The 230,686-nt window shown below is 72.7% G+C and carries 197 protein-coding genes and 1 pseudogene (2 of these 198 running past the window's edge); 96 read left to right on the plus strand and 102 right to left on the minus strand.

Features of this window, described 5'->3' with window-relative positions; genetic code table 11:
- On the plus strand, nucleotides 1–623 hold the 3' end of the coding sequence (locus tag K1T35_RS24655) for a serine/threonine-protein kinase (protein WP_220254061.1). It extends 1,183 nt beyond the left edge of the window; 623 of the gene's 1,806 nt are visible here — the last part of the coding sequence; the start codon falls outside the window, past its left edge; its stop codon occupies nucleotides 621–623.
- A gap of 261 nt (nucleotides 624–884) precedes the next feature.
- A complete protein-coding gene (gene recQ, locus K1T35_RS24660) occupies nucleotides 885–2,675 on the plus strand; it encodes a DNA helicase RecQ (protein WP_255622669.1) in 1,791 nt (596 codons plus the stop codon).
- On the opposite strand, the gene K1T35_RS24665 is transcribed toward recQ, so the two are convergent.
- The 4 genes from K1T35_RS24665 to K1T35_RS24680 all read right to left on the minus strand — a co-directional run bounded on the left by K1T35_RS24665 (nucleotide 2,665) and on the right by K1T35_RS24680 (nucleotide 8,224).
- Nucleotides 2,665–3,246, minus strand: a complete 582-nt coding sequence (locus tag K1T35_RS24665; protein WP_220262829.1) for an ATP/GTP-binding protein — start codon at nucleotides 3,244–3,246, stop codon at nucleotides 2,665–2,667. The two genes, recQ and K1T35_RS24665, sit on opposite strands and share 11 nt — an antisense overlap.
- A 43-nt stretch (nucleotides 3,247–3,289) precedes the next feature.
- Nucleotides 3,290–3,676 carry a DUF742 domain-containing protein gene (locus tag K1T35_RS24670; protein ID WP_220254063.1) on the minus strand — a complete coding sequence of 129 codons (387 nt, stop codon included), beginning with the start codon at nucleotides 3,674–3,676 and terminating at the stop codon, nucleotides 3,290–3,292.
- Nucleotides 3,673–5,529 (minus strand): sensor histidine kinase KdpD, encoded by a 1,857-nt coding sequence (locus K1T35_RS24675; protein ID WP_220254064.1) that lies wholly within the window; start codon nucleotides 5,527–5,529, stop codon nucleotides 3,673–3,675. The genes K1T35_RS24670 and K1T35_RS24675 overlap by 4 nt, the downstream gene beginning before the upstream one ends.
- 253 nt (nucleotides 5,530–5,782) lie before the next feature.
- Complete coding sequence (locus K1T35_RS24680) at nucleotides 5,783–8,224, minus strand: FAD-dependent oxidoreductase (RefSeq protein WP_220254065.1); 2,442 nt, start codon at nucleotides 8,222–8,224, stop codon at nucleotides 5,783–5,785.
- 52 nt (nucleotides 8,225–8,276) lie between these two features.
- Here K1T35_RS24680 and K1T35_RS24685 point away from each other — a divergent pair, with 52 nt between their 5' ends.
- From K1T35_RS24685 to K1T35_RS24705, 5 genes are all read left to right on the plus strand, one after another.
- The gene (locus tag K1T35_RS24685) at nucleotides 8,277–9,200 is read left to right on the plus strand and encodes a choline kinase family protein (RefSeq protein ID WP_220254066.1); all 924 of its coding nucleotides are present in this window, start codon (nucleotides 8,277–8,279) and stop codon (nucleotides 9,198–9,200) included.
- A 34-nt stretch (nucleotides 9,201–9,234) separates the two neighbouring features.
- On the plus strand, nucleotides 9,235–11,376 hold the full coding sequence (locus K1T35_RS24690) for an amino acid permease (protein WP_370645127.1): 2,142 nt from the start codon (nucleotides 9,235–9,237) through the stop codon (nucleotides 11,374–11,376).
- Between the two features lie 184 nt (nucleotides 11,377–11,560).
- The gene (locus K1T35_RS24695; protein ID WP_370645519.1) at nucleotides 11,561–12,904 is read left to right on the plus strand and encodes a glutamine synthetase family protein; all 1,344 of its coding nucleotides are present in this window, start codon (nucleotides 11,561–11,563) and stop codon (nucleotides 12,902–12,904) included.
- Complete coding sequence (locus K1T35_RS24700) at nucleotides 12,885–13,613, plus strand: gamma-glutamyl-gamma-aminobutyrate hydrolase family protein (protein WP_255620667.1); 729 nt, start codon at nucleotides 12,885–12,887, stop codon at nucleotides 13,611–13,613. The genes K1T35_RS24695 and K1T35_RS24700 overlap by 20 nt, the downstream gene beginning before the upstream one ends.
- Before the next feature lie 24 nt (nucleotides 13,614–13,637).
- A complete protein-coding gene (locus K1T35_RS24705) occupies nucleotides 13,638–14,405 on the plus strand; it encodes a 3-oxoacyl-ACP reductase (protein ID WP_220254069.1) in 768 nt (255 codons plus the stop codon).
- A 487-nt stretch (nucleotides 14,406–14,892) separates the two neighbouring features.
- Here the strand turns inward: K1T35_RS24705 and K1T35_RS24710 are convergent, their stop codons facing one another.
- Both K1T35_RS24710 and K1T35_RS24715 read right to left on the minus strand, forming a co-directional pair.
- Complete coding sequence (locus K1T35_RS24710) at nucleotides 14,893–15,270, minus strand: MmcQ/YjbR family DNA-binding protein (RefSeq protein ID WP_370645128.1); 378 nt, start codon at nucleotides 15,268–15,270, stop codon at nucleotides 14,893–14,895.
- Nucleotides 15,263–17,515, minus strand: coding sequence for an ATP-binding domain-containing protein (locus K1T35_RS24715; protein WP_220262832.1), 2,253 nt, complete (start codon nucleotides 17,513–17,515; stop codon nucleotides 15,263–15,265). The genes K1T35_RS24710 and K1T35_RS24715 overlap by 8 nt, the downstream gene beginning before the upstream one ends.
- A gap of 315 nt (nucleotides 17,516–17,830) precedes the next feature.
- Here K1T35_RS24715 and K1T35_RS24720 point away from each other — a divergent pair, with 315 nt between their 5' ends.
- Together K1T35_RS24720 and K1T35_RS24725 are read left to right on the plus strand one after the other, a co-directional pair.
- Nucleotides 17,831–18,601 (plus strand): RNA polymerase sigma factor SigF, encoded by a 771-nt coding sequence (locus K1T35_RS24720; RefSeq protein WP_220254070.1) that lies wholly within the window; start codon nucleotides 17,831–17,833, stop codon nucleotides 18,599–18,601.
- 28 nt (nucleotides 18,602–18,629) lie between these two features.
- A complete protein-coding gene (locus tag K1T35_RS24725; protein WP_220254071.1) occupies nucleotides 18,630–19,151 on the plus strand; it encodes an SRPBCC family protein in 522 nt (173 codons plus the stop codon).
- Nucleotides 19,152–19,155: 4 nt separating this feature from the next.
- Here K1T35_RS24725 and K1T35_RS24730 read toward each other — a convergent pair whose 3' ends face one another.
- Both K1T35_RS24730 and K1T35_RS24735 read right to left on the minus strand, forming a co-directional pair.
- Nucleotides 19,156–19,746 carry a DUF6328 family protein gene (locus K1T35_RS24730; protein ID WP_220254072.1) on the minus strand — a complete coding sequence of 197 codons (591 nt, stop codon included), beginning with the start codon at nucleotides 19,744–19,746 and terminating at the stop codon, nucleotides 19,156–19,158.
- A 51-nt stretch (nucleotides 19,747–19,797) separates the two neighbouring features.
- Entirely contained in the window at nucleotides 19,798–20,376 is a 579-nt protein-coding gene (locus K1T35_RS24735) for a type 1 glutamine amidotransferase domain-containing protein (protein WP_220254073.1), read from the minus strand.
- Between the two features lie 82 nt (nucleotides 20,377–20,458).
- Here K1T35_RS24735 and K1T35_RS24740 point away from each other — a divergent pair, with 82 nt between their 5' ends.
- Nucleotides 20,459–21,103: an SDR family NAD(P)-dependent oxidoreductase gene (locus K1T35_RS24740; RefSeq protein ID WP_220254074.1), complete on the plus strand. Its 645-nt coding sequence runs from the start codon at nucleotides 20,459–20,461 to the stop codon at nucleotides 21,101–21,103.
- A 5-nt stretch (nucleotides 21,104–21,108) separates the two neighbouring features.
- On the opposite strand, the gene K1T35_RS24745 is transcribed toward K1T35_RS24740, so the two are convergent.
- From K1T35_RS24745 to K1T35_RS24765, 5 genes are all read right to left on the minus strand, one after another.
- Nucleotides 21,109–22,182, minus strand: coding sequence for a DNA topoisomerase IB (locus K1T35_RS24745; protein ID WP_220254075.1), 1,074 nt, complete (start codon nucleotides 22,180–22,182; stop codon nucleotides 21,109–21,111).
- 137 nt (nucleotides 22,183–22,319) lie between these two features.
- Nucleotides 22,320–22,679, minus strand: a complete 360-nt coding sequence (locus K1T35_RS24750; protein ID WP_220254076.1) for a TraR/DksA C4-type zinc finger protein — start codon at nucleotides 22,677–22,679, stop codon at nucleotides 22,320–22,322.
- Between the two features lie 72 nt (nucleotides 22,680–22,751).
- The gene (locus tag K1T35_RS24755; protein WP_220254077.1) at nucleotides 22,752–25,112 is read right to left on the minus strand and encodes a glycoside hydrolase family 65 protein; all 2,361 of its coding nucleotides are present in this window, start codon (nucleotides 25,110–25,112) and stop codon (nucleotides 22,752–22,754) included.
- The gene (locus K1T35_RS24760) at nucleotides 25,109–25,855 is read right to left on the minus strand and encodes an HAD family phosphatase (RefSeq protein ID WP_220254078.1); all 747 of its coding nucleotides are present in this window, start codon (nucleotides 25,853–25,855) and stop codon (nucleotides 25,109–25,111) included. The genes K1T35_RS24755 and K1T35_RS24760 overlap by 4 nt, the downstream gene beginning before the upstream one ends.
- 99 nt (nucleotides 25,856–25,954) lie before the next feature.
- The gene (locus K1T35_RS24765; RefSeq protein WP_220254079.1) at nucleotides 25,955–27,484 is read right to left on the minus strand and encodes a histidine kinase; all 1,530 of its coding nucleotides are present in this window, start codon (nucleotides 27,482–27,484) and stop codon (nucleotides 25,955–25,957) included.
- Nucleotides 27,485–27,609: 125 nt separating this feature from the next.
- Between K1T35_RS24765 and K1T35_RS24770 the strand changes: the two genes are divergently transcribed.
- The 3 genes from K1T35_RS24770 (at nucleotide 27,610) to K1T35_RS24780 (ending at nucleotide 32,854) form a co-directional block, all read left to right on the plus strand.
- A complete protein-coding gene (locus K1T35_RS24770; RefSeq protein WP_220254080.1) occupies nucleotides 27,610–30,135 on the plus strand; it encodes an RNA helicase in 2,526 nt (841 codons plus the stop codon).
- A gap of 122 nt (nucleotides 30,136–30,257) precedes the next feature.
- Nucleotides 30,258–30,629, plus strand: a complete 372-nt coding sequence (locus K1T35_RS24775; protein WP_220254081.1) for a hypothetical protein — start codon at nucleotides 30,258–30,260, stop codon at nucleotides 30,627–30,629.
- A gap of 89 nt (nucleotides 30,630–30,718) precedes the next feature.
- Entirely contained in the window at nucleotides 30,719–32,854 is a 2,136-nt protein-coding gene (locus K1T35_RS24780) for a bifunctional diguanylate cyclase/phosphodiesterase (protein WP_220254082.1), read from the plus strand.
- Here K1T35_RS24780 and K1T35_RS24785 read toward each other — a convergent pair whose 3' ends face one another.
- The gene (locus K1T35_RS24785; protein WP_220254083.1) at nucleotides 32,855–33,421 is read right to left on the minus strand and encodes a hypothetical protein; all 567 of its coding nucleotides are present in this window, start codon (nucleotides 33,419–33,421) and stop codon (nucleotides 32,855–32,857) included.
- A 331-nt stretch (nucleotides 33,422–33,752) separates the two neighbouring features.
- Between K1T35_RS24785 and K1T35_RS24790 the strand changes: the two genes are divergently transcribed.
- A complete protein-coding gene (locus tag K1T35_RS24790) occupies nucleotides 33,753–34,097 on the plus strand; it encodes a hypothetical protein (protein ID WP_220254084.1) in 345 nt (114 codons plus the stop codon).
- Between the two features lie 329 nt (nucleotides 34,098–34,426).
- Here the strand turns inward: K1T35_RS24790 and K1T35_RS24795 are convergent, their stop codons facing one another.
- Complete coding sequence (locus tag K1T35_RS24795) at nucleotides 34,427–35,233, minus strand: DUF742 domain-containing protein (protein WP_220254085.1); 807 nt, start codon at nucleotides 35,231–35,233, stop codon at nucleotides 34,427–34,429.
- Nucleotides 35,234–35,394: 161 nt separating this feature from the next.
- On the opposite strand from K1T35_RS24795, the gene K1T35_RS24800 reads away from it, so the two are divergent.
- A complete protein-coding gene (locus tag K1T35_RS24800; protein WP_220254086.1) occupies nucleotides 35,395–36,168 on the plus strand; it encodes an LLM class F420-dependent oxidoreductase in 774 nt (257 codons plus the stop codon).
- Nucleotides 36,169–36,379: 211 nt separating this feature from the next.
- On the opposite strand, the gene K1T35_RS24805 is transcribed toward K1T35_RS24800, so the two are convergent.
- On the minus strand, nucleotides 36,380–37,492 hold the full coding sequence (locus tag K1T35_RS24805; RefSeq protein WP_220254087.1) for an LLM class flavin-dependent oxidoreductase: 1,113 nt from the start codon (nucleotides 37,490–37,492) through the stop codon (nucleotides 36,380–36,382).
- Between the two features lie 262 nt (nucleotides 37,493–37,754).
- Here K1T35_RS24805 and K1T35_RS24810 point away from each other — a divergent pair, with 262 nt between their 5' ends.
- The 9 genes from K1T35_RS24810 (at nucleotide 37,755) to K1T35_RS24850 (ending at nucleotide 45,451) form a co-directional block, all read left to right on the plus strand.
- Nucleotides 37,755–39,662 carry an FAD/NAD(P)-binding domain-containing protein gene (locus K1T35_RS24810; protein ID WP_255620669.1) on the plus strand — a complete coding sequence of 636 codons (1,908 nt, stop codon included), beginning with the start codon at nucleotides 37,755–37,757 and terminating at the stop codon, nucleotides 39,660–39,662.
- Nucleotides 39,663–39,712: 50 nt separating this feature from the next.
- The gene (locus K1T35_RS24815; protein WP_255620670.1) at nucleotides 39,713–40,786 is read left to right on the plus strand and encodes a glycoside hydrolase family 172 protein; all 1,074 of its coding nucleotides are present in this window, start codon (nucleotides 39,713–39,715) and stop codon (nucleotides 40,784–40,786) included.
- A 64-nt stretch (nucleotides 40,787–40,850) separates the two neighbouring features.
- Nucleotides 40,851–41,315 (plus strand): NUDIX domain-containing protein, encoded by a 465-nt coding sequence (locus tag K1T35_RS24820; RefSeq protein WP_220254089.1) that lies wholly within the window; start codon nucleotides 40,851–40,853, stop codon nucleotides 41,313–41,315.
- A gap of 11 nt (nucleotides 41,316–41,326) precedes the next feature.
- A complete protein-coding gene (locus K1T35_RS24825) occupies nucleotides 41,327–42,235 on the plus strand; it encodes a DUF4126 family protein (protein ID WP_220254090.1) in 909 nt (302 codons plus the stop codon).
- Between the two features lie 60 nt (nucleotides 42,236–42,295).
- Entirely contained in the window at nucleotides 42,296–42,904 is a 609-nt protein-coding gene (locus K1T35_RS24830) for a sulfite oxidase-like oxidoreductase (protein ID WP_220254091.1), read from the plus strand.
- A 13-nt stretch (nucleotides 42,905–42,917) separates the two neighbouring features.
- Complete coding sequence (locus K1T35_RS24835; protein ID WP_220254092.1) at nucleotides 42,918–43,643, plus strand: ferredoxin reductase; 726 nt, start codon at nucleotides 42,918–42,920, stop codon at nucleotides 43,641–43,643.
- Between the two features lie 10 nt (nucleotides 43,644–43,653).
- The gene (locus tag K1T35_RS24840) at nucleotides 43,654–44,358 is read left to right on the plus strand and encodes a class I SAM-dependent methyltransferase (RefSeq protein WP_220254093.1); all 705 of its coding nucleotides are present in this window, start codon (nucleotides 43,654–43,656) and stop codon (nucleotides 44,356–44,358) included.
- A 62-nt stretch (nucleotides 44,359–44,420) separates the two neighbouring features.
- A complete protein-coding gene (locus K1T35_RS24845; RefSeq protein WP_220254094.1) occupies nucleotides 44,421–45,161 on the plus strand; it encodes a GntR family transcriptional regulator in 741 nt (246 codons plus the stop codon).
- 122 nt (nucleotides 45,162–45,283) lie between these two features.
- Entirely contained in the window at nucleotides 45,284–45,451 is a 168-nt protein-coding gene (locus K1T35_RS24850; protein WP_220254095.1) for a hypothetical protein, read from the plus strand.
- Between the two features lie 153 nt (nucleotides 45,452–45,604).
- Here the strand turns inward: K1T35_RS24850 and K1T35_RS24855 are convergent, their stop codons facing one another.
- Nucleotides 45,605–46,417 carry a DUF1932 domain-containing protein gene (locus K1T35_RS24855; RefSeq protein ID WP_255620671.1) on the minus strand — a complete coding sequence of 271 codons (813 nt, stop codon included), beginning with the start codon at nucleotides 46,415–46,417 and terminating at the stop codon, nucleotides 45,605–45,607.
- 33 nt (nucleotides 46,418–46,450) lie between these two features.
- Entirely contained in the window at nucleotides 46,451–47,254 is an 804-nt protein-coding gene (locus tag K1T35_RS24860; RefSeq protein ID WP_220254096.1) for a metal-dependent hydrolase, read from the minus strand.
- A 291-nt stretch (nucleotides 47,255–47,545) separates the two neighbouring features.
- Between K1T35_RS24860 and K1T35_RS24865 the strand changes: the two genes are divergently transcribed.
- From K1T35_RS24865 to K1T35_RS24875, 3 genes are all read left to right on the plus strand, one after another.
- Nucleotides 47,546–49,642 (plus strand): M36 family metallopeptidase, encoded by a 2,097-nt coding sequence (locus tag K1T35_RS24865; protein ID WP_220254097.1) that lies wholly within the window; start codon nucleotides 47,546–47,548, stop codon nucleotides 49,640–49,642.
- A 15-nt stretch (nucleotides 49,643–49,657) separates the two neighbouring features.
- Nucleotides 49,658–51,415 (plus strand): M28 family peptidase, encoded by a 1,758-nt coding sequence (locus K1T35_RS24870; RefSeq protein ID WP_220254098.1) that lies wholly within the window; start codon nucleotides 49,658–49,660, stop codon nucleotides 51,413–51,415.
- Between the two features lie 760 nt (nucleotides 51,416–52,175).
- The gene (locus K1T35_RS24875; RefSeq protein ID WP_220254099.1) at nucleotides 52,176–53,429 is read left to right on the plus strand and encodes an MFS transporter; all 1,254 of its coding nucleotides are present in this window, start codon (nucleotides 52,176–52,178) and stop codon (nucleotides 53,427–53,429) included.
- Between the two features lie 26 nt (nucleotides 53,430–53,455).
- On the opposite strand, the gene meaB is transcribed toward K1T35_RS24875, so the two are convergent.
- The 6 genes from meaB to K1T35_RS24905 form a co-directional block, all read right to left on the minus strand.
- Nucleotides 53,456–54,454 carry a methylmalonyl Co-A mutase-associated GTPase MeaB gene (gene meaB, locus K1T35_RS24880; protein ID WP_220254100.1) on the minus strand — a complete coding sequence of 333 codons (999 nt, stop codon included), beginning with the start codon at nucleotides 54,452–54,454 and terminating at the stop codon, nucleotides 53,456–53,458.
- Entirely contained in the window at nucleotides 54,454–56,613 is a 2,160-nt protein-coding gene (scpA, locus tag K1T35_RS24885; RefSeq protein ID WP_220254101.1) for a methylmalonyl-CoA mutase, read from the minus strand. The genes meaB and scpA overlap by 1 nt, the downstream gene beginning before the upstream one ends.
- Complete coding sequence (locus K1T35_RS24890; protein WP_255620672.1) at nucleotides 56,610–58,577, minus strand: methylmalonyl-CoA mutase family protein; 1,968 nt, start codon at nucleotides 58,575–58,577, stop codon at nucleotides 56,610–56,612. Before K1T35_RS24890 ends, scpA begins: the two co-directional genes overlap by 4 nt.
- A gap of 707 nt (nucleotides 58,578–59,284) precedes the next feature.
- The gene (locus K1T35_RS24895; RefSeq protein ID WP_255620673.1) at nucleotides 59,285–59,749 is read right to left on the minus strand and encodes a Rieske (2Fe-2S) protein; all 465 of its coding nucleotides are present in this window, start codon (nucleotides 59,747–59,749) and stop codon (nucleotides 59,285–59,287) included.
- Nucleotides 59,750–59,759: 10 nt separating this feature from the next.
- Nucleotides 59,760–60,449 carry a DUF6529 family protein gene (locus K1T35_RS24900; RefSeq protein ID WP_255620674.1) on the minus strand — a complete coding sequence of 230 codons (690 nt, stop codon included), beginning with the start codon at nucleotides 60,447–60,449 and terminating at the stop codon, nucleotides 59,760–59,762.
- A 7-nt stretch (nucleotides 60,450–60,456) separates the two neighbouring features.
- Nucleotides 60,457–61,170 carry a hypothetical protein gene (locus K1T35_RS24905; RefSeq protein ID WP_220254102.1) on the minus strand — a complete coding sequence of 238 codons (714 nt, stop codon included), beginning with the start codon at nucleotides 61,168–61,170 and terminating at the stop codon, nucleotides 60,457–60,459.
- 353 nt (nucleotides 61,171–61,523) lie between these two features.
- On the opposite strand from K1T35_RS24905, the gene K1T35_RS24910 reads away from it, so the two are divergent.
- The 7 genes from K1T35_RS24910 to K1T35_RS24940 all read left to right on the plus strand — a co-directional run bounded on the left by K1T35_RS24910 (nucleotide 61,524) and on the right by K1T35_RS24940 (nucleotide 70,147).
- The gene (locus tag K1T35_RS24910) at nucleotides 61,524–62,066 is read left to right on the plus strand and encodes a sigma-70 family RNA polymerase sigma factor (RefSeq protein ID WP_220254103.1); all 543 of its coding nucleotides are present in this window, start codon (nucleotides 61,524–61,526) and stop codon (nucleotides 62,064–62,066) included.
- Nucleotides 62,063–62,779, plus strand: a complete 717-nt coding sequence (locus K1T35_RS24915; RefSeq protein WP_220254104.1) for an anti-sigma factor — start codon at nucleotides 62,063–62,065, stop codon at nucleotides 62,777–62,779. Before K1T35_RS24910 ends, K1T35_RS24915 begins: the two co-directional genes overlap by 4 nt.
- Nucleotides 62,780–62,866: 87 nt before the next feature.
- Nucleotides 62,867–64,300 carry a cytochrome ubiquinol oxidase subunit I gene (locus K1T35_RS24920; protein ID WP_220254105.1) on the plus strand — a complete coding sequence of 478 codons (1,434 nt, stop codon included), beginning with the start codon at nucleotides 62,867–62,869 and terminating at the stop codon, nucleotides 64,298–64,300.
- 10 nt (nucleotides 64,301–64,310) lie between these two features.
- Nucleotides 64,311–65,306: a cytochrome d ubiquinol oxidase subunit II gene (gene cydB / locus K1T35_RS24925; RefSeq protein ID WP_220254106.1), complete on the plus strand. Its 996-nt coding sequence runs from the start codon at nucleotides 64,311–64,313 to the stop codon at nucleotides 65,304–65,306.
- Entirely contained in the window at nucleotides 65,303–66,982 is a 1,680-nt protein-coding gene (gene cydD / locus K1T35_RS24930; RefSeq protein ID WP_220254107.1) for a thiol reductant ABC exporter subunit CydD, read from the plus strand. Before cydB ends, cydD begins: the two co-directional genes overlap by 4 nt.
- Complete coding sequence (cydC, locus tag K1T35_RS24935) at nucleotides 66,975–68,732, plus strand: thiol reductant ABC exporter subunit CydC (RefSeq protein ID WP_220254108.1); 1,758 nt, start codon at nucleotides 66,975–66,977, stop codon at nucleotides 68,730–68,732. Before cydD ends, cydC begins: the two co-directional genes overlap by 8 nt.
- 59 nt (nucleotides 68,733–68,791) lie before the next feature.
- The gene (locus K1T35_RS24940; RefSeq protein WP_220254109.1) at nucleotides 68,792–70,147 is read left to right on the plus strand and encodes a hypothetical protein; all 1,356 of its coding nucleotides are present in this window, start codon (nucleotides 68,792–68,794) and stop codon (nucleotides 70,145–70,147) included.
- A 34-nt stretch (nucleotides 70,148–70,181) separates the two neighbouring features.
- On the opposite strand, the gene K1T35_RS24945 is transcribed toward K1T35_RS24940, so the two are convergent.
- The 4 genes from K1T35_RS24945 to K1T35_RS24960 all read right to left on the minus strand — a co-directional run bounded on the left by K1T35_RS24945 (nucleotide 70,182) and on the right by K1T35_RS24960 (nucleotide 73,985).
- On the minus strand, nucleotides 70,182–71,063 hold the full coding sequence (locus K1T35_RS24945) for an SAM-dependent methyltransferase (protein ID WP_255620676.1): 882 nt from the start codon (nucleotides 71,061–71,063) through the stop codon (nucleotides 70,182–70,184).
- An 83-nt stretch (nucleotides 71,064–71,146) separates the two neighbouring features.
- Entirely contained in the window at nucleotides 71,147–72,397 is a 1,251-nt protein-coding gene (locus tag K1T35_RS24950) for a DUF4032 domain-containing protein (RefSeq protein WP_220254110.1), read from the minus strand.
- A gap of 23 nt (nucleotides 72,398–72,420) precedes the next feature.
- Nucleotides 72,421–73,182 carry a 3-oxoacyl-ACP reductase FabG gene (gene fabG / locus K1T35_RS24955; RefSeq protein ID WP_220254111.1) on the minus strand — a complete coding sequence of 254 codons (762 nt, stop codon included), beginning with the start codon at nucleotides 73,180–73,182 and terminating at the stop codon, nucleotides 72,421–72,423.
- 107 nt (nucleotides 73,183–73,289) lie between these two features.
- On the minus strand, nucleotides 73,290–73,985 hold the full coding sequence (locus K1T35_RS24960) for a BON domain-containing protein (protein ID WP_220254112.1): 696 nt from the start codon (nucleotides 73,983–73,985) through the stop codon (nucleotides 73,290–73,292).
- Nucleotides 73,986–74,107: 122 nt separating this feature from the next.
- On the opposite strand from K1T35_RS24960, the gene K1T35_RS24965 reads away from it, so the two are divergent.
- Nucleotides 74,108–76,606: an ATP-dependent Clp protease ATP-binding subunit gene (locus K1T35_RS24965; protein ID WP_220254113.1), complete on the plus strand. Its 2,499-nt coding sequence runs from the start codon at nucleotides 74,108–74,110 to the stop codon at nucleotides 76,604–76,606.
- Between the two features lie 12 nt (nucleotides 76,607–76,618).
- Here the strand turns inward: K1T35_RS24965 and K1T35_RS24970 are convergent, their stop codons facing one another.
- Nucleotides 76,619–77,218: a UdgX family uracil-DNA binding protein gene (locus tag K1T35_RS24970; protein ID WP_220254114.1), complete on the minus strand. Its 600-nt coding sequence runs from the start codon at nucleotides 77,216–77,218 to the stop codon at nucleotides 76,619–76,621.
- Nucleotides 77,219–77,375: 157 nt separating this feature from the next.
- Here K1T35_RS24970 and K1T35_RS24975 point away from each other — a divergent pair, with 157 nt between their 5' ends.
- The 3 genes and pseudogenes from K1T35_RS24975 (at nucleotide 77,376) to tnpB (ending at nucleotide 79,977) form a co-directional block, all read left to right on the plus strand.
- Nucleotides 77,376–78,005: a hypothetical protein gene (locus K1T35_RS24975; RefSeq protein WP_220254115.1), complete on the plus strand. Its 630-nt coding sequence runs from the start codon at nucleotides 77,376–77,378 to the stop codon at nucleotides 78,003–78,005.
- Nucleotides 78,002–78,427, plus strand: a complete 426-nt coding sequence (locus K1T35_RS24980; protein ID WP_220254116.1) for a hypothetical protein — start codon at nucleotides 78,002–78,004, stop codon at nucleotides 78,425–78,427. The genes K1T35_RS24975 and K1T35_RS24980 overlap by 4 nt, the downstream gene beginning before the upstream one ends.
- A gap of 261 nt (nucleotides 78,428–78,688) precedes the next feature.
- Nucleotides 78,689–79,977 (plus strand): annotated as a pseudogene (tnpB, locus tag K1T35_RS24985) (IS607 family element RNA-guided endonuclease TnpB).
- A 35-nt stretch (nucleotides 79,978–80,012) separates the two neighbouring features.
- Here tnpB and K1T35_RS24990 read toward each other — a convergent pair.
- Nucleotides 80,013–81,077: a glycosyltransferase family 9 protein gene (locus tag K1T35_RS24990; RefSeq protein WP_255622672.1), complete on the minus strand. Its 1,065-nt coding sequence runs from the start codon at nucleotides 81,075–81,077 to the stop codon at nucleotides 80,013–80,015.
- Between the two features lie 44 nt (nucleotides 81,078–81,121).
- Here K1T35_RS24990 and K1T35_RS24995 point away from each other — a divergent pair, with 44 nt between their 5' ends.
- Nucleotides 81,122–82,093, plus strand: coding sequence for a glycosyltransferase family 9 protein (locus K1T35_RS24995; protein ID WP_255620677.1), 972 nt, complete (start codon nucleotides 81,122–81,124; stop codon nucleotides 82,091–82,093).
- Between the two features lie 234 nt (nucleotides 82,094–82,327).
- Here K1T35_RS24995 and K1T35_RS25000 read toward each other — a convergent pair whose 3' ends face one another.
- From K1T35_RS25000 to K1T35_RS25030, 7 genes are read right to left on the minus strand one after another with little or no spacing between them, the layout of a single operon-like run.
- Nucleotides 82,328–83,302 carry a bifunctional heptose 7-phosphate kinase/heptose 1-phosphate adenyltransferase gene (locus K1T35_RS25000; RefSeq protein ID WP_220254119.1) on the minus strand — a complete coding sequence of 325 codons (975 nt, stop codon included), beginning with the start codon at nucleotides 83,300–83,302 and terminating at the stop codon, nucleotides 82,328–82,330.
- Nucleotides 83,299–84,114, minus strand: a complete 816-nt coding sequence (locus tag K1T35_RS25005; RefSeq protein WP_220254120.1) for a glycosyltransferase family 2 protein — start codon at nucleotides 84,112–84,114, stop codon at nucleotides 83,299–83,301. The genes K1T35_RS25000 and K1T35_RS25005 overlap by 4 nt, the downstream gene beginning before the upstream one ends.
- On the minus strand, nucleotides 84,111–85,616 hold the full coding sequence (rfaE2, locus tag K1T35_RS25010; protein ID WP_220254121.1) for a D-glycero-beta-D-manno-heptose 1-phosphate adenylyltransferase: 1,506 nt from the start codon (nucleotides 85,614–85,616) through the stop codon (nucleotides 84,111–84,113). Before rfaE2 ends, K1T35_RS25005 begins: the two co-directional genes overlap by 4 nt.
- Nucleotides 85,592–86,755, minus strand: a complete 1,164-nt coding sequence (locus tag K1T35_RS25015) for a glycosyltransferase family 9 protein (RefSeq protein WP_220254122.1) — start codon at nucleotides 86,753–86,755, stop codon at nucleotides 85,592–85,594. The genes rfaE2 and K1T35_RS25015 overlap by 25 nt, the downstream gene beginning before the upstream one ends.
- On the minus strand, nucleotides 86,746–87,489 hold the full coding sequence (locus tag K1T35_RS25020; protein ID WP_220254123.1) for an SDR family oxidoreductase: 744 nt from the start codon (nucleotides 87,487–87,489) through the stop codon (nucleotides 86,746–86,748). The genes K1T35_RS25015 and K1T35_RS25020 overlap by 10 nt, the downstream gene beginning before the upstream one ends.
- Complete coding sequence (locus K1T35_RS25025; protein ID WP_220254124.1) at nucleotides 87,486–88,553, minus strand: glycosyltransferase family 9 protein; 1,068 nt, start codon at nucleotides 88,551–88,553, stop codon at nucleotides 87,486–87,488. Before K1T35_RS25025 ends, K1T35_RS25020 begins: the two co-directional genes overlap by 4 nt.
- On the minus strand, nucleotides 88,550–89,101 hold the full coding sequence (locus tag K1T35_RS25030) for a D-glycero-alpha-D-manno-heptose-1,7-bisphosphate 7-phosphatase (RefSeq protein ID WP_370645129.1): 552 nt from the start codon (nucleotides 89,099–89,101) through the stop codon (nucleotides 88,550–88,552). Before K1T35_RS25030 ends, K1T35_RS25025 begins: the two co-directional genes overlap by 4 nt.
- A gap of 194 nt (nucleotides 89,102–89,295) precedes the next feature.
- On the opposite strand from K1T35_RS25030, the gene K1T35_RS25035 reads away from it, so the two are divergent.
- The 4 genes from K1T35_RS25035 to surE all read left to right on the plus strand — a co-directional run bounded on the left by K1T35_RS25035 (nucleotide 89,296) and on the right by surE (nucleotide 93,047).
- Nucleotides 89,296–90,996, plus strand: a complete 1,701-nt coding sequence (locus tag K1T35_RS25035; protein ID WP_220254126.1) for a formate--tetrahydrofolate ligase — start codon at nucleotides 89,296–89,298, stop codon at nucleotides 90,994–90,996.
- A gap of 98 nt (nucleotides 90,997–91,094) precedes the next feature.
- The gene (locus K1T35_RS25040; RefSeq protein ID WP_220254127.1) at nucleotides 91,095–91,280 is read left to right on the plus strand and encodes a hypothetical protein; all 186 of its coding nucleotides are present in this window, start codon (nucleotides 91,095–91,097) and stop codon (nucleotides 91,278–91,280) included.
- 38 nt (nucleotides 91,281–91,318) lie between these two features.
- Nucleotides 91,319–92,248 carry a 1-phosphofructokinase family hexose kinase gene (locus K1T35_RS25045; protein ID WP_220254128.1) on the plus strand — a complete coding sequence of 310 codons (930 nt, stop codon included), beginning with the start codon at nucleotides 91,319–91,321 and terminating at the stop codon, nucleotides 92,246–92,248.
- A 16-nt stretch (nucleotides 92,249–92,264) separates the two neighbouring features.
- On the plus strand, nucleotides 92,265–93,047 hold the full coding sequence (gene surE, locus K1T35_RS25050; RefSeq protein ID WP_255620678.1) for a 5'/3'-nucleotidase SurE: 783 nt from the start codon (nucleotides 92,265–92,267) through the stop codon (nucleotides 93,045–93,047).
- Between the two features lie 19 nt (nucleotides 93,048–93,066).
- Here surE and K1T35_RS25055 read toward each other — a convergent pair whose 3' ends face one another.
- From K1T35_RS25055 to K1T35_RS25065, 3 genes are all read right to left on the minus strand, one after another.
- Nucleotides 93,067–93,687: an SIS domain-containing protein gene (locus tag K1T35_RS25055; RefSeq protein ID WP_220262840.1), complete on the minus strand. Its 621-nt coding sequence runs from the start codon at nucleotides 93,685–93,687 to the stop codon at nucleotides 93,067–93,069.
- A 65-nt stretch (nucleotides 93,688–93,752) separates the two neighbouring features.
- On the minus strand, nucleotides 93,753–94,991 hold the full coding sequence (locus K1T35_RS25060; RefSeq protein ID WP_220254130.1) for a glycosyltransferase: 1,239 nt from the start codon (nucleotides 94,989–94,991) through the stop codon (nucleotides 93,753–93,755).
- Between the two features lie 5 nt (nucleotides 94,992–94,996).
- Nucleotides 94,997–96,004, minus strand: coding sequence for a glycosyltransferase (locus K1T35_RS25065; protein WP_220254131.1), 1,008 nt, complete (start codon nucleotides 96,002–96,004; stop codon nucleotides 94,997–94,999).
- A 224-nt stretch (nucleotides 96,005–96,228) separates the two neighbouring features.
- Here K1T35_RS25065 and K1T35_RS25070 point away from each other — a divergent pair, with 224 nt between their 5' ends.
- Entirely contained in the window at nucleotides 96,229–100,617 is a 4,389-nt protein-coding gene (locus K1T35_RS25070) for a SpoIIE family protein phosphatase (protein WP_220254132.1), read from the plus strand.
- A 111-nt stretch (nucleotides 100,618–100,728) separates the two neighbouring features.
- Here the strand turns inward: K1T35_RS25070 and K1T35_RS25075 are convergent, their stop codons facing one another.
- The 3 genes from K1T35_RS25075 to K1T35_RS25085 form a co-directional block, all read right to left on the minus strand.
- Nucleotides 100,729–101,367, minus strand: coding sequence for a DUF1772 domain-containing protein (locus tag K1T35_RS25075; protein WP_220254133.1), 639 nt, complete (start codon nucleotides 101,365–101,367; stop codon nucleotides 100,729–100,731).
- A gap of 43 nt (nucleotides 101,368–101,410) precedes the next feature.
- A complete protein-coding gene (locus K1T35_RS25080) occupies nucleotides 101,411–101,887 on the minus strand; it encodes a pyridoxamine 5'-phosphate oxidase family protein (protein WP_220254134.1) in 477 nt (158 codons plus the stop codon).
- A 200-nt stretch (nucleotides 101,888–102,087) separates the two neighbouring features.
- A complete protein-coding gene (locus K1T35_RS25085; protein WP_220254135.1) occupies nucleotides 102,088–103,353 on the minus strand; it encodes a cytochrome P450 in 1,266 nt (421 codons plus the stop codon).
- 106 nt (nucleotides 103,354–103,459) lie between these two features.
- Here K1T35_RS25085 and K1T35_RS25090 point away from each other — a divergent pair, with 106 nt between their 5' ends.
- The 5 genes from K1T35_RS25090 (at nucleotide 103,460) to K1T35_RS49050 (ending at nucleotide 108,988) form a co-directional block, all read left to right on the plus strand.
- On the plus strand, nucleotides 103,460–103,972 hold the full coding sequence (locus K1T35_RS25090; RefSeq protein ID WP_255620680.1) for a MarR family winged helix-turn-helix transcriptional regulator: 513 nt from the start codon (nucleotides 103,460–103,462) through the stop codon (nucleotides 103,970–103,972).
- A 270-nt stretch (nucleotides 103,973–104,242) separates the two neighbouring features.
- Nucleotides 104,243–105,250, plus strand: coding sequence for a YihY/virulence factor BrkB family protein (locus K1T35_RS25095; protein WP_220254136.1), 1,008 nt, complete (start codon nucleotides 104,243–104,245; stop codon nucleotides 105,248–105,250).
- Between the two features lie 42 nt (nucleotides 105,251–105,292).
- On the plus strand, nucleotides 105,293–106,306 hold the full coding sequence (locus K1T35_RS25100) for a chemotaxis protein CheB (RefSeq protein ID WP_220254137.1): 1,014 nt from the start codon (nucleotides 105,293–105,295) through the stop codon (nucleotides 106,304–106,306).
- Nucleotides 106,307–106,379: 73 nt separating this feature from the next.
- Entirely contained in the window at nucleotides 106,380–108,251 is a 1,872-nt protein-coding gene (locus tag K1T35_RS25105; protein WP_220254138.1) for a CheR family methyltransferase, read from the plus strand.
- The gene (locus K1T35_RS49050; RefSeq protein ID WP_255620681.1) at nucleotides 108,248–108,988 is read left to right on the plus strand and encodes an ATP-binding protein; all 741 of its coding nucleotides are present in this window, start codon (nucleotides 108,248–108,250) and stop codon (nucleotides 108,986–108,988) included. Before K1T35_RS25105 ends, K1T35_RS49050 begins: the two co-directional genes overlap by 4 nt.
- Nucleotides 108,989–109,005: 17 nt before the next feature.
- On the opposite strand, the gene K1T35_RS25115 is transcribed toward K1T35_RS49050, so the two are convergent.
- Both K1T35_RS25115 and K1T35_RS25120 read right to left on the minus strand, forming a co-directional pair.
- A complete protein-coding gene (locus K1T35_RS25115; protein ID WP_220254139.1) occupies nucleotides 109,006–109,419 on the minus strand; it encodes an STAS domain-containing protein in 414 nt (137 codons plus the stop codon).
- 207 nt (nucleotides 109,420–109,626) lie between these two features.
- Nucleotides 109,627–110,766, minus strand: coding sequence for a Vms1/Ankzf1 family peptidyl-tRNA hydrolase (locus K1T35_RS25120; protein WP_220254140.1), 1,140 nt, complete (start codon nucleotides 110,764–110,766; stop codon nucleotides 109,627–109,629).
- Nucleotides 110,767–110,831: 65 nt separating this feature from the next.
- Between K1T35_RS25120 and K1T35_RS25125 the strand changes: the two genes are divergently transcribed.
- The 4 genes from K1T35_RS25125 (at nucleotide 110,832) to K1T35_RS25140 (ending at nucleotide 114,318) form a co-directional block, all read left to right on the plus strand.
- Nucleotides 110,832–111,881 carry an AbrB family transcriptional regulator gene (locus K1T35_RS25125; protein WP_220254141.1) on the plus strand — a complete coding sequence of 350 codons (1,050 nt, stop codon included), beginning with the start codon at nucleotides 110,832–110,834 and terminating at the stop codon, nucleotides 111,879–111,881.
- Nucleotides 111,882–111,965: 84 nt separating this feature from the next.
- Nucleotides 111,966–112,142 (plus strand): CsbD family protein, encoded by a 177-nt coding sequence (locus tag K1T35_RS25130; protein WP_220254142.1) that lies wholly within the window; start codon nucleotides 111,966–111,968, stop codon nucleotides 112,140–112,142.
- Between the two features lie 119 nt (nucleotides 112,143–112,261).
- Nucleotides 112,262–113,221: a Gfo/Idh/MocA family protein gene (locus tag K1T35_RS25135; protein ID WP_220254143.1), complete on the plus strand. Its 960-nt coding sequence runs from the start codon at nucleotides 112,262–112,264 to the stop codon at nucleotides 113,219–113,221.
- The gene (locus K1T35_RS25140) at nucleotides 113,218–114,318 is read left to right on the plus strand and encodes a zinc-binding dehydrogenase (protein WP_220254144.1); all 1,101 of its coding nucleotides are present in this window, start codon (nucleotides 113,218–113,220) and stop codon (nucleotides 114,316–114,318) included. Before K1T35_RS25135 ends, K1T35_RS25140 begins: the two co-directional genes overlap by 4 nt.
- 301 nt (nucleotides 114,319–114,619) lie before the next feature.
- On the opposite strand, the gene K1T35_RS25145 is transcribed toward K1T35_RS25140, so the two are convergent.
- The gene (locus K1T35_RS25145; RefSeq protein ID WP_220254145.1) at nucleotides 114,620–115,162 is read right to left on the minus strand and encodes a two-component system response regulator; all 543 of its coding nucleotides are present in this window, start codon (nucleotides 115,160–115,162) and stop codon (nucleotides 114,620–114,622) included.
- Nucleotides 115,159–119,676: a HAMP domain-containing protein gene (locus tag K1T35_RS25150; protein ID WP_220254146.1), complete on the minus strand. Its 4,518-nt coding sequence runs from the start codon at nucleotides 119,674–119,676 to the stop codon at nucleotides 115,159–115,161. Before K1T35_RS25150 ends, K1T35_RS25145 begins: the two co-directional genes overlap by 4 nt.
- Before the next feature lie 187 nt (nucleotides 119,677–119,863).
- Between K1T35_RS25150 and K1T35_RS25155 the strand changes: the two genes are divergently transcribed.
- The gene (locus K1T35_RS25155; RefSeq protein WP_220254147.1) at nucleotides 119,864–122,038 is read left to right on the plus strand and encodes a SpoIIE family protein phosphatase; all 2,175 of its coding nucleotides are present in this window, start codon (nucleotides 119,864–119,866) and stop codon (nucleotides 122,036–122,038) included.
- Nucleotides 122,039–122,236: 198 nt separating this feature from the next.
- The gene (locus K1T35_RS25160; protein ID WP_220254148.1) at nucleotides 122,237–123,667 is read left to right on the plus strand and encodes a GDSL-type esterase/lipase family protein; all 1,431 of its coding nucleotides are present in this window, start codon (nucleotides 122,237–122,239) and stop codon (nucleotides 123,665–123,667) included.
- A gap of 557 nt (nucleotides 123,668–124,224) precedes the next feature.
- Here the strand turns inward: K1T35_RS25160 and K1T35_RS25165 are convergent.
- Nucleotides 124,225–125,901, minus strand: a complete 1,677-nt coding sequence (locus K1T35_RS25165; protein ID WP_255620682.1) for a S8 family serine peptidase — start codon at nucleotides 125,899–125,901, stop codon at nucleotides 124,225–124,227.
- A 93-nt stretch (nucleotides 125,902–125,994) separates the two neighbouring features.
- On the opposite strand from K1T35_RS25165, the gene K1T35_RS25170 reads away from it, so the two are divergent.
- Genes K1T35_RS25170 through pip form a run of 3 tightly spaced genes read left to right on the plus strand, consistent with a single transcriptional unit; the run spans nucleotide 125,995 to nucleotide 128,812 of the window.
- Nucleotides 125,995–127,032 carry a DNA polymerase IV gene (locus K1T35_RS25170; protein ID WP_220254149.1) on the plus strand — a complete coding sequence of 346 codons (1,038 nt, stop codon included), beginning with the start codon at nucleotides 125,995–125,997 and terminating at the stop codon, nucleotides 127,030–127,032.
- A gap of 41 nt (nucleotides 127,033–127,073) precedes the next feature.
- Entirely contained in the window at nucleotides 127,074–127,844 is a 771-nt protein-coding gene (locus K1T35_RS25175) for a bifunctional 2-polyprenyl-6-hydroxyphenol methylase/3-demethylubiquinol 3-O-methyltransferase UbiG (protein ID WP_220254150.1), read from the plus strand.
- A gap of 8 nt (nucleotides 127,845–127,852) precedes the next feature.
- Nucleotides 127,853–128,812, plus strand: a complete 960-nt coding sequence (gene pip / locus K1T35_RS25180) for a prolyl aminopeptidase (RefSeq protein ID WP_220254151.1) — start codon at nucleotides 127,853–127,855, stop codon at nucleotides 128,810–128,812.
- Between the two features lie 18 nt (nucleotides 128,813–128,830).
- Here pip and K1T35_RS25185 read toward each other — a convergent pair whose 3' ends face one another.
- The 4 genes from K1T35_RS25185 to ald form a co-directional block, all read right to left on the minus strand.
- Nucleotides 128,831–129,583 (minus strand): cobalt-precorrin-6A reductase, encoded by a 753-nt coding sequence (locus K1T35_RS25185; protein ID WP_255620683.1) that lies wholly within the window; start codon nucleotides 129,581–129,583, stop codon nucleotides 128,831–128,833.
- The gene (gene cobF, locus K1T35_RS25190) at nucleotides 129,580–130,347 is read right to left on the minus strand and encodes a precorrin-6A synthase (deacetylating) (protein ID WP_220254152.1); all 768 of its coding nucleotides are present in this window, start codon (nucleotides 130,345–130,347) and stop codon (nucleotides 129,580–129,582) included. The genes K1T35_RS25185 and cobF overlap by 4 nt, the downstream gene beginning before the upstream one ends.
- A gap of 7 nt (nucleotides 130,348–130,354) precedes the next feature.
- Nucleotides 130,355–131,401, minus strand: a complete 1,047-nt coding sequence (locus K1T35_RS25195) for a diacylglycerol kinase family protein (RefSeq protein ID WP_220254153.1) — start codon at nucleotides 131,399–131,401, stop codon at nucleotides 130,355–130,357.
- A gap of 216 nt (nucleotides 131,402–131,617) precedes the next feature.
- Nucleotides 131,618–132,736 (minus strand): alanine dehydrogenase, encoded by a 1,119-nt coding sequence (gene ald / locus K1T35_RS25200; RefSeq protein WP_220254154.1) that lies wholly within the window; start codon nucleotides 132,734–132,736, stop codon nucleotides 131,618–131,620.
- 68 nt (nucleotides 132,737–132,804) lie between these two features.
- Here ald and K1T35_RS25205 point away from each other — a divergent pair, with 68 nt between their 5' ends.
- The gene (locus K1T35_RS25205; RefSeq protein WP_220254155.1) at nucleotides 132,805–133,317 is read left to right on the plus strand and encodes an Lrp/AsnC family transcriptional regulator; all 513 of its coding nucleotides are present in this window, start codon (nucleotides 132,805–132,807) and stop codon (nucleotides 133,315–133,317) included.
- 38 nt (nucleotides 133,318–133,355) lie between these two features.
- The gene (locus tag K1T35_RS25210) at nucleotides 133,356–134,027 is read left to right on the plus strand and encodes an RNA polymerase sigma factor (protein ID WP_220254156.1); all 672 of its coding nucleotides are present in this window, start codon (nucleotides 133,356–133,358) and stop codon (nucleotides 134,025–134,027) included.
- A 57-nt stretch (nucleotides 134,028–134,084) separates the two neighbouring features.
- Here K1T35_RS25210 and K1T35_RS25215 read toward each other — a convergent pair whose 3' ends face one another.
- Nucleotides 134,085–135,281: a cysteine desulfurase-like protein gene (locus K1T35_RS25215; protein ID WP_370645520.1), complete on the minus strand. Its 1,197-nt coding sequence runs from the start codon at nucleotides 135,279–135,281 to the stop codon at nucleotides 134,085–134,087.
- A 267-nt stretch (nucleotides 135,282–135,548) separates the two neighbouring features.
- The gene (locus K1T35_RS25220) at nucleotides 135,549–137,114 is read right to left on the minus strand and encodes a hypothetical protein (protein WP_220254158.1); all 1,566 of its coding nucleotides are present in this window, start codon (nucleotides 137,112–137,114) and stop codon (nucleotides 135,549–135,551) included.
- 389 nt (nucleotides 137,115–137,503) lie between these two features.
- Between K1T35_RS25220 and K1T35_RS25225 the strand changes: the two genes are divergently transcribed.
- A complete protein-coding gene (locus K1T35_RS25225; RefSeq protein ID WP_220254159.1) occupies nucleotides 137,504–138,619 on the plus strand; it encodes a sialidase family protein in 1,116 nt (371 codons plus the stop codon).
- A 5-nt stretch (nucleotides 138,620–138,624) separates the two neighbouring features.
- The gene (locus K1T35_RS25230) at nucleotides 138,625–138,933 is read left to right on the plus strand and encodes a MoaD/ThiS family protein (protein WP_255620684.1); all 309 of its coding nucleotides are present in this window, start codon (nucleotides 138,625–138,627) and stop codon (nucleotides 138,931–138,933) included.
- A gap of 115 nt (nucleotides 138,934–139,048) precedes the next feature.
- Here the strand turns inward: K1T35_RS25230 and K1T35_RS25235 are convergent, their stop codons facing one another.
- The 5 genes from K1T35_RS25235 to K1T35_RS25255 form a co-directional block, all read right to left on the minus strand.
- Nucleotides 139,049–139,669 (minus strand): L-threonylcarbamoyladenylate synthase, encoded by a 621-nt coding sequence (locus K1T35_RS25235; protein WP_220254161.1) that lies wholly within the window; start codon nucleotides 139,667–139,669, stop codon nucleotides 139,049–139,051.
- A 155-nt stretch (nucleotides 139,670–139,824) separates the two neighbouring features.
- Nucleotides 139,825–140,958, minus strand: a complete 1,134-nt coding sequence (locus tag K1T35_RS25240; protein WP_220254162.1) for a mandelate racemase/muconate lactonizing enzyme family protein — start codon at nucleotides 140,956–140,958, stop codon at nucleotides 139,825–139,827.
- Between the two features lie 17 nt (nucleotides 140,959–140,975).
- Complete coding sequence (locus K1T35_RS25245) at nucleotides 140,976–142,304, minus strand: enolase C-terminal domain-like protein (RefSeq protein WP_220254163.1); 1,329 nt, start codon at nucleotides 142,302–142,304, stop codon at nucleotides 140,976–140,978.
- The gene (gene kdgD, locus K1T35_RS25250; RefSeq protein WP_220254164.1) at nucleotides 142,304–143,218 is read right to left on the minus strand and encodes a 5-dehydro-4-deoxyglucarate dehydratase; all 915 of its coding nucleotides are present in this window, start codon (nucleotides 143,216–143,218) and stop codon (nucleotides 142,304–142,306) included. Before kdgD ends, K1T35_RS25245 begins: the two co-directional genes overlap by 1 nt.
- Before the next feature lie 70 nt (nucleotides 143,219–143,288).
- The gene (locus tag K1T35_RS25255; protein WP_220254165.1) at nucleotides 143,289–144,173 is read right to left on the minus strand and encodes a LysR family transcriptional regulator; all 885 of its coding nucleotides are present in this window, start codon (nucleotides 144,171–144,173) and stop codon (nucleotides 143,289–143,291) included.
- 103 nt (nucleotides 144,174–144,276) lie between these two features.
- Between K1T35_RS25255 and K1T35_RS25260 the strand changes: the two genes are divergently transcribed.
- The 7 genes from K1T35_RS25260 to K1T35_RS25290 all read left to right on the plus strand — a co-directional run bounded on the left by K1T35_RS25260 (nucleotide 144,277) and on the right by K1T35_RS25290 (nucleotide 151,021).
- Nucleotides 144,277–145,290, plus strand: a complete 1,014-nt coding sequence (locus K1T35_RS25260; protein ID WP_220254166.1) for a tripartite tricarboxylate transporter substrate binding protein — start codon at nucleotides 144,277–144,279, stop codon at nucleotides 145,288–145,290.
- Nucleotides 145,287–145,817 carry a tripartite tricarboxylate transporter TctB family protein gene (locus K1T35_RS25265; protein WP_220254167.1) on the plus strand — a complete coding sequence of 177 codons (531 nt, stop codon included), beginning with the start codon at nucleotides 145,287–145,289 and terminating at the stop codon, nucleotides 145,815–145,817. The genes K1T35_RS25260 and K1T35_RS25265 overlap by 4 nt, the downstream gene beginning before the upstream one ends.
- Before the next feature lie 12 nt (nucleotides 145,818–145,829).
- Nucleotides 145,830–147,332 (plus strand): tripartite tricarboxylate transporter permease, encoded by a 1,503-nt coding sequence (locus K1T35_RS25270; RefSeq protein WP_220254168.1) that lies wholly within the window; start codon nucleotides 145,830–145,832, stop codon nucleotides 147,330–147,332.
- Nucleotides 147,329–147,718 (plus strand): universal stress protein, encoded by a 390-nt coding sequence (locus K1T35_RS25275; RefSeq protein WP_220254169.1) that lies wholly within the window; start codon nucleotides 147,329–147,331, stop codon nucleotides 147,716–147,718. The genes K1T35_RS25270 and K1T35_RS25275 overlap by 4 nt, the downstream gene beginning before the upstream one ends.
- Before the next feature lie 31 nt (nucleotides 147,719–147,749).
- A complete protein-coding gene (locus tag K1T35_RS25280) occupies nucleotides 147,750–148,382 on the plus strand; it encodes a TetR/AcrR family transcriptional regulator (RefSeq protein ID WP_220254170.1) in 633 nt (210 codons plus the stop codon).
- Between the two features lie 70 nt (nucleotides 148,383–148,452).
- On the plus strand, nucleotides 148,453–149,775 hold the full coding sequence (locus K1T35_RS25285; RefSeq protein ID WP_220254171.1) for an MFS transporter: 1,323 nt from the start codon (nucleotides 148,453–148,455) through the stop codon (nucleotides 149,773–149,775).
- Nucleotides 149,768–151,021 carry a hypothetical protein gene (locus K1T35_RS25290; protein ID WP_220254172.1) on the plus strand — a complete coding sequence of 418 codons (1,254 nt, stop codon included), beginning with the start codon at nucleotides 149,768–149,770 and terminating at the stop codon, nucleotides 151,019–151,021. The genes K1T35_RS25285 and K1T35_RS25290 overlap by 8 nt, the downstream gene beginning before the upstream one ends.
- A gap of 85 nt (nucleotides 151,022–151,106) precedes the next feature.
- Here the strand turns inward: K1T35_RS25290 and K1T35_RS25295 are convergent, their stop codons facing one another.
- From K1T35_RS25295 to K1T35_RS25335, 9 genes are all read right to left on the minus strand, one after another.
- Nucleotides 151,107–151,829: an ABC transporter ATP-binding protein gene (locus tag K1T35_RS25295; RefSeq protein ID WP_220254173.1), complete on the minus strand. Its 723-nt coding sequence runs from the start codon at nucleotides 151,827–151,829 to the stop codon at nucleotides 151,107–151,109.
- The gene (locus tag K1T35_RS25300) at nucleotides 151,826–152,659 is read right to left on the minus strand and encodes an ABC transporter ATP-binding protein (RefSeq protein WP_220254174.1); all 834 of its coding nucleotides are present in this window, start codon (nucleotides 152,657–152,659) and stop codon (nucleotides 151,826–151,828) included. The genes K1T35_RS25295 and K1T35_RS25300 overlap by 4 nt, the downstream gene beginning before the upstream one ends.
- Nucleotides 152,659–154,353: a branched-chain amino acid ABC transporter permease gene (locus tag K1T35_RS25305; RefSeq protein WP_220254175.1), complete on the minus strand. Its 1,695-nt coding sequence runs from the start codon at nucleotides 154,351–154,353 to the stop codon at nucleotides 152,659–152,661. The genes K1T35_RS25300 and K1T35_RS25305 overlap by 1 nt, the downstream gene beginning before the upstream one ends.
- The gene (locus K1T35_RS25310; RefSeq protein ID WP_255620685.1) at nucleotides 154,350–155,276 is read right to left on the minus strand and encodes a branched-chain amino acid ABC transporter permease; all 927 of its coding nucleotides are present in this window, start codon (nucleotides 155,274–155,276) and stop codon (nucleotides 154,350–154,352) included. The genes K1T35_RS25305 and K1T35_RS25310 overlap by 4 nt, the downstream gene beginning before the upstream one ends.
- Nucleotides 155,277–155,281: 5 nt before the next feature.
- A complete protein-coding gene (locus K1T35_RS25315) occupies nucleotides 155,282–156,517 on the minus strand; it encodes a branched-chain amino acid ABC transporter substrate-binding protein (RefSeq protein WP_255620686.1) in 1,236 nt (411 codons plus the stop codon).
- 172 nt (nucleotides 156,518–156,689) lie between these two features.
- A complete protein-coding gene (locus K1T35_RS25320) occupies nucleotides 156,690–157,370 on the minus strand; it encodes a response regulator transcription factor (RefSeq protein ID WP_220254176.1) in 681 nt (226 codons plus the stop codon).
- Nucleotides 157,367–157,540, minus strand: a complete 174-nt coding sequence (locus K1T35_RS25325) for a hypothetical protein (protein ID WP_220254177.1) — start codon at nucleotides 157,538–157,540, stop codon at nucleotides 157,367–157,369. The genes K1T35_RS25320 and K1T35_RS25325 overlap by 4 nt, the downstream gene beginning before the upstream one ends.
- A 19-nt stretch (nucleotides 157,541–157,559) precedes the next feature.
- A complete protein-coding gene (locus tag K1T35_RS25330; RefSeq protein ID WP_220262847.1) occupies nucleotides 157,560–157,769 on the minus strand; it encodes a histidine kinase dimerization/phosphoacceptor domain-containing protein in 210 nt (69 codons plus the stop codon).
- Nucleotides 157,769–158,449, minus strand: coding sequence for a DUF998 domain-containing protein (locus tag K1T35_RS25335; protein WP_255620687.1), 681 nt, complete (start codon nucleotides 158,447–158,449; stop codon nucleotides 157,769–157,771). The genes K1T35_RS25330 and K1T35_RS25335 overlap by 1 nt, the downstream gene beginning before the upstream one ends.
- A gap of 108 nt (nucleotides 158,450–158,557) precedes the next feature.
- Here K1T35_RS25335 and K1T35_RS25340 point away from each other — a divergent pair, with 108 nt between their 5' ends.
- On the plus strand, nucleotides 158,558–159,169 hold the full coding sequence (locus K1T35_RS25340) for a TetR/AcrR family transcriptional regulator (RefSeq protein WP_220254178.1): 612 nt from the start codon (nucleotides 158,558–158,560) through the stop codon (nucleotides 159,167–159,169).
- Nucleotides 159,170–159,334: 165 nt separating this feature from the next.
- Here K1T35_RS25340 and K1T35_RS25345 read toward each other — a convergent pair whose 3' ends face one another.
- On the minus strand, nucleotides 159,335–160,366 hold the full coding sequence (locus K1T35_RS25345; protein WP_220254179.1) for a Clp protease N-terminal domain-containing protein: 1,032 nt from the start codon (nucleotides 160,364–160,366) through the stop codon (nucleotides 159,335–159,337).
- 180 nt (nucleotides 160,367–160,546) lie between these two features.
- On the opposite strand from K1T35_RS25345, the gene K1T35_RS25350 reads away from it, so the two are divergent.
- Together K1T35_RS25350 and K1T35_RS25355 are read left to right on the plus strand one after the other, a co-directional pair.
- On the plus strand, nucleotides 160,547–161,872 hold the full coding sequence (locus tag K1T35_RS25350) for a sensor histidine kinase (protein WP_220254180.1): 1,326 nt from the start codon (nucleotides 160,547–160,549) through the stop codon (nucleotides 161,870–161,872).
- A gap of 5 nt (nucleotides 161,873–161,877) precedes the next feature.
- On the plus strand, nucleotides 161,878–162,537 hold the full coding sequence (locus tag K1T35_RS25355; RefSeq protein ID WP_220254181.1) for a response regulator transcription factor: 660 nt from the start codon (nucleotides 161,878–161,880) through the stop codon (nucleotides 162,535–162,537).
- 14 nt (nucleotides 162,538–162,551) lie between these two features.
- On the opposite strand, the gene K1T35_RS25360 is transcribed toward K1T35_RS25355, so the two are convergent.
- Nucleotides 162,552–162,974: a hypothetical protein gene (locus K1T35_RS25360; RefSeq protein WP_220254182.1), complete on the minus strand. Its 423-nt coding sequence runs from the start codon at nucleotides 162,972–162,974 to the stop codon at nucleotides 162,552–162,554.
- A 138-nt stretch (nucleotides 162,975–163,112) separates the two neighbouring features.
- Complete coding sequence (locus K1T35_RS25365; protein WP_220254183.1) at nucleotides 163,113–163,754, minus strand: LysE family translocator; 642 nt, start codon at nucleotides 163,752–163,754, stop codon at nucleotides 163,113–163,115.
- A 250-nt stretch (nucleotides 163,755–164,004) separates the two neighbouring features.
- Between K1T35_RS25365 and K1T35_RS25370 the strand changes: the two genes are divergently transcribed.
- From K1T35_RS25370 to K1T35_RS25380, 3 genes are all read left to right on the plus strand, one after another.
- Nucleotides 164,005–165,090, plus strand: coding sequence for an IS256 family transposase (locus K1T35_RS25370; RefSeq protein ID WP_220254184.1), 1,086 nt, complete (start codon nucleotides 164,005–164,007; stop codon nucleotides 165,088–165,090).
- Nucleotides 165,091–165,149: 59 nt separating this feature from the next.
- Entirely contained in the window at nucleotides 165,150–165,521 is a 372-nt protein-coding gene (locus tag K1T35_RS25375; RefSeq protein WP_220254185.1) for a nuclear transport factor 2 family protein, read from the plus strand.
- Between the two features lie 277 nt (nucleotides 165,522–165,798).
- The gene (locus K1T35_RS25380; RefSeq protein WP_220254186.1) at nucleotides 165,799–166,944 is read left to right on the plus strand and encodes an oxygenase MpaB family protein; all 1,146 of its coding nucleotides are present in this window, start codon (nucleotides 165,799–165,801) and stop codon (nucleotides 166,942–166,944) included.
- Here K1T35_RS25380 and K1T35_RS25385 read toward each other — a convergent pair.
- From K1T35_RS25385 to K1T35_RS25430, 10 genes are all read right to left on the minus strand, one after another.
- Nucleotides 166,941–167,654: a class I SAM-dependent methyltransferase gene (locus tag K1T35_RS25385; protein ID WP_220254187.1), complete on the minus strand. Its 714-nt coding sequence runs from the start codon at nucleotides 167,652–167,654 to the stop codon at nucleotides 166,941–166,943. The two genes, K1T35_RS25380 and K1T35_RS25385, sit on opposite strands and share 4 nt — an antisense overlap.
- A 100-nt stretch (nucleotides 167,655–167,754) precedes the next feature.
- Nucleotides 167,755–168,087, minus strand: coding sequence for a DUF397 domain-containing protein (locus K1T35_RS25390; RefSeq protein ID WP_220254188.1), 333 nt, complete (start codon nucleotides 168,085–168,087; stop codon nucleotides 167,755–167,757).
- Nucleotides 168,084–169,088, minus strand: coding sequence for a helix-turn-helix transcriptional regulator (locus K1T35_RS25395; RefSeq protein ID WP_220254189.1), 1,005 nt, complete (start codon nucleotides 169,086–169,088; stop codon nucleotides 168,084–168,086). The genes K1T35_RS25390 and K1T35_RS25395 overlap by 4 nt, the downstream gene beginning before the upstream one ends.
- A gap of 493 nt (nucleotides 169,089–169,581) precedes the next feature.
- Nucleotides 169,582–171,288: a dihydroxy-acid dehydratase gene (locus tag K1T35_RS25400; RefSeq protein WP_220254190.1), complete on the minus strand. Its 1,707-nt coding sequence runs from the start codon at nucleotides 171,286–171,288 to the stop codon at nucleotides 169,582–169,584.
- Nucleotides 171,285–172,193, minus strand: coding sequence for a dihydrodipicolinate synthase family protein (locus K1T35_RS25405; RefSeq protein WP_220254191.1), 909 nt, complete (start codon nucleotides 172,191–172,193; stop codon nucleotides 171,285–171,287). The genes K1T35_RS25400 and K1T35_RS25405 overlap by 4 nt, the downstream gene beginning before the upstream one ends.
- Nucleotides 172,190–173,626: an NAD-dependent succinate-semialdehyde dehydrogenase gene (locus tag K1T35_RS25410; RefSeq protein ID WP_220254192.1), complete on the minus strand. Its 1,437-nt coding sequence runs from the start codon at nucleotides 173,624–173,626 to the stop codon at nucleotides 172,190–172,192. The genes K1T35_RS25405 and K1T35_RS25410 overlap by 4 nt, the downstream gene beginning before the upstream one ends.
- Nucleotide 173,627: 1 nt before the next feature.
- Nucleotides 173,628–175,355 (minus strand): hypothetical protein, encoded by a 1,728-nt coding sequence (locus tag K1T35_RS25415; protein ID WP_220254193.1) that lies wholly within the window; start codon nucleotides 175,353–175,355, stop codon nucleotides 173,628–173,630.
- Between the two features lie 14 nt (nucleotides 175,356–175,369).
- The gene (locus K1T35_RS49055) at nucleotides 175,370–176,794 is read right to left on the minus strand and encodes an ABC transporter substrate-binding protein (RefSeq protein WP_255620690.1); all 1,425 of its coding nucleotides are present in this window, start codon (nucleotides 176,792–176,794) and stop codon (nucleotides 175,370–175,372) included.
- 32 nt (nucleotides 176,795–176,826) lie between these two features.
- Nucleotides 176,827–177,714 carry a carbohydrate ABC transporter permease gene (locus tag K1T35_RS25425; protein WP_220254194.1) on the minus strand — a complete coding sequence of 296 codons (888 nt, stop codon included), beginning with the start codon at nucleotides 177,712–177,714 and terminating at the stop codon, nucleotides 176,827–176,829.
- A complete protein-coding gene (locus K1T35_RS25430; protein ID WP_220254195.1) occupies nucleotides 177,711–178,649 on the minus strand; it encodes a carbohydrate ABC transporter permease in 939 nt (312 codons plus the stop codon). Before K1T35_RS25430 ends, K1T35_RS25425 begins: the two co-directional genes overlap by 4 nt.
- Nucleotides 178,650–178,833: 184 nt before the next feature.
- Between K1T35_RS25430 and K1T35_RS25435 the strand changes: the two genes are divergently transcribed.
- On the plus strand, nucleotides 178,834–179,520 hold the full coding sequence (locus tag K1T35_RS25435; protein ID WP_220254196.1) for a GntR family transcriptional regulator: 687 nt from the start codon (nucleotides 178,834–178,836) through the stop codon (nucleotides 179,518–179,520).
- A 5-nt stretch (nucleotides 179,521–179,525) separates the two neighbouring features.
- On the opposite strand, the gene K1T35_RS25440 is transcribed toward K1T35_RS25435, so the two are convergent.
- The 9 genes from K1T35_RS25440 to K1T35_RS25480 form a co-directional block, all read right to left on the minus strand.
- Entirely contained in the window at nucleotides 179,526–179,912 is a 387-nt protein-coding gene (locus K1T35_RS25440) for a VOC family protein (RefSeq protein WP_220254197.1), read from the minus strand.
- Nucleotides 179,909–180,640, minus strand: coding sequence for an ArsR family transcriptional regulator (locus tag K1T35_RS25445; RefSeq protein WP_220262849.1), 732 nt, complete (start codon nucleotides 180,638–180,640; stop codon nucleotides 179,909–179,911). The genes K1T35_RS25440 and K1T35_RS25445 overlap by 4 nt, the downstream gene beginning before the upstream one ends.
- A 78-nt stretch (nucleotides 180,641–180,718) precedes the next feature.
- Complete coding sequence (locus K1T35_RS25450) at nucleotides 180,719–181,285, minus strand: hypothetical protein (protein ID WP_220254198.1); 567 nt, start codon at nucleotides 181,283–181,285, stop codon at nucleotides 180,719–180,721.
- An 86-nt stretch (nucleotides 181,286–181,371) separates the two neighbouring features.
- Nucleotides 181,372–183,267, minus strand: coding sequence for a heparinase II/III family protein (locus K1T35_RS25455; RefSeq protein WP_220254199.1), 1,896 nt, complete (start codon nucleotides 183,265–183,267; stop codon nucleotides 181,372–181,374).
- A complete protein-coding gene (locus K1T35_RS25460) occupies nucleotides 183,267–184,775 on the minus strand; it encodes a heparinase II/III family protein (protein WP_220254200.1) in 1,509 nt (502 codons plus the stop codon). Before K1T35_RS25460 ends, K1T35_RS25455 begins: the two co-directional genes overlap by 1 nt.
- Nucleotides 184,772–185,539 (minus strand): SDR family NAD(P)-dependent oxidoreductase, encoded by a 768-nt coding sequence (locus tag K1T35_RS25465; protein ID WP_220254201.1) that lies wholly within the window; start codon nucleotides 185,537–185,539, stop codon nucleotides 184,772–184,774. The genes K1T35_RS25460 and K1T35_RS25465 overlap by 4 nt, the downstream gene beginning before the upstream one ends.
- 13 nt (nucleotides 185,540–185,552) lie before the next feature.
- Nucleotides 185,553–186,410 (minus strand): carbohydrate ABC transporter permease, encoded by an 858-nt coding sequence (locus tag K1T35_RS25470; protein ID WP_220254202.1) that lies wholly within the window; start codon nucleotides 186,408–186,410, stop codon nucleotides 185,553–185,555.
- A gap of 49 nt (nucleotides 186,411–186,459) precedes the next feature.
- Nucleotides 186,460–187,401 (minus strand): carbohydrate ABC transporter permease, encoded by a 942-nt coding sequence (locus K1T35_RS25475; RefSeq protein WP_220254203.1) that lies wholly within the window; start codon nucleotides 187,399–187,401, stop codon nucleotides 186,460–186,462.
- A 5-nt stretch (nucleotides 187,402–187,406) separates the two neighbouring features.
- Nucleotides 187,407–188,690, minus strand: coding sequence for an ABC transporter substrate-binding protein (locus K1T35_RS25480; protein WP_220254204.1), 1,284 nt, complete (start codon nucleotides 188,688–188,690; stop codon nucleotides 187,407–187,409).
- Between the two features lie 161 nt (nucleotides 188,691–188,851).
- Between K1T35_RS25480 and K1T35_RS25485 the strand changes: the two genes are divergently transcribed.
- The 5 genes from K1T35_RS25485 to K1T35_RS25505 all read left to right on the plus strand — a co-directional run bounded on the left by K1T35_RS25485 (nucleotide 188,852) and on the right by K1T35_RS25505 (nucleotide 197,709).
- Nucleotides 188,852–189,910 carry a LacI family DNA-binding transcriptional regulator gene (locus K1T35_RS25485; protein WP_255622675.1) on the plus strand — a complete coding sequence of 353 codons (1,059 nt, stop codon included), beginning with the start codon at nucleotides 188,852–188,854 and terminating at the stop codon, nucleotides 189,908–189,910.
- A gap of 72 nt (nucleotides 189,911–189,982) precedes the next feature.
- On the plus strand, nucleotides 189,983–190,654 hold the full coding sequence (locus tag K1T35_RS25490; RefSeq protein ID WP_220254206.1) for a maleylpyruvate isomerase N-terminal domain-containing protein: 672 nt from the start codon (nucleotides 189,983–189,985) through the stop codon (nucleotides 190,652–190,654).
- Between the two features lie 80 nt (nucleotides 190,655–190,734).
- Complete coding sequence (locus K1T35_RS25495; protein WP_255620691.1) at nucleotides 190,735–193,050, plus strand: transglycosylase domain-containing protein; 2,316 nt, start codon at nucleotides 190,735–190,737, stop codon at nucleotides 193,048–193,050.
- 86 nt (nucleotides 193,051–193,136) lie between these two features.
- Nucleotides 193,137–193,592, plus strand: a complete 456-nt coding sequence (locus K1T35_RS25500) for a DUF1707 domain-containing protein (protein ID WP_220254208.1) — start codon at nucleotides 193,137–193,139, stop codon at nucleotides 193,590–193,592.
- A 76-nt stretch (nucleotides 193,593–193,668) separates the two neighbouring features.
- The gene (locus tag K1T35_RS25505; RefSeq protein ID WP_220254209.1) at nucleotides 193,669–197,709 is read left to right on the plus strand and encodes a serine protease; all 4,041 of its coding nucleotides are present in this window, start codon (nucleotides 193,669–193,671) and stop codon (nucleotides 197,707–197,709) included.
- Nucleotides 197,710–197,724: 15 nt separating this feature from the next.
- On the opposite strand, the gene K1T35_RS25510 is transcribed toward K1T35_RS25505, so the two are convergent.
- The 5 genes from K1T35_RS25510 to K1T35_RS25530 all read right to left on the minus strand — a co-directional run bounded on the left by K1T35_RS25510 (nucleotide 197,725) and on the right by K1T35_RS25530 (nucleotide 202,207).
- On the minus strand, nucleotides 197,725–198,468 hold the full coding sequence (locus K1T35_RS25510) for a pirin family protein (RefSeq protein WP_220254210.1): 744 nt from the start codon (nucleotides 198,466–198,468) through the stop codon (nucleotides 197,725–197,727).
- 4 nt (nucleotides 198,469–198,472) lie between these two features.
- On the minus strand, nucleotides 198,473–199,912 hold the full coding sequence (locus K1T35_RS25515; RefSeq protein WP_255620692.1) for an Nramp family divalent metal transporter: 1,440 nt from the start codon (nucleotides 199,910–199,912) through the stop codon (nucleotides 198,473–198,475).
- Between the two features lie 52 nt (nucleotides 199,913–199,964).
- Nucleotides 199,965–200,915: a sugar kinase gene (locus K1T35_RS25520; RefSeq protein ID WP_220254211.1), complete on the minus strand. Its 951-nt coding sequence runs from the start codon at nucleotides 200,913–200,915 to the stop codon at nucleotides 199,965–199,967.
- A complete protein-coding gene (locus K1T35_RS25525; protein WP_220254212.1) occupies nucleotides 200,912–201,532 on the minus strand; it encodes a bifunctional 4-hydroxy-2-oxoglutarate aldolase/2-dehydro-3-deoxy-phosphogluconate aldolase in 621 nt (206 codons plus the stop codon). The genes K1T35_RS25520 and K1T35_RS25525 overlap by 4 nt, the downstream gene beginning before the upstream one ends.
- Before the next feature lie 237 nt (nucleotides 201,533–201,769).
- Nucleotides 201,770–202,207 carry an Lrp/AsnC family transcriptional regulator gene (locus K1T35_RS25530; protein WP_255620693.1) on the minus strand — a complete coding sequence of 146 codons (438 nt, stop codon included), beginning with the start codon at nucleotides 202,205–202,207 and terminating at the stop codon, nucleotides 201,770–201,772.
- A gap of 145 nt (nucleotides 202,208–202,352) precedes the next feature.
- Here K1T35_RS25530 and K1T35_RS25535 point away from each other — a divergent pair, with 145 nt between their 5' ends.
- The 4 genes from K1T35_RS25535 to K1T35_RS25550 all read left to right on the plus strand — a co-directional run bounded on the left by K1T35_RS25535 (nucleotide 202,353) and on the right by K1T35_RS25550 (nucleotide 210,228).
- Nucleotides 202,353–205,769 carry an indolepyruvate ferredoxin oxidoreductase family protein gene (locus tag K1T35_RS25535; protein WP_220254213.1) on the plus strand — a complete coding sequence of 1,139 codons (3,417 nt, stop codon included), beginning with the start codon at nucleotides 202,353–202,355 and terminating at the stop codon, nucleotides 205,767–205,769.
- A gap of 21 nt (nucleotides 205,770–205,790) precedes the next feature.
- Complete coding sequence (locus K1T35_RS25540) at nucleotides 205,791–207,455, plus strand: ABC transporter ATP-binding protein (protein ID WP_255620694.1); 1,665 nt, start codon at nucleotides 205,791–205,793, stop codon at nucleotides 207,453–207,455.
- Complete coding sequence (locus tag K1T35_RS25545) at nucleotides 207,452–209,197, plus strand: ABC transporter ATP-binding protein (protein ID WP_220254214.1); 1,746 nt, start codon at nucleotides 207,452–207,454, stop codon at nucleotides 209,195–209,197. The genes K1T35_RS25540 and K1T35_RS25545 overlap by 4 nt, the downstream gene beginning before the upstream one ends.
- A gap of 236 nt (nucleotides 209,198–209,433) precedes the next feature.
- Nucleotides 209,434–210,228 (plus strand): L,D-transpeptidase family protein, encoded by a 795-nt coding sequence (locus K1T35_RS25550; RefSeq protein WP_220254215.1) that lies wholly within the window; start codon nucleotides 209,434–209,436, stop codon nucleotides 210,226–210,228.
- 14 nt (nucleotides 210,229–210,242) lie between these two features.
- Here K1T35_RS25550 and K1T35_RS25555 read toward each other — a convergent pair whose 3' ends face one another.
- Entirely contained in the window at nucleotides 210,243–210,650 is a 408-nt protein-coding gene (locus K1T35_RS25555; RefSeq protein ID WP_220254216.1) for a RidA family protein, read from the minus strand.
- A 185-nt stretch (nucleotides 210,651–210,835) separates the two neighbouring features.
- Here K1T35_RS25555 and K1T35_RS25560 point away from each other — a divergent pair, with 185 nt between their 5' ends.
- A complete protein-coding gene (locus tag K1T35_RS25560; RefSeq protein ID WP_220254217.1) occupies nucleotides 210,836–211,204 on the plus strand; it encodes a DUF3040 domain-containing protein in 369 nt (122 codons plus the stop codon).
- 147 nt (nucleotides 211,205–211,351) lie between these two features.
- On the plus strand, nucleotides 211,352–213,673 hold the full coding sequence (locus tag K1T35_RS25565) for a phosphotransferase (protein ID WP_220254218.1): 2,322 nt from the start codon (nucleotides 211,352–211,354) through the stop codon (nucleotides 213,671–213,673).
- On the opposite strand, the gene K1T35_RS25570 is transcribed toward K1T35_RS25565, so the two are convergent.
- Nucleotides 213,654–214,256 (minus strand): TetR/AcrR family transcriptional regulator, encoded by a 603-nt coding sequence (locus tag K1T35_RS25570; RefSeq protein WP_220254219.1) that lies wholly within the window; start codon nucleotides 214,254–214,256, stop codon nucleotides 213,654–213,656. The two genes, K1T35_RS25565 and K1T35_RS25570, sit on opposite strands and share 20 nt — an antisense overlap.
- Nucleotides 214,257–214,328: 72 nt before the next feature.
- Between K1T35_RS25570 and K1T35_RS25575 the strand changes: the two genes are divergently transcribed.
- Together K1T35_RS25575 and mtnA are read left to right on the plus strand one after the other, a co-directional pair.
- Nucleotides 214,329–214,760 (plus strand): hypothetical protein, encoded by a 432-nt coding sequence (locus tag K1T35_RS25575; protein WP_220254220.1) that lies wholly within the window; start codon nucleotides 214,329–214,331, stop codon nucleotides 214,758–214,760.
- Nucleotides 214,761–215,375: 615 nt separating this feature from the next.
- Complete coding sequence (mtnA, locus tag K1T35_RS25580; RefSeq protein WP_220254221.1) at nucleotides 215,376–216,431, plus strand: S-methyl-5-thioribose-1-phosphate isomerase; 1,056 nt, start codon at nucleotides 215,376–215,378, stop codon at nucleotides 216,429–216,431.
- Here mtnA and K1T35_RS25585 read toward each other — a convergent pair.
- Both K1T35_RS25585 and K1T35_RS25590 read right to left on the minus strand, forming a co-directional pair.
- Entirely contained in the window at nucleotides 216,346–216,891 is a 546-nt protein-coding gene (locus tag K1T35_RS25585; RefSeq protein WP_220254222.1) for a DoxX family protein, read from the minus strand. The genes mtnA and K1T35_RS25585 overlap by 86 nt on opposite strands.
- Nucleotides 216,892–216,969: 78 nt before the next feature.
- Entirely contained in the window at nucleotides 216,970–217,386 is a 417-nt protein-coding gene (locus K1T35_RS25590; protein ID WP_220254223.1) for a MarR family winged helix-turn-helix transcriptional regulator, read from the minus strand.
- A gap of 45 nt (nucleotides 217,387–217,431) precedes the next feature.
- Here K1T35_RS25590 and K1T35_RS25595 point away from each other — a divergent pair, with 45 nt between their 5' ends.
- Together K1T35_RS25595 and K1T35_RS25600 are read left to right on the plus strand one after the other, a co-directional pair.
- Nucleotides 217,432–218,868, plus strand: a complete 1,437-nt coding sequence (locus K1T35_RS25595) for an MFS transporter (protein ID WP_255620695.1) — start codon at nucleotides 217,432–217,434, stop codon at nucleotides 218,866–218,868.
- 46 nt (nucleotides 218,869–218,914) lie between these two features.
- Nucleotides 218,915–219,427 (plus strand): DinB family protein, encoded by a 513-nt coding sequence (locus tag K1T35_RS25600; RefSeq protein ID WP_220254224.1) that lies wholly within the window; start codon nucleotides 218,915–218,917, stop codon nucleotides 219,425–219,427.
- Here K1T35_RS25600 and K1T35_RS25605 read toward each other — a convergent pair whose 3' ends face one another.
- Nucleotides 219,428–221,119, minus strand: coding sequence for a sulfatase-like hydrolase/transferase (locus K1T35_RS25605; protein ID WP_255620696.1), 1,692 nt, complete (start codon nucleotides 221,117–221,119; stop codon nucleotides 219,428–219,430).
- Between the two features lie 150 nt (nucleotides 221,120–221,269).
- Between K1T35_RS25605 and K1T35_RS25610 the strand changes: the two genes are divergently transcribed.
- Nucleotides 221,270–222,280 (plus strand): permease, encoded by a 1,011-nt coding sequence (locus K1T35_RS25610; RefSeq protein WP_370645131.1) that lies wholly within the window; start codon nucleotides 221,270–221,272, stop codon nucleotides 222,278–222,280.
- Nucleotides 222,277–222,990 (plus strand): TIGR03943 family protein, encoded by a 714-nt coding sequence (locus K1T35_RS25615; RefSeq protein ID WP_220254225.1) that lies wholly within the window; start codon nucleotides 222,277–222,279, stop codon nucleotides 222,988–222,990. Before K1T35_RS25610 ends, K1T35_RS25615 begins: the two co-directional genes overlap by 4 nt.
- A gap of 21 nt (nucleotides 222,991–223,011) precedes the next feature.
- On the opposite strand, the gene K1T35_RS25620 is transcribed toward K1T35_RS25615, so the two are convergent.
- Together K1T35_RS25620 and K1T35_RS25625 are read right to left on the minus strand one after the other, a co-directional pair.
- Nucleotides 223,012–224,619, minus strand: a complete 1,608-nt coding sequence (locus K1T35_RS25620) for an amino acid permease (protein WP_220254226.1) — start codon at nucleotides 224,617–224,619, stop codon at nucleotides 223,012–223,014.
- Nucleotides 224,620–224,673: 54 nt separating this feature from the next.
- A complete protein-coding gene (locus K1T35_RS25625; RefSeq protein ID WP_370645132.1) occupies nucleotides 224,674–225,333 on the minus strand; it encodes a tetratricopeptide repeat protein in 660 nt (219 codons plus the stop codon).
- A 175-nt stretch (nucleotides 225,334–225,508) separates the two neighbouring features.
- Here K1T35_RS25625 and K1T35_RS25630 point away from each other — a divergent pair, with 175 nt between their 5' ends.
- The 3 genes from K1T35_RS25630 to K1T35_RS25640 form a co-directional block, all read left to right on the plus strand.
- Nucleotides 225,509–226,174 carry a LysM peptidoglycan-binding domain-containing protein gene (locus K1T35_RS25630; protein ID WP_220254228.1) on the plus strand — a complete coding sequence of 222 codons (666 nt, stop codon included), beginning with the start codon at nucleotides 225,509–225,511 and terminating at the stop codon, nucleotides 226,172–226,174.
- Nucleotides 226,175–226,264: 90 nt separating this feature from the next.
- Entirely contained in the window at nucleotides 226,265–229,729 is a 3,465-nt protein-coding gene (locus K1T35_RS25635) for an ABC transporter ATP-binding protein (RefSeq protein WP_220254229.1), read from the plus strand.
- A 150-nt stretch (nucleotides 229,730–229,879) separates the two neighbouring features.
- A protein-coding gene (locus K1T35_RS25640) for a helix-turn-helix transcriptional regulator (protein ID WP_220254230.1) crosses the window boundary here: on the plus strand, nucleotides 229,880–230,686 show its 5' portion. The gene runs 111 nt beyond the window's last position; only the first 807 of its 918 coding nucleotides appear in the window; the start codon lies at nucleotides 229,880–229,882; its stop codon lies beyond the right edge, outside the window.

Here is a 230,686-nt window from a genome sequence, read left to right on the forward strand (position 1 = left end):
ACGGTGAATGCGCCCGCACGCTGCGGCTGTCCGACGGGAACGACGTCCGCGTCGTCGCCCGGCCCGTGCGTGGCGCGCTCCCGGACCCGTGTGCCGTCGCCGACGTCGCCACCGACACCGCGGTCGCGGTGCTCGTCAGCGGCCCGATACCCCGCCGCGCCGCGCCGTTCGACCCCGGATCGCTGGCCGCGGTCGACGCGTGTGGGCTGCTGGACCGCGCGACCGTCGCGACCGTGCCCGGCCTGGAGACCGTCGACCCCGACCCTGGCTTCGCGGGGTGGGACTGCGACTGGGAGAACCTGACCACTGGGGCGTCGGTCGAGGTCGCCTACGACCGCAACCGAGGCGGCATCGGCAGGAACGCCGGCAACAGGGTGCAGATCGCGGGACGCGAGGCCGCTGCCCGAAGGGACGAGGACGGCGGCGGGTGCGACGTGCAGATCCTGCACCGCCCCTACACCGACAAGCGCGGATACCCGTCGGGCGAGCTGCTGATCGTGAAGGTCGACATGGCGGCTCCGGCCCCGCCACCTGCACCGCCACCTGCCCGGGTGCCGGACCCGTGCATCCGGGGCGTCGCCATCGCCACGGCCGCGGTCGAGCGGCTTCCCCCCGCGCCGTAACGGCACCCGATACCGGCAGGTCAGCGCGGCGATCACGAGCTGTTGGTCGCCATGAAGATCATCTAGCGACGTCTCGCCTTGGTCGCTGCCGTCCCCACGGTGGAGGCCTGGCCGATCCATCCGGCGCCGGCTTTCGCGGTTCGGCCCCGCCTCGTCGGACCGTGCCCCTACGATCGCCAGGTGCCCGATACCCGGACCGCAGATCCCGTCGCCGAGTCGGCCACCGCAACCCCCGCCCCCGCAGCTCCCCCGCTCGACGTCCTGCGCCGGGTCTTCGGCTACGAGTCGTTCCGCGGCCAGCAGGCCGAGATCATCGATCACGTCTGCGGCGGCGGCGACGCGCTGGTGCTGATGCCCACGGGCGGCGGCAAGTCGCTGTGCTACCAGATCCCCGCGTTGGTGCGCGCCGGTGTCGGGGTGGTGGTGTCCCCGCTCATCGCGCTGATGCAGGATCAGGTCGACGCGCTGCGGGCATTGGGCGTGCGTGCGGGGTTCCTCAACTCCACCCAGACCTTCGAGGAGCGCCGCGACACCGAGCGGGCGTTCCTGTCCGGCGAGCTGGACCTGCTCTACCTCGCCCCCGAACGGCTGCGGGTGCCGTCCACGCTGAGCCTGCTCGACCGCGGCCGGATCGCGCTGTTCGCGATCGACGAGGCCCACTGCGTCGCGCAGTGGGGCCACGACTTCCGGCCCGACTACCTGGCCCTGTCCGAGCTGCACGAGCGCTGGCCCGACGTGCCGCGGATCGCGCTCACGGCCACGGCCACGGAGGCCACCCACACCGAGATCGCACAGCGGCTGGACCTGCGTCCGAGTGAGCGGGCGCGGCATTTCGTCGCGAGCTTCGACCGGCCCAACATCCAGTACCGGATCGCGCCGAAGGACGACCCGCGCCGCCAGCTGCTCGACCTCATCCGCACCGAGCACGCCGGCGACGCGGGCATCGTCTACTGCCTCTCGCGCAACTCGGTGGAGCGCATCGCCGAGTTCCTGACCGCCCAGGGCCTCACCGCTGTGCCCTACCACGCCGGGCTCGACTCGGGCACGCGCGCGCGGAACCAGTCCCGGTTCCTGCGCGAGGACGGCGTGATCGTCGTCGCCACGATCGCGTTCGGCATGGGCATCGACAAGCCCGACGTGCGGTTCGTCGCCCACCTCGACCTGCCCAAGTCCGTCGAGGGCTATTACCAGGAGACAGGGCGCGCCGGCCGCGACGGGCTGCCGTCCACGGCGTGGCTCGCCTACGGGCTCGCCGACGTCGTGCAGCAGCGGAAGATGATCGAGGAGTCCGACGGCGACCGCGACCACCGGCGCCGCCTCGCGCAGCACCTCGACGCCATGCTCGCGCTCTGCGAGACCGTCGAGTGCCGCCGCTCGCAGCTGCTGGCCTACTTCGGGCAGCGCGGCACGCCCCCGTGCGGCAACTGCGACACCTGCCTGGTGCCGCCCGAGTCATGGGACGGCACGGTGGCGGCGCAGAAGGTGCTCTCCACCGTGTTCCGGCTGGACAGGGAGCGGCGCCAGAAGTTCGGCGCAGGACAGATCGTCGACATCCTGCTCGGGCGGCGCACGGCCAAGGTCGAGCAGTTCGACCACCACTCGCTCACCGTGTTCGGCGTGGGCACCGACCTCGGCGAGGGCGAGTGGCGCACGGTGCTGCGTCAGCTCGTGGCCCGTGGGCTGCTGGCCGTCGAACCGCGGCACCAGACGTTCGTGCTCACCGAGGAGAGCCGCCCGGTGCTGCGCGGCGAGCACCAGGTGATGCTGCGGCGCGACCCGCCACGCCAGGCCCGCCGGGCCCGCCCGGCCAAGGCCGCGGCGCCGGACCTCGCGCCCGAGGCCGCCCCGTTGTTCGAGCGCCTGCGGACGTGGCGCGGCGCCACCGCCAAGGAACAGGGCGTCCCGGCCTACGTGATCTTCCACGACGCCACGTTGCGCGAGATCGCCTCCCGGCGCCCCACCTCGCTCGCCGAGCTCGGCTCGGTCAGCGGCGTCGGCGAGACCAAGCTCGCCCGCTACGGCGAGCAGGTGCTCGAAGCTCTCACCGGCTGAACGGGACCGAGCGCGGGAACTGCACCACGTTGGAACGGTCCAGCGCGTGCTCGACGAGCCGGACGATCGTGGTGAGGCACGAGCCGCGGACCCGCGCGTCCATCGGCACGACCGGCACGTCGGTCCGCAGCCGCAGCGCGTCGTGCACGGCCTCCGGGCGGTACCGGTCGGCGCCGGGGAACGCGTTCATCGCCACGACGAACGGGACGTCGCGGCTCTCGAAGTAGTCCACGGCGGCGAAGGAGTCCGCGATCCGCCGCACGTCGACCAGCACCACAGCGCCGACCGCGCCCCGCGCCAGCTCGTCCCACATGAACCAGAAGCGATCCTGGCCCGGCGTGCCGAACAGGTAGAGGACGAGCGAGTCGCCGACGCTGATCCGGCCGAAGTCCAACGCCACGGTCGTCGTGGTCTTGTCCGGCACCGCGCGGAGGTCGTCGACGCCGACCGACGCGACCGTGAGGGGCTCCTCGGTGGACAGCGGCCCGATCTCCGACACCGTCTGCACGAGCGTCGTCTTGCCCACCCCGAACCCGCCGGCCACGACGATCTTCAGCGGGATCGGTGCCAGACTCCCTGATCGATCGTCAGCTCGATCGTCAGCTCGTCGATCGTCAGCGCGCACGCAGTCCCTCCAGGAGCCGGGTCAGCACGGCGGAGCTCGGGCGTCCAGCCGCGAACGCGGGTGGCGGGGCGTGCACGTCGAGGAAGCCGCCGTCGACGAGGTCGCCCACGAGCACCCGGGCGACCGTCACCGGCACGGCGAGGGCCGCGCCGATCTCGACGAGTGACACCGGCCGCCGGGCCAGCTCGACGATCGTGCGGTACTCGTTCTCGAGGTGGTGCCCCCAGCCGGCGCGTTCCGTCGCGGTCACGAGCGACTCCATCGGCAGCTCCCGGCCGCCCGATCGGGTACGTCCTCCGGTCAGGGCGTAGACGGGGACGAGCCGGCGCGGGGGACCCGAGTCGGCCTGGTGCCGTGGAGGCTCGGCGTCGCTCACCTCCCCGCTCCGCGGTCGGGTTCGGCATCGGAGGGCGGCGGCTCGAACCACGCGGCGCCCGCCCCCGCGCCTTCGGAGCGTGCGTCCGCGGCGCCGTCGCCGCGGTCGGTGGCGGCGCGCCTGCCGGCGTGGAAGCGCGAGAGCGCCTGCGCCGCGCCCGTCACATGTGCGGGTGGCAGCGCGGGGCGCGCGGCGGCGATCGAGCCCTGCGCCCGCAGCTCCGGCACGAGATGCGACTGCGGGGTGCGGCGGCGGAGGCCGACGTACTGCCCTGCGTCGTCGCCGAACCACACGGCTCCCGACCGCTGGTTCGGCACCACTGGCATCGCGGCCGCTGGATCGCGCGGAACCCGCTGGTCAGCGGGCCGCGAGTCGGCGCCCCACGGATCGGTGCCCCACGTGTCGGCGTCCCACATGTCGGCGTCCCCAGTACCGGCGCCCACGGAATCAGGTGAGGTGTCGTCGCCGTCGAGCCGGAGCCGGTGCGCACCCACTCTGCGATCCCGCGGCAATGCGACGTACGGCCGTGCCAGCACAGCCGTGTCGGCGAGCGACGGGGCGTGGTCGTACGCGGACACCGCTGCTCCCACCGGTGTGGCGCGGTTCAGGCGTCGTTCGAACAGCTCGGCGGGGAGTGCCACGACCGCTGTCGTGCCCGATCCGGGCGTCGGGGAGAGCGAGACCCGGATGCCGTGACGGGCGCTCAGCCGGGCGACGACGTGGAACCCGAGGCGCTGCGCCACCGAGAGGTCGATGTCGATGACCTCCGAGAGGATCGCGTTGGCGGCCGCGAGGTCGTCCGCCGGGATACCGACACCCCAGTCCTCGATCACGACCAGATGGCCGCCGGGGTGCTGGGGATCGGGCCGCGTGCGGATCCGGACGAGGGTGTCGGGCGGGGAGAACCGCACGGCGTTCTCGGCGAGCTCGGCCACCAGGTGCGTCACGTCGGTGACGCTGTGACCGGCGATGGCCATGCGGTCGTCGATGAGCACCGACACGCGCCCGAAGTCCTCGGTCTCCGCGATGGCGGCGCGAACCACGTCGCGCAGCGCGACGGGCTCCCGCCACACTCGGGCAGGCTGCTCTCCGGACAGCACGAGCAGGCTCTCGGCGTTGCGCTGCACCCGCGTGGCGAGGTGGTCGAGCTTGAACAGCTCGGCGAGCGCGTCAGGGTCCTGTTCGGACTCCTCGAGCTGGTTGATGATCTCGAGCTGCCGGTAGAGCATGCTCTGGTTGCGCCGGGCCAGGTTCACCAGCAGGTCGGAGGCGAACTGACGCCGGTTGATCTCGGCGTCGGCGAGCTGTTGCGCCAGAGCGTCCTTCTCCCGCTGCGTGTCCTCCGTGACCCGCCAGAACAGGGCCATCCCCACGCAGGCGAGAAGCACCGCGACCCCGTGGATCAGCGACCACAGCCACGGGTTCGACTGCGCCGGCGTGTGGTTGAAGATCAGCGTCTGCTGCCAGACCGACCCCACACCGTGGCTCACCACCGTGAAGAGGACGTTGAACAGGAACGGCACCCAGTCCTGGTACAGAGCGATGAAGCCGATGATGATGAAGAAGTGGAAGTGGGCCTCGATCGTGCCGCCGGTCAGCCCGACCAGCGCCGCCGAACTCCAGACGAGCCCGCCGGTGACCGCCACCGAGGCCACCCGCCGGTGCCGCTCCAGCAGCCAGCCGAACAGCAGGCACGCGCCGGGGACCACCACGGCGAGCAACACCGCATCCGGCGGCTGGCGCAGGAACACCCCGAAGGCGGCGAGCCCGGGTATGTGCACAGCCAGCACGACCAACAGGAGCTGGTGTCGTCGGTGCCAGTCGGCACTGGACAGGCCATAGCCGTGCGGCACCAGTTCGAGTACAGATCTCCAGACCGAGCGACGCATCCGTATCCCCCACGGAGAAGCTGGACGGGGAGCGGAACGCGCCGGTCGAGATCGGACACCCGGAGCGGGAGCACGGCGACGCCGATGTCACCGTGGGCGACGACCTACGAACGACGCGCTCACTGAACAGCGCAATACGACTCGTCACTATGCCCGCAACCGTTACGCCTGGTACCGCAAACGTCTACAATTAGTACACTCGGGTGAAGATCCCAATTCAGGCGCGGAAGCGTTCGCCCTTCGGGTCGTACAGCGGGCTCGGGGCCACCGCGGCGCGCTCCCACGTGCCGTCGACCTGTACGAAGACCTCCGTTCCCTCCGTGGTGCCCGCCGGGAGGTAGGCGTTGGCGATGGAGCGGGCCACCGTGTACCCGTAGCCGCCGGAGGTCACCTGGCCCACCACCTCACCGGCGAGCCGGACCGGTTCCCCGCCGAGCGCCACGGCGCGCGGCTCGTCGAGCACGAGGCAGCGCAGGGTGCGGGCCGGCCCCCGCTCGCGGGCCGCGAGCAGCGCAGCGCGCCCGACGAACTCCCCCTCCCTGCGAACGGCGAAGGCAACGCCGGCCTCGTCAGGCGTGGTCTCGGGGGTGATGTCGGTGCCCCACACCCGGTAGCCCTTCTCCAGCCGCAGGCTCTCGATCGCCCGGTAGCCGCACGGCCGGACCCCGGTCCCGGCGAGCGTGCGCCACAGGGCGTCGCCGTACTCGGTCGAGCAGTACAGCTCCCAGCCCAGCTCCCCCACGAACGTCACACGCACCGCCCGTACCGGGATGTCCCCCACCGTCGTCTCGCGCATCGTGCCGAAGGGGAAGTCGCTGTTCGCGAGCGACACGGGGGTGAGCGGGGCGAGCAGGTCCCTGGCCTCCGGCCCCCACAGCCCGAAGCACGCCTCGGCGCCAGTGACGTCGGCCAGCCGTACCGACGCGTCGGTCAGCCGGGCATGGCGGCGCAGCCAGCCGAGGTCGTGCGTGCCGAACGCCGTGCCGGTGACCACGAGGAACTCGTCCTCGGCCAGGCGGGTGAGCGTGACGTCCATCTCGATACCGCCGCGGTCGTTGAGCGCCTGCGTGTAGACCACGGCACCCGGGGCCCGGTCCACGCGCCCGGCGAAGACGTGCGCGCAGAACGCGGCCGCGTCCGGGCCGCTGATCGAGATCTTCGCGAAGGAGCTCTCGTCGAACAGGCCCGCCGCCTCGCGCACGGCGCGGTGCTCGGGCTCCACGCAGGGCGACCAGTGCCGGCCCGCCCAGCCCCGCGGACGCAGCTGCTCGGATCCTGCGTCCGAGTAGTGGTTCACCCGCTCCCACCCGGCCTTCTCGCCGAACACGGCGCCGTGCTCGGCGTGCCACGAGTAGGCGGGGGACGTGCGCAGCGGGCGACCCGCCGAGCGCTCCGCCGCCGGGTAGCGGATGTCGTAGTAGCTCTCGTAGTTCTCGACCGTGCGCGCGAGGGTGTAGCCAGGCGCACGGTAATGGCGGCCGAAGCGGCGCACGTCCATGTGCCAGAGGTCCATGCCCGGGTCGCCGTCGAGGATCCAGTCGGCCATCACCCGCCCGATCCCCCCTGCACCCGCGATGCCGTGGGCGCAGAACCCAGCGGCGACGAAGAAGCCCGCGACCTCGGTCTCGCCGAGGCAGAACTCGTTGTCCGGGGTGAACGCCTCCGGCCCGTTGATCATCGTGACGATGCCGGTGTCGGCCAGCGCCGGCACGCGGACCTGCGCGTTGTCGATGATCTCGGAGAAGCGGTCCCAGTCCGGAGGGAGCAGCTTGCCGTTGAAGTCGGCCGGCACGGCGTCGTAGGAGCTCGTGGTCGCGGTCCACGGGGCGGACTGCCGCTCGTATCCGCCCATCACGAGGCCGTCGACCTCCTGGCGGTAGTAGACGAGCAGGTCGGGGTCGCGCAACGACGGCAGCGGCCGGTCGGTGGGCATCGAGCCCGCCGGCAGGGGCGCCGTGACGACGTACTGGTGCGACATCGGCACAACCGGGATCCGGACGCCCGCCAGCCGCCCGATCTCGGCCGCGAACATCCCCCCGCAGTCGACGACGATCTCACATTCGACGTCGCCCCGGTCCGTTCGGACGCGGCTGACCTGCCCTTTGGCGGTGTTGATCTCGATGACACGGGTTCGTTGTGCGATCGTGACCCCGTTCGCCCTGGCCAGGGCCGCGAGGGCGTAGCACAGCCGCGACGGGTCCACGTGACCGTCGGTCGGCGTGTACGCCGCGCCGAGCACGCCATCCGTGCTCATCAGCGGAAACAGATCCTTCGCCGCCTCGGCGGAGATCAACTCGAGGGGCAGGCCGGACCGGGCCGCCCACCCCGCCTGGCGGCGGATCTCCTCGAGGCGCTCGGGCGAGGACGCGAGCCGAAGCGACCCCGACTCGACCCACCCGGGCGTGTGCTCGCCACCGGCTGCCTCGAGCTTGCGGTACAGCTCGGCGGAGTAGACGTTCATCCTAGTCAGGGCGGGATCCGAGCGCAGCTGCCCGACCAGTCCGGCCGAGTGGAACGTCGACCCGCTGGTCAGCTCGGAGCGCTCGAGCAACAGGACATCCCGCTCGCCGCGCTCCGCGAGGTGGTAGGCCACACTGGCGCCGCCCACTCCTCCACCGATGATCACGATGCGGGCACGGCCGGGCAACACGTCTGGCATGACCGCACCTTACGGTCTAGACCGTATTTGACGCGACTTCTACCATCCCCCAGTGGAGTTGACCACGACCGTGCTCGATCCCGACCTGGACGCGCTGCTCGACACGATTCCGTGCACCGCGCGACACCCGCGCACCGTCGTGGATCTCCCTGGTGGGCTCACCAACCGCAACCTCAAGGTGACCAACGCCGACGGCACGTGTGTCGTGCGCATCCCGGCCGGAGGGAAGAGCCTGCTCGGGATCGAGCGTGACATCGAACACGCCAACTCGGTGGCCGCCGCCGAGGCCGGCGTCGGCGCGCCGGTCCTGCACTACCGCCCCGGTGAGGGCATCGTGGTCGGTTTCCTGCCCGGCCGCGCGCTCGGCGACGCCGACCTGCACCGCCCCGATGTCCTGCACCGGGTCGCCGCCGCGTGCCGTCGGCTGCACGCCGGTCCGCGCTTCGTCAACGACTTCGACATGTTCGAGGTGCAGGCCCGCTACCGGAAGATCGTCGCCGAACACGGCTTCCGGCTGCCGGAGCGCTACGACGAGTTCGCGCCCACCGTGGCCCGCATCCGCGAGGCGCTCGGCCCCCGGACCGACACGGTGCCCTGCAACAACGACCTGCTCGCCGAGAACCTCCTCGACGACGGGGAGCGCGTCCGGATCATCGACTACGAGTACTCGGGCAACAACGACCCGTGTTTCGAGCTGGGCAACATCTGGAGCGAGGCGACGCTGCCGCTCCCCCTGCTCGACGAGCTCGTCACGGCCTACTACGGGCGGCGCCGCCCACGTCAGGTCGCGCGGGCGCGCCTGTTCGCCCTGATGTCGCAGTACGGCTGGACACTCTGGGCGGCCATCCAGCACGGCTCCAGCCCTCTGGACTTCGATTTCTGGTCCTGGGGCATGGAGAAGTACGACCGCGCCGTCGCGGCGTTCGACGGACCCGACCTCGAGCAGCTGCTCGTGGCGGCTTCCCAACCGGAATGACCACGATCCACCCCCGAATCACCTAGGAGCCCCAGTGGCCGCCACCGAGGGTGCCCAGCGCACCGAGGACGAGGCGATCCTCCATCGCCTCGGCTACGCCCAAGTGCTGTACCGGGAGATGGGCGGGTTCTCGAACTTCGCCATCTCCTTCACGATCATCTCGATCCTGGCCGGCTGTCTGACCTCGTACTACCTCGCGTTCAACAACGGCGGCCCGATCGCCATCACCTGGGGCTGGCTCCTCGTCGGGGCCTTCTGCGTGCTCGTGTCCATGTCGATGGGCGAGATCGCCTCCTCGATGCCCACCGCGGGTGCGCTGTACTTCTGGGCTTCCAAGCTCGGTGGGCCGGCGTGGGGCTGGTTCACCGGCTGGTTCAACCTGATCGGCCAGATCGCCGTCACCGCCGCCATCCAGTACGGCTCCGCCCTCTTCGCAACGGCGCTGCTCAACCTCTGGTTCCCGGACGCGATCGGCACCGACACAGGTACCGTCTTCATCACCCTGACGGTGATCGTCGCGCTTCAGCTCGGGCTGAACCTGCTCAACGTCAACGTCCTCGCCCTGCTGAACACGGTCTCCGCGTGGTGGCACATGGTTGGCGTCGTCGTGATCGTCGGCATCCTGATCGTCATCCCGGAGAACCACCAGTCGGCGGGCTTCGTGTTCGGCGAGGTGATCAACAACTCCGGGTTCTCCGACACGGGGATCATCTTCGTCTTCGGCCTCGGGCTGCTGATGGCGCAATACACGATCACCGGCTACGACGCCTCCGCGCACATGAGCGAGGAGACGCGGCAGGCGTCGCGCGCCTCCGCGCTCGGCATGGTGATGTCCGTCGTCGTGTCCGTGGTGTTCGGCTTCATCCTGCTCGTCGCGGTGACCTTCGCGGTGCCCGACGTTCAGGGCACCCTCGACGCCGCGGGCAACGCCGTGATCTACATCTGGACGGAGTCCCTCGGCGAGACGTGGGCGGAGTTCCTGCTCCTCATCGCCGTGGTCGCGCAGCTGTTCTGCGGGACCGCGTCGGTGACGTCGGCCTCGCGGATGATGTTCGCGTTCTCCCGCGACCGGGCGGTGCCGTTCTCCACACTGTGGCGCAAGGTCGCGACCAACCGCGTGCCGGTCAACGCCGTCACCGCGATCTCCGTGCTCGCATGGGCCCTGATGATCCCCACGCTGGCCAACGGCGTGGTCGGCTACGCGGTCGGTACCTCGATCGCCGTGATCGGCCTCTACATCGCATTCGCCCTGCCGATCATCCTGCGGATCAAGGCGGGCGACTCGTTCGAGCACGGCGCCTGGAGCCTCGGCAACCACTACAAGTGGATCGCCCCCGTCTCCGTGGCGTGGATCGCGATCATCTGCATCCTGTTCCTGATGCCGCTCTCGCCCAAGGGCATTCCGGGCGCGGAGGACTTCACATGGGAGTCGGTGAACTACGCCCCGATCACCGTGTTGGGCGCGCTCGTCCTGTTCGGCGGGTGGTACCTGCTCTCGGCCCGGAACTGGTTCACCGGCCCGGTCCGCGAGGCCGGAAGCGAGGAGGAGCTGCAGAACATCGAGAAGCAGCTCGACGCCGAGGCACACCGCCACACCGGCCCCGGTGCCGCCACGGCGGCCGCCGGCGCGGCGGCCACGACCACCGCGGTCGCGGTTGCCGAGAAGGCCGACGAGTCGGACACGGACTCGGACGAGGCCCCCGAGAAGGAGACGGGGACGGACGCCGAGGCGAAGGCCGACGAGATCGACGCGGCGGGCGAGGCCACGAGCGACGACGAATCTGCCCCCGAGCAGCAGCCGGAACCGGCCGAAGCCCCGGTCGCTGACACGGCCGAATCCGAGACGGCCGACACCGAGACCGCCGAGGAGGCCTCGGAGGAGCCGGAGAGCGCGGACGCAGCGGCCGCCGAGGCCCCCACCGGAGAAACCGCCGCCGAAGAGACAGCGACCGAAGAGGCGGCAACCGAGGCCGACAGCGGCGAGGAGGCCGCCGAGGAGCCGAAGGCCGACGACGAGACCACCGCCGAGACCACGGCGGAGGCGGAGGCAGAGGTGAAGGCCGAGGCCAACGGCAAGGCCGGCACCGACGCTGCCGACACCGAGGCCGAGGGCGCAGCTGCGGATGGCAAGGCTGCCACCAACGGCAAGGCCGACACCGAGGCCGAGATCAAGTAAGCAGGGCGTAGGTCACGTCGCAACGCACCGACGAACGGGACCCTGATCCCACCGAGGTCTGCGCGCCGCGCGAAGCCTGCGCGCAGACCTCGGACGGGCATGGGGTCGGATAGGTTCCGACCAGGGTCCCGTTCGTCGTGATCGGCCCGTACCCGGAAGGACTCTCCCCATGGCCCGTCCCGGCATGCTCACCGTCGAGCAGCTGCGCACGTCCGTCGAGGACGGCGCGATCGACACGGTCCTCGTCGGGTTCACCGACATGCAGGGCCGCCTGCAGGGCAAGCGGTGCGCCGCGCGGTACTTCCTCGACGAGGTCGTGCCGCACGCCGCCGAGGCGTGCAACTACCTGCTCGCGGTCGACGTCGAGATGAACACCGTCGACGGCTACGCGATGTCGAGCTGGGAGCGCGGCTACGGCGACTTCGTGCTGGTGCCCGACATGAGCACCCTGCGTCTCGTGCCGTGGCACGAGGCCACCGCGCTCGTGCTGTGCGACGTGCAGTGGACCGACGGCACGCCGGTGGTCGCGTCCCCGCGGCAGATCCTGCGCGCTCAGCTGGACCGGCTCGCGGCGCACGGGCTCGCCGCCGACGTGGGTACCGAGCTGGAGTTCATGCTGTTCGCCGACTCGTTCGACACGGCGTGGCGCAAGGCCTATCACGGCCTGGAGCCGGCCAACCTCTACAACGTCGACTACTCGATGCTCGGCACCGCACGGGTGGAGCCGATCCTGCGGAGCATCCGCAACGGCATGGCGGGCGCTGGCATGGTGGTCGAGTCCGCGAAGGGCGAGTGCAACCTCGGCCAGCACGAGATCGCGTTCCGCTACGCCGACGCGCTCACCACCTGCGACAACCACTCGATCTACAAGACGGGCGCCAAGGAGATCGCCGACCAGGCCGGCATGGCGCTGACCTTCATGGCGAAGTACGACCAGCGCGAGGGCAACTCCTGCCACATCCACATCTCCCTGCGCGGCGAGGACGGCCCGGTGTCGGCGGGCGACGGCGAGCACGGGTTCTCCCCGCTGTTCGCGCGGTTCGTCGCCGGGCAGCAGGCCTGCCTGCGCGAACTCACGTACCTCTTCGCCCCGAACATCAACTCCTACAAGCGCTACGCCGAGGGCAGCTTCGCGCCCACGGCCATCGAATGGGGCCTCGACAACCGGACGTGCTCGCTGCGGGTGGTCGGGCACGGCCCGTCGCTGCGGGTGGAGAACCGGGTGCCAGGGGGCGACGTGAACCCCTACCTCGCGGTGGCCGCGCTGATCGCGGCCGGTCTGCACGGCATCGAGAACGAGCTGCCGCTCTCGCCGCCGTTCGCGGGCAACGCCTACCAGTCGAGCGGTTCCCGGGTGCCGACGACGCTGCGTGATGCGGCCGAGCTGTTCGCCGGGTCCAAGGTCGCAGAGGCGGCGTTCGGCACCGAGGTGGTGGAGCACTACACCAACGCGGCACGCATCGAGCTGGCCGCCTTCGATGCGGCGGTCACCGACTGGGAGCGCAGGCGTGGGTTCGAACGGCTCTGAGCCGATTGCTGGGCCGCGCCCCGTCATCGGGGTCACCGCGTACGGGGAGCACACCCGCTACGGGGTCTGGGACCACGCGGCCGTGCTGCTCCCCCGCACCTACCCGGACGTCGTGATCGCCGCCGGCGGGGTGCCGGTGCTGCTCCCGCCGGTCGCGGAGTCGGCCGCGGCCGTCGACCGCCTCGACGCCGTCGTGCTCGCGGGCGGCCCGGACGTCGGCCCCGACCGCTACGGCGCCACCCCACACCCCCGCACGGGGCAGCCGCATCCCGAGCGGGACGCGGCCGAGCTCGCCGTGCTCCACCGCGCCCTCGAACGCGGGATCCCGGTGCTCGGTGTGTGCCGGGGCGCGCAGGTCCTCAACGTCGGGCTCGGCGGCACCCTGGTCCAGCACGTGCCCGACGCGGTGGGGCACACCGGGCACAACCCCTCCCCCGGCGTCTTCGGCACCATCGACGTGGCGTTGGAGGCGGGCAGCCGGGTCGGTGCCGCCCTCGGCCGGCAGACCGCCGTGCGGTGTCACCACCACCAGGCCCTCGACCGCCTGGCGGACGGCCTCGTGGTAACCGGCCGAGCCACCGACGGCCTCGTGGAGGCCGTCGAGCTCGCCGACGCCCCGTTCGTTGTCGGCGTCCAGTGGCACCCGGAGGAGGACGCCACCGACGTCCGGTTGATGGCCGCACTGGTCACCGCGGCCGCAGCGGTCTAGACCGGGCGATCTAGGCTCGCGGGCATGACGGAACGGTTCTCCGGCCGCACCGCGGTCGTGACGGGTGGCGGCAGCGGCATCGGGCTGGCCACGGTGCGCCGGCTGGCCTCCGAGGGAGCGCGCGTGGTGGTCGCCGACATCGACCCAGGCCCCGGCAAGACCGCCGCCGACGAGGTGGGCGGGCTCTTCGTGCAGACGGACGTCACCTCGGAGACACAGGTCGAGGCGCTGTTCTCCGCCGCGGTCGACACCTACGGCAGCGTGGACGTCGCGTTCAACAACGCCGGGATCTCCCCGCCGGAGGACGACTCCATCCTCGAGACCGGCCTCGACGCGTGGCGCCGGGTGCAGGAGGTCAACCTCACCTCGGTGTTCCTGTGCTGCAAGGCCGTGATCCCGCACATGCAGCGCCAGGGCGGGGGCGCGATCGTCAACACCGCGTCGTTCGTGGCGGTGATGGGCGCCGCGACCTCCCAGATCTCCTACACCGCCTCCAAGGGCGGGGTGCTCGCGATGACCCGGGAGCTGGGCGTGCAGTTCGCCCGCGAGGGCATCCGGGTCAACGCGCTGTGCCCCGGGCCGGTCGACACCCCGCTCCTGCAGGACCTGTTCGCCACCGACCCCGAGCGCGCCCAGCGCCGCCTGGTGCACATCCCGATGGGCCGCTTCGCCAGGGCCGAGGAGATCGCCTCCACGGTCGCGTTCCTCGCGAGCGACGACGCCAGCTTCATCACCGCCTCCACCTTCCTCGTGGACGGTGGCATCTCGGGGGCGTACGTGACGCCCTTGTAGATCGCGGATCGAGACCAGGGCGGGGCTGGATCTTCGCCTCGAAGCACGGTTGCAGCAGGGAGTACGGCAATCCCCCGCGACGGCGGCCATGATCATTTCGAGATGCGCCCCACCGTCCCCGCGGAGGCCGTGGTGCGCATCTCGGAATGATCTGCGCCGCTCACACACCCGTACTCGGCCCACGCAGCCCATCGATGGGTCGCGTGACACGACACGGGGTGCGCCGGCCGACACCGGGTGGGCGAGGGCATCACCGGCCGCGTGAGACCGACCTCCTGGCGGCGGGCGCGTGGGCCGAACAGGGATGCCCCAAGCACTGAACCCGGTACGGACGGCACGGGGAGATCGTGAGACGCGTCGTGGCGGCGCCGCGCGCCCAGAAGGGCAGGCCCCGGTCTACCCCCCGATGCACGCCCCGCACCATGCGCGGCGTCGCCAGGAGGCCGGTTCAGGCCCAGGACACCAACCACCGAAAGACACCAGTCACCTAGACGTCCAGCCGGGCTACCAGCGACCGTGGCGCCACCTGCCGGTAGGCGTCGAGGATGATCTCGCCGACCTCCTCCCAGTCCGGCTCGCGATCGAGCCGCATCCCCACCCAGTCGCGCCCGCCGAAGCGCGGCGCGAAGAAGCGGTCCGGCGCCGCGGCCACCAGCTCCTGCCGCGCCCCTGGCGGTGCCGCCGCCCAGATCGCGACGTGCGGCAGGGCGAGCCGGGGGTGCTCGTCCGGGTCGACGAACTTCACGAACGACCGCCGGCCGCGCACGAACCAGGTGGGCCCTCCGTGCGTGAGTCCCTCGGTCACCTCCGGCAGGGCCAGGCACCGCATGCGCACCTCGGCCAGCAGGATCGACGCGTCAGGCACCGTCCCGCAGCTTGTGCAACATCGGCGGCAGGGGTTCGGCGTGCACCACCGCGAGCCGCTGGGTGGCGCGGGTGAGGGCGACGTAGAGATCGCCCTGCCCGCGCGGCGACTCGGCGAGCAGCTCCACGGGCTCGACGACGACCACGGCGTCGAACTCCAGCCCCTTCGCCGCCGAGACCGGCAGCACCACCACGGGAGCGGTGAGGTCCACATCCGTGCCGTCCGGGGCGTCGGCACCGAGCAGCCGAGCCCGCAGCCCGTCCAGCCGGCCAGTGGGCACGAGGACGGCGGTACGGCCGTCGCCGACCGCGCCTGCCTCCTCGGCGAGCACCTTCGCCACGGTGTCGTCCAGCTGGCTCCCGTTGGCATGTACCGCGCGCGGCGGCACGCCGGTGCTGCGGACCGACCGCGGCGGGGCGAGGCCCGGCTCGATCTCGGCGAGCACGTCGTCGGCGACGGTGGCGATCTCGGCCGGGGTGCGGTAGTTCACGGTGAGCTGTTCCAGCCGCCAGCGGCGTTCCACGAACGGCGCGAGCACCTCGTCCCACGAGCGCGCGCCCGCGCGGTCGCCGGTCTGCGCGATGTCGCCCACGATCGTCATCGACCGGCTCGGGCAACGGCGCATCACCAGCCGCCACGCCATCGGCGAGAGCTCCTGGGCCTCGTCGACGATCACGTGGCCGTAGGTCCACTCGCGGTCGGCGGCCGCCCGCTCGGCGGTGGAGTCGTAGCGGCGCAGCGCCTGCCGCTCGGCGAGCCGGTCGGCGTCGATGACGTCGGTGGCGCGCAGCAGCTCGGGGTCGAGGTCCTCCTCCAGGTCCAGCACGTCGAGCACGCCCTGCGCGTAGAGCACCTCCTCGCGCAGCGCGGCGGCCTCGCGGGCGGCCGCCTCCGAGCCGTCGTCACCGAGCAGTTCAGCGGCCTCGTCGAGCAGCGGGACGTCGGCGGGGGTCCAGCGCAGCTCGGGCGGCACGTCGTCGGCGGGCGCGGGGCGGTGGAGCAGCTCGCGGTCGGCCGCCGGGATCCTGCGCGCCACCGAGTTCAGCCGCTTGCGGTCGGCGAACAGGTCGGTGAGCAGCTGCTCGGCCGACAGCGTCGGCCACAGTGCGTCCAGCTCGCGGCCGAGCTCGCGGCTCTCGGCGAGCTCGTCACGGATGTCGGCCAGGTCGCCCGCGTCGAGCAGGTCGCGCCGGCCGGGGCTCGTCAAGGTGTGCGCCACCTGCTCGGCGAGCAGCCGCAGTGCCTCCTTGCGGAAGATCCGCCTGCCTTCGTTGTGCGGCTTGCGGGAGCGGCGCGCGCGGGTGCGGGCGGCGTGGGCGACCTCGCGGTCGAGCCGCACCGGCTGCCCTTCCACCACGAGCTCGACCGGCCGGCGCGGCACCTGCTGGCGGTCGCGGACCGCGGCCGCGATCACCGCCGCCATGTCTGCCCGCCCCTTCACGGCCGCCGTGACCGGCGGCTCGGCGCGCCGCGCGTCGAGGCCAGGGTGCAGCTGCCCCACCGTGCCGAGGACCACGCTCGTCTCACCGAGTGAGGGCAGCACCTGGCCGATGTAGGACAGGAACGTGGGGTTGGGCCCGACCACGAGCACGCCGCGACGGGCGAGACGGTCCCGGTGGGTGTAGAGCAGGTAGGCGGCCCGGTGCAGGGCCACCGCGGTCTTGCCGGTGCCCGGCCCGCCCTGCACCACCAGCACCCCGGAGGGTTTCGACCGGATGATCGCGTCCTGCTCGGACTGGATGGTGGCCACGATGTCGGCCATCCGGCCGGTGCGGCGGGCATCGACGGCGGCGAGGAGGGCGGCCTCGCTGGTGAGGCCGCTGGACTGGGATGCGGCGGTGGCGTCGTCGAGGTCCAGCACCTCGTCGTCGACGGCGATGACGTCGCGACGGCGGGTGCGCAGGTGCCGCCTGCGCCGGATGCTCTCCGGCGACGCGGCGGTGGCCGTGTAGAACGGCCGGGCCGCAGGTGCCCGCCAGTCCATCAGGAGCGGCTCGTACTCGTTGTCCTCGTCCAGCAGGCCCAGGCGCCCGATGTAGCGGCGCTCCCCGTCCTCGACGTCGAGGCGGCCGAAGGCGAGGCCGTGCTCGGCGGCGCGCAGCGCCGCGAGGCGATCGGTGTACATGGCGGCAGCGGCGTCGCGCTCGGAGAGCGCCTGCGGGGTGCCCACCGTCTCGTCGTGCAGCACGTCCGAGAGCCTGCGGGCGGTTTCGGCCCGTCGCGCGTCGAGGCGCTCGTACAGCATGTGGACGTAGGTCCGCTCGTACTCGATCCCGTCGTCGAACCGGCCTGGGAGCTGGTTCGGGATGCGGGCGTCCGACACCGCGGGGGACGTGCTGTTCGACACCGGCAGATCACCTTCGCGGGCGTGACGTTCGACAGGGCGACTTATGAACGTACCAGCGACCGGGTTTCCGGTCGGCAGGCCGCGGGTAGGTCTTCGCGTGCACCTCCCGCCTTCCCGCACGTATGAGGGCGTGCAGCTGAGCGAGCGTCAGCGAGCGAATCATCGATACCGCGGCCGCGCGAAGTTCCGGCCGAGCGCCAGCGAGGCCGAGCGATGAGCGACACGTCCCGTGACTCCGATTACGGCCACCTCTCGCCGCTGTTCGAGGAGTTCGCGGCCCTGCCGCCGGACCACCCCGAACGGCCGGCCATCCGGGCCAAGCTCGTCACCGGTTACCTGCCGGTGGTGCAGCACATCGCACGCCGGTTCGCCGGCCGCGGAGAACCCGTCGACGACCTCGAGCAGGCCGGCACGGTAGGGCTGCTCAACGCGGTGGACCGGTTCGAGCCTCACCGGGGCATCGACTTCCTGTCCTACGCGGTCCCGACCATCACCGGCGAGATCCGGCGCCATTTCCGCGACCGGACCTGGTCGATGCGCGTACCGCGACGCCTCAAGGACCTGCAGAGCGCGATCAACGGCGCGATCGGCCCGTTGTCGCAGGAGCTCGGGCGCGCCCCGCGCCCCAGCGAGATCGCCGCGAGGCTCGGCCTGCCCACCGAGGACGTCGTGGAGGGCCTCGACGCCCAGCAGGCGTACCGCAGCAGCTCCCTCGACGAGCTGGTGGCCGGCGCGGACACCCCCCTCACCGACACGCTGGGCGACGTGGACGCCGAGCTGGACAAGGTCGAGTACCGCGAGACGCTCGCACCGCTGCTCGACGAGCTGCCCGAGCGGGAGCGCACGATCCTGCTGCTGCGCTTCTTCGGCAACCTCACGCAGACCCAGATCGCCGACCGGGTCGGGATCTCGCAGATGCACGTCTCCCGCCTGCTGTCCCAGACGGTCGCGCAGCTGCGGCGCCGGATGACCGAAGACGGATAGCCGGGCGGCCATCGGGTAAGCCTCCAGCATGACCACCGATGTTGTGCAGACCGTTGACGTGGCCGTGCCCGTCAGCACGGCCTACAACCAGTGGACGCAGTTCGAGTCGTTCCCGAAGTTCATGGAGGGCATCGAACGCATCGAGCAGCTCACGCCGACGCGGACGCATTGGGTCACGAAGATCGCCGGGGTCCAGCGCGAGTTCGACGCCGAGATCACCGAGCAGCACCCCGACGAGCGGGTGGCCTGGCGAACCGACCGCGGCACCCACCAGGCCGGTGTGGTGACGTTCCACCGCCTCGACGACAAGCACACCCGGGTCACCCTGCAGATGGAGCACGACCCGGAGGGCTTCACCGAGAAGGCGGGCGAGGCACTGGGCATCGTCCAGCGCCGCGTGAAGGGCGACCTGGAGCACTTCAAGGAGTTCATCGAGTCGCGGGGCCGTGAGGAGGGCGGCTGGCGCGGGGACGTCGGTCGCAGCCCTCAGCAGCCGCAGACGCCGCCGCAGACCGGTCCCTCCGGCGTCCCCGGCAATCTGCCCGGGTAACCCCTCAGGTCGATGACGGCTCGCGAGCCGCCGCCCTACCGCCGGGCGGCGGCCCGTCGCCGTCCTCTCCGTCGCAGTCGTTGTGGACGAGCGCCGGGGCCGGCCGCGTGCGACGCAGCAGCGGGATCGGCAGCACGAACCACAGCAGGCACAGCACGACGATGGCCGCCACCGACGAGGAGATCGCGAACGTCAGCCCCACCGCGACGTCGAGCACCAGCAGCACCGAGCCGGTGAGCGTCAGTGCGAGCGCACCGAGGCCGAGGGTGAACAAGCGGTGCCCGAGCTGCACGGTCTCCTGCTTCACGCCCCGCCGGAACGTGACGCGGTGCACGGCCGCCGGGGCGACGAACAGCCCCGCCGTGAGCACCGAGAGCAGGAGGGTGACGACGTAGGTCCAGCGCTGCACCTCGTCGATCGAGGCGAACCGCTCGGTGAACGAGAGGGTCAGCAGGAACGCGAACAGGATCTGCACACCGGTCTGCGCCACGCGCAGCTCCTGCAGCAGCTCGATCATGTTGCGGTCGGCACGCTGCAGCGGACCCTCGCCACGCCCGTCGGCCCGGGTGCCGGGGCCGGTGCGCCACTCTGTCATGAGCCATGACTACCCGATGGAGTGACGCGTGAACTCCGGAGGGAGGCCTTGTCACACGGTGGCGCCCTGGTCGTGCACCCGGTGGGTGCCCTCCGCGAACTCCTCCACGATCTTCGCGCAGAACGCGGGAAGGTCCTTCGGGTTGCGGCTGGAGACCAGCCCGTTGTCGGTGACGACCTCCTCGTCGACGACGGTGCCGCCCGCGTTGCGGATGTCGGTGCGCAGGCTCGGGTAGGAGGTCAACGTTCGGCCGCGGACGAGGTCGGCCTCCACCAGCGTCCACGGGCCGTGGCAGATCACGCCGACCGGCGTGCCCGCCCGGAACGCGTCGCGCACGAAGTCGCGCACGTGCGCATTCATCCGCAGGCGGTCGGCGTTCACCGTGCCGCCGGGCATGATCAGGGCGTCGTAGTCGGCGGCGTTCGCCTGGGCGGCGGTCCGGTCGACGGCGAACTTCTCGGCCGGGGTGATGTCGCCGTTCATCGCCTGAATCTCGCCCTCGGCCACCGAGACGATCTCGGTGCGGGCGCCCTCCCGCGTCACGGCGTCGCGCGGCTCGGTGAGCTCCACCTGCTCCACTCCGTCGGTGGCGAGTATCGCGATGCGCTTTCCGTCCAGCTTGCCAGTCATGCCCGTCGCGTACCCGTGCGCGCTGCCGCTACGCACGCGCACTTGACCTTGACACCGGTGTCAGGCTCTAGCGTCCGAGGACATGGCAGGCGCAGTGGTGCTGGGAGCGGGACCGGGAACGGGCAGGGCGATCGCGAACCGGTTCGCGCGGGGCGGGATGCCGGTCACGGTCGTGGCCCGGTCGCGGGCGACCGTGGACGCCGTCGCCGGGAGCGTCGCGGCGTCCGGGGTCGACGTGCTGGCCCTCACCGCGGACGTCGCCGACGAGGCCGCGCTGCGAGGCGCATTGACCGCCGCGGAGGAGCGGTTCGGCCTGCCGGACGTGGTCGTGTACAACGCGGCTCTCATCCGGCCGGACGAGCCCGGTGAGCTCGCGGCGGCGGGTCAGCTCGCGGCATGGTCGGTCAACGTCGTCGGGGCCCTCACGGCCGCCGCGCAGGTGCTCCCCCGGATGGCCGCGCGGGGCAGCGGCACGTTCCTGGTCACCGGCGGCATGCCGGAGCCGAAACCCGGCTACGTGAGCCTGTCGCTGGGCAAGGCGGGCGTCCGGACCCTCGCCGCGCTGCTCGACACGCAGTACCGCGACGCGGGCGTCCACGTCGCCACCGTGACGGTCGCGGGGCCGGTCGCCCCGGGAACGGCATGGGATCCCGACGAGATCGCGGAGCACTACTGGCGGCTGCACCACCAGCCCCGCGAGGTGTGGACCCACGAGGCCGTTCACTGACGCGCTCATTCCCCGGCGGCGATGAGCCGCACAACGGCCCGCTCGACCGCGGCACGGGTGGCGTCCTCGGTCAGGTCGGGCACGGGCGAACCGTTCTGGAGCCCTCGAAGCGCCCGCAGCACCGTCCGGCCGCGTTCGAACCGCTCGATCACGCGGGGATCCACGTACGAGCCGCGCGCGATCGCGGGGGTGTTCCCGAGGTGGGCAGCCACCTCCTCGAGCGCGCGGTTGACGATCCTCGTGCGGGCGCGTTCCTTCTCGGGCACCCCGCCTTCGGCGGCCCGGGCGGCGAGGGTGACGGCGGCGAGCACGGTGGCGTTCCAGGTGCGCAGGTCCTTGCAGCTGTACTGATCGCCGATCAGCTCCTTGACCGCCACATTGAGGTCCTCGGCCCGCACGTCGTGCCACCCGCGGCCGACGCGGTAGGCGAGCAGGTCCTCACCTCCCCCACGGCGCCGGAGCAAGGAGTTCACGACCCGGTGCAGGAGCGGGTCGCGCAGTGCGAGCGTGCGCGGCACCCCGCCCTTCGCAGGGTAGGAGAACACCACCGCCCCTCGCCGCAGCCGCACGTGCTCCCGGCGCAGTGTCGCGAGCCCGAACGTGCCGTCCTCCTCGTCGTCCCCCGGGGCGTACTCCTCGCCGCCGGGCCGGAAGACGCCGACGTCGAGCATCCGCACGCCGGCGGCGAGCACGCGGTCGCGGCCGAGTCCCTTCCCCCGCAGCCGCTCGACCAGCTCCACCCGCACGTCGGGCAGGGCATCCCCGAGCGTGAGCACGCGCTCGTACTTCTCCCGGTCCCTGAGGCGGCGCCATTCCTCGTGGTAGCGGTACTGGCGTCGGCCGGCGGCGTCGACGCCGACCGCCTGGATGTGTCCGCCGGGGTCGGGGGAGATCCACACGTCCTGCCACGCGGGAGGGATGGCGAGGGACTTGATGCGGGCGATCTCGGCCGGGTCGGTGATCGGTGCGCCCGCGCAGTCGTAGAAGCTCCATCCGCGGCCACGGCGCCTGCGGGAGAAGCCGGGCGCCGCGGGATCGACCCGAACCAACTCCTCGGGGGCCTCGCTCACACGCCCCATCTACCCCCGCGGGGCTACGGCGAACCGGGGCTCTGGTCCTGACCACAGCCGACTTCACACACCCAGCCCCCACTTCACACATGGCCGGCCTTGTGTGAAGTGGGGACTGGGTTTGTGAAGTCCCGCTGCGCGCGGCGCTACGTCACGACGGGCGTGTCCGCGTGCTCCCGGCAGGTACGGGCCTCCGGCCGGCTCTCGAGCCGCTCGTCGTCGATCTCACGGTCGCAGACGGCGCACCGCCCGTAGCCGCCCTCGTCCAGCAGCTCGATCGCGTCCAGGACGCGCCTGCGCTGCTCGGTGATCGTCTCGACGCTCATCCGGGCTTCCATCGTCGCGTTCACGTCGGAGCCGTAGTCGCCCGGATGCTGGCCGAGAGCGCCCTCGGGGCCGATTGCGTCCACGGTGGTCTCGGCGCGGTTCTCCTCGGCGGCGCGCAGCCGGTCGTCGAGTGCGGTCAGCTCGCCGGTCAGTAGCTGTCGGGCGCGGTCGGGGTCCACGAGCGTTCTCCCTCCTGCTCGGCGTCCCGCATCACGTACCCGCTCCGCGACCGCGTACGCGCCGACCGCCGATCAGCTGCCCGGGTGACGGGCCTTCGGACCACGGCCGTACGGCTGCTCCACCGGCTCGACCGGTTCCAGCGGCGGGATCGGCCGAACCTGCGGATCCTCCGCGAGCGCCACCGCCTCGCCGTGGTGGCGCAGGCGCATCGGCGGCCCGGAGACCAGGCGGTACTCCACCTCGTCCGGCCGGATCTCCACCCGCAACTGCCGCCCCTGCCACCGGAGCCCGAACGAGATCCGCGACAGCGCGGGAGGCAGCCGCGGCGCGAAGGTGATCCCCGCCTCGTCCATCCGCATCCCACCGAACCCCGAGACCACCGCCGTCCACGTGCCGGCCATCGACGCGATGTGCACCCCGTGATCGGAGTTACCGGCCAGATCGTCCAGATCCACCAGCGCGGCCTCTGCCAGGTAGTCGTAAGCCAGATCCAGATGCCCGGTCCACGCCGCCACCACCGCCTGCGTGCACGCCGACAGCGACGAGTCCCGCACCGTCAGCGCCTCGTAGTAGGCGAAGTTGCGCCGCATCTGCTCCGGACTGAACGCGTCCGGCCGCAGCTGCATCGCCAGCACCAGATCCGCCTGCTTGATCACCTGCTTGCGGTACAGGTCGAAATACGGCACGTGCAACAGCAGCGGGTACTTCTCCCGCGGCGTGTTCTCGAAGTCCCAGACCTGGTGGTGCGTGAACCCCTCCGCCTGCGGGTGCACGCCCAGCACCTCGTCGAACGGGATCCGCATCGACTTCGCGGCATCCCGCCACGACGCCATCTCCTCGGCGTTCACCCCGAGCTTCGCCGCCGCCCGCGCGTGTCGCGCCGCCGTGTCCGCGGCCGCCCGCAGGTTCGCCTGCGCCATCAGGTTGGTGTAGACGTTGTTGTCCACGATCGCGGTGTACTCGTCCGGCCCGGTCACCCCGTCGATGCGGAACTCCCCCGCCGAGTCGTGGTGCCCGAGCGAGCGCCACAACCGCGCGGTGGCCACCAGCAGCTCCAGGCCCACCTCCCGCTCGAACACCACGTCCCCGGTGGCCGCGACGTGCCGGCGGACGGCGTCGGCGATATCGGCGTTGATGTGGAAGGCCGCCGTACCTGCCGGCCAGTACCCCGAACACTCCTGGCCGCGGATCGTGCGCCACGGGAACGCCGCACCCCGCAGCCCCAGCTGCTCGGCGCGCTCGTAGGCGAGCGGCAGGATCGTCTGCCGCCACCGCAGCGCGTCGGCGGCGGCATCGGGCGCGATGTGCGACAGGACGGGGATGCAGAACGTCTCGGTGTCCCAGAAGGTGTGCCCGTCGTAGCCCTCGCCGGTCAGCCCCTTCGCGCCGATCGCCCGCCGCTCCGCCCGCGCGCCCGCCTGCAGCACGTGGAAGGTCGCCAGCCGCACGGCCTGCTGCAGCTCGGCGTCACCGTCGATCTCGACGTCGGCGGTCTGCCAGAAGTCGGCGAGGTAGTCGCGCTGCTCCCCGCACAGCCCTTCCCAGCCCGTGTAGCGGGCCGCCGCGAGCGCCGCCCGCACCTGGTCGTGCAGCGCAGGCAGCGACCGGCGCGACGACCAGCCGTAGGCCAGGTACTTCACCAGCCGCAGCGTCTGGCCGGGTTCGAGGCGGGCGATCACCGTGGTGCGGCCGATGTCCTCCGTGGCCTCCGAGGTGACCTTGACGCCCTCCGGGCCGTGCACCTCGTGGTCCATCGCCGCGGCCACCCGCAGGCCGGAGCGGCGGGTGCGGTGCAGGAGCGTTGCACCGGCGTCGTCGCAGCGGTGCTGTTCGGCGACGAGCGGGTCGGTGAGCGCGGCTTCCACCCGCGGGTCGGCCTCGTCCCGGGCCGGCAGCTGCTCGTTGGCCACCAGCTCGGACTGGACGACGAGCAGTGCGGCAGCGTCGAGCACCTCGACCTCGTACTCGATCGCGGCGATCGCGCGCTGGGTGAGCGACACCAGCCGCGTCGAGCGCACCCGCACCATCCGGCCCGCGGGCGAGGCCCACTCGACCTCCCGCGTGAGCGTGCCGGCCTGCAGGTCCAGCACCCGTTCGTGGCGGCGCAGCTGCCCGTAGCGCAGGTCGAACGGTTCGTCCTCGACCAGCAGCCGGATCAGCTTGCCGTTGGTGACGTTGATGATCGTCTGCCCGGACTCGGGGTAGCCGTACCCGCCCTCCGCGTACGGCAGCGGCCGCCGCTCGTAGAACGAGTTCAGGTACGTCCCGGGCATCGCGTGCGGCTCCCCCTCGTCGAGGTTGCCCCGCAGGCCGATGTGCCCGTTGGACAGCGCGAACACCGACTCGACCTGGCCCATTCGGTCCAGATCCAGCCGCGGCTCGCGCACCACCCACGGCTCCACGGTGAACGCGCGGCCCGGGTCGGGGCTCATGGCATCCCGTCCAGCAGGTCGGCCAGGTCGGTGACGACGATGTCGGCGCCGTGCTCGCGCAGCGCGTCGGCCTGTCCGAGCCGGTCCACACCCACGACCAGACCGAACCCGCCCGCCTTGCCCGACGCGACACCCGCCAGTGCGTCCTCGAACACGACTGCCTCGTCCTTGCCGACCCCGAGGTCGGCGGCTGCGGCGAGGAACGTGTCGGGGGCGGGCTTGCCGGGCAGACCGCGCTCCTTCGCGGTGACCCCGTCGACCCGGTGGTCGATGAGGCCGGCGAGGCCCGCGACCTCGAGCACCTGCGCGGCGTTCGCCGACGACGACACGACGGCCGTGGCGAGCCCCGCGTCCTTCACGGCGTGCAGGTAGCGCACCGATCCCGGGTACACCTCGACGCCGACGGTGACGATCTTCTCCTGGACCAGCGCGTTCTTGCGCATGGCCAGCGCGTACACGGTGTCGGCCTCCGGGGCGTCGTCCGGCCCACCGGCCGGGAGCTCGATGCCGCGGGAGCGCAGGAACGAGTCGGTGCCCTCCATCCGTGGCTTGCCGTCGACGTACGCCGCGTAGTCGGTCGCGACGTCGAACGGCCGGAACGGCATGCCCTCCCGCTCGGCACGGGCCCGCAGGTACTCGTCGAACATCTGCTTCCAGGCCGCGGCGTGCACGCTCGCGGTGTCGGTCAACACGCCGTCGAGGTCGAAGAGGCACGCGCGGGTGCCGTCGGGGAGGCCGAGCATGAGCGCACGGTACCGAGCCGGCGATCACTCGGGGAGGCGGAGCCGTCAAATCGTCCGGCGGGCCCACCGTAGCGGAGCACCCCAACCCGTCGGGGCCGATCACGGCAGGTGCTCGGAGGGCAGGTGGATCGTCCGTGCCTCGGCCGATCCGCCCGTCACGCGCACCTCGCACCCGCCCTCCACGGCCCGGGCGGCGAGGCTGAGCAGGCCACCCTCCGGCCGCGGCTCGATGTCGCGCTGCACCGCGTCGCGCACGGCGGCGAGGATCTGCATCGGGGTCACGGGGATCGGGTGCAGGGTGTCCGCCACGTCCACCGCCACCTGCAGCCGCTGGCCGAACCGGGCCTGCTCGAGCTGCAGGTACCCGTGCACGGCGGCGAGCTCGTCGCCCAGTGTGCTCCCGCCGACCTGGTCGACGGCCCGCGACAGGTCGGCGAATCCCATGAGCAGGTCCCGGGCCCGGCCGGGGTCGGTGCGGATCAGCGCGGCGATCGTGTTCAACGAGTTGTAGACGAAGTGCTGCTCCAGGCGGCGTGCCTCGGTGGCAGCCTCCGCCGACTCGGGCGGCGGCTCCGGGCTGACCGGCTCTGGCGGCGGCTCGACGGGCGCTTCCGTGGCGGGCGCGGGCTCCGGCGGGCGAGCCCACCGGTCGTCGTGGACGTCCGCCGCGTCGAGCAAACCGCGCCAGTACGGGCGGCGCATGCGTCCGCCCCCGATCCAGCCGGAGAACTCCACGAGCCCCGCGAGCTCGGGCCGCGCCCAGCGCGCGTGGCGCGCCGCCGCGTCCGGTACCGCGTCGACGAACGGGGGTGCGTCCTGCTCGCAGTCGGCGAGCGCGCCGGCGAGCCTGCGGCGCTCCCCGAGCGACACCCCGACGCGGCCGACGTAGTGGAGGGCGCCCGGGGTGTCCGCCACGGGGGCCCCGAGCAGCAGGGTGCCCACCGTCTCGGGCCGGTGCGGGTCGGCGGGTGTCCAGCCGCCCACGAGCACCTGGCGGGTGCGGGTGACCGGCAGGCGTAGCCAGAACCGGGAGCGCCCTCCCGGGTGGTAGCGGCCACGCAGGTGCCGGGCGTGCAGCCCGTCGGCCCCCTTCTGCTCGGCGATCGCGAGCATCGTGCCGATCTCGGTGGCGGGCAGCGGGGATGTGGTCCACACCGGCGGGCTGGCGAAGCCGAGGCCGTCGAGCAGCGCGCGGCGGTCGGCGTAGGGCAGCTCGGTGGTGCTGTGCCCGTCGAGCCACAGCAGGTCGGCGACCTGGAAGTCGACGGGGATGCGCCGGATCGTCGCCTCCGACGGGCGGTGTCGGGCGCTGCGGCGCGCGATCAGCCGGGGGCGGACGGCGTGCTCCTCGCCGCGCGCGACGAGCGTGCCGTCGAGCACCATGCCGCCCGGTGGCGACCGGCGCAGCAGCGGCTCCGCGAGCTCGGGGTAGGCGGCGGTCATCGAGTTGTCGGCACCCGACAGCAGCCGCACCCGCCGGCCCGGCTCGACGTAGGCGATGCAGCGGTGCCCCGTCCACGCCACCTCCACCATCCAGTCGGGGCCGGTGGGCGGTTCGCCGGTCACGGTGGCCGGCTGCATGGGCGGGACGAGGCCGGGCACGCCACGCCGAGTCCCCCGCTCCGTCACGGAAGCCACGGTAGCCAGTGTCCCGGACCGCGAGTCCAGTGCGTGTACCGGCGGATCCGGGTTTCCGCTGGGTGTCGACCCTCGGCCCCACGTCGCCGGGCGCGTGGGGGACGATCGGGGGCATCATGACGCTCACCGACCGGCTTCCTTCCTCCTCCGATCCCGACGCGCTCGTCGAGGCGTTCACAGACTGGGCGTTCGAGGAGCGCGGCCTCTCGCTCTACGCGGCCCAGGAGGAGGCGCTGCTCGAGCTGGTCACCGGTGGCAACGTGATCCTCTCGACGCCCACCGGCTCGGGGAAGTCCCTCGTCGCGGTCGGCGCGCACGCCGCGGCACTCGCCCGTGGGGAGCGCACCTTCTACACGGCGCCGATCAAGGCGCTGGTCAGCGAGAAGTTCTTCCAGCTCATCGACACCTTCGGCGCCGAGAAGGTCGGCATGCTCACCGGGGATGCCGCGGTGAACGAGAAGGCGCCGATCATCTGCTGCACCGCGGAGATCCTCGCCAACATCGCGCTGCGCACCGGGCGGGGCGCCGACGTCGGCTCCGTGGTGATGGACGAGTTCCACTTCTACGCCGACCCCGACCGGGGCTGGGCGTGGCAGGTACCGCTGATCGAGCTCCCGCAGGCGCAGTTCCTGCTGATGAGCGCCACGCTCGGCGACGTGTCGTTCTTCCGCGACGACCTCACCCGCCGCACCGGCCGGGACACCGCGGTGATCACCTCGGTGGAGCGGCCGGTGCCGTTGCACTTCCGCTACGTCCTCACCCCGCTGCACGAGACGATCGCCGAGCTGCTGCAGACGCACGAGGCGCCGGTCTACGTCGTGCACTTCACGCAGGCCTCCGCCGTGGAGCGGGCGCAGGCGCTGATGAGCGTCAACGTCACCTCGAAAGAGGACAAGCACGCGATCGCCGAGCTGATCGGGCGGTTCCGCTTCACCGCGGGCTTCGGGAAGACGCTGTCGCGGCTGGTACGCCACGGCATCGGCGTGCACCACGCCGGCATGCTCCCCCGCTACCGCAGGCTGGTGGAGACCCTCGCGCAGGCCGGGCTGCTGAAGGTCATCTGCGGCACCGACACCCTCGGCGTCGGCATCAACGTGCCGATCCGCACCGTGCTCTTCACGGGACTGTCGAAGTACGACGGGCAGCGCACCCGCCCGCTCAAGGCACGGGAGTTCCACCAGATCGCCGGCCGCGCCGGGCGCGCGGGCTACGACACCGTCGGCACGGTCGTCGCCGAGGCGCCCGACCACGAGGTGGAGAACGCCCGGCGGCTCGCCAAGGCGGGCGACGACGCCAAGAAGCGCCGCCGCGTGGTGCGCACGCAGCCGCCCGAGGGCTTCGTCGGGTGGTCGCAGACGAGCTTCGAGAAGCTGCAGAACGCCCAGCCCGAACCGCTGACCAGCCACTTCTCCGTCACCCACGCGATGCTGCTGAACGTGATCTCGCGTCCGGGCGACGCCTTCACCGCCATGCGGCACCTGCTCGAGGACAACCACGAGCCGCGGGCGCGCCAGCGCCGCCACATCCGGCGCGCGATCGCGATCTACCGTGCGCTGCGCGCCGCCGGTGTCGTCGAGGAGCTGCCGGAGCCCGACGCAGAAGGCCGCCGCGTCCGCGTGGTCGGCGACCTGCAGCTCGACTTCGCGCTCAACCAGCCCCTCTCCCCGTTCGCGCTCGCCGCGATCGAGCTGCTCGACCGGGATTCGCCGCAGTACGCCATGGACGTCCTGTCGGTGCTCGAGGCCACCCTGGACAACCCGCGCCCGGTACTCATCGCGCAGGAGAAGAAGGCCCGCGGGGAGGCCGTCGCCGCGATGAAGGCCGAGGGCATCGAGTACGAGGAGCGCATGGCTCTGCTCGAGGACGTCACCTACCCGAAGCCCCTTGATGAGCTGCTGCACGCGGCGCTGGAGACCTACCGGCGCGGCCACCCGTGGGTCGAGGACGCGCACCTCTCGCCCAAGTCGGTGGCGCGGGACATGTTCGAGAAGTCGATGACGTTCGTCGAGTACATCGGGCACTACGGCCTCGCCCGGTCCGAGGGCCTCGTGCTGCGCTACCTCGCCGACGCCTACCGCGCACTGCGCCAGACCGTCCCGGATGAGGCGAAGACCGAGGAGCTCATCGACGTCGAGGCGTGGCTGGGCGAGCTGGTGCGCCAGGTCGACTCCAGCCTGCTGGACGAGTGGGAGGCACTGGCCGCGGGCGCCGGGGCGGGCGAGGGTCTTGAGCCACCTTCGCTCGACGCCGCCCCGACCGCGGTCACCGCCAACCCGCGGGCCTTCCGCGTGCTCGTGCGCAATGCGTTGTTCCGCCGTGTCGAGCTCGCCGCCCTGCACCGGTTCGACGAGCTGGGAGAGCTCGACGCCGAGGCCGGCTGGGATGCCGACGCCTGGCGCGAGGCGCTCACGCCCTACTTCGCCGAGCACGGCAACGACGGAATCGGGGCAGGCCCGGACGCGCGCGGTCCGCAGTTCTTCTCCGTCACAGAGGAAGCCGAGCGCTGGCTCGTCAGGCAGGTCCTCGAGGACCCCGAGGGCCACCGTGACTGGGCCATCACCGCGGAGATCGACCTCTCCGCCTCCGACGAGCAGGGATTCCCTGCCGTCTGGGTGACGGGAGTGGAACCGCTCGGCGGCTGACCCGCCACTCCCCCCGCCACCACCACCCCGAGGCCATCGCTGCCCCGTCCCGGGGAGGTTCGCCGGCGCGTCACGTCCATGATCGGTTGACGTTTCGAGGGCGTCAATGAATGATTGACGGCATGGAGTACGAGGACGCTGTGCGCTGGCTGGACCGCGTGGATCCGATGATCGCGCGGCCGGACCGGTCGATCACGGGACGGCTGGACCGGCTCAAGGAAGTGTCGAAGGACGGCGGGCTCACCCGCGACGCCGCGGCGGCCTGGTACGCGCACGTTGGCGAGATGCGCAGGCTCGCCGACTACTACGAGCGCGACCTCATCCGCAGGCTGCGCGCCGACGGGCTCACATGGGCCCAGGTCGCGGACGCCGTGCAGGCGCAGCTGTCGAGCCGGCAGGCCGCCCAGGCGAAGTGGAAGCGCCTGCTCGACCCCGGCCGCCGCACCACCACCGGCGACATGCGCCGCGGCGGCCGCCCCCGGCAGTCTCCCTGACCGAGCCCGGTGACTACCGCGGAGCGGTAGGCTCCCGCCAAGATCGCTCGTGCCCCGGGCGGTCAGGGGTCACGAGCGGGGGCGCGGCCATGGGCGACGACGCGCAGGCGCTCGGCACCGCGTGGGCCGGCGCGGTGCAGGCCGCCGGGTTCGTACCGGTGCCGCGCCCCGCGTTGCACGCGGTGCTCGTCGAACGGGCCGGCGCGCTGCTCGAGGCCGCGTCCGGGGTGCGCGAGCCGGATGCGGGTACCGCTGCCGGCCGGTGGCTGGTGGAGTCCCACTTCACGCACCCGGCCGCCCTCGAGAAGACGCTCAGCGTGCTCGGCCCGGCCCTCGCCCGGGTCGATGCCGACCGCGGTGCCGAGGTGGTCGCCGCTCTCGCCGCCGGCTACGCCGCCGCGCTGCAGGAGCGCACGCGCGCCGAGCAGGAACGGGTCACGACGGCCGCGTTCGTCGCCCGTGCCGCCGCCGAGCAGGCGCGCTGGGCGAGCGAGGCCCGCTTCGGCGCCCTGTTCGCCGACGCGGCGATCGGCATCGCGATCGTCACGGCCGATGGCGAGATCGTGGAGGTGAACCGGGCGGTATGCGAGATGTTCGGCCGCACGGCCGACGAGGTGCTCCACCGCTCCATGGAGACGTACGTTCCCGCCGACGACCACGAGCACTCCCAGAAGTTGCGCGCGATGCAGGCAGGCGAGCTGGAGCACGTCCGGCTCGAACGGTCCTATCCGCACGCCGACGGCACCACGATCTGGGCCGACGTCGTCCTCTCCCTGGTCCGGGCGCCGGACGGGTCGCCCCGCTTCATCGTCGCCATGATCGCCGACGTCACCGAGCGGCACCGACTCGAGACGTCGCTGCGCCACCAGGCCCAGCACGATCCCCTGACCGGCCTCCCCAACCGCACGCTGTTCTTCGAGCGGCTGGAGGCCGCGCTCGGTGCCGGTCGCGACGTCGGCATCTGTTACCTCGACCTCGACGACCTCAAGGCCGTCAACGACACGCTCGGCCACGATGTCGGCGACCACGTGCTGCAGACCGTCGCGCACCGGCTCGCCGCGGAGATCGGCCCGGGAACCGGTGCCGAGAGCGATGCCGGGCGCATGGTCGCGAGGATGGCGGGTGACGAGTTCGTCGTGCTCGTGGAGGGGGCCGCCGACGGCCGGCTCGACGTCGGCCCGCTCCGCGTGGCACAGCGCGCCCTCGACGTGGTGCGGCGCCCGGTGGTCTCCGGCCCGCACCGGGTCCTCGTGTCCGCCAGCGTCGGCGTCGTCGAGCGCGCATGCGGCTCGACGGACCTCGACAGCGCGGCGGATCTGATGAAGGCGGCAGACACCACCCTCCAGTGGGCGAAGAAGGACGGCCGCAACCGGGTCGCGGAGTTCGACGCCGAGCGTCACCGCGCCGCCGTCGCCCGGTTCGAGCTGTCCGCCCGGATGCCAGACGCACTCGGTGCGGGCGAGTTCGTCGTGGACTACCAGCCGCTGGTCCGCCTCACCGACCAGCGGCTCGTCGGGGTCGAGGCGCTCGTGCGCTGGGAACCGCCCGGTGGCGACCGCATCGGACCGGACGAGTTCATCCCGGTGGCCGAGGAGACCGGACTGATCGTCCCGCTCGGCAGGTGGGTGCTCTCCGAGGCGTGCCGGCAGGCCGTCCGCTGGCGGGCGGAGCACCCGGACACGCAGCTGTTCATGAGCGTCAACCTCGCCGCTCGCCAGGTACGCGAACCCGGGATCGTCGACGACGTCGCGCGCATCCTCGCCAACTCCGGCTGGCCGGCGCACGCACTGCAGCTGGAGCTCACCGAGAGCGACCTCATGGGCACCACCGGGGAACCGCTAGACGCGCTGCGCGCCCTCGCGGCGATGGGGGTGCGCATCGCGATCGACGACTTCGGCACCGGCTATTCCAACCTCGCCTACCTGCGCACCCTCCCGGTGCACGCGCTGAAGCTGGCAGGGCCGTTCGTCACGAGGCCGTTCACCGCGGTCGAGTCAGGAGGCGATCCCGAATCCGACCAGGTCGACCTCGAGGTGCTCGCACTGCTCATCGAGCTCGCCCACACGCTCGGCCTGTCCGTCACCGCCGAGGTCGTGGAGACGTCGGTGCAGCTCGAGCGGTTGCGCAAGCTCGGCTGCGACACCGGGCAGGGCTGGTACTTCGCCCCACCCGTGCCCGCGTCGGCCGTGCCGGCCATGCTGCACGGCCCGGTCGGGCCTGCCTGACTAGGAGGGTCCTGAACAACTCAGGCCGTAGCGAGCGGCGTCCAGGTGGTGTCCTCGCAAGTGCGTCGGCACGGTGCCATGGGTGCGGCCGAGCTGCCACAACACGGCCAGCGCGAGCCACGGCGCGGCGAGCACCAGCGGTAGCCACAGCACGGTGACCAGCCACACCACCCACGCGATCAGGTCCACCGCCGAATGGAGCGGGGCGAGCACCCAGGACAGATCCCGGTGGCCGACGGCGAGGGTGATACCCCACGCCAGCAACATCCCGGCGATCGTCATCGCCGCGACTGCGACCGCCTTGGCGAGGGCAAACGGGGCAGCGATCCAGTCCATCCGCCGCTTGTGCCGCATCGCACGAGCCCGTTCGGCCCGCTGCTCCCAGTCGATCAACCGCTGCATGTCGCCGGCCAACTCGGCCTGGCGCAACATCCGCTCGTACCGGGACTGGGTGTGCGCCTCCCACACCCGCCGCACCACTACCCACAGTCCGGTAGCGACGTAGACCACCGCATTGCGGATCGCCCATCGCACCGCGGTGCGGGTCCGCTCGTGCGTCGCTGTCACCCGCACCCCGGTGATCACATGCACGGTGGCTCGGCTGGCACCGCGGCGCACCACCGCTGCCGCTGTGCGCAACACCGGGGTACCGGCCGTGGCGTGCGGGGGACGGCAGGGCCGCTGCTGGCCACCACCAGCGGTGGCCGGATGCGGCCCAGCCAGCTGTGGGAGCTCGTCCGCCGCCTCGCCGCCGCAGCCGAGATCACCGAGTGGGATTGGCTCTCGGCGCACTCGCTGCGCCACACCGGCATCACCCGGGGTGTGGGCGGAGCCCGCGTCTTGGCCCTCGCGCTATCGCGCGCTAGCGTGATCACTATCGGCGAGATACCCTCAGATGATGATTGATCAACCATCCGCCAAACTCGCCGAGCTGTTGGAGAAGGCTTCACCGGACGACCGGAAGGTCATCATCGGGTGGCTCTTGGAGAGTCGGTTCGGGGTGTCAGCCTCTAACCCTGAGGACCAGTGGATGGTGAAGCGCCTCCGAACGGCACAGATGTTCGGCGACATTCCTACGGGAGAGACCCAGCTCGTGACAGTGCGGCTGCCGCAGGAGCTCCACGGGCAGTTGAGGAACTGGTGTGGCGAGCACGGGTTCACGATGGCGTCTGTCATCCGCGGCGTGGTCGAACGCTTCGTATCGGAGCGACGGGCAGCTGCCGAAGGCGACCCGTCAGCCTGATCGTTGGCAGGCGCGGTCGCCGGGCTCCTCCTGCTCGACGGCCGGTCCCCTCTTCCACGACGGCACGCCGGCGCACCGGGGCGGCGGGGTTCGCCGCCACGAGGTCCTCCTCGGCGAGATGGCGATAGAAGCTGGTCAACGCCGAGAGCCGGCGCGCGGTGCTGGAGTGCTCGGCGCCGCCGTCGAGCAGGTGGCGGGCGGTGATACCCAGGCGGACGATCGCGCCGATACCGCTGTTGTATCGGCGCGATCGTCCAACGCGGCGAGGGCGCCGCCTGGGCGCCGCGCAGTAGGCCTGAGTTGTTCAGAGCGCTCCTAGGCCGTGCCGGTCACAGCTTCCTGAGGCCGCTGAGCACGCGCTCCATCAGCGCCAGATCGGGTCCGTCGGAGCCTGCGACGCGGTGGACGGCCACGGCTCCCGCGGCCGCCAGGTCGCCGACGAGAACGCGCGCCACTCCGAGCGGCACACCCACGCGCGCCGCGAGCTCCGCGACCGACCGCGGTTCCCGGCACAGACCGAGCACGGCATGGTGTTCGCTGGTGAGGCTCGTCGTGCGCGACTGCGGGACCGCCGACACGAGCGTCTCGATCGAGAGCTGGAAGGCCGAGCGCGTGCGCCCGCGGGTGTACACGTACGGACGCACGGACGCCGACCCGCCTGCGACGGGTTCCTCCGCCTCCTGCTGGGGCGGCGCGACCGGCAGCGGAGCCTGCGGACCGACGCGAACAACAGCGACCGGCTCGACCGGCGCGGGCCGGGGTTTGCGCTCCTTGCGGGCGCCCCCGAAGCGGGCGCCCGTCAACCCGACCACCGGTCCGCCGGGCTCCTCCACGTCGGGCACCTCTACGTCGGGCACCTCCACCTCGGGCGGCGGCTCAGCGCGTCCGACGGGAGCCAACGCCTCAGCCGGTGCGCCGTGCATGCGGGCGCCCCCTCGCGGAGCCGGGCCGGGCGGCACGACCGGGATCGCCACGGTGTCCGCCTCCGGCGCGGTCTCGACGGCCGGCGCTCCGTCGGCCTCGGCCGCCTTCTTCCTGCGGGCGGTGCGCCGCCGACGCGGCGCACCCCCGAAACGTGCGCCCGTGGTACCGATCGCGGGGCCTTGATCTTCCGCTGAATCGTCCGCAGTGTCCACTTCGTGCCCTTCCCCCAACGCTCCGAAGTGCGTCCACCATGTCGACGGCGCGTTACGATTGTGTTACTCAATCGTTCCGCCGTCATGACGATTGGTGATCACATAACTACAAAGAGTAATTTCACCGGCGGCCGACCGGGTGACGGTGGAGGATCAAGGGCATGACCCACCCCATCCGGATCGGTGTCCAGCTGCAGCCCCAGCACGCCGACTACGTGCAGATCCGTGCCGCCCTCGCCGAGGCCGAGGATGCCGGCGTCGACATCGCGTTCAACTGGGACCACTTCTTCCCCCTGTACGGGGAGCCCGACGGCAAGCACTTCGAGTGCTGGACGATGCTCGGCGCGTGGGCCGAGGCCACCAGCCGGGTCGAGATCGGCGCCCTCGTCAGCTGCAACAGCTACCGCAACCCCGAACTGCTCGCCGACATGGCCCGCACCGTCGACCACATCTCCGGCGGACGCCTCATCCTGGGCATCGGCGCAGGCTGGTTCCAGCGCGACTACGACGAGTACGGCTACGACTTCGCGACCGCAGGCGCGCGGCTGGCCGACCTCGCCCAGGCCCTCCCCCGCATCCGCGACCGCTGGTCGAAGCTCAACCCCGCGCCCACGCGCGACATCCCCGTGCTCGTCGGGGGTGGCGGGGAGCGCAAGACCCTGCGCTACACGGCCGAGCACGCCACGATCTGGCACAGCTTCGGCGACCTCGACACCTTCACCCGCAAGTGCGAGATCCTGGACCGCCACTGCGCCGACGTCGGCCGCGACCCGGGCGAGATCGAACGCTCCATCGGGGTGTCCGCGCCGCCGCAGGAGGTCGCAGACGGGCTGCTCGCCGCCGGCGCGAGCCTGTTCACGATCGGTGTCGGTGGCCCCGACTACGACCTCGGCCTGGTCAAGGAGTGGATCGCCTGGCGCGACGCCCAGCGCTGACCGGCGCAAGATCGCCGATCTTGGGTAGCGCCGGCTGCCCCAGCCCTCCGGTGGTCGAGTAGGGACGGCGCCCCAGCGCCGGCCCGTATCGAGACCACCATCCTGCAGGGAAGTGTTCTCGATACGCGCCGGCCCTGGCGGGCCGGCGCTACTCGACCACCGGGAAGTTCTGGGCCGGCGCTACTCGACCTGCGGGTAGCCGCCTACGTTCTCAGGCCGGCACCGACGCCCGCTCCGCAGCGTCCCGCCGTGCCACCTCCGCGCGGACCAGCGGGATGACCTCGCGGCCGAACTCCGTGGCGTCTTCCAGGAGGTCGTAGCCGCGCGCCGACAGGATCCGCACGCCGAGGTCGTAGTAGTCCATCAGCGCGGCGGCCACCGTCTCGGGTGTGCCGACCAGCGCCGTCGAGTTGCCGGCACCGCCGGTCGCCTTGGCGGTGACCGTCCACAGTGCCCTGTCGTGGCGCTCGCCCTGCTCGGCGATCGCGAGCAGGCGCTGCGAGCCGGCGTTCTCCGGGTCGGTGAGCCGGTGGCGGCGGCTGAGCTGCGCAGTGCCGCCCTTCGTCCGGTCCTGGATGCGAGCCACGGTGGCGTAGGCCTTCTCCCATGCCTCTTCCTCCGTGCGGCCGAGGATCGGGCGGAACGCCACCTGGAACGTCGGCGCCGGGCGGCCCGCGGCCGCGGCGAGCTCGGTGATCGCGCGGATCTGCTCGGCCGTGCCGGCGAGCGGCTCGCCCCACAGCGCGTAGATGTCGGCCTCCTCCGCCCCGACCTTGTACGCGGCGGGCGACGAGCCGCCGAACGAGATCCGCGGGCGCGGGTTCTGCGCGGGTTCGACGTCGAGCACGAAGTCGCTGAAGGTGTAGTGCTCGCCGTGGAAGTCGAACGGCTCGCGCGAGGTCCAGGCCTTCTTGAAGATCTGGATCGCCTCGCGGGTGCGGTCGTAGCGGCGGTCCTTGGGCAGGGTGTCGCCCTCGCGCTGCTGCTCGTGGTCGTTGCCGCCGGTGATGACGTGCACGGTGGTGCGCCCGCCGCTGATGACGTCCAGCGTGGCGATGGTCTTCGCCGCGAACGTGGGATAGGAGACGTTCGGCCGGTGCGCGACGAGCACCTGCAGGCGCTCGGTGCGGCAGGCGATCAAGGCGGCGGCCTGGGCGGGGTCGGGGCTGCCGCTTCCGTACGCGGTGAGCACCCGGTCCCAGCCGGACTCCTCGTGGGCGCGGGCCAGCGCCACGGTGTACTCGGGGTCGAACGCGGGGCCCGAGCGCGCCGTCGTCTCGGTGCCGTCGTTGGTGGCTCCCATGCCGAGGAACTCCACGGGCATGTCGAATACTCCTCGTGAGTGGTGGAGGGGTGGCGGCCGTCAGGAGCCCGGACACGCCGCCGACCACACGCGACCGAGGTCGACGTGCCGTCGCGTCACCAGCGGAACGCGGATAGCCACGAACTCCACTCCAGCACCCGGCATCGCGAGCGTCAACGTCCTTCACCGGCTGTCGTTCACTGGCTGGCGCCCCGAACGCGACCTACAGTCGATGGAGTCGGCGCGACGCGGCGCATGCCCCATCCCCTCGGAGGAGCCGTCTGTGAGCTCTGCGATCGCGATCGTCGGCGCGGGCCCGCGCGGCGTCGGGATCCTCGAGCGCATGGGCGCCAGCGCTCCCGAGCTGGGGCCCGACGGCCTGGACGTGCACCTGATCGACCCGTACCCGCCGGGTGCAGGGCGGATATGGCGCCACGAGCAGTCACCGCTGCTCGCGATGAACTCCATGGCCGCCGACGTCACGATGTTCACCGACGAGACCGTGATCTGCGACGGCCCGATCGTGCCGGGCCCGTCGTTCTGGGAGTGGGCGCAGGAGCTGCGCACGCGTGGCGACCCCGACGCCATCGGCCCCGAGCTGGCCGCCGAACTGCGAAGCGTCACCGCATCCACGTTCCCGAGCCGCCGGCTGCAGAGCGCCTACCTCGCCTGGGTGCTGCGCGACGTGATCGCCGGGCTGCCGCCCGGGATGCGGGCGCACCTGCACCGCACGCGCGCCGTCGACCTTGCCGAGGACGGTGACCGCCAGCTGGTCCGGCTGGAGAACGGCGGCACGCTGCGCGTCGACGCCGTGGTGCTGGCGTCCGGCCACCTCGACGCCACGCCGACCGACGACGAACGGGCACTCGCCGCCCGTGCCGCCGATGCCGGGCTCACCTACCTGCCTCCCGAGCAGACCACCGACTCGGACCTGTCGGTAATCGCGCCGGGCGAGACCGTGCTCGTCCGCGGGCTCGGCCTTGCGTTCATCGATCTCGTCGTGCTCCTGTTCGAAGGGCGCGGCGGGCGCTTCGAACCCGACGGCGACGGGCTGCGCTACGTGCCGTCCGGGGCTGAGCCGCGGCTCGTCGCCGGCTCGCCACGCGGGATGCCCTACCACTCGAAGCCCCACTACGGCCTGCGCGCGGGCCGGCCGCCGCTGCCGCGGTTCTTCGGGCCTGCGGCCGTCGACCCGCTGATCGCCTCGGGCGGGCCGGTCGAGCTGCACACGCAGGCGTGGCCCCTGATGGCGAAGGAGATCGCCTGGGGCTGGTACCACGAGCTGTTCGTCGGCCACCCGGGGCGCGTCCTGATGCCGTGGGCCGAGTTCGCGGCGCGGTACGCCGGCCTCGGGTGGGACTCACCCGCGATGGCGCAGCTGATCGCCGCGGCCGTGCCGGACCCGGTGGACCACATCGATCTCACCGCCCTCGACCACCCCCTCGACGGCGTCCGCGCTCCGGACCTCGCCGCCCTGCAACCCCTCGTGCGCGAGCGCATCGCCGAAGATCTGCGCCAGCACGTGGATCCGGCGCACACGCCGCACCTCGGCGCGTTCGTCGCGATGCTGTCGGTGTTCGGGGAGGTCACCCGGCTGGCCGGTTCCGGGGTGCTCTCCGCGCGGTCACGGGCGCGGGATCTGAGCTGGTGGCAGAGCTTCTTCAACGCGGTCGCGAGCGGCCCGCCCGGCTTCCGGGTGCGCGAGCTGCTCGCGCTGTCCCGAGCCGGATACGTCGCGTTCCTCGGCGAGGGCATGTGGATTGACACCGGGGTCGACGGCGGCGACGTCGTCTTCCGGGCGGGGAGCGCCAGCCTGCCGGACGCCCCGCCGGTCACCACCCGGGCGCTCGTCGACGCGCGCCTGCCGGACCCGAGCGCGGCCCGCACCACCGACCCGCTGCTCGCCAACCTGCTCGCGGGCGGCGCCGTCAGCGAGGAGGTGCTGCGCGACACCGACGGCACGGTGCTGCGCAACACCGGCCTCATCCGCGTCCGGCCGGCCGACGGGGCGCTCATCGATGCCGCGGGCCACCCGCATCCGCGGCGGTTCGCCGTGGGTCCGCACACCACGGTGAAGGTGGCGGGTGCGTTCACCCGGCCCGGCATGAACGCGCAGAGCCTGCGCTACAACGACGCCGTCGCCCGTGCGGTGCTGCGCAGCCTCCCCGGGGCGCGGGCCGCTGCGGCGTAGTGCGAGCGGCATAGTGTGATCGGTCCGCGCTTTCGACGTCCGGAGGCCACATGCCGCACCCGATCCCGCCGCAGCCGGAGATGGCGCTGATCACCGAGGCGGTCACCCGCTCGATCAGCCCGGAGAACCCCACCGGCGCGCCCGGCGCCGGAGGTGGCGCCACCGAGGGCACCGGCGCGGCCGCGGCACGCGACCTCGGCCGCGGCTGGAAGGTCTCCCCCTCCATCGAGATCCCGGCCGGCACCACCGCTCGCCTCGCCGAGATCGACGGGCCCGGGGTCGTGCAGCACATCTGGCTCACCACGCACCCGTCGCACTGGCGCGACCTGCTGCTGCGGATGCACTGGGACGGCGACGCCGAGCCGGCCGTCGAGGTGCCGATCGGCGACTTCTTCGGACAGGGCTGGGGCGAGTTCGCCCAGCTGTCGTCGCAGGTCGTGGCCGTGAACCCGCACGGGGGGTTCAACTGCTACTGGCAGATGCCGTTCCGGGCGGCGGCCCGCATCACGCTGGAGAACGTCGGGCCCGACCCGGCGATCGTCTACTTCCAGATCACCTACGCGCTGGCTCCGGTGCCCGAGCAGGCCGGCTACCTGCACGCCCAGTGGCGCCGCGACAACCCGCTGCCCAAGGGCAGCACGCACCCGCTCCTCGACGGCGTCGCCGGGCGGGGGCACTACGTCGGCACGTACCTCGCATGGGCCTCGAACTCGAGCGGCTGGTGGGGTGAGGGCGAGATGAAGTTCTACCTCGATGACGACGACGAGCTCCCCACCATCTGCGGCACCGGTACCGAGGACTACTTCGGTGGCGCGTGGAACTTCGACGTCCCCGGCCACGGCTACACCGCTTTCACCACGCCGTACCTCGGGCTGCACCAGGTCCTGCGCCCGGACGGGTGCTACCGCAGCCAGCAGCGGTTCGGCATGTACCGCTGGCACCTGGCCGACCCCATCCGGTTCTCCCGCGCCCTCCGCGTGGACGTCCAGGCCCTCGGCTGGCGCTCGGGGCACCGCTACCTGCAGCTGCAGGACGACATCGCGTCGGTTGCCTGGTTCTACCTCGACCGGACCTCCACCCACCGTCCCCCGACGCCTGAGGTCGACGACCTCGAGGTCACCTGAGCGCGCGTCGCGAGTCGCGGTCCGGGTGTACGCGTGTCGGGCCCGGGCCTGCCAGACTGCGCCGGTGGCAACGCGGAGCGCAGGAGTGGTGCTGCACCGGCAGGGCCCGGACGGCACCGAGGTGCTGCTCGGGCACATGGGTGGGCCGTTCTGGGCCCGCAAGGACGACGGGGCGTGGTCGATCCCCAAGGGCGAGCACGGCCCCGACGAGGACCCACGGGCAGCGGCGGCAAGGGAGTTCGCCGAGGAGCTCGGTGCGCCCCTGCCCGGCGGGACGCTCGTCGAGCTCGGCGAGGTGCGGCTCTCGGGCGGGAAGCGGATCACGGCCTTCGCCCTCGCCGCCGACTTCGACACCGACGGCATCGTCCCCGGCACGTTCTCGATGGAGTGGCCGCCGCGGTCGGGCTCGCTGCGGGAGTTCCCGGAAATCGATCGCGCGGCATGGTTCGGGCTCGACGCGGCCCGGCGGAAGATCACGAAAGGGCAGCTCCCGCTGCTCGACCGGTTGCCCGCCGTGGTCGCGGGGTAACGGGGATGCTCATGAGGTCCCTCGTCTCCGGGCTGCTCCGCGGTGCCGCGGCGGGCGCTGCCGGCACGACCGCGCACGCCGCGGCGGGCACCCTCGACCGCACCCGTCGGGCGCGCCGGCTCTCGCCGACGGGCCTGCTGGCCGACACCGCCGCCGGGGTCGGCCTCGGCGCGCTCGCCGGTCTGCTGCGCGCGACCGGGGTGCGACCACCTGCCGCCGTGAGCGGCATCCTGCTCGGGCTGGCGGACGCCTGGGTGCGTGGTGGCCTGCCGGCCGTCCTGCGGATCGTCGATCCGCGCCGGAGCGCCGACTGGGCGGCCGACGCCGTCGCACCCCTTGTGTACGGCTTCACGACGCACACCACGCTCGTCTCGGTGTCCCGGGTGGCCGAGGGCCGGGAGACCGTCCCGCACGCGAGCCCCGCCGCGCTGCTGCGCGCGGCCGCGCTCGGGGCGGCGAGCGGGTCGCGCAGCGCCGCCGGGTTGGCCGCCGTGGCGCTGACCTCCCGGCCCGACGACACCGGACCGGTCGCCTCGCGGCTCGGCGGCCGCACCGGCGGCGCGCTCTCCGGTCTGGCCGCCGCGGGCGAACTGGTCGCCGACAAGCTGCCGGGCGTACCGAGCCGCCTCGCGCCGTTGGGGCTGATCCCCCGGGCCGCGTTCGGCGCCACATCGGCGGCCGCGGTCGCCCGGCGCGACGGGCACGACCCGACGCTGCCCGGCCTCGTCGGCGCCACCGCCGCGATCGGGGCGGCCGTGCTGGGCGTGCACCTGCGCGCCGCGGCCCAGCGACGCTTCGGGTCGGACCGGCCGGGCGCGGTGGCCGAGGACGTGATCGCCGCCGCGCTGGGCTGGCTGGGCGCCCGCCGCCCGGTCGCGGCGGCGGCGCCCGAGACGACCGAACGGCCCCTTGCCCGTTGATGCCGCGCTCATCAGTCGGCAGTGCTGGAATGATCCCGCGTCGCGGAGGTTGAGGAGAGCATGGCCGGTATCACCCGAGGTTTCGTCGGGCGGCGGCGCGAGCGCGACTCGCGGCTGCCTCCCGGGCAGTACGACGCGCGTGACGAGTGGCCGGTGCTGCACGCAGAGGCCACCCCGAACATCACGACCGACCGCTGGACGTTCACGATCGAGGGCCTGGTCGAGAACACCGTCACCTGGGACTGGGACGAGATCCACGCGCTCCCCCGCTCCCGCTACGAGGGCGACATCCACTGCGTCACCACCTGGTCCAAGCTCGGCATGACGTTCGACGGCGTCTCGGTCGACACGCTGCTCGCCGCCGCGAAGCCGCAACCGAGCGCCACCCACGTGATGGCCGTGTCGCACACCGGCTACACCACCAACCTGCCGCTCGACGACATCACCGGTGGCAAGGCATGGGTCGTCTGGGATGCCGACGGCGAGCCGCTCAGCACGATCCACGGCGGCCCGGCCCGGCTGCTGGTGCCGCACCTGTACTTCTGGAAGAGCGCGAAGTGGGTGTCGGGCCTGCGCCTGATGGACCACGACGAGCAGGGCTTCTGGGAACGCAACGGCTACCACGACCGCGGCGACCCCTGGACCGAGCAGCGCTACCAGGGCGACTGAGGGCGACCGGCCCATGACGCTCACCCCAGGCGGCACCGCACACCGCCGCACCCTGCGCTGGCAGACGGCCCGCGTCCTCGCCGTGCGGGACGAGACGCCGCGCGCCCGCACCTTCCGGCTCGCGCTGCCGGAGCCGCGCCCGCACTTGCCCGGGCAGTACTACGTCGTCCGGCTCACCGCGCCCGACGGCTACACGGCCTCCCGCGACTACTCGGTCGCCTCGCCACCGGACGACACGGGCGAGATCGAGCTGACCGTCGAACGGCTCGACGACGGCGAGGTCTCGGAGTTCCTGCACGACGTCGTCGTGCCAGGCGACGAGCTGGAGGTGCGCGGCCCGATCGGCTACTTCGGCTGGGACGCGAGCAGCCCCGCGCTGCTCGTCGGTGGCGGATCGGGGGTGGTGCCGCTGATGGCGATGCTCCGCCACGCCCGCAGGATCGGCCGCCCCGACCTCGTGCGGCTGGTCGTCTCCGCCCGCTCGCCGGAGGACCTGTACTACGCCGACGAGCTGCCCGGCCCCGAGACCACGGTGATCTACACCCGCCATGCGCCGCCCGATGCGGGTCGCGCGGTCGGCCGCCTCGCGATCGCCGACGTGGCACCGCTCGTCCGTGGTGGGGAGACGGCCTACGTGTGCGGTTCCTCCGGCTTCGCCGACGCCGCCACGCACGTGCTGATCGAGGCAGGCGTCCAGGTGCAGGACATTCGTGTGGAGCGCTTCGGCCCGTCCGGCTAGCGTCGTGATCATGACGCCCGCGTGGATCTTTCCCGAGTTCTCCCCCGTCGGGGTCGACCTCGCCGGCGCGGAGGCCGTCGCGCGCTACGACCACAACCAGGGCACCGACCCCGAGCGTGACAACGCCCTGCTCGACCGGCTCGGCGTCGGGCCGGGCACCCGGTTGGTCGACCTGGCGTGCGGCACCGGGTCGCTCGTGGTCGAGGCGGCCCGGCGCGGTGCCGACGTGCACGGCGTGGACGTCGGCGAGGAGATGCTGGCGTTCACGCGAAGGCGCGCGGCCGACGCGGGGGTCGATGTGTCGCTGCACCACGCCGGGTTCCTGTCCTACGAGCTCACCGGCCCACCCGCCGACGTCGTCACCACGCGGTCGGCGCTGCACCAGCTGCCCGAGTTCTGGAAGCAGGCTGCCCTGCTCCGGATCGCCGGGTACGTGCACGCGGGCGGCCTGCTCTACGTCTGGGACCTGATGTTCAGCTTCCCACCCGCCGAGTACGCCGAGCAGGTCCAGCGGATGATCGACGAGCTCGGGCGGCCGGACGGCGGTGCAGACGGCGCAGGCTTCACCAGGGCCGACTTCGAGGCACACGTCCGCGAGGAGTTCTCCACCTACAGCTGGATCCTGGAAGGTCTCATCGAACGCGCCGGGTTCACCGTCGAGGAGGCGGCGTTCCCCCGGCCCACGCACGGGGAGTTCGTCTGCAGGCGCCGGTAGCCTCGCCGTCCGGCCGATCGTTAGGTTGTCAGGACCAACGGCACCCCGGACAGGAGGCTGCGATGCCCGACCGCCCGCATGTCCTCGTGGACCGCGCCAGCCCGGTGCCGCTGTACTTCCAGGTGGCGCGCCAGCTGGAGCAGGCCATCGAGTCGGGGGTGCTCCCGCCCGGCTCGCGACTGGACAACGAGATCACGCTCGCCGAGGAGCTGGGGCTGTCCCGCCCCACCATGCGGCAGGCGATCCAGTACCTGGTGGACAAGGGCCTTCTGGTGCGCAAGCGCGGCGTCGGCACCCACGTCGCACGGGCCCGGGTCCGCCGCCCGGTCGGGCTCACCAGCTTGTTCGACGACCTCACGAGCTCGGGCCAGTGGCCGACCACCACCGTGCTCTCGCACACCGTGGAGGCCGCATCCGGCGTGGTGGCCGCCGCGCTCGAGGTGCCGGAGGGCACGTCCGTGATCGCGCTGGAGCGGCTCCGCCGCGCCGGCGGCGAACCCCTCGCCATCATGCGCAACCATCTGCGCGCCGACCTCGTTCCGCTACAGCCGGAGCAGCTGGAACAGCGCGGGCTCTACGAGGTGCTCCGCGAAGCCGGGGTGGCGCTCACCTCCGCCACCCAGAGCATCGGCGCCCGGCGGGCCACCGCCGCCGAGGCCAAGCTCCTCGACGAGACACGGGGCGCCCCGCTGCTGACGATGCGGCGCACCACGTTCGACGACCGCGGCCTCGTCGTCGAGTTCGGCGACCACCTCTACCGGGCGTCGCGCTACTCGTTCGAGGTGGCACTCACGGGCCGGTGACCCCGCGCCGGAGTACACGCTGCGTGTCGACATCACCCGATCTCGTCCCTGGAGGGACCTCTTCGGGTGGAATCGGCCCGCATGCCGCGACGGACCCCGACCCGGACAGTCAAGCTGTGCCCATGCGACGCAGGCATGTGGCGGCAACAGCCCTGGTCAGTCTCGTGATCGGCGCGGTGCTGGCGATGCTCGCACCATCGGCCACGGCCGCGTCCGACGCCGAGTCCGGCAGCTCACCGGGGAACCGGGGCTGGGTCGCCGGGAACGACTCCGACAGCAACGACGACTGACGGGCGACGGAAGACGACACCGACCCGGGGCCGGCCACCGGCCCCGTGCTGACCGCCGCCGCTCCCACCCCTCCGGTGCGGCGGCGGTCAGCGTTCGGCCCGGCAAGACCCGACCGCGCGCACGCAGCCGTGAACCGCGGGATTCCGGCTCCGTCAGGACGCGCCGTCGGCCATGCGGCGGTACACCTCCGCGGCCGCGCGGGAGAAGCCGTCCGGCACGCCGACGGCAGCGAGGGTGGCGGCCGCCTCGTCCATCTCCCCCGCCCAGCGCCATGCCTTCGCCCCCGCGCGGGCGTGCAGTGCGTCCAGGTGCGCCGTGAGGTCGACGCCGTCGCTGGCCAGCTGGTCGCCCAGCGCGTCCCGCACGCCGTAGGCGTCGGCTGCCGCGGCGAGCGCCGCCCACACCGTCGGCAGGGCCTTGGTCTGCAGGGCGTAGCACGCCTTGAGCGCGCTCGCCTGGCCGAGGCCGGGGCCGAGCACCCTGGCAGTGAAGGGGGAGCCCGCGAACAGGTCGGCCACCACGGGTGCCGCCTCGCCCGACAGCCACAGCACCGTGCGGCCGGGCTCCCATGCCGGTCGGCCGATCACGGCCCCGTCCACAACGCGCTCCTCGCCCAGCAGCGCACCGATGCGCTGCACGGTGGCGGGGGCGATCGCGTTCGCGTCGACGTACAAGGGCGGGTCCGGGCGGCCGTCCAGGGCGGCCGCCACCTCCTCGGCGACCGCGCCCGCCGCGTGCGGCGGGCAGATCGAGACGATCAGGTGGGCCCGGCGGGCCAGCTCGGCCACATCCGGCACGGCGACGAGGTCGGCGAGCTCCGCACGCTTGGCCGTGGCGTGGCTGCGCCCGGCCGCGGCCCAGATCACCGTGCCTGCCCGCGCCTTCAGCGCCGAACCGAGCGCGGCACCCATCGCGCCGGGGTGCAGGATCCCGACCACGGGCCGGTCCTGGAGAGGTGAATCCACACCGGCATCATCGCCCTCCCCCGCATCCGCCCGTCAGCCGCCCGCGATCAGCCGCTCCACGTGGCCGCGCATCTCCAGCAACCACGGCGCCACGCCGGGCACGACGAACGCGGCGAGCAGGAACACCGCCAGCGTGAGCGCGGGCGCCACCAGCCATGCCTCGACGGCGCCGCCGGTGCGGAACCTCATCGGCCGTGGGCTGCCCACCGGGTACCACCGGCGGCCCCGGATCGGCAGCGGCCACAGCAGCGGCGCACCGGACTCGGTGATCGCGTCTCCAGCGGAGTGCACGACCATCCCCAGGGTCACGGCCGTGCCGAGCCAGCCCGCCGTGCCCGCGGTGCCGCCTGGAACGGCCTGTTCGATCGCGTAGGTGAGCCCGGCGGCGATCACCAGCGACGGTGGCCCCGGCACCAGCGCGTCGAGGCCCTTGATCGCCAGGGCGAGGCACACGAACAGCGTGCCCACCAGCACCGGGGTGCCGAACCGGGCGGACGCCATGTTCACAGCCATCCCGAGCAGCACGGCCCCGACGACGGTGTGGGTGAGGCCGCGGTGGGAACCGCGGCCGGTGTCGCGTCGACCCCGCGTGAGGTCGTACACCAGCCGCGACAGTGGCCGCACCGCGTGGCTCGCGACGAAGGAGGCCGCCGAGAATCGGCGGGTGGCGATCGACGACGGGTGGTCGAGGTCGGGCAGCAACGCCGCCCCCGCGCAGACGGCGGTGAACGTCAGCACGGTGCCGGCGTCCGGCTGCTCCCCCAGCAGCTGGGGTACGAACCCCGCGACCGCGAGCCCGAGAGCCGCTCCCGACAGCGCATGACTGACCCCGAGCACGCCGCGACGTTAACCCGACCGGGCGACAAGATCGGCCGCGCCACGCCGGGGCGTCGAACGCCACCGACCGGCTTCCGCCGCGGCGCGCACGACTTTCCTCCCGTCTCTCCATCCGTACGCAGTTCTACGTAATGCCCGAAACAGCGGCCACGCGTACCGTCGGCGAAGTGGTCTTCAGGCACACATTCGTCCCAATCGAATCGATGCCACCTGATGGATTGACCACAGATCTGCCCGACTCCATAATCGGGCGATCCTGGCGGCCACGCCCCGGTCGATGAGGAGATTGTGATGACCACCGCGCGACAGGTGCCGGACGACTTCCACGCCCTGTACGACCCGGGTGTCCGCATTGCGCGGGGGACAGCGCCGCCCGCACCCGTTTCCGTCGCGACGGAAGGTCACCGCCGGCTGGATGCGGAACTCGGCGACCTCGAAGTCGACTACGACGAGGCGACGGGATTGCCCAACCGGGTCGCACGGCGAGAACCGGCCGCCGCCTTGTCGGCCGAGGCGAGCGGGTCTCCTGAGGAGGCCGTCCACGCGTTCGTCGCCGATCACGCGGACCTGTGGCGGCTGTCCGACGCGGATGCGCAGGGAGTCGAGGTCGTGTCCGTCGGCGGCCGGGGCCTCCGCACGGCGCAGCTGGTGCAGCGGGTCGAGGGCGCGGAGGTGTTCAACTCCGAGGCCACCGCGGCGATCGGCCCTTCTGGCGAGGTGATCTCGGTGGCGGGTCAGTTCTTCCCCGGCGCAGCCGCGGCCGGCGGCGCCGCACGCTCCGCCGCAACCTCCCCCGAAGAGGCGATCGCGATCGCGGCATTCGACCTGACCGGTTTCGAGTACGCCTCCTCCGCGTTCGGTGAAGTGACCGACGAGGCCGGCGACTCGGCCCGGGGAAACTATCGGACCTATCGATTCACCGATACCGTCGGAAACGGTCGGCCCGCGTTCGAGCGACCGGTGCGGTTGAAGGAAGTGCTGTTCCCGCTCGGCGAGCAGCAGTTCGCCCCGGGGTACTACCTCGAGCTCTGGGTCGAAGACTTCCCGGCGTTCGGCTACGTGATCGGTTCGGCCGAGGAGCCGGATGTGCTGTTCCGCAAGAACCTGCGTGCGGACGCGGCGTTCACCTACCGGGTCTTCAACACCGGCGACGACCTGTTCCGCCCCGAGGACGGCCCTGCGCCCGGCTCGCCGCACCCCACCGGCCGGCCGGACGGTTTCCAGGCCAAGGCGGTCCCCGAACGGCTGGTCACGCTCGAGAGCCTGCTCCCCGGCGACCCGTGGGTACCCGACGACGCCACGACAACCCGCGGCAACAACTGCACGGCCTATGCCGATCTGCGTGCACCAGACGGAGCCGGCCCGGGTGACGTGTTCGGCACCGTCACCGGCACGCGACGGTTCGACCACGCCTACGACCACACCCGGCCCGCGAACGATCCGGCGAACGTGCAGGCCAGCGTCGTCGGCATGTTCTTCCTCGTCAACTGGTTGCACGACCGCTGGTACCAGGCGGGCTTCGACGAATCGGCGGGGAACGCCCAGCTGGACAACCTCGGCCGCGGCGGCGTCGGGGGCGACCCGGTACTGGCGGAGGGCAACGACTTCAGCGGCACCGACAACGCCAACATGCAGACGCCGAGCGACGGTTCCAGTCCGCGGATGCAGATGTTCGAGTTCCGGGGTGTCGCGCCGCTCCCGTCCCGCACCAGCAACCTCGACGCGATGATCGTCTTCCACGAGATGGGGCACTACATCACCAACCGCCTCGTCGGGAACGCACGAGGGCTGTCCAACAAGCAGGGCAGGGCGATGGGCGAGGGTTGGGGCGATTTCTTCGCGATCTCCATGACGTCCCAGGACCCGGACGACTTCGCCGCGGGGGCGTTCCCCGTGGGTGGGTGGACCGATCTCACCTCCACGTTCAACGACAACTACTACTTCTCCATCCGCCGCTACCCGTACTCGGCCGACATGCGGAAGAACCCGCTGACCTTCAAGCACATCAGCGACGGAGTGGTGCTCCCGACGGGTGCGCCGCGCAATCGGAACACCGGCGGCACCAACAGCGAGGTGCACAACGCGGGCGAGGTGTGGTGTGGCGCGCTGTGGGAGGTGTTCGTCAACCTCGTCGCCGCGCACGGCCACGCCGAGGCCGAGCGCAGGATGCTCGAGTACGTCGTCGGAGGGCTCAAGCTCACTCCGAACATGCCGACGTTCACCCAGGCGCGCGACGGGATCATCACCGCGGTCTCCGCGCTGAACCCCGGAGACCTCGACGACGTGTGGCAGGGGTTCGCCAAGCGCGGCATGGGCGTCGGAGCCGTGTCACCCCCGCAGACCTCCACATCGCTCGCGGGTGTGGTCGAGAGCTTCACCACTCCCTAGCGTCGGAGGCCCGTCGTGAAGATCGTTCTGTTCGACCTGGGCAACACCCTCGAGGTCGCGGGCGTGCTCCGTCCCGCAGCCAGGGAGACCCTTGAAGCGGTCGCCGCCCTGCACGACGGTGCCGGGCGCGACGGTGACGGGCACGGTGCGCTGCTGGGGCTGGTGTCGGACTTCGACATGCCCGCCGATCCGGCCGACGTCCCCGCGATCCAGCAGCGCTACTACACGCTGCTCGACCAGCTCGGCATCCGTGACCTGTTCGAGCCCGTCGCACAGCGGGTGACCCTCTCCACCGAGGTCGGGCAGTTCAAACCCGCGGAAGCGGTGTTCCGCACGGCCGTGGCGAAGTCCGGCCCCACCATGGCCCTCGCCGACGCGCTGTTCGTCACGGAGAACCTCGCCCACGTGCTCGCGGCACGCCGGCTCGGGCTGAAGGCCGTGCACGTCGGGGTTCCGGGTGGGGCGGGCGGTGAGGTCGACACACTGCCCGAGCTCGTCCCGCTGGTGCGGGCGTTCCTCGATGCGGCGCCGCCCGACGAGGTCCACGTCAATCGGGCCACCGACCCGGCGGCCGTCGACGCCATCACCAGCGCTGCCGAGACCGCCGGTGCGACGTGGACGCGGCTCGGTGACGCGATCCTGGTCACCGGCGACAGCTCGGCGCTGCGCAGAGCCGCATCGACCCCGGGAGCCGAGCCCGAGGCGCGACCGGGCGTACGCAGGTCACACCTGCACCTGGTGACCCAGAACGGCCGGCAGTTCCAGCAGGAACACCCCGACGTCCCGGTCGTCGTCGACCGGGGCAGATACCTCGTCGTCGACCTCGCCCCCCGCGAGGCCCGGCAACCGGCGAGGGAGTACATGCCGTGCTACAGCGTCCGCGGCCTCCCGGAGAACACCGTCGTCTTCTCGCAGGTCACACCGGCCCTCACGCGACGGCCGGCCGCGGTGGCGGAGGCCGAGCGGGTCGAGGCCGTGTCCCGGATCGCGTTCGAGGCCGACCTGCGCAAGCTGGCGGGATTCCGGACCCGGCACTCGACGAGCGCCGAGTTCCTCAGCGCCGCCGAATGGGTGGAGAGCGAGCTGCACGGGCTCGGCTACCCGACGAGCGTCCAGCCGGTGCCGGTCCAGGGCGGTACGACGAGGAACGTGATCGCCGAGCGACCCGGCAGCGGTGCCGGCCGAGAGGTCGTCGTCGTCGCGGCCCACCTCGACTCCATCAACGTCCGGGACGGCGCGGCCGCTCCCGCGCCCGGCGCGGACGACAACGGTTCCGGCAGTGCCGGGCTGCTCGGGATCGCCAGGGCTCTGAGCGACCACACCGGCGCCCGCGACCTGCGGTTCATCCTCTTCGGCGGCGAGGAACAGGGCCTGTTCGGCAGCTTGCACTACGTCGCGGGGCTCGACGACGCCGAACGCGCCCGCATCCACTCGGTCCTCAACATGGACATGATCGCCGGCCGGAACACGCCGGCACCCACCGTGCTCCTCGAAGGATCGGCCGTATCGCGAAGCGTCATCGATTCGCTCGCGGCCGCGGCGCACAGCCACACCAGCCTGGCCGTTCAGACCAGCCTGATGCCGTTCAACAGCGATCACGTGCCCTTCATCGAGGTCGGTGTCCCCGCCGTGCTGACCATCGAGGGGGCGGACGGCGCCAACGACCGGATCCACACCGCGCGTGACACGCTCGACCACATCGACCACGACCTGGCGGTCGAGATCCTGCGGATGAACGTCGCCTACCTCGTGCAGGCGCTCGACCAGATCTAGTGCGGTGACCACTGACGTTCGCCGGTTCCTGACGCGCGCCTGGCCCCCGTACACACCTTCACGTCTTCACACACACGGTCGCGACAACGACCATCCGCACCCGATACCGGCAGGTCAGCGCGCTGATCAAGGGCTGATGGTCGCAATTAAAGATCATCTAGCGACCATTTCGCCTTGATCGCCGCATTGTCCCCAGGACGGCGGCTTGATCAGCAGTTCGGCGCGTTTCCGGGCAGTTTTTGCCCGTTCTCGCGCCGAAGCCTCGATCATGTCCGTCGGACCGCCTCCGGTGGCGCCGCGCGCCCCGAGGGGCAGGCCTTCGGCCTGCCCGCGCTGCATGCCCCAGGGGTCGCAGAGGCTCGCGGGTCAAGGGTCGCGCAGCGACGCCGTAGGCGCCCTTGACCTGGGAGGGGCGGCCCCGCACACTGCGCGGCGCCACCGGAGGCCCTGCAGCCTGGCGGCCTGATGAGGACCCGGCGCCACCGGAGGCCCTGACCGCACCCTTCATTGGGGATGCGCTGCCGGGCCGGGTACGACCGGGGTCACACGCGAATCGGGCGTGGCATACGCCTCAATCACGGCCTGACGGGATTCCGCCCCGTGGAGCAGTGGGTTGCACGTCGCGCACGGCCGCCCCGACGGCCCTGCCGACGGTCGGCGACGACGCTGACGTCGCCCACTGCCCAGGAGCAGCGCCGCTCCCCCGCGCCCCCGAAGCGCTCCCCGAAAGGCTCTCCCCTTGCGGCCTCCCCTGCCGCCGATGTTCCGCGCACTTCGTCACCGCAACTACCGCTTGTGGGCCGCGGCGGACCTCGTCTCCTCGACCGGCACCTGGATGCAGGTGCTCGGACTGAACTGGCTGGTCCTCGAGTCCACGGGCTCGCCGACCGCGGTCGGTCTCGCGATCCTCTTCCAGGCAGTGCCGATGCTGGTGCTCGGCCCGTGGTCGGGCGCACTGGCCGACCGGCTGCCGCTGCGCCCGCTGGTCCTCGCCACCCAGACCCTGCATCTGTTGCTGGCGGCGACGCTCGCCCTGATCGCCATGGCGGGCGCCTCGACGACCGCGATCTACGCCATCGCCGTGCTCACGGGTCTCGTCGCGGCGTTCGACGGGCCACCGATGGGCAGGCTCGCGGCCCAGGTCGTCGGCCGGGCCGACCTGGGCAACGCGCTCGCGCTCGGGAGCGTCGTCAACTCGGCAGGCCGGATCCTCGGCATGAGCCTCGGCGGCGCGCTCGCCGCGCTCGGCGGCGCGACGGTCCTCTTCGGTGTCAACGCGGTGAGCTTCCTCGCCGTGATCATCGCCGTGCTCGCCCTCCGGCCGGACACCCTGCACCCGATGGACGTCAGCCCGCCCGAGCGCAGCGGGATGCTGGCCGGGTTCCGCTACCTGCGGGGTGAGCGGCGGCTGCTGGTCCTGTTCGCGCTCGGCTTCGTCCTCTCGAGCGTCGGCCGCAACTACCAGGTGACGATGGCCGCGATGAGCAACGGCCCGTTGCATACCGGGGCGGCCGGGTTCGGACTGCTGTCCACCGTGTTCGCCGTGGGCACCGTCGGCGGCGGGCTGCTGGCCGCCCATTGGCGCGAGCTCGGCCTCCGCGTGCTGCTCGGCGCCGCCCTCGTCACGAGCGCGCTGCAGGTCGTCAGCGGGTTCGCCCCCGGTCTGCTGCTGTTCGCCCTCGTCATCCTGCCGATCGCGGCGGGTGCGGTGGTCATCGACACCGCGATGGGCACCCGGGTGCAGCTCGGCAGCGCCGACGACATGCGCGGCCGGGTGCTTGCGGTGCAGAGCAGCGTGTCCGCCGCCGCAGGCGCGCTCGGCGGCCCGCTGGTGGGCTGGCTGTCGGAGACCATGGGCCCCGCGTCGGCGCTCGAGGTGTCCGGGGTCGTCGCGCTGCTGGCCACGGTCGCGGCGACGGCGGTATTCGTCAGGATCCGTGGCGCGCGGCGACCGGCCTGGTCCGGTCCGATCACGCCGCGGAACACCGACGAGCCCGCGCCCGCGCTCACCTGAGGGGCGCGAGATGCCGGTCCCGGAAGTCAGTCTCCGAGGCGGTCCAGCAGCTGCTGGGCGGCGAGGGTGGGGGTGAGCTCGCCGCCGCGGACCGCCCGCTCGAGATCGGGGAGGGCCTCGCGGACGCCCGGGTCGGACTGGAGGCGGTCGAGCAGGCGGTCGCGGACCACCCGCCACATCCACTCGACCTGCTGGTCGGCGCGGCGGCCCTCCAGCTCGCCCGCGGCGTCGAGGGCGGCGCGGTGGTCCTGCACCGCGGTCCACACCTCGTCCATGCCGGCGCCGGTCTGCGCGCTGCAGGTGAGGACGGGCGTCGTCCATCCGGCCTCGGCCAGCGCAGGGCTGGCGGGGGTGAGCATCCGCAGCGCGCCGCGCAGCTCGCGGGCCGCGGCGCGGGCGTCGGCCTCGTGCGGGCCGTCGGCCTTGTTGACGGCGACGACGTCGGCGAGTTCGAGGATGCCCTTCTTGATCCCCTGCAGGGAGTCGCCGGTGCGGGCGATCGTGAGCAGCAGGAACGTGTCGACCATCGCGGCGACGGCCACCTCGGACTGGCCGACGCCTACGGTCTCGACCAGCACCACGTCGTAGCCCGCCGCCTCCATCAGGACGATCGTCTCGCGGGTGGCGCGGGCGACGCCGCCGAGCGTCCCGGCGCTCGGCGATGGCCGGACGAACGCGTTGTCGTCGCTCGCGAGCCGCGCCATGCGGGTCTTGTCTCCCAGGATCGAGCCCTTCGTCCGTGTCGAGGACGGGTCGACGGCGAGCACCGCCACGCGGTGGCCCGCCCCGGTGAGCCGGGTGCCGAGCGCCTCGATGAACGTGGACTTCCCGACGCCGGGCACGCCGCTGATCCCGACCCTGCGGGCACCGCCGGCATGCGGCAGCAGCTCCATCAGCATCTGCTGCGCCGCCTCGCGGTGGTCGGGCCGGTGCGACTCGACGAGCGTGATCGCCCGCGCGAGCACCGACCGCGACCCGTCGAGCACGCCCTTGACGAGCGCCGGGACGTCGACCTCTCTGGGCACTAGTGCAGCTTCGCCGTGAGCGTGCCGAGGAGGTCGACCGCCGCTTCGGCGATCACGGTGCCCGGGCCGAAGACCGCGGCGGCGCCTGCCTCGTGCAGGGCGGCGTGGTCGGCGGGCGGGATGACTCCGCCGACGACGATCGTGATGTCCTCGCGGCCCAGCGCGGCGAGCTCGGCGCGCAGCTCGGGCACCAGGGTGAGGTGCCCGGCCGCCAGCGAGCTGACCCCGACGATGTGCACGTCGGCCTCGACGGCCTGCCGGGCCACCTCGGCGGGCGTGGAGAACAGCGGGCCGACGTCGACGTCGAAGCCGAGGTCGGCGAACGCGGTGGCGATCACCTTCTGGCCGCGGTCGTGCCCGTCCTGGCCGACCTTGGCCACCAGGATCCGCGGCTGGCGCCCCTCCGCCGCCGCGAACTCCTCGACCAGCTCACGGGCCCGTTGGATCACCGGGTTCTTGCCTGCCTCGTGCGCGTACACACCGGAGATGATGCGGATCTGCCCGGCGTGACGGGAGAAGACCTTCTCCAGCGCGTCCGAGATCTCCCCGACCGTGGCCTTCGCTCGCGCCGCCGCCACCGACAGGGCGAGCAGGTTCTGCTCGTCGGTGCGGGGTGAGCCCTCGGCGATCAGCGCGGCCGCCGACGTCAACGCCGACAGGGCGTCGTCCACCACGCGGTCGTCGCGTTCCTCGCGCAGCCGGCGCAACTTGTCCAGCTGCTCGCGGCGCACCCCGGCGTTGTCGACCTTCAACACGTCGATCTCCTCGTCGGAGTCGACCACGTAGGTGTTGACACCGATCACGGGCTGCCGCCCGGAGTCGATCCGGGCCTGGGTGCGCGCGGCGGCCTCCTCCACGCGCAGCTTGGGGATGCCGGCGTCGATCGCGGCCGCCATGCCGCCGGCGCGCTCGACCTCCTCGATGTGTGCCCAGGCCCGGCGGGCCAGGTCGTAGGTCAGCCGCTCGACGTAGAACGAGCCGCCCCACGGGTCGATCACCCTGGTGGTGCCGGATTCGTGCTGCAGCAGCAGCTGGGTGTTGCGGGCGATGCGCGCCGAGAAGTCGGTGGGTAGGGCGAGGGCCTCGTCCAGGGCGTTGGTGTGCAGGGACTGGGTGTGGCCCTGGGTGGCGGCCATCGCCTCCACGCAGGTGCGGATCACGTTGTTGAACACGTCCTGCGCGGTCAGCGACCAGCCCGACGTCTGGCAGTGCGTGCGCAACGACAGCGACTTGTCGTTGGCCGGGCCGAACTGGCGCACGAGCTTGGCCCACAGCAGCCGCGCCGCGCGCAGCTTCGCCACCTCCATGAAGAAGTTCATGCCGATGCCGAAGAAGAACGACAACCGCGGCGCGAAACGGTCGACGTCCAGCCCGGCCTCGATGCCCGCGCGCAGGTACTCCACCCCGTCGGCGAGGGTGTAGGCCAGCTCCAGGTCGGCGGTGGCCCCGGCCTCCTGGATGTGGTAGCCGGAGATGGAGATCGAGTTGAACTTCGGCATCTCCCGCGAGGTGAACGAGAAGATGTCCGAGATGATCTGCATCGACGGCTGCGGCGGGTAGATGTAGGTGTTGCGGACCATGAACTCCTTGAGGATGTCGTTCTGGATGGTCCCCGTGAGCTTCTCGTGGGCGACGCCCTGCTCCTCGCCCGCGACGATGTAGAGGGCCAGCACCGGCAGCACGGCGCCGTTCATGGTCATCGACACCGACATCTGGTCCAGCGGGATCCCGTCGAACAGCTGCCGCATGTCGTAGATCGAGTCGATCGCCACCCCCGCCATGCCCACGTCACCTGCCACGCGGGGGTGGTCGGAGTCGTAGCCGCGGTGCGTCGCGAGGTCGAACGCGATCGACAGGCCCTTCTGCCCGGCCGCCAGGTTGCGCCGGTAGAAGGCGTTCGATTCGGACGCCGTGGAGAAGCCCGCGTATTGGCGCACCGTCCACGGCTGGGTCGTGTACATCGTCGGGTACGGGCCACGCAGGTACGGCGCGATCCCCGGGAAGGTGCGCAGGAAGTCGACGTCGGCGAGATCGGCCGCGTTGTAGAGCGGCTTCACACCGATGCCCTCCGGCGAGTCCCACACCGGGACGTCACCGGCCCATTCCGCGGCATCGGCCGAACCGTCCCGCAGCGGAACCCGGGTGAAATCGGGGATCATTCCTGCACCTCCAGCGCCCGGTAGACCGACCCGATCACGGCAGGCGCGTCGCAGCCCGCGGCGAGATTCCCGTCCACGCCGGGCACGTCCGCCTTCCCGGCGAGCAGCACCTGCCGGGCCCCGGCCGCCCGCAGCGCCGCCGCGGTGTCCGATGCCCGCTCCGCGTACAACGCATCGGTCGAGCACAGCACCGCCACCGGGGCACCGGCCTTCCGGAACGCCTCCACGACGTCCTCCGCGGTCTCCGTCGACCCGGCCTCCGGCGTCTCGATCCCACCCGCCTGCAGCAGGTTGCGCGCGAACCCCGCGCGAGCCGTGTAGGCGGCGAGCGGGCCGAGCGTTGCGAGGAACGCCCGCGGCCGGGCACCGGTCTCGGCGAGCAGGGCGTCGGAACGATCCCGGAACGCCTCGTACGGCTCGGCGGGCCGGAACAGGGGCAGCCCGCCGCCGGGCGGTGCCTGCCCCGGACGGCGCCCGGGCACCGGCTCGGCGAGGTCGGCGAACTCGCTCACGCCCACGATCGGCGCGGTCCGGCGGGCGGCCGCCTCCTCGCGCCGCTCGCGGACAGCCGCGACGCGCTCGGCCACCAGCCCCGTGTCCAGCGCCGCGAGCACCCCGCCCGCGGCCTCGATCTCCTGGAAGAACGCCCACGCCGCCGCGGCCAGCTCCCGGGTCAACGACTCGACGAACCACGACCCACCCGCCGGGTCGACCACCCGCGCCAGATGCGCCTCCTGCACCAGCAGCGACTGGGTGTTGCGGGCGATCCGGCGGGAGAAAGGCTCGGATCCGCCGATCGCGGCGTCGAACGGCGCGACGGTGACCGCGTCCGCGCCACCCACCCCGGCGGCTAAGCCCGCCACCGTGCCCCGCAGCAAGTTCCCGTGCACGTCCCGCCGTGTCAGCATCACCGGCGACCCGACCGCGTGCTGGAACTGCGGCAACGCCCGCCCGCATGCCTCGGTCACCCGCGACCAGAGCAGCCGCGCCGCCCGCAGCTTCGCGATCGTCGGGAACTGCTCCGCCGTCGCCGCGTAGCGGAACTCCAGCAGGCCCGCCGCCGTGGCCATGTCGAGGCCCGCACCGGTGAGCGCCCTCAGGTACGCCACCCCGGCCGCGAGGGAGAACCCCAGCTCCTGGGCGTCCGAGGCGCCGGCCCCGTGCACCGGAACTGCGTCCACCACCACCGCGCGAACCCACGGGAACTCGGCCGCCACCCGCCGGACCAGCGGCACCACCACATCGGGATCCGGCCCCGCACCGGTGCGCGCGCGGCGGCCCACCGGGTCGAGGCCGAGCGTGCCCAGCGCGTCGGACGGGGGCACGTTCCGCTCGGTCGCCAGCGCGAGCAGGGCGTGGGCCGCGGCGAGCTCCGTGTCCGCAGCGTCGGCGGACGCGTCCAGCACGACGGGGACCACGTCGAGGTCCACGGCCTCGAGCACAGCGGCCATGTCCGCGACAGCCGTGCCGCCCGCGCCGACGGCCAGCCAGATCGAGCGGGCCCCGTTCCGCAGGTCGGCGCGCACCGCATCCGACGCCGCGTTCGCGTCCGGTTCGGCGTGCCGCTGCCGCACGTCCCACCCGCCCGGAGCGGGGCCGTTCGCGCGTCCACCGCGCACGTACGGCGCGGCGCCCGGCACGCCTGCGGTCTCGGGGGCGGGGCCGTCGTCGGCCGTGTAGAGGGGCCGCACCGGGATGCCATCGAGGGTGCGCCAGGTCAGCTTCTCGAATCCCGCACCCGGCTCGGCGTCCTCGGGGATCCGTCCCGCCCTGCGCACGACCTGGTCGACGAGCGCGAGCCAGGCCGCCCCGTCCGCCTCCGGGAACTCGGCGGCGAGCGCCAGTTGCTCCGGCTCCGGAGGTGCCTGCGCGTCGAGCGCGGCACCGTCGACCTGCGCCGTACCGCCGGCCGTCGCACTGCGTTGTTGTGCACTGGGGGCTGACTCCACCATCTCGGCGTCCATGCAGCGCCACACCTTCCGCCACCCCGGGCGGCAACCCCGCCGCCGGGCCCGACCGTCCGGAGTCTAGGTCGGTGCGGGGTCCGTCACCGGGTCTCGGCGGAGTGATCCGACCCACGGCGCCGTGCACTCATCAGACCGCCAGGCCGCCGCAGGGCCACCGGTGGCGCCGCGCAGTGTGCGGGCAGGCCGGGGGCCTGCCCGGTGGGGCGCGCGGCGCCGCCAGGAGGCGGTCTCGCGGATCTGCCTTGCCTACCTACACCCGGTCTCCGCTCGCGCACCCCTTTGTCGGCCCGCGCGGCTCACCGTTGGCGTGATCATCGGATTGGTGCTTGGCCGGCCATATATGGCCGTGGGGGCGCCTAGCTGGTGATCTTTGTGGTTGTTGCGGGCCGGTTGGTGGCTGTGATCATCGGTTGGGTGCGTGGCCGGCCGTATGTGGCCGTTTTCGTACCGACGCGTTGATCATGTCCGTGGGGCCGCCTTCGGTGGCGCCGCGCGCCCTGAGGGCAGGCCCTCGGCCTGCCCGCTCCGCTTGCCCGGAGGGGTCGCAGAGGCTCACGGGTCAAGGGTCGCGAAGCGATCGCGCAGCGACGCCGTAGGCGCCCTTGAGGCGTGAGGGGCGGCCCCGCACGATGCGCGGCGCCACTGGAGGCCCTACCGAAGACCACCTCCGAAGGCCGGACCGCCACGCGAAAGACACCAGCCACCTAGGCGAGCACGATCTCCTCCCCTGCCACCGAGATGCCCCGTTCCGGGAGCCCGGTGTCGGCGGGCCCGTCGACCACCGAGCCGTCCGCGACGGCGAACTTGCTGCCGTGGCAGTTGCAGTTGATCGTGCCGTCGGCCACCTCCGTGACCGGGCAGCCCTGGTGGGTGCAGGTGGCGGAGAAGGCGCGGAACTCCCCGGCTTCCGGCTGTGTGACCACGATGTCCTGCTCGGCGAACACGGCGCCGCCACCCACCGGGATGTCGGAGGTCCTGGCGAGCCCGACGGCCTGCGGGGATCCGCCCGGGCCGGGCGCTGCCTGGGCATCCGGTGGGGCGGGCGCCTGCGCGGGCGCGGGGCCGACCCGGTACACGGCACAGGCGCTCAGCGCGGCGCCGCACACCGCGCCGCACGTACTGGTGACGAACGCGCGCCGCGTGAGGGGACTCGGGTGGACGGGTTGCACGAGGTTCCTTTCAGAAGGACAGTCCGGAGGTCGAGAAGAACCACACGGCCGAGCTGAGCCATACGGCGGTGAGGGTGGTGAACAGCAGGCCCCCGAGCAGCGGGAGGCTCCAGCGAGGGCTCCTCGGCTGCTGCAGCACGAGCATCTTCGCGACGAACGCGCCGTACAGGAAGCAACCGGCCAGCGAGTGCACGAGCACACGTGGGGTGCTGCCCTCGAATCCGAGCGCGTAGAGGCAGTGCACGGCCACGGGCACGGTGAGCAGCACCGCCGCACGCCCCGACCAGCGGTGCAGGCCCGCCACCCAGTCCGGTGCCCCGCCTGCCTCCCGCCACCGCCTCCCGACGCGTCCGAAGAGGGCGGCCGCGGACCACAGCTGCACCAGCGCCAGCAGGAACGCGCCGGTGGCCAGCCACGCCTTCGCGGCGATCCCCGAGGAGAAGCCCGCGATGTTGAGCGCGGCCCCCGCCGGCTCGTGGAACCGGCCGTACACGCCGAGGCCCACGGCGACCAGCGACCCCACCGCCACCGCCCCCACGAGCCCGGGGTTGCCGCTCCGGCGAGCGGCGCGGCGGTGGGGCCCCGGGGCGGGGTAGCCAGGGGCGCGCGGGAGGGTCCGCTCGCGGTTCGGGCCGGAGTGCGGTCCGGCCATCTGGGAGGGCGTCTGCTGGTACTGGACGCCGGGTGCGGAACGGGTCATCGCCCGATCACCGCCCGGATCCGTCGAGGGCGGTGACCGCGACGGGGACGCCGTCGATCTTCGTCGCACCGGGGTTCGCCGGGTTCAGCGCGGGCGCCGGTCGCCGGGTGCCACCCGTGTTGGCGACGCCGGTGACCTTGCCGTCGTCGTCGACGATCCAGCCGATCCGGGTGAGGACGCCGCGCACGGCGACGCGCCCCTCGTAGAGCCCGGCGGGCGACGCGACTCCCTCCGCGGCGAACGGGAGGTCCTTGCCCCCGACGGTGACCGTGCCGAGGGCGGCCGCCTCGGTCACCGTCGCGGTGATCCCCTGCTTCCCGTCGGCCGCGTCGAGCCGCAGGTCCGCGCCGTTGAGCGTGCCCTCGTACCACGCCTCGACCTTCTTTCCGTCGCACACGTAGGCCACTGCCCTTCCGTCCTTCACCGCGAGCGCGACGGTGACCTCGTTGCCTGCCGACCGGCCCGTGTACGCGGCCTCCACGACGGCCGGTGCCGGTGGCGACGCGGCGGGCGGGACCGGCTGCGCGGCGTCCGGCGGTGCACCCGGCGCTGCACCCGGCGCCGACTCCGGCGCACCCTCGGCGGCGGCGACCGGCGGGGCGGCCACGGCAGCGCCGGCCGTGACGGCGGGCGGGCCGATGACCGTCGTGTTGATCAGCAGCAACGCGCCGCCGAGTACGGCCACCGTGCCGAGTGTGATCAGCGGTGCGAACCTGGCCACGACACTCCCCCGGTCGTCCGGGCCCGGTCGGTCCGGGCGCGCTCCTCTCCCACACGGATGGCGGGGACGGGAGGTTCAGAAACTTGCCGTGAACCGGTCGCGCCGTTCGGCCGTGTCCGGGGTGGGAGCCGCTTCACAAGTGCTCTGGATCGGGGGTCCGGTGCGCGTATCGGCGGATCCAGGTTTCCGCTGGGTGTGCCGGCGGGCCGGCCTCGTACCGGGCGTACTCGGCCGGTTCGCCGGTTCGCCGGTGCGCCCAGCGGGAAACTGGGCCGTCGAGACGCGTGGTGGACCCCCGATCCAGAGCACTAAGGTTCCGCCCCCGACCAAAATCCCCCGGGAGCCCACCGACCATGCCGCCCGCCCGTGATCGTGACGAGGCACTGGTGCACGCCGTCTACTCCGAGCACGGGCGCGCCCTGCTCGCGTACGCCACCCGGCTCACCGGCGACCGTGCCGCTGCGGAGGACATCGTGCAGGAGACGCTCATCCGTGCCTGGCGACATCCAGATGTACTGACCAACGGAAAGGGCTCCGCGCGTGGCTGGCTGCTCACGGTGGTCCGCAACCTCGTGACCGACCGGTACCGAGCCAAAGCCGCCCGGCCACAGGAGGTGGCGGAGAACCCCGACGCGCCTCCGATGGTCCGGGACCACGCCGACAGGGTCGTGGCGTCGGTCACCGTGATGGCGGCGCTCGACGAGCTCTCCGAGGACCACAGGGGTGTGCTCGACCAGATCTATTTCCAGGGACGCAGCCTCGGCGAGGCCGCCACGGCGCTCGGCATCCCCGCCGGCACCGTGAAGTCGCGGTCGTACTACGCGCTGCGGGCGCTCCGGCAGGCACTGGCAGGGACGATGTCCGATAGCCCGGCGGGACGGGAGGTGCCGGCATGAATCGCCACCGGACCGGGAACGGCGACTGGACGGATCGGGAGTACGGCGGGGCGCACCACGCCGAGGAGCTCGGCGCCCACGTCCTCGGCCTGCTCGACGCGGCGCAGTCCCGCGCGGTCGAGGAGCACCTCGCCGGCTGCCCGGCGTGCCGACGCGAGTGGGAGGAACTGCGCGGGATGGTCGAGCTGCTCGACGACGTGCCCCCTGAGGCGTTCCTCGACGGGGCGCCGGACGCCGACCTCATGCTGCATCGCACCGTGCGGCAGGTTCGGGCGGAGGCAGCGGCCCAGCGCCGCAAGCGCCGCTTCCTGCTCACCGGCGTGGCCGCGGCGGCGCTCGCCGTGGTGCTGAGCGGCGGGGTGCTGGTCGGGCGGGAGACCGCCCCACCCCCCGCGGTCGTGGCGGCGCCCGGCGCCGTGCAGCTGGCCGGCGGCGGGACGCCCGGCGTCTCGATGACCGCGACCCTCACGCCGGCAACCGGCTGGGTCCGCCTCTCGACCTCGGTGAAGGGGATCCCGGCCGGCGAGCGGTGCTACGTCGTCGTGGTGGGCCGCGACGGCACCCGCGAGATCGCGGGGAGCTGGCTGGTCTCCGAGGGCGGCTGGCGCGACGGCGTGACGCTCGACGGTTCCGCCCTCGTGCCGCTCGACCAGGTCGCCGAGGTGGTCATCGAGAACGAGGCAGGCCAGGAGTTCGCCATCGCGCGAACCTGAGCGAGATCCGCGACACCCGCCCACCCCTCACTCTTCTACATGCGGTAGAACTACTACAGGCAGTAGAAGTTCACGGGGGAGGCACGGGTGGACGCACTGGACCTGGCACGGTGGCAGTTCGGGATCACGACGATCTACCACTTCCTGTTCGTCCCGCTGACGATCGGACTCTCGGTCGTCGTCGCAGCGCTGCAGACCGCGTGGCACCGCACCGGGCGGCCGGAGTACCTGCGTGCCACGAAGTTCTTCGGGAAGCTGTTCCTGATCAACTTCGCGATGGGCGTGGTGACCGGCATCGTCCAGGAGTTCCAGTTCGGGATGAACTGGAGCGCCTACTCCACCTTCGTCGGGGATGTCTTCGGCGCTCCGCTCGCGCTGGAGGCCCTGCTCGCGTTCTTCCTCGAGTCCACCTTCATCGGGCTGTGGATCTTCGGGTGGGACCGGCTCCCCCGCCGCGTGCACCTGGCGACCATCTGGGCCGCGGCGATCGGCTCGAACCTCTCGGCGTTCTTCATCCTCGCCGCCAACGCCTGGATGCGGCACCCCGTCGGGTTCGCCGTCGACCCGGCCACCGGGCGCGCGTACCTCACCGATATCTGGGCGGTGCTCACCAACCCGCAGGCGCTCTCGACGTACGCGCACGTGGTCAGCGCGTCGTTCGTCGTGGCCGGGCTCTTCGTGGTGGCGGTCTCGGCCTACAAGCTGCTGCACCGGGACCGGGCCGGGCACCCCAGCGAGCCGGGCCTGTTCCGCCGGACGCTGCGCGCCGGGCTGGTCACCACCGCGGTCGCCGGGGCGGTCGTGGCCCTCTCGGGCGACCACCAGGCCAAGCTCATGGCCGAGTACGAGCCGATGAAGCTCGCCTCGGCCGAGGCGATCTGGGAGACGGAGGGCGCGGCCGGATTCTCCCTGTTCGCGATCGGCGATCACGAGATCGGTGAGGTCGGCGTCGGCCGCAACGTCGTGGACCTCGAGGTGCCCTACGTGCTCAGCGTCCTTGCCACCGGATCGCCCGCCGGTGAGGTGGAGGGCATCAACGACCTGCAGCGCCGGTTCACCGAGCAGTTCGGCCCCGGCGACTACACCCCGAACATCCCGGTCCTGTACTGGTCGTTCCGGCTGATGATCGGGCTCGGGCTGGCCGGCGTCGGCGTCGGCGTCCTCGGCCTCTGGCTCACCCGGCGCGGGGCCATGCCGCGGCAGCGGTGGATGTACCGGGTGGCGATCGCGGCCCTGCCCGCCGCACTCGCTGCGAACATCTTCGGCTGGGTCCTCACCGAGATGGGCCGCCAACCGTGGACGGTGGTCGGGCAGCTGCTCACGGCCGCGAGCGTCTCCCCCGGCGTGAGCCTCGGCGAGGTGGCCTTCTCGCTGACGGTCTTCACCCTCCTCTACGGGGCGCTGGCCGTCGTGGAGACGCGGCTGCTGCTGCGCTACGTGAAGGCAGGGCCCGGCCACGTCATGCCCTACCCCCGCGCGGGCGAGCCGGAGCCCGAGCGCGTCCCCGCGTTCGTCTACTAGGGAGAGAGTCGTGGACCTGCCCACCGTCTGGTTCGTCGCCATCGCGGTGCTCTGGACCGGCTACTTCGTGCTGGAGGGCTTCGACTTCGGGGTCGGGATGCTGCTCCCGGTGCTCGGCCGCGGCTCCGACGCCGACCGGCGGGTCGTGATCAACGCGATCGGCCCGGTCTGGGACGGCAACGAGGTCTGGCTCATCACCGCGATCGGGGCCATGTTCGCCGCGTTCCCCGCCTGGTACGCGGGCATGCTGAGCGGCTTCTACGTCCCGGTGCTGCTGATCATCGTCGCCTTGATCGTCCGCGGTGTGGCGTTCGAGTACCGGGGAAAGGTGGACGATCCGCGCTGGCGCGCCCGCTGGGACACCGCGATCGTCTTCGGGAGCACCGTGCCGGCGTTCACATGGGGCATGCTGTTCGCCAACCTCGTGCGCGGTGTCGAGCTGGGCCCCGACGGCGTGGTGCGGTCGGGCCTCCTCGATCTGCTCAACCCGTACGCGCTGGTGGGCGGCCTCGCGACGCTCGCGCTGTTCGTCCTGCACGGCGCGGTCTTCCTGGCGCTCAAGACCGACGGCCCGGTCCGGCACCGGGCCAGGGCGACGGCGCGGGCGGCGGCACCCGCCGCGGGCGCCACCCTCTTCGCGTTCCTCATGTGGACCCAGGCCGACCACGGCTCGCCCGCCACGGCGCTCGTCGCGGCGTGCGCCGTCGGGGCGCTGGTCGTCGGGGGCCTGCTCGTCGCCCGCCGCAGGGAGGGCTGGGCGTTCCTCGCCACCGCGATCGCGATTGCGGCCACGACGGCGGTGCTCTTCGGGACGCTCTTCCCCGCCGTGCTGCCGTCGCTGCTCGATCCCGCGTTCGACCTCACGGTGGCCGGCGCCGCGTCGAAGCCCTACACGCTCGGGATACTGTCCTGGATCGGCGGGTTCTTCCTGCCGCTGGTGCTGCTGTACCAGTCCTGGAGCTACTGGGTGTTCCGGCGCAGGGTGACCAGGGCGCACGTGTCATGAGACCGCTCGACCCGCGGCTCGTCCGCTCCACCGCGGCCGTGCGGGTGCACCTGGCCGTCACGGTCGTGTGCGGGTTCGCCGCCACCGCGCTGATCCTGCTGCAGGCATGGCTGGTGGCACGGGTGATCGGGGGCGCCACGGCCGGGGCGCTCGACGCACTGGGCGGGGCCGTCGCCGCTGTCGGAGCCGTCGCGCTCGCCCGCGCCGCCCTCACCTACGGGGCCGAGACGGCCGCCCTGCGCAGCGCCACGCGCGTCAAGTCCGACCTGCGTCGACGGCTCGTCCGGCACGTGGCCGCGGGCGATCCGGCGACCACCGACGCGGGCGAGCTCGCCACCCTCGCGACCCGCGGCCTCGACGCCCTCGACGACTACGTCGCTCGCTACCTCCCCCAGCTCGTGCTCGCGGTACTCGTGCCAGTGGCCGTGCTCGTCGTCGTGTTCCGGGCCGACTGGATCTCCGGGCTGGTGATCGCGCTGACGCTGCCGCTGATCCCGGTGTTCATGGCGCTCGTCGGGATGCACACGCAGGAACGCACGCGCCGGCAGTGGCACCTGCTGGAGCGGCTCGGCGGCCACTTCCTCGACGTCGTGGAGGGCCTGCCGACGCTGGCGGTCTTCCGCCGCGCGAAGGCCGAGGCGGCGCTCATCCGGCGGGTGACCGAGGCCCACCGCGAGGCGACGATGCGCACGCTGCGGGTGGCGTTCCTGTCGGCGTTCGTGCTGGAGCTGCTCGCGACGCTCGCGGTTGCGCTGGTGGCGGTGGAGATCGGGCTGCGGCTGCTCTACGGCCGCCTCGACCTGGAGACGGCGCTCCTCGTGCTCATCCTCGCGCCGGAGGCGTACCTGCCGCTGCGCGAGGTGGGCGCGCGCTTCCATGCCAGCATGGAAGGGGTCACCGTGGCCGAGCGGGTGTTCGCCGCGCTGGAGCGGCCGTCCGCCGCGCCCACCCCGGCCGAACCCGTCGACCCGACCCCGAGGCCGGCCGTGCGCTTCGCCGGAACCGGTCTCACCTATCCCGGCCGGGACGCCCCCGCCCTCGACGGCGTCGACCTCACCCTGCGCCCGGGCACGACCACGCTCGTCACCGGGCGCAGTGGGGCGGGCAAGACCAGCCTCATGGCGCTGCTCCTGCGGTTCGCCGAGCCGACGGCGGGGCGGGTGCTCGTCACCGCGGCCGACGGCCGGGAGGTCGACCTGGCCGACATCCACCCGGACACGTGGCGCCAACGCATCGCATGGCTCCCCCAACACCCGTACCTCTTCGACGCCTCGGTGGCCGACAACATCCGGCTCGGCCTGCCCGGTGCGTCCGACGAGGCAGTGCGCCGCGCCGCCCGGCGGGCGGAGGCCGAGGCCGTGATCCGCGCGCTCCCCGAGCGCTACGCCACCCCGCTCGGCGAGCGCGGGCACCGGCTGTCGGCGGGCCAGCGCCAGCGCATCGCGCTGGCCAGGGCGTTCCTGCGCCAGGAGGCCCTGGACGCGCCGATCGTGCTGCTGGACGAACCCACAGCGCACCTCGACCCTGAGCACGCCGCCGCCGTGCGCGCCGGTGTCGCCCGCCTCCTGGAAGGGCGGACCGGCGTGATCGTCGCGCACGACGAGGGCTGGTCCGACCTCGCGGACGAGGTCGTGCGTCTCGAGGCCGGCGCGCCCGCGGAGGCCGCTCATGCCTGACGCGGAACCTCTCGTGCGGATGATCGCGCTCGCCCGGCCTCGCGGTGCGCGGTTCGCGCTCGGGGTGCTCGCCGGGGCGGCCGCGACCGCCTCCGGGGTGGCACTGCTCGTCGTCGCGGCATGGCTCATCGCCACCGCCGCGACGTCACCGCCGCTCACGGCACTGTCCGTGGCGATCGTCGCGACCCGGGCACTGGGCGTCACCCGTGGCGTGGCGCGCTACCTGGAGCGCCTCGTCACGCACGACGCCGCGCTACGAACCCTCTCCGACGTCCGGGCGCGGGTGTACGAGCGGCTGGCGCGGACCGAGCCGGTGCACCGCTTCCGCACGGGCGACCTCGTCACGCGCCTCGTCAGTGACACCGACGCCACGCAGGACCTGCTCGTGCGCGGCCTCACCCCGCCGCTCGCGGCGCTGGTCACCGGGGCGGGCGCGGTGGCGGTCAGCACCGCGCTGCTCGCGCCCGGCGGGATCGTGCTCGCCGCGGGGCTGGTACTCGGCGGGGTGGCGGTTCCACTCGTCGCGGCGGCGGCCGGGCGAGGCCCTGGCCGCCGGCGCGCCGCTGGCCGGGCGGCTCTCTCCACGGCGCTGGTCGACACCCTCCACGGCGCCCCCGACCTCGTCGCGTACGGCGCCATGCCCGCCGCGCTCGCCCGGGTCGACGCCGCTGACGGCGAGCTCACCCAGGTGGAGCGCCGCGACGCCGGCCTGCTGAGCACGGGTGCGGGCGCGTCCGCGCTGCTCGCGGGGCTCACGCTATGGGGCACGCTGCTGCTCGGCGTGGCCGCAGTGCGCGACGGGACGCTCGCCCCGGTGCCCATGGCCGTGCTGGTGCTCACCGCGCTCGCCGCGTTCGAGATCGTCGCGCCCCTGCCCGGCGCTGCGGCCCGGCTCGGGACGGTGCGCGCCGCGGGAGCCCGCCTGTTCGACGTCCTCGACACCCCGCCCGCGCTGGCGCAGCGCGCGGCCGCCGCACCCGCGCCAGCCGGGGACGGGCTGCGGGTACGGGGACTGCGCGTGCGCTACGGCCCCGGCGAACCGTGGGCGCTCGACGGCGTCGATCTCGACGTGCCGCCGGGCAGGCGGATCGCGGTGGTCGGCCCGAGCGGGTCGGGGAAGAGCACGCTCGCCGCCGTGCTCTTCCGGTTCCGGGACCCGGACGGCGGCACCGTGCACCTGGACGGCGACGACGTCACGGCGCTGCCCGCCGACACCGTGCGCGCCCGGGTGACCGGCATGCCGCAGGACCCGCACCTGTTCGCCAGCACGGTGCGGGAGAACCTGCGCATGGCCCGGCCGGACGCGACCGACGCCGACCTGCGCGCCGTGCTCGCGCGGGTCGGGCTCGACCCCGATTCGCTGGACACCGAGGTGGGCACGCACGGGGCCCGGCTGTCCGGCGGGATGCGCAGGCGGCTCGCGCTCGCACGCGCCCTGCTCGTGCCCCCGGCCGGTGAGGCGGGACCGCTGCTCGTGCTGGACGAGCCGACCACCCACCTCGACCCCGACACCCGCACCGCCGTGCTCGATGACCTCCTCGCCGCGACAGCGGGCAGGTCGCTGCTCCTCATCACACACGACCTGGACGCGCTCGACCGGATGGACGAGGTGGTCGTGCTGGTCGACGGCCGCGTGCGGCAGCGTGGGACGCCGGCCGAACTGCGGGAGCGCCGCGGCTGGTTCCGCAACGGTCTCAGCGGCGCTTCAGGGCGACCTGCCACCGTCTGGCCTGTCAGCGCAGAGCGGTAGGGTTTCGCCCGCTCCCGCCACGGATCGACAAGAGACTTCTCGACAGCGAGGTTCTTCTCGTGCGTTCTCCCCGTCCCCTCGCGGTGTCGCTCGCGGCGCTCGCGGCAGTGATCCTCACTGGGCTCGCCGCATGCTCCTCGGCCCCGAGCGGGCCCACGTCGGTTTCCGAGCAGACGCTGCGCGCGATCGAGGCGGACTCCGGGTTCACCTGGGAGAAGCAGCCGGTACCCCTCGAGCTCGGCGTCACCCACACCCAGAACAGCCTGGACTCCCACGACCCCGACGCGGCCACGGAGCGGGGCATGGACATCCTCCGTGACGACAGCGCGATCTGGCAGAACATCCACCTCATGGGCTTCGGCACCGGCAACCCGGAGCCGTCGCCCGGCGACTACGACTGGGACAGCCTCGACCAGCGCATGGAGCTCACCGAGGAGACCGGCGGGAAGGCGATGCTCACGTTGTGCTGCGCGCCGGACTGGATGAAGGGCGGGGAGGCGGGCGACACCGACTGGACGACGCTCGAGGACAACCCGCTGCCCGAGCACTTCGGGGACTACGCGAACCTCGCGGCCGAGGCCGTGAAGCGCTACCCGCAGGTCGACCGCGTGCTGGTGTGGAACGAGCTCAAGGGGTTCTACAACCAGGCGGCGAACCGGTGGGACTACGAGGGCTACACCGAGTTCTACAACCAGGTGTACAACGCCGTGAAGGCCGTGCGCCCCGACATCCAGGTCGGCGGACCCTACGTCGTGCTCACCAGTCTCGAACAGGGCACGACCGACGCGTCCGACCAGGTCACCGGCCCGTGGGGCGCGGCCGACCAGCGCGCACTCGACGTCGTCGACTACTGGCTGCGGAACAAGGTCGGCGCCGACTTCGTCGCCGTGGACGGTGCCACCAAGACCAGGGACGACGTGCTCCCGTCCGTGCTCGACGGCACCCAGAAGTACGCCGACCTCGACCGGTGGCTGCGCGAGCGGACCGACATGCCGATCTGGTGGGCGGAGTTCTACCCCGACGTGCCCGAGAACGCCCAGCCCGGCGCGGCGAGCCCGGCCAGCGCCACCGCGACGCTCGCGGCCGTGGCGGCGTACGCCCGGTCCGGCGCCTCGGGCGCGCTGCTGTGGGGCCCGCAGGGCGACCCCGACCTCGCCTACGCGGCGCTGTGGACCGACGCCACCGTGGAGGACGGCGGCAAGCCCACGCCGCTCACCGCCGCCTGGCAGTGGCTCGTGCCGCGACTGGCGCGGGGTGATGTCGAGATCGGGCGATCAGATGCCTCACCGATCGTGGTGTTCCGCGCCCCTGACGGCGCGGTGGTGGTGAACGCGAGCGACGAGCCGGTGCAGGTGTCCTCCGACACGGAGACGGTGGGCCCATGGTCGATCACGGTGGTGTCCCGCAACTCCTGATCGACGAGCTTCCGGTGGTCGAGTAGGGCCGGCGCTACGGCTTGCGGGCAACCCCGCCGAGGAACATCTCGTCCTCCTTGCTGGCCGTGGCCAGCAACGGGCCGTCGGGCCACCAGTCCCGTAGCCGGCCGATGCCCGGCTCCACCACATGGAGGCCGTCGAAGAACGCCTCGATCTCCTCGCGGGGACGGAAGACCAGCGGGCCAAGCCCGCTGCGGGTGAAGACGCCCTCGACGAAGCGGGCGAGCTGGGTGCCGGAGCCATCGTCCTGCGGGTCGCAGAAGTGCGTGAGCACCAGGTAGGAGCCGGACGGGAGCAGCTCGAGGTAGCGCCGCACGATCTCGTGCGGGCGCTGCTTGCCGGGCACGTGGTGCATGGTGCGGCTGTGGATCAGCGCGACCGGCTCGTCCGGTTCGAGGTACTTCTTGACGGTCTCGTGGCCGAGCACCTCCTCCGGCCGGGCGAAGTCGGCCTCGACCAGGTGGGTGAGGTCGTTCTCCTCGAGGATCGCCCGGCCGTGCGCCTGCACCACGGGGTCGTCGGCCACGTAGATGACGCGGGTGTCGGAGTTGAAGCGCTGGGCGGCCTCGTGCGTGTTCTCGATCGTCGGCATGCCCGCGCCGACGTGCAGGATCTGCTCGATGCGCACCGACTTCACCAGGAAGCGGGTGACCCGGCCCAGCCAGGCCCGCTCCTCCTGCACGACCCGGGTGAGCTCCGGTGCGACCGCGTGGATCTCGTGGACGACGGCGCGGTCGGCCGCGTAGTTGTCCTTGCCTGCGAGGAAGCTGTCGTAGACGCGCGCGATGTTGGGGTTGGACGCGTCGATCCTGCGGGACGGCGGCATAGGGGGGTCATCGGGATCGAACCCCGGGGAATCGAACCCCGGAGGATCGAACGCGGTGCCGGACGTCACGCCACGTACCGTAGCGGGCGCGTACGCGCGCGGTCATCCCCCACCGGGTGACGATGAGGGCCTTGATGACGTGCGCGGATCCCTCACTCGCGCGGGATCGGGTCACCACCGGGCAGTGTCAGGGTGCTCGGCGTGTTCGGCAGGATCGCGTCGATGTAGGACTTCGCCGCCGCGGTGGTGCCGACGTCCTTGCCTGCCCGTTCCGAGAGGAACCAGCGGTGCTCCAGTACCTCGTGGAAGATCTCCGCGGGTTCGAGCCGGTCGGAAAGGGACTCCGGGATGCGGGCCATCACCTTGTCGTAGACCTCGGCCCGCCAGCGGTGCCCTGCCACCGTCTCGGGCACCGAGCGGCCCTCCTTCTGCTCCAGGTACCCGCGGTAGCTGCGCAGGTCGTTGAGCAACCTGCGGGCCTGGTTCTCGGTGACCTCGAGACCGGTGAGGGCGTAGAGCTTGTTTCGGTGCCGGCCGGTCTCGGCCACCTGCGTCTTGACCCGCAGCCGGACCCCGTTCTCCGTGGTCTTGAGCTCGATCTCGTCGACGTCGAAGCCCAGCTCGTTGATCCGGTCCACCCGCGCGGCCACCCGGTAGCGCTGCTCGTCGGGCCGCAGCAGCTCCTCGCGGGTGAGCTCGTCCCACAGGGCGTGGTAGCGGCGCGGCAGCTCGGCCGCGATCTCGACGGGGTCGACGTCGTCGGGCAGCAGACCGCCGGCCTGCAGGTCGAACAGCTCGCCGCCGACGCGCTCGGCGGCGTAGTCGATGTCGAAGCTGCGCTGCCCCGTCGTGAGGGTTGGGTGCAGCTCCGCGGTCTCGGCGTCGACGAGGTAGGCGGCGATGCTTCCCGCGTCCGGGCGGAACAACGTGTTCGACAGCGAGCAGTCACCCCAGAACAGGCCCGCGAGGTGCAACCGGACCAGCAGCTCCACCATGGCGTCGACCAGCTGGTCAGTGGGCCGCGCGGCGTGACCGTGCGAGAACACGTAGCGGTAGGACATCGAGTAGTCGAGGAACCGCGTGACGAGGATGGCGTCCTGCGGCGTGTCGTCGCCCGCCGCGGGCGGGCGCTCGACGCATACGCCGAGCACCGACACCGCGGGCATGCCCATCGCCTCGAGGCTGCCCAGCAGCCGGTACTCGCGCCGGGCGAGGCGCTCGTCGATCTCCTTCAGCGCGTAGACGTGACCGTCGGCCTCGACGAAGCGCACGACGTGGCGCGAGATGCCCCGGTGGGCCACCTCGAGGAGCTGCTCGTCGTCCCACTCCTCGAGGGGCTCCTGCCACGGCAGCGACAGCAGCCCGGCCGCGTGCTCGGCCGGGGGCCGGAAGATGAAGCGCACGTACGCCAGTATGCGTAACGCGATCAGGCCTTAGGGCCCCCAGCGACGTAGAGCACCTGCCCATTGACGAACCCGGAGCTCTCGCTGACGAAGAACGACACGGCATTTGCGATGTCATCGGGCTGTCCGGCGCGGGCCACCGGGATCTCCGCCGCCCTGGCCGCGACGTAGGTGTCCCAGTCCTGTCCGATCCGCTCCGCGGTCGCCTTCGTCATGTCGCTCGCGATGAACCCGGGCGCGATGCAGTTGGCGGTGACGCCGAACTTGCCGAGCTCGATCGCGAGGGTCTTGGTGAAGCCCTGCAGCCCGGCCTTGGCCGTGGAGTAGTTGGCCTGCCCGCGGTTGCCGAGCGCCGAGGTGCTGGACAGGTTGACGATGCGGCCGAAGCGGTGCTCGACCATGTGCTTCTGCACGGCCCGCGCCATCAGGAACGAGCCACGCAGGTGCACGCCCATCACCGTGTCCCAGTCCAGCTCGGACATCTTGAACAGCAGGTTGTCCCGGGTGACGCCCGCGTTGTTCACCAGCACCACAGGTGGGCCGAGCTCGGCGGCCACCCGCTCGACGGCGGCCTCCACCTGCGCGGAGTCGGAGACGTCCGCCCCGACGGCCAGCGCCCGCCCGCCCGCGGCCTCGATCGCGTCGACCGTGCCCTTCGCGGCAGCCTCCTCGAGGTCGATCACGGCCACGGCGAGGCCGTCGGCGGCCAGCCGCTGCGCGGTGGCGGCGCCGATCCCGCGCGCCCCTCCGGTCACGATCGCCACGCGCTGCGGGGTCTCGGTCATGTCCTGCTCTCCCATCGTCGTCGACACGGGGAGTCTGGGACACCGCGCAGTGGCGCGCCAACCCGCGCGTGAGCGATCTCGCTCCGCCGGTGGTCGAGTGGGGTCGGTCAGTCGAAGAAGCGGGCCATGTGCCGCTCGTCGGGCCCTTCGTCCCGTGGTGCCGGGGTGAGGTCGGCGAACACTGTCGACTCGTCCCGGCCGACGTGCAGCGGGAACCAGGACGGGCGGTCCGGGCCGGAGCAGATGCCCTTGACCGTCTGCGTGTCGAGCAGGCGGACGTGGGTGGGGTCGGCGACCGCGTTCACGTGCTTCCACCACGGGGAGAGCACGTGGAGCACGCCGCCGGGGCGCAGGATGCGGTGGCACTCGGCCACGAGGGGCAGGAAGTCGATCAGGTGCTCCAGCACGTGCACCGCGAAGACCCGGTCGACGCTGCCGTCCCGGAACGGGAGCGGGCGCGACACGTCGGCCACCGCGGCGACCGAGGGCGTGCGTCTGCGGTCCACACCGATGTTGGTCGGGTACTGGCGCTGGTCGCCGCAGCCGAGGTCGAGCACGACGGGGTCCCTTCCCGCGACCCGCACCCGGTCCCACACGGCGTGCACGCCGGCCAGCCGCCCCACGAGCCTGCGGACGGTGTCCAGCTGGGCCTGCCGGTCCACCCGCCCCCGCAGGTGCACGACCCCGCCGTCGACCTCGGCGGTGATCTCGAGCCCGCGCACCCGCTCGTCGTGGGCGAGGATCTCCCGCACGGCGTCTGCCAGGTACTCGTCACACAGCTGCTGCCTCGCCTCACCACCCATGCCCGACCGCTACCCGGCCTCCGGGCTCCCAACCCCTCTGGGCGTCCCGCTGTTTCGGATCCGGTGCCCCGGGAACGCCCACCGGAGCCCTTGATCCGAACCGCTGGAGGAGATGCGCGCCCATGACCGGCTTCCTCGGGCCAGGCGAACCCGGCTCGTTCGACGAGTTCCTCGCCCGCTTCCTCGGGCCGGGCGCCCGCGGACCGGCGCGGCGGATCGACCTGACGCGGTTGATGAGCGCAGGCGCGCGTGAGCTCGTCGCGACGGCCGCGCAGCTCGCGATCGACCGCGGCGACCCCGACCTCGACGCCCAGCACCTGCTGCTCGCGTCCACCCGGCTCGACCCGACCCGCCTGTGGCTCGACCGCGCGGGTGTCGACCCGGACGAGCTGGCCCGGATGCTCGACGAGCGCCTGCACCGGTCCGAGCCGACCGGGCGGGCCCCAGCGCTCACGCCGGCCGCCAAGCGGGCGCTGCTGGACGGGCACCAGGTGTCACGCTCCCTCGGATCCACCTACATCGGGCCTGAGCACGTGCTGCTCGCCATCGCCGCCAACGAGGAGTCGGCGGCCGGCAGGCTGCTGGCCCAGGCCAGCTTCTCCCCCGGCGCGCCCCACCGCGGCGCGCCCCGCGCGGGCGGTCCCACCGGACCGTCCTCGACCCCCACCCTCGACCAGTTCGGGCAGGACCTCACCACCGCCGCCCGCGAGGGCAGGCTCGACCCGGTCGTCGGGCGCGCCCACGAGATCGAGCAGACGATCGAGGTGCTGTCGCGGCGCACCAAGAACAACCCGGTGCTGATCGGCGAGGCCGGGGTCGGCAAGACCGCGATCGTCGAGGGCATCGCGCAGCGGATCGTCGACGGCGACGTGCCCGACACCCTCGCCGGGCGCCGGGTCGTGGAGCTGCAGCTGTCCGGCGTCGTGGCGGGCACCCGATACCGCGGCGACTTCGAGGAGCGGCTGCGCACCCTCATCGACGAGATCCGCGCGAACGGCGACCAGCTCATCGTCTTCATCGACGAGCTGCACACGATGGTCGGCGCGGGCGGTGGCGGTGGCGGCGAGGCGGGCGGTGCCATGGACGCGGGCAACATGCTCAAGCCCGCCCTCGCGCGCGGCGAGCTGCACGTCATCGGCGCGACGACGCTCGACGAGTACCGCAGGCACATCGAGTCCGACGCCGCGCTCGCCCGCCGCTTCCAACCCGTGATGGTGTCCGAGCCCAGCTGCGAGGACGCGATCGAGATCCTGCACGGTCTGCGCGACCGTTACGAGGCCCACCACCAGGTGCGCTACACGGAGGACGCGCTGCGGGCCGCGGTGGAGCTCTCCGACCGCTACCTCACCGAGCGCTTCCTGCCCGACAAGGCGATCGACCTGATGGACCAGGCGGGCGCCCGGGTCCGGCTGCGCACGCGCACTCCCTCGACCGACCGCCGCGGGCTGGAGCAGCGCCTCGAGCAGCTCGAGCGGGACAAGGACCAGGCCGTCACCGACGAGCAGTACGAGCGGGCGTCGGAGCTGCGCGACGAGATCGCCGACCTGCGCGGCAGGCTCCGCACGAGCGGTCCGTCCGACGGCGGCGTGCCCGAGGTCGGGGTCGCCGACATCGCCGAGGTGGTCTCGCGCTCGACCGGGATCCCCGTCGCCCAGCTCACCGAGGCCGAGCGCGACCGCCTGCTGCGCCTCGAGGAGGAGCTGCACGCGCGGGTTGTCGGGCAGGACGAGGCCGTCTCCGCCGTGGCCGAGGCGATCCGCCGCTCCCGCGCAGGCCTCGGCGACGAGAACCGCCCCGTCGGCAGCTTCCTGTTCCTCGGCCCCACCGGCGTCGGCAAGACCGAGCTGGCCCGCGCGCTCGCCGCCGCGCTCTTCGGCGAAGAGGAACGGATGGTGCGGCTGGACATGAGCGAGTACGGCGAGCGGCACACCGTCTCCCGGATGGTCGGCGCGCCACCCGGCTACGTCGGCTACGGCGAGGCAGGCCAGCTCACCGAGGCCGTGCGCCGCCGCCCGTACTCGGTGCTGCTCCTCGACGAGATCGAGAAGGCCCACCCCGATGTGTTCAACGCGCTGCTGCAGGTGCTCGACGACGGCCGGCTCACCGACGGGCAGGGCCGCACGGTCGACTTCCGCAACACCGTGGTCATCATGACCAGCAACGTCGGATCCGAGCTGATCACCAACCAGGGCGCGACGCTCGGTTTCGGCAGCAGCCGCGACATCGGGGCCGACGCCGACTCGGCCGCCCTTCGCGACAAGATCATGCCGAGGCTGCGCGAGGTGTTCCGCCCCGAGTTCCTCAACCGCATCGACGAGATCATCGTCTTCCGCAGGCTCGACCCCGAGCAGCTGGCGACGATCACCGACCTGCTGCTGGGCGACACCCGCAGGCGGCTCGCCGCGCAGGACGTCACCGTCGAGTTCACGACCGCGGCCATCCGCCGGATCGCCGAGCTCGGCTACCAGCCCGAGTTCGGCGCACGTCCCCTGCGGCGCACGATCCAGCGGGAGATCGACAACCGGCTCTCCACCCTGATGCTCGCCGGGGAGCTCCCCGCCGGGACGCACGTCAAGGTGGACTCGCACGACGGCGAGCTGGAGCTCCTGCCGGCGGCGTAACCCGTCTCCCGTTCAGGGGCGCAGGCGTGCAGCCACCTCGAGGTCGGCCACCAGTGCGGACAGCGCCTCCTCGCGGGACTCCGGCGGGCCGCGCAGGATCGAGCTGGGGTGCACGGTCGGCACGAGCTGGTGGCCCTCCCAGTCCACCACGTGGCCGCGCTCCTTCGTGATCTTGAAGCCGGAGCCGAGCAGGGCCTTGGCGGCGACCGCGCCCAGTGTGGCCAGCGCGCTGGGCCGGACGGCGGCGAGCTCGCCGTCCAGCCAGTGGCGGCAGGCGCGGATGTGCGTGACGCCCGGCGTCTTGTGGATGCGCCGCTTGCCCTCGCGCTCGAACCGGAAGTGCTTCACGGCATTCGTCACGTAGACCTCGTCGCGGTCGATGCCCGCCCGGCGCAGCGCCGTGTCGAGCACCCGCCCGGCCGGGCCGACGAACGGAGCACCCTCCACGTCCTCCCGGTCGCCGGGCTGCTCCCCCACCAGCACCAGCCACGCCGAGGCAGGTCCCTCCCCGAACACGGTCTGCGTGGCGGGCGCGTACAGCTCGCAGCGGGTGCAGGCGGCCGCCTCGCGGCGCAGGTCCGCCAGATCGGGACGATCGGAGACGGTGGTCACCTCATGGTGCCTACCCGGCGGCGGGTGCGGTCAACCGTCCCATTGCGAGCCGTCACTCCGGGAATTCCTGATGTTTGTCGATCGCAAATCACTGGTAACCGACGCACAACGACGTCACTCCATCGAGTGAACGACAACCACAGAGAAGGAGAATGCGGTGGACAGCACCGTGATCGTCCTTGTCGTCGTCATTGTGGTGCTGGTACTGGCGCTCATCGCCGCCGGCGTGATGCTGTTCCAGCGGCGTCGCACGGAACGCCTGCAGGAGCACTACGGGCCCGAGTACGAACGGAGCCTCAGCGAGGCGGGCAACCGGCGCGCGGCGGAGGCGCAGCTCACCGAGCGCGAGAAGCGCCACCGGAACCTGGAGATCCGCGATCTCCGATCCGAGGAACGCGATCGGTTCGCGGCATCGTGGGCCGATATCCAGCGCGAGTTCGTCGACGACCCGAAACGCGCCGTGCGCGACGCGGACGCGCTCGTCCTCGACATCATGCGAACCCGCGGATACCCGGTCGGCGACGACGGCGGCGACTTCGAGCGCCGCGCGGAGGACATCTCCGTCGAGCACCCCGACGTGGTGCAGCGCTACCGGGAGGCGCACAGCGTGCGCGACGCGACGGAGCGCGGCGACGTCGACACGGAGAACCAGCGCTCGGCCGTGACCTCGTACCGGTCGCTCGTCACCGCGCTGCTCGACACCCGCGGTGACGGCAATCGCGCTGACGACAATCGCCGCGACGACCGCGAGAGCCACGAGCCGACGAGCAAGGAGTGGACCCGATGATGATGCCGGAGCAGAACGAGAAGGTTCGCGAGCGTCCCGAGCAGGTCACCACGGAGTCCAAGTACCCGCGGTCCGAGCAGAGGCAGTCCGAGCAGAAGGAGACCAGCCAGCCGACGGCGGCCAAGCAGCCGACAGCGGGCCCCGGAGACGAGGGGCGCGAGCGCCTCGTCCCCGAGGACCACGCGGCGTCGTACGGGTCGCGGTGGGACGCGGTGAAGGGCACCTTCGTCGACGAACCGCGTGAGGCGGTCGCCCAGGCCGACGCGCTGGTCGGCGAGCTGCTCGACGAGCTGGAGACGCTGTTCCGCGAGCAGCGGCGCAGCATCGAGCAGGGCCTCGACAACGACGAGACGTCCACGGAGGACCTGCGCACGGCGTTGCGCCGCTACCGCAGCTTCTTCGAGCGGCTGCTCGCCGTCTGACCTCCCCCTGCGGCCCCGCCTGCCTCTCGACGTCGAGCGGCCGGCGGGGTCGCGCCTCGTTCGAGCGTATGCGGACGTCTGTGCTGTTCTGTGTCGTTCTGCCGGACCTCTCGATCGGCGGGCCCCATCGGATCGGTTGTGCTGTGGCTGGCAGTCTCGTGCGGTGGGTGCCGGGGCGGGCAGGTTCTGTCGGTGCCCGGTTCTAGCCTGCGGGGTGTGATCCGGGCCTTCCTGTTCGCGCTGGATCCGACCCCTGCCCAAGTGCAGGCGTTTCGGTCGCACTGCGGCGCGCAGCGGTTCGCCTTCAACTTCGGGCTCGCGCTGGTCCGCGCCAACCTCGACCAGCGGGCCGCCGAGCGCAGCTACGGCATCGCCGAACCCGACCTGACACCGGCCGTGTCGTGGTCGGCCTACGGGCTGCGCCGCACCTGGAACGCCGCCAAACACCAGGTGGCGCCGTGGTGGGCGGAGAACTCGAAGGAGGCCTACTCGTCCGGGTTGGCCAACCTGGCTGCCGCCCTATCGAACTGGTCGTCGTCCCGGTCGGGGACCCGGGCCGGACCCAGGGTCGCGTTTCCGCGGTTCAAGCGCCGCCGCTCCCGCCCGAGTTGCCGGTTCACCACCGGCGCATTCGGCCTAGCCGCCGACCGGCGGCACGTCCGGCTGCCCCGCATCGGTGCAGTGCGCACCCACGAATCGACCCGCAAGCTCGCCCGTAAGATCGAGACGGGCCAAGCGCGGATCCGGTCGGCCACCCTGTCCTGGCAACGGGGCCGCTGGCACGTGTCGTTCTCCGTCGAGCTGCTGGACCGCGAGCCCGTGCGGCGCGGCGGTGGTCGGGTCGTGGGGGTTGATCTGGGCATCTCCACCCTGGCCACGCTGTCCACCGGTGAGCGGGTCCGCAACGGCCAGCGTCTGGAGCGGGAGCTGGCGCGGCTGCGCCGCGCACAACGCCGGGCGTCGCGGCGGCGTGGCCCGGATCGGCGCACCGGGCAGGAGCCGTCGAACCGGTGGCGCAAGGCCCGGGCCCGCGCCGACCGGATCCACACCCGGGTGGCCAACCTCCGCCGCAACGACATCCACCAGCTGACCACCCGGCTGGTCCTCGATCACGATGTGATCGTGATCGAGGACCTTTACGTGGTCGGGATGCTGCGCAACCGCCATTTGGCTCGGCACATCGCCGGCGCGGCGTGGGCGGAGATCCGCCGCCAGCTGTCCTACAAGGCCCAGCGGGCCGGGATTCGGCTGGTCGTGGCGGACCGCTGGTTCGCCAGCAGCAAGACCTGCTCGGGATGTGGCACGGCGAATCCAAGCTGGCCCTGTCCGAGCGGACGTTCGTGTGCACGGCGTGCGGACTGGTCCTGGATCGGGACCTCAACGCCGCGCGGAACCTGGCCGCGCTCGCGGCCGACACCGGCGAGTTGCGCCGGGAGCAGCCCGACAGAACCGGTGTCAGACCAGCGCGGCCCGCCGCGATGGCAGTCGGACCGCTGCGGGAAGGGCCCTGCGGGACTCAACGTCACTGCCGCGAGGCGGTGGCTCGATGAGCGGAACAGAATGTCACGCTTATCGAACGGTCGTTTCACGTGCGCGAGAGCAGGTCCATGACCTCCTCGTGCACCTCGGCGACCGGTATCTGCCCCAGGAACGACGGGCGATGGGTGCATCCGTCTCCTCGGCGATGCGGGTGGCCGGCGGTGCTGCAGTCGGCACCGCACTCCGGGCAGTGCACGGTCCAGCTCAGCAGTGGGCGGTGCAGGGTGCGGGTGGCGGGCGCCGCGTTGATCGCGTTGCCGCACCAGTACAGGCCGACGGTGGCGGTCCCCACTGCCCTGGCGAGGTGCAGCGGGCCGGAGTCGTTCGCGACGGCCACCGCGCACCGCTCCAGCACGCCGGCGAGCGTGCCGAGGCCGGTGCGGCCGGTCAGGTCGGTGATCGGGCGGGCCGCGACCTCCGCGACCGCGGCACTCACCGCGGCGTCCGCAGGCCCGCCCACGAGCACGGGACGCACGCCGGCCGCGGCGAGCATGCCGGCGAGCGCGGCGAACCTCTCGGCGGGCCAGCGCCTGCGCGGGTCGGTGGCGCCGGCGTGCAGCGCCACCCACGGCCCGTCGCCGGGCAGCAGCCCGGCGGCAGCCGCCCGCTCGCCGCGCGACACGGCGAGCGGCGGGTAGTCGGCAGGCCCGTCGGCCCCGGCGAGCCGGGCGACCTCGAGGTACCGCTCGACCTCGGGCTGGTAGTAGCGGTAGGGCACCACCGCGTCCAGTGGCGGCGCGTCGGCCGCGCGCAGCCCGATCGTCCGGCGGGCGCCCAGCGCCGCCACCAACGGGTTCGAAGCGCGGCCTCCGCCGTGCAGCTGCACGGCGAGGTCGTAGCGTTCCGCCCTCAGGAAGCCGGGCAGGGTGCGTGCGTCGGGTGCGTCCGGGGGCTGCCCGGCCAGGCCGTCGACGCGCGGGAGCACCCGCACGCGGTCCACCGGCCCTGGCCGGCCGGTGAGGAACCGCTCGTGCCAGCGCGCGCCGAGCAACGTCACCTCCGCATCGGGGAACCGCGCGCGCAGCGCGGCGAGCGCCGGAGTCGTCATCAGGTAGTCGCCGAGCGCGTTGCAGCGCAGCACGGCCACGCGCCGGACCGGGATCCCCTCCATCACAGGCGCGAGTTACCCGGGACGCGCGGGGGTACGCAGGCGACGTGGAGCGCTCGCGGGAACCGACGGCACTCGTGCTCCGCGCGCTGCACGTCGGCGACCTGCTCGTCGCGGTGCCGGCGCTGCGGGCCCTGCGCAGGGCGTTTCCCGGGCACCGGATGGTGCTGGCCGCTCCCGGCTCGCTCGCGCCGCTCGTCCCGCTCACCGGTGCAGTCGACCAGCTGCTGCCGACGTCCGACCCCGATGCGCTCGCCTGGACCGGTCCGCCGCCGGACGTCGCGGTCAACCTGCACGGCAAGGGGCCGCAGAGCCACCGCGCCCTCGACGCGACGGCACCGGGACGGCGTATCGGGTTCCGGGCTCCCGGCTGGCCCGGCCCGCGGTTCGAGGAGATCGCGCTGCGCCACCCCCACGAGCGCGAGCGCTGGTGCGCCATGCTCGCGGCCCACGGCATCCCCGCGGACCCTGCCGACCTCCGGCTGCCCCCACCGCAGGAGACACCCCGGTGCGGCAGCCATGCCCCGGTGCTCGTGCACCCCGGCGCCCGCTACGGCTCCAAGCGCTGGCCGGTCCGCCGCTTCGCCGAGGTCGCCGCCGTCCTGCACTGCGCCCTCAGCCCGGTGCTGATCACCGGTACCGCCGACGAGCGGGAGCTCGCGCTCGCGGTGGCCCGGGCGGCGGGGCTGGCCGAGTCCCGCGTGCTCGCCGGGCGCACCGACCTCGCCGAGCTGTGCGCGCTCGTGGCGGGCGCCGCGCTCGTGGTCAGCGGCGACACCGGCGTCGCCCACCTCGCCGCCGCGTTCGCCACCCCGTCCGTGACCCTCTACGGACCGGTCGGCCCGCAGCAGTGGGGCCCGCCCGCCGACGGCCCGCACGCCGTGCTGGACGAGCCCGGCGCGCGCCGCGGCGACCCGTTCGCCGACGACCCCGACCCCGCCCTACTGGAGATCGGCGTGGGAGACGTCCTGCGCGCCGCGGCCGCCCTGCGCGGCACCCGCGCGCGGGCCTTGCGGTGACGGCGCCCCCTTGATCACCGGATCGGTGCGTCGCCGGCCACATACGGCCGTGGGGACACCAATCTGGTGATCTTCGCGGTTGCTGCGGGCCAGTCGGTGTCCGTGATCATCGCTTGGGTGCCTGGGCGGCCGTATTCGACCGTTCCCGCGCCGAAACATTGATCATGCCCGCGAGACCGGTCTCCGGTGGCGCCGCGCGCCCTCCGGGCAGACCCCCGGCCTGCCCGCGCAGCGTCAGGCGACGCGGTGGCCGGACGGTGGCGTGCCGGCCACGAGGTCCGGCTCGGCCGCCTGCAACCAGCGGTTCCCGCGGCGCCGCACCGTCGCGCCGCCGCCCCGCTCGACGAAGCCCGCCGCTTCGCGGACGGCCTCCGCGACGGCGTCATCCACATCGGCACCGGCGGCGAGCGCGGCGGCCACGCCGCCCGCGAAGTGGTCGCCTGCACCGCACGGGTCGCCCCCGTCCACGGCCGGTGCGAGCGTTTCGGAGCCACTCCCGTCCCGGTGACGCACCACCGCACCACCGCTCCCGAGGGTGACCGCGACGGCGCGGGCGTCCCAGAGCTCGACCAGCCGCCCCGCGAGCTCCGGCCCCACCCGGTCGGCCGTCCCGTCCGGTCCGGCCACGGCACGCCGCGCCTCGGCCAGGTTCGGGGTGGCGAGGGTGACGCCGGGTACGGGCTCGGGGCCCCGCGGGTGCGGGTCCCAGACGACCGGCACCCCGCGGGCGACCGCTCGCGTGAGTGCCCCACGCACCTGCGGGTCGGCCGCGACGCCGCGCCCGTAGTCCGACACCAGCACCGCGCCAGCGCCGGCGAGCACGCGGCCGAGGCCGAGCCGAGCCGCGAACCGCGGTGCCGGCACGCCGCGACCGTGGTCGGTGCGCAGCAGCGTCCGGCCTCCGGTCCGCCACCGGCACTTCACGACGGTGCCGCCCATCGCGGGGCCCGCGAGCACGTCGAGCGTCCCGTCGAGCAGGTCGAACAGGCGCCGGCCGGGCTCGTCGCGCTCCAGTGCCGTGACCAGCCGCACCGGGGCACCCCGCCCGGCCACCAGGGCAGCGGCGAGCCCCGCCCCGCCCGGCCGGGCCGACTCGTCCCCGACGTCGAGCACCGGGGCGGGCGCGTCCGGGCACATCCGCTCGACGGTGCCCTCGACGTCCACGTCGAGCAGCGCGTCGCCGACCACCACGACGGGCCGGGCGCTCACGACGCGCTCCCGACGACGTCCATGGCCTCCACCGTGCGATCCGGCACCGTGGTCGGCGCCTCCAGGTGGCAGGCGCCGGAGGGCAGGATCCCCGCGCCTCCGGCTTCCGCGAGCACGCGAAGCTGTGCGAGCACGTCCTCACCGCAGTGTGAGGGGGGCAGGTCGGACCAGAAGCCGAACCCGCCGCACGCCTCGAGCACGGGCCGGTCGTAGAGCACGCAGCCGCCCACCCAGGCGATCTTGTACGGCACCCACCGCTCCCCGGGGCGCAGGTGCCTGCGGGCGAGGTGCGCCGGGTTGGCGGCGTTGTGCAGGGTCCATCGGTCCCATGCCGGCGTGCCCGGCTCGACCCGCTCCGGCTCCGGCCGCCCGGTCCACCTCTCGAACGGGGCGAGCTCCTCCGGCCGCACGTCGTCGAGGTACGACAGGCCCTGCACCGCGGCCCCGACGAGCCCGCAGCCAAGTGTCGCGATCGCCTCGTGCAGGCGGCCGACGGTGCCCGGTTCGAGCCACACGTCGTCGTCGAGGAAGAGGACGTACCGCGCGCGAGAGTGGGCCAGCAGGGCGGCGCGGTGCTCGGCCAGCCCGCGCCGGGGCAGGTGCTGACCGACGCGGACCCGGTGCCCGGCCGCTCGAAGGGCGCGCAGCATCGTCCGTGCGGCGGGGGTGTCGTAGGAGGGCCGCCCACGCGACTGGTCGCTCAGCACGACGCCGAACGGGTGGCGCTGCGCGGCCAGCCCGGCGAGCGTCGTGGCCAGCTCGACCGGCCGGTCGCAGGTGGGGACGAGGATGTCCAGCTCAGGCGCCCTCACGACCGGCCCGCCTTGATCCGGCCGACGATCGCGCTCGTCGAGTGGTCGGACAGGTAGTCGAGCACCCTGACCTCGCCGCCGAGCCGCTCGACGATCGGCGTCTCGGGCAGCATCTGCGGCGTGTAGTCACCGCCCTTGGTGTAGACGTCGGGGCGCACGGCCTCCAGCAGCGCGGCGGGGGTGTCGTCGGCGAACGAGGTCACCAGGTCCACGCACTCGATCGCGCCCACGACGCCGGCGCGGTCCTCGAGGGGGTTCACCGGCCGCTCCGGGCCCTTGAGCCGCGCCACGCTGTCGTCGTCGTTGAGCGCCACGACGAGCACGTCGCCGAGCGCGCGGGCCTGCCGCAGGTAGGCGACGTGTCCGCGGTGCAACACGTCGAAACAGCCGTTCGTGAACACGATCCGGCTACCGCGACGGCGGTGGTGGCCGACGACGGCCATGAGGTCGCGATGGGTCAGCAGGCCGCCGCGGTCGCGCTCGGCCAGCCGCGCGGTGAGGGCGCCGGTGGTGCACACCGCGGTGCCGTCCTGTTCCACCGCGACGTCGGCGGCGCACTGCGCCAGCACGAAGGCCTGCTGCGGGCAGATCCCGGCCGCGCGGGCCGCTGCCGTGGCCGCGGTGAAGGTGTCGCCCGCCCCGCACGCGCGGGACTCAGGGCCGGGGCGGGCCGCCGACCGCTGGGCAGGCGTGGCGGACTCGGCGGGCAGCCGCACGGCGCCGTCGACGTCGAGGGTCACGATGACCTCCCCGCCGCCCGCGGCGCCGATCAGCTCGGCCCGGTGGGCGAGCACCCACGCCGCGCGTCCCTTCCCTGCCGGCTCAGGGGCCCCGATCAGGGCGGACGCCTCCGCAAGGCTCGGGGTGAGCACGTCCGGACGCAAGGCACCCCACCCGTCGGGCGCGTGAGCGTCGACGACCAGCAGCGGGATCCGCTCCCGCAGCCGCGACAGCGCGGCCCGCACCCGCTCGTCGAGCGCGCCGAGCCCGTAGTCGGCGACGACCACGGCGTCGGCGGGCTCGGCGAGCGCCGCCTCGAGGCCCTTCACCAGCGCGGCGATCGTACCGGGCCGCGGCGGGTGATCCGGTCCCGCGTCGTAGCGGGCGAGCGGCTGGCCCGCGGTCATCAGGCGGCGCTTGACCGCGGTGGCGCGCCCCGGCTCGGTGACGCAGTGCGTCGTGCCCACACCCCCGGCGTGGAGCAGTTCGCGCAGCTCGACGCCGCCCGCGTCGTCGCCGAGCACGGCCACCAGGTCGGCGCGCGCGCCCAGCGCGGCGAGGTTGGCCGCGGCGTTGCCCGCGCCGCCCGGCGCCGTGCTGGTCTCGGCCAGCTCGACCACCGGCACGGGGCCGTCGCGCCCGAGCCTGCGGGCTGGCCCGGAGAGCCAGCCGTCGAGCAGGGCGTCGCCCACGACGACGACCCGTGGCGCCCGGGTGGCGATGCGACCGGCGAGAGCCGCGGGGGCGGCCGGGTCGGTCAGGGTTTCACCGGGACCAGGCATGGGATCTCCTCCGTGAAGTCGGAGCCTCGTTCAGGGCGAGGTCCCGCGAGGGCGAGCGCGGCCGCGGCGACCTCGCCGGGCGGGACGTCGAGGCACTCGTGCTGGAACGGGCAGGTCAGCTGCCGGCACGGCGAGCACGGGACGGGGCGGCCCAGCAGCGTCGCCCGCGTGCCGCGCGGGCGCAGCTCCTCCGGCCGCTCGGTTCCTGCGTACGTGACGGCGACCGGCGTGCGGACAGCGTCGGCGAGGTGCATGCCGCCGGAGTTGTTGGTGACGGCGACCGCCGCGCGGGCGATCAGCGCGGTGAACACGGGAAGCGGTACGGGCGGTACAGGTGTGACGTCCGGCTGCCCCGCGGCGGCGGCGACCCGCGCGACGAGGGGCGTCTCCGGCTCGGACCCGGCGACGAGGACCGGCAGCCCCGCGCGGGCGATCTCCGCCGCGGCCGCGCCGAACCGCTGCGCCGGGTAGCGCCGTGCGGCGCAGGACGCACCGGGTGCGAGCACCGCGAACGGACGGCCCGGGGCGAGCGCCGCGGCGTCGCGCCGCGCGGCGGCCGGCACGGAGAGCGCTGTCTCCCTGCCCCTGTGCGGCACGCCGACCGCGGCGAGCAGGTGCAGTGCCCTGTCCACCTGGTGCGTGGCGTCCGGCGGTGGCGTCACCCAGTGGGTGGCGACCGCGCCGCCGAACTCGCGGGAGTGCGCGACCCTCGTCCCGATCCCGGCGAGCAGCCCGAGATGCGCCACCGGCCACGGCGACTGGGAGAACGACGTGAACACGAGCAGCACGTCGTATCCGGCCACGGCGACCCGTTCCAGCAACGCGCGCTCGGCGTGCTCGTCCGCAGCGCTCGCACCCGGCAGCTGCTGCCATGACGCCGAGGTGACCAGCACGCCGTCGAGCTCGGGGATCATCGGGACGACCGCGGAGCCCGCGGGCGACGCGAGCAGGTCGATGGCCGCGTCCGGCGCGGCCGCGCGCAGCGCCCGCAGGGCCGGCGTCGTGGTGACGACGTCGCCGATGTTGTCGGCACGCACCACGAGCACGCGCCGGATGGTGCTCAGGTCGACCGGTCCGCCACGATCGGCGCCGGGGTGCTGTCCCGGGACGGCCGTCCCCGGGCCGGCGGTCACGGCCACGACGGCTCCGTGGAGGCGCACACGACCATCTCGCGCACCTCGGACCCGTCGGGCCGCGTGAGCGCGTAGACCACGGCGTCGGCCACCTCGGCCGGATCGTTGAGCTGCGCGTCGGGACCGGGCTGGTACTGCGCGGGGCGGCCGTCGAAGAAGGCGGTGTCCATGCCGCCGGGCACGAGGAGCGTCACCCCCACCGTGCCGGCGAGCTCAGCGGCCAGCGCGCGGGTCATGCCCACGACCCCGAACTTCGAGGCGCAGTAGGCCGACGCGTCCGGCAGCGCGCGCACGCCCAGCGTGGAGGCGACGGTGACGATGCGACCGCGGGAGGCCGTGAGCGCCGGGAGCGCGGCGCGGATCACCGCGGCGGTGCCGAGCAGGTTCACCCCGATCACCCGCTCCCACTCCGCGGCCGGGACCTCGGCCATTGGCCCGCACCGGTCGGTGCCCGCGGCGGTGACCACGCCGTCGAGCCCACCCGCATCGGAGAGCAGACGACCGATTGCCGCCTCGCTCCCCCTGCCATCGGCCAGGTCGGTGACGACGGACGGCGCGTCCGCCAGCAGCGGGTCCGGCTCGACCGGGACCCGGTCGAGCAGCAGCGGCGTGCCCCCAGCCGCCGCGATCGACGTGGCCACCGCGCGGCCGAGGCCCGACGCGGCGCCGGTGACGAGGACGGTCCCGACCGGCCGGGGGGCGCGGGGCGTGGTGGTCGGGGCGGGGAGGGTGCGTGTCATGGCGTTCCTTCCTTCACCGGTCCTTCATCCGCCGGCACCGCCCCCAGGCGGCGGACGGCGCCGAGGACCTGTTCGGGGGTGATCCGGGCGAGGCACGGGTGGCCCGGTACCGGGCAGATCCGGGCCCGGGAGTCGCGGCACGGAGCGTGCTGGTCGCCGAGCAGCACGTGGGGCACCCCGTAGGGCCGCCACCGCACGGCCGGCACCACGGGAGCGAAGAGCGAGACGACCGGCGTTCCCACGGCGGCAGCGAGGTGCGCGGCGCCGGTGTTGCCGACGACGAGCGCTGACGCCCCGGCGAGGACGCCGGTGAGCTGGGCGAGGTCGGTGCGCCCTCCCAGGTCCAGCCCGTCGTCGCCGGCGACGGCGGCCGTGAGCTCGCGCTCCCCCGCACCGCCGGTCACGACGGCGGGAAGGCCGGCCCGCGCGAGTAACCGCACGGTGCGGCGGTGGTGCTGGGCGGGCCAGCGCCGCGCCGGAACCGCCGCTCCGGGGTGCACGACGGCGTACGGCCGCCCGGACAGCGGGCCGAGCAGCGGCCCCACCGCGGGCGGGCGGCGCACGGCGAGCCGCCCGTCGTCGCCGGGTGGCAGGTCGAACCCCGCCGCGGCGGCGATCGCGAGCGCTCGATCGGGCTCGGGAAGGTCTTCGTGGAGGTCCTCACCGGGGCGCAGCCGCACGTCGAGCAGCGAGCCGGGGTAGTCGACCGACGCCCCGGTGATGCGGGGGATGCCGGCCAGCCGCAGCAGCAGCGCCGTCGGGAGCGGCGACTGGTGGAACGAGGTGAGCACGACGGCCTCGTCGAACGTCTGCGCCGCGAGCCTCGCGACGATGTCGTCCACGTCGGCGGCCGTCACCGGGGGCGCCGGGGCGATGACCCACGGGCTCGACCACACCAGCACCCGGCGCACGCCCGGAAGCAGCCGGCCCGCGGCCGCGCCGTCCGGGCCGCAGAGCAGGGTCACCTCGGCGCCCGGCGCCGCGGCGGCCGCCCGCACGGCGGGTCCGGCGAGCACGACGTCGCCCGCGCCGTCGAGGCGGACCACCAGAACGCGGCGGGTCACGGGGCCTCCAGCAGGTGGCGGACGGCGGACAGGAGGTCGGGCTGCACCGTCGGCGCGGCGGCCACCTCCTCGGGCCGGGTCACCGGCGTGGGCACGAGCACCGCGGTGGCACCCGCAGCCGTGGCCGCCTCGACGTCGGCACCGATGTCGCCGACCACGGCCAGCCGGTCCGGCGCGACGCCGAGCCGCCGGGCGGCGGCCAGCACCATGCCCGGCCGGGGCTTGCGGCACGCGCAGCCGTCCGCCGGCCCGTGCGGGCAGATCTCCCACACGGCGAACGGACCGAGCAGCTGCTCGACCCGCCGGTTGACCCGCTGCGCCTGCTCGGCGGTGACCAGCCCGCGGGCGATGCCGGACTGGTTGGTGACGACGCCCGCGCCGATCCGCGCCTCGCGCAGCAGGCGGAGGGCGTCACGCGCGCCGGGCATCGGGCGCACCCGTGCCGGGTCACCGTTGTAGGGCACGTCGACGACGAGGGTGCCGTCCCGGTCGAACAGGACGGCCTCCGGCACCGTCGTGCGGCGAACGTTCGTGCGGCCAACGATCACGGAGGAGGACTGTCCGAGCTCGTGGCCGGTAAACCGCCACACCTCGTCCTACTACTCTCCGCGTCCACTACTACTCGCAGTAGCGGGCAAGCGGGAAATCGCTCCTGTGATCGGGCCCACCGTGCCGGTTACGGTGAGCCGCACGGGGTATCGGCGGCGCCCGGCCACGGGGCCACGAGCGGTGAGGGGGCGCGATGGGGACATTCCCGTCCGATCTGGCGATCGCGAAGGGTGCGACGTTGCAGCCGTTGGCCGACGTCGCGGCGGGGATGGGGATCGGGCCACACCTGATCACCCCGTACGGCCGGGAGGTCGCGAAGATCGAGCTGGCCGCGATCGAGGAACTGGCCGACCGGCCGCGCGCCAAGTACGTGGTGGTCTCCGCGATCACCCCGACCCCGCTCGGCGAGGGCAAGACCACCACGACGGTGGGCCTTGGCCAGGCGATGCGGCACATCGGGCGCAGCGCCACGGTGGCGATCCGGCAGCCGTCGATGGGCCCGACGTTCGGCATCAAGGGCGGAGCGGCGGGCGGCGGCTACTCGCAGGTGGTGCCGATGGAGACGCTGAACCTCCACCTCACGGGCGACTTCCACGCCGTCACCGAGGCGCACAACATGCTGTCGGCGATCCTGGACAACCACCTGTTCCAGGGCAACGCGCTCGGCATCGACCAGCACAACATCACGTGGCGCCGGGTGCTCGACGTGAACGACCGCGTGCTGCGCAACATCGTCGTCGGCCTCGGGTCGAAGGGCGACGGGGTGCCGCGCCAGACCGGCTTCGACATCACGGCAGCCTCCGAGGTGATGGCGATCTTCGCCCTGGCCCGGTCGGTTCCGGAGCTGCGGGAGCGGCTCGGGCGGATCGTCGTGGCCTACACGGGCGCGGGCAAACCGGTCACGGCGGAGGACATCGGCGGGGCCGGCGCGATGGCCGTGATCATGCGCGACGCGCTGCGGCCCAACCTGCTGCAGACGCTCGAGAACACCCCCGTGCTCGTGCACGCCGGACCGTTCGGCAACATCGCGCACGGCAACTCGTCCGTGGTCGCCGACCTGATCGGCATCCACGCGGGTGACTTCCTCGTCACGGAGGCCGGTTTCGGCGCCGACATGGGCGCCGAGCGGTTCTTCAACATCAAGTGCCGGGCGTCGGGGCTGCGGCCGGACGCCGCCGTCGTCGTCACCACCGTGCGCGCGCTCAAGGCGCACTCCGGGCGGCACCGCGTCGTCGCGGGCAAGCCGCTGCCGGAGGCGATGCTCGCCGAGAACCCCGACGAGGTGCACGCGGGCGGCGCGAACCTGCGCAAGCAGATCGAGAACATCCGGCTGCACGGGGTCTCCCCCGTCGTCGCGATCAACGCGTTCCCCGGCGACCACCCGAGCGAGCACGCGGCGATCGCGGAGATCGCCGCGGCGGTGGGCGCCCGATCGGCCGTCTGCACGCACTTCGCCGACGGCGGGCGCGGTGCGGTCGAGCTGGCGCAGGCGGTGGCCGAGGCCGCCGAGGAGCCGTCGCACTTCCGGTTCCTCTACCCCGACGAGGCGCCCCTGCGCGAGAAGATCGAGACCGTCGCCCGGAAGGTCTACGGCGCCGACGGCGTCGACTACGACCTCGTCGCGGCGCGCCAGCTCGACTCCTACGAGCGCAACGGGTTCGGCAACCTGCCCGTCTGCATCGCGAAGACGCACCTGTCCATCTCATCGGACGCGTCGCTGAAGGGCGCGCCCACCGGCTGGCGGCTGCCGGTGCGGGAGGTGCGGGCGTCGGTCGGGGCCGGGTTCATCTACCCGATCTGCGGAGACATGCGGACCATGCCCGGCCTCGGCGCCAACCCCGCGGCCCACCGCATCGACCTGGACGCGAACGGGGACATCGTGAACCTCTCGTAGGGGCCCGTGATCGCCAGAAGGCCGGGTGGGCGCCGGCTGGTGCGGCCGAGGCGATCGGCCCGCCGGTGCGCCGGCCGCAACCGGGGGTACCCGTGGCCATGACCGAACACGAGCAGGACCCCACCGAGCACCAGCCCGCCGAGGCCGCGCGACCGAAGATCGGCCGCCGCGACGAGCCCGACGCGCTCAACACGGAGACCGAGGACGAGCCCCGCAGGGAACCGCCGCCCGACGACTCCCCGGACTCCCCCCGGCCCACCGAATCCCCCGCCCCGCGGGAGTAGCGGCGTATCGGAGCGCGCGGACGGGGTACGAACCGGACATGAAGCCCGCCGTCGTCCTGTTCGCCCCGTCGCCGCTGCTCACCGTCACGATCGAGGATCGGGCGGGGCAGCCGGACATCCACGTCCACCCTGGCGGGCAGGGCGTGTGGCAGGCCCGGATGATCTCGGCGCTGGGCGTGCCGGTGGTGCTGTGCGTCGCACTCGGCGGCGAGGCCGGAGACGTGCTCGCGCACCTGCTGCCGGGCGAGGGTGTCGAGCTGCGCGCCGTGCGCGTGGGCGCGCGCAACGGCGGCTACGTGCACGACCGCCGCACCGGCGACCGCGAACCGATCGCCGAGGCACCCGGCGGTCCGCTGGACCGCCACGAGCAGGACGCGCTCTACGAGCTGGTGCTGGCCGAGGGGCTCCGGCATGGCACGGCACTGCTGGCGGGCCCGAACTCGGACCAGGTGATCCCGGCGGGCCTCTACCGGCGACTCGCGACCGACCTCGGCGCGAACGGCTGCCGGGTGGCCGCCGACCTCGCCGGGGAGCGCCTCGACGCGGTGCTGGCCGGCGGGCCCGCGGTGCTGAAGGTGAGCCACGAGGAGCTCGTCGCCGACGGGCGCGCGGAGAGCGATGACCCGGCGGCGCTGGTGGCCGCGATGAAGCAGCTGCGCGCCGACGGTGCCGACACCGTGATCGTCTCCCGAGCCGCGGATCCCGCGCTCGCGCTCCCCGCCGGGACCGACACCGTCCTGGAGATCCACGTGCCGCCGCTCGAGGCCGCAGAGCCGCGCGGGGCGGGAGACTCCATGACGGCGGGGGTGGTCGCCTCGCTGGTGCGCGGGGATCCGGTGCGGGAGGCGCTGCGGACCGGGGCGGCCTGTGGCGCGCTGAACGTGGTCCGCAGGGGGCTCGGCACCGGCGGCGAGGCGGCCGTACGGGTCCTGGCCGAGCGGGTCGAACTGGTCGAGTGGAAGGGATGAAATGGTGCGCGCGCTGGTGACGAACGACGACGGCATCGACTCCCCCGGCCTCGCCGCGCTGACGCGGCTGGCGACGGAGGCCGGGCTCGACGTCGTGGTGGCCGCGCCCGCCACGCAGTCGAGCGGTGCGAGCGCCGCGATCACGGCCGTGCGCGAGGAGGGCCGCACCGTCGTGCAGCGCCGCGAGCTGCCCGACCGGCCGGACGTGCCGGCGTGGGCGGTGCGGGCGCAGCCGGGCCACATCGTCGTCGCCGCGCTGACGGGCTGGCTCGACCCGGCTCCCGACCTCGTGCTGTCGGGCATCAACCACGGCGCCAACGTCGGGCGTGCGGTGCTGCACTCGGGCACCGTGGGCGCGGTCCTCACCGCAGCGGTGCACGACGTGCGCGGGCTCGCCGTGAGCCTCGACGTCGCGCTGCACCCCACCGGGGAACGCCACTGGGACGCAGCCGACGACCTCTTCCCGCGCGTGCTGGACCTCCTGCTCGCCGCGCCGCCGGGAACGTCGCTGTCGCTGAACGTGCCCGACCGGCCCCCGGCCGAGCACGACGAGCTGCGGGAGGCCCGCCTCGCCGCGTTCGGCGCCGTGCAGGCCCGCGTCGATGAGGTGGGCGACCAGGGGCTGCGCCTCGGCGAGATCGAGGTCGGCGCCGAGCCGGAGCCGGGCACCGACGGCGCCCTGCTCCGGGCGGGACATCCGACACTCACCGCGCTGTGCTCCGTCTCGGAGAACGAGAGGGCCCTGGTAGGAGCGCTGGGGCCCGGCCGACGGCCGGCGGTGCACGAGTCGGCGCGGTGAGGCGGCGCGGTGAGGCGGATCAGGCCGCCGTGTCGACGGTGGCCGCGACGGCGGCGTCGACCGCACGGCACAGCATGTGCACGGCCGCAAGGTGGCATTCCTGCACGGTGGCCGTGTCGCCGGGCAGGCACACCGCGCGGTCGCAGGCGTCTGCAAGGGGGTTCGGTCCCGGCCCGGTGATCGCCCACCGAGACGCCCCGGCGCCCGCGGCAGCCTCGGCGGCGGCGAGCAGGTTCGAACTGCGGCCGCTCGTCGAGAGCAACAGGACCACGTCGCCGGGGCGGGCGTGCGCCCGTACCTGCCGCGCGTAGATCTCCTCGAAGCCGTAGTCGTTGCCGATGGCGGTGACGCTCGAGGTGTCGGCGTGCAGCGCGATCGCGGCAAGGGGACAGCGTTCCCCGTCGAACCGGCCGACCAGCTCTGCCGTGAGGTGCTGGGCCTCCGCGGCGCTGCCCCCGTTGCCCGCGGCGAGCAGGCGGCTGCCGGCGAGCAGGCGTGCCGCGAGGTCGGTGCCCCACGAACCGAGGGTGGGGGCGGCGGCACGCAGCACCGGCAGTGCGGCGGCCAGCCGGTCGACGTGCGCGCCGAGGACGCCCGACACCTCGTCGGGGTGGGTCAGGAGCGGGGAGGCCGTCGGCATCGTGCTCGGGAAGGCCTCGGGGAACGCCGGTGGAAACGTGGTCGCGATCGTTGTCTGGGAGGGGCTCATCGATTGACTCCCGCGGTCTCGGGGACGGCGGCCCTGCGGTCGCGCTTGCCGCGGGCGGCGACGACGTCGCCGTACACCTGCGCGGTGGCGGTGGCCACCCGTTCCCAGTCGTATCGGGCGAGGACGCGGTCGCGGCCGGCGATGCCGTACGCGGCGCCCATGGTCGGCGAGGCGAGCAGGTCCCGCAGTGCCGCGGCGAGCGCGTCGGGCCGCCGTGGTGGCACGAGCAGGCCGGTGACCTGGTCGACGACGGTGTCCTGGATCCCGCCGACGGCGCTCGCCACCACCGGTCGCCCACAGGCCATCGCCTCGAGCGGGACGATGCCGAACGGCTCGTACCACGGCACGCACGCCACGGCGTCGGCCGAGCGCAGCAGCGCGGGCACGTCGGAGCGGGCCACCGGGCCGGTGAGATGGACGCGGTCGGCCACCCCCGCCTGCCGGGCGCACTCGCGCAGCCGGGCGGCGTCGGGATCGGCCCTGCCGTCGCCGCCTGGCCCCTCGCCACCCGCGATGACGAGCTCGGCTGCCGGCACCCGGCGCATCGCCTCGATCACCTCGTCCACCCCCTTGCGGCGCACGAGACGGCCCAGCGACACCAGCCGCGGTCGCTCGCCGCGCGGGGCGATCGGACCGTCGGGCGTGAACGCCGCGGTGTCGACCCCGCACGGGACGACCGTCATCCGGCGGCGCGGCGCGCCCATCCGCGCGAGCTCGAACACCTCGTCGGTGCAGGTGGCGAGTACGCGGTCGGCCTGGCGCGCCACGGCGAGCTCCGCGCGGACGCGGCCGTCGGGGCTCGTGTCGTCGGCCCCCTGGTGACGGCGCTTCACGCTGCCCAGCGCGTGGAAGGTCTGGACCACCGGGAACCGGCCGGCAGCGGCCGCGAGCGAGACCATGCCGGACATCCAGAAGTGGGCGTGCACGATCTCGGGCGGGTCCGCGGTCCACGCGTCGTCCAGCGCCCGCGTGAACGCGGGCAGGTACGGCACCAGCTCGTCCTTGGGCACCGGCCGCGCCGGCCCTGCGTGGACGTGCCGCACGACGACGCCCGGTCGTGCCGGGACCGTGTCGGGGAGGGCCGCGTCGTCACGGCGGGTCCACACCGTGACCTGGTGCCCCATGTCGGCGAGCGCGGAGCTCAGCTCCAGCACGTGCACGTTCTGACCGCCTGCGTCGGCACCGCCGAGGGCGGCGAGCGGGCTCGCGTGCTCGGAGACCATGGAGATCCGCATGCGGATCAGCTCCTTCCGTTCGTGGCGGAAGCGACCGGGACACGCGCTGCCGGACGCTCGGTCACGTCCGCCAGCAGTGCGTCCCAGTCACCGAGGAATCGGTCGAGGCCGTACCGGGCCAGCGCGTGAGCGCGGGCCGCGGCACCCTGGGTGCGGGCGAGCTCCGGCTCGGCCACGAGCTCGCGAAGCGCCCGTTCGAGCCGGCCGGGGTCGGTGGAGCAGCAGCCGGTGCCGCGCGGCACGGCCTCGACGGCCTCGGTGGTGGCGAGCGCCACCACCGGCATGCCGAGCTGCATGGCCTCGACGAGCGAGAGCCCCAGCGACGTCCAGCGCGACAGGTGCAGGTAGGCGCGCCTGCGCGCCATCTCGGTGTGCATGCGGTCCTGCGGCAGGTCGCCTCGGGGCCGCACGCCGGCGGTACCCAGCGCACTGTCCAGCCCGGCCGTGCCCATCCCGAACACGTCGAGCGGCACGGCACGGGCGAACCGGGGCAGCAGGTCGGTGCCGGTGACGCGGCCGCGGCGCAGCGGCTCGTTCACGGCCACCGCGGCTGCCGGCAGCTCCCCCGTGTAGCGGTGGCCGGGGTCGACGACACCGTGCTCGACGACGGCGGTCCGGGTGCTGCCGGCGTCCCACATCAGCCGGTTGAAATGGGTGACGTGGACCAGCAGGAGGTCGTCGCGGTCGGCGGCGGGGTGCCTACTGGTGGCCGCGTGCTCGCGCGGGGTGTTGTGCTCCACGTAGACGGCGGGCACGTCCCGGCCGGGCGTGCGGTGCAGCCACCGCCGCGCGAGCTCGAGCTCCTCCGGTCGCTGCAGCACAACGACGTCGACGTCGGCGCCGGCAAGTTCGGTGGGCGGCACCTCGACGGCGGAGGCAGGCCAGTCCCACGCCGCGGGGCGCCCTCCGCCCCACGGCCCGCGCTCGGGGAGCGTCGGGATCAGGTAGCGGTGCACGCCCTGGACGAACGCGGTCGTCCAGGAGCCGTGCACGTGCCAGAGGACGATGTTCACCCTTCTCGGTTGTGCCGAACAGCGTCGATCAAAACCCGGATCGCCCAACTGCTACTCTTCGCGTCGGTCAACTACTCACAGTGATGGGCTGGCGTGCGCGACATGTCGCCGCCCGCCGCCCGACCGCGCAGACCGACCGCGCAGGCGTTGGCGCTCGGAGCCCCACCGCGGCGCGCCGAGCGCTCATCGGGCGACAGGGCCGGTGCCCTGCCTAGACTTTCCGGGTGACCGCCGCCCGCGCGCTGCCCTTCCTCGCCGCAGGCGGCGAGCTGGGCAGGCTGATCGGTGCGCACGACTGGGCGGCCGGTCCCCTCGGTCCTTTGTCGAGGTGGCCGGGCCCGCTCCGCGCGGCCACGGGGATCGTGCTGCAGTCGCCGCAGCCGATGCTGCTGTGGGTGGGGCCCGAGCTCGTCGCGCTCTACAACGACGCCTTCGCCGCGCGCGCGGGCACCGCCCACCCGGACGCGCTCGGCAGGCCAGGCGCACTCGGGTTCGCCGAGGTGTGGCCGGTCATCGGTCCGGCCGTGACGGGGGTGCTCGAGACGGGCACGGGCGTCCGGATCGACGAGCAGCCGCTGGTCCTGCACCGCGGGCACGGCCCCGAGGAGACGCACTGGACGCTGACGCACTCCCCCGTCCCCGGCGAGGACGGCGAGGTGCTCGCCGTGCTCACGACCACCACCGAGACCACCGATCGGGCGGTGGCCGAGCGCAGGCGCGAGACGCTGCGCGCACTGGGTGACCTATCCCCCGTTCGCCTCGCGCCCGCGGGCCACACGGCCGAGCACGTCGCGGTCGCGGCACTCGACGCGCTCGCGCTCAACCCGCGTGACGTCCCGTTCGCCGCCGTTTGCCGGCCCGTCGCGGACGGCGCGGGCGCGCCGGAGCTGCGGGTGGTCACCGCGCACGGCCTCCCGGAGGGGCTGCCCCCGCTGCCGGCGACCGACCGCTCCGGCTCGGCACCGGCGCAGGCCCTGCGCACCGGGGAGCCCGTCGTGGTTCGCGGGCTGCGGGATCGGTTTCCCGGCGCCTTCCCGGCCACGCACGAGCTCGGACCGCTGACCCCGGACGCCGCGGTGGTGCTGCCGCTCGGCGCGGGCGCCCCGGCGGGCGTGCTCGTGCTCGGCGTCAACCCCTACCGCCCCCTCGACGACGACCAGCTCGCGTTCCTCCATGCCGTCGAGAACCAGGTGTCCGCGGCGCTCGCCGACGCGAGCGCCCTCGACGCGGCCCGCGACGGGGACGCGCCCGCTGACGAGGCGCTCAGCAGCGCGCTTTTCCAGGAGCGCGAGCGCTACCGCACGCTGGTCACGCAGGCCCCGGTGGGCATCTGGGTCGCCGACCGCCGCGGCACCACCACGTTCGTCAACGACCAGATCGCCCAGCTGTGGGGCCGGCCCGCGGTCGAGCTCACCGGAGCGGGCTGGACCGACCAGGTGCACCCCGACGACCGGGAGGCCGCCGCCGCCGGTTGGGCCGCCGCGGTGCGGGGCGGCACGGTGTGGGAGTCCACCTACCGCATCGTCGCCGCCGACGGCACCGTGCGGGAGGTCCGGACGGCGGCGCGCCCCCTGCGCGACCCGGCGGGCGGGATCACCGGCTTCCTCGCGACCACCGCCGACATCACCGAGGAGCGCCGCGCCGAGCAGATCCGCCGCGACGTCGCCACCGAGCACGCCGCCCGCAAGGCCTCCGAGGCCGCCGCGGCCCGGCTGCGCGCGATGGTGCAGGGGCTCGCGGCGATCGTGTGGGAGGCCGAGTGGCACCCGGAAGGCGGCCCGGACGACAGTGGTGGCCTGCGGTTCACATTCGTGTCCGACCGCGCCGAGGAGCTGCTCGGACATCCAGCGGCCCGCTGGTGCGACGACCCGGACTTCTGGCCCGCGATCATCCATCCCGACGACCGGGACGAGGCGCTCGCCTACACCGACGACCGCACCGCCGCGGGCGTCGACCACGACCTCACCTACCGGGCCGTCGCGATCGACGGCCGGGTGCTGTGGCTGCACCAGGTGGTGCACGTGGTCACCGGACCCGACGGCGCCCCGGTCGCCGCGCAGGGCCTCACGGTGGACGTCACCGAGCAGAAGCGCGCCGAGCGCTCGGCCGCGCTCCTCGCCGAGACCGGCAGGCTCGTCACGCAGGAGGGGGGCGCCGAGGAGCGGCTCGGCGATCTGGCGCGGCTCGTCGTGCACGAGCTCGGCGACGCCGCCGTCGTGGCACTCGTCGGCCCGGACGGCCTGCTGCACCGCGCCGCCGTGGAACACGACCACCCGAGCGTCGCCGCGGTGCTGCGCGCGATCACGACCCTGAGGATGCCGCCGTCGCTCGCCGAGGCGCTCGCGCCCGGCGTGCCCGCGGTGATGCCGATCACCGAGGAGCTCGTCAAGTCCGCGGTGGACGACCCGGACGCGGCGGCCCGGATCGCGCGGCGGGCGAACAACGCCCTCGTCGTCCCGCTCGTCGTCGGTGACCAGTTGGCGGGCGTGCTCGCGTTCGTGAACATCGGCGCGGGCCGCTACTACCACCACGCCGAGCTCGACCTGGCAGCCGAGCTGGGCAGGCGGGCATCGATGATGCTCGCTTCCGACCGCAGGCGCACCCGCGAGCGGCGGCTGCAGCAGGTGAGCGCCGACCTCGCCTCCGCGGGCAGCGTCCTCGAGGCGGCCCGGCTGCTCGTCGCGCGGCTGCCCGACTTCCTCGGCGCGGCGGCCGTCAGCGTGTACCTCGCCGACCCCGATCGCGGCCTGCGGCTCGTGCACGCCGCCGGCTACGCGAAGCCGGTGCTCGGCGCCTACTCCGCACTGCGCCTCGACGAGCCGGTGCCGATCGCCGTTGCCGCACGCACCGGTGAACCGGTGTGGATCCGCAACCGGGAGGAGTGGGCGCGCGACTGGCCGAAGCTCCTCGACCAGGCGGTCGCCGCGGACCGGTACGCGGGCGCTGCGCTGCCGCTGGCCGCCGTCGGCCGGGTGGTCGGCGCGATCGGTCTCTCGTTCCCCACCGAGCGGGCCTTCCCGCCCGACGAGCGCGACTTCGTGCTCGCCCTCGTCGCCCAGGCCGCGCCCGCGTTCGAGCGGGCGGCCGCGGCCGACCAGCGCCGGGTGATCGCCGAGACGCTGCAGAAGAGCCTCCTGCCCCCCACCCTCCCCCGGCTGGAGCGCCTGCCGCTGGCCTCCCGCTACCTGCCCGGCGCGCGCGGCAGCCAGGCGGGCGGTGACTGGTACGACGTGCTGCCGCTCGACGAGGGCCGCGTCGCGATCGCCGTCGGCGACGTCGTGGGCCAGGGCGCGCGGGCCGCGGCGATCATGGGCCAGCTGCGCAGCGTGCTCTCGGGATACCTGCTCGAGGGACACGCCCCGGAGCAGGCCCTCGAACGGCTCGACCGCTTCGCGGGCCGCGTGCCGGACGCCATCGGCAGCACCGTCGCGTGCCTCGTCCTCGACCCGGAGACCGGTGAGCTGGTGTGGGCACGGGCCGGCCACCCGCCGCCGCTCGTGACGGGGCCGGACGGCTGCCGCCCCCTCGACGACGCCACCGGCACCGTGCTGGGAGTGCGCGCCCGCCCCCCGTACACGGCGGGGACGGCGACGATCGCGCCGGGCGAGAGCATCGTGCTCTACACCGACGGCCTCGTCGAGCGGCGCGGCGAGATCATCGACGAGGGGATCGACCGGCTCGCCGCCATCGCCGCGCGCCACCACGCCCTCGCTCCCGAAGCGCTGACCGACGCACTGTTGACCGGTGCACTCGCCGGACACTGCGGCGTCGGCGCCAGCCCCGATCCGGCCGACGACGTCGCACTCATCGTCGCCCGCCTGGTGCCGGCCCCGCTACGGCTGGTGCTGCCGGCCGAAGCCGCGGTGCTGCGGGAGCTGCGTGCCGCCGTGCTCGCGTGGGCCTCGGCGGTAGGCATCGACGAGGACGACGTCTACGACCTGCAGCTCGCCGTCGGCGAGGCCGCCGCCAACGCCGTCGAACACGCCTACCGAGGCCACACCCCTGGCCCGATGTCCGTCGAGCTGACCCGGGATCGCGACGGCGGGATCGACGCGCACGTCCGCGACGAGGGCAGCTGGCGGCCCATCCCGGAGGAGAAGGGCTACCGCGGCCGGGGCCTCGAGCTGATCCGCGACGTGAGCAGGCGGATGCGGTTGCACCACGGACCCGATGGCACCGAGGTGCGGTTCACGCTCCCGCCGTCCGGCCACTCGCCCGCGTCCGCGGGAACGGGCCCGGCGACCCACGTCGCGGCCAGCCTCGTCTCACCCGACCCACCGGGTCCCGCCACCTTGCACGTCGCCGACGGCGGAGCGAGCACCGTGGAGATCCGCGGAGAGCTGGACCTCGCCGGCGTACGAGGCGTCGGCGACGAGCTGCTGGCCTGCGCCGACGCAGGCGGGGACATCACCGTGGACCTGCGCGCCACCACCTACCTCGCCAGCGCGGGCATCGCCATGCTCGTGGAGGCCGACCGCAGGGTCCGCGCGGCGGGCGGGCGGCTGCGCGTGCTGGTGGCCCCCGGCGACCTCGTCCGAAGGGCGCTCGCCCTCAGCGGGGTGGACGGGCTGCTCGACGTGCTCGACGGCGACGGCCCCCCGGTGGTCGAGTAGGGACGGCGCCCCAGCGCCGGCCCGTATCGAGACCACCACCCGCGGCATGCCTCACAAACGAAGGGGGTCTCGACACGCTCCGGCGCACCAGGTCGCCGGTCATCCGTGCGACTACGCGTTGATGAGTGCGATCGTGAGGAGCGCGGCGGCGACCAACGCGGAGCCGGATCGGACGTGATTCCAGCGCGTCCATTCGCGCAGATAGCGCGACCAGAGCTCGGCGGCGCCCTGAGCGTTCACCGGCATGGCTTCGAGCGCATCGTTGCGTGGCACGTTGCACAGGGCGGTGACAGCCAGCGTCCCGATCAAGAAGAGCGCACCGCCTGCGACGACCCAGGGGGCCTCCGGAGCGGGCCAGCGAGCGAGCGCGGTGATCATCGCCAGCGCGCACGCCACCGGCGCGAGGGAGAACGCGCCGCCGAACCATGGATTGAAGACGACGACGTTGATCGATTGCATCGTCGCCATGCCGGACGGGTGCGGCTGACGCGCGAGCGCCCACATCACACCAGTGGAGAAGGCGTAGAAGAGACCGCCCTGGAGACCGCAGAGCACCGCTGCCACGACCGTCAGCGTGGAGCTGGTCGTGGCGCTCGGCATGAGCAGGCCGGCGTTCAGTAGATATGCGTAAACGAGGCACGCCACCGCGCCGATTAGTGCGCCGACGACCGCACCGGTTCGATTACCAACGACACGGCCGAGCGCTGCTCCGGCCGCGAGCCCGATCACGAGTGAGACACCGATGACCACAATTACCGTCCTCGCATCGGTACCACACGTCGAGCGCTGCGCATCACCATTCGACGCCTCCGAACGCGCTCAAGGGGTCGGCCGCGAGCTCTTCCTCGGAGACACCGACGCCGTATGTGACCACGCGCCGGCTGGGTGAGATCTTGATGAAGCAGGTGTCTGGGCGCTCCAACTCGCCGTGCGACGTGATCGCGGCGAGGCCGCCGTCGACGACAAGACCGACGATCTCGGGGTCGTCGTTCTGCAGGAGCGCGGCGGTGCTTTGCAGGCTGGCCGTGAACGGCGGTGCCTGCGGGTCGACCTGGCTTGGGATGCACACGGCGACCCGCGAGTTCTCGGCGATGTTGCGCGCCTTGCGGCTCGTCCTGTCGGTGTTGACGTACAGGTTGCGGCCGACGAGCGCGTAGAGCACGCCGGCCACGTGCGGACGATTCTCGGCGGAACTCGTCGCCAGTATGCAGAACGAGTTGCTGGCGATGAAGTCAGTCACGGCCTCTCGAAGTGCGGCCTCGTTGCGCATGTGCCCCCTAGTGTCGGCTAATGCTTGACGTTCCGGTTGACGTCTCGGAAACTCTGTTCGGGTGTTGCGGTCCAGGTGAATGGTTCAGCCTCCTTGTTCCAGTGGGCGATGTAGTCTCGATGTGTCGGGTGAGTTGCCGAACCGACTTAAAGGTGCCTCGACGGATGGAGTGTCGTACCGTGGGCTTCACCACGGCTGCCTCAGCCCGTGCGGTCAGCGTTCACTGGGCTGACGCTGACCGGGAGGCTGACCAGTCCACGGAAGACCGGGGTGGGACGCCAACGCAACTCGCTGTACGGACGGGCCAAGGTGAGATGCGGGAAGCGCCGCACCAGCGTGCCGATCGCGATCCGTGCGGTCATGCGGGCCAGCGGCGCGGCGACGCAGAAGTGGATTCCGTGCCCCAATGCGAGGTTCGGGCCGTGGTTCCGGGTGATGTCGAGCCGGTCGGGTTCGGCGAACCGGGCGGGGTCGCGATTGGCGGCGGACAGGCCGACGACCACGATGTCCCGCGCTCGGATCGTCACCTCGCCCATATCGAGGTCCTGGATCGTCGTGCGTGGCGAGGATCGCGCGGTCGGTCCGTCGTAGCGCAGTAGTTCCTCGATGGCCGGGTCCAGCAACTCGGGACGCTGCCGCATCAGCGCGAGCTGATCGGGATGGCGCAGCAGTGCCGCCACGCCGTTGCCGACGATGTTGGTGGTGGCGTCCTGGCCGGCCAGCAGCAGGTGGCTGACCGTCTCGACCACCTCGGCCTCGGTGAGCCCGCCGGCCGTGCCGATGCCCGGGACCAGCGCGCCGATCACGTCCTGCGGCTGCTGGGTGGCCGACGACTCCTGGGGCCGTACCGCTGCGTGGCGCTGCGCGACCAGTTCCGCGACGTAGCTTCGCAGCCGTCGGGCTCCCTCCTCCCGGGACATCGGCGCGTCGGTGACGTACGTCGGTGTGTGGGCCGCGGTCGTCCAGGTGCGGAAGTCGTCACGGTCGCCCAGGGGTGCGCCGAGCAGCTCGCACAGGATCGTCACCGACAGCGGAAAGGCGAAGGCGTCGATGAGGTCCGCGGTTCCCTCCTCTGCCACGGTGTCCAGCAGCCGCTCGGTGACCTGCTTGATCCGCGGCCGCAGCCGCTCTGTTGCCCTCGGCGCGAACGCCCGGATCACCGGCGCCCGTAGCCGACTGTGTTCCGGTGGGTCGGCAGTGAGCATGCTGGCGTTCGCGTCGTCGGCGGCGCCACGGACCATCCCGGCACGACGCAGCGCCGCCCAGGCGTGGCGCGGATCCTTCGACAAGCCGGGGGCGCCCAGCGCCATCTCCGCTTCGCGGTACCGCGTGACCAGCCAGTACTCCAGCCCGTTGGGATCACGGACCCGCACCGCCGGCGCCTGCTCCCGCAACCGCGCATACGCCGGATGGGGATCGGCGAAGAACTCCTCGCCATAGCTGATCGTTGCCGTCCCCCGGGCCATGCCCCCGCCTCCGATCGTTGGAGATCCAACGGCAACGTACCACATCGTTGGGAATCCAACGGCCTAGTATGCTGTGCGCATGGCACCCTCTGGTGGAGGCGGATATGTGCCGCAGCGGGTCGCGCGGATGCCGAGCTGGCTGCTCTCCACCGCCGCCAAGCAGGGGCACCGCTTGTTGGGCGAGTATCTTTCGGCCGAGCATCTGCGACGGCAGCACTACCTTGTGCTGGCCGGTCTCGCGGAACTCGATTCACCCGCCCAGGCGGAACTGGGCAGGATCCTCCGAGTGGACACCGGCGACCTGGTCGCCATCCTCAAGGACCTCGAATCCGCTGGATACGTCGGCCGGGAACGCCGCCCGACGGACCGCCGCCGCAACGCACTCACCGTGACCGAGGCCGGCCACGAAGCCCTCCGCAACCTCGACGAAATCGTCGAGACGGCCAACGACGCCCTGGTCGCCTGCCTGTCCCCCGCCGATCGCGAGCAGCTCGTGACCCTGCTGACGCGCGTCGTCCTCAACGTCAGCGCCGAGACGGCAGGCCCGGCTGCCGATCGCGCACACGACCCACCACCCAGCCCAAAGGCGAGAGACGACCATGAGCGGCGCCTGACGTGATCTCACACCGCTCTCCTGCCCCCACCTAGCCCGGGCTTTCACGTGGGATCGGCCGGTGAGGTGTGTCGAACGGCTGAAAGGTGCCGCTCCTAGTGGCCCCTGCTCGACCAGCCCACTCGTCCGAGCGCCGACCGGTCATCGGCCGGACGCCACACCCGAGACCGCCGTGGGAGGGCATCTCGGGCGCCGGGAGGCGCTGGAGGGTTGGCCGCGGGAACCGCGGGCTACCCGCGCAGGGTCGACGTCCTCCGGCGCCCCGAGGAGCACACCGTGTCCCAGCGATCCGGGGCCCAGCAGCCCGGGACCCAGCAACGCGGGACCCAGCAGCCCGGGGTCCGGACGCCCGGCCGCGAGGCGGCCACCCCGGTGCAGATCCCGCCGCGCGGTTGGTGGCAGGTCACCCGCAGGGCCTTCGCGGAGAGCAAGGCCGACCACGTCCCGATGCTCGCGGCGGGCGTGGCCTTCTTCGCCTTCCTCGCCGTGTTCCCCGCCCTGATCGCCGGGCTCACCCTGTATGGGCTCGTGGCCGACCCCGGCCAGGTCGCCGAGCAGGTGGAGGCGCTCGCCGGGGCGCTGCCCCGCGACGCGCAGCCACTGATCACCGACCAGCTCGCCGCCCTCGTCGCGAGCAGCGACGGCGCGCTGGGGATCGGACTGGCCGTGTCGCTGCTGGCGGCCCTCTGGTCGGCATCCAGCGGCACCGGCAACCTCATGCAGGCGATCAACCTCGCCTACGACGAGGACGAGACCCGCGGCTTCGTGAAGCTGCGGGGCACAGCGCTGCTGCTCACGCTCGGCGCGATCGTCTTCGTGCTGCTGGCGCTCGCGCTGGTGGCGGTCGTCCCCGCGCTGCTCGACGCGGTGCCGCTCGGTCCGGTGGCGACGGCGCTCGCCCAGGTCGTGCGGTGGGTCCTGCTGGTCGCTGTCGTGATCGTCGCGCTCGCCGTCGTCTACCGCCTCGCTCCCGACCGCGACGCACCCCGCGTCCGCTGGGCGAGCACCGGCGCGGTCGTCGCCACCGTCCTGTGGATCGCCGGCAGCGTCGCCTTCAGCCTCTACGTCGACAACTTCGGCAGCTACAACCGCACGTACGGGGCACTCGCCGGCGTCGTCGTGCTGCTGCTGTGGCTGTATCTCACCAGCTACGTGGTGCTGCTCGGCGCCGAGATCAACGCCGAGGCCGAGCGGCAGACCGAACGCGACACGACGCGCGGCCCGTCGGTGCCGATGGGCGAGCGGCATGCCGTCGCCGCCGACGAGGTGGCCGACCAGCGCTGACGCCGGAGTGTCGGGGTCTGCCGCGGTGGGTAGACACGAGCCATGGGCCGGCGGCTGATCGTGATCGGCGCTTCCGCGGGAGGAGTCGAGGCGCTCCGCGCGGTCGTCGCGGGTCTCCCGCCGGATCTCGCGGCAGCAGTGGTCGTGGTGCTGCACATCCCTCGCGGGGCGCCGAGCGCGCTCCCGGGGATCCTGGACCGCGCGGGCCCCCTGCCGGCCGTCGCCGCCGAGCAGGCCGCCGCCCTGCGGCCCGGTGTCGTCTACACGGCACCCGCCGACCACCACGTGCTCGTGGTCGACGGGCGCCTGCGGCTGTCCACCGGGCCGACCGAGAACGGCCACCGTCCGGCGATCGACCCGCTGTTCCGCTCGGCCGCGCTCTCCCACGGGCCGGACGCCGTTGGGGTGGTGCTCTCCGGCACCCGTGACGACGGCACCGCCGGTCTGGCGGCCATCGCCGCGCGGGGTGGCACTGCCGTCGTGCAGGAGCCCGATGACGCGCTCCACGCCGCCATGCCGGCGAGCGCGCTAGCCCAGGTGCCCGATGCGCTGGTGCACCCCGCCCCGAAGATCGGGCCGGTTCTCGGCGAGCTGGTGAGCAGGCCGGCCGACACTGCCGCCGGCGGGCACGACGAGCTGCTGCGTGCCGAGACGCGGATCGCCGCGACGGGTGTGCCGACCACCGACACCCTCGCGGGTGCCACGCCGTCGGCGTTCAGCTGCCCGAGCTGCAACGGCGTGCTCTTCGAGCTGCCCGGGTCGCCTGCGCCGCGGTTCCGCTGCCGCGTGGGACACGCCTGGTCGCCTGCCGCCCTCGAGGGGGAGCAGGCCCACGCGGTGGACGAGGCACTCTGGGCCGCGGTGCGAGCGCTCGAGGAGAAGGCGGACCTGGTGGAGCGGCTCGCCTCGGACGCGCACCAGCGCGGCCGCGTGCACACCGCCGACGTGTTCGCGCAACGCGCGGCCCACACCAGGAGGCAGGCGCAGCAGGTGCGCGACCTGGTCGAGGACCGATCGACGGACCCGGAGCACGGCGGTGCGGCGAGCGGCCCATGATCCCGTGCGCCGCGCGGCACCATCGGCGGCGCCCCGCGTTCCCCGCGAGTGCGGGGCGCGGGATCCTGTACGCGTGGCCGAGCCGGACCCCGCCTTCGAGACGCTGCTGGAGCACCTGCGTGACACCCGCGGCTTCGACTTCACCGGGTACAAGCGCTCGAGCCTGTCGCGGCGCGTCGACCGGCGGATGACGCAGGTCGGCGTCACCGACTACGCCGGGTACCTCGACTACCTCGAGATGCACGGCGAGGAGTTCACCGCGCTCTTCAACACGATCCTCATCAACGTCACCGGGTTCTTCCGCGACCCGGAGGCGTGGGAGTTCCTGCGCACGCAGGTGCTGCCGGAGCTCCTCACCGGGAAGGGCCCGCACGAGCCGATCCGGGTGTGGAGCGCGGGGTGCGCGTCCGGGCAGGAGGCGTACACGCTCGCCATGCTGCTGACCGAGCTGATGGGCGTCGACGAGTTCCGCGACCGGGTGAAGATCTACGCCACCGACGTCGACGAGCACGGCCTCGCCCATGCCCGGCACGCCGCCTACGAGGAGCGCGAGGTGCGCTCCGTCCCGTCGGCGCTGCTGGAGCGCTACTTCGAGCGCCATGGCCAGACCTACACGTTCCGCAAGGACCTTCGCCGATGCGTCATCTTCGGGCGCAACGACCTCGTGCAGGACGCCCCGATCTCCCGCGCCGATCTGCTCGTCTGCCGCAACACCCTCATGTACCTCACCGCGGACACGCAGGCCCGCATCCTCGCTCGCTTCCACTTCGCGCTCGCCCCGTCGGGCGCGCTGTTCCTCGGCAAGGCCGAGATGCTGCTCAGCCACGGCGGTCTCTTCGCGCCGATCGACCTCAAGCACCGGGTGTTCCGCAAGGTGCCGCGCGCGGTCGCGGGCGGCGCGACGATCATGGCGGACCCGATCCCGATCGGCGGTCCCGCCGCCACCGCGAGCGTGCACGACCGGATCCGGGAGGAGGCGCTGCTCGCGGGACCGGTGGCGCAGCTCGTCATCACGGCCGACGGGCACGTCGCGCTGGTCAACCACCAGGCCGAGACGCTGCTCGGGGTGTCGATCCGGGACAAGGGGCGCCCGTTCCGCGACCTGGACGTGTCCTACCGCCCTCTGGAGCTGCGCCGCAGCATCGAGCTGGCGCTGGAGGAGCGGCGCACGGTGCACGCGGGCGATGCGGTGTTCCACCGAGGCGGTGAGCAGCTCACGCTCGAGGTGCACGTGAGCCCGCTCGTCGACCGTGCCGCCGGGGTGCTCGGCGCCACCGTCGTGTTCCACGACGTCACCGAGGCCAGGCGCCTGCAGGGCGAGCTGGAGGCCACCCACCGGCAGCTGGAGACGGCGTACGAGGAGCTCCAGTCCACCAACGAGGAGCTCGAGACGACGAACGAGGAGCTCCAGTCCACGGTGGAGGAGCTGGAGACCACCAACGAGGAGCTCCAGTCGACCAACGAGGAGCTCGAGACGATGAACGAGGAGCTCCAGTCCACGAACGACGAGCTCCAGGCCATCAACGACGAGCTGCAGGACCGCACCGGGCAGGTCGATGAGGCGAACGCCTTCCTCGAGGCGATCCTGTCCGGGCTGCGCGCCGGCGTGGTCGTGCTGGCCCCCGACCTTTCGGTGCGGGTGTGGAACCACGAGGCCCACGACCTGTGGGGGCTGCGGCCCGAGGAGACCATCGGGCAGCATTTCCTCACCCTCGACATCGGGCTGCCGCTGGAGAAACTCGCACCGATGATCCGCCGCGCCCTCGGTGGCGAGCCCGGCCCGCAGGAGCTCGCGCTCCCCGCGGTGAACCGCCGCGGCCACCGGATCGAGGTCCGCGTGCTCGGCAGCCCGCTCGCGGGCTACGACGGTCGGCCGGGCGGCGTGATCCTGATGATGGAGCAGGGCGACGGCACCGACGGGAGCGAGGTGGTCGGGGCACGATGACGGTCGTCGCCGGACTGTGGACCGAGGTCGAGGTACGCCCCGACCACGACCTGCTGTGCCTTCGGGGCGGGCTGTCACTGGCCACCGTGCCGCGCGCCCGCAGGGTGCTTGCGAAGCTGCTGCACGACCGCGGCGCCGTGATCGTCGATCTGGCCGATGCCGAGCTCGCGTGGGGCCCCGCCGCGGAGATCTTCCCCTCGACGCTCGCCTCGGCGGGCGGCTGGCCCACCACACGCCTCGTCCTCACGGGCGCGGATGGCCGGTTCGCCACCCAGCTGCGCGCGCTGCGGATCCACCGCTCCGTCCCGCTCGTCGACGACCCCGGAGACGCGCCGGCACACCTGTACCGCAGGCCGGAGCGGGTTACCCGGCACCGGGACCTCCCGGTGGACATCGTCGCGCCCGCGATGGCACGGGCCCTGGTGCGCGAGGCCTGCGCGGACTGGTCGGCCACCGCGGCGGAGGACGCGGCGGCACTCGTCGCGAGCGAGCTCGTGAGCAATGCCGTGCAGCACGCGGGCGGCACGTGCCGGGTGTCCGTTGCGGTCGACGGCACCCGCCTGCGCGTCGCTGTGCGCGACTACGCGCCGGGACACGGGCCGCGGCCCCGGCCGGTGGACATCAACCGGCCCACCGGGCGCGGCCTGCACCTGGTCGCGCTGCTCTCCTCCGCGTGGGGGGTGCACCAGCACCCCGACGGCAAGACGGCGTGGGCGGTGATCCCCCTCCCCGTCTGACGCTGCCCGTCCGGGAGTCAGGCGCCAAGCTCCAGCAAGGTGGCGTCGAGCGTCTCGCGATGGTGCAGGACGGGCCCGAGCTGGGTGATCTCGAGGACCCGGCGCACGATCGGTGGCCCGTCGGCCGTGCCGAACCGCACGCCGGCCGCCTCGGCGTCCCGGCGCGCGTCCATCAGCACGACCAGCCCCGTGGACCCGCAGAACGTGAGCCTCGCCAGGTCGATCACGAGGCAGCGCGGCGTGGCCGCGACCGCGGCGCGGGCAGCGTGGCGCAGCAGATCCGCCGTGGACACGTCGACCTCGCCGATCGGCGCGAGCACCACCACACCGGGCCGGGACTCGGAGACCTCGACCCTGAGCAGGTCGGGACGCGGAGCAACCTGCAGCTGCTCGACGTCGCCGCGCTCGAAGTGCTCGTCCCTGTGGGTCATCCCGTTCCGCTCTCGTGATGGGGGCCCGTTGGGTTCTGAACGGGTGCAGAGGGCCTGGCCCGTGTCAATCACAGTGCACCCGCGGCAACGAACCCGCAAGTGGGTCCCATGCACCCGGAAGGGTTGATCTTGGAACGCCACGTGTGGGGTCGCACCGGCGGGGAACCTTCCCGGGCCCGGGAACGCCGGCGACGGGCGGGCGATGGCTCAGGCGCCTGCCGGGAGCGGATAGCGCAACAGGGCGCCGACGCCGTCGTCGAGTGGGTGTCCGACCAGTCCGGTGCGACCGCCCCCGAGCGGGACGAAGCCGGCGCCCGTGCCGGCCGCCGCGCGCAACAGGGCGGCGTCCACCGGAACCTCGTCGATCGGATCGGCGCCGGCGGCGCGCAGGTCCTCGGGCGCCGCCGCCACCTGCGCGGGCGCGCCGGAGATCCAGACCGTGGCCTCGCGCTGGACACCGGCGTCGAGCAGCAGTGTGTCTACCGCCTCGGCACGCAAGGCCGCGAGCACGGGCCCGATGCCCTCCACGGCGAGGCCGTCGGGGCGCCCGGCCGCCTTCTCGTAACGGTCGAGCACTGCGAGCCGCGCGTCGGTCACGACGTCACGGACGGCCTCGGCAACCGCGGCGGCAAGGTCGTCCCCACCCGTGCCGCCCCGTTCGAGCTCCACCGCGATCGACGCGCTCCGCTCCGCAAGGGCGTCGACGAGGCGCGACCGCGACCGCCCGTCGCCCGCGACGAGCAGCACCCTGGCCCCGGTGTCCGCAACGAGTCGGTCGACCCGCTCGGCGACCTGCGCCGTGTTGCGCCGCCAGCTCTCCTCCACCCGTTCCTGCATCGCGAGGTGCGACCAGCCGCCTCCGCGCACCTTGTGGACGGGATGGTCGCCGCCCTCGACGTGCTCCGCCACGACCGGCTGCTCGTCCGGGCCCGCGACGAAGATCTCCCCGCCGGCCTCGTCGACGCGCACGACCACCACTGGCACCGGCTCGGGCTGGTCGGCGAGGGCAGGCAGCAGGTCTGGCAGTGGGCCCCAGTGCGCAGCGGGACGCGCCGGGGGCTCCGGCAGCGCCCGGTCCAGCAGGACCTCGCCCCGGCCGTGGTCGGCGCGGTGGGCCACCAGCACCCGCCCCGCCCTTCCGACGGCGGGCGGGGCGTCCGTGACGGCGGCCGCGAGCGCGTCCAGCGTGGCGGAGTCGGCGCCCTGCGCGGTCAGCTCGTCGCGGGCCTGGGCCCACCTCAGCGCGATGGCGCGCGCCGCGTCGTCGGTGTCGTGCGACGCGTCCAGGTACACGGTGGCGAACGGGCCCGGCTTCCGGGTCAGCTCATGCAGGAATCGCAGGTCCACGTCAGTGGCCTACCCGGGTGCACCGGCGGGCATGCGGTGAGAATCGGGGTAATGAGATCACAGACATGAGATCGCGAACTCCGGCATGGGCGCGTTGGGCGCTGCTGATCGTGCTCACGGTCGGGAGTACCGCCGCGCTGACGCCGCTCGGCGTGCCGTCCCCCGCGCTCTTCGCGGGGCTGGTGGTCGCCACCGTCCTCGCGCTCGCCGGGCTGCCGGTGGCCGCGCCCGGGCCGGTGAACGGTGCGGCGCAGGCCGTCATCGGCGTGGTCATCGGCGTGCTCGCCCAGCCCGGCACGCTCGCCGGCCTGGCCGGCCAGTGGGTGCCGGTGCTGCTCGTGTCCGTCGCGACGCTCGCGGTCAGCATGGCGGCCGGCCTGCTCCTCGGCCTGCGGCGGGGCATCTCACCGCTCACCGGGATGCTGGCGCTCACCGCGGGCGGTGCGTCCGGGCTGGTGGCGGTGAGCCGTGAACTCGGTGGCGACGACCGCACAGTCGCGGTCGTCCAGTACCTGAGGGTCGGGATGGTCACCGCGACGATGCCGGTGGTTGCCACGCTCGGCTTCGGCGCTGCCGCTGGGGCAGGCCCCGGCGCGCCCGGCTCGGCGCCCCTCGTCGTCGACATCGGGTACCTCGCGGTCTGCGCGGTGGCCGGGACGGTGCTGGCGCGGGCCGCCCGGGTGCCGGCCGGTGCGCTGCTCGGGCCGATGGTCGTGGCCATCGCGATCAACATGACCGGATGGTCCTTCGGCGCCATCCCGCCCGCGCCGCTGGTGGAGATCGCGTACGCGGTGATCGGGTGGCAGGCAGGCGCCCGGTTCACCCGGGAGAGCCTGCGCACGGTGCTCGGCGCGCTCCTCCCCGCCGCGACGCTCGTCGTGGGCGTCATCGTCGCGTGCGCGGGACTGGGCCTCCTGCTCTCCACCCTCACCGGCACCACGCCGCTCGACGGCTACCTCGCCACGACCCCTGGCGGTGTCTACGCCGTGCTGGCGACCGCGGTCTCCGCGGGCACCGACGTCACCTTCGTCATGGCGGTGCAGGTGCTGCGTGTGATCGTGATGCTGCTGGTGACGCCGGCGATCGCCCGGCTCGCAGGCCGCGCCCTCCCCTGATCCATCACCCGTTCGGCGTAAGAAATGGGTGTGGTGTGGCAGGGCGGGTAACCCGCGGCCGAACGAGAGAGATCGGAGGATCCGATGGGCCGCGACGAGAAGATGGACCACAAGCTCGAGGAGCTCGGGGGCAAGGCCAAGGAGGCCGTCGGCCGAGCGACGGACGACGAGGCTCTCGAGGCTCAGGGCGAGCGCGACCAGACGAAGAGCAACCTCAAGCAGGCGGGTGAGAAGGTCAAGGACGCCTTCAAGCGGCGCTGACCGCCCGCCCCGAATCGGGCCCCGGCCGTCCCCCGACCGGCCGGGGCCCGGCCATGTCCGGCTGTTTCGGCACTGCCCGTCGCAGGTACATGGAACAGGTGGATGGGTGGGGAGAGGCGATGGCGCCGTGCCGCATCGGGTTCGTCGGGACGGGCGGGGTGGCCCATCGCCACGCTCGGGTGCTCGGGGCGATGCCCGATGTGCGGCTCGTCGCCGCTACGGACGTCGACCGCGCCTGCGCGGCGGTGTTCGCCGAGGCCCACGGCGCCCGCGTCGTTCCCGACCTCGACGCCCTGCTCGGCGAGGAGCTCGACGCCGTCTACCTGTGCGTGCCCCCGTTCGCGCACGGCGAGCTCGAGGTGGCGATCGCGTCCGCCGGGGTGGCACTGTTCGTGGAGAAGCCGCTCGCGTGCGACCGGCCGACCGCCGAATGGGTCGCGCGGCGGATCAGCACGTCCGGGGTCCTGACGCGGGTGGGCCACCACTGGCGCTGCGCCGACCCGGTGCAGCGGGCCCGGAAGCTGCTCGACGGCAGGCGTATCCGGCTCGTGTCCGGCTCGTGGCTGGACTGCACGCCACCGGCGGCGTGGTGGGCCGACCGGGCCCGGTCCGGCGGGCCGCTCGTCGAGCAGGCCGTGCACGTGCTGGACCTGGCGCGCGTCCTCGTCGGCGAGGTCACCGAGGTGCACGCCGCGTCCGGCGGGCGGCTGCCCGGCGGAGTCGAGTCCGCCACCGGCGCCCTGCTGTGCTTCGCGGGCGGCGCAGTCGGCACGTTCGCCACGGCGTGCGTGCTGGACGGGAAGCACCGCGCGGGGCTGGAGATCGTGGCCGACGGGATCGTCGTCGGGGTCGGCGAGGACTGGCTCGACGTACGCGACGGCGAGGGTGCCCACCGCGCCGAGTACGACGCCATGGCCGCTCGCACCGCCGTCGACGCCGCGTTCGTCGCCGCGCTGCGCGGCACGCCCGTCCCGCCCGAACGCGACGCGCCCGACCACGCCGAGGCGCTGCGCAGCCATCGCCTCGCCTGCGCCCTCGCCCGCTCGGCGGGGTCCGGACGCGCGGAGATGGTGAGGTGAGCGCGACCGATCGGGCGATCGTGGTGCGCGCGCCCGGCGAGGCCGCCGTGCAGGAGGTGCCGGCAGGGGACGGCCCGGTCCGGCTCGCGACTGTCTGCTCGGGGGTGTCGGCCGGCACCGAGCTCTCCTTCCTCACCGGCACGAACCCGGCGCTGCACGCCCACCACGACCCGGAGCTGGGGCTGTTCCGCACCGACCTGCCGGCCACCGGCTACCCCGTGACCCGCATCGGGTACATGGAGGTCGCGCGGGTGGTCGAGAGCGATGCGCCAGGGGTGACCCCTGGCGCCCTCGTCGCCGCGGCCTACGGCCATCGCACCGGTTGTCGCGTCGACCCACTGGCGGAGCGGGTCGTCGTGCTGCCGTCCGACCTCGACCCGCTGCTCGGCATCTACGTCGCCCACATGGGCCCGATCTGCGCCAACGGCCTCCTCCACGCCGCCGCCGACCTGTGCGGCACCGACGTACGCGCCCTCGGCGACGGCGTGCGCGGACGGCGGGTCGTCGTGGTGGGCGGCGGGGTCGTCGGGCTGCTCACCGGGCTGTTCGCGCACCGGCACGGGGCGGCCGATGTCGTGCTGCTCGACCCGACGCCGGAGCGCCGCGCGGCAGCCGTCGGGCTCGGGCTCGAGGCGCTCGACCCGGAACAGGCGGATCCAGCCGTCGTGCTCAAGACCCGCTGGCGGCACGGCCCCGGTGACCGCGGCGCCGACGTCGTCTTCCAGTGCCGCGGCCGCACCGCGGCACTCGCCACAGCGCTGCGGCTGCTGCGCCCCCAGGGCACCATCGTGGACCTCGCCTTCTACACCGACGACGGCTCACCGCTGCGCCTCGGAGCCGAGTTCCACCACAACGGGCTCGTCATCCACTGCGCGCAGATCGGCCGGGTGCCCCGCGGCACGGCCCACGCGTGGGACCGCGAACGCCTCTCGACCGAGACGATCGACCTGCTCCAGGCCGAGGGCACCGTCGTGCGCAAGCACATGATCACCGACGTGCTGCCGTTCGCAGACGGCCCGGCGCTGCTGCACGACCTCGCGGCCCGCCGCCGCCACGTCGTGCAGGCCGTGCTGACCTTCGACGACCCCTCGCCATGATCATCGGATCGGTGCGGGGCCGGCCACATACGGCCGTGAGGGCACCCACCCGGTGATCTCCGCGATCGCTGCAGTCCAGTCGACGCCCATGATCATCGCGTGGGTGCTCCGCCGGCCACATACGGCCGTGGAGGCACCCATCTGATGATCTCCATGATAGCTGCGCGCCGGTCGATGCCCATGATCACCGCATGGGCGCCCGGTCGGCCACATACGGCCGTGAGGGCACCGAGGCCTTGATCATGCCCGCCCAGACCGCCTTCGGTGGCGCCGCGCAGCCGCTCCCGGGACCGCGCGGACCCTAAGCCGAGCTGATCCTCGCCCCTCTCACCGCCGCCAGCCGGGCGCGGGCGCGGGCCACGTCGGCCGGGTCGCCGCCCTCCAGCAGCTCGATGGCCTCGTCGATCACGTTCCGCAGCACCACGACCTCGCCGGCCCGGTCGGCGAGTTGGGTGTGGGTGGTCCACAGGTCGACGAACACGGCCACCTTCGAGCGCAGCACCCAGGGGTCGAAGGGCTTGGTGATGTAGTCGACCGCTCCGGCCTGGTAGCCGCGGAAGGCGAGGTGCGGGTCGTAGTCGACGGCGGTGAGGAACAGGATCGGGATGTGGCGGGTGCGTTCGCGCTGCTTGACGTGCCCCGCCGTCTCGAAGCCGTCCATCCCGGGCATGTGTGCGTCGAGCAGGATCACCGCGTAGTCCTCGACGAGCAGCCGCTTCAGCGCGTCCTCACCGCTGGTGACCGCCACCAGCTCGATCGGCAGTCCCTCGAGGATGGCCTGCAGGGCGAGCAGGTTCTCCCGGCGGTCGTCCACGGCGAGCACCCGCGCGGTCTGGCGGATCACTGCCCACCGCCTACGGCACTGATCCCGGTGGTGCCCGCCCGCCCGCGCCGTGGTGTCACCCACGACCCCATGAGCGCGAGCAGCTCGTCGAGGTCGACCGGTTTCGTGACGTAGTCGGTGGCCCCGGCGGCGAGGCTCGACTCGCGGTCGCCGGGCATCGCCTTGGCGGTGAGGAACACGATCGGCAGGTCACGGCCCTGCGGCAACCGGCGCATCCGCCGTGTGGTCTCGTTGCCGTCCAGGTCGGGCATCATCGCGTCCATCAGCACCACGTCGACCTCGGGGTGCTCGGTGAGCAGGCGGATCCCCTCGCTGCCGTTGTCGGCGTAGAGCACGGTGAGGCCGTGCAGCTCGAGCGCACTGGTGAGCGCGAACACGTTCCGCACGTCGTCGTCGACGATGAGGACGGTGACGCCGGCCAGCTCCAGCGCGGGCCGCACGCCTGCGGGCCCGCCCGGCCCCGTGCGCAGGATCGGGTTCGGCGATGCCGCCGGGCGGGGTGGCTCCAGGGCCCGCTCCGGGAGCGCGAGCGCCGGGATCGGTGGGCGCGGTGTCATGCGGGCTGCCGCCGCCGTGACCGGGGGCAGCTCGTCGGGCAGCAGGAGGGTGAACACCGATCCCTCGCCGGGCTGCGACGTGACCTCGATCTTGCCCCCGAGCATCCGCGCGAGCTCCTTGGAGATCGACAGCCCGAGGCCGGTGCCGCCGTATTTGCGGCTGGTGGTGCCGTCGGCCTGCTGGAACGCCTCGAAGATCATCTCCAGCTTCTCCTGCGGGATCCCGATCCCCGTGTCACCGACCGTGAAGGCGATCACGGTGCGGGCCGAGTCCAGCGCGGGCACGCCGTGCAGCGTGCCGGACGGCACGGCGGAGACGCCGAGGCTCACGTGGCCGGAATCGGTGAACTTCACGGCGTTGGCGAGCAGGTTGCGCAGCACCTGCTGCAGCCGCTGCTCGTCGGTGGTGATGGTCGCCGGCAGTTCGGTGGTGGCCTCGACCCGCATCTCGAGGCCCTTCTCCTCGGCCTGCGGCCGGAAGGCCTGCTCGACCGACGAGCACACCTGGGCGAGGTCCACCGGTGCCGGATCGACGTCGACCCGGCCTGACTCGATCTTGGAGAGGTCCAGGATGTCGTCGATCAGCCGCAGCAGGTCGGAGCCCGCGCTGTGGATCGTGCTGGCGAACTCGATCTGCTTCTCGGTGAGGTTGTTGTTCGGGTTGTCGGCGAGCAGCCGGGCGAGCAGCAGCAGCGAGTTGAGCGGCGTGCGCAGCTCGTGGCTCATGTTGGCCAGGAACTCCGACTTGTACTGGCTGGCGAGCGCCAGCTGCTGCGCCTTCTCCTCGACGCCGCGGCGCGCCGCGTCGATCTCCATGTTCTTGATCTCGACGTTGCGGTTCTGCTGGGACAGCTGCTCGGCCTTCTCCTCCAGCTCGGCGTTGGCGCGCTGGAGCTCGGCGGACTGGTCCTGCAGCTCCATCGCGAGCACCTGGGACTGCGACAGCAGCTCCTCGGTGCGCCGGTTCGCCCGGATCGTGGTGATCGCGACGCCGATCGAGGCGACCAGCCGCTCCAGGAACGTGAGGTGCAGCGGCGAGAACGGCACCACCGACCCCAGCTCGATCACACCGAGGCACTCGCCCTCGAACTGCACCGGGAGCACGACCACCGCCCGTGGCGACGCCGCGCCGACGGCCGAGCGGATCGGCAGGTATCCGGGCGGCACGCCCTCGACGAGCACGACCTGGCGGGTGGCGGCGGCCTGGCCGACGAGCCCTTCCCCGGGCCCGAACGACAGCGGTGGGTCCCCCGCCGTCATGGCGTAGCCACCGGTCATGACCCAGCGGTCCGGGTCACCGCCCGAGATGATCGACGGCTCCGCCGACAGGAAGAACGCTCCGACCTGGGCGTTCACCAGCGGCGCGACCTCGTTCATGATCATCTGGCAGACCTCGTTGAGGTCGCGCTGCCCCTGCAGCAACCCGCCGATGCGCACGAGGTTCGAGTCGAGCCAGCCCTGCTCGGCGTTCTCCAGCGTGGTCTCACGGAGGTTGCCGATCATCTGGTTGATCGTGTCCTTGAGGTCCGCGATCTCGCCGCGGGCCGCCACCGTGATCTGCTGCGTCAGGTCACCGCTCGCCACCGCGGTGGAGACCGCCGAGATCGCCCGCAGCTGCGTGGTGAGGGTGGCCGCAAGCTGGTTGACGTTCTCCGTGAGGTCGCTCCACGTGCCCGAGACGCCCTTCACCGTGGCCTGACCACCCAGCTTGCCCTCGGTGCCCACCTCACGGGCCACCCGGGACACCTCGTCGGCGAACGACGAGAGCTGATCCACCATCGTGTTCACGGTCGACTTGACCTCGAGGATCTCGCCCCGCGCATCCACCGTGATCTTCTGCGACAGGTCACCCCGTGCGACCGCCGTGGTGACCTGCGCGATGTTGCGCACCTGCGCCGTGAGGTTCCCCGCCAGCTCGTTCACGTTCTCGGTGAGGTCCCGCCACGTGCCCGCGACGCCCTTCACCGTGGCCTGACCACCCAGCTTGCCCTCGGTGCCCACCTCACGCGCCACACGCGTGACCTCGTCCGCGAACGACGACAGCTGATCCACCATCGTGTTCACGGTCGACTTGACCTCGAGGATCTCGCCCCGCGCATCCACCGTGATCTTCTGCGACAGGTCACCCTGCGCGACCGCCGTGGTGACCTGCGCGATGTTGCGCACCTGCGCCGTGAGGTTCCCGGCCAGCTGGTTCACGTTCTCGGTGAGGTCCCGCCACGTGCCGGCGACGCCCTTGACCTCCGCCTGACCACCGAGCTTCCCCTCGGTGCCCACCTCACGCGCCACCCGCGTGACCTCGTCCGCGAACGACGACAGCTGATCGACCATCGTGTTCACGGTCGACTTGAGCTCGTGGATCTCTCCCCTGGCGTCGACGGTGATCTTCTGCGACAGGTCGCCCTGCGCCACGGCAGTGGTGACCTGCGCGATGTTGCGCATCTGGTGGGTCAGGTTGGACGCCATGTAGTTCACGTTGTCGGTGAGGTCGCGCCACGTGCCTGCGACGCCCTTCACCTCCGCCTGACCACCCAGCTTGCCCTCGGTGCCCACCTCACGCGCCACCCGCGTGACCTCGTCGGCGAAGCTCGACAGCTGATCCACCATCGTGTTCACGGTCGACTTCAGCTCCAGGATCTCCCCTTGAGCATCCACCGTGATCTTCTGCGACAGATCGCCACGTGCGACCGCCGTGGTGACCTGTGCGATGTTGCGTACCTGCGCCGTGAGGTTCCCGGCCAGCTGGTTCACGTTCTCGGTGAGGTCGCGCCACGTGCCCGACACCGTCGGAACCGCGGCCTGGCCACCGAGCTTGCCCTCGGTGCCCACCTCGCGCGCCACCCGCGTGACCTCGTCGGCGAAGCTCGACAGCTGATCCACCATCGTGTTCACGGTCGACTTGAGCTCGAGGATCTCACCCCTCGCGTCGACGGTGATCTTCTGCGACAGGTCGCCGCTCTTCACGGCGGTGGCCACATCGGCGATGCCACGCACCTGGTTGGTGAGGTTGGCCGCCATCAGGTTCACCGCATCGGTGAGGTTCTTCCAGGTGCCTGCGACGTTCGGCACGGCGGCCTGCCCACCGAGGCGGCCCTCGGTGCCCACCTCCACCGCGACCCGGGTGACCTCGTCGGCGAACAGCCGCAGCGTGTCGGTGAGCGAGTTGATCGTGTCGGCGAGCTCGGCGATCTCACCGCGAGCGCTCACCGTGATCTTGCGGGATAGGTCGCCCTTGGCCACCGCCGTGGCCGCGCTCGAGATCGAGCGGACCTGGTTGGTCAGGTTGCTCGCCATCGCGTTCACCGAGTCGGTGAGCGCGCGCCACGTACCCGCGACGCCGCGCACGTCGGCCTGCCCGCCGAGCATCCCCTCGGTGCCGACCTCGCGGGCCACGCGCGTGACCTCGTCGGCGAACGACGACAGCTGATCCACCATCGTGTTCACGGTGCGGCCGATCCGGCGGAACTCGCCGCGCAACGGCCTGCCCTCGATCTCGAGGGCCATGTGCTGGGACAGGTCGCCCTCGGCCACCGCCTCGATCACACGCGCGATCTCCGCCGTCGGCGCGGCGAGGTCGTCGATCAGCGCGTTGACCGCCTGCACACCGTGGGCCCACGCGCCGTCGTAGGCCTCCTCGTTCAGCCGCTCGGACATCCGGCCCTCCCGGCCGACCGTCCGGCTGATCCGCAGGATGTCGCGGTTGCGGCGCTCCAGGAGCGCCACGAGGTCGTTGACCTGGTCGACCAGCTCGCCGGGGGAACCCGCCCGCCTCGGCAGCCGGACGTCGAACCGCCCGCGCCGCACCTGGTGCAGGATGTCGGCGAGCTCGTGCAGAAGTGCCGACTCGTGGGGCGTCGACTGCGCCGCCTCCTGGGCCGTCTCCGGGGCCGCCACCTGCGCACCCGACGACGGGCCTGCGCCCGGCGGCTCGGTGCTCTGGCGCGGGGTCGTGGTCATTCGGCCGTCCCTCCACTGCTCGACCGGCGACCGGGCACGGGCGCGCGCCGCATCCATCTAGGGCCGGAGCACCGGCGCGGCCGCCGCAGCACTCGACCCTAGTGGATGCGCAGCGGATCCGACCCCGCACGTTGCGGCACACCGGTGGAGTGGGCACCCGACCGGTGAGGGGTGCAGACTGCACGCCGTGCCCGTTCTGCTCGAGCGGCGGACCAGGCTGCCGCCGGACCCGCGATCAGCCGGTCGAGCCCGACGGATGCTGCAGGAAGCATTACGCGAGCTCGAGGAGGCCGACGACCCGTCCGGCGACGGCTCTGCCGTCGACACCGCCGTCGACCCCGACATCGTCGACACGACCGTCCTGCTGGCCAGCGAGCTGTGCGAGAACGCGGTCCTGCACGCCGGCACCGAGTTCGAGGTCACTCTCACGGTGACCGAGGCCGACGTCACCGTCGCCGTCACCGATCGCGGGCCGGGCCCCCTCGAACTGCACCTGGCCCAGCCCCGCCAGCGCTACGGCCGCGCGGCGAGCCACGGACGCGGCCTCGCGCTCGTGCAGCGGCTGGCCACCACGTGGGGCACCCGGCACGAGGCCGACGGCCGCCACGTCATCTGGTTCTCCCTCGCCCGCGAGGAGCGGCCCACCGCGGCATCGGCCCCGCCGGCCCCGCCGGACGCCGAGCGGGTCTGGACCACCGCCGAGCAAGCCCGATGGCTGCTGCACGTACCGCCGGGGCTCGTCGACCGGCTCGAACCGGACGAGCTCGTCGCCGAGCTCGTCCGGAGGCTGCGCGAGCTCCTCGACGCCGAGTCGGTGAGCGTGGAGGTCGACGAGGGCGACGGCACCGGCGCGCGCGAGATCACCCGCGACGGCATCCCCGACCCGGGACTCTCCACCGGCGGCGAGATCATCACCGGCGTCGGGACCGACACCGGCCGCCGCGTCGAGGTACGGCTGCCCACCACCGCGCCGCTGCGCGGGATCCTGCGCGTCACGCACCGCCTCGGTGGAGCGGCCGCAGGCGACCCGGAACGCACCCGTGACCTCACCGAACTCATCGCATACCGCGTGGCGATGGCGGTGGAGTCGCAGTGGCTGCGCGCGGTGGACCAGCGCAGGCGCTCCTGGATGACCTACCTCGCCGAGACGAGCGAGCTGCTCGGGCAGTCGCTCGACGTGGACCTCGCGGTGGCGGTGGTGCCCCAGGTCGTCGTACCCCGGCTGGGTCGCTGGTGCGCCGTGCACCTGGTCGAGCCCTCCGGCGGTATGCGCCTGGCCGCGCTCACACACGCCGACGAGGACGCCCTGCCCGAGCTGCGCGCCGTTCTCGACCCGGACGGCCACCCCGGGCTGCCCGCCGAGCTGCGCACCCGACTCTCCGACGTGGTGCGCAACGGCTCGTCGGCCGTCCGGTTCGCCGTGCCCACCGACGGGATCGCGCTACCGCTGCGGGCCCGCGGCCGCACGCTGGGCACTCTGCTCGTCGGCAGGCCGCCGAACCGGCCCCACAGCCCGGAGGACGTCGTGCTCGCGGGCGACGTCGCCCGGCGGGCCGCACTGGCGATCCACAACGCGCAGAGCACCGGAGCGCACGTCGCGGTCTCCCAGGCGCTGCAGCAGGCACTGCTGCCGCGGGCGCTGCCGGTGGTGCCCGGCCTGGACTTCGCCGCGGAGTACCTGCCCGCGAGCTCCGGCAGCGACGTCGGCGGCGACTTCTACGACGTGCTCACCGTCGACCCGTCCCGGTGGCTGGTGTCGATCGGCGACGTGTGCGGAAAGGGCGCGCGCGCCGCGGCACGCACCGGGCTGGTGCGCGACGTGCTGCGGGTGCTGGTGCGCGACGACCGCTCCCTGCCGCGCGCCGTCGAGCGTCTCAACGAGGTCATGATCGAGGCCGACGACCCGCTGCAGTTCTGCACGCTCGCCGCGGCGATGGTGCGCAGGCGCCACCGGGGCGCCGGCGGCGGCCCTGCCCACTCGCACGGCGCGTCGCGCGGCGGGCTCGACGTCGACCTCGTGCTCGCCGGGCACGTCCAACCGGTGCTCGTGCGGGCGGACGGCACCGCGGAGCTGATCGGCACGTTCGGCACGGCGGTGGGGCTCGTGCCCACCGTCCGGCTGACCTGCACCCAGCACCGCGTCAACCCGGGTGACACCCTGCTCGTCTACACCGACGGCGTCACCGAGCGGCGAAGGGGCCGCGAGCAGTTCGGGGCGGAACGGCTGCTCCGGGTGGCCGCGCGGGCGGCTGGACGTCCCGCCGTGCAGGTGGTGGGTGCCGTGCGGGAGGCCGTGGAGCGGTTCTCCACCGAGCCCCTCGACGACGACGTGGCGCTGCTCGCGGTGCGGGCCGCGCCGTAACCGGCCGTCACGTAACGCAGGCACGCCGTGGTCCGAAGCCTCCGCCGGGATAGGCCGGTCGGTCGTACCCTCGGCCACCGGGCCGACGCATAGTGGAGGCGGCTCGAGATCCGCTCCCGAGATCACGGAGGTGGAGCACTGGACGCGAAGCGCAGCGGGCGGACAGTACTCAGGGAGCTGCGTTCGTGGCCGACCATCGTGCTGGTCCTGTTCTGTCTGGGCGTCGGTATCCCGGTCACGGTCGCGCTCACCCCGGCGCAGGACCTGGAGGTGTTCGGCCAGCACATCACCGTCGGCGCCCGGCCGCCGGACCTGTCCATCGCGGGGCCGGCCCGGCTCGTGCAGGTCGGCAACACCGCGCTCGACATCGACCAGATGCACGTCTACGGCCCGCTTCGCCCTGAGCTCACCATGGGCCCGGTGCAGCGCAACTCCGCCGCGGCCGCCGTCTTCGACCCCGTCGGGGGTCCCCAGGCGCAGGACGACGCGATCGGGGCCGTCACCCGCGGGTTCCTCACGTGGTACGTCCTCGGCGGGCTCGGGCTGCTCGCGTTCACGCTCGCGGCCGCGGGCGGCGCCGCCGGCATCCGCACCCTTGTCGTGCTGCGGCGCCAGAGCCGAACACAGGGCGGCGAGCACGAGCCGCTGCACGAGATCTTCTCCTACTGCGTGCGCGCGGCCCGCCGGATGACCGTCATCGCACTGGTCACGGCGGTACTCGCGTGGCTGGTCTCCGGGGCGCTCGCGGTCACCGGCTCCGTGCAGGGCCTGCGCGGCGTCACCTCGCTGGCCCAGCTCGTCGGCGCCTACCACCTCACCCCCGACGCGGTGGGGCCGCCGATCACCGGCTTCGACGGCGCCGTCATCGGCGATTCGCGCGCGGCCCGCCTCGGCGGGCCCCCCGTCCCGGACGGCACCGCCGACGACGTCGCCTGCCAGCGCAGCACCGACTCACTGGCCGCGGAGGTCGGTCACCTCCTGCCCGCGAGGGTGCTGAACCTGGCCTGTCCCAGCGCCACCATCACCAGCGGGCTGCGCGGTCCGCAGGACGCGGGAGGCCGCTCGGTGCCCGCCCAGGTCGGCGTGCTCAAGCAGGCGCAGGACCTGCGGTTCGTCGTGGTCGCGATCGGCCCGAACGACGTGGGCTGGATCGACTTCCTGCGCTACTGCTACGGCGTCCCCGACTGCTCCGACCGCCTCACGCAGGGCGAGTTCGACTACCGCCTCGCCGCGTTCGACCGCGTGTACGGCGACCTGCTGATCGACCTCAACCAGCTGCCCGGCAGGCCGCAGGTGATCATCATGACCTCCTACGGCGCCTTCCCACCCGACGCGGACTGCGCCGACACCCGTGCCGAGGGCTACCCCGGCCTCGACCCGGTCAAGATCGAGCTGCTGAACGACCGCAACAAGCAGCTCAACGACGTCCTCACCGCCGGCGCGCAGAAGTACGGCTTCGCCGTGGCCGATCCCCAGCTCTCCATGCTGTGCGAGAAGGGAACCGACGGGCTCGGACCCGACCTGCAGGGCATGGCCGACCCGTTCCCGTTCCACCCCACGGGGATCGGATCGCTGCGCATGGCGTCGTCGGTGGTGCGCAAGATCGTGCCCCTGCCGGCGGCGGGCTGAGCGGGCAGGCCGAGGGCCTGCCCCTCGGGCGCGCGGCGCCACCGAAGGCCGGTCCCACGGGCATGATCGAGGCTTCGGCGCGAAAACGGGCGAAAGCCGCCCGGGAACGCGCCGAATCTCCGATCCCGGAGCCAGAACAGGCCCATGATCGGTGCGAGGTGCGCATCACAGTCCCCGGCGGGGCCGTTACGTGCGGCTCGGAACGATCTTCACAGGTCACGCACCCGTTCTCCGCCGACGCGGCCCGTCGGCTGGCCGCGTGGCGCCAGAAGGGGTGCGCCAGCCCAAACCAGGTGTGCGAATGCAACAAGCTCCCCGCGACTCCGCCTCCTGGCGGCGCCGCGCGCCCACCGGGCAGGCCCTCGGCCTGCCCGCTCTGCTTGCCCGAGGGGCCGCAGAGGCTCGCAGGTCAAGGGGCGCGCAGCGCTCGCGAAGCGACGCGCAGCGCCCTTGACCTGGGAGGGGCGGCCCCGCACACTGCGCGGCGCCGTCAGGAGGCAGGGCCCGGATCGGCCTGCGCGGCGGCGCCAGGAGGCCTCGTAGGCGGCGACGCCGCACTAACCGGCCGGCAGGTCGAGCGCGGCGACCGCGTCCACGACGCCGTTGCCGTAGTAGCCGTTGAAGCTCGCCGAGCCCTCGCACGGCGCCGTCGGCAGCGCGGTGACCGGGCACGCGGTCTCGTGCGCCGAGCCCGTGAGCGCGCGCTCCACGGCGGCGGGATCCATGGTGAGCCCGCCCGGGTGCGCCGGGTCGGGCAGACCGAACTTGCTCACCACCAGCGCGGCCACGCCGGTGACGTGGGGCGCGGCCATGGAGGTGCCCTGCAGGTAGGCGTAGTAGCCGCACGGGGCGTTCGGGTCGGCGCCGCAGACCTTCTGCACCCCGCCGCCGCTGCCCTTCGGGGTGATCTCGCCCGCGGCGTCGACGTCGCCGTCCTGTTGCAGGATGCTCTTCGGGTACGTCGAGAGGATCAGGTCCTCGTTCCCTCCGAGGCCGCTGTTGCCGCCCGGCGCGGCCAGTGAGATCTGCTCGACGCCGTAGTTCGAGTAGTCCGCCTTCTCCCCCCTCGGCCCGACGGCGGACACCCCGATCACGTGCGGACCCTCCACCGGCAGGTTGCTGCACGTCGCGTTGTCGATCGGGCGCGCGTACTCCGAGCCGGGCGGGTAGTTGGGGCTGCTCGTGTCCTGGCGCGGGCGGCCGAGGTCCTCGTTCTCGTTGCCGAGCGACCCGATCAGCGTGACGCCCTTGGCGTGCGCGTATTCGAGGGCCCGGTTCATCGCCTCCACCGTGGTGCGCTGCTCGATCCGCGCCGCGGGAGGGTCGGACGGGTTGTCGATGCAGTTGTAGCGCCACGGGTCCACGTAGAACGACATGTTGATCACGTCGAGGCCGATGTCGGCGCCGTAGGTCAGGGCGTCGATCACCGGCTGGAGGAAGAAAAGACCCGCATCCTGGCCCGCGCGGATGTTCACCAGCGTGACGTTCGGCGCCACACCGGACAGCCCGGCCCCGTTCGCGGCCGCCGCCACCGTGCCCGCGACGTGGGTGCCGTGGCCGCCGCCGTCGTAGTCGGGCGGGTCGACGCAGCCCTCGAACTCGCACGGGCCGTCCTGCTGCGCCCCGGTCGGGTCGGTGGGGATGTCGGTGACGAAGTTGCGCGAGAGCGCCCTGTCGAGGTTCGGCGCGATGTCGGGGTTGCTCCCGTCGACACCGGTGTCGAGGACGCCGACGAGCACCCGCCGGTCGCCCGCCTGCACGGCACGCACGGCGTCCGCCCGGATCATCGACAGGCCCCACAGCCGCGCGTCGAGCGGGTCGAGCCCGGTGGGTCCGGCCGCGGCCGGGTCCGCGCGCACGACGCCCCTGCGGGATGCCACCGACTGCGCCGTGCCCAGCACCTGGGCGCGCGTCGCGCCGAACACGCCGTCGACGGCCGACACCCGCTCGACGAACCCCTCGGGTGGTGCGTCGGCCACGAGCGCGTTGACCGCAGCGTTCTCCCGCAGCAGGTGCCCGCCACCGGCCTCGATCGCCGCGACCGCCCCGTCGCGGGCCGCCGGGCCGTCGAGCAGCACGGTGAAGGTGGCGTGGCCCGCCGGTACCGAGCCTGTGCGAGTGGCTTGTGGCGCCACCGATGCGGCCGGAACCGGCCCCAGCGACGACGCGCCCGCGGTGGCGAGAACCGCGACGACGGCCGCGACAGCCCACCCGACTGCGCGAGGGCTCTTCACGCGACCTCCCGGTTCCCCGTGCCCCTGGATCCGGGCTCGGTCGATCACCTTAGGACATCTGGCGTATGCAGAAGGTCACGGCACACTGATGGGGTGGCCTACTGGGTGCTGCACGTCGACCTGGACCAGTTCCTGGCCGCGGTCGAGGTGCTGCGCCACCCGGAGCTGGCCGGACGACCGGTCGTCGTGGGCGGGAAGGGCGATCCGACGCAGCGAGCGGTCGTCGCCACCGCGTCCTACGAGGCGCGCGAGTTCGGGGTGCGCTCCGGGATGCCGCTGCGCACGGCGGCGAAGCGCTGCCCCGACGCGGTGTTCCTGCCGGCCGACAACGCGCACTACGAGGAGATCTCCGAGGAGGTCATGGCGACGCTGCGGGACCGGCCCGGCGTCGTCGTCGAGGTGATGGGCTGGGACGAGGCGTTCGTCGGCGCCGAGACCGGCGACCCGGAGTCACTCGCCGCCGCGATCCGGGCCGACGTCCTCGAACGCGCCCGGCTGCACTGTTCCGTCGGCATCGGCGACAACATGCTGCGTGCCAAGCTCGCCACCCAGTTCGCAAAGCCCGGCGCCGGCGACGGCGTGTACCGCCTCACCGTGGCCAACTGGGCCGAGGTGATGTTCGACCGTCCCACCCAGGCGCTGTGGGGCATCGGCACGAAGACCGCGCGCAAGCTCGCCGAGCGAGGCATCACCACCGTCCGGGAGCTGGCCGCAGCCGACCCGGCCGCGCTGGCCGCCGAGCTCGGTCCCGCGCTGGGGCCCTGGTACGTGCAGCTGGGCCGCGGCATCGGCCGCGTGGTCGTGGAGGGCACGCCGTGGGTGCCGAGGTCGCGCAGCCACGAGACGACGTTCCAGGAGAACATCACCGACTGGGCGGACGTCCGCACCGAGGTCGCCGCGCTCGCCCGCCGGGTGGCCGCCGAGATCGAGGGCGCGGGCCGTCCGGCGGCGCGCGTGGCGGTGAAGGTCCGGTTCGCGCCGTTCTCGACCTACACGCGCAGCGCCACGCTCGACGCACCCACCACCGACGCCGACCGGTTCGCCGAGGCCGCCCTCGACGTGCTCGAACTGTTCGGCTCCCGGCGCCCCGTTCGCCTGCTCGGCGTGAGAGCGGAATTTCCTCCGGTGTGAACTGAGAGTGAGCTCAGCCGAGTCCCTCCATCGTCGGACCCGTGGATCACAGTGCGGCGGTGGGGGCGGTGCGCAGGCATTTCGACCGGCTGGGTGAGCACGGGGGGAGCCGACCCGACACCGACCCGAGCGGCCAGGTGAGCCGCGAGGTCCACCGCCGGTTCCTGCGCCGGTTCGTCCCTCGGGGTGCGCGCGTGCTGGAGCTCGAGGCGGGGGCCAACCGGTTCACCACCGAGCTCGCGGCGCGGGCCTGCCATGTCGTGGTCACCGATCCGTCGTCCGCGCGGCTGGCCGCCCACGAACGCAGGGTGCGCGGCACTCCCGCCGAGCGCAGCGTGCTGCGACGCGAGGTGCTCGACCCCGCGGACGTGAGCCGGTACGCCGCCGGGGAGTTCGACGTGGTGCTCGCCTACGGGTGCCCGCTGTCGGCCGCGTACGGCTGTGCGGCCGGGCTGCTGCGCGGGCTGCTGCGCGTCGTCGCGCCGGACGGCGTCGTCGTCGCGTCGGTGCTCTCGCTGCTCGGGGCGTGGCGCCACCACCCACCGGGCCTCGACGGGCAGGCCGACGGGGAGAGTTCCGTCCGCAGGTACAGGTGGTCGGACGTGGTCGCGCTCGTCGACGAGGCGGGAGGGGAGCTCGTCGACGGGAGCGCGAGCAACTGGGCGTCGGCCGGGGACCCCGACGCGCTCGCGCACCTCGCCGCCGACCGCGACCGCTGGCGCCGCTTCCTCGATCACGAAATCGCCGCGTGCGCCGAACCCGGGGCAAGGGACGGCGGCACCCACATCCTGTTCGCGGCCCGCCCTGCTTGATCACTAACGTGACTGGCGTGTACCCGCCCATCGAGCCGTACGACCACGGGGTGCTCGACGTGGGCGACGGCAACCGCCTCTACTGGGAGGCCTGCGGCAACCCGGACGGCAAGCCGGCGCTCGTCGTGCACGGCGGCCCGGGCTCCGGGTGCACGCCCGGCCAGCGGCGGGCGTTCGACCCGAGCCGCTACCGGGTGGTGCTGTTCGACCAGCGCGGTTGCGGCCGCAGCTCGCCGCACGCGAGCGACCCCGCAACCGACATGAGCGTGAACACCACCGCGCACCTCATCGCCGACATGGAGCGGCTGCGCGAGCACCTCGGTATTGACCGGTGGCTTCTGCACGGCGGGTCGTGGGGTTCGACGCTGATCCTCGCGTACGCGCAGCGGTACCCCCACCGCGTCTCGGAGATCGTGATCGCGAGCGTCACCACCACGCGCCGGTCGGAGATCGACTGGCTCTACCGCGGTGTCGGGCGCTTCTACCCCGAAGCCTGGGAGCGCTTCCGCGTTGGCGTGCCGCCCGCCGACCGCGACGGCGACCTCGTGGCGGCGTACGCGCGCCTCGTGGCCCTCCCCGACGCCGCCGTACGGGAGCAGGCCACGCGGGAGTGGATCGCATGGGAGGACGCTGTCCTCTCCGCGGAGCCGAACGCCCGCCCCGGCGTCTACGGCAACCGCCCGCCGCTCGCGCAGCTGGCGTTCGTGCGCATCTGCACCCACTTCTTCTCCCACGGCGTCTGGCTGGAGGAAGGCGCGCTGCTGCGCGACGCAGGCCGGCTCGCCGGCATCCCCGGGTTCCTCGTACACGGTCGCCTCGACATCGGCGGTCCGCCCGGCACGGCATGGGAGCTCGCCCGCGCGTGGCCGGACGCGGAGCTGGTGATCGTCGAGGACTCGGGCCACACGGGCAGCGACACGATGCGCGCGCACGTCACGGCCGCCCTCGACCGCTTCGCCGAGCGCTGACCCGAGCGCGCGGTGGGATCACGGCCGCCCCGGGAGGGCCGCGGCCAGCCACGCCACCGCCTCCTCCACGCTCGCGACGACGGGTGCGTCCGGCGCGGGCGGGCGGGCGATCAGCACGACGGGGAGGCCGAGCTCCCGCGCGGCCACCAGCTTCGCCGCGGTCAGCTCGCCGCCGCTGTCCCGCGCGACGAGCACCTCGACGCGGTGCTCGCGCAGCAGCGCGCGCTCGGCGTCCGCGGTGAACGGGCCGCGCGCGACCACGAGGTGGTGCCGGGCCGGGAGCGGCGGGGGCGGCGGGTCGACGGCACGCAGCAGGCACCATGCGTCCAGCCGGGCGAACGCCGCCAGATCGCCGCTGCCGATCGCGAGGAACACCCGCGCGCCCAGCCGGGGCACCAGCGCGGCGGCGGCCGCAGCGGCCGGCACTCGGTGCCAGCGGTCCCCCGGCCCCTCGATCCAGCCGGGCCGTCGCAGCACGATCAGCGGCACGCCGACCGCCGCGGTGGCGGCCACCGCGTTGGCCGTCATGCGGGCGGCGAACGGGTGCGTGGCGTCGACGACCGCGTCCGTGCGGTGGCCCCGCAACCACGCCGCGAGGCCGGCGGCGCCCCCGAAACCGCCGATGCGGACGTCGCCGCAGGGCAGCCGGGGCACCGCGACCCGCCCCGCGAGCGACGACGTCACGGCGAACGCGGGGTCATGGTGCAGCGCGATCGCGAGGCGGCGCGCCTCGTGGGTGCCTCCGAGCACCAGCACGTGGTGCGGGGTCACCGGCTCCGCCGCCGCAGCAGGTAGGTGTCCATGATCCACCCCTTGCGGGCACGGAGCTCGCCGCGCAGCCGCACGATCTCCGCCTTCACGTCCCGGAGGCGGCCGTGCACGAGCGCCTCGTCGGGAGTGCCGAGGTAGGCCCCCCAGTAGATGTCCCACAGGTCGTCGGGCAGCGCGGCGAAGGCGTCCACCGCGTCCAGCATCACGACGACGTCGTCGACGCCCTGCGGCGGTCCCTCGTCGGCGAGCCTGCGCCCCGTCGTGACGATGACCGGCCGCCCGACCCGGTTCAGCGGGATCCGGTGCGCCGCGGCGAGCGCCTGCACGGCGCTGATCCCCGGGATCGAGATCACCTCGAACGCGACGACGGCACGGGCGCGGATCCGCTCCAGGATTCGCAGCGTCCCGTCGTAGAGCGCCGGGTCGCCCCACACCAGGAACGCGCCGCACTCGTCCTCGCCGAGCTCGTCGACGAGCATCCGCTCGTAGAGCTCCGCCCTGCGCTCCTGCCAGTCGGCCACCGCGCCCGCGTACCGCCCGCTGGGCGCGCCGCGATCCCGCTCCGGATCGCGGGCGGTCACCACCCGGTGCGGCCGCGTGACGTGGCGGGCGACGAGCGTGGCGCGCAGCCCGGCCAGCTCGGCCTTCGCCTCCCCCTTGTCGATCGTGAAGAACACGTCGGCGCGGTTCATCGCGGCCACGGCCTGCAGCGTGAGGTGGTCGGGGTCCCCGGCCCCGATACCGATCACGTAGATCGTGCGCATTCCCGTCCTACCCCGCGTCCGGCGCGTCCGGTGGCGCGACGTCCGGCACGCGCAGCACCAGCGTGCTCGGCTCGACGCGGATGGAGAGTTCCTGCGCGTTGCCCACCGGGTCGCCGTCCACCTGGCACGGCTGGGGGTTCTCCGTGCGGATCACGATGGAGCGGGCCTGCCAGTGCTCGACGCGTGCGTGTCCCCGTGGGCGTTTCGTGATCACGCGCAGGGCCACCGCGATCCAGCCCGCGAGCGTGCCCGGCGCGAGGCTCACCACGTCGAGGACACCGTCGTCGATGTTCGCGCGCGGCATGAGGACGAGCCCGCCCAGCAGGGTGCCGCTGTTCCCGACGAGGACGGTGCGGGTGCGGCGGCGCAGCGGCGGGCCGTCGTCGAGGCTGAGGGTCACGCGGATGCGCCGCCCGCGCATGGCGCGCAGCCCGGAGATCACGTAGGCGAGCGGGCCGACCTTGACCTTCAGCGCCTCCGGCGTGCTCTCCATGATCGCGGCGTCGAACCCGGTGCCGGCCATCACCAGGAACACCCGTTCCTCGTCCGCGCCGTCGATCCGGATGCGTCCAACATCGATGGCGCGGTCGTCGCCGGTGAGCGCCACGCGGGTGGCGACCGCCACGTTGTCCGGCGTGCCGACGGTGCGGGCGAGCAGGTTGCCGGTGCCCACGGGCACCAGGCCCATCGCAACCCCGGTGCCGGCCAGCGCCTCCGCCACCGAGCGGACGGTACCGTCCCCGCCGCAGGCGAGGACGACGTCGGCACCCTTCTCGATCGCGAGCTTCGCCTGCCCGGTGCCGGGGTCCTCCACCGTGGTCTCCAGCCACAGCGGATCCGCCCAGCCGAGCCCGGTGCAGACCGACTCGATCCGCTGCCGCGTGCCCGCTTCGATCTTCGTGGGGTTCACCACCACGGCGGCGAGCGGGCGATCCTCCGGCTCGGCGGTCAGCGAATCGGGGTCGACGGCGTGGCGGCGCCCGCGGACCACGACGACCGCGAGCAGCCCCAATACGGGCAGCACCGCGAGCGCGATGACCCACCACTCGTTCACGGCGGAACCCTATGCGCCGCCGGGCTCCCCGACGCGCGGCGTACACCACACGCCTGGAAGGCGTACCCGAGCGCGCGACATGCGTGCACCCAGCCAGCGACTCAGCCGCATCCAGACCGCGACTCGCGGAGATAGGGGTCCCCATCTCCGCGAGTCGCGGTCTGGACGTACGCGAGTCGCGGTGGGAGTGCACGCGAGCCGCGCAGGGGATGCGGCTCAGGCCGCGATGAGCGTGTGCGGGTCGGCGTAGGGCAGGCCGAGGTCGTGGGCGACCTGCAGGTTGGTGAGTGCGCCGTCGTGCGTCGAGAGGCCTGCCGCGAGGGCGGGGTCGGCCGCGAGCGCGTCGGACCAGCCCAGGTTCGCCAGCCGCAGCACGTACGGGAGCGTGGCGTTGGTCAGCGCGTACGTGGACGTGTGCGGCACGGCGCCGGGCATGTTGGCCACGCAGTAGAACACCGAGCCGTGCACGGTGTAGATCGGGTCGGCGTGCGTGGTGGGCCGCGAGTCCTCGAAGCACCCGCCCTGGTCGATCGCGATGTCCACGAGCACGGAGCCGCGCTTCATCCGCCGCACCAGGTCGTTGCTCACGAGCCGCGGGGCGCGGGCACCGGGCACGAGGACGGCGCCGATCACGAGGTCGGCGTCCAGGCAGGCCTTCTCCAGCTCGTGGTTGTTGGAGGCGACGGTGCGCACCCGCCCCGCGTAGCGCTCGTCGACCTGCCGCAGCTTGGCGATGTCGAGGTCGAGCACCGTGACGTCGGCGCCGAGCCCGACGGCCATGGCCACGGCGTTCTGGCCTGCCACCCCCGCGCCGATCACCACGACGTTCGCCGGCCGCACGCCGGGCACCCCGCCCAGCAGCACTCCGCGCCCGCCGGCCGCACGCATGAGGGCGTTGGCGCCTGCCTGCGGCGCGAGCCGGCCCGCGACCTCGCTCATCGGCGCGAGCAGCGGCAGGCTGCCATCGGGCAGGCGCACTGTCTCGTAGGCGATGGCGGTGGTGCCGGCGTCGAGCAGGGCCTGCGTGCACGCCTTGGACGCCGCGAGGTGCAGGTAGGTGAACAGCACCTGGTCGCGTCGCAGCCGGTGGTACTCCTGCTCGATCGGCTCCTTGACCTTGAGCAAGAGATCCGCGGCGGCCCACACCTCGTCGGCGGTCGCCACGATGCGGGCGCCTGCCGCCTCGAAGTCGGCGTCGCTGATCGAGCTGCCGACGCCGGCACCGTGCTCGACGAGCACGTGGTGCCCGGCGCGCGTGAGCTCCTGCGCGCCCGCCGGGGTGAGCGCCACCCGGTACTCGTGGTTCTTGACCTCGCGGGGAACACCGATCCTCATGGGCCGAGAATGAAGATACTGCCGACTGCCGGCAACTTCATCGGGAGAAGATTCGGTAGATTGCCCAGATGCCACTACCACCTGCAGGTTCGCGACCAGAACGGGCGCTCCGGCCGCAGGAGGTTCGCCTCGACGCGACGGACCGGGCGATCCTGCGGGTCCTCGCCGACGACGCGCGCATCTCCAACAAGGAGCTGGCCGACCGCGTCGGCATCGCCCAGTCCACCTGCCTCGCCCGCGTGCGCGCCCTGCGGGCGAACGGCGTGATCCGCGGCTTCCACGCCGACATCGACCCGCGCGCCCTCGGCCACGACCTCGAGGCCATGATCGCCATCCGGCTCCAGCCGAATGCCCGCGGGAGCCTGACCGAGCACGTCGCGGCCCTGTCCCGGCGGCCCGAGGTACTCGACGTCTACTTCGTCGCGGGCGCCAACGACTTCCTGCTGCACGTCGCCACCGCCAGCACCGACGCACTGCGCGCGTTCGTGGCCGACCACCTCAACCGCGACCCCGGCATCGCGGGCACCGAGACCAACCTCATCTTCGAGCACACAAGGGCGGCCGGCCGGCGCGGAATCTGAACGGGAGATCGTCGGCCGTCCCCGTAGGATGTGAGCCCATGACTCCGGGGGGCAGCGTGGACGTCGATCATGTCGAGGAATTCCCGCTTCTCGCGCGGCTGCTGCAGCTCGCGGCCGACCAGGGCGAGGGCACGATTCTCGGGCTGGTACCGCCCGGGCGGTCGCGGATCGGGCGGGTGTCGCGCGTCGACGCCGCGGCGTTCGCCGAGCGGCTCGCCACCGCCTACCGGGAGCGCTCGCCCGCCATGATCCGCTACGCCACGCGCAAGGTCGGCGATCCGGGCCGCGCCGAGGACGTCGTGCAGCGGGCATTCGAGAAGATCCTGCGCCGCCAGCAGGGCGACCCGCCGGAGATCACCAACATGCAGGCGTACGTGCTCACGGCCGTCTGCAACGAGATCAACCGCGAGCTGCGCGAGGTGATCCCGGCCCGGGCCAACGTCAGCATCGACGACCCGGACCGCGCCGACGACGCCCCGAGCGCCCCGGTCGACGTCTCCACCCAGGTCGCCGACGCCGCGGTGCTGCGCGACGCGCTCGCCGCGCTCTCCCCGCGCGAGCGCGAGGCCGTCGTCATCCGCATGCAGTGGCAGCTGTCCGTGGCCGAGGCGGCCGAGGTGATGCAGCTGTCCACCGGCGCGGTCAAGCGCTACACCTCCGACGGCCTGCGCCGCCTGCGCGAGCGCCTCGACCCGGCGTTCGTCGCCTAGAGCCGGAGCACCACCCGGTGGTCGAGTAGCGCCGGCCCTACTCGACCACCGGGGTGTTCAGGCCTCCAGGAACTCCGCGAGCCCCGTGAGTAGGCGGTCGACATCGGAGTCGTCGACGTAGGGCGCGAGGCCGATCCGCAGCGCCCCGCCGTCGCCGAGGCCGAGGCGGCGCGACGGCTCGAGGGCGTAGAAGGTCCCCGCTGGGGCGTGCACGCCGCGCTCGGCGAGGAACGCGTAGGCGGACGCGGGCTCCCGGTCGGCGAACGTGACGAGCAGCGTGGGTGTGCGGTGGGCCGCCCGCGACAGCACCGTTACGCCGGGGAGCTGGGCGAGGCCGTCCTCGATCCGCTCCCGGAGCCGGTCCTCGTGGGCTCCGATGGCGCCCAGTGCGGTGACTATCCGGTCCCGCCGGGTGTCGCCGGTCCCGAGCCCCGCGAGGAAGTCGATCGCCGCCGTGGTGCCGGAGAGGAGCTCGTAGGGCAGGGTGCCGAGCTCGAAGCGTTCCGGCACGACGTCGGGCGAGGGCAGCAGCTTCTGCGGGCGCAGCTCCTCCAGCAGGGCGGGCACCGCCGCGAGCACGCCGCAGTGCGGCCCGAGGAACTTGTACGGCGAGCAGGCGAAGAAGTCCGCGCCCAGTGCCTCGACGTGCACGGGCAGGTGCGCGGTGACGTGCACGCCGTCGACGTAGGCGAGCGCGCCCGCGTCGTGCGCCAGGTCGGTGATCGCACGGACCGGCGGGCAGGTGCCGAGCAGGTTCGACGCGGCCGTGACGGCGACGAGCCGCGTGCGTGGGGAGAGGACCTCCGCCACCGCCTCCGCGGGGAGCTCCGCGGTCGCGGGGTCGAACTCGGCCCAGCGCACGCGGGCGCCCACCGCCTCCGCGGCAAGCACCCACGGGCGGATATTGGCGTCGTGGTCGAGTGAGGTGACCACGACCTCGTCGCCCGGTTCCCACGTGGCCGCGAGCGTGCGGGCGATGTCGAAGGTGATCTGGGTCATGCTGCGGCCGAAGACGACACCTCCCGGCTCGGCGTCGAGCAGGTCGGCAACGGCACGGCGGGCCGCCAGGACGATGTCGTCGGCGGCGCGTTCGGAGGCGGTGACCCGGCCGCGGTTGGCCAGCGGCGCGACCAACGTGCGTGCCACCGCATTCGCTACCTCAGCGGGGACCTGGGAGCCGCCAGGGCCATCGAAGTGGGCATATCCCGCCGTCAGGGCCGGAAAGTGCGCGCGAACCGCCGCAACGTCGTACATCACCCCGTCACCCTGTCACGAGGGCCGGGCCGTGTCCGGCCCGGCCGCTAGGGGCGATCCGGGGCGCGAGTTCCGCGGTCGAGATCCGCGGGACACGGCCTAGTGTCCCCCGCCGGAAGTCCGTTGGGTAAGTCGGTGGATCCAGGTTCTCGCTGGGTGCGCCGGACGGCGGGCCTCGTACTGGACGTACTCGGCCCGTCGGCCGGTGCGGCCAGCGTGGGCCTGGGCCGCCGAATTATTCGGCGGACTTCCGGCGGGGGACACTAGTCACCAGTCCTCGGCCTCCGTGCCGCCGTCGGAACCGACGGCGCGGTGCCGACCCTCGCGCAGGCCGCGCTGGTAGGTGCTGAGCCGGTCGCGCACCCGGTCGGGCGCGCGCTCCGCGGGGGTGACGTGCTGCGCGCCGTTCTGACCGTTCTGACCGTTCTGACCCGTCTGGCCGTTCCGCTCGGTGCTGCGCGGCGGCGGCACGAGCTGGTTGCCAGGTCGGCGACGGGGAAGACCGCTGGACGTGGTGGGGAGCTCGGGCTCGGGGCGGGCGGCCCGGGCAGCGGCTTCGCGCCACTCGTCGTCCTGCGGCGTCTGCCAGTCCAGTGGAGAGGAAGAGCCCGGCCCTCCCCCTGACCCGTCCTCACGGAACCATGCCGACGCGATCGCCTCGAAGATCGGTGTGGCGTACCGGTCGTCGATCGGCTCGAGGGGCAGGTCGAGCAGCGGCCCGAACAGCTCGTCCACCTGCGAGGAGGACGAGGGCGAGTAGGCCGGCGCGTCGTCGAACGACAGCGACGGCCGGGTGCCGTTGATCGGCTCGTCCGAGCTCGAGCCGGCCTGCTTCGAACCGTTCGTGCCGTTCACGGCCCGCCCGACGCCTGCGCCGGCGTCGAAGCCGAGCTCGTACGAGGACAGCGACGACAGCCCGGTGCGGTCCAGCAGCGGCTCCGGCGAGGGCAGCGGCGGCGGCGCGGGAGATGGTGAGGGCGGTGGCGACAGGCGTGGCGACGGCGGTGGCAACAGAGGAGGCGACAGCGGTGGCGACGGCCGCGGCGGCTGCTCCACCGTGACCGCCGCCGGCGGACAGTGCACGCTCGCGACGAGCCCGGATCCGGCGGGGGGCGGGCCGCCCGAAGGCCGGCGCAGCACGATCCCGTGGCGCGAATGCCGGGCGAGCTGCTCGGCCGCCGCGGCGGCCCTGCGGCCACCGAGGCCGTCGGGGTCGTACCGGGCCGCGCCGTCGACGATGACGTCGACCGTGGCGCCCCCGTTGCCGGAGCTCCGGCTGGCCGCGGTGTCCAGGTGGCTCGCGAGCTCGATGCGCGCGCCGGGGTACACCGCGGTGACGTGGTCGACGAGCTCGGCGAGCACGTGCACCAACTCCACCGCGGCTGCCGGGGACACGAGTGCGGACGGGGCGGACCGCACCTCGATCCGGCGGGGCTCCTCGGCGAGGGCGGCGGCGTCGGAGACGACGTCGCCGAGCCTGCGCGGCCCCGCCGATCGCACCCCGGGCTCGTGGCCGGCCAGCAGCAGCAGGCCCTCGACGTCGCGATGCATCCGGCGCGCGGTGTCCTGCAGCTCGGGGAGGCCGGGCGGCTCGGGGTAGAGCTGCTCGGCCTGCAGCCGCTCCAGCAGCCAGATGTGCCGGTCGAGCCGGGCCTGCAGCCGCCGTGCGACCCCGGCCGCGGCGTCGTCGCCCCCACGATCGACAGCACGATCGACGGGGTGATCGACGCCACGTTCGAAGCTGCCGCCCGCGCGGGCATCCCAGCGGTCGGTGCCAGCAGCGGATCCGAGGTGCGCGAGGTAGCCCGAGTCTCCCTCGTAACCCCTGTCCACCAGTCGGTCCTCTCCCACGGGTCGATGCCTCGCGCCGACTCACGCCGAAGCGGCGTGACGTGCATCACGCTCGGGGCACGTGGCCGGCTGCCCTCGGCGACGCACGCTACCTCGCAACGGGCTTCCACCGACCGCCTGCGGGGAAAGTGCGCTCAGGGCGCGCGTTCCTGCGGCGGGCGGCCCGGACGTGTCCTGACCTGCGCCGGATGGCACGCACCGTAGCCCATTCGGGCGCCTTCCGCCTACGGATGGGTGGCGAGCGGCGGCCTCGCCGCGGTCAAGTGGTAGAAGCGCACGCCCACCGATGAGTTCGGCTGCCGTGGGAGGTCACAAGTCTGCGCCGGGCGTGAAGAACCCGGCCGGACGACCGAACTGCGAGGAGGACTGCCATGACCGGAGTGCGGGTTCTGGTGGGCACGCGCAAGGGAGCGTTCGTGCTCACCGCGGACGGCACGCGCGAGCGGTGGGAGGTGGACGGGCCGCACTTCGCGGGATGGGAGATCTACCACGTGGCCGGCTCGCCCGCCGATCCGAACCGGCTCTACGCGTCGCAGTCGGGCGGATGGTTCGGGCAGGTCGTGCAGCGTTCCGACGACGGCGGAGCCACGTGGGAGCCGATGGGCAACGAGTTCACCTACACCGGCGTGCCCGGCACCCACCAGTGGTACGACGGCACGCCGCACCCGTGGGAGTTCGCGCGGGTCTGGCACCTCGAACCGTCGGCCACCGACCCGGACACCGTGCTCGCCGGCGTCGAGGACGCGGCGCTGTTCCGCAGCACCGACGGCGGCGCCAACTGGCAGGAGCTGCCGGGCCTGCGCGAGCACGGCTCCGGCCCCAGCTGGCAGCCGGGGGCCGGCGGGATGTGCCTGCACACGATCCTCGTCGATCCCCGTGACCCGGCCCGGATGCACGTCGCGATCTCCGCAGCGGGGGTCTTCCGCACGGAGGACGGCGGCGCGTCGTGGGAGCCGGCGAACCGCGGCCTGCGGTCCGAGGGCATCCCCGACGAGGACGCCGAGGTCGGGCACTGCGTGCACCACCTCGCGATGCACCCGGACCGTCCCGACACGCTCTACATGCAGAAGCACTGGGACGTGATGCGCAGCGACGACGGCGGCGCCAACTGGTACGACATCGGCGAGGGCCTGCCCAGCGACTTCGGGTTCCCGATCGAGGTGCACGCGCACGAACCGGACACGATCTACGTCGTGCCGATCACCAGCGACTCCGTCCACTTCCCGCCCGACGGCCGGCTGCGGGTGTTCCGCAGCCGCACCGGCGGGAACGGGTGGGAGCCGCTCACGAAGGGCCTGCCGCAGGAGCACTGCTACGTCAACGTGCTGCGGGACGCGATGGCGGTCGATTCCCTCGACACCTGCGGTGTCTACGTCGGGACGACCGGTGGGCAGGTCTACGCCTCACCCGACGCGGGCGAGACATGGGCGCCGATCGTCTCGAACCTGCCTGCGGTGCTGTCGGTGCAGGTCCAGACGCTGTCATGAGCGGCGTGACGACCGCGACGGTCAGGGTGAAACTGCCCGCACACCTGCGGAAGCTGGCGCGGGTGGACGGCGAGGTGCGCCTCGACGTGCCGGCCCCGGTCACCCAGCGGTCGGTGCTCGACGCCCTGGAGGCCCGCCATCCGGTGCTGCGGGGCACCATCCGCGACCACGACACGCGGCGGCGCCGCGCCTTCGTGCGGTTCTTCGCCTGCGAGCAGGACCTGTCCCACGACGAACCGGACGCTCCCCTTCCCGGCGAGGTGGCGACCGGGAAGGAGCCGTTCCTGGTGGTCGGCGCGATGGCGGGCGGGTGAGCGCTCGTACAGGCCCCGGAGGTTCAGGAACGCCACGTTCATGAACGTGGAGTACATGAACGTGGAGTACATGAACGTGGCGTTCCTGAACCGCGCCTGCGGCGGCGTGGCGCCGCTACTCGAACCGTGACGGGTCGCCCGCCCCGCGGCGGACGATCTCGGGTTCGTCACCCGAGAAGTCGACGACCGTGGTGGGCTCGGTGCCGCAGTCGCCGGAGTCGAGCACCGCGTCCAGGACGCCGTCGAGCTGATCCTTGATCTCCCAGCCCCGGGTGAGGGGCTCCGGCTCGTCGGGCAGGAGCAGGGTTGACGACAGCAGCGGCTCCCCCAGCTCGGCGAGCAGCGCCTGCGCCACGGTGTGCTGCGGGATGCGTACCCCGACGGTCTTCTTCTTGGGGTGCAGCATCCGGCGCGGCACCTCCTTGGTGGCCGGGAGGATGAACGTGTAGCTGCCCGGCGTCGCGGCCTTGACGGCCCGGAACACCCGGTTGTCGATGTGCACGAACTGACCGAGCTGCGCGAAGTCGCTGCAGACCAGCGTGAAGTGGTGCTTGTCGTCGAGGCGGCGGATCTTGCGGATGCGATCGACCCCCGCTGCGTCGCCGAGCTGGCAGCCGAGCGCGAAGCACGAGTCGGTCGGGTACGCGATCAGTCCCCCGCTCCTGATGATGTCGACCACCTGGCTGATCGCACGCCGCTGGGGATCGACCGGATGGACGTCGAAGTACCGCGCCATGCTGCGCAGAGTAGGGCCGCTCGGGTCCGTTGTGCAGATCGAAACGCGGTCGCGGCCCCGTACATCGCCGAGACGGTGCCCTCACCGCGTCGGAACGCACGACTTGAACGTGTCAGGACGCTGGACTCGCGTCCTGCGCGAGTCAAGCGGGCGGGTCAGCGGGGCTTGTCCAGCGTGACCTTGTCGACCGTCCACTCCCTCGCCTGCTCGCTCAGGGTGACGCCGAGGCCGGGGCGGTCGGACAGGTGCATGCGCCCGTCGCGGATCTCCAGTCGCTCGGGGAAGAGCGGGTGGAGCCAGTCGAAGTGCTCCACCCACGGCTCGCTGGGGTAGGCGGCAGCGAGGTGGACGTGGATCTCCATCGCGAAATGGGGCGCGAGCTGCAGGTTGCGGTGCTCGGCGAGTGCTGCGAGCTTGAGGAACTGGGTGATACCGCCGATGCGCGGGGCGTCGGGCTGCAGGATGTCGACCGCGTCGTGGCGGATCAGCTCGGCGTGCTCGGCGACGCTGGTGAGCATCTCGCCGGACGCGATCGCGGTGTCGAGCGAGCGAGCGAGCGCGGCGTGCCCCTCGGCGTCGTATGCGTCGAGTGGCTCCTCGATCCACACGAGGTCGAACTCCTCCAGAGCGCGCCCGACGCGCATCGCGGTGGGCCGGTCCCACTGCTGGTTGGCGTCCACCATGAGCGGCGCGCCGCCGATGTGCTCGCGGACGGCGCGGACCCGGCGCAGGTCCTCGGCCGAGTCCGGCTGCCCGACCTTGATCTTGATGCCGCCGACGCCGGACGCGAGCGTGCGGGTGGCGTTGTCGAGCACCTGCTCGATCGGCTCGTGGAGGAAGCCTCCCGAGGTGTTGTAGCAGCGCACGGAGTCGCGGTGGGCACCGAGCAGCTTGGCCAGCGGCAGGCCTGCGCGCTTGGCCTTGAGGTCCCACAGCGCCACGTCGATCGCGGCGAGGGCCTGCGTGGCCGCGCCGCTGCGCCCGACGGAGGCCCCCGCCCATACGAGCTTGGTCCACAGCCTGCCGATGTCGCTGGGGTCCTCCCCGATCAGATCGGGCGCGACCTCGCGGGCGTGGGCGAACTGGGCCGGTCCGCCTGCTCGCTTCGAGTAGCTGAACCCGACGCCCTCCAGCCCTGCCTCGGTGGTGATCTCGGCGAAGAGGAACGCGATCTCGGTCATCGGCCGCTGCCGGCCGGTGAGCACCTTCGCGTCGCTGATGCCGGTCGGCAGCGGCAGCGTCACCGACGACAGCGTGACGGAGTCGATCCGGTCGAGAACGGGGGTCATGCTGCTCCTCTTGCAGGTCAGCGGACGAGGCACGGGCGCTTGGGGTCGAACTCCCAGCCCGGCACGAGGTACTGCATCGCGACGGAGTCGTCGCGCGCGCCCAGCCCGTGCTCGCGGTAGAGCTCGTGCGCGGCGGCGAGGGCATCGGGGTCCAGCTCGACGCCGAGGCCGGGCGCGGTCGGTACCGCGATCGCGCCGTCGCGGATCGGCAGCGGCTCACGCGTGAGCGCCTGCCCGTCCTGCCAGATCCAGTGCGTGTCGAGCGCGGTGATCGGTCCCGGAGCCGCCGCTCCGACGTGGGTGAACATCGCGAGCGACACGTCGAAGTGGTTGTTGGAGTGCGAGCCCCAGGTCAGCCCGAAGGAGGAGCACAGCTGCGCGACGCGCACGGAGCCGCGCATGGTCCAGAAGTGCGGGTCGGCGAGCGGGATGTCGACGGCATCCGTGCGCACGGCGTGCGCGAGCTGGCGCCAGTCGGTGGCGATCATGTTGGTGGCGGTGGGCAGGCCGGTGGCGCGGCGGAACTCCGCCATGGTCTCCCGGCCGGAGAAGGAGCCCTCCGCGCCGACGGGGTCCTCGGCGTAGGCGAGCACGTCGTGCAGGTCACGGCAGAGTTCGATCGCCTCGGCCAGTGGCCACGCGCCGTTCGGGTCGAGGGTGATGCGCGCATCCGGGAAGCGGGCGGCGAGAGCGCGCACGGCGGCGACCTCCTCCTCGCCGGAGAGCACACCGCCCTTCAGCTTGAAGTCGGCGAACCCGTAGCGGGCCCGCGCCGCCTCGGCGAGCGCCACCACGTCCTTCGGGGTCAGCGCGGGCTCGCGGCGCAGCCGCTCCCAGTCGTCGGCGGGGTTCTCCTCGGCCACGTAGGGCAGGTCGGTGGCGCGCCGATCACCCACATAGAACAGGTAGCCGAGCACCGGAACCGAGTCACGCTGCTGCCCCTCGCCGAGCAGCTCGGCAACGGGGACGCCGAGGTGCTGGCCCAGCAGGTCGAGCAGGGCCGACTCGAGGGCCGTCACGGCGTGGATGGTGGTGCGCTGGTCGAAGGTCTGCAGGCCGCGGCCGCCCGCGTCCCGGTCGGCGAATCCCTCGGCAACCGACCGCAGGAGCGACCCGGCGCGGGCCACCGGCTTCCCGACTAGCAGCTCGGCGGCATCCGCGATCGTGCGGCGGATCGCTTCGCCCCCTGGCACCTCGCCGACGCCCGTGCGTCCCGCGCTGTCGGTGACGATCGCGATCGTGCGGGTGAAGAACGGGCCGTGCGCGCCGCTCAGGTTGAGCAGCATGCTGTCGTGCCCGGCGACGGGCACGACCTCCACCCGAGCGACCGTCTGGGCGCCGGTCATCAGGAGACCTTCTGCACCAGTGTCGCCAGCTCGGCGCGCTCGTCCTCGGTGAGGTCGGTGAGCGGCGGACGCACGCGGCCGCCGTCCCGCCCCACCGCCGTGAGGCCCGCCTTGATGATCGATACCGCGTACCCCTTCTCGCGGTCGCGGATGTCGAGGTACGGGATCACGAACTCCGACAGCAGCCGGTAGACCGTCTCCCGGTCCTGCTGGCGAACCGCTGCGTAGAAGCGCAGCGCGAACTCGGGCAGGAAGTTGTACAGCGCGGAGGAGTAGGTGCTCACGCCCAGCTGCAGCAGCGGCAGCGCGAACGTCTCGGCGGTGGGGAGGCCGCCGATGTAGGTCAGCCGGTCGCCGAGCCGGGCGTAGATGCGGGTGAGCCGCTCGATGTCGCCGACGCCGTCCTTGAAGCCGACCAGGTTCGGGTTGCGCTCGGCGAGCTCCGCGACGGTCGTGTCGGTCAGCACGGCGTTCGCCCGGCTGTAGACGATCACGCCGAGGTCGGTGGCGCGACACACGGCGCTGACGTGCTCGGCGAGGCCACGCTGTCCCGCCTCGGTGAGGTACGGCGGGAACAGCAGCACGCCCGAGGCGCCCGCGTCCTGCGCGGCCTTCGCCTGCGCCACGGCGAGCGCGGTGCCCCCGGTGGCCGGCGCGACGACGGGAACCAGGTCACCGACCTCCGAGACGGCCGTGCGGACGACGTGGTCGACCTCGGGCGGGGTGAGCGAGAAGCCCTCCCCGGTGCCGCCGGCGGCGAACAGGCCGGCCACGTCGAACCCGGCCTGCCAGGCCAGGTGCTCCCGGTAGCGGGGCTCGTCGAACTGGAGGTCGGCGTCGAAGTGGGTCACCGGGAAGGACAGCAGGCCGGACCGGAGCCGGTCGGCGAGTTCGTCCGGGGGCAGCAGCGTCACGCGGTCACCGTAGAAACACCGACGATGCCTGTCCAAGAGCAGTTCCGCATGGTGCGATACCTGTCCAGCATTACGAGTAGCCTCCGAGGACGTCGAGGACCCGCCACAGCGCCGGGTTGGCCGACTCCCTTGCCCACAGCAGGTGCAGCTCCGCCGGTTCGGGCACGGGCGTCGCAAGCCGCACGAAACCGACGCCCTCGATCCGCAGCCGGGTCGCCGATGCCGGCACGAACGCGATGCCCCGGCCCGCGGCGACGAGCCAGAGCATCGTGAGCACCTGGCTCACGCTGTGGACGATGTCCTCATGGGGGATCGGAACGACACCCGCGATCAGGTCGTAGAAGTAGCGGGCCTTCGTGGGCGAGTGCATGATGACCGGCTCGCCGACGACGTCGTCCGCGGTCACGTCGCGGTCGAGCGTGAGCAGCCGGTGGCCGGCAGGCGCCGCGACGAGCATCGGCTCGCGGTGCAGCAGCCGCGAGTCGAACGTGTCGCGGTCGAACGGCGGGCGGGCGAGCCCGATGTCGATCTCGCGGTTGGCCAGCGCCGCCACCTGCTCGCGGGTGACCATCTCGGCCAGATCCACGTCGACATCGGGCAGCCGACGGCCGAGCTCGTTGAGCAGCTCACCGAGGACGCCGTAGGTGGACGCCGCGGTGAACCCGATGCGCACCACGCCACTGGTCCCTGACGAGACGCGCCGCGCCAGGTCGGGGGCCGCGTCGGCGAGTGCCAGCAGCCGCCGGGCCTCGGTGAGGAACACTCGGCCTGCGGCCGTGAGGTTGACCCGCCGGTTGTCGCGCACGAGCAGCTGCGCGCCGACGGCCCGCTCCAGCTTCTGGATCTGCCGCGAGAGCGGTGGCTGCGTCATCTTCAGGCGGACGGCGGCCCGGCCGAAGTGGAGCTCGTCGGCGACGGCCACGAACCCGCGCAGCTGCTCGAGCGTGTAGGCCATGCACGAACGGTATCAATCCATGCCACATCGGATTTGGACAGGCATGACCGCCGTTCCTAGGCTGCCCCGGCAAGGAACGCGGCTTCTCGAAGGGGAGAACGACATGACCAGGACCCTCGCTGGGCGCCGCTGGCCCTCGATCGGGCTCGGGCTCGCCCTCGCCGTCGCGCTCACGGCCTGCGGCGGCAACCTCGGCTCCGGCAGTTCCGAGGACGCAGCGGAGTTCCCTGGCGGCGACCCCGTCACGATCCTCGTCGGAGCGGACCCCGGTGGCAGCACCGACCTGATCGCCCGTGCGCTCGCCGAACCGGCGTCCGACGACCTCGGCGTGCCGGTCGTCGTCGAGAACCGGCCGGGCGCCAACGGCGCCCTCGCCGCCCGCGAGCTCGCGAGCGCCGCCCCGGACGGCCACCGGCTGATGATCTTCAACGGGAGCCTCGCCTACATCACGCCACTGGCGGTCTCCCCCGAGGAGGCCGTCGACGTCGCGGACTACGAGATCATCACCGGCGTGTCCCAGGACGACTACGTGCTCGTGACCGCGCCGTCCTCCGGCCTGCGCACGGTGCAGGACCTGGCGAACGCGGGCCGCCCGATCACCTACGGCACCACCGGCGTCGGCACCGGCAGCGAGCTGTCGCAGGCCCTGCTGTTCAGCCAGGCCGGCATCCCCGCCAGCGCCGTGCCGTTCGACGGGGGCTCCCCCACCCTCACCGCGGTGCTGGGCGGCCAGGTCGACGTCGGCTCGATCCAGCTCGGCGAGGCGGTGGAGCAGATCCAGGCGGGCACGCTCACGCCGATCGTGACGTTCGCCCGGCAGCGCCCCTCCTACCTGCCCGACACCCCCACCGCGGTGGAGGCGGGCTACGACGTCCCGGTGCAGCAGTCCCGCGCCGTCGCGGCGCCGAAGGGCACCCCGCCCGCGGTGCTGGACCGGCTGCGCGCGTCGTTCCAGAAGGCGTTCGCCACCGACGCGTACAAGCAGTTCAACACCGACAACCAGCTCACGCCCAACGAGGTCGGCGGCGAGGAGCTGCGCGCGCAATGGACCGGGAGCCTGGACAGCTACCGCCGGGTCACCGAGCAGTACGGCATCAAGTTGGGCGGGCAGGGGTGAGCTCCGAGGAGTCGACGCCGGCCGCGGCGGCGCGACTCTCGGACGCCATCCACGAGGTGGAGGAGGCCGAGCACGAATTCCGGCCACCGGTCGCCGGGCGGGTGACGGACGTCGTCGTCGGGATCGCGGTGCTGGGGCTCGGGGTGGCCGCGCTCGCCGGCTCACTCGCCCTCGGGGTCGGCAGCCCACGCGCCCCCGGCACCGGGACGTGGCCCTTCCTGGTGAGCGTCGTGCTCGTCGTGCTCGGGCTGGGACTGCTGGCGCTGACGGGGCGGATGCACGACGCGGAGCGGTTCACCCGCGCCGGCTGGCTCGTCCTCGCGGGCCTCGCCACCATGATCGCATTCGTCACGGTGATCTCGCTGATCGGATTCGAGATCCCGGCGGCGCTGCTGATGTTCGTGTGGCTGAAGTTCCTCGGCGGCGAGTCGTGGCGATCCTCGATCGTCACCAGCCTCGCCACCGTTCTCGCGTTCTACATCGTCTTCGTCGGGCTGCTCGCGGTCCCGATCCCGCACATGTTCTGAGGAGTTCAGCGCGTGGACCTGACTCCGGTGGTCGAGGGCTTCAGCGTGGTGCTGGAGCCGACCAACCTCCTGTTCTGTCTCATCGGCGTGGTCGTCGGCATGCTGATCGGGGTGCTGCCAGGGCTCGGCCCCGCGGCCACGATCGCGATCCTGCTGCCGATCACGTTCGGGCTGGAGCCGGTGACCGCGATCATCATGCTCGCCGGCATCTTCTACGGCGCCCAATACGGCGGCACGATCACGTCGGTGCTGCTGCGGCTGCCGGGCGAGGCGTCGTCGGTGGTCACCGTGTTCGACGGGCACGCGCTGGCGCGCCAAGGCAAGGCCGGCACCGCGCTGGGCATCGCCGCGATCGGATCGTTCATCGGCGGCACGGTGTCGATCATCGCGTTGTCGCTGCTCGCACCGATCGTCGCGGGCTTCGCGCTCGACTTCGGCCCGCCCGAGTACACCGCCCTTGCCCTGCTGGGCATCCTGCTGGTCGCGACGGTCAGCAGCGGCCACCGGCTCAAGGCGCTCGTCGCCGCCTGCATCGGCCTGCTGCTGGCCACCGTGGGGCGCGACGGCTTCACCGGAGCCGCGCGGTTCACCTTCGACAACCTCTCGCTCGCCGACGGCATCGACTTCGTACCGATCGCTATGGGCCTGTTCGGGCTCGGGGAGATCCTCTACAACCTCGAGGAGCGCCACCGCTCGGTGCAGGCGCCCGCGCGCGTCGCGAACGTCTGGCCGTCCCGCGCCGACCTGCGGGCGTCATCCGGGGCCATCGGCCGGGGATCGGTGATCGGCTTCGTGCTCGGGATCCTCCCGGGCGGCGGTGCGGTGATCTCCTCGCTCGCCGCCTACGGCCTCGAGAAGCGCCGGTCGAAGCACCCGGAACGCTTCGGGCGGGGTGCGGTGGAGGGCGTCGCGGCACCGGAGACCGCGAACAACGCCGCGGCCACCTCGTCGTTCATCCCGCTGCTGACGCTGGGCATCCCGGCGAACGCGACTATGGCGGTGATCTTCGGCGCGCTGCTCATCCAGGGCGTGAGCCCCGGCCCTCAGCTGGTCTCCGAGCACCCGGAGCTGTTCTGGGGCGTGATCAACTCGATGTACATCGGGAACATCCTGCTTCTGATCATGAGCATCCCGCTGGTCGGCCTCTTCGTGCGGATCCTGCGCGTACGCGCAACGATCCTGGCGCCGATCACGGTCCTGATCACCCTGATCGGCGTCTACACCGTGGGCAACGACGTCTTCGACATCATGCTCGTGATCTTCTTCGGCGCCGTGGGCTACTTGATGAAGAAGCTCGGGTTCGAGCCGGGCCCGCTCGTGCTCGCGTTCGTGCTCGGCTCCCTGCTCGAGGAGTCCCTGCGCCGGTCGCTGATCATCTTCGAGGGCGATGCCACCGGGTTCGTCACCCGCCCGATCTCCGGCACGCTGCTCGCCGCGTTCCTGGTGGTCGCCCTCCTCCCCCTGGTCCGGGCCGCGCTGGCGCGGCGCCGCTCCGAATCGAAGGAGACTGTATGACCGTCCTCGTCGGATTCGTCCCGAACGCGGAGGGCGAGGCCGCGTTCGCCGCGGGCCTCGACGAGGCCCGCAGGCGCGGGGAGGACCTGCTCGTCCTGAACTCGCCGCGCGACGGTGCCCCGGTGAGCGCCGACGTCGCGCCACCGGAGCTGGTCGCCGACCTCACTGCCAGGGCTGAGGCGGCCGGGGTCGCGATGCGGCTCGTGCAGGAGGCGCGCCGCGGGGAGCTGGCCGACGAGGTGCTCCGCGCGGCCTCCGACGCGGACGCCTCGGTGATCGTCGTCGGCCTGCGCCGCCGCTCCCCCGTCGGCAAGCTCATCCTGGGCAGCAGCGCGCAGCGGATCCTCCTCGAGGCCGACCGGCCGGTGCTCGCGGTGAAGCCCTAGACCGGCATACCGAAGGATCTACGCTGTATCAGTGACCGATCTGCGGCGGCGGATCCTCGAGGCCGCGCTGGCCATCGCGGATGAAGGAGGGCTCTCGGCTGTCACGATGCGGGCCGTGGCGCAGCGTGTCGGGGTCAGCCCGATGGCGCTGTACCCGCACGTCGCGGGCAAGGAGGCGCTGCTCGACGGGATGGTCGACGTGTTGCTGGCGAAGCTGCTGCCGTTGGTCGACTCGTTGCCCGTCGACGCTGACTGGTGGAGCCGGCTCTCCGCCCTCGCCCGCGGGTTCCGCGCGCTCGCGATCGACCACCCCAGCGCCTTTGCGCTGTTGCTCTCCCGCCCGTCGGTGACGCCGGAGGCCGTGCGGGCGACCGATGTCGTGTACGGGGCGGTGCTCGAAGCCGGTGTTCCCGAGGCCGACGTGCCTCGGATCGAGCGTCTGATCTCGACCTTTGTGATCGGCTTCGCCGCGTCAGAGGTCAACGGCCGCTTCAGCCGCGGCACCCTCGACCCGCGCAGCCGACGCGCGCAGCTCGCCCTGGCCGAGGCGCCCGGGCACTACCGCCTCGCCGAGTACCTCGACCAGCCCATCGACTGGGACGCGGAGTTCGAGGCCGATCTCGCCGATCTCCGCGCACTCATCGAGCTCGCCCGCCACCGTTAACCAGGCCTGTCGTCGGTCGTGTGACGGGGATCTCCAACCGTCGCTATACAACGTATATACGATGTAGATCGTGATCAGGGGATCAGTGGCGCTCAGCGCCGGCCCGACTGCCGCTGGGGCGACCCGGCGCGGGCGGCTCGGCTTCTACTGTTACGACTGGGCGAGCGCGGTCTTCACGACGGTGCTGACTTCGGTGTTCTTCGGTCCGTACGTCACGGCCGTCGCGGAGCGGGCCGCCGACGTGCAAGGACGCGTGACTCCGCTGGGTATCCCCGTCCCTGCCGGCTCCTACTACCCGTACCTGGTGAGCCTCGCGATCGTCGTGCAGGTCGTCGTGCTGCCCGTCGCGGCCGCGCTGACCCGGCGGTGCGAGAAGGGGGCGGTGCTGGCCGTTCCGGCGCTGACCGGGGCGGCGGCGACGCTCGGCATGTCCATGACGGGCGGCACCGACTACGTGCTGGTCGGAGCGTTGTACGTCCTCGCAACCGTCGCGCTGGGGGCGTCGATCGGCGTCGTCAACACCTACCTTCCCGTCATCGCGGGGCCCGCGCAGCGGGACAACACCTCGGCCCTTGCATCCGCGGCCGGCTTCGCGAGCGGCGGTCTCCTGCTGGTGGCTGCCCTGATCCTGCAGGTCAACCAGGAGGTGTGGGGTCTTCGTGAGGACGACACGGCGCGCGTGGCGATGGTCGGCGTCGGGCTGTGGTGGCTCGTGTTCACGGTCGTCGCGATTTGGCTGCTGCGGGCGTATGGCCGGCCCGACGCTGATGCCAATGGCTCGTTCCGCGGGCTGCTCACGGCGGTCCGGCAGCTGCGCGAGCGGCGGCGCGCGGCGTGGTTCCTGGTCGCGTTCTTCCTCTACAACAACGGCACCCAGACGGTCACCGCGCTCATCGCCACGTATGCGGTGCTGGGATTGGGGCTTACCCAGGGCGACGTCATCGCCGTCGTGCTGGTCGTCCAGTTCGCCGCCGTCGCCGGCACGGCCGCGCTGGGCCGCGTTGCAGGGCGCTACGGCGCGCGTGCCGTGCTGGGATCGCTGGTGGCGGTCTGGTCGGTGGTCATCGTGGTGGGCGGGCTGATGCCGGCCCGGTCGCCCGGCCTCTTCACCGCACTGTGCGCGGGTGCGGGCCTCATCGTCGGCGGCACGTACGCGCTGTCGCGCTCGATGTTCATCGGCCTGGTGCCACCGGAGCACGTCTCCGTGTACCTCGGGATCTTCGAGGTGGTCGCCCGCTGCTTGACCTTCCTCGGCCCGGCGGCCTACGCCCTCACGCTCCAGTGGACCGCCAGCCATCGCACCGCGTGGCTGTCCATCCTGGCCTTCCTCCTGGCCGGCGGGATCGTCCTGCTGACCGCGGTGCGGAACCGGGAGGCGCTGCCCGATGCCTGACCAAGCCCGCTACCGGGTCCTGCTCACCGAGTCGTCCAGTGCCTCGGCCCGGGAGGTGCTCACCGTGCTCGGCCGGCAGGGCCATCGCGTCGACGTCATGGACAGCGGCGGGCTCTCGTTCACCCGGTACTCCCGGTGGGTGCGCCGCCGCCACCGCGCCCCGGCGTTCGCCGCCGACCCGCTCGCCCACCTCGACGCCCTTCGCCACGTGCTGCGGGAGCACCCCTACGACGTGCTCCTGCCCACCCACGAGCAGCTCGTCGCGATCGCTCGCCACCGTGATGAGTTCGCTGGGCTCGTCCCTGGGCTCGCCGTGCCCCGCTTCGCCGCGGTCCGTCGGGTCCAGGACAAGGCCGACGCGGTCCGTCTACTCGCCGATCTCGGCCTTCCCCAGCCGGACACCCTGCTGGTCCGCGGGCCCGGCGAGCTGGTCGCCCGGGCCGAGCAGCTTCCCGCCTACGTGAAGGTGCCGGTCGCGACGGGCAGCCGCGGTGTGTGGCTCGCCGCGGACGAGGCCGCTCTCGGCCGGATCGCCGATGACCCGGCCGTCCGGGAGGTCTTCGCCGGCGGGGGCGAGGTGCTGGTGCAGCGGCGGGTGACGGGTCCGCTCGTCATGGTCCAGGCACTGTTCCGGCACGGCACGCTCGTCGGCCTGCACACCGCCCTGCGCCGCCGGGAGGGCGTGCAGGGCAGCGCGTCGGCCAAGGAGTCGGTGGTCCTCCCGGACGTCGCAAAGCATCTCGCTCGGCTCGGCGCCGCGCTCGACTGGCACGGCCCGCTCTCCCTCGACGCCGTGGTGGACGAGGGCTCGGGCGAGGTGCGCTACATCGATCTCAACCCACGCCTGGTCGAGCCGGTGAACGCCGAGCTCGCCGGAGCCGACCTCGTGCGCCGCTGGCTGGCCGTCTCGCTCGGCGAGCAGGTCGGCCCGATCGCCGAACCCCGGCCAGGCGTGCGCACCCACATGCTGCTCATGGCGCTGGTACGACACGCCGAGCTCGGAAGAGGGCGGCGGCACCTGCTCGGTGAGCTGACGCGGGCCGTGACGCAGCGCGGGTGGTACACGCACAGCCACGAGGAGCTGCTCCCGATCGGCGATGATCCCGGCGGCGCCTTGCTGGTCGGAGTAGTCGCGGCCTGCCTGCTCGTCTCGCCCGGGCTGTGGCGACGCCTCGCCGGCTCAGGAGCGCCGCCCCACGCCCTGACGGCGGACGGATGGCGGCAGCTCACCCGACCGGTCAGCTGACCGCCAGCGCCCGATCCTTTCGAACGTGCAGAACAACCCCGGCCTTCGCCACCGCCACGTCCGTGTCGTGTGAATCGTCCGCGCCTCAACTCGTGACACCGTCTCCGAGGTAGGCCGCGCGCACGCGCGGGTCGGCCAGCAGCTCCGGCCCGGTGCCGGACAAGGTGGTGCGGCCGAGATCGATCACGTAGGCGTGGTCGGACAGCGACAACGCCGCCGGGGCGTTCTGCTCCACCAGCAGCACCGTCGTGCCCGCTTCCCGCAGCTCGTGGACCGTCTCGAGGATCGTCCGGGTCATGATCGGCGACAACCCCATCGTCGGCTCGTCGAGCATGAGGAGCTGCGGGCGCGACATCAGGGCCCGGCCGATGGCGAGCATCTGCTGCTCACCGCCGGAGAACAGGCCGGCCTTGTCCCCCCGGCGGTCGCCGAGCACCGGGAACAGCGCGTAGATCCGCTCCATGTCGGCCACCACGCCGGGCTCGTCGCGACGGGTGTAGGCCCCCAGGCGCAGGTTCTCCTCCACCGTCATGCGCGCGAAGAGCCGCCGCCCCTCCGGGCTGTGCGCCACGCCGCGGGCGAGGATCTCGTGCGCGGGCAAGCGATGCATCGGCTCGCCGTCCAGCAGAATCTCGCCCGAGACGGGCCGCAGCAGACCGGAGATCGTGCGCAAGGTGGTGGTCTTGCCCGCGCCGTTGCTGCCGATCAGGCTGACGATCTCACCTCGGCCGACGGAGAACGACACGCCCCGCACTGCCTGGATCGCGCCGTAGGCGACCGTCAGATCGCGGACCTCGAGGAAACTCACCTGCGCCGCCCTCCACCGACCCGGTCGGCCGGCGTCCCCAGGTAGGCCTCGACGACCCGTGGGTCGCCGCGCACCCGCCCCGGCGGGCCCTCGACCAGCACCTCGCCGCGCACGAGCACCACCACGCGGTCGCACAGGCCGAAGATGAACTTGGTGTCGTGCTCGATGACGACCACCGAGACCCCCAGGTCACGGATCGCGAGGACCAGCTGACGCGCGGCCGCGGTCTCCTGGGCGTTCATGCCCGCGGTCGGCTCGTCGAGCAGCAGCACCGCCGGATCGGTCGCCAGCGCCCGGGCGATCTCCAGCCGGCGCTGGTCGCCGTAGGGCAGGTTGCGGGCCAGCTCGCCGGAGAACCGACTCAGCCCGACGAACGCCAGCAGCTGGCCCGCTCGCGCCGCGGCCTCGGCCTCGCTGCGCCGGAACGCCCGCCCGTGCAGCAGCGAGGACAGCGGGCCCTGTTTCATCCGGGAGTGCCGTCCGACCAGCACGTTCTCCTCCGCGGTCATGCTCGGGAAGAGCCGGATGTTCTGGAACGTCCTGGCCACCCCGCGCTCGGTGACCCGCGCGGGGTCCTGCGGCAGCGGCGCCCCGCGCAACACCACCGAGCCCGACGTGGGCGTGTACAGCCCAGTGAGGCAGTTGAACAGGGTGGTCTTGCCGGCGCCGTTCGGTCCGATCAGGCCGATGATCTCGCCCTCGGCGAGCGTGAACGACACATCCTTCAGGGCGGTGAGGCCGCCGAAGCGCATGGACACGGTGGTGGCCTGCAGGATCGGCCGGCCGCCCACCCGCGGACGACCGAACTCCACCGTCGGCTGCTCGGACATCAGGCGCCCGCCTTCGCCGGGACCACGGGGAGCACGACGGTGGGCTGCTCCGTTCCCGGTGCGAGCTCCGCCCGCCGATGGGCGTCGGCCACAAGGCCCTGCGGCCGGAACCGCATGATGAGGACGAGTGCGATCCCGAAGAGCAGCAGCCGGTAGTCGGAGAACTCCCGCAGCTTCTCCGGCAGCACGAACAGGATCGACGCACCGAGCACCGCACCCGGGATCGTCCCCATCCCGCCCAGTACCACCGCGGCGAGCAGGGTGACCGACTCGATGAACCGGAAGCTCTCGTACGAGACGGTGGCCGTCTTGTGCGCGAAGAACGCGCCGGCGAGCCCGGCGAGCACGGCGCCGACGAGGAACGCGAGGACCTTGATCGGCCCGGTGCGGACGCCCATCGCGCGTGCGGCGTCCTCGTCCTCGCGGATCGCGATCCACGCCCGCCCCAACCGCGAGTTCTTCAGGTTGGAGAAGACGAGCATGGCGCCGGCCACGACGAGCACGATCAGCGCGTAGTAGAGCACGCCGGGCGCCAACCGGATGCCGCCGATGACCAGTTGGTCGTCGAAGGCCTGGCCGAACACCGACAGCGATGGAACACCGGGAATCGCGTTCGAGCCCCCGGTCAGCCCGCCGATGTCGTTCTGGGCCACGCGGACGAAGATCTCGCCGAAGGCGAGCGTGACGATCGCGAGGTAGTCGCCGCGCACCCGCAGCGTCGGCGACCCCACGATCGCGCCGAAGATCCCCGCGACCACCGCGCTGATGACCATCACGAGCGGGAACGGCAGCGCGATCCCGATCTTCGACGCCGCGGCGCCGGACAGGTTCGCCGCGACGAACGCCCCGATCCCCAGGAACGCGACGTACCCCAGGTCGAGCAGTCCGGCCAGGCCCACCACGATGTTCAGCCCGATCGCGGTGGCGGCGTACACGCCGATGTTCGCCGCCACCGTCATCCAGTACTCGCTGCCAGCCTCGGTGAACGGCAGCGCGAGCGCGCACAGCAGCAGCACGCCGACGCCGAACCCCCGGTGACGCTCCGACAGTGCCGCCACCCACGACAACAGCCCCGACGCGTGCAGCGCACCCGTCCCGGCCCCGGCGGCGGCGAGGAACGACAGGAACACCGCGCCCGCGTACATGTTCGCCGCGCCGCCCTGCCCGCCGCTGGTGAGCAGCGCCGACACCAGGATCAGCAGCAGCACGAACACACCCAGCAGCACGAGCCGCTCCCACCACGGGGACAACCGCCACAGCCACACCGGTGCCGCCGCATCACGTGCGGCCGCCGCCACGATCAGAGCTCCGCCCGCCACCGCGACGGGAGCCCCGAACGCCACGTCCCCCTCGGAGAGGGTGACGGCTCCGAGCCCGCCGCCGTCCACCGCGATCCACAGCCCGTTGACGGCGCTCACGGCGACGACGCCGGCACCCAGCGCGCGCAGGATCCGCCCCTGCCCCGGAACCGGCACGAGCGTGAGCACCACCGCCGCGACCCCGAAGACCAGCAGGTGCAGCCGGTACCCCTCCACCCCGAGCGGCTCCGTGAAGAACTCGAGAGTGGCCTTCCCCGGATACGGACCGTCGTTCAACACGAAGGTCGCCCACGGCAGGCACGTCCCGGCGACGGTGAGCAGGCCGCCGATCAACCGCAGCGCAGTGCTGACAGGGGTCGCTGTACCGATCGTCATGCCCGCACCCGCTCCGTCTCCCCGAAGAAACCCTGGGGCCGGAACACCAGCACCGCGATCAGCACGACGAAGATCCAGACGTAGTCGTAGGCGGTGCCGCCCGGCAGGTACTGCCCCCCGAGCGCTTTCACGAGCCCGACCACCAGCCCGCCGACCACGGCGCCCCGGATGCTGCCGATCCCGCCGAGCACGGCGGCGGTGAACGCGAAGATCCCGGTCTGGAACCCGATGTCGATGTTGACGAAACCCAGGTCGGCGCCGTAGAGGATGCCGGCGACCCCCGCCAGCACCCCGCCGAGGGCGAACGTCGCCACGATGACCCGGTCCGGGTCGATCCCCATCAACCGCGCGGTGTCCCGGTCCTGCGCGATGGCGCGCATCGCCCTCCCCAGCCGCGAGTGGTCGACGAACCGCTGCAAGGCGATCGCCAGCACCACCGACACGACGATGATCAGCGCGCCGGTGTAGCGGATCGGCACGCCGTCGCCGATGGGGAGGACGTAGGCGCCCTCGACGAACACCCGGGGGTACGGCAGCGGCGAGATCGCCCCCGGGTAGAAGACCCGCACCACCTCCTGCAACGCGACCGACACCCCGAGCGCCGTGATCAACGGCGCGAGCCGCGGCGCGTCACGCAGCGGCCGGTAGGCGAACCGCTCCATCGCCACCGCCACCGCCACCGAGACCGCAGCGCCGCCCACGAGCAGCAGCGGCAACGCGAGGTACCACTGCTGTGCCAGGAACCCGGGCAGCAGGTAGGTGGATGTCGCCAGCCCGCCGTACGCGCCCACCATGAACACCTCGCCGTGGGCGAAGTTGATCAACTGGACGATGCCGTAGACCATCGTGTAGCCCAGGGCGATCAGCCCGATCAGCGAACCGAGCACCAGGCCGTTGACCGTCTGAGAGAGCAGCGTCGACAAGATGATCAGTTCGACGGCTCGAAGACACCGGTCTCGAGGGGCTCGAACTCGCCGTCCTTCACCGTGGAGACCGTCAGGACCTTGTTCGTGGTGTCGCCGAACTCGTCGAACGCCACCGTCCCGCTGGCCCCGGGAAGGTTGAGCCGCTGCACGGCCTCGACGAGCCGCCGCCTGCTGGACTCGTCGAACTCGCCGTTCCGCACGACGCCCGCCAGCGCCCCGATGATCACGTTGGTCGCGTCGAAGGTCATCGGGCCGTACGCGCTGGACGGCTCGGCGTAACCCGCCGCCGCGTACGCGTCGACGAACGCCCGCGCGCTGGCCAGCGACTCCACCGGCGCGCCGATGTTCGTCGCGAAATCACCGGGCCGCCCACCCAGCTCGATGTACTGCGGGTCGGCGATGCCGTCGCCGCCCATGAGCGGGATGTCCAGGCCTGCCTCCGCGAGCTGCCTCGACAGCGGGCCCGCCGCCGGGTACTCGCCGCCGTAGTACACCGCGTCCGGCCGGCTCGAACGGATGGCGGCGATCGTCGACGAGAAGTCGGTGTCCTTCTCCCCCACCTTCTCCCGGGCCACGATGCGGGCGCCGAGGCGCTCGGCCTCCTTCACGAAGTTCTCCACCAGCCCGACGCCGTAGGTCTTGCCGTCGTCGATGACCGCGATCTTCTTCTTTCCCGCCTTCTGCACCAGGTGGCGCGCACCGAACGGGCCCTGCACGAGGTCGTTGGCCGCCACGCGGAAGTAGGTCGGGAAGGGACGCTGCGGCTCGGTTGCCGCCTTCTCCCCCCTCGTCAACGCGGGCCCGGTGTTGGCCGGCGAGACCTGCACGATCGACCGCTGCGCGAGGATCGGGGCGGCCGACTGCGCCGTGGAGGAGTTGTACGTCCCCACGACCGCCACCACCTTCGGGTCCGAAGCCAACTTCGTCGCCGCCTGCGCGGCGATCTGCGGGAGGCTCTGGTCGTCCTCGGGCTGGAAGACCAGGCGGTATCCCGGGACGGTGCAGTTCTCGTTCGCCTGGTCGATCGCCAGGTCCGCGGAGTTGCGCATCCCCATGCCGAACGCTGAGACACCGCCCGACATCGGCGCGATCATCCCGATGACCAGCGTGCCCTTGCTGGTGTCGCACGACGAACCAGCGGCGGCGTCGCCCTCCGAACGGTTCGTTCCGCACGCCGCGAGCAGCGTCGCGCCGACCAGGACCGCCCCGGCCACGGCGACTGCGCGTCTCCGACTCATCGCTGTTGCATCCCCCATCACGTCGGTGATCGGGCCCGGAGCCCGACGGCGAGGACGCTAAACGGGTGAACGGGCTTCGGTCGTCCCACCCAGATGGGAACTCTGTCTACCCCCAAAGGGGTAGACGTCTGGCCTCGTTCAGTCGCCAGACTGCCTCGTTGATCGCCGAGCGCTAGCCCGAATGAGGGAGACGCGAGGAGGCGGGCTGGACCAGCCCGGTCTCGTACGCCACGACGACGGCCTGCGCCCGGCTGCTCAGCTGCAGCTTCGCCATCAGGTGCTTGACGTGGGTCTTCACGGTCGCCTCGCTGAGCACCAGCCGCTGGGCGATCTGGGCGTTGGTGAGGCCGGTGCCCACCAGGCGCAGGATCTCCGTCTCGCGCGGGGTCAGCCCGGACAGGTGGGCGGTCGCCGCGGCCGCAGTCCGGTGGTGTTGGGCGTAGGCCTCGACCAGCCGGTGAGTGATGCGCGGCGTGATCAGGATGTCGCCCGCCGCGACCGTGTGCACGGCGGAGATGATGCGGTCCGGCGGGGTGTCCTTGAGCAGGAAGCCGGACGCGCCCTCGCCGAGTGCCGTGTACACGTACTCGTCGACGTCGAACGTGGTCAGCACGATGATCCGCGGGCGGTCCTCGCCCGCGGCCAGGATCCGGCGGGTGGCCACGATCCCGTCCAGCACCGGCATCCTGATGTCCATCAGGATCACGTCGGGACGGGTCTCGGCCGCCAGCCGGACGGCCTCGGCTCCGTCGGCGGCCTCGCCGACGACGTCGAGACCCGGCGCGGCGCTCAACAGGGCGACGAGCCCACCGCGAATCAGCGCCTGGTCGTCGACGACGAGTATGCGAATCATGATCCGTCCTCGCTGATCGGCAGGCGCAGGACCACGGCGAACCCGCGCCCCTCCCGAGGTCCGGCCGTGAGCACACCGCCGTAGAGCTCGGCACGCTCCCGCATGCCGCGGATGCCGTGCGGATCCGGCGACGGGGGTCCCGGCACGGAAGCGGCCCCGTCGCCGCTCACCGAGAGGGTAAGGGTCTCCTCACCGTAGTCGATCTCGATCCGCGCCCGCGCCGGGCCGGCGTGCTTGGCGACCGGCATCGGCCGCGGTGCCGATCGCGACCTTGGCCGTCGCCGGGTCGGCGTCGAGCACGTACCGCGCGAGGCCCGCCTGCAGCGCGACGACCGACATGTGGTGGGCGACGATGTCGTGCAGCTCCCTCGCGATGCGCAGCACCAGGGCGGACTGCATCACGTCCGCCGGATCGACACCCCCGCGCAGCCGAGGCCGATCAGTAACGGATAGACGGCGCAGCGTTCTACGAGACCGATCAGGACGTTGGCCCCGGAGCCGGCGAGGGCGAGGAAGCCGACCAGTGACACCAGGCCGAGCCCGCCGAGCACGACCATTGCCCTCCCCGGATTCGGGGGGACACCGATGAGCCGGTGCACACGCCCGAGAACGATGACGAGCACGTTGCCGCCGACGATGGCCGCGATGGCACCCAGCCCGTGATAGGCGCCGGTGGCGTCGTTCATCGCCTCGGCGGATCCGGGGAAGAACGCCAGCACGATGCCACCGACGGCCAGAGCGGCCGCCGGCACGAGCACGGCCCCACGGCGCCGGCCGCGCAGGCCCCTGAGCATGGCGACGCCGGCGAGCGCCGTGATCCCGAAGAGGAAGAAGCCGGTGTTCATGACCCAGGCGAGCGGCGAGTACATGAACTGCCCGAGCGCTTCCGAGGGGCCGCGGACCCCGAGGTTGCTGATGTAGTGGTACGTGTAGCTGTAAGGGGGATCCGTCCATGCCGCCGCGGCGATGAACTCGGCGAGGAAGAAGATCACCGCCGAGGCGACGAGCATCGTGCCGGCGTGGCGTTGCATCGTCCGACGCCCTTCGAGGGCGAGCGTCTCCGGCTCTGCAGGCTTCAAGGGCTTCTTCTCTCGTGGCTCATGGTTCACTGGCCTGACAACGAAACTGTATCGATACCAGGTTTGGTGTCAAGCCAGTTACGCTCCCGGTACAGTAATGTCGGCGGCATGGCCAACGCAGACCCACCGGGACGTCGGGAGCGAAAGAAGGCAGCCACGCGCAGGACGATCGTCGACGCGGCGACCGAGCTGTTCCTTGCGCGCGGCTTCGACGACGTGAGTGTGCGCGAGATCGCCGACAAGGCAGACGTGTCCCCGACGACCGTGTTCGCGCACTTCCCGCAGAAGGAAGCGATCCTGTTCGACGACGAGACCGCGCAGCACGAACGGCTCGTCTCCGCGATCCGCGACAGGCCCGCAGGCGCGTCCATTTCGACGGCACTGCGGGACCTCTACTGCTCCGAGCTCGCCGAGATGACGTCGCGGCCGAACGGGCCCCGGGTTCTCGAGCTGATGGAGTCGACCCCGTCACTCGTGAACTACGCGTCCCAGATGTGGCTACGCCACGAGGACGCGCTCGCGGCGGCAATCGCCCAGGAGTTCGGGCAACCGGAACCGAGCGACGAGGTACGGGCCTACGTGCGGTTCGCGCTCCAGATCCAGCTGCTCGCCTCGGACAGCCCCGATCCGGACGCGATGGTCAGCACGGGATTTCGGGTCCTCGACCACGGGTGGAACCAGTACGCGGAGCAGGCCGCGCCCTCAGCTGTGCGCCACTAGTGTCCCCCGCCGGCGGGCGGTGTCTGGGTGGTCTCGATGGTCACGCGGTTCACGGTCAACGACGTGCACACGCTGCTCGATCTGGTCGACCGCTGCCTCAGTGTCGCGCTCGTGTCGCGCGGACTGCGCGACGCCGGTGACCCACGGGTTGTCGGCCTGTGGCCTTCACTCGGTCGAATGGTCGGCCAGCGATGCGTGCAGCGTGGCCGGGGCCACACCCAGGTGGCGCAGGGCTGGCCCGATGGGGTCGGCCGGGTCGTCGAGTTGCGCCATGATCAGGTGAGTTGTCCCCACCACCTTGTCTCCGCGGCGGGCCGCGACGAGTTTCGCCCCTGCCGTCGCCTTGTCGATCTCATTGGCCGACGGTGTGATGTCCGTTGCCAGCAGTGCCGCCGGGTCCACTCCCGCAGCACGCAGTGCTGCCGCACCCCCGGACTCGTACTCGGGGCGGAGCCGGTGCCCGGCGTTGGCGAGCTGGTCGTCCAAAGTCAGCACCGCCGCCACGAGATCGATGGCGGTGGCCCCGGGTCGGCCGGCCCGCGCCGCGTGCCGGATGGCCTCGTTCCGGACGGCCAGCAGCATCGGACCACCGAGGTCGCTTCCGCGGGCGATGAGCCACGTCAGCCAGCGCACATAGCCCCCGCCGGATTCGCCTTGCAGGGCACCGGCTTTGCGTAGCAGCCACACCGCTGGTGTGTCCTCCGGGCGCGCCACCACGCGCACAGCCGCCGTCGTCTCCTCGACGTTCACCCGGTGCACGGTGAACAGTTCGGCGGCCCGCCCGGATGGTGCGCGCAGCAGCGCCAGCGCGAGGTCGGTCGTGGTCAGTACGCCGTTGCTGGCGTTGGCGATCGCCTCGCGCAGGCACTCGCGCAGCGCCCCGGTCTCCGGCAGGGCGGGCTCCTGGCCGGCAGCGTGGTTGACATCTCGCATGAGGGCCGTGACGTCAGCGTCCGGAGGTCCGTCCGGACCGGCGTCGTTGTCTGCCCAGTGTTCCGTGCCGCGGGCAGCGGCCTTCGCGCGCAACGCGGCCCGGCCCAGCACGCTGGCGGCACCGGTGGTGTCTGCCAGTGCGATGAGCAGGTTCTCGGTGCCCACCGCGGGGGACTCCAGTTTCGCGGCGCGGCGCACGGCGGCGGTCAGCACCTTCACCACCTCTCGCGATGGTGTGACGGTAGTGGTACTGCCGTTGGTCACGGGCTCCTCCTCGGTACGGCCTCGACGCCGCCAACGCTAGGAAGCACAACCGGTCCGGCGCTGCTGTCGACCGGCCGGCAGATCGTGGCCGATCGGCCATCACGGCCGACCGACCGGCACTGGCCGGTGATCGACCGGGCCACGGACAATGGGTGCTCCCACCCGATCTTGGAGACACCCGTGCACCGATGGCTCGCCGCCGCCACGATCCGGCGGATTCCGCCACGCGACGTGGTGTTCGCGGCGCTGGTCGTCGCGGGGGGCGCGGTGTCGCCGTGGCTGATCAACTCGAATACCGCCGTGGCAGTGGTCGCCACGGCGGCGGGCGCGGTGCTCCTGCTGGCCCGACATCGCTGGCCGGAGTTCGCCTTCCTCGGGTCCGCCCTGGTCTATGTCTCCCCGTCACTGGGGGCGCTTCTCGGAGTGGTGATCACCTCGGCCACCGCCGGTCGCCGGGTCCGCCCAGCCGGGCGGCTACTGCTCATCACGGTCGTGGCGATCGTGGCGACGACGGGGATGCAGGTGCAGCTGGACCCCGGCGAGGAATCGACGAGCCTGCTGGTGATAGGGAACGGCGCGCTGTCGGTGGTGCTGCTGGGCCTGCCCGCACTGGCCGGCGCGCTGCTGAGCGGACGGCGGCCACTGACGCGGTTGTTGCGCGAGCGCAACGAATACCTGGAGCGTGCCACGTTGCTCACAGCCGCGAACGCCCGCGCCGAAGAACGGACCCGTATCGCCGGGGAGATGCACGACCTGCTCGGCCACCGCCTCAGCCTGATCTCCATACACGCCGGGGCTGTGGAATACGTGACCGCGACCAGCGCGCCGCAGGTCAGTGAGCAGGCAGAACTGCTGCGCACGGCCGCGCACACCGCGCTGGAGGAACTACGACAAATCCTCATCGTGCTCCGTGTGCCTGGCTACGGGGACGCCGAGGACGTCGAACTGACCGGTACGCGGGCCGACGTGACGGGACTGGTCGAGCACTCCCGCGAGGCGGGCATCGAGGTGCGGCTGCAGTGGCATGGAGACGATCTGTCAGACGTCGACGTGCGGACTCGCCGAGCGGTACACCGGGCCGTGCGGGAAGGGCTGACCAACGTGCATCGGCACGCCGCGACGGCCGGGACCGTTGTCGTGGTCGACGCCGGACACGACCGAATTCGGGTGGCGGTGACCAACGGGCCGACGCAGGCCCCGAGCACGCTCCTCGGCACCGGCCGTGGGCTGGCCGGGCTGAGCGAACGTGCAGCGCTGGTGGGTGGCACCGTCACCGCGGCACCGGAAGCGGGCGGGTTCGCGTTGCGGTTGGACGTGCCTCGGGAACCACCGGCCCTGTCCCAGCTTCCGGCGCCGGAGTACATCGGTGTGGAACCGCCGCCGCCGAGTAGAGCCAATGTGCTGACCCTCCCGCGGATGCTGGGCATCGGCTGCGTGGGGCTGTTGGTGGGCATGGTGCTGGTGATCGCGGTCGGCGGACTGATCGTGCTGCTCGCCTTAAAGTGAGCCGGGTGATCCGCGTGCTCATCGCCGACGACGAGGCCCTCATGCGCGCCGGGATAGGCCTGATCCTCGCCAACGCCCCCGATGTAGAGGTGGCTGCCGAGGCGGACAACGGCCCCGCGGCGGTACGTGCGTGCCAGGAACACAAGGTGGACGTGGCGTTACTGGACATTCGCATGCCCGGCGGCGATGGTCTCGCGGCCACGAGGGAGATCGCGCGCCTGAGCCCGCGGACCAACGTCGTGGTGCTCACGACGTTCGGCGAGGACCGCTATGTGGCGGAGGCGATGCGCTCGGGTGCGACCGGGTTCCTCCTCAAGGACACCGGTCCCGCCGACCTGGTGCACGCGGTGCGCACAGCCGCGCGAGGCGAGTCCGTGCTGGCACAGCAGATCACCCGCAGACTGGTCGAGCGGCACCTGGTGTCCGGCGGTGCCAGTGACGAAGCGCGACAGCGGGTGCGGAAGCTGACCCCGACCGAGCGGGACGTGCTCCGGCTGGTGGGCACGGGTGCCTCGAACGCGGAAATCGCCGCCGAACTGTTCCTCGGCACCGGCACGGTGAAGGCGCACCTGAGCCGGGTGCTGACCCAGCTAGGTTGCGCCAACCGAGTGCAGGCAGCCATCGTCGCGCACGAGGCTGGCCTGCTCACCGCCCAGCCCGGCTGACGCCCGAGTCTCACTCAGAGGTTGCGGACCAGCTGAACGGCATCGGGGAGGGAGAGTTCGGGCTGTTCGGCCCGCAGCATCCGCGCCGCCGCCACCTCACCGGCGCGCTCACGTTCTGCGCGTACGGCCGCCGCTCGGCCCGGCTCGATCTCGACCGGTGTCGTGCTCGCCGCCGGGCGTCGCCGCAATTCCCAAACCGCTGTAGCAACGGCGACCAATGCGAGCATGATGGCCAAAGGCCACCAGGTTCGGCTCGGATGTACTGGGAAATCTACGAGCTCGGCCGCCGCGGCGAGGGCAGCCGCGGTCAGCAGGACGGTGGGGGTGATCCAATCTCTCATGCGCGGACGTGGAGCCTGGTCGCTCATCCTTGTCCGTTCCGCCGATCGGCTGTGCGTCGTCGTCGAAAGTCGTCGAAAGTCATTGAGCTGCGCCACGAGGTCGCGGTATTCCGTCGAACCAGCCGGGCCCGCGCCTGGACCGGGCCGACCCTAGCAACCACTGGCGCTGTGCCTGGCCGGGCCGGCGGAGAAGATCGATCGCACATGGCTCTGATTGTGTGCCGCGCCGCGGTGTCAGCGCGCGGTGACGGCCACCCGCAGCCCGAGCCCGACCAGGACTGTGCCGCTCATCGCCTCCATCCGCGCCCGGATCCGCGGCCTGCGCAGCCACCCGCCCGCTCGCGCCACCCCGGCCGCCAGTGCCAGGTAGAACCCGGTCTCCAGCACGACCTGCAGCGCGGCCAGCACTGCGGTGGTGGCGAACAGCGGCATGTCGACCGGCACGAACTGCGGGTAGAACGCGATCATGAACACGGCCGCCTTCGGGTTGGCGAGCATGACGATGAAGCCCTCGCCGAACGCCGCCCACCCCCTCGCCGGCGTGACCGCCGCTGGTTCCGGCTCTGCCGGGGGCCGCCGGCGCTGCAGCCACGCCGCCCGCCACGCCCGCACCCCCAGGAAGATCAGGAACGCGGCGCCCGCGACCCGCAGCACCAGGTAGGCGACCTCCGACGCCGCTACCAGGGCGGCGAACCCGGCGGCGGCCAGCAGCGCCCACACGTACAGCCCCGCCTCCAACCCGAGCACGGTGGGCACGGCGCCGCCGAACCCGCGCAGCGCCGCCCGCCGCAGGATCAGCGCCATCGCCGGACCCGGCGAGGCCGAGATGAGGAAGACGGCGACGACGAAGGCGGGGAGGGCGGCGACGAGATCCACGCAGTGGACCCTTCCAGCGCCGTACCGGGGTGTCGACCGAAATCGATCCCGCCGTGACACACCGACTCGTCACCGCGCCCAGGCCGCTCGCACACCGATTGTGGCGGCGAGAGCCTTGCTGCGCTGATCGAATGCGACCGCGAGCAATGCTTGAGACCTGTGGATGAGCAGGAGGGGTCGCACCCTCCCGATCACCTGCAAGCCCTCGAGCAAGATCGGCGCGCCAACGCCGGTCGGGAAGGTACGACCCGTGCTCACCGTAGTTCCTGGAGGTGCCGATGCCGATGACCCCCGCGGAGCGGGTGGTTCGGCGAGTCTGATCGACGAGATCGTGCGTGAGGGTGCCCGCCGGATGCTCTCCGAAGCCCTGCAGGCCGAGGTCGACGCCTCCATCGCCCAGTTCGCGGGCGAGCGCGACGACCACGGCCGGCGGCTGGTCGTGCGCAACGGCTCCCACCAGCCGCGCGAGGTGCTCACCAGCGCCGGGGCGGTCGAGGTGACGGCGCCGCGGGTCAATGACCGCCGCACCGACCCCGACACCGGCCAGCGGCGCCGGTTCTCCTCAGCGATCCTGCCGCCGTGGTGCCGTAAGACGCCGAAGGTCACCGAGGTGCTGCCGCTGCTCTATCTGCACGGGCTGTGCCTGCTCGTGCTGATCGGGGTGCGGGCCGACGGCCGCAAGGAGCTCGTTGCGCTGGCCGACGGTTACTGCGAGTCGGTCGAGTCGTGGGCGGACCTGCTGCGCGACTGCGCGCGGCGCGGCATGTCCGCCCCGGTGCTCGCGGTCGGCGATGGCGCGCTCGGGTTCTGGGGCGCGCTGCGCGAGGTGTTTCCGGCCACCCGGGAGCAGCGCAACTGGTTCCACAAGATCGCCAACGTGCTCGGGGCGCTACCGAAGTCGGCGCATCCGGGGGCGAAGAAGGCGCTTGCGGAGATCTGGAACGCCGAGGACCGCCGGCACGCCCTCGACGCCGTCACCAGCTTCAAGGCCGCCTACGGCACGAAGTTCGGCAAGGCCGTCGCGAAGATCACCGACGATCTCGAGCAGCTGCTGGCCTTCTACGACTTCCCGGCCGAGCACTGGATCCGCCTGCGCACCACGAACCCGATCGAGTCGACCTTCGCCACCGTCCGCCACCGCACCAAGATCACCCGCGGGCCCGGCTCACGCGCGGCCGGGCTGGCAATGGCGTTCAAGCTCATCCAGGCCGCCCAGGACCGCTGGCGCGCAGTCAACGCCCCGCACCTCGTCGCCCTCGTCCGCGCCGGCGCCACCTTCGAGGCCGGCAAGCTCGTCGAACGACCTAACCAACAACCCCAACCCAAAGCCGCCTAAGGTCTTCATCCAAAGGTCTTGACAACGAGCTTGCTTAGTGCGTGCTACGTTTGCCCGCCATGTCGACTCGACCCGAGGAGCTGCACCCGGCGCTCACCACCGCCTACAACGCCGGCGACCTCGAGAGCATGCTCGCACTCTACGACCCGAAAGCCGTCTTCGTGATCAAGCCAGGTCGCGTCACCGACGGACCCGCGGAGCTGCGCACGGCGCTGCGGCGACTCATCGAGCTCCGCGGCCACCTGACCATCCACCCGCACGCCTTTGTCCGCTCGGACGATGTCGTCCTCGTCCTCGGCAAGTACACCCTCTCCGGCCGCCGGCGCGACGGCACCCCGCTCGAGCTCGAATCACGCTTTGCCGATGTCCTCCGCCGGCAGCCCGACGGCCGCTGGCTCCTCGCCGTCGACAACGGCTTCAACGGAGACTGACGCGCCCGCCCATCGAGGGCCGACTGACGGACCACCCAGCCGATACCGATCTCCTGTGGACATCCACCGGTCTGGAGAGACCGGCGTCCGCTATGGGCAGCTGATCGAACGACCCGACGAACACGCCCCACCTACAGTCGACTAGAGATCTTGATCCACAGGTCTTGACAATTCCTCGCGACCGCTGCCCGCTCGACGATCAAGCCTTCCACGGCGGCGGGGCAGTCGGCACGATCGCAGGAGGACGTGACGTCGACGCCTGATCGGGGGACGATTGATGACGGAAAGCACGTGGACGGACGAGCTCCTCGACTCGATGCGCCGCACTGGAGATCCGGACGCGGATGCAGCTATCGAGCAGACCTACGCGGAGGGCCGGGCAGAGCACGTTCGGAAAGCGCTGGTCGACTTCGACCGGAACACCGACAGGATTCCGGACGACCTACCCTCGCGACTCCGCGAATACTTCGAGAAGACCGCCGTCCTGCCGGACTGGGCTGATCCCGACCGGATGGAGCGCGGGAACGACCTGCTGGGCCGGTACCAGCCGTACCTGCTGTCGACGCTGCTGTGCAGTTCACTACCGATGTGCTACGGATGCGGCGACGGCGCACAGGTCCTGTACCGATCGCAACGTCTGACGGGGCGGGTGTACCACCGCCTGATCGATACGTCGCAATTCTTGGTGGACGTACTGTGTGAAGGTGGTCTGCAGCCCGGCGGCCACGGTGTGCGGACGGCGCAGAAAATCCGCCTGCTGCACGCCACCATGCGCTACCACGCGTCCCGGGACAGCGACTGGGACCCAGCATGGGGTCATCCCGTCAACCAGGAGGATCTCGCCGGCACCCTGACGAGCTTTTCCGTGGTGGTCCCGGTGGGGTTGCAGCGCCTCGGCGTCGACCTTCCAGATGGCGATCGCGACGACTTCGTCCACATCTGGCGCGTGATCGGCCACATCCTCGGGATCGATCAACGTCTGAATCCCGCCGACTTCGACGCCGCGCAGGCACTCATGGACAGGATCCTGGATCGGCAGCAGTCCCCTTCGGAGGCCGGCCGGGCGCTGACCAAGGCCCTTCTGGACTTCATCCGCGAGACGATGCCAGGATCGGAGTTCGCCTCCCTCGGGCCCACGTTGATCCGTCATCTGGCCGGCGACCATCAATCCGACCTCGTGGACGTTCCCCAGCCGGATTGGGCCGGCCTGGCCACCGCGGCCGGGCTCGAGGCCGGGGCCGGGTTCAGCGCGGTGACGAGCCGAACCACCAACGCCGTGCCGCTGACCAACCAACTCGCCGCCAAGCTCGGGGACGCGGTTCTCAAGAGCGGGATCCGGCTGGCCAACAAGGGGCAGCGGTCGGAATGGCAAGTGCCCACCGGCTTGACCGATACCTCCGAGGAAGCAGCGGCATCCCGCTAAAAAGGGCGGAAGTCGTCGAACGAGGGTTCGAACGACGGATCAGGCAGGCGAAGGGCTCGCAGGCGGCCGGCTCCGGTCGCGGGATCGGTCGTGCCGCCGTCGAAGACGTCGGGCATGACGAGCCACCCCATGTTGCTCTCGAAGTAGTGGATCGCCGTGCGCACCGACGGCCACCAATAGTCGTCGAGGACGACGATTCCGCCCGGTCGGACGATCTTGCGGAGGAAGTACAGGTCGGTGAAGACCTCGTGGAACCGATGGCTCCCGTCGACGAACGCCGCGTCAGCCGTGAACCCCTGCTCGACGAGTCCGGCCAGGGCTTGCGACGACGGCTGCAGAACGAGTCGCGAGGTCGCATCGAGCCCTGACGATCGGATCAGCTCCCATCCGACGTTCGACCAGGTCGTCTCCTGCAAGGGGTCGATGATCACATGGAGCGGCCGCTTCCGCGGCACGGAAACCAGCGCCTCTCCGATCGCGAGCGCCGAACTGCCGTACGCCAAGCCGATCTCGACGATCGTCTCGACCCCCTCCGCGACGACGAGGTCACGCAGGAGGTTGCAGTCCCGCTCGGGCAGCGTCACCCGCTGGAAATCGCCTTCGTAGTCGCGAGTCCAGCGCGGGCCGTCGAGAACCAGCCGGCGCCGCTCGATCCTGACCCGATCGTGGACGCGCTTTCGTCGCTCCTCGTCGATCGGCCAGATGTCCATCGCTCACCCACTCGCATTACATGATCAGGTCGACACCATACGTGTGGCCTAGCAGGTGTAGACCCATGAGGTCGACATGATCATGCGCACGCCCAGGTCGCTACGCTGCGCCCACCGCGAGCCGGCATTCCCCCGCTCGCGCCCCGGCGACGAAGGCAGCCCACTCGGCGCGCGTGAAGAACAGTTCGCCGCCCTCCCCCGTCATGCGAACGCCCTCGTCCGCGACGAACACCGACGAGTGGGAGGTACTGGTCGCGGCGCCGGCCGCGAGGTCGTCCCATTCGGCGTGGGTGAAGCGAAGTTCTGCCCCGTCGCGGTCCTTGCTGTCCCGGACGTACACGCCGGTGGAGGTGACGGCCCATTCGACGCAGTCGCCGCCGTTGCCACCGGAGAAGGTGCTCTTGACGAACCGGCGGGTGTCCTTGCTGGTCATGACGAGTACTCCTGGAGAGGGATCGCACTGTTCAGGATGTTCGTGAAGATCGCGCGGTACCGGTCGAGATCCGCGGGCTTCTGGAGATAGGCCGCGGAACTGGCGGTCTCGACATACGCGACCGGTGGGTCTTCGTCCGGGTTCTCGAAGTCCAGGATCGCGAAGGAGCCGTTCATAGCCGCGTGCGCGCCGGAGCGCAGCGGTAGAACGTCGATGGTGATCTCGGGACGGTCGACGGCGTCCCGAAGCTTGGCCAGTTGCGTCTGCATCACCTCCGGCCCTCCGACACTCCGCAGAAGGGCCGCCTCGTTGAGCACGGCATGCAGCCGGCGCGGCTCCGCGCGGTCGAAGATCGCCTGGCGTTCCATGCGGACGGCGACGCGGCGCTTGATCTCCCCGTCATCGCTCTCTCCCCGAAAGGCCTGGTAGATCGCCCGTGCATAGTCCTCGGTCTGCAGCAAGCCCGGGACGAGCTCGGACTCGTACTTGCGGATGCTCGATGCCGCCGGTTCCAACTCCATGTAGAGGCTGAACCACTCCGGCACCGCATCGTCGCCGTACACGTGCCACCAGCTCGCCTCCTGCGTCGCCAGTGCCAGCGCCTGCAGTGTCGACGTCTCGTCGGCCGCCACCCCGTACCGGGCGCAGAGGACCGCGATGTCCTGCGGCTTCGCCGGATGCTTCCCGGCCTCGAGCTTGTACAGCTTCGCGCGCGAGATGCCGAGATGTCGTTCCGCGACCACCTCCTCGACGGACATGCCCGACACGTCACGCAGCTGCCGGAGGCGGCGGCCGAGCTGGCGTCTGACAACGGTCGGTCCCACGGACGACATCGTGCTCCTCTGCTCTGCGGTCTCCGGAGCCGACATGGTCTCACATCGGAATCGAGTATCGCGACGAGACACAAGAATTGAGAGTTGTTCGGTGAGACTCTCATCGGTACGGTGAGCTGACCGCACATCGACCGGAGAGAAGCTGCGATGACATTCGATGAATGGCACGGCGACACCTCGGCAGTGGCGGCCGCGGCGCAGTTCCTGGCGGCGGTACCCGGTCGAATCGAGCGAATAGCGGCGAGGCACCATCCCTTGCCCGGGAGCGACATATGCGCGGGATGCAGCGCCGCTCTCACCCGGCACCCGTGCACAGCGTCGCGTATCGCCGAATTCGCAAGGCAGCGGGGCGGAGGGCGGTCGTGAGCCCGTGGCCATGGGCAGGACCCGACGTGGTCCACCTCGTCGTGACCACGGTCGGCGCCGACGGCGTACGACGGCGCTGGTACGCGGACCTGCACACCGGGCCGGAATCCGGCGAGACCATCAGGCTTCCCGCCGGGACTCAGATCGTCAAGATCGAGCGACACCGACGCGTGCGGGTCGAGCTGGGGAGACTTCGGACCCGGCGCCGATGACGCGACGCGAAAAGCACCGCGGTGCACCCGAAAGCGCCACCACGTACTGATCACACCGATCTTCGGCCGACCCGCGGGTCGCGTCAGCCGACGCGGGCTGCGTCGACCGGGGCGGGGACGCAGAAGTCGAGGTCACAGCCCTGGTCGGCGCCGAGCACGTGCTCGTGGAACAGACGCCCGTAACCGGTCGGCGGGCCGGGCGGCGCCGCCGGGAGGGCCGCACGGCGGCGCGCCAGCTCGGCCTCGTCGACGAGCAGGTCGAGCCGGGCCTCGCGCACCGAGAGCCGGATCCGGTCGCCGGTTCGTACGAGCGCGAGCGGGCCGCCCACCGCCGCCTCCGGCGTGACGTGCAGGACGATCGTGCCGTAGGCGGTGCCGCTCATCCGGGCGTCCGAGATGCGCACGATGTCCTTCACTCCCGCCCGCGCGAGCTTGCCCGGGATGGGCAGGTAGCCCGCCTCGGGCATGCCGGCGCCGCGGGGACCCGCGTTCTGCAGCACGAGAACGTCGTCGGGCGCGACGTCGAGGTCGGGGTCGTCGATCCGGGCGGCGAGGTCCTCGAGCGAGGTGAACACGACGGCGCGTCCGGTGGTCTCGAAGAGCGCGGGGTCGGCGGCCGACCGCTTGATCACCGCACCCTGCGGCGCGAGGGAGCCGCGCAGCCAGACGAGCCCGCCCACGGGCCGCGCCGGGTCGGACAGCGGTCGGACGACGGATCGGTCCACCCAGCGCGGGCCGTCCCCGAGCACGTCGCCGAGCGTCTTGCCCGTGACGGTCGGGGCGGACAGGTCGAGCAGGTCGCGCAGCTCGTGCAGGACCGCGGCGAGGCCGCCGGAGGCGTGCAGGTCCTCCATGTAGTGGTCGCCGGTGGGCTTGAGCTCCACGAGGACCGGCGTGGTGTCGCTCAGTGCGTTCAGCTCGTCCGGGTCGATCGGCAGGCCGAGGCGCCCGGCCACCGCGGTGAGGTGGATCAGCGCGTTCGTCGAGCCGCCGATCGCGAGCAGCACGCGCAGCGCGTTGCGCACGGATGCGGGCGTCACCACCTGGTCCGGGGTGCGCCCCGCGCGGGCGATCTCGACGGCCGCAGCGCCCGTGGCCTCGCCGATGCGCAGCCGGTCGGCGTGCACGGCGGGGGCGGTGGCGCTGCCGGGCAGCGCCATCCCCAGCGCCTCGGCAATGCAGGCCATCGTGCTGGCGGTGCCCATCACCGCGCACGTCCCGGCCGTGGTGGCGAGGTTGCGCTCGACCTCGGCGATCTCGACGTCGTCGACCTCGCCCGCCCGGTAGCGCGCCCAGAACCGGCGGCAGTCGGTGCAGGCGCCCAGCCGCTCGCCGTGGTAGCGCCCCGTGGACATCGGCCCGGTGACCAGCTGGATCGCCGGGCGTCCCGCCGAGAACGCGCCCATGAGCTGCGCGGGCACCGTCTTGTCGCAGCCGCCGACGAGCACCACCGCGTCCATCGGCTGCGCCCGCACCATCTCCTCGACGTCCATCGCCATGAGGTTGCGGAACACCATCGAGGTGGGGGTCAGGAAACTCTCCCCCAGCGAGATCGTCGGGAACGCCATCGGCAGCCCGCCCGCCGCGAGCACGCCGCGCTCGACGGACGTCACCAGCTCCGGCTGCGCGCGGTGGCACGGGTTGAAGTCGCTCGGCGAGGTCGCGATCCCGATCACGGGCCGTTCCAGGGACTCCGGCGAACGCCCGCTGGCGTGCAGGAAGCTGCGGCGCAGGAACCGCGAGAACGCGACGTCGCCGTAGTTCGCGAAGCCCCGGTCGAGACCGCTCACGAAGCGACCCGCAGCGCGTGGGGCGTGCGCCGCAGGTGCTCCAGCAGCACGGGGAGCAGCGGCTCCGGGGCGGGCGCGGCGGGCGGGCGGACGGCGGGCGACGCGATCAACCCGCGGTGCACGAGGCTGTGCTTGCGCAACGCGAGCGCGATCCCGGCCTGGAACTCGAAGTTGACGAGCGGCAGGTAGTCCAGCCACGCCTCGCGGGCCGCGGCGAACCCGCCGTCGCGGAACGCGTTCACGCACGCGATCAGGCCCTCGGGCACCGAGAAGCCGGTCATGGCCCCTGCCGAGCCGACGGCGAGCTCGTCGAGCAGGCCGGTTCCGCCCAGCCCGCCGAACACCGGCACGGAAAGCCCGGCGGCGAGGATCGCGACGGCGGGCGGGCTCGGCGCCGACTCCGACTTCACCGCCACCGCCGCCGGCACCCGCCGGACGACCTCGACGAGGTCGGCCGTCGCGATCGACACCCCGCTCATCACCGGGTAGTCCTGCACGACGATGCCCTGCCCGGTCCGCTCGGCGACGGTGGTGAGCTGGCGGACCACGGCGTCCGGGTCGGGCGAGCCGACCTGCACCATCAGCCCGGCAGGCGACCGGTCCAGCACGTCGAGCACGTTCGCCGCCTCGGCGCAGGCCGCGTCCGCGTCCAGCGCGGAGAGCCCGATCACCAGCGGCAGCTCCGGGGCCGCCGCCGCGACCGTCCGCACCACGGTCTGCCGCTCGTCCGGGGTTAGCCGGGCTGCCTCGCCGAACACGCCGAGCGCGGTGAGCCCGGTGGCCCCGATCCGCACGTAGTGCTGCACCTGGCGCGTCAGGGAGTCGGTGTCGACGCTCGCGCCGTCCGGGGTGAGGGGCGTGGCGAGGACGCCCCACACGCCGGGCGCGAGCTTCTGGACGGTCATACGGTTCCCCTCGTCGTCACGGCCGTGGCCACGGTGTAGGCCTCCAGGCTCTCCGTACCCCCCTCGCGGCCGTAGCCCGACAAGTGCACCCCACCGAACGGGGACGCCGCGGCCGCGAGAGCGGTCTCGTTCACCCCGATCATGCCCACGTCCAGCCCCGCGATCACCCTGTCCGCCCGGGCGAGGTCCGAGGTGAACACGTAGGCGGCGAGGCCATAGGGCACATCGCCTGCGCGGGCGAGCCCGTCGTCGAGGTCGGCGAACCGCAGGATCGGCAGGATCGGCCCGAACGGCTCCTCGGTGAGCAGCGCGGCGCCATCGGGGACGTCGGTGAGCACCGTGGGCGGGTAGAACCAGCCGGGCCCACCGGGGACCCCGCCGCCGCACCCGACGGTCGCGCCGTCGGCCACCGCCTTGTCGACCAGCTCGGCAACGGCCGCCCGGCGCCGCGCGTTCGCGAGCGGCCCGACGTCGGTGTCCGGGTCGGCGCCCGGCCCCACCCGCAGCGCCGTGACCCGCTCCAGCACGGCCGCGACGAACCGGTCGTGCACCGCGTCCTGCACGAAGATCCGGCTCGGCGAGATGCACACCTGCCCGGCGTTGCGGAACTTCGCCCGTACGACGGCGTCGGCGGCGCGGCCGAGCGCGGCGTCGTCGAGGTCGTCGAGCACCAGCAGCGGGGCGTGGCCGCCCAGCTCGAGGGTGAGCGGCTGCAGGTGGGTCGCCGACAGCCGCACGAGCTCGCGGCCCACGGGCACCGAGCCGGTCAGCGTGATCTTCGCGATGACCGGCGACTCGATCAGCCGCCTGCTCACCCGCGGCGGATCGCCGGTGATCAGGTTGACGACGCCGTCGGGCGCCCCGGCGTCCTGAAGGGCCGCCACCAGCGCCATTGCCGTGCGGGGCGCCTCGACCGCGGGGCACAGCACGATGCTGCAGCCGTACGCGACTGCGGGCGCGAGCTTGCGGGCCGGCAGCGCCGCCGGGAAGTTCCACGCCGTGAACGCGGCGACCGGGCCGACCGGGCGCCGCTCCACCCACGATCGGCGGCCCGGTTCGGTGGCCAGCACCCGCCCGTAGGAGCGCACGGCCTCGCCCGCGAACCAGCGGAACTGCTCCGCGGCCTGCCGCACCTCCGCCCGCGCCTCTGCGATCGGCTTGCCCTGCTCCTCGGTCAGAACGGCGGCGATGGCCTCGGCCCGGTCGAGCAGCAGCGCGGCCGCGCGGTCGAGGACGGCGCCGCGGTCGGCGGGCGCGGCGTGCCTCCAGGTCGCGAACCCGGCCGCCGCGGCGGCGAGCACGTCGTCGAGATCGGCGTCGGACGCGTCCGGGACCCGGCCCACCACCTGCCCGGTGGCGGGATCGTGGATGTCGATCGTGCGCCCGTCGGAGGCGGCGCGCCATGCCTCGCCGATGAGCAGCTCGTCGGGCACCTCAGGCGACCTCTCCGGCCGGGGTGAGCACGATCAGGCTGAGCGAGGGCAGAGGCAGCTCCAGCCGCAGCGCGAGCCCGCCGTCGACCGTCTCGGTGACGTCGTCGGCGAACGGTTCCAGGCCCTGCCGGTCGCGGATCGTGGCGAGCTGCTCGGGCGTCGGGTCCTGCGGCGCGCCGAGGTCCCGCCACACCGTGTGGCTGTTGCTGTGGCTGTGGTCGATGCGCCGGTGCGCCACCGTCCACCGTCCCGGCGCGAGGCCGTCCACCTGCAGCTCGACCGGGGTCGCGGCTTCGTCGGTGGCGTACTGGTCGTCGGCGTGCCGCCACACCAGCACCGCGACCCGCCCGTCGGCCGAGCCGCGCGAGGCGAGGACGTCCACCTCCTCCGGCAGGCCGGGGCCGAGCGCGCCCAGGTCGTCGACGACAACTGCGGCATCGGACGTGGCGCCGATCCGCCGGTCCCCCAGCTGCGCGAACGCCCGGTAGGCGTTCATCAGCGGCTTCTCGATCCCGGACGCCGTGACGAAGCTGCGGGTGCCCTCGAAGGAGCGCTCACCCTCCATCGAGAAGCTCCACGTGGTGGCCTCGGCCACCTGGGCGGCGCGCTGCTCGTTCAGGTCGAGCACCTTCTTCATCAGCTTGGCCTGGAACACCGGGTAGTACTCGGTGTTGCGGTAGGCGAAGTTCGGGTTGTCGTACACGCCCCAGTGCGCGGGCACCGACGCGTCGCACTCGTCGACGATCGCCGGGAGGCCGTTGTAGCGCGGGAACTCCTCCATCACGGCGAGCGCCCTGTCGATCTCGCGCAGCATCTTCGTGGTCGACGGCGACTGCCGCTCCGGTGCCGGCGCCCCGATCGGCCCGTACGTGCGCCATGGCGTGAAGTGGGCGCCCTTCGTGTGGAACGAGACGAAGTCGAGCGGCAGGTCCCGCTCGGAACAGGCGGCGAGGAAGCCGCGCAGGAACCGCGCGCCCGCGTCACCCCCGGTCACCGCGGGCCCGCCCACCTTCGCCTCGGGCAGCACGCTGCGCACGGCCCGCGCCGTGACGGCGTAGAGCTCGTGGAACTCCTCGGGCGTGCCGCGCCAGTAGGAGATGTCGGGCTCGTTCCACAGCTCCCACAGCCAGTGCGACACCTCGTCGGCGCCGTAGCGGTCGCGGCAGTGCGCGGCGAGCGCCGCCACCAGCCCGCCCCACTTCGCGTAGTCCTTCGGCGGGTAGGACCACCAGCCGGCCTCGTACTCGCTGTACAGCGTGGGGCTCGGGGTGAAGGCGAACTCCTCCTTCGCCCGGTCCGGAACCAGGGCGTGCGGCGTGAACGCCAGCTCGACGAGCGGGTGGTGGCCTGCGCCGACGATCGTGTCGTAGGTGAGGTCGGCGATGGTGAAGTCGTAGAACGGGTTGCCGTCGGCGTCCTCGTGGTAGACGTTCCCGGCACCCCAGTGCGGCAGCCCCAGTCCGGTGCCGCTGTTGAAGATGTAATGCGGCCGCACGTGGTAGGCCGTCTCGGCGAACGCGCCGATCGTCTGCAGCGTCCGCTTGCCCTGCGGGGTGTAGGTCCAGTTGATCTCGTCGTAGCCGAGGCTGGACCACGGCCGCGCCAGCACCCCGCGGTCGTCGCTCGCGTCCACCCGGACCCGGGCCTGCCGCACGTGCGGGGCGTCCGGATCCGAGGGGGCGTGGCGCAGCGGCTGCACCGCGCTCGGAGAGCTGTTCTGGTCGGTCATCTCTTCCTCTCGGATCAGGCGTAGACGTAGTCGGTGGCCTGCTGCCAGTCGGGGAACGCCCAGTCGTCGAGAGAGACCTGGGCGCCTTCATCGGTGGCCTGCTTCAAGGCGCGCTCCCGGTCGGCGGTGGACGCGTCGCTGAGCTGGCGGAGGGCGGCGCGCAGATCGGGGATGTTGCCGCCGAGGTAGCCCTGGACGATGTCCCCGAGGTCCGGGCTGATGGGCTTCTCGAGCGCCTCGACCGCGGCGACCTGCGGATTGCGCACCACGGCCTCCGGCATGCGTTTCACCTGATCGCGGAAGTAGCCGACCACCCGCCGGTACGGCTCGGTGACGTCGGCCGTCTCGACGATGTCGAGGTTCATCGGCGGCTGGTCCATGCCCGCGGCGAGGCCCGCTTGGTACTCGGGCGTGGTGAACGAGCTGACGAGAGCGATCGCGTGCCCGGGGTCGGCGGTGCTGCCCGCGACGAAGATCTGCGACGCCGGCGCCCCGCGGTAGACGACGGGCTGCGTACCGGGCTCGGGGGTCAGGATCGGGCCGACCTCCATGGTCGGCACGAACTCCGGGTTGACGGCCTTGACCCCGCCTGCGCACCACGGCCCGTCGGGAAAGAAGCCCGCAGTCCCGGCCGCCCACCGGGTGCACGCGTTGGCCACGGTGAAGTTGATGGCGCCGGGGATGATCGCGCCGGTGTCGTTCAGCTCCTTCCAGAAGTCGATGGCCGTGACGTAGGCGTCGTGGTGGTAGGCGAACTCCCCGGTGGTGAACAGCCGCCCCTCGAAGCCGGGGAAGCCCGCGGCGCACGCCATGTCGTTGATCTGCTCCCGCATCCGCGCCTTCCCGCCCAGCGCCAGCATCATCGGCACCTCTCCCTGCGCCGCGATCCGGCGGCACGCGTCGCGGAAGGCGTCGTAGCTGGTGGGCGGGTTGGCCGGATCGATCCCCGCCGCGGCGACGATGTCGCGGTTGAACCAGGTGGCGGCGGCGTACTGGCGGAAGGCGAACAGCGGTAGCCCGTACACCTTGCCGTCGATGTTCGTGATCCCCTCGGTGAGGGCGCCCTCCGGCAGCCGCGCCTTCACCTCGTCGGAGAGGGCCAGCTCGTGGACCCACCCCTCCCGCACCAGCGCGGCGAGCGGGATGTTCAGGATGTTCGTGTAGACGTCCGGCAACTGCTTGCCCTGGTTGGCCAGCTGCAGCGCCTCGATCGCCCGGGTGACGTCGTTGTAGGTGTACTCCACGCTCACGCCCATGGCCTGCGACTGGCGCTGCGCCCAGTCCTCGTGGAAGTTCTGCAGCGCGCTGTAGTGGTCCCACCACCGCAGCCCGCTTCCGCCCGAGGATCCGCCCGCGCCGCCCCCACAGGCGGCGAGCAGGGTCGTGGCGGCGAGGGCACCACTGGCGCCGAGAAAGGCCCGACGGCTGATTCCGGACATATCTACTCCTCGTTGAGTGCGTGTCGGGACTCTCAGGATTTGACGGCGCCTGCGATGCCTTCGACGAAGTAGCGCTGCAGGAACAGGAAGAGCGCCACGATGGGGACGATCGAGATGACGCCCGCCGCGGCCATTCCCGACCAGTCGGTGGCGTTCTCCCCCACGAACGCCTGCATCCCCACGCTCAGGGTGCGCAGTTCCGGGCGGCTGAACGAGAAGACAAGCGGCAGGAAGAAGGCGTTCCAGGTGGCCAGGAACGTGAGCAGGGCGACCGTGGCCGTGACCGGCATCGACAACGGCAGCATGATGGTCCAGAACACGCGGAAGAAGCCCGCGCCGTCCATGATCGCCGCTTCCTCGAGCTCCTTCGGGAGCTGCCGGAAGTAGCCCGCGTAGATCAGGATGAACGACACGTTCGCCGCGCCGCCGAGGGCAAGGATCATCCCGGTGAGCGAGTTGAGGACACCCAGCTCCAGCGACAGCTTGACGATCGGGATGATCGTGTAGCCGGTCGGCACGAACAGCGTGGCGACGAGGATCCCCACGATGATCCGCGACCCAGGGAACCGGTAGCGGCCCAGCACGTACCCGCACAGCGCGCAGCGGACGACCACGATTACGACGGTCGCCAGGGTGACGATCACCGTGTTCAGCATGTAGCGCCCGAAGCCGGCGTCGTCCCATGCCCGGGCGTAGTTCTCCCAGACGAACACCTCGGGCCACAGGCCCACGCCGCCGCTGAAGACCTCCGTCGAGCTCTTCAGCGAGGCCGACACCATCCACCCGAAGGGGTAGATCCACAGCAGTCCGAGCAGCGCGAGCAGCAGGACCGCGCCCCACCACGGGAGGCGCCGCAACGCCGCCCACGGGCTGCGTGCGCGGCGGGGCACCTTCGCCGTCGCGATCGTCGCGGTGCTCATCGGGTCGCCTCCCTCAGGCGCCGAGCGGCGTACACGGCCCACAACTGGAAGAAGCCGAACACCATCACGAACAGGCCGAACAGCACCGCGGCCGCCGACGCGAAGCCCAGCTGGGGAATCGAGGCGGCGAATGCCCACCGGTAGATGTAGATCTCGATGACCTCGGTGCCGAAGAACGGTCCGCCGCCGGTCATCGACTGCATCAGGTCGAAGGCGCGGAACGTGTCCTCGATCGTGAGCACGGTGATGATGAGCAGGAACGGCATCAGCAGGGGCAGTGTGATGTGCCGGAACGTCCGCACGGCGGAGGCGCCGTCGATCGTCGCCGCCTCGTAGAGGTCGCGTGGGATCGTCTGCAGGGCGGCCAGCCAATAGATCATCGTGATCCCGAAGAACTTCCACACGTAGACGGCCGAGACGGTCAGGAGGGCCAGTCCGGACTCACCGAGGAAGTTGATCCCCTTCGACTGCCCGAGCGTCTGCAGTGCGGCGTTGATGGGGCCGCTCGACGGATCGAAGATGAACTGCATGACGACGCCGACGATCGCCGTCGTCGTCACCACGGGGAGGAAGTAGACCGTCCGGAACAGCGCGGCGAACGGCAGCTTCGGCGAGTTGAGCACGATCGCCAGCAGGAGACTCAGGACGATCCGGGCCGGCGCCACGAGCAGCATGAAGACGACCGTGACCCACACCGAGTTCCAGAACCCGGGATCGGCCAGCACGGCCTCGTAGTTGCTGATCCCCACGAAGCGCTGCTCGGCCTCGAACCCGTTCCACTCCACGAGCGAGTACCAGTAGCTCGCGATGATCGGGTAGACGGTGTATAGGCCGTAGAGCACCACGGTGGGCATGAGGAACGCCCAGATCCACAGGTTCCTGCGGCGGAGCGCCGCGTTGCGGTCGCGGGGACCGCGGGGTGGGGCTGCGGTCACGGCAGGAGGGCCGCCACGGGCCGGTGCCGTCATGTGAGCGCTCACAGTTCGTGACGCCCGTCGATCTCGATGGTCATCGCGCCCTCCTCGTCGAGCGGCCGGCGATCTGCGGGTAGCCTGGGCCTGGCTTCGTCAAAAGTCAATTGTTAACAATCAACGCGCTTTCGAACGCAAGGGAGTCGCTGTGCCCGGGCCCCTCGACCAGCTCACCATCGAGACCGAACCCAGCCCGGCGCTGGCCGCCACCGTCGTGCCCGCGATTCGCCGGATGATCACGACCGGCGTCCTGCCCCAGGGGGTGCACCTGCGCGAGGCGGAGCTCGCCACCGCGCTGGGGATGAGCCGCGGCCCGGTGCGCGAGGCACTCGTCGAGCTGGCACGCGAGGGCCTCGTCGTGCTCCGGCGCCACCGCGGCGCGCAGGTCATCACACTGACCACGGCCGACGCCGAGGAGGTCTACACCCTGCGGCGCGCGCTCGAGCGGCTCGCCGTCGAGCGGGCGTGCGGTCGGCTCACCGCCAACCACCTCGCGGAGCTCGACGCCATCCTCGACCGCATGCGGGAGCTCGACGCCGACTACTCCCCCGCCGTCGCCGTCGAGCTCGACCTCGCCTTCCACGACGTGCTGGTGCGCGCCGCAGAGCACTCACGGCTGGAGCGGTCGTGGCAGCAGATCCGCAGCCAGGTCGCGATGTTCCTGCACGATCGCCACCTCGCACGCAGGGACTTCCACGAGATCGCCCACCCCGAGCACCGCGCCGTGCGCGACATCGTCGCCGCGGGCGACCCAGCCCTCGCCGTCGAGGCGATCGAGAACCACCTCGTCGGCGCCTACGACCGGCTGGTCGCGGCGCGCACCGACGCCGGCTGACCGGGTCAGGGCCGCGGCGCGGGCTGGAACAACTCGACCAGGTTGCCCGCCGGGTCGGCGAGCAGGATCTGGCGCCCGCCGGGCCCGCTGACCAGGTCGCTGCGGAACGGCAGGCCGGCGTCGCGGAGCCGGGCGACCTCGGCGTCCAGGTCGTCGACGATGAGATGGATCCGGTTGCGGCCGGCAGAAGCGGCGTCGTCGGGGGTGGCCCGGGCGCCGGAGCTGGTGGGCCCGGACAGCAGCAGCCGCAGCGGGCCGCGGAGCACGTCGGCGAACGCGGGTGCGGCGTTCATGTTCACCGTGAAGCCGAGGTGGGAGGTGTAGAAGTCGACGGCGGCCTGCACGTCGTCGACGACGTACCGGACGCTCGCGTACTGATCGGATGTGGTCATCGCCTTGCCTCCTCGCGGTTGGCGGTGCCCAACGCCGGCAACAGGTACCGGACGCGGGTGTCGATCTCGGCCGCGGTGCGCCGGAACGCCGCGGCATCGTCGGCCGGCTCGGGGATGCTCCAGTGCACCCGCCGGGTGCGGCCGAAGTCCGGGCAGACCTCGCGGGCCTTGTCGCACATGGTGACCACCCAGTCGAACGTTCGGCCGGCGAGGCTGTCCAGGTGCCGCGGGCGCTGGCCGGAGACGTCGACGCCGAACTCCTCGCGCAGCACCCGGACGGTGTGGGGGTGCAGCTCCGGTCGAGGCCTGCTACCTGCGCTGGTGACGGTGGCCCGTGCGCCGGTGTGGCGGCGCAGCAGTGCTTCCGCGATCGGCGAGCGCGCGCTGTTGCCCGTGCAGACGAACAGCACCGCCCCGCCGGGGATCGTGGGCGCCACGTCGCGGCGCAACGCCGGGTGCAGGGCGGCCGCGCTCTCGGCCAACGCTGCACCGCACCGGTCGAGATCGAGGTGGTAGTAGCTGTCGCGGCCGTCGAAGCTGCTGCGCGTGACCGTGGCCAGCCCACCGTCGCGCAGCAACTTCAGGTGGTAGGAGACGAGGTTCTGCGGCTCGCCGACCAGAGCGACGAGCTCGCGCACCCGGTAGTCGCTCCCCGCGAGCGCGGAGAGCAGCCGCCAGCGCACCGGGTGGGCCGCCAGCCGGACGAAGGCAGGCGGGTCGGCGACGATGCCCATAGTCCAGAACTATACATCAAACGTGGTTGATGTATCGACCTATTTTGATGGATCGTCGGTATGGAGATCGGATCACCGGTTGGCGGCGGCCCGATCCAGGAGTAGCAGGCCACACACGACGGGCAGAGTCGGGCCGAAGAGCAGCGGGCCCACCGCGAGCGGCAGCGCGACCACCGGGGCGAGCACCAGCGCCGCGAGCAGCACGAGGCAACGGCGCGGCGAGCCGAAGGCGAGCAGGAGGGCGCGGGCGCGCCAGCTCGCCCGGGCCGCCGGGTCGTGCCCGGCGACCACGGCGAAGGCGAGGTGGAACACGGCGAACGCGGCGAGCCCCCCGACCTGCACGGCGAGCAGCGGGATGGCCATGGGCTCTGGGCGCCCGGCGAGGAACGCGATCGCCGCGACCATCGCCGCCGGGGCCGCGGTGGCCGCCATGGCGTGGCGCCACAGCGCCCGCCAGTACCCCGGGAACGCCGCGAAGACGCCGGTGAAGACGCGGGTGTCCCCGTCGCGGCGCCACCGGTCCAGCGCCGCCGCAACGGCCGCGAGCGCCGGCAACCACGTCACGATCCCGAGGGCGAGCAGGCAGAACGCGGCGCCGGCGAGCGCCGGATGGGCGACCCACTCGAGGCCCTGCAGCACGGCTCCGGCCCACCCCCTCCCTTCCGTGTTCCGACGAACGCGCCGTTCGTCGGGAAGTGCGAGGCGTTCGGGGCGGGGAGCTCGGGTCACACCCGGGTCACCCGCGCTCCGGCTGTCAGGATCGCTCCCCCGCCGGCCGGGAGGCGTACCTGCTCATCGCCGAAGTCGACCCCGTCGGGCACGGCCGTGGCACGGGCGGGCGCCGGGTGCAGCGCGGCCGTCGGCTCCAAGGCCGTGAGGAGCACCGCCTCGGCCTGGCGGGGGGTGGTGATCCGCAGCGTGCGCAGGGTCTTCGTGATCCGGAGGCTGGGGGTGCTGCCGGTGGGGTTGGCCTCGATCGCGGTGTCGGCCTGCTCCACGCGCTGAGCATCAGATCCGAGGGCCGTCAGCCAGGCCATGCCCGAGCCCGAGCGGATCGCCCACCGGCCGTCCACCGGCTCCGCGGGCCAGTCGCTGTGCAGCAGGAACGTCCATTCCCGAGGCTCGTCCGCGGCGAGACGGTCTAGCAGCACGAGCCTGCCACGGGGGGTGACGACCAGGGTGCGGTCCACCCGCCGCACGCCGAGCGCGGGATCGAACATCGCCGCCGACTCGGCCACGGCGTGCACCCACCCGTCGACGATCGCGACATCCCGCACACGGGGCTGCGATTCGTGAGGAAGGCCCTGGTAGACGTGGTAGCGGCCCTCCCCCGCCCAGCCCTGCCCGTCGACGAGCACGAGGTTGTGCTCGGCCGCTCGCTTGGCGTTGCTGTAGCCGCAGTCGACGGCGAGGAACGCGCCGTGCGCGGCGAGCACGAACGCCCCGGCGTCGGGGTGGTGGTGGCCGGCGGACAGCGTCTCCCAGCCGCGCTCGCGGCGGAACCGCTCGGCCGTCTCCCACGCGGTGTGCCCGCCGCCCGGGGCGGCCTTGAAGCTGACGAACGCGGCGTCGTCGGCCCATGACGTGCGGGCGGTGACCTGGCCGAGGTCCGGGAAGTAGGCCGCGGTGGGCTCGCTCGCCGGGTCGACCGGGGCGACGGCCGGGTCGTACCAGAGCAGCTCGTAGAACGCCTCGGGCATCACGCCGGGCTTGACGCCCGATGCGTAGGCCTCGCGCCAGAAGTGCCGTCGCGCGACCCGGTCGGCGAGCCATTGGGCCCGGCCGTCGCCGTAGGCCGACGCGAGCCGGTGGTAGAGCGCCACGCTGTGGCCGCTGCGGCGGTCGTGGCAGTCGCCGTGGTCGACGTTCTCCTCGAACCCGGGCGCGCACTGGTGCAGCCGCCAGGTGAACGTGTTGGCCATGAACTCGCCGCGGCGCCACCAGTCGACGCCCTCGGTGCGCTGGATGAGGTCGAGGTAGATCGCGAGCCACGGCACGCCGTAGCGCCAGTAGACGACGCCCTCGGAGTCGGACCCGTCGGCCGGCATGAGGTCGAGGACCTGGGCGAAGTTCTCCTTGGCCCGTGCGGTCCACTCCGGCCGGTCGAGGGCGTATCCGGCGGTGGCGAGGCCCGCGTAGCAGATCCAGTTGTGGTTCTGCCAGAAGCTGGACGACCACCAGGTGCCCTCGGTCTCCACCGCGAACGTGTGGAGCCGCTCCCCCTGCAGCTCCAGCTTGGCGCGCAGCGCGGCGGCGCGGTCGGCCGGGAGGTCGTCGCGCAGCCAGGAGTACGCGAGCGACAGCCCGTGCAGCAGCCACCCCGCGTCCAGGTCGTGGTCGGGCAGCTTGGCCTTGCCCCAGTGCGGGTAGGAGATGGCCGTGCCGATCCAGCGCCACGCCTCGTCGAGGTACCCGCGCTGCCCGGTGAGCCGGTAGGCGAGGGCGAGGTTGGCCGCCGCGGGGCCGAAGTAGGTGATGCTCGCGGTCGGGTGCTCGGGCGGCGGGGTCTGGCCGCGGTACCAGTCGCACTGCTCGGCCAGCCGCCGCCACTGCGCGGCGTGGGTGGTGGTGAGGGCGGCGCGTAGCTCGTCGACGCGGCCGGCGATCAGGAGCGGCTCCATTACCTCTCCACGCGGTAGGTCGATCGGAAGGTCACGGTGGTGGCGTCCTCGGCCACCCAGTCGACGTGGGTGCGGGTGCGCTGCGGGTCGTCGGCCGGGCCAGGGCCGGGGCGGGCGACGAACCGCGCTGCCGCGCCCGACGCCGTGTGCGTTCCTTGCAGGCCCGCGTCCCAGCCGGTGTGGACCTCGCCGTCCTGGCCGGTGCGGACCGTGAGTGGCGCGTCCGGACGCAGGTGCGCGGCGATCCGCCGGGGCCGGTCGGTCGTGACGGACAGCTCGTCGCGCAGCGTGCCGTCGGGAGCCAGCGCCACCCGGCGCACGGCGCTCACGCCCTCGTATGCGGTGCCGCACGCCACGGTGATCTCGTCCGACCCGGCGCTCACCAGCTCCCCCGCGCACTCGGCCTGGTCGAGGCCGTCGACGGAGAACGTGGGGTGCGCCGCCGTGGAGGCGTAGTAGCGGCGCCACTGCGTGTGCCCGTACGGGACCTGCCCCGGGTCGGGCTGCCACGGGACGGCATCGCCGTAGAGGTAGAGCGAGAGCGTGTCGAGGTGACCGTGTGATCCGCCGTGAGGCCCGTAGGCGACGATCGCCTGCACGCCTGCCGCATGCAGGATGGCGTAACCGGCGTCCCGGTACACCGTGACCGGACGCCGTGGTGCGGGCTTCATGTTCAGCTCGGCGAGCTCCCGGTCCCACTCCGCACGTCGGTACGGGCCGTCCTGCAACGACGGCAGCAGCCCGCCGGGCGTCACGAGCACCCGCAGCACGTCGGCCATCGCCTCGATCCGCCCCCGCACGGTGGCCGGCACCTTCACACCGGGAACGGCCTTGATCGCGTGCCGGTAGGCCCGCAGTACGAACGAGTGGTAGTAGGTGCTCGCCTCCCACTCCCAGCCGTCGGGGTGGGTCGCGGCGACCACGTGCGCGAAGATCCCGTGCCGGCCGTCGAGCCACTCGGGCTTCCCGGTGCACGCCGCGCCCGCCGCGTCCAGCCACGCGGTGTAGTTGGAGCGGAAGCGGCCCTCGGCGACCAGTGAGTCGCGGGCCACGCGGGCGGCCTCCGCCAGCGCCGCCGTGAGCTCCGGCACCGGGTCGCCGAGCAGCCGCGCGGCCCGCCCGATCGTCACGGCCCAGATCGCCTCGGTGAGCGCCTGCTGGAACAGGCGCCCGCGCAGCATCCAGCCCGCGGCGCCGTTGTGCCCGGTGGTGCCCAGCGCCGCGTAGCGGTCGGCGTACTCGCGCAGAAGCGCGGTGGCGGCGGCCCGCTCGTCCGGCGAGCCCGACGCGGCCGCGAGGATCGCCCGCGCGCACGCCTGGTGGGCGAGCACGGTCCAGGCGCCGCGCACGTCGGCGGTGTCGATCCGGCAGCCGTGCGCGCACGGTGCCCCGCCGGAGGGGAACTCGCCGGTGAGCAGGCCGACGTGCTCGAGCTCCACCCCGTGGGCAGGGCAGACGTAGTGGTGCCACCAGCCGCCCCGCTCACCCGGCAGGACGATCGGGCTCACCGGAAGCCGACGCCCCCGTCGATGTCGATGGTGGTGCCGTTGATGAACGCGGCCTCGTCGGAGCAGAGCCAGACCACCGCGCCTGCGACGTCGGTGACCGTGCCACCGTGGCCCAGCGCGATCCCGCCGACCATCGCCTGCTGCGCCTGCGGCGGGGTGAACGTGTCGTGGAACGCGGTGCCGCCGATGAACCCGGGGGCGAGCGCGTTGACCGTGATCCCGGCCGGGCCGAGCTCCTTGGCCAGGCCCTTGGTCAACCCGATGACCCCGGCCTTCGAGGCGGCGTAGACGGCCGCGCCGGTGCCGCCGCCGTTGTGCGCGGCGAGCGAGGCCATCGTGACGACGCGCCCGGCCGTGCCGGCGGCCCTGAGGTGCGGGATCGCGGCGCGCACGGTGCGGAACGTGGACCCGAGGTTGACCTCGACCACCTTGCTGAAGTGCTCGTCGGTCATGTCGGCCACCGGGGAGCGCCCGACGAGGTGCCCCGCGTTGGTCACGAGGATCTCCAGGCCGCCGAGGAAGCCCACGGCCTCGTCGACGAGGCGGTCGACCTCGGCGGTGACCGTGACGTCCGCGCCGATCGCGGTGGCCTTGCGCCCCAGCGCGCCGATCCGCTCGACCACCTCGGCCGCCGGTCCCCCGGAGTGCCCGTAGTGCACGACGACGTCGGCGCCCGCGGCCGCCAGTGCCTCGGCGATACCGGCGCCGATGCCGTGACCTGCGCCGGTGACCAGGGCGCGACGGCCCGTCAGATCGAAACTCACACGATCTCCTTGCTCACTTGATTCCTGCCGTGGCGAAGCCTTGCACGAAGTATCGCTGGGTGAACAGGAACAACACGATCATCGGGAGGGTGGCGAGCACCGTCCCCGCCATCAGGTACTCCCACAGCACCCGGTCGGTCTCCCGGAACGCGGCCAGCCCGACCTGGATGACCCGCAGGTCGTTGCTGCGCGTGACGATCAGCGGCCACACGAAGTTGTTCCAGCTGTTCTCGAAGGTGATGAGAGCGACCGTTGCGATCGCCGGCTTCATCAAGGGGGTCATGACCCGGGCGAAGATGCCGAACTCGCTCAGCCCGTCCATCCGAGCCGCCTCCTCGAGCTCGCGGGGCAGCGACAGGTAGAACTGGCGGAACAGGAAGATCGCCAGCGGGGTGACGGCGCCCGGCACGATCAGGCCCCACCACGAGTCCAGCCAGCCGCTGCCGCCGCGGCCCAGGAAGTCGTTGCCGCCGAAGAACGGCATGGTCTTCGCGATCAAGTACTGCGGCACGATCTTCGAGAACGTCGGGATCATCATCGCCGCGAGCACGAGCAGCATCAACAGCGACCGTCCCCGGAACTCGACGCGCGCGAGCGCGTAGCCGGCCATCGCGGCGATGACCACGTTGATGACGGTGTGCGAGACGGCGATGACCAGGCTGTTGCGGAAGTAGGTACCGAACGGGGCCCATTCGAGGGCCTCGGGGTAGTTGGCCCAGTCCCACACGCTCGGCAGCAGCGTCGGCGGGTAGGCCAGTACCTCCTCGCTCGTCTTGAGCGACGTCAGCACCATCCACACGAACGGTGCGACCATCACCAGCGACAGCAGGATCAGCACCGCGTGCAGCACAACCTGCCCGGGCCGGGGCATACCCCCCGTCCGCCCCGGCCCGGGCGCCCCCGACTCAGGCAGCCCCACCTCAGGAAGCATCGTCTCTCCCGGTGATGCGCCTGCCGACGATCGTCAGCACGAGCAGGAAGGCGAAGAGCACCACGCTCTGCGCGCTCGCCGTGCTCATGTCGAACCGTTGGAACGCGGACTCGTAGATCTCGTAGGTCATCACCGTCGTCGCGTTCGCCGGCCCACCCCGCGGGGTCAGCACGTAGAACTGTTCGAACACCTGGAACGAGTCGATCAGCGAGATGATGAAGACGAAGAAGGTGGCGGGCCCCAGCAGGGGGAGCGTGATCGAGACGAACCGGCGCACCGCGCTCGCGCCGTCGATCTCCGCCGCCTCGTACAGCTCCTCGGGGATGTTCTGCAGCGCCGCGAGGTAGATGACCATCTTCAGGCCGATGCCCTTCCAGATGCTCATCAGGATCACCGAGGTCATCGCCCACGTCGGGTCGGCGGCCCATGCGGGGCCGCGAATGCCGAACCACGACAGGACCCCGTTGATCACCCCGACATTCGGCTCGTACATCCACGCCCAGACCAGCGCGATCGCGACGGTCGCCGTGATGTGCGGCATGAAGATCGCCGTGCGGTACCACGCCCGTGCGCGCAGCTTCGCGTTGAGCAATGCGGCGATGACGACGGCGATCGCCATCGCGACGGGCACCGTGAAGAACGTGTAGACGAGCGTGTGCCAGACCGCGGTCCACCACGTGGGGTTCGAGAGGACCGCGACGAAGTTGTCGAGGCCGGCCCAGGTCATCGTCCCGGCGAGGATGTCGTAGTGGGTGACCGCCAGCACGAACGTCGCCACGGTCGGGATGCCGATCCACCACACCAGGTGCACGAGCGCCGGGGCGAGCATCAGGTACGCGGTGCGGCGCCGCTCGTGGCCGAAGCGCCGGTACCGGGCGCGGGGTGCAGGAGGGCGCGCCCGGGCGGCGGTAGGAGCCGTTGCAGTGCTCATGCGGGTCACCCGGTGGCGGCCGTGGCCTCGGCCGCGAAGTCGTCGAGCGCCTGTTGCGGGGTCTTCTGACCCAGCATCGCGCTCTCGATCGCGGCCTTGAACCCGTTGCGGATCTCGAGCCAGGCCGGCACACCGCCCTCGGAGTAGGCGTTGTCGAGGTTCGCCATGGCGAACTGGATCGCCTTGTTGCCCTGCACGAACTCGGAGGACTCCAGCGACCGCAGCGCCGGAATGTTGCCCCGCTGCTCGTTCGCCGCGAGCATGGGCCCCTCGGATGCGAGGAACTCCGCGAAGGCCTTCGCCGCGGCCGGGTTGCGGCTCTGCGCCGCCACGGTGGCGAGCGTGCCGCCCTGGAACACGGCCGGGCGCTCGTTGGTGATCACGAAGAACCCGATCTTGTCCTGGGCGATCAGGTCGGGAGCCGTCCGCTCGATCTCGGACCAGAAGTTGTGGTGGCCGACCATCAGCGCCGCCCGCCCCTGGGCCATCACGTTGCCGGTCGGCGACTGCGGCTGGGTGAAACCGATGTCCTCGCTGCGGTCGGCCTGGAAGACGTCGACCATGAACTGCAACGCCCCGACACCCTGTGGCGAGTTGAACGCGGGCTTTCCGTCGGGGGCGAACAGCTCACCCCCGTTGGCCCACAACAACGTCTCGAACGCCTGCCGAGGATCGATGCTGAGCACGTCCAGCCCCGCGCGCACCAGCGTGCCGTCGGGTGCGCGCTGGGTGAGCCTGCGCCCGTACTCGCGCATCTCCGCGAAGTTCTTCGGCGGCTCGGTGATACCGGCCTCGGCGAAGAGGTCCTTGCGGTAGATGCCGATCCGCGTGTCGAGCATGACCGGCAACGCGTAGACCTTGCCCTCGTAGACGCCTGCGTCCACCACGGGCTTGTAGTACTGCGACGCGAGCTGGGCGGGGTCCTTGCCCAGGTCGGCGAGCACGCCCTTGGCCGCGAACGGCGGGATCCAGCCGATCCCCATGAGCATCACGTCGTAGGGCTGGCCACCCGCGATCGAGGCCGTCAGCTTCTCGTTGAGGTTGTTGTAGTCGCTGTAGTCCGGCTTCACCGTCACGTCGGGGTAGCGCTGCCGGAACGCGGCGATCTGTTGCTCGAGTACGGCGGCGCCGTCCGCGCCCTGGAAGATCGGCGTGAGCAGGCTGATCTCGCCGCTCACCGCCCCGTCTCCCCCACTGCCAGGTGCGGGGCCGCCGCACGCCGCGAGTACCACGAGGCCGGCCGCCGAGGCCGCCGCGGCCCGCAGGACGGACCGGCGTCGGATGGTCATCGTTGAGCTCCCCTCCACTGCGGTGTGGATCGGCCGGACGGGTGGCGCTCACCACTGCAACGTTGCACCATTGCAACGATGCACCAAACTAGGGGCGCCCTCATGCCCTGTCAACGATCGACATGGCCCGGGCTGTGAACGCCGGAGGAGGCGCGTTGAGTGTGACGATCCACCAGGTCGCCGCGGAAGCGGGCGTCTCCCCGAGCACGGTGTCGAACGTGCTCAACGGCCGCTCCGATCGGATGCTGCCGCAGACCCGCGAGCGCGTCGAGGAGGCTATCGCGCGGCTCGGGTACCGCCCCAACGGCCCGGCCCGGCAGCTGCGGACCGGCCGCTCCCAGGTGCTCGGGCTGGTGGTGCCGTCGGTGGCGAACCCGTTCTGGGGCACGTTCGCGCGCCACCTGGAGGCCGCCGCGCTGCAGGCCGGCTACCGCGTGCTGCTGTGCAACAGCGAGCGCGAGCCGGCCAGGGAGCGCGACTACCTCGAGGAGCTGTGGGCCGACGGCATCCGCGGCGTGGTGCTGTGCTCGTCGCTGCCGTCGCTGGAACACGTGCTTCCGCTCGTGGAGCGTGGGCTCACCCTCATCGCCTTCGACCGCACCGCCCAGGCGGGCGATCCCCCGTCGCTGGTGAACATCTCCGTGGACAACGCCGTCGGCGCCGAGCTCGCCACCCGGCACCTCCTGCAGCTGGGCCACCGCACGCTCGCCTTCGTCTCCGGCTCCCTGCGCAGCGTGAACCGGCGCGCCCGGTTCCGCGGCTTCGACGCCGCCCTCGAGGAGTACGGCCTCAGCACCGAGGACGCGGTCGTCTGGTCCGGGGGCACCCAGGACCACTACGGGGATCGCTTCGGCGACCTCGACTTCCCCGACCTCGGCCGCACCGCCGCCCGCGAGCTGCTCGCCAGCGGCCGGCCGCCCACCGCGATCGTCGCGATCAACGACATGTGCGCGCTCGGCATCATCGCGGGCGCCCGCGACGCCGGGCTGGCCGTGGGCACCGACCTGTCCGTGGTCGGCTTCGACGACATCGTCCTGGCCGACCTCGCCACCCCACCGCTGACCACGATCCGCCAGCCGCTCCCTGCGATGGCCGACGCCGCGTTCGCCCACCTGCGCGCAGGCGTGGAAGGGGGCGGCAGCCCACCCAACGGCGGGTCCCTGCTGCTGCGCCCGGAGCTGGTGGTGCGCAGCTCCACCGGCCCGGTGCCGCGCCCGTAGCACGCCGCCGCACCCCCATCTCGGCCCGCACACGCCGGGTGACGCCCCGCCCGGACCCACTAGCCTTTCCGGGTGCAGGTCGACCACGACGCCGGGCGCACCGGGTTCCTCGACGCGATGAAGGCGCTGCGGGCCGTGGCCGACGGGCTCGACGACGACCAGCTGCTCGTCGGCAGCCGCTGCCGGGGCTGGACGGTGGGCGACGTGCTCGTCCACGTCCACCTCGGCCTGCAGGAGATGCTGCTCGGCGTCGTCAGCCCCACCGACCGCGCCCCCGACATCGACGCCGCGAGCTACTGGAGCACCCCGGCCGGGCCCCATTCCGCGGCCAGCCCCGTGGGTCACGTGCGGTTCGTCAGGGCCATGGGCGCGGCCTACCGCAGCCCGACCGGGATCGTGGCGCACCTGCGCCCCACCGCCGACGCGCTCGCCGCCGCCGTCGACGCGTTGCCCGACGGCGTCGTCGCGATCCAGGGCCACACCATGCGCACCGGCGACTTCCTGGCCACATGGGCCTTGGAGCTCGCCGTCCACCACCTGGACCTCGGAGCCGACCTCATCCTCCCGGCGCCCGTGCCCACCGCGCTCGGGCTGGCCCGCGCCACCCTGGAGGAGCTCGCCGGAGGCCCGCTCCCGTGGGACGACCAGACGACCGTGCTGATCGCCACCGGCCGCCTCGTGCCGGACGAGGAGCAGGCCGCGCAGGCCGGCCCGATCGCCGCCCGTCTCCCCGTCCTGGGCTGAGCGCGCGGGCGCACGAGAAGATTCCAAACTGCAATATTTCTGACTGCGACATGACGTGGCCGCGGCTACGGTCTGGCGGTGTGCGGGGCCGTCTGATCATTCGGTGCGTCGGGCTGCTGCTCGGCCTCTGTCTGCTCGCCGGTGTGCTCGTGGCGGGCGTGTCCTATCCGCTGGCCGCGAGCGCGGGGCTCGCGGCCAACCAGGCGAGCGACAGCCTCAGCGGGTTGTCCGCCCAGCTCATCACGGGCGCGCTCCCCCAGACCACCACGATCACCGACAGCCGCGGCACCCCGATCGCCCACCTGTTCGCCCAGGACCGCGAGCTCGTCACCGTCGACAAGGTGGCCCCCGCGATGATCGCCGCGCTCATCGCGGTGGAGGACCGGCGGTTCTTCGAGCACGACGGCGTCGACTGGGCCGGCACCATGCGCGCCGTGCTCGCCAACACCGCATCCGGCGACATCGAGCAGGGCGCGTCCACCCTCACGCAGCAGTACGTCAAGAACTACACGCTCTACGTGCTGGCCAACAGCCCCACCGAGCAGCTCCAGGCGGTCGAGCAGACGCCCGCGCGCAAGCTGCGCGAGGTGCAGAGCGCGCTGCAGCTCGAGCGCCAGCTCACCAAGAACGAGATCCTCAGCCGCTACCTGAACACGGTGTTCTGGGGCAACGGCGCGTACGGCATCGCCGCTGCGGCCCGCACCTACTTCGGGGTCACCCCCGACCGGCTCACGATCCCGCAGGCCGCACTGCTCGCCGGCATGGTGCGCAGCACCAGCGGATTCGACCCGGTGCGCCGCCCGGAGGCCGCGCAGGAACGCCGCGACCTGGTCATCAAGCTCATGCTCGAGCAGGGTATGATCGACGACGAGCAGGCGCAGGCCGCGCTCGCGAGCCCCCTCGGCGTGGCCTCGCCGCTGAACACCCTGCCCAACGGCTGCATCGGCGCCGGTGACAACGGCTTCTTCTGCAGCTACGTCCTGCACTACCTGGCCGCGGCCGGTATCTCGCAGAACCAGCTCGCCCGTGGCGGCTACACCGTGCACACCACCCTCGACCCGGACGCGATGGCGGCGATGAACGCCGCGCTCAAGGCGCAGGTGCCACCGGACTCGCCCGACGCCGCCGACGTCATGGCGATCGTCGCGCCCGGCGGCGACAAGCACCCGGTGCTCGCGATGGGGTCCAGCCGCGTCTTCGGCCTCGACGCCGCAGCGCGCCAGACGAGCTACGGGCTGCCCTACGAGCCGGTGAACCTCGGCGCAGGCTCGGTCTACAAGGTCTTCACCGCGGCCACCGCGCTGGAGAAGGGACTCGGCATCGACACCCAGATCGAGGTGCCGCCCGGCGGGTACGCCTCGCCGATCTACCGCGACGGCGCCGGCCGCCCCATCCCCGTGCAGAACGCCGGCAGCTACCCCCCTCGGCTGTCGCTCACCGACGCACTCGCGCAGTCGCCCAACACCGCGTTCATCAGGCTGGAGGAGTTCACCGGCGTCCCGCCAGTCGTCGACATGGCCGTGCGGCTGGGCATGCGCTCGCTCGCCACCACCCCGTTCGTCAACCCGGCGACCGGGCGCCCGACCGACCGCTCGATCGCCGAAGTCACCAAGGCGCAGCGCCAGGCCTCGTTCACGCTCGGGGTGACCCCCACGAGCGTGCTCGAGCTCGCGAACGTCGGCGCCACGCTCGCCAGCGCGGGCAAGTGGTGCCCGCCGAGTCCCGTCGAGTCGATCACCGATTCGGCCGGCAACGCCGTGCCGGTGCCAGAGGCAGCCTGCGAGCAGGTCGTCGAACCGGGCCTGGCCAACACGCTGCTCACGGGGCTCTCCAAGGACGACAAGCCCGGCGGTACGGCGGCAGGCGCCGCGGGCCAGGTCGGCTGGAACCGGCCGATGGCAGGCAAGACCGGCACCACCCAGGTGCACCAGTCCGCCGCGTTCCTCGGGGTCGTGCCGCAGATGTCCGGCGCCGTCATCACGTTCGACAACTCGTCGAACCCCCGGCCGCTCTGCGACGGCCCCGGCGCGCCGTTCGCCTGCCGCGTCGGCAACATCTTCGGTGGCAAGACACCGGCCCAGACCTGGTACGGCACCATGACGCCCCTGCTCGCCGCGCGCCCCGTCGAACCGCTGCCACCCACCGACCCGCGCTACGTCGCAGGCGGTCAGGCCACGCGCATCCCCGACGTCATCGGGCGTCCCGAGGCCGAGGCCCGCGCCATGCTGGAGCGCGCCGGATTCCCGGTCACCACCGGCACCGTCGACAACGCCGCGCCCGCGGGCACCATCGTCGGTCAGTCCCCCCGGGGCACGGCGCTGCCCGAGGAGACCGTGGTGCTGCAGATCAGCAGTGGCTCGGTCCCACCACCACCCCCGCCACCCGGCGCCGGCTGACTCCGGGGGAGTACGCCGGCGGGCGTAGGCGGAATGCCTCCGCGGAGCCGACGCCGCGGGCCCGTGCGCGGGCCAGCATCGAGGGCATGACGGAGAACACCACCACGCCTTCGAAGCCCACCGGTATCCGCGCCTCCGACGCCGAGCGCGAGGCCGTGGCCGCCCGCCTGCGCGACGCCGCCACCACCGGGTTCCTCACGCTCGCCGAGGCCGACGAGCGCCAGGCCGCCGCCTACGCCGCCGTCACCCGCGACGAGCTCGTCCCGCTCACCGTCGACCTGCCCACCGCGCAGGAGCCCGCCCAGCCACGCGAGCGGTGGCGCGGTCCGCTGACCGACGGGGCACGCAGGCGGCTCGCGGTGCACGCCGTGCTCGTCGGCTTCATCGCGGTGTTCCTGGTGACCCGGTGGGCGATGGACCCCGCACCCTGGTTCTGGCCGGTGGGGCCGATCTTCTGGCTCGCGCTCAGCCTGCTCGTACACCACCGCGTCGCCACGCGCGCCGCAGCCCGAACCTCCGCAGCCCGAACCGCCGCCATCTGACGGCGGTACCGGCTGCCGCTGCCCGAGCGTGAACGTGCTCCTACCCTGTGCGCAGATCATCGGGGGGATCACGAGCGTGACATCGAGCAGCCAGGACCACACTCTCGCCGCGAGGGTGGCGGCCAGGATCATCACGCGCGGCGGCGACGTGGCTGGCGCCGGTTTCCTCGTCGGGCCGGACCTGGTCGCCACCTGCGCGCACGTGGTCGCGAGCGTCGCGGGCGCCGACCCGTACGGGACGGAGCCACCGCCGGAACCCGTCCAGCTCGACTTCCCGATGCTCGGTGCCGCGGCAAGGGCCGTGGTGCACCGCTGGCTGCCGATCGCCGAGGACGGCACGGGCGACGTCGCCGTGCTGAAGCTGATCGACCCGTTGCCGACCGGGCCGCGGATGCCACCCCTGCGACGCATCGACCAGCTGTGGGACCAGCGATTCCGCGTGCTCGGCTTCCCCGAGGGCATGGCGGACGGGGTCTGGACCACCGGGCGGATCCGCGGTGCGCAGGGCACCAGCTGGTTCCAGCTGCAGACCACGGTCGGTGAGCAACCGATCGTCCAGGGCTTCAGCGGCGCGCCGGTCTGGCACGAGGAGTCCGGCGCGGTCGTCGGGATGACGGTCGCGGCCGACAGCAGTGGCCGGACGACCACCGCCTACCTCATCCCCGTCGAGCAGGTGCTCGGTGCCGACCCGGAGCTGTTGCCCTGCCCCTACCGGGGCCTGCAACCGTTCGGCGAGGAACACGCCGAGTTCTTCTTCGGCCGCGAAGCGGACGTCGCCGTGCTCGCCGACGCGCTCGCCGCGCACCCGTTGGTCGCGGTGGTCGGACCGTCCGGCGTCGGGAAGTCCTCGCTGGTCGGCGCGGGTCTTGTGCCCAGGCTGCGGGCTGAGGGGGCACGGATCGCGCAGCTGACCCCGATCCCGGGGCAGCCGGTCGAGCCTGCGCTGACCGCGGCGCTCGCGCGCCTGCCACCCGGTGAGGGCAACGGCAGGGTCATCCTCGTCGTCGACCAGTTCGAGGAGCTGGCCGCCGCGCAGCCGGACGACGCACGCGGGCTGCTCGAACGGGTCGGCGAGCTGGTGGCGGGAACCGAGCCGATCAGCGCCGTGCTGACCCTGCGCTCGGCGACCCTCGACGAGGTGCTCGTGCCGGAGCTCGCGGGCCTGCTCGGCGCCGGCACCGTCCTCGTTCCGCCGATGCAGCGCGGCCAGCTGCGCGACGCGATCGTCGCCCCCGCCGAGCGAGCTCCCGGCCTGTCGTTCGAGGCCGGGCTCGTCGATCGGATCCTCGACGATGCCGCCGCCGAACCCGGCCACCTCCCGCTGGTGGAGTCGCTGCTCACCGAGCTGTGGTCGCGCCGCGACGGCGGCCACCTCACGGTCCGCGCCTACGAGGAGGCCGGGGGCGTCGCGGGCGTGATCGCCACCCACGCCGAAGCCGTGCTGGCCGGCTTCACCGAGCCCGACGACGCGACCCGGCTGCGCCGCCTGCTCACCTCGCTCGCGAGCCCCGACCGCGACGGGCGATTCACCCGCACCCCGTTGCCGTGGGCCGACGTCGCCCCCGACCTGCGACCGGTCGTGCACCGGCTCGCCGCGGGCCGCCTCGTGGTGGTCGCCCGCTCGTCCACCGGCACCGAGCACGTCCAGCTCGCCCACCAGGCGCTCATCGCGCACTGGCCGCGGCTGCGCGACTGGCTCACCGAGGACCGCGACTTCCTCGCCTGGCGCGCACAGCTCGACCAGCAGCGGGAACGCTGGGAGGACACCGCCCGGGACGACGGTGCGTTGCTGCGCGGCACCGCGCTCTCCACGGCGTTCGACTGGCTGCCGGAGCGGTCCGTCGACGTCTCCGAGGCAGCCCGCGAGTACGTCCGGCGCAGCCAGGTCCGGCAGCGGCGCGAGGTCCGCCGCTGGCGGGTCGTCACCGCGGTGCTCGCCGTGCTCGTGCTGGCCGCGGGGACGCTCTCCGTCGTCGCCGTCACCCGCGGCGATCGGATCAACGACCAGCTCCGCCTCGCCAACGCCGAGCTGGTCGCCCAGACGGCGCTCAGGCAGGCCGGTGTGGACCCGCTTGCCGCCACCCGGCTCGCCCTGACCGCGTGGCACCTCGACCCGTCCAACGGCGCGGCCCGCACCGCGCTGGTGAACCAGTACCTCGCCATGCGGTCGGTCGAAGGCGCCTTCCCCGATGTCAGCGGTGACGGCCTGGACAGGATCGTCATGGCCCCGGACGGGGCCGACCGCGTGCTGGTGCGAAACGGTCGGGGTCTCGCGCTGATCGACGCACTGGCCACAGGCAGGCCCGAACGCTGGGACGTGCCGATCCCCGCCGAGTTCCGCACCGCGGGCCTCATCGACAACGGCAAGACGCTCATCGCGCTCGCTTCGAACGGTGACGTGCTGCGATGGGACATCGCGACGCGCAGCGGTCCGGACCGGACCCCCACTGGCATCACGCCACCCGGGTTCGCCTCCGTCGAGGTGGATCCCGCCGCAACGAAGGTGGGTTGGATCCAGCAGATGAGCCCTGGCGTGCACGCGCTGGAGCTGCGCGATGCCCGGACCGGCGCCGTCATTCCGCACCGGATCGACCCGATCGCAGATCCTGGCGGCGTCGGGGTCGAACTGCCGGCCGACCCGAACCTGGTGGTCCTCCAGCCCGGTTTTGACTCGTCCAACCAGGGCCCGCTGACCGTCCGATCGCTGGCCGACGGCGCCGAGCGGGCTTCCTTCCTACCGGGAAGCGTGACGACCTCGGCAGTCGACGGAACCGTGCTGAGCTGCGAGCAGGACGGGTCGGTCGCGGTGCTGCGGGCGTTGGCCGACGGCGCAGAGATCCGCCGGTTCGCCCTGCTCAGCGGGTGCTCGGGTGAGTGGCCCTTGCTGCTCACCGCCGACGGGGACCATCTCCTCGAGGTCACCGCGTCCACCGGCGACTCCGGCAGCCGGACCACACGCATCACCCGGCTCAGCGACGGACAGACATATGGGCTGGCCCTCCCGCCGGACACCCGCAACGCGCTGAACCCGCGTGTCGGCATCTCCATGGTCGTCGTCGGGAGCGACGCCTCGCCCGCTGTCCTGCTCGCGCACGGAGGATCCGTCCTGCGACTGCGCGCCCGGCCGGTGCCCACAAATCCGAAGGTGACCTTGTGGCCCGTCGACGACGAACGCTACCTCGTCGCGGTCGAAAAGGGCCGGACGATCGTGACGGACCGCGAGCTGCGCCGACTGGCGGAGCTGACCGATGAGCAGGCCGGCATGAACACCGACTCACGCAGTTACGCCCTCAGCGGGCTGGCCGTGCTGACACCACCCCCACAGGGGTGGGCGATCTCAGATTTCGCTCTGCCCTCCCTCGACCGGATCTCCACCCACAGGCTCGAGGCCCCGACGACGGGCCGCGCACCGCAGGTCGTGGTGACGAAGGACCGGATCATCTCGATGTCCCGGCGCGTTGTGACCGCATGGGACCGCGCCACGGGCGCGCAGCTGTACGAACCGACCCGACTGCCCGAGGTCGATTTCCGGGACACCGCGAACTTCGCGATCCGGCCGGGCCATCCGGACGAGATCATCGTGGTCAAGGGACTCGGCGCCGAGATCTGGGATCTCCGGCAACGCCGACGGGTTGCCGACGTCCCGCTCGTCGGCTCGCTGCAACCGGCTGTACTGGCGTTCTTCCCTTCCGGAAACCGGGTGGTCTCCCTCGCGCTGGGCTCGAATCTGGAGATCAGGAACGTCGCCGACCTGCAGCCGGTCCGGCCGGCATTCCCCGCACCCGGCACGACCTTGCTCCTCGGCGTCACCCAGGACAACCACATCCTGACCTTGCGGAACGAAACTGACGTCCAATTCGTCTTCTGGGACGCCGAGCGGGGCAGCGCGAGCGGCACCTTCACCCTGCCGAAGATGTACCGCCCGAGCGACGTGACCGAGGACGGCCGCCAGATACGCATCAATGCGGTCAACGGCGGGGTGCCGTTCAACATGCCGGTCACCGCACAGCAGTGGGCGGACAGACTGTGCACGATCGCCGACCAGCCGTTCACCGACGAGGACCGCGCACTCCTACCTGCCGGGGTCGAGGCCGATCACCCCTGCCCCACGGGCTGACACGCACCGCTCCCATCACACCGTGTCGTCGCCAGGTCGGGCACTCGCCACCAGGAGACGGGCGCCCGTCGCGCCGCCCCGCAGCGCCAGGTGTGCTCCATCCGTCGGTTCGGACCACGCCGTCCGGCGGGGCCGCACACGCTCGCCTGCCACCTCGGCGTCCCCCTCGATCACGAGGGCGAACGCCCGGTCGGCCGCCGGCACGGCCAGGTCGAACGCCGCACCCGCGTCGAGCGTGACGAGCACGACCTGCGCGGGCGAGGCGGGCCGGGCGAGGCCCACCACGCCATCCACCGTGCCGGCGAGGACGTCGACCTCCGCGCCCGGGTGGGCGATGCGCGGCCGGTCGGCGGCACGGAGCTGCTGGTGCCCCGGCGCCGCCGACCGGACCCGCGCGGGCAGGTCCAGCCACAGCTGCAGGACGTGGGCGTGCGACCCGCGGGCGGCGACCTCCCGGTGGGTGATGCCGCGGCCCGCGGTCATCCACTGGGCGTCGCCCGCCGCCAGCACGCCCGCGCCACCCGCGTCGTCCGCGTGCTCGAGCACCCCGTCCAGCACGACGGTGACGGTCTCGATCCCGCGGTGCGGATGCCAGTCGAAGCCCGGCACCGAGAACCGGTCCTCCGAGAGCACGAGGAACGGCGCCGTCCGCGCCGGATCGCCGGGGCGCACGTGCAGCCACTTGTCGTCGACCTCGGCGTCCGGGCCTGCGTGCAGGGCCTCCTCGACCCGGACGACGGTGCGCACCCCCGGCGACATCAGCTCAGCCGCCGAACAGCTTCCCGGCCTGCTGGCCGATCGTGAGCACGGCCAGGACGCCGAACAGCAGCACCGACCACACGAGCGCGCCCACCCGGAACCCGCGGATGCGGATCGGCGCGGGCAGCAGCTTCTTGTTGATCACGATCAGCAGGCCGGAGTAGATGAACATCATCGTCCCGCCCACGCATGCCGCGATCACGGCCAGCACGATGGGCTGGGAGAACCCGGCCGAGATCACGATGATCCCGATCAGCGCCAGCCCCCACACCAGCCCGGCGTACAGCTTGCTCTCGTTGACATCGGGGAAGTACATGGTCTTCAGCACGTCGGCGGCCAGCCTGCTGGTGTAGTCCACGATGCCCAGCGCGGCGGCGAACAGCGACACCGCCCCGACCACCCAGAAGAAGTAGCCGAACCAGGTGCCGACCCGCTCCATCAGCACGTTCCCCTCGATCCTCAGGAACGAGATGTCGTTCTTGACGTCGGGGTGCCCGAACACCGTCGCGTACGCCAGCAGCGACATGAACACGATCGAGATGAACGAGATCAGCACGAACGTCCACAGCTGCTCGCGGTTGGCGAACCGCCACCAGCCCCGCCAGTTGTCCATGTTCTGGTCGCTGGGCGCGAACACGTAGCCGACCCGGCCGCGCGCCTCCGGCTCCCCCGTCAGCGGCGACACGATCTTGGGCACGTAGTGGCCCATGCCGAAGCCCTTGTCGCGGATCCAGTTGCTCTGCACCAGGTTCTGGCCGCCACCCGCGCCCGCGAACGCCAGCGCGCCCATCAACGTCGCGAACCCCAGCTCGGCGGCGGGGAACTGCGCCTCTGTGACGATCGTCGGCACGTTCGCCCACGCCCCACCGATCGCGAACAGCGCCCCGATGACCACCAGCAGCCCCACCGCGGCCACCTTCAGCATCTGGGCGCGCTCCAGCGCGGTGTAGACCACCGGGGCCAGGGTGAGGATCGCCCCGACCAGCACCAGCAGCCCGATCGCGATGACCGATGCGCTGCCGCCGAAGATGTAGCTGAACAGCGTGCCCGAGCTGGTGACCCAGGCAGGCCACAGGTTCGCGAAGTAGGCCAGTATCGCGAAGACCAGGCCCCAGTGCCGCCACAGCCTGCTGAACCCGGTGAGCGCGGTTTCGCCCGTGGCGAGCGTGTAGCGCTCGATCTCCATGTTCAGGAAGTACTGGGTGATCAGCCCGACCAGCGCGGCCCAGACGAAGCCGAGCCCGATCTGGGAAGTGATGTAGGGGAACAGGATGAACTCGCCGCTCGCCAGCCCGACCCCGGCAGCGATGATGCCGGGGCCGACGTAGCGCCACTGGTTCAGCGGCGGGGCGGGCAGCTCACGCACCTGCGGTGGGGGCAGGTACTTCGTGGGGAACAGCTTCGACGGGTCTGTGGAGACCGCGTCGTCGCGATCGGCGGACATCAGCACGAGCCTTTCTGTCTAGTGGGGGTTTCCTCGGTGCGTCCGGACGTGGTCAGCGCTGCACGTCCTCCTCCGCACCGAGCAGTGTCAGTTCGTGCGGCCGGGGGGATGCCTCCCAGTCGCCGGGCACCGTCACGGCGAGCGCGCCGGTGACGGCAGCGGTGCGCAGGCCCTCGTCCGGGTCGCGGCCGGTGAGCCGGCACGCGAGGTAGCCGGCCACGAAGGCGTCACCCGCGCCGACGCTGTCGACGGCCTGTACCGGCACCGCCGGTACATCGATCAGGTCGCCGTGGATCAGCGCGGTGGCACCTCGTCTGCCGCGCTTGATCACCACCTCGCGCGGGCCCAGCTCGGCGAGGGCGGCGGCGAGCTTCTCGGGGCCCGTCCTGTCGTCGAGCTCGAGCGCGATGCGCGCCTCGTCGTCGCCCGCGAAGAGCATGTCCGCGCCCGCCGCGAGCTCCCGGAACACCGGTGCCGCGGTGGCGGCGTCCCACAGCCGGGACCGGTAGTTGAGGTCGACCGACACCGGTACGCCCGCGGCGCGCGCCCTGCGAAGCGCCTCACGGACGGCCGCGGCGGGGCCCTCCCCCAGCGCGGGAGTGATCCCCGTCAGGTGCAGCACGCCCGCGTCCTCGACGATCCCGGCCGGCACGTCGCCGGGCCGCAGGTGCGATCCGGCGCTGCCGTGGCGGTAGTAGGTCACGTTCTGCACGGAGCCGGTGCGCCGCTCCCGCAGCATGATCGCGGTGGGGGCGTCGTCGCGGTGCACGACGGCGCGCACCCGCTCGGCGAGGAGGTTCCGCTCGATCAGGTCGCCGATCGGGTCGCGGCCCAGCCGCCCGATCCAGGTGGCCGCCACGCCGAGCCGGGACACGCCGATGGCGACGTTCGACTCCGCGCCGCCCATCGACAACCGCATCCCCTTGGAGAGGGAGAGCGGGCCGACGTCCTCTGCGACGAGCAGACCGAGCGTCTCACCGAGGGTGACCAGCCCGGCGGTCACGAGCGGGCCGCCGCGAGTGCCGCGGTCGCGCGCTCGGCGAGCGCGGAGAGGTCCCCGTCCGGCGCGAGCGCGTCGCCGATCAGCGGGCCGCCCATCCCGACGGCCACCGCGCCCGCGGCCAGCCACCCGCGGACCGAGGCGATGTCGACGCCGCCGGTGGGAACCACGGGGATCTCGGGCAGCGGGGCCCGCACGTCCTTGAGGTAGCCGGGGCCCAGCTGCCCGGCGGGGAACAGCTTCACCGCGCTCGCGCCCGCCTTCCACGCCGCGGCGATCTCGGTGGGCGTGAACGCGCCGGGATAGCTCGCGACACGGTGGCGCAGCGCCGCGGCGATCACCTCTGGCTCAACGGAAGGGGAGACGACGAAGCGCGCGCCCGCGTCCACGGAGCGGTCGACGTCGGCGGCGGTCAGCACGGTGCCCACGCCGACCTCCACCTCGGCCGGGACCCGCGCCGCGAGCCGCTCGACGACGTCGAGTGCACCCTTGGTCGTCAGCGTCAGCTCGAGGCTCCGCACCCCTGCCTCGACGAGCACGTCGACCACGGCCTCGGCGCGGTCGGCGTTCTCGGCCCGCAGGATCGCCACGACCCGGGTTGCGGCGAGCCCGGCGCCCACCGGAACCCGATACTGATCAACACTGTTCAGCTCGGATGCGCTGGATTCGGTCACAGGCGGTGATCCCCCTTCCTCGGGCACCGGAAACGGGGATCCCGCAACGGCACCAGCGGCGTTCTATGTAGTGGAATCAAGTTTCACTACAGCTCGCTGCATGATGGACGTCCGGCAGCGGGACGACAAGCGTCCCGCACGACTCGGCACGTGATCTGAGACTCGCGACGGAGGTGCCCTGACTCAGCTGCGCTCCCACGACCCCAGCACCATCAGCGTCCGGGTGCCCGTCACCGTCCCGGAACGACGCAGCGTGTCGATCACGAGTTGCAAGTGGCCGAGGTCGCGCACCCGGACCTGGACCAGCGCGTCCGGGTCACCCGCGAGCGTGAAGACGGCCTGCACCTCCGGGATGGTCCAGACCGAGCGCACGATCTCGCTCACCCTCGTGTTCCCGAGGAAACGCAGCTCGATGAACGCCTCCACCCCCGCACCGAGCTTCGCGTGGTCCACCTGGACGGTGAACCCGGTGATCACGCCGATCTCGCGCAGCCGGTCGACCCGCCGCTTCACGGCCGCGACCGACAGGCCCACCTGCACGGCCATCTCGGAGTAGGTACGGCGGGCGTCGACGCGCAGCAGGTCGATCAGGCGCCGGTCGGTGTCGTCCACATCGACCACGGCCGCCTCCGCGCAAAGAACTCGAGCTGCCTGCGATTCAAGCACAACGCCTTTGCGTGTTCATGGGCCGACACCGGCCAGCACTTGCCGGAACGGGTGCCGAAGCGGTGTTCTTCATCGCACCCGCCCTGACGGAGGTCGCAGAGTGCCGCCCACCACAGTCACGCTGGACGACAAGTACACGGCCCGCCACGGCCGGGTCCTGATCTCGGGGATCCAGGCGATCGTGCGGATGGTCCTCGAGCAACGCAGGCTCGACACCGCCCGCGGCCTGGACACGCGCGCGTTCGTCAGCGGATACCAGGGTTCGCCGCTCGCCGGGCTGGACCAGGAAATGGTGCGGGCCCGGCCGTTCCTCGACGAGGCGGGCGTGGTGTTCCGACCCGGCCTCAACGAGGAGCTCGCGGCCACCGCCGTGGCGGGCACCCAGCTGCTGCGCCAGGCCCCCGGACGGCGCCACGACGGGGTCACCGGCTTCTGGTACGGCAAGAACCCGGGCCTCGACCGGGCCGCCGACGCCATCCGCCACGGCACCCTCGCCGGCACAACCGCGCTCGGCGGAGCCGTCGCGCTGATCGGCGACGACCCCGCATGCAAGTCCTCGACCGTGCCGAGCACGTGCGAGCCGATGGCGCAGAGCCTGCTGCTTCCGCTACTCACCCCCGGATCGGTGGCCGAGATCGTCGAGCTCGGGCTGCACGCCGTGGCCATGTCGCGCGTCAGCGGGCTCTGGACCGGCCTGAAGATCGTGGCCGACGTCGCCGACGCCGCCGCCACCGTGGACGTCGGTGCGCTCGACCTGGGCGTGCCAGTGCCCGGCCGCGCCGAGGAGGCGCCCCGCGTCCTCGTCGGCGCAACCGCCCTCGACGCCGAGCACGACGCGCTCACCCGCCGCCTCGACCTCGCCCGCGCCTACGCCCGCGCGGCCGGGCTCAACCGGATCGCCTTCACCTCGCGCTCCGCGCGGCTCGGCGTGCTCGCGTCCGGGACGTCGGCCGCGACCGTGCAACGCGCCCTCGACGACCTCGGCCTCGACGAGGCCGCCATGGAGGCGCTCGGCCTGCGGATCATCACGCTCGCCATGCCGTTCCCGGTGGACGCCGACACGCTCGCCGACCTCACCGCCGGGCTCGACGAGGTGCTCGTCGTCGAGGACAAGGTCCCGTTCCTGGAGGACCACCTCAAGTCCGCGCTGTACGGCCGCGCGGGCACACCGCGGGTCGTCGGCCGCCACGATCCCGACGGCCGGGTGCTGCTCCCCGCCCGATCCACGCTCGGCGCCGAGGACGTGGCCGCCGCGCTGGCCGCCCGCATCGGCTCCGACCGGCTCCCCCGCACCGCGGCCGTCCACCTGCGGGCCGCAGCGCCGAAGCAGCCCTCGCGGATCGCGCTCCCGCTGGCCGCGCGCACCCCGTTCTTCTGCTCGGGCTGCCCGCACAACACCTCCACCCGCACCAGCGACGACACGCTCGTCGGCGTCGGCATCGGCTGCCACGCCATGATCGCGCTCGACGGCGCGGGACGCGGCCACCAGCTCGGGCTCACGCAGATGGGCGGCGAGGGCGCGCAGTGGCTCGGGCTCGCCCCGTTCACCCGTGACCGGCACTTCGTGCAGAACCTCGGCGACGGCACCTTCCACCACTCCGGGTCCCTCGCCATCCGCGCGGCCGTCGCCGCCGGCGTCACCATGACCTACAAGCTGCTCTACAACGACGCCGTCGCGATGACGGGCGGCCAGCGCGCCGAGGGCAGGCTCGACGTCCCCGCGCTCACCCGCTGGCTCGCCGTCGAGGGCGTACGCCGCATCGTCGTCACCACGGCCGATCCCGGCAGCTACCGCGGCGTCACGCTCGACCCGATCGCCACCGTCCGCCACCGCGACGACTTCGCGGACGCGGAGAAGGAGCTGGCCAGCGTGGACGGTGTCACCGTCCTGATCCACGACGACCGGTGCGCCGCGGAGGAGCGCCGCCTGCGCAAGCGCGGGAAGCTCCCCACGCCCACCGCGAAGGTCGTGATCAACGAGCGCGTGTGCGAGGGCTGCGGCGACTGCGGCCAGGTCTCCACCTGCCTGTCCGTGCAACCGGTTGACACCGAGTTCGGCCGCAAGACCCGCATCCACCAGGCCTCCTGCAACACCGACCTGTCCTGCCTCAAGGGCGACTGCCCATCGTTCCTGCTGGTCGAGCCGGGCAGCCGGGGCCCGCGGGCAATCCCGGAGCCACCGGCCGGCCTTCCCGAGCCAGAGAGCAAGCTCACCGGGGACACCGCCCTGCTCCGCATGCCCGGGATCGGGGGCACCGGCGTCGTCACCGTGTCGCAGATCCTGCAGATGGCCGCGCACCTCGACGGGCGCTACGCCGCCGGCCTGGAGCAGATCGGGCTGGCCCAGAAGGGCGGCCCGGTGGTGAGCGACGTCCGCATCGCCAAGCAGCCGGTGCGCGGGGCACTGCGCGCCTCCCGCGGCACCGCCGACGTGCTCATCGGCTTCGACCTGCTCGGCGCCGCATCGGAGGCCAACCTCGCCGTCGCCCGCCATGGCCACACGATCGCCGTGGTGAGCTCCGCGGTGGTGCCGACGGCGGCGATGGTCACCGGACGCGTCGCCCTGCCCGGGTCCCCCGACGAAGCCCTCGACCGCATCGCCGCGGCCACCCGCCCGGACGCCGCCCTGCACGTCGACGCGCAGGGCCTGTCCGATGCGCTGTTCGGCGACCACATGCCGGCCAACATGCTGCTGATCGGCGCCGCCTTCCAGCACGGGTGCATCCCGATCGCGGCGGACGCCATCGAGCAGGCGATCCGGCTCAACGGGGCAGGCGTCGAGAAGACCCTCGCTGCCTTCCGCTGGGGCCGCGCCGCGGTGGCCGACCCGGCGGCGGTCGCGACGGCCATCGGTGCACCCGCCGCCGTCGCCGAGCCCGCGGGGTTCGCCGACGTCCTCGCCACCCGGGTCGCCGACCTCACCGGCTACCAGGACGAGCGCTACGCCGACCGGTACGCCGAGGAGGTCCAGCGCGTCGCGGCCATCGCCACCGAGCGCGCGGGGGCGGACGCGGGCGAGCGGGTGGCCGTCGCATACGCCAACGGGCTGCACAAGCTCATGGCCTACAAGGACGAGTACGAGGTGGCGCGGCTGCACCTCGATCCGGCCGAACAGGCCCGGCGCGACGCCGAGTTCGGCCCGGACGCCGCCGTCTCGGTGCTCCTGCACCCACCGGTCCTGCGCGCGCTCGGCATGACCCGCAAGATCAGGCTGCGGCGCACGGCAGGCCCCGTGTTCCGCGCGCTGCGCGCCGCCCGCCGCCTGCGGGGCACCCCGCTCGACCCGTTCGGCCGCGCCGAGGTCCGCCGCGTCGAGCGTGCACTCGTCGTGGAATACCAGACGCTGGTCCGCGAGGCCCTCGGCCACCTGCGGCCGGACACCGCAGAGGCCGTCGCAGAGCTCGTCGCCCTGCCGGACGTGATCCGCGGCTACGAGGAGATCAAGCTGCGCAACGTCTCCGCGTTCCGGGAAAAGGCCGCCGCCGCGCTCGCGGATCTGGCAACCTCGTCCCCGTAGTCCGGGAGTCGAGGGGGGCCGGTGATCGACCTGCCGGGCCGCCCCAGCGCGTGGCACGTGCTCTGGTGGCTGGTCGTGCGCCAGCGCGGGCGGGTGGCCGCCGGCTCGGTGTTCGCCTCGGTCGGGATGTCGAGCATGGCGCTGGCGCCGTACCTGCTCGGCCGAGCCGTCGACGACGGGCTGGCCAGGGGCGACTGGCCGGCACTCGCCGCCTGGACGGGGGCGCTCCTCGCCGCCGGGGTCGCCACCGCCGCCCTGTCCATCCTCCGCCACCGCACCATGTCCCGGGTGCGGATGGACGGGACCTTCCGCATCTCCCGCACCGTGCTGGAGCACGCCACCCGGCTCGGCGCCGCGCTGGCGAGCCGCACCACCACGGGCGAGGTCGTCAGCATCGGCCTCGGCGACGTCATCACCGTGAGTACCGCGCTGACCGTCGCAGGCCCCAGCGTCGGGGCGGTGGTCACCTACCTCGTGGTGGCCGGGCTGATGATGGCGATCTCGCCGCTGCTGGCCGCCGTCGTGCTGCTCGGGGTCCCGTTGCTGACGGTGCTCGTCGGACCGCTCGTCGGCCGGCTGCGAGCGCTCGAGACCGCGTACCGGATCCAGCAGAGCACGCTCACCGCCCAGCTGCTCGACATCGTCGGCGGGCTGCGCGTGCTGGCCGGCCTCGGCGGCGAGGACCTCATGGCCCGGCGCTACCGGCACGGCTCCCGCGCCCTGCGCGGCGAGGGCTACCGGGTCGGCACGATCAGCAGCTGGATCGAGGCGGTCGGCGCCGGGCTGCCGGTGCTGTTCGTCGGCGGCGTGACGTGGATCGCCGCCCGCACGGCCGCGGCCGGCGGGATGAGCGTCGGCGACCTGCTCGCCGTCTACGGGTACGCCGCGCTCCTCGCGATCCCGGTCGGCGCCCTCATCGAGGGAGCCCACCAGCTCAGCCGCGGATGGGTGGCCGCGAACCGGGTTGCCCGCTTCCTCGCCATCGAACCCCGCCCGGTCGCCGGCACGCCCGGCCCGCCCGCCCCGGCCGTGCTGCACGATCCCGAGTCCGGTGTGGACGTGGCGCCGGGCGCGTTCACCGCGCTGGTGAGCGACCGGCCCGCCGAAGCCGCCGCGGTGGTCGACCGGCTCGGCGGGTTCGCCGAGCCACAGGCGACCTGGGGCGGGCACCGGTTCGGCACGATCGCCGCCGAGGAGGTCCGGGAGCGCGTCATGGTCGCCGACCCGGACGCCGCGCTCTTCGCAGGCCCGCTGCGCGAGGTCCTCGCCGGCCGCGCCGACCCGGACGACCGCACGATCGAGCAGGCGGTCGAGGCGGCGGCCGCCGAGGACGTGGTGCACGGGCTGCCGGCCGGGCTCGACGGCCACGTCGACGGCGAGGGACGGAACCTGTCGGGCGGCCAGCGCCAGCGCGTGCGCCTGGCAAGGGCGCTGGTCGCGGATCCTGAGGTGCTGCTGGCCGTCGAGCCCACCTCGGCGCTCGACGCGCACACCGAGGCCGCGGTGGCGGCCGGGCTGCGCGCCGCGCGGCTCGGGCGCACGACGCTCGTCACCACCACCTCACCGCTGCTCCTCGCCCATGCCGACACGGTGTTCCTGCTGATCGGGGGGCGCGTGGTCACTACCGGAACCCACGACGACCTGCTCGCCACCGAGCCCCGCTATCAGGCGGTGGTGGCCAGATGACCCTTCCCGTGGCCACACCCGGTGCCGCGCGCAGGGCCGCCCTGCGGCTGGTGCGGGCCGACGCCCGCGCCGTCACCGCGATGGTCGCGCTCAACGCACTGGCCGCCGCCGCGGGTCTCGCCGGCCCGTGGCTCGTGGGCCGCATCGTCGACGCGGTCAGCGCAGGGAGCGGGCCGGAGGACGTCGACCAGCTCGCGCTGGGCATCGTCGCCTGCGCGCTTGCCCAGCTCCTGCTGGCCCGCCAGGCACGGTGGGTCGCACACCGGTTCGGCGAGCGCTCCCTCTCCCGGGTTCGGGAGCGGTACGTCGAGCGCGTGCTCGCCCTGCCCACCGGGGTGGTGGAAGGCGCGGGCGCAGGCGAGATCGCAGCCCGCGGCACCGGGGACGTCGCCGTCGTGGCCGCCACCCTGCGCGACGCCGGACCGGATCTCTTCGTTGCCGCCGTCCAGGCGCTCTTCCTGCTCGCCGCCGTGCTGGTCGTGGCGCCCCCGCTGGGCGTGTGCGGCCTGGTCGGCCTGGTCGGGATGTGGTTCGCGGTCCGCTGGTACCTGCGCCGCGCCCACGCCGCATACCTCGCGGAGGGCGCCGCGGCGTCCGCGCTCGCCGAGGTGCTCACCGCCACCGTGGCCGGGGCACGCACGGTGGAGGCGCTGCGGCTGCAGGACCCCCGGATCGGCGCCTGCCGGGACGCGATCGAGGCCAGCAGGCGCACGCGGGAGCGCACGCTCGCGCTGCGCAGCGTGCTGTTCCCGGCCGTGGACGTCTGCCACGTCGTCCCGGTGGCCGTGGTCCTGCTGGTAGGCGGCCCCCTCCTCGCCCACGGCGCGACGACACTTGGCGAGGTGGCCGCCGCCGCGCTCTACCTGCAGCAACTGGCCACCCCGCTGAACACGATCATGTGGCGCGTCGAGCAGCTGCAGAGCAGCACCGCCGCCTTCGCCCGCGTCGAGGGCATCGCCGCCGGCGCACCCGCGCCGCCGACCAGGGAAGCGCCGCGCGGCGAACGCGTGGCCGTCCGGGACGTGCACTTCGGCTACCCGGGCCGCGATCGCGAGGCCCTGCGCAGTGTGGACCTCGACCCGCGCCCCGGCGAGCGGATCGCGCTGGTCGGGCCGTCCGGTGCGGGCAAGTCGACCCTCGGACGCCTCCTGGCCGGGCTGGACGCGCCCCGCACCGGTGCGGTCACCGTCGGCGGCGTGCCCATCGCCGGCCTCGACCGCGCGGAGCGCCGCCGCCACGTCGTGCTCGTCACCCAGGAGCACCACGTGTTCCTCGGCACCGTTCGCGACAACCTCCTCCTCGCGGCCCCCACCGCCGACGACCGCGCGCTGCGGACCGCGCTCGCCACCGCCGGATGCCGGGTCGACGAGCTCTCCGACGGCCTCGACACCCCGCTCGGGCCGGGAGGGCACCAGCAGGGCGGCGCCCTCGCCCAGCAGCTCGCACTCGCCCGCGTGGTGCTCGCGGACCCGCACACCGTGGTGCTGGACGAGGCGACAGCACTCCTCGACCCGGCTACCGCCCGCAGCACCGAACGGGCCCTCGCGGCCGCCATCGCCGGGCGGACCGTCGTGGCCATCGCCCACCGGCTCCACACCGCCCACGACGCCGACCGGGTGGCGGTGATGCAGGACGGGCGCATCACGGAGCTGGGCACCCACGACGAGCTCGTCGCGGGCGGCGGCGCGTACGCCGCGCTCTGGCGGTCATGGCACGGGCATCACGAGCGCACGGCCAGGTGACAAGGGCCTTGGCACGGGCCCATATGCACGTCCCACACCCCTGCGTGCAGGATGATCTCGACCATGCAGACCGGTCGGGAGCCGCGGTCGCAAACGCCGCGGCGTTCGGCGTTTGGGCGGTCACTCCTCCGGGCATGATCGTTTCAGGACCCGAGGAGTACACGATGACCGCCGGCCCCGCCGCCGCCGAACAAAGACACGAGACCCGTTCACCTGTCCGGCTCGCGGTCACGCTGGTGATCGCGAGCGGTCTGACGCTCACCGGCGCCTGCGGAAGCCCGGTGACGCCCTCCCCCGGTTCCCTCCCGTCCGCGGCCGCGCCGGCAACCACGCCACCTCCGTTCTCGCCCACGGCACCTCCGACGTCGGCACCGTCCACGGCGGCACCACCCGCACCGTCCACCTCCACGCCGCCCGCGCCGGAGGCCGCCGACGCGGTGCTGCGCCTCGAGTCGTCCGGCCCCGCCGTGCAGGAGCTCCAGCAGCGCCTGTCGGGCCTCGGCTTCTGGGTGGGCGAGCTCGACGGCCACTACGGGCAGCTCACCCGCCAGGCCGTCATGGCGTTCCAGAAGGCCGAAGGGCTCGACCGCGACGGGGTCGCCGGCCCCGACACCCGCGGGAAGCTCCCCACCGCGGCGCGGCCGGCGCCCCGCACCGCCGAGGGCGACCACATCGAGGTCGACCTCGAGCGGCAGCTGCTGCTCGTGGTGCGGGGCGGCGAGGTGCAGTGGGCGTTCAACACCTCGACCGGAAACGGGGAGGCCTACGACCGCCCCTCCGGCGGCACCGGTGTGGCGCGCACCCCGCGCGGCGACTTCGAGATCGAGCGCCAGATCAACGGCGTGCGTGAGGCCGACCTGGGTGTGCTCTACCGGCCCAAGTACTTCCACGGCGGCATCGCCGTGCACGGGTCGGGCAGCGTTCCCGCACAGCCGGCCTCGCACGGCTGCGTGCGCCTGACCAACGCTGCCATGGACCTGCTGTGGGCCAGCGACGTGGCCCCGGTGGGCACCGAGGTGCACGTCTACTGACGCCGGCCGTACCGCTACCCGAGCACGGCCACCGCCTCCACCTCGACCAGCAGGTCGGGCTCGCCGAGCGCGGTGACCCCGAGCAGGGTGATGGGGCGGACCGGGTCGAACCCGAGGCGCTCCGCGGCGCGCATCGCCCCCGCCACCAGCTCGGGCATGCGCTCGCTCGACCAGTCGACGACGTAGACCGTGAGCTTGGCGACGTCGGCGAACGTGGCCCCCGCGGCGGCGAGAGCGGTGGCGAGGTTGAGATAGGCCTGCTCGGTCTGGGCCGCCAGATCGCCCGCGCCGACCCGGCCACCGTCGGCGGTGCGAGCGACCTGGCCGGACACGTACACCAGGCGGCTGCCCGACGCGACCCCCACCTGCGCATATCCCTGTGGCTGCGGCAACCCCTCCGGGTTGATCAGTTCGACCGGCACCGGCCCACCTCTCGTTCGTCGGATGTGACGCCACCATCCGAGCACAGGGCCCCGACACTTCGGCTCGGGCAACTCAAACCGCCCATTAATGCATGAAACGGGCTCTACCGACGATCCGGACAAACATCGTAAACTGGTCACGTCGATCGACCGCCAGCACGTCACGTGAGGAGGGCAGGGCGCGCATGCCCCCGCCGCCGCCGGCTTCAGGCCCGGACGAGCCGCGTGCGCTCTCGCCCCGCGAACGGGAGATCCTGGCCGGCATCGAGCACGACCTCGACACGAGCGCCCCCGGGCTCGCCCGCGAGATGGCCCACCCCACGACCGTCGCGCCACCGGTGCCGGCAGGCGCCGTGGAGGCGGGGTTCCTCGCCCTCTCGCTCTTCGTCGTGCTGGCCGCGGCCGGACTGGTACCCGGTGTCGTGTGGGCGCTGCTCGCGGTGATCGGCTCCATGATCGTGGTGCCCTGGGCGATGCTGCGGGCCTTCGAGAAGTTCGAGCGTGGCCCGGACACGGAGAGCGACGACACGGGACGCGGCGACCCGGATCGGTGACGCTCGACCCGGCATCGGCGGGGCCAAGAGCGGACAGATCCGGCACTCAGGCAGGATGTGCCGTCGACAGGCATCGTTCGGATGCCGTCCATGCTCCGTTCACGATGGTGTAGTAGGGCGACGTTTCTTGGGGGCGCGCAGGTGGCGGTGGCGGTCGCGCGGATGAAAGGCCTGCTCACGGGGTGGCGAGCGCCGCAGCACCGCGACGGGCTCGCACTGGTGGTGAGCTCAGGGATGTCCTCGGCGGTCGGGCTGCTCTACTGGGTGCTGGCCGCGCAGATGTTCCCGGCCGACGTCGTCGGCGTGAACGCCGTGGCCGTGTCGTCCATGATGCTGGTCGGCGGCGTCGCGCACCTGAACATGTCGCACGCGTTGCTGCGCTTCGTCCCCGTGGCCGGCACAGCAGCCCGCAGGCTCGTGGCGCTCGGCTACCTCGTCGCAGTCACCCTGTCCGCCCTCGCGGGCGCCGGGTTCGGCGCCGGCGCGATCTGGTGGGCGCCCGAGCTGGTCGACGTGGCCGGCTACGGCACCCTCATCGCGTTCTTCGCCGTGAGCTGCCCGGTCTGGACGCTGTTCAGCCTGCAGGACTACGTGCTCACGGCCGTCGGCCGGGCCACGGCCGTGCCGATCGAGAACGTCGTCTTCTCGGTGCTCAAGATCGGCCTGCTCGTCGCGGTCACCCTCGCCGCCCTGCCCGGCGGCATCGCGCTGTCCTGGGTGATCGCCACCGCCCTGATCGTGCTGCCGATCAACCTGTGGCTCCTGATCCGGCTGCTGCCCGCACACGGCGCGAGGACGGCCGAGCGGGCGGTGCCGATCACCGTCGGCGCCGTCGGCCGGTTCATCGGCGCCGACTACGTGGGCGCCCTGTTCTGGCAGGCCGCGATGATGGGCCTGCCGGTGCTGGTGCTCGGCCGCCTCGGCGCCGAGGCGGCGGCCGCCTACAACATGGTGTGGCAGTTCGGCCTCGCCCTGTACATGGTGCCGTCCGGCATGGGGCAGTCGATGATCGCCCACAACGCTGCCGACCCGGGCAGCGTCGACAAGGCACGCCGGGAGACCGTGCGCCGCGGGCTGACGCTCGTCGTCCCCGTCGCATTGGTCCTCGCCCTCGGCGCGCCGCTGGTGCTGGCGCTCTTCGGCCCGCACTACGCCGACACCGGCGCCGGGGCGCTCGCGCTCGTCGCGCTCTCCGCGATCCCCAACGTGATCACCGCGGCGGCCACCAGCACGGCTCGCGTGCGGCAGCGCCGCGGCATCCAGTTCGGGGTGCCGACCTCCCTCTCGGTGCTCACGATCGGGCTCGCCTGGCTGCTCATGCCGCACCTGGGCGTCCTTGCCGTCGGATTGGCCTGGCTGCTCGCGCAGTGCACCGTCGCGTCCGTCGTGCTGATCATGAACGCGCCGTGGATCCCCGGCCCGCCGGGCGCGTGGATCGACGGCATCCGCAGCTCCGCCCTGCTGCGCCGGGTCGGCGAGGACGGCCTGCGCCGGGTCGGCGCCCCTACCGGTTGGGCGATCGGATCCAATATGGGCGGGGGCTCGGAGACGGTCGTGGTCACGATCGGGCCGGTCGGCGAGCGCAAGGCCCTGCTCAAGGCCGCCGACACGGCGAACGGGCAGCGCGAGCTGCGCCAGCAGACGTCGGCGCTCGCCGCGCTGCACTCCGACCCGCGCCTGCAGCACTGGACGCCGCTGATCCCCCGCGTGCTCGGCACCGCCGAGGTCGGGGACACCTACCTCCTGACCGAGACCCTGCTGCCCGGCGGGTCGGGGCCTGACGCACTGGCCGACCCGGCCCGTCGCGGCGCGTTCCGGTCGAGCGCCGTCGGCGCGATCAGCGAGCTGCACCGGAACACGGCCGCGCTGCACCGGCTCGGCGACGCCGAGCTCGGCGAATTGGTGCACGGCCCGATCGCCGAGGTCTCCCGCACACTGCCCGCGGGACTGCGGACCGAAGCGAGCAGGCTCGCCGCGCTGCTGGACGCCCGGCTGCGCGGCCAGGTCGTCGGGATCGGCTGGGTGCACGGCGACTACCTGCCGGTGAACCTGCTCGCCGCGCCGAACGGGCGGGTGAGCGCCATCATCGACTGGTGCACCGCCCGGCCGGACGGCCTGTCCGTGCTCGACATCGCGACGTTCGTGCCGATGGCGGAGGCGATGGCCGCTGGCGTGGAGTTCGGCCCCGTCGTGCTGCGGTGGCTCGAGGGTGTGCCGCCTGCCGAGGCCGATGTGCTCGTCGGATGCCAGTCCGCGCTCGGCGGCACCATCCTCGCGCCCGAGGTGCTGGTCCTGCTCGGCTGGCTGGACCACATCCACTCGTGCGTGTCGCGTTCGGAGCGGATGGCGGCCAACCCCGTGTGGAACCGGCGCAACGTGCGGGTCGTGGTGCAGGGCGCCGTCGACCTGCTCGACCGCGGCCCGACGGCCGCCGCCCAGGCGGAGTGGGCTACGCGCGCAGCCCGTTGAGCATCCGGCGGATCGTCGAGGCGCACCCGTCGCGTACGGCCCTGCGGTCGGCCTGCGCCGCCTCGGCGATGGTGCGCCCCGCACCCCCGAGCAGGTGGAACACCAGCTGGCTGCTCGCCTGCGCCGGTACGGGCGCGAGCAGCCCCTCTGCCCGCGCGGCCTGCAGGAACCCGTCGATCATCGCGTAGGCGTACTTCTTCTCGTAGTCCATCCAGCGGGCCCAGCCCAGTGCGAGCGGGCCCTCCAGCCAGCACAGCCGGCCGTAGCGGTCCTCGCAGCACAGGTCGAGGAACGCGTCGAGCGCGGCCATGCCCGCATCCCACGCGTTCGACTGCCCCGCGGCGGCGGCCGCGACCCGTGCCGTCATGTCCTGCTCGAGCGTGTCGAAGACCGCCTCGAACACCGCCTGCTTGCTCTCGAAGTGGTGGTACACCGCGCCGCGGGTGACCTGGGTGGCGACCGCGATGTCGTCGAGGGAGGTCCGTGCGTAGCCGCGCTCGGCGAACATCGCCGTGGCCGTCTCCAGCAGCGCGGCACGGGTGGCCTCCGAGTAGAGCTCGCGCCGGCTCTTCGGCCTTGACATGCCGAGAGTCTACGACATACTCAGAGTACGTACACAGAGTATGTAACCATCGCAGCGCTGGAGACCGACGTCATGTCCCCGAAGTTCCTGCTGATCCGTGAGGTCCTCGCCGAGGCGGCCCGCAACGGCCGACCGGAGATCACCCGCCGCGGCGACGTCGAGGCCACGTTCGGCAGCGTCGAGGCGTTCCTGCTCGCGCTCCACCAGCGCTGGCGCACCGCGCTCCTCGCGCGCCTCGACGCCCTCCTCGAGAACATCGGCGACGACTCGCCCGCCGACTTCGACGCCGCCGTCGTGGCGACGTGGAACGACCCGACGACGGGCGGCCGTGGCCTCCGCGCCCTCCTCGACGCCCACGCGGACCACCCCGCGCTCGCCGCGGCGCAGGAGCGGGATCGCCTGCTGTTGCGCCGGACCCTCGGCGTCGAGGTCCCCTCACCGGGCTCGCGTCCCCGCGTGGTCGCGCACGCCCCAGCCAAGCGCTGGTGGCGCGGGGCGGCATAGCGCGGCAATGCCTTTGGGGTCTTGGTCTTCGGGTCTTGCGGTGGCCTCCTGGCGGCGGAGTCGCGGGGATCTTGTTGCCATCACACACCCGGTGAGGGCTGGCGCACCCTTTCCGGCTTCACACACACCGTCGACGGGCCGCGTGAGCCGACAACGGGTGCGTGAGCTCCGGAGATCGTTCCGAACTGCACGTGACGGCCCCGCCGGGGACCGTGAGGTGCACCTCGCTGCGATCATGGGCCGGTATGGCCTCATGATCGGAGATTCGGCGCGTTCCCGGGCAGTTTTCGCCCGTTTTCGCGCCGAGGCCCCGATCATGCCCGTCGGGCCGGCGTTCGGTGGCGCCGCGCGCCCGAGGGGCAGGCCCTTGGCCTGCCCGCGCTGCACGCCCCAGGGGTCGCAGAGGCTCAGAGGTCAAGGGTCGCGAAGCGATCGCGAAGCGACGCCGAAGGCGCCCTTGACCTCTGAGGGGCGGCCCCGCACACTGCGCGGCGCCACCGAAGGCCCACACCAGAGCGCGTCCAGTCCGCTCCCTCGGTGGCCGATCGGTGGGTGCGCGGACCACCCGCCCGAGATCGTTCCCACGTCCGCACCCGGGCCGCATACCGTGGTGCAGTGGCCTTCAAGACCGTTCAGTGGCTCGACGAGAGCGGGCCCGCCGTTCGCCTGCTCGACCAGACCCGCCTGCCAGGCGAAGAGGCGTACATCGACGCCGCCGATGTCGACACGCTCGTCTCCGCGATCCGCCGCCTCGCGGTCCGCGGGGCGCCCGCGCTGGGCGCCGTCGGGGCACTGGGCGTGGTCGTCGCGCTGGCGCAGGGTGCCCGCGAAGGCTGGGACGACGCCCGCCTGCACCACGAGATCGGGCGGCTGCGGGAGGCCCGCCCCACCGCGGTGAACCTCGCGTGGGCGGTGGACCGCGTGCTGCCGCTCATCGCGGAGGGACCGGCGGCCGTGCTCGCCGAGGCACGCCGGGTGCTCGCCGAGGACGAGGCCGCCAACCGGCAGCTGGCGAAGCTGGGTGCCGACTGGCTCGTCGCGCGCTGCCCGCCCCGCCCCCTGAGGCTGCTCACCCACTGCAACACCGGCACGCTCGCCACCACGGCATGGGGCACCGCGCTCGGGGTCGTGCGCGAGCTGCACGGCCGGGGCCTGGTCGAGCTCGTGCACGTCGACGAGACCCGCCCGCTCCTGCAGGGCGCCCGGCTCACTGCGTGGGAGCTCGCGGCCGACGGCATCGACCACGTGGTTCAGGTCGACAGCGCCGCACCCGGCGCGATCCTGCGCGGCCTCGTCGACGCGGTGCTCATCGGGGCGGACCGCATCGCCGCCAACGGCGACACCGCCAACAAGGTCGGCTCCGTCGGGCTCGCGCTCGCCTGCGCCGACGCGGGCGTCCCGTTCGTCGTGGCCGCCCCGTGGTCCACCGTCGACCTGGCCACGCCCGACGGCACGGCGATCACCATCGAGGAGCGCGACGCCGCCGAGGTCACCGCGCTCGCCGGCGTACCGACCGCCCCGGCCGGCACGCGCGCGTTCAACCCCGCGTTCGACGTCACGCCGGCCCGCCTCGTCGACGCGATCGTCACCGAGCGGGGTGTGGCCGAGCCGAAGCGGCGGCCGGACATGCGACTGACGGAGCCGGCAGCTCCGGGCCGCACAGCGCCTTGACCCGGTGCCAGTCCCAGCAGATCAGGAAGATCACGCCCAGCAGCATCAGCCATGCGATCAGCCAGGTACCCCGGAAGCCGACGGTCGTCGTGATCACCACGATGCCGGACGTGATCGGCAGGTGCACGAGCGCACCGACAAGGGTCGTGCGTGGGACGAGCAGCAGCACCGCGGCCGCGAGCTGGCAGGCCCCGATGAACTGGTACAGCCCGCCGAAGTCGTACTGGAGGGCGGCGAACAAGCGACCCACCTCGGACGCCTGCGGGTCGAGCCGGGTGAACGGCACGCCGAGCACCTTGGTCAGACCCGAGGGCAGGAACGCGACGGCGAGCAGCACGCGCGTGCACCAGGCGAACCAACCCAGTGCGCGGATCCCGCGGACCCGTGCGTGCAGGTGGTCGGCGGACACGATCAGCCCGTGCACGGTCTCCCCCGTCCGGATGGCAGTTCCGGCGTGCATCTTCACCCGGCACCGGCAAGGGGGACATCGGCCGATCGTCCGACACAACTCTCGATCTTTCGGCGGACGGCGTGCCGCTCAGCTCATCGTGGAGGCGAGCACCGCGCGCTGGGTGGGCTTCGCCTCGAGGTAGCGCCGCCGGCCCGCATCGGTGAGCGCGATGAAGATCGCGCGCCTGTCGTCGGGGCACGCGGTGCGCTCGACGAGGCCGTCGCGCTCCATGCGGGCGACGAGCCGGGAGGCCGCGCTCTGGCTCAGGTGCACGGCCTCGGTGAGCTCCACACCGCGGCACTTCCCCTGCTGGACGGTGGCGAGACGCTCGAGGGCCTCGAACTCGCTCACGCCGATGTCGTGGCGGCGGCGCAACTCGGCTTCCAGGGCACCGCACACGGTGGCGTGGCGGGCGAGCAGCTCGTGCCACTCACCCAGTAGCTGCTCCTCGGCGAGGCTCACGAGCCGCAGACTAGCATGCACGGGACTGTGATGCACGCTCATTTAATGAGCTTGCATCTGATGCGCATGCATGTAGTCTCGTGGCTCGTGACCGCTTCCCTCACGACCACCTCCACACGGTGGACGCCCCGGCTCTGGGGCGTACTCCTCACCGTGTCCCTCGTCGTCGGCCTCGACGCGCTCGACGTGTCGATGGTCGGCGTCGCGCTGCCCGTCATCCAGGCCGACCTCGGCCTCTCCACCAGCGCCTTGCAATGGGTCGTCAGCGGCTACGTCCTGACCTACGGCGGTCTGCTGCTGCTCGGCGGGCGCACCGCCGACCTGCTCGGCAGGCGGCGCGTGTTCCTCATCGCGGTCGCGGTGTTCACGGTCGCCTCGATGCTCGGCGGGCTCGTCGACGACGGCGCCCTGCTGATCGTCACCCGGCTCGTGAAGGGCGCCTCCGCGGCGTTCACCGCGCCCGCGGCCCTGTCGATCATCACAACGACCTTCGCCGAGGGCCCGGCCCGCAACAGGGCGCTGGGCATCTTCGCGGTGTTCGGGGCAAGCGGGTACTCCGCAGGCCTCGTCTTCTCCGGGCTGCTGACCGAGGTCGGCTGGCGCTGGACGTTCTTCCTGCCCGTACCGATCGCGATCGTCGCGCTGGTCGCGGCGTACCGGGTGCTGCCCGACGACAGGCCGGCACAGCGGTCCGGCGGGTTCGACCTGCCGGGCGCGATCACCGGTGTGGCCGCCATGCTCCTGCTGGTCTACTCCGTGGTCGAGGCGCCGGAGATCGGGTGGGCCAGCCCGCGCACGCTGCTCCAGTTCGCCCTCACCGCTGTGTTGATCGCCGCCTTCCTGATCGTCGAGCGGCGCAGCGCCCACCCGCTCGTTCCGCTGGGCATCTTCCGGTCCGGCCGGTTGGTCAGGACGAACCTCGGCGTCATGGTCTTCTTCGGCGGCTACCTCGGGTTCCAGTTCGTGGTGATGCTGTACCTGCAGTCGGTGCTGGGCTGGTCGGCGCTGCAGACGGCGCTCGGCTTCCTGCCTGCCGCACTCATCGTGGCGTTCGGCTCCCCGCGCATGGACCCGCTGATCGACCGGGTCGGCACCGCCCGCACGATCGCGGCCGGCGTGGTCGCCCACGTCGCCGCGTACGTGCTCTTCATCGTGGTCGACCGCGATGCCCCGTACGTCGTCGGGGTGCTGCCCAGCATGATCCTGCTCGGCATCGGCTTCACCCTCGCGTTCGCGTCGTTCAACATCCAGGCCACGGCCGGGGTCCCGGACGACGAGCAGGGCCTCGCGGGCGGCCTGCTGAACACCTCCCTGCAGGTGGGCGGCGCGCTCGGCCTGGCGATCGTCACGGCGGTGCTCGTGGCGGGCGGCGAGGGGCACACCGGCCCGGACGCGCTGCTGGCCGGGTTCACGCCGGCCCTCGGCGTCGTCACCGGGTTCGCCGTGGCCGGACTCGTCATCGCGCTGAGCGGGCTCGTCCGGCGGCGGGACCGGGTCCCGGCCGAGCTCGCGCTGGCCGACTGACCGAATTCGGATGCACGACACCGCAGCAGGCCGCGATGATCACCAGATGAGTCGCGACCTGCTGCGGTGGCAGTTCGAGTTCACCTGGTCCCTCGCCGAGCTGCACCTGGACCGGCTGGCCACCGAGGACTTCCTGTGGGAACCGGCCCCACTCTGCTGGACCGTGCGGCAGGACGCCGATGGGACCTGGACGCCGGACTGGGCCGACACCGAGCCCGATCCCATCCCGGTTCCGACGATCGGCTGGGTGACCTGGCACATCGGCTGGTGGTGGAGCGTCGCGACCGATCACGCGCAGGGCCGCGAGCCCCGCGACCGCGCGGCTGTGGCGTGGCCCGGCCCCGACGGCACCGTCGACTGGTTGCGCGGGCTGCACGACGCGTGGCTCGCGGTGCTGGATCGGCTCACCGACGCCGACCTCGCCGGACCAGCCTCATTCCCGTGGCCCGCCGACGCCGGGATGACCGTGGCGCAGATGCTGGGATGGGCCAACGCCGAGCTCATGAAGAACATCGCGGAGCTGGGCCAGCTGCGGCTGCTCCGCGCCGCGGGACGCTAGTCACATCGGCGGCCGACTACTGTTCCCGAGCGAGCTGAACGTCGTGAGGAACCGGTCGCGGAAGGACTCCATCGGCAGGACCGGTGCCCGCGGGTCGGGCCGCAGGCCGTCCTGCCAGCCCCACTTGTCGATCCGGTCCAGCACGTCGCGGTCCCGCGTGACGATCGTGATCGGGACGTCGTGGCCTGCGCCGTCCCCGCTGACGAAGGCGGCGGGCTGGTGGTCGCCGAGGAAGACGAGGACCAGGTCGTCGTCGCCGTAGGTTTCGACGTACGAGATCAGCGTGGACAGGGAGTACTCGATCGATCGCCGGTACCCGTCGCGCATGCGGTCGGGATCCGCCTCGACGGCCTCCACCGGGTCGCTCTGCCCCGCTCCCGGCCGGTCGAACACCGATCCGTCGCCGACGTCGTCCCAGTCGAGCAGCCGCGGGATCTCCGCCCACGGCCAGTGGCTGGAGACGAGGGGGATCTCCGCCATCAGCGGGCCGCGATCCGCCCGGCCGCGCTCCGCCCGCTCGAATGCGGCGAGGGTGTACTGGTCGGGCGTCTGGAAGAGATCGAAGATCCCCGACCGGTTGCCGAGGTTCGCGGAGTCGTAGGTCCGCTCGTAGCCGTAGAACCGCCCCGCCGGCCACGGGCCGAGGCTGGATGGCTGGACCGCCGTGGTTTCCCAGCCCGCACGCCGGAACGCGGATGTGAGCGTCAGCCGGTCGCTCGCGACGAGCTTCTCGAAGCTGTGCTGGTTGGCGACGCGCACGCCCGACTGCAATGTCGCGTGGGCCATCCAGCTTCCCCCGCCGATCACCGACGAGGTGAGGAACGCGCTGCGGGCGCCGAAGCCGGCCGCGCCGAGGCGCATGGTCCCCTCGTCGAGCACCGGCGTGATGGCCGGCCCGAACTGCGGGTTCTCCAGCGCCGAGCGCCCGTAGCTCTCGACGTAGGTGAGGACGACGTCCTTGCCGCGGAGCGCGGTGAGCAGGTTCGCGTCCGGAACGTCGCGCAACACGTCCGCGGCCACCTGCTGGTCGAAGATCTGCTGCTCGCGCACGCTCGTGACGGCCTGCCGCGCGGTCTCGTAGACGCCGGAGGCCGCGCTCCTCGCCGCGACGGGCATCGGGGCCACGAGCTGTGTGCCGAGCACGAAGCAGGCGAGCCACACCGTTGTGAGCACGGCGACCAGCCGGGTCGCGGCGGTCCGGTGGCGGGCCGCGCAGGTCGCCAGCCGCCGGGCCGCCAGTGCCGTGAGGACGACCAGCACGGCAGCAGCGGCGACGACGGCGACGGCGGTGCCCGCCCCGCCGAACGGACCCCGCAGCACGCTCGCGCCGCTGGCCAGCTGCGACCAGTCGAAGATCGGGTCGAAGGGCCGCGCGACGATCGCGAGGAACCCCATCTGCAGCACGCGGAGCAGGGTCAGCATGGCGAGCAGTGCCCCGGCGACGAACGCGACCCGCGGTCGATACCGCGCAGGCAGGACGAGCAGGACGGCCACGCCGACCAGCGCCTCCACCGGGATCCGCACGAACGCGAGCGGGCTGAGCTGGCCCGCCTCCCGGGGCAGGGTGAGGGCGAGGAGCACCAGCAGGCCGGCGAGCACGGTGAGACTCGCCCGCGCGAGGCGGTGACCGGACGACGCTGCTGCGGGCGTCTCGCGCCGGGATCGGGCCGATCGACGCCTGCTGAGCAACAAGGCCGGGCTCCTTCCGCACGGGTGCTCCTCCCATCAGCACGCGTCCCGCGGGTGGTCGGTTCAGCCTCGTGACCGAACGTTTCCCTCCGGACATCCGTGTCGAGGTTGGGCCCGCTCCACGACGTCCACCGCGCCGGAGGCACATCACCCGTGAGCACGACCGATCCCGACCCGACGCGAGCCGACCGGCACGAGGCGGAGGAACCACAGGGCTGGCGGTTCGACTCCACCCTCGTCCTGAGCATGGTTCTGCTCCTCGCGGTCGCCGGGCAGGGGCCGATCCGCCGCGTGCTGTCCGAGCCGGTGATGCAGACCTGGACGACCGTGTTCGTCGCGGTCGTCGTGCAGGCCCTCCCCTTCCTCGTCCTCGGCGTGCTGCTCTCGGCGATCATCGCGGTGTTCGTGCCGCCGTCGTTCCTCGCCCGTGCGCTGCCGAAGCACCCCGCCAGGGCCGTGCCGGTGGCCGGCGTGGCCGGGATGGTGCTACCCGGCTGCGAGTGCGCCTCCGTTCCGGTGGCCGGGGCGTTGGTCCGCGGGGGCGTCGCCCCGGCGGCCGCGTTGGCGTTCCTGCTGTCCGCCCCGGCGATCAACCCGATCGTGCTCACCGCCACCGCCGTCGCGTTCCCCGACAACCCGGGGATGGTCCTCGCCCGGTTCGTGGCGAGCCTGCTCGTGGCGTGCGCGATGGGCTGGCTGTGGCAGCGGCTGGGCCGCACGGACTGGCTCCGCCTGCCGGCCCGCCCTTCGCCCGCGGGGCTCGGCAAGGCGGCGGCGTTCTGGGCATCCGTACGCCACGACGTGATGCACGCGGGCGGCTTCCTCGTCCTCGGCGCCATGGCCGCCGCCACCCTCAAGACCGTGATCCCGGCGAGCTGGCTCTACGCCGCGGCCGCCGTCCCGGTGGTATCCGTGCTCACACTGGCGCTCCTCGCGGTGCTGCTGTCGATCTGCTCCGAGGCCGACGCGTTCGTCGCCGCCTCCCTGACCCAGTTCTCACCCACCGCCCAGCTGGCCTTCATGGTGGTCGGACCGATGATCGACCTGAAGCTGTTCGCCATGCAGGCAGCCACGTTCGGCCGCGGGTTCGCGCTGCGGTTCGCCCCGGTCACCTTCGCGGCGGCCGTAGTGGCGGCGGCCGTCGTCGGGGCGGTGCTGCTGTGAACCGGGGGGCGCAGGCGGCCGTCCTGTTCCTCCTCGGCGCGGCCGTCGGGTACGCCGGCCTCACCGACCTCTACCTGCGCTACGTCAAGGCGGGTCTGCGCCCGCTGCTGCTCGTGGCCGCCGCCGTCCTCGTGGTAGCCGCCGTCGCCACGGTCTGGTTCGAGTACCGACGCTCGCGGGGCGCGGCCGCTCCAGCCGCGCACGAGCACCGCGAGCCGCGGATCTCGTGGCTCCTCGTCCTCCCCCTGCTCGCGCTGATCTTCGTCGCCCCACCCCCACCGGGCTCCTACGCGGCCATGCGCGCCGGCACAGCCCTGCAGCAACCCTGGGATCTCTCCGATCTCCCCGCGGGCGACCCGGCGCAACTCAGCCTGGTCGACTACGCCGGCCGCGCCGCCTATGACAACGGGCGCACCCTCCGCGACCGGCGGATCACCACGTCCGGGTTCATCAGCCTCGACGAGGGCGGCACGCCCTACCTCGTGCGCATGGTCCTGAACTGCTGTGCCGCCGACGCCCAACCCGTCAAGGTCGGCCTGGCCGGCCGGCTACCGCCCGTCCTGCAGCCCGACACCTGGTACGAGATCACCGGCGCCTACACCGACCAGCGGGCGGCCGACCCCATCAACAACGGCGTGATCCCGTACATCACCGTCGCCACGGCACGACCGGTCCCCGCTCCGGACGACCAGTACGACAGCCTGCCCTGATGTCCAGCGGCGCCGCGGCGATCAGTACGGCCGGACGGGCTGACGCATCTGCTGCGGGTGCGGCTGGCCGTTCCCGCGCTGCATCACGTTGAAGTCGTCCTGGGGACGATTCTCGCGCACGGGGCCGGTGAACCACTTGCGGGCCGAGACGAGGTACCAGCCGCCGAAGAGCGCGAGCGCGCCACCCACCGTCAGCGGGGCGTAGTTCACCGACTCCCAGGCGAAGCCCTCCGTGCCGGGGATGCCCTTCGGCGAGATCGGCATCAAGAACAGCACGCACACCACGCCGATCCAGACCACCGCGATCCGCGAGACCCACTTGTAGTGCTTGCCGAGGCTCCACGCGCCCGGCTCGAACCTGTCGCCCGCCTTGATGCGCAGGATGATCGGCAGCGCGAACGCGATGTAGAGGCCGATCACGGCGATCGAGGTGCCCACCGCGTATCCGACCACGCCGTTGGCGAGCGTCGGGATCATCAGCGCCCACGAGGTGACCGCGATCGCGATCACCGAGTTCACCGGCACCCGGTTGGCGCCGACCCGGCGCCACAGGCGGGAGAAGGGCACCGCCCGGTCGCGGGAGAACGCGAACATCATCCGCGACGCCGACGTCACCGACGCGGTGCCGCAGAACAGCTGCGCGATCACCACGATGACCAGCATGAACTCGGCCCACGCGTCATTGGTGGCCTCGGACCAGATGTAGACGACGGCCATCCCGGCGGCGTCGATGGTGCCCTGCACGTTGGGCACCGCGAACGTCACCGCGACCAGCAGGATGAAGCCGAACACGACCGACCCGACGACGGCCCAGATCATGCCGAGCGCCGCGGCGCGCGATGCCCCGCGGGTCTCCTCGCTCATGTGCGCCGACGCGTCGTAGCCGGTGACGGTGTACTGCGCCATCAACAGGCCGAGACCGAAGACGAACCAGATGCCCGAGTCGGAGAAGCCGGAGTTGTTGATCACCTCACCGAACACGAACGAGACCGACTGGTGCTCGGTGGGCACGATCAGCAGGATCACGACGATCAGCGCGACGCCGGCCATGTGCCACCACGCGGACAGGGTGTTGAGCCGCGACAGCAGGTTGACGTTGAGGAGGTTGAGGCCCAGCTGGCCGGCGGCGATCACCGAGAAGACGATGAAGATCGTGGTCGTGTCCGTGCCGACCAGGCTCGGGAACCACAGGTTCAGCAGCGCCGTCGCGAACGTCGCCGAGCCGTACTGGATGGCCGCGGTGACCGCGATCTGGCCGATGAGGTTGAACCAGCCGGTGAACCATCCCCACGCGGGCCCGCCGAGCTTGGACGCCCAGAAGTACAGGGCGCCCGCCGTGGGCATCGAGGAGGCGATCTCCCCCATCGCCATGGCCACGAGCACGCAGAACCCACCGACCAACAGCCAGCCCCACGTGATCGCGACCGGGCCGCCGTTGTTGAACGCGAGGTAGTACGACGTCAGGCAGCCCGCGAGCACCGAGATGATCGTGAACGAGATGGCGAAGTTGGAGAACCCCCCCATCTCGCGGTACAGCACCTGCGAATAGCCAAGGCGCAGCAGCAGCGCCTCGTCACTGCGCGCGGTCTCGCGCTCTCGCGTCAGGTAGCCGGTCGGGGGGGTCGACATGGTGATGCCTCGGTTCGTGGGTCTGGGGAGCTCGGGGAGTCTTCGGTGGCGGCGCTACCCATCGCGACGGGTCATGCCGATGGCTTCGGCGCACTCGACGAGGGCGGTGAGGTGCGGGTGGCGCGGCGGGAGCACCTGCTCGGCGTCCTGCACGGCGGCGCTCAGCAGGGCCGTGGCCGCCTCCAGGTCGCCTGCGGCGGCCTGAGCCCGCGCCAGCCCCATCCGCGAGGTGAGCGTGTCGGGGTGGGCCGGGCCGAGGACCCTGCGGCGCTGCGCGGTGACCTGACCGGAGATCTCGACGGCATCGTCGACGTCGCCGGCGAGGCGGTACGCCACGGCGAGCGCGTCGCGGGCGGTGAGGGTGCGCGGATCCTCGTCGCCGAGCACGCGCGAGCGGTCGGCGACGTTCTCGGCGATCATGTGGATGCCCTCCCGCCGCTTGCCCGCCGAGATCCGCGCGGCGCCGAGGTTGCCCGCGACGGTCAGCGTGGCGTGGTGGTCGCGACCGAGCAGCGCGCGGCACCCCCGCAGCGTGTCCTCGAACAGGTCGGCGGCTTCCCTCGCGTTGCCCGCCGAGAAGAGTGCCACCGCGCGGGCGTTCCGGACGGCCAGCTCATGCACTGTGCCCCGGTCCGGAGCGCCGGGGCGCGCCGGCGGTCGCGATCCATCCATGGCGACGGACTCACCGTCCCCCTCCCTGGACCACCAGGGCATTCAGACCCCCAAACGAGGACCAGGTCACCACGTTACGTGACAACCGCTCGGCCGAACGTGGAGAGTCAACCTGATGGCCCGAAGAGGGCGCAAGCCGCCCCGGCCAGGTGTGACCACCGTCCGCGTAACCCGACCCGGTGATGCTCACCCGAACGAGGGATGCACAATACGCGCGATGAACGAGCCCGATCATGAGCGGCTGCGGCGGGAGCTCGAGTCCGCCGCCACCGAGTCGCGCGCGGAGGCCGGTGACCGGCGCGTGGTCACCGGGAAGCAGGCGATGATCGGGCTGCTCGCCGCCGTCCCGATCGCCGCCGCGGTGATCGCCGCGATCACGGCGTCCCAGTCCGGATCCCCGTCCGAGCCCGCCCCCGCCACACCGGTCGGGGAACCCCCGAGCGAGCCGGCGGTGCCGCCACCCCCGTCACCCGGGCCGACGACCCCGCGCCCGCCGACCACGCCCACGGGCCCCGACGTGCCCCCGCAGCCCGAGCGGCCGAACGCCCAGCCGCCCCAGCCCGGGCCCCCGCCGGACGCGAACCGGCCCGTCACCCATACCGTGCGGCAAGGGGAGACGCTCGCCCGCATCGCGCTGCGCTACCAGGTGTCGCTCGAGCAGATCGCCGAGCAGAACGCCATCGCCGACCCCGACCGGATCCAGGCCGGCGACGACCTCGAGATCCGCCCGGCGCCGCCGAACGAGATCGTGATCCCGGCAGGCGCCACCCTCACCGGCCTCGCCTCGCGCCACGGCGTCACCGTCTCCCACCTGATCCGGCTCAACCCGCACGTCATCGACCCCGACCGGATCGTCGCCGGAGGACGGCTCCGCATCTCCTAGCGGCCCGAAAATCGGGCGCGCCCCACCTCGGCAGGCGGTTAGCGTTCCCCCACCGGCGCGAAGGCCGGGAGGGGGCACGGGCCGGGGGGCATGGACGAGAGCGCGCGGCCGTACCACGTGCATGGGTACCGGGCCCAGCCGCTCACGTGGCGCCGCCTCGCCGGTCCCACCACGGCCGTGGTCGGCGCGCTCGTCGTCATCGCCGCGGTGGCCGAGACGCTCGGGGCCGTGGTGGCCGGCCGGGTGGCCGAGCAGCCCACCGTCGGGCTCGTCGGGCTGCTGGGAGCGCTGCTGGTCGGCGCCACCGTTCTCGACACCGCGGGGCGCACCGCGTTCTCCGGGGTTCTCGGCCGCGCCGAGGGACACCTGCGGGCCGACCTGCTGCACGCCGCGCTCCGCCAGCCGCTGCCGGTGCTCGAGGAGCAGGCCGTCGGTGAGATGCTCGACCGCGTCGACGACGACGCCCGCCAGCTCGGCGCCCTGCTGCGGCGCGTCGGCTGGCAGCTGAGCCACGCCGTGCTGCGGTCGGTGCTGGCCTGGGTGGTGGCCGGGCTGACGTGGTGGCCCGCCTGGTTCGCCTTCCCGGTCGTCGCGCTGCTGGCGACGGCGCTGGTGCGCCCGCTCACCGCGGTCATCGCCGACCGCAAGCTCGTGGAAGAGGCGGCGTGGTCGGCCCACTCGGCGCAGCTGGAGGAGGCCGTCGCGGGGCGCGACGACGTGCGTTCGTCGCTCGGCCAGCCGCACGTCGTGCGCCAGTACGCGATACGGGCGCGCGACGTGCTGCGCCGCGTCGCGGCCACCTGCGCCGCCTCCACGCGCGTGGGCCTACGCACCGGGCTGGTCCTGCACGGGATGCTCGCCGCGCTCGCGGTGGCAGGCGCCGCCATCGTCAGCGAGGGCGGGCTCGGGGTGGCAGAGCTCGTGACGCTGTGGCTGCTCTTCACGACGTTCGCGGGCCAGCTGAACAGCATCAGCATGCAGATGCCGGAGGTGCAGGCAGGCCTTGGCGCGCTGCAGCGCATCCGCGGCCTGCTGGCCGCGCCGCAGGAGCCGGTAGGCGGGCTTCCCGTGCCGGACGGCCCCGCCGCCGTGGAGCTCCGCGGCCTCACCTTCGGCTACCCCGGCGGCTTCGCGCTGCGCTCGGTCCACCTCACGGTGCCGGCGGGCACCACGTGCGCGCTCGTCGGACGCACCGGTGCCGGCAAGTCCACGCTCGCCAAGCTGCTGTCCCGGGCCGTGGAGCCGCCACCGGGCACGGTGTTCCTGGCCGAGCAGGACGTCACCACCACCGACCTGCAGGACCTGCGACGGGCCGTCGGCGTGGTCACGCAGCGCACCGAGATCCTCGCCGCAACGGTCGAGGAGAACATCACGCTGTTCGGGGACGTCCCGCGCACCGCCGTCGAGGCAGCCGTCGATGCGCTCGGCATTGCCGAGTGGGTGGCCGCGCTGCCGGACGGGCTGCAGACCCGGCTCGGTGGCGGCGGCACCACCCTGTCCGCGGGCGAGGAACAGCTGGTGGCGTTCGCCCGGCTGCTCGTGCGGGACGTCGCGGTCGTCGTGCTCGACGAGGCCACGGCCCGCATGGACCCGCAGACCGAGCGCCGCGTCACCCAGGCCGCCGACCGGCTCCTCGCGGGGCGCACCGGCATCGTCATCGCACACCGGCTCTCCACCACCCGCCGTTGTCACGCGGTGGCGGTGCTCGACCGAGGACGCGTGGTGCAGCACGGCGACCGCGCCCGGCTCGCCGCCGAGGCGGGGCCGTTCCGGGACCTCCTCACCGCGGCGGGCGACGCCGAGCCCGCCGTCGAACCGGCCGCCCGGTTCGCCCCCGCGGTCCGCCGCCCGCCGAAGCCCGCTCCCCCGCCGGTACGCGCGCGGCTCGCCGGCACGGTGCTGCGCACGATGTTCGCCCACCCGCGCTGGGGTGTGCTCGGTGGCCTCGCGTTCCTCGTCGCGTCGCTGGTCGGGGCCTACGGAGCGATCACGGGCTGGTGGTGGGGACGACTCGTGGGCGCCCTCGAACAGGGGATGCCGCCATGGGACGAGACCGCGGCGCTCGCCGCCACCCTGCTGCTCGCGCCGCCCGCCCTCGCACTGGCGTTCCGCACCTACCCGCAGTGGTGGTCGGCGGTCACGCTGCGGATGCGCCTCGCCGTGTTGCGCGGGCAGACGATGCAGCGGCGCCTCGCGCGCACGCCCGCGGGCGAGGTGGTGGCCAGAGCGCTCGACTCCGACCGCCTCGTGCTCTACGTCGACCGCTGGGTCGACGTCGTCAACGGCACGCTCGTCGTGCTGGTCACGGCCGTCGCCGCGCAGAGCGTGCTCGCAGGCGGCGTGTTCGGTGCGGTGCTGCTCGTGTCCGCGGCGATCTCGGCCCTCGGCGCCCCGCTCGCCGGGTCCTCGGCCCGCGTGGCGGGCGACGCGCGGGCCCGGTTCGGCGCCGCGCTGGTCTCGGTGCTCGACGCCGCGCGCACCGTCAAGCTCGCGGCCGCGACGACAGCGGTGAAGGAGCACCTGCGGCGCGTGGACGAGCGGCGGATCGCGGCGACGGTGCGGGAGCAGCGGGTGCGGATGCTGCTCGAAGGCACACCCGCGCTGCTCACGCAGCTGGGCGTCGTGACGGCGTGGGCGGTGCACCTCGCGGGCGGATGGGACCTCGCCACGGCCCTCCTCGTGAGCACCGCGGTGGCCGGATCCGGGTGGTTCGGCACGGTGTTCGGCGCCGCCGTCACCGAGGCGCCGGTGGCGCGTCGCTGGCTGCAGGCGATGTCCGACCTCTCGGGCGGCACCGACATCATCCGCGTCCCGCCCGGCGTCGACCTGCCGGCGGGCACCGCCCCCGCTCCGCCGCCCGCCGGCCGGGTGCCGCTCGAGAAGCTCAGCCTCGAACGCGTCACCGCCGTGCACGACGACGGCACCGTCGGCGTGCAGGAGGTCGACCTCGTCATCGACGCCGGTTCGCTCGTCCTGCTCACCGGGCGCGTCGGGTCGGGCAAGTCCAGCCTGCTCGCAGGCCTCGCCGGGCTGGTCGACCACGAGGGCAGCATCCGCTGGAACGACCTCGAGGTCGACGACCCCGAGCTCTTCCTGCGCCCCGGCCAAGTTGCCTACGTCGGGCAGGTGCCACGGGTGCTGTCGGGCTCCTTCTCCGACAACATCGCGCTCGACCACGACCGTCCGCTGCAGGGCGCGCTCGACGACGCCCGTCTGGAGGCCGACGTCGCGGACGCGGGCGGGCACGGCACCCTGATCGGCCACCGCGGCGTGCGGCTGTCCGGCGGGCAGGTGCAGCGCCTCGCGCTCGCAAGGGCGCTCGCCACCGAGGCCGAGCTGCTGGTGGCCGACGACGTCTCCTCCGCGCTCGACGCCCGCACCGAGGTGGAGCTGTGGGAGGCGCTGCGCCGCCGCGGCGTCACCGTGGTGGGCTGCAGCTCCAAGCGCTCGGCGCTCGCCCGCGCCGACCGCGTGGTCGTGCTGGAGGACGGCCGGGTTGCGGACACCGGCCCGTGGTCGCAGCTCGCGGACCGCTGGGGCCACCTGGCCGGCTAGCGATCCTGCCTTTTCCGTGGCAGCCCCGACCCGCGCGTTTGCCGTACGTGTCAGTACGCGGCAGGGTGATGGTGTTCACCCCGGTGCGCATGGATCAGTTGGCCGTCGTGACACCATCGTGAGACTGTCGACCCACTCATCGGAGACCTGATGATCGTCGTGCCCGACGAGGCGGATGCGGGGTCGTTAGGCCATTCCGCTGTCAATCCCACCCCTACGGGAGCGGCGACGGGCCCCACCGTGCTGCGTATCGGGTTGGGTGGGGCGCTGCGGCGCAGGCGTGAGGCGGCGGGTGTCACTCGGGAGCAGGCGGGTGAGGCGATCCGCGCCTCGCCCGCGAAGATCAGCCGGCTGGAGCTGGGTCGGGTCGGGTTCAAGGAGCGCGACGTCGCGGATCTGCTCACCTGCTACGGGGTGCGCGACCCGGCGGAGCGCGCGCAGTTCCTCGAGCTTGCCCGCCAAGCCAACACGCCCGGCTGGTGGCACCGCTACTCCGACCTTCTGCCGAGCTGGTTCGAGACCTACCTCGGGCTCGAGCAAGCCGCGTCGGTAATCCGCAGCTACGAGCTCCAGTTCGTGCCCGGCCTGCTGCAGACCCGCGACTACGCCCGCGCGGTGACCATGCTCGGCCACAGCGACCCGGTGGAGATCGAACGACGCGTCGAGCTACGGGTGCAGCGCCAAGCGCTGCTCACCGGGCCCCACCCGCCAACGCTGTGGGCGGTGGTCGACGAGGCGGCGCTGCGCCGCCCGCTGCTCGGCCCCGAGCACAGCCGCGCCCAGATCGCTCACCTGATCGAGATGAACGAGCTGCCGCACATCTCGCTGCAAGTGGCGCCGTTTTCCTACGGTGGGCACGCTGCGGCCGGCGGGCCGTTCGCGATCTTGCGTTTCGCCGACCCCGATCTGCCCGACATCGTCTATCTCGAGCAGCTCATCAGCGCGCACTACCTGGAC

The organism is Pseudonocardia sp. DSM 110487 (assembly GCF_019468565.1).
GTDB lineage: Bacteria > Actinomycetota > Actinomycetes > Mycobacteriales > Pseudonocardiaceae > Pseudonocardia.

What these genes read in the sequence shown, in the direction of transcription:
- K1T35_RS25390 (WP_220254188.1), bottom strand. Translation starts at nt 168,087, where the DNA reads ATGACCAGCAAGGACACCCGCCGGTTCGTCAAGAGCACCTTCTCCGGT.
- K1T35_RS25475 (WP_220254203.1), bottom strand. Translation starts at nt 187,401, where the DNA reads ATGAGCACTGCAACGGCTCCTACCGCCGCCCGGGCGCGCCCTCCTGCA.
- K1T35_RS25590 (WP_220254223.1), bottom strand. Translation starts at nt 217,386, where the DNA reads ATGAGCGTGCATCACAGTCCCGTGCATGCTAGTCTGCGGCTCGTGAGC.
- K1T35_RS25480 (WP_220254204.1), bottom strand. Translation starts at nt 188,690, where the DNA reads ATGACCATCCGACGCCGGTCCGTCCTGCGGGCCGCGGCGGCCTCGGCG.
- K1T35_RS25135 (WP_220254143.1), top strand. Translation starts at nt 112,262, where the DNA reads ATGGCGCCGTGCCGCATCGGGTTCGTCGGGACGGGCGGGGTGGCCCAT.
- K1T35_RS24845 (WP_220254094.1), top strand. Translation starts at nt 44,421, where the DNA reads ATGCCCGACCGCCCGCATGTCCTCGTGGACCGCGCCAGCCCGGTGCCG.
- K1T35_RS24770 (WP_220254080.1), top strand. Translation starts at nt 27,610, where the DNA reads ATGACGCTCACCGACCGGCTTCCTTCCTCCTCCGATCCCGACGCGCTC.
- K1T35_RS25130 (WP_220254142.1), top strand. Translation starts at nt 111,966, where the DNA reads ATGGGCCGCGACGAGAAGATGGACCACAAGCTCGAGGAGCTCGGGGGC.
- cydC (WP_220254108.1), top strand. Translation starts at nt 66,975, where the DNA reads ATGCCTGACGCGGAACCTCTCGTGCGGATGATCGCGCTCGCCCGGCCT.
- K1T35_RS25315 (WP_255620686.1), bottom strand. Translation starts at nt 156,517, where the DNA reads ATGAGTCGGAGACGCGCAGTCGCCGTGGCCGGGGCGGTCCTGGTCGGC.
- K1T35_RS25300 (WP_220254174.1), bottom strand. Translation starts at nt 152,659, where the DNA reads ATGTCCGAGCAGCCGACGGTGGAGTTCGGTCGTCCGCGGGTGGGCGGC.
- K1T35_RS25085 (WP_220254135.1), bottom strand. Translation starts at nt 103,353, where the DNA reads ATGGCCCGGGGGACGGCAACGATCAGCTATGGCGAGGAGTTCTTCGCC.
- K1T35_RS25330 (WP_220262847.1), bottom strand. Translation starts at nt 157,769, where the DNA reads ATGCAGTCCGCCCTGGTGCTGCGCATCGCGAGGGAGCTGCACGACATC.
- K1T35_RS24775 (WP_220254081.1), top strand. Translation starts at nt 30,258, where the DNA reads ATGGAGTACGAGGACGCTGTGCGCTGGCTGGACCGCGTGGATCCGATG.
- K1T35_RS24730 (WP_220254072.1), bottom strand. Translation starts at nt 19,746, where the DNA reads ATGACAGAGTGGCGCACCGGCCCCGGCACCCGGGCCGACGGGCGTGGC.
- K1T35_RS25245 (WP_220254163.1), bottom strand. Translation starts at nt 142,304, where the DNA reads ATGACCGGCGCCCAGACGGTCGCTCGGGTGGAGGTCGTGCCCGTCGCC.
- K1T35_RS25290 (WP_220254172.1), top strand. Translation starts at nt 149,768, where the DNA reads ATGCCTGACCAAGCCCGCTACCGGGTCCTGCTCACCGAGTCGTCCAGT.
- K1T35_RS25115 (WP_220254139.1), bottom strand. Translation starts at nt 109,419, where the DNA reads ATGACCCACAGGGACGAGCACTTCGAGCGCGGCGACGTCGAGCAGCTG.
- K1T35_RS25455 (WP_220254199.1), bottom strand. Translation starts at nt 183,267, where the DNA reads ATGGAGCCGCTCCTGATCGCCGGCCGCGTCGACGAGCTACGCGCCGCC.
- K1T35_RS25405 (WP_220254191.1), bottom strand. Translation starts at nt 172,193, where the DNA reads ATGACCGTCCAGAAGCTCGCGCCCGGCGTGTGGGGCGTCCTCGCCACG.
- K1T35_RS25415 (WP_220254193.1), bottom strand. Translation starts at nt 175,355, where the DNA reads ATGACCGACCAGAACAGCTCTCCGAGCGCGGTGCAGCCGCTGCGCCAC.
- K1T35_RS25625 (WP_370645132.1), bottom strand. Translation starts at nt 225,333, where the DNA reads ATGCCCTGGTGGTCCAGGGAGGGGGACGGTGAGTCCGTCGCCATGGAT.
- K1T35_RS25515 (WP_255620692.1), bottom strand. Translation starts at nt 199,912, where the DNA reads ATGTCCGCCGATCGCGACGACGCGGTCTCCACAGACCCGTCGAAGCTG.
- K1T35_RS24755 (WP_220254077.1), bottom strand. Translation starts at nt 25,112, where the DNA reads ATGAGCCCCGACCCGGGCCGCGCGTTCACCGTGGAGCCGTGGGTGGTG.
- K1T35_RS49055 (WP_255620690.1), bottom strand. Translation starts at nt 176,794, where the DNA reads ATGTCCGGAATCAGCCGTCGGGCCTTTCTCGGCGCCAGTGGTGCCCTC.
- K1T35_RS24715 (WP_220262832.1), bottom strand. Translation starts at nt 17,515, where the DNA reads ATGCTGTACGAGCGCCTCGACGCGCGACGGGCCGAAACCGCCCGCAGG.
- K1T35_RS24875 (WP_220254099.1), top strand. Translation starts at nt 52,176, where the DNA reads ATGTTCCGCGCACTTCGTCACCGCAACTACCGCTTGTGGGCCGCGGCG.
- K1T35_RS24865 (WP_220254097.1), top strand. Translation starts at nt 47,546, where the DNA reads ATGACCACCGCGCGACAGGTGCCGGACGACTTCCACGCCCTGTACGAC.
- K1T35_RS24800 (WP_220254086.1), top strand. Translation starts at nt 35,395, where the DNA reads ATGACCCACCCCATCCGGATCGGTGTCCAGCTGCAGCCCCAGCACGCC.
- K1T35_RS24725 (WP_220254071.1), top strand. Translation starts at nt 18,630, where the DNA reads ATGACCACCGATGTTGTGCAGACCGTTGACGTGGCCGTGCCCGTCAGC.
- K1T35_RS25305 (WP_220254175.1), bottom strand. Translation starts at nt 154,353, where the DNA reads ATGACGATCGGTACAGCGACCCCTGTCAGCACTGCGCTGCGGTTGATC.
- K1T35_RS24965 (WP_220254113.1), top strand. Translation starts at nt 74,108, where the DNA reads ATGACCGGCTTCCTCGGGCCAGGCGAACCCGGCTCGTTCGACGAGTTC.
- K1T35_RS25235 (WP_220254161.1), bottom strand. Translation starts at nt 139,669, where the DNA reads ATGGCGCGGTACTTCGACGTCCATCCGGTCGATCCCCAGCGGCGTGCG.
- rfaE2 (WP_220254121.1), bottom strand. Translation starts at nt 85,616, where the DNA reads ATGCCTGGTCCCGGTGAAACCCTGACCGACCCGGCCGCCCCCGCGGCT.
- K1T35_RS25055 (WP_220262840.1), bottom strand. Translation starts at nt 93,687, where the DNA reads ATGCCGACGGCCTCCCCGCTCCTGACCCACCCCGACGAGGTGTCGGGC.
- K1T35_RS25020 (WP_220254123.1), bottom strand. Translation starts at nt 87,489, where the DNA reads ATGACACGCACCCTCCCCGCCCCGACCACCACGCCCCGCGCCCCCCGG.
- K1T35_RS25125 (WP_220254141.1), top strand. Translation starts at nt 110,832, where the DNA reads ATGAGATCGCGAACTCCGGCATGGGCGCGTTGGGCGCTGCTGATCGTG.
- K1T35_RS24825 (WP_220254090.1), top strand. Translation starts at nt 41,327, where the DNA reads ATGAGGTCCCTCGTCTCCGGGCTGCTCCGCGGTGCCGCGGCGGGCGCT.
- K1T35_RS25040 (WP_220254127.1), top strand. Translation starts at nt 91,095, where the DNA reads ATGACCGAACACGAGCAGGACCCCACCGAGCACCAGCCCGCCGAGGCC.
- K1T35_RS25215 (WP_370645520.1), bottom strand. Translation starts at nt 135,281, where the DNA reads ATGTACGACGTTGCGGCGGTTCGCGCGCACTTTCCGGCCCTGACGGCG.
- K1T35_RS25035 (WP_220254126.1), top strand. Translation starts at nt 89,296, where the DNA reads ATGGGGACATTCCCGTCCGATCTGGCGATCGCGAAGGGTGCGACGTTG.
- cobF (WP_220254152.1), bottom strand. Translation starts at nt 130,347, where the DNA reads ATGCGCACGATCTACGTGATCGGTATCGGGGCCGGGGACCCCGACCAC.
- K1T35_RS24915 (WP_220254104.1), top strand. Translation starts at nt 62,063, where the DNA reads ATGAATCGCCACCGGACCGGGAACGGCGACTGGACGGATCGGGAGTAC.
- scpA (WP_220254101.1), bottom strand. Translation starts at nt 56,613, where the DNA reads ATGATCCCCGATTTCACCCGGGTTCCGCTGCGGGACGGTTCGGCCGAT.
- K1T35_RS25080 (WP_220254134.1), bottom strand. Translation starts at nt 101,887, where the DNA reads ATGCGCAACGAGGCCGCACTTCGAGAGGCCGTGACTGACTTCATCGCC.
- K1T35_RS25600 (WP_220254224.1), top strand. Translation starts at nt 218,915, where the DNA reads ATGAGTCGCGACCTGCTGCGGTGGCAGTTCGAGTTCACCTGGTCCCTC.
- K1T35_RS25620 (WP_220254226.1), bottom strand. Translation starts at nt 224,619, where the DNA reads ATGTCGACCCCCCCGACCGGCTACCTGACGCGAGAGCGCGAGACCGCG.
- K1T35_RS24980 (WP_220254116.1), top strand. Translation starts at nt 78,002, where the DNA reads ATGATGATGCCGGAGCAGAACGAGAAGGTTCGCGAGCGTCCCGAGCAG.
- K1T35_RS25060 (WP_220254130.1), bottom strand. Translation starts at nt 94,991, where the DNA reads ATGCGGATCTCCATGGTCTCCGAGCACGCGAGCCCGCTCGCCGCCCTC.
- K1T35_RS25385 (WP_220254187.1), bottom strand. Translation starts at nt 167,654, where the DNA reads ATGGACATCTGGCCGATCGACGAGGAGCGACGAAAGCGCGTCCACGAT.
- K1T35_RS25320 (WP_220254176.1), bottom strand. Translation starts at nt 157,370, where the DNA reads ATGATTCGCATACTCGTCGTCGACGACCAGGCGCTGATTCGCGGTGGG.
- K1T35_RS24990 (WP_255622672.1), bottom strand. Translation starts at nt 81,077, where the DNA reads ATGGAGGGGATCCCGGTCCGGCGCGTGGCCGTGCTGCGCTGCAACGCG.
- ald (WP_220254154.1), bottom strand. Translation starts at nt 132,736, where the DNA reads ATGAGGATCGGTGTTCCCCGCGAGGTCAAGAACCACGAGTACCGGGTG.
- K1T35_RS24815 (WP_255620670.1), top strand. Translation starts at nt 39,713, where the DNA reads ATGCCGCACCCGATCCCGCCGCAGCCGGAGATGGCGCTGATCACCGAG.
- K1T35_RS24705 (WP_220254069.1), top strand. Translation starts at nt 13,638, where the DNA reads ATGACGGAACGGTTCTCCGGCCGCACCGCGGTCGTGACGGGTGGCGGC.
- K1T35_RS24680 (WP_220254065.1), bottom strand. Translation starts at nt 8,224, where the DNA reads ATGCCAGACGTGTTGCCCGGCCGTGCCCGCATCGTGATCATCGGTGGA.
- K1T35_RS25275 (WP_220254169.1), top strand. Translation starts at nt 147,329, where the DNA reads ATGACCGTCCTCGTCGGATTCGTCCCGAACGCGGAGGGCGAGGCCGCG.
- K1T35_RS49050 (WP_255620681.1), top strand. Translation starts at nt 108,248, where the DNA reads ATGACGGTCGTCGCCGGACTGTGGACCGAGGTCGAGGTACGCCCCGAC.
- K1T35_RS25255 (WP_220254165.1), bottom strand. Translation starts at nt 144,173, where the DNA reads ATGGCCTACACGCTCGAGCAGCTGCGCGGGTTCGTGGCCGTCGCCGAC.
- K1T35_RS24745 (WP_220254075.1), bottom strand. Translation starts at nt 22,182, where the DNA reads ATGGGGCGTGTGAGCGAGGCCCCCGAGGAGTTGGTTCGGGTCGATCCC.
- K1T35_RS25500 (WP_220254208.1), top strand. Translation starts at nt 193,137, where the DNA reads ATGACGGAGAACACCACCACGCCTTCGAAGCCCACCGGTATCCGCGCC.
- K1T35_RS25545 (WP_220254214.1), top strand. Translation starts at nt 207,452, where the DNA reads ATGACCCTTCCCGTGGCCACACCCGGTGCCGCGCGCAGGGCCGCCCTG.
- K1T35_RS25470 (WP_220254202.1), bottom strand. Translation starts at nt 186,410, where the DNA reads ATGCCCCGGCCCGGGCAGGTTGTGCTGCACGCGGTGCTGATCCTGCTG.
- K1T35_RS25260 (WP_220254166.1), top strand. Translation starts at nt 144,277, where the DNA reads ATGACCAGGACCCTCGCTGGGCGCCGCTGGCCCTCGATCGGGCTCGGG.
- K1T35_RS25570 (WP_220254219.1), bottom strand. Translation starts at nt 214,256, where the DNA reads ATGTCAAGGCCGAAGAGCCGGCGCGAGCTCTACTCGGAGGCCACCCGT.
- K1T35_RS24780 (WP_220254082.1), top strand. Translation starts at nt 30,719, where the DNA reads ATGGGCGACGACGCGCAGGCGCTCGGCACCGCGTGGGCCGGCGCGGTG.
- K1T35_RS25380 (WP_220254186.1), top strand. Translation starts at nt 165,799, where the DNA reads ATGACGGAAAGCACGTGGACGGACGAGCTCCTCGACTCGATGCGCCGC.
- K1T35_RS25045 (WP_220254128.1), top strand. Translation starts at nt 91,319, where the DNA reads ATGAAGCCCGCCGTCGTCCTGTTCGCCCCGTCGCCGCTGCTCACCGTC.
- K1T35_RS25210 (WP_220254156.1), top strand. Translation starts at nt 133,356, where the DNA reads ATGACTCCGGGGGGCAGCGTGGACGTCGATCATGTCGAGGAATTCCCG.
- K1T35_RS24760 (WP_220254078.1), bottom strand. Translation starts at nt 25,855, where the DNA reads ATGCTCGGCCTCCCCGACGGCACCCGCGCGTGCCTCTTCGACCTCGAC.
- K1T35_RS24850 (WP_220254095.1), top strand. Translation starts at nt 45,284, where the DNA reads ATGCGACGCAGGCATGTGGCGGCAACAGCCCTGGTCAGTCTCGTGATC.
- K1T35_RS24830 (WP_220254091.1), top strand. Translation starts at nt 42,296, where the DNA reads ATGGCCGGTATCACCCGAGGTTTCGTCGGGCGGCGGCGCGAGCGCGAC.
- K1T35_RS25205 (WP_220254155.1), top strand. Translation starts at nt 132,805, where the DNA reads ATGCCACTACCACCTGCAGGTTCGCGACCAGAACGGGCGCTCCGGCCG.
- K1T35_RS24840 (WP_220254093.1), top strand. Translation starts at nt 43,654, where the DNA reads ATGACGCCCGCGTGGATCTTTCCCGAGTTCTCCCCCGTCGGGGTCGAC.
- K1T35_RS25585 (WP_220254222.1), bottom strand. Translation starts at nt 216,891, where the DNA reads ATGCACGCCGGAACTGCCATCCGGACGGGGGAGACCGTGCACGGGCTG.
- K1T35_RS24720 (WP_220254070.1), top strand. Translation starts at nt 17,831, where the DNA reads ATGAGCGACACGTCCCGTGACTCCGATTACGGCCACCTCTCGCCGCTG.
- K1T35_RS25425 (WP_220254194.1), bottom strand. Translation starts at nt 177,714, where the DNA reads ATGAGCACCGCGACGATCGCGACGGCGAAGGTGCCCCGCCGCGCACGC.
- K1T35_RS24960 (WP_220254112.1), bottom strand. Translation starts at nt 73,985, where the DNA reads ATGGGTGGTGAGGCGAGGCAGCAGCTGTGTGACGAGTACCTGGCAGAC.
- K1T35_RS24740 (WP_220254074.1), top strand. Translation starts at nt 20,459, where the DNA reads ATGGCAGGCGCAGTGGTGCTGGGAGCGGGACCGGGAACGGGCAGGGCG.
- K1T35_RS24735 (WP_220254073.1), bottom strand. Translation starts at nt 20,376, where the DNA reads ATGACTGGCAAGCTGGACGGAAAGCGCATCGCGATACTCGCCACCGAC.
- K1T35_RS24890 (WP_255620672.1), bottom strand. Translation starts at nt 58,577, where the DNA reads ATGGACGCCGAGATGGTGGAGTCAGCCCCCAGTGCACAACAACGCAGT.
- K1T35_RS24835 (WP_220254092.1), top strand. Translation starts at nt 42,918, where the DNA reads ATGACGCTCACCCCAGGCGGCACCGCACACCGCCGCACCCTGCGCTGG.
- K1T35_RS24790 (WP_220254084.1), top strand. Translation starts at nt 33,753, where the DNA reads ATGATTGATCAACCATCCGCCAAACTCGCCGAGCTGTTGGAGAAGGCT.
- K1T35_RS25375 (WP_220254185.1), top strand. Translation starts at nt 165,150, where the DNA reads ATGTCGACTCGACCCGAGGAGCTGCACCCGGCGCTCACCACCGCCTAC.
- K1T35_RS24805 (WP_220254087.1), bottom strand. Translation starts at nt 37,492, where the DNA reads ATGCCCGTGGAGTTCCTCGGCATGGGAGCCACCAACGACGGCACCGAG.
- K1T35_RS25440 (WP_220254197.1), bottom strand. Translation starts at nt 179,912, where the DNA reads ATGACCACATCCGATCAGTACGCGAGCGTCCGGTACGTCGTCGACGAC.
- K1T35_RS24695 (WP_370645519.1), top strand. Translation starts at nt 11,561, where the DNA reads ATGCTCACCGTCGAGCAGCTGCGCACGTCCGTCGAGGACGGCGCGATC.
- K1T35_RS25575 (WP_220254220.1), top strand. Translation starts at nt 214,329, where the DNA reads ATGTCCCCGAAGTTCCTGCTGATCCGTGAGGTCCTCGCCGAGGCGGCC.
- K1T35_RS25240 (WP_220254162.1), bottom strand. Translation starts at nt 140,958, where the DNA reads ATGACCCCCGTTCTCGACCGGATCGACTCCGTCACGCTGTCGTCGGTG.
- K1T35_RS24900 (WP_255620674.1), bottom strand. Translation starts at nt 60,449, where the DNA reads ATGACCCGTTCCGCACCCGGCGTCCAGTACCAGCAGACGCCCTCCCAG.
- K1T35_RS25340 (WP_220254178.1), top strand. Translation starts at nt 158,558, where the DNA reads ATGGCCAACGCAGACCCACCGGGACGTCGGGAGCGAAAGAAGGCAGCC.
- K1T35_RS25150 (WP_220254146.1), bottom strand. Translation starts at nt 119,676, where the DNA reads ATGACCACGACCCCGCGCCAGAGCACCGAGCCGCCGGGCGCAGGCCCG.
- K1T35_RS25510 (WP_220254210.1), bottom strand. Translation starts at nt 198,468, where the DNA reads ATGTCGCCGGGGGTGCGCACCGTCGTCCGGGTCGAGGAGGCCCTGCAC.
- K1T35_RS24910 (WP_220254103.1), top strand. Translation starts at nt 61,524, where the DNA reads ATGCCGCCCGCCCGTGATCGTGACGAGGCACTGGTGCACGCCGTCTAC.
- K1T35_RS25100 (WP_220254137.1), top strand. Translation starts at nt 105,293, where the DNA reads ATGGGCCGGCGGCTGATCGTGATCGGCGCTTCCGCGGGAGGAGTCGAG.
- K1T35_RS25635 (WP_220254229.1), top strand. Translation starts at nt 226,265, where the DNA reads ATGGACGAGAGCGCGCGGCCGTACCACGTGCATGGGTACCGGGCCCAG.
- K1T35_RS25560 (WP_220254217.1), top strand. Translation starts at nt 210,836, where the DNA reads ATGCCCCCGCCGCCGCCGGCTTCAGGCCCGGACGAGCCGCGTGCGCTC.
- cydD (WP_220254107.1), top strand. Translation starts at nt 65,303, where the DNA reads ATGAGACCGCTCGACCCGCGGCTCGTCCGCTCCACCGCGGCCGTGCGG.
- K1T35_RS25225 (WP_220254159.1), top strand. Translation starts at nt 137,504, where the DNA reads ATGACCGGAGTGCGGGTTCTGGTGGGCACGCGCAAGGGAGCGTTCGTG.
- fabG (WP_220254111.1), bottom strand. Translation starts at nt 73,182, where the DNA reads ATGACCGAGACCCCGCAGCGCGTGGCGATCGTGACCGGAGGGGCGCGC.
- K1T35_RS25630 (WP_220254228.1), top strand. Translation starts at nt 225,509, where the DNA reads ATGAACGAGCCCGATCATGAGCGGCTGCGGCGGGAGCTCGAGTCCGCC.